The following is a 230,686-nucleotide window of genomic DNA, read 5'->3' as shown; positions in this document are numbered from 1 at the left end:
GAAAATACTACCGAACTACGCAAAACATGCCTTGGGGTATTTTGATTTCATCTCCTTGGAATCACCCATCCGAGTACATTGATATCAGTGAAGCGTTCCCAGACTTTGCAGAATGGGCGACGTCTGGCGGTTCTTCTAAACCGACTTGGTATCTAAACCCTAACTCAGACAAAACTTGGTCTACTGAAGATTAATCAAGGAGGATTTATGAAACTATCAAAACTAATGCTAAGTAGTGTGACTCTTGTCTTCCTTGCAGCGTGTGGCGGAGGCGGTGGTGGTGGAGGCTCTACCACATCAGCTCCAAGCTCTGTCCCACCAGCGGATGATTCTTCATCAGGCAACTCGTCATCTGCTAATAACACAGTGACGTCTAGCGTCGCGCCTGCGGCACAAGTGTTGAGCTCGTTCGAGCTGACCATACCGGAAGGCTTTGATTTCTCAACTGAGAGGGAAGTCGCTGTGACGGTCGATGTCGCAAGTTCACAAAGTTCGCGGGGCTTTATGAGCTTGTACACTGAGTTTGATGGGGACGTGGTCGACTACACATCTCAGGTGCTAAGAATGCCTATCAATGAAGACACTGATTTTTCAACAACGCTACTGTTGCCAAACCATGTTGATAAAGTTTGGGTCGAGGTGTGGTACCCATCAGCATTGGGCAGTGAAGTGAAGAGCTCATATAATATTGAAAATGATAAAGTGGATGTGCTTCTTTAAAGTCAGTACTGGATTGGAGCCTTAGCTTTTAATTATCACTTCTAATACCTTTGCCGCCATTATTTGGCGGCAAAGTTGTTTCTACAATACGAAAAATGAATAGCGATGACGAATTATTGAATATGGTTGATATTGTCAACTAAGTGTTTTTGATGTATCTTTGCCATATCGTGAAGTGCTTTTTAAGCAAAATCACCAAATAGCTATACGCCTGCCCTCAATAAAGAATGTTATGAATAAAAGACAGTTTATTGCCCATTACTTGCGCATGAATCGCACCTCGTACTTACTTGCGGTTGTGTTCATTTTTCTCGTTAACTGGTTACAAGTAGAAATCCCTCGTTATATTCAATTGGCAATAGACCTGATTGATGACGCCTCTTCAAGTGGACATCAACAGTTGCAGTCCTATGTGTGGATCGTTGTTGGTATGTCGGTTGCTATGGTCGTTGTTAGGATTCTGTCTCGCATTTACGCGCTTAACCCCGGGCGAATTACAGAAGCTTCACTTAAGACCACTCTTCTACAAAAACTGAATCGCTTGCCAAACAGCTTTCACGAGCGCTTTGCTTCTGGCCGTTTAATCTCAATCATTAACAATGACCTAAGTGGTATTCGTTTGATGTTTGGTGTTGGCTTTCTGCAATTCTTTAATGCGTTGCTCGCTCTATCGCTAACGCCGCTATACATGTGGCGTATATCGCCAGAACTAACCCTGTATTCGATCATTCCGATTTCAATCGCTTTCGTGATTTTCCGAGTGGGCTTTAAGCGCATGAAAACGCTCCATCTAGAGCATATGAAGCGACTGCAAAACTTGTCTGCACAACTGATGAGTTATCTGTCTGGGATTGATCTGATTAAAAGCCAGCAGATGTCACCTTGGGTAAAAGCGGAGACTGAGAAGCTGAATCAGCTGTTACTTGAATGTCGCCTTAAAATCACGCGTATCCAAGTCTTCTTTATGCCGGTTCTCGATTACGCCAATGACCTAATGAAAATCATTATTATAGGTCTAGGTGGTTTTATGTTGATGAGACAGGAACTGACCCTAGGTGAAATCACAGCATTCCTAACTTACTCAGTTTTGCTCGCCATGCCGCTTATGCAATTAGGACGAATCGCGACGATTTATCAGCGCGGTATGGTCGGTATTCAAAGCGCACAAACTATTCTTAATGCCCAAATCCCAGAGTTGGATGAGCAGAAGCTTTCTGAGCTCGATGTGAAATCGCTTAAAGGAAAAACGTTCTCCGTGCGTAACCTAAGCTTTAGCTACCCGGGTGAAGAGCGTCTGATTCTCGATGACATCAGTTTTGATATTCCAGCAGGGAAGAAAGTCGGAGTGTTAGGCGGAATCGGTGCGGGCAAAACGACGTTGGTGAACTGTTTGAACCATCACTTAGACACTCCACAAGGTTCAGTACTGCTTGGTGATAGAGATATCACTAGCTTCTCGCGTAGCGATTTACGTCGTTACGTTAAAACCGTCACCCAAGACCCGTATTTGTTTTCAGCAACTGTTGAAGCGAATATTCGTTTTGGTAGCGGCGATACCGAGCTAGCAAAAAGCCAGGTTGATGAAGTGTTAGAGCTTAGCCAATTAGCCGGTGATGTGACGCGCTTTGAGCAAGGTGACCAAACCTTAGTCGGTGAGAAGGGCATTATGTTGTCAGGGGGGCAAAAACAGCGCTTGAGCATTGCTCGTGCTCTATTACAACCAACCGATCTCATCATTATGGATAACGTTCTGTCTGCCGTTGACTACGAGACTGAGAGAAAAATCTTAGAAGGCCTATTTAAGCGATTGGAAAATCAGTCGGTTCTTGTTGTCTCACATCGTGTTAATGCACTTGAATACATGGATGAAGTTATCGTGTTGAATGAAGGAAAAGTGATTGCTAAGGGCGACCATAAAACCCTACTGAAAACTTGCGATTACTACTACGAGACATGGCTACTACAGCAAAATGAAACGGAGGCAGCAGCATGTTAAAAGGTGTTGACCTCAAGTACCTCAAGCATTTCTTTAAGTTTGCTAAGAAATACAAAGGCTCGGCGATTTTGGGCATTGCGATGCTTCCGCTTTCTGTCATCACAAGCTTGTTGTTCCCATGGTTGATTATTCAAGTGATCGACGTTCAGTTGAGTCATGGTGATATGGACGGGCTGTTAGAATACGTTTTCTACCTCGTTGCTGTACTAATCGTCAGTTATGTAGTGGATACCACTTACGCATATAACCTACGTAAAACAGGTCAATACACGATTACTGACATGCGCTCAGTTCTGTTTGCTCGTGTTTTGAAATTGCCACGCAGTTACTTTGACAATACACCAATCGGTGTCACGCTCTCGCGTCTAACCAGTGATTTAGAAACCATCGGTGAGACGTTTGTTCAGTCGGTTGTCGGTTTGGTAAAAGACAGCATTAACACCATTGCGCTGCTGGTCATGATGTTCTTAATTGATTGGAAGCTGACGCTGATCGTATTGATCATCATGCCTCCGGTCATGTATCTGACTGTACATGTTCGAAATCGACTTCGTGCTCTGTATAAGGTGACTCGTTCGTCACTGGCTCAAGGTATTGGCTTCTTGCAAGAAGTGCTGTTTGGTATGAAAACCGTACAGATGTACCGAGCAGAAGAGCAAGTCGAACAACGTTACCAAGGCTATACCGACGAGTTTTTGAGAGCGCAGAAAAAGATCAATAAATACGACGCTATTCTGTTCTCATTCATTTCTGGTATTACATCCATCACCATCGCGGTAATGATTTGGTACGGTTCTGAGCAAGTGATAGAAGGGGTGCTCACCTTGGGTGTGCTGATTGCGTTCATCAACACCTTAGAAAAAGTGTTCGTACCGATTCGAGACTTCACCTCACAGATTACTTCGATTCAGAGCTCATTTGCCGCGTTCGACCATATCGAAGAGCTGTTTGTTGAACCGACCGAAGAAGAGGGGCGCAACCTGCTGCCATCAGAGAAGGTTGCTAAACCGTTAGAGCAGTTTGAAAGCCTTGAGTTTAAGAACGTAAGCTTCCGCTACAAAGATGATGCTCCGTACGTTCTAAAGAATGTTTCGTTTGTATTGGAGAAAGGGCATCAAATCGCACTGGTGGGCTCTACAGGCTCAGGTAAGTCAACGATTCTGCGTTTGATCTCGAAAACCTACCAAGACTATGAAGGCAGCATACTGCTGAATGGCATTGAGCTGTCGCAGATCTCTAGTGAAGACTCGACACATTTGTTCTCGATGATGATGCAAGATGTGCATTTATTCGAAGAGACGATTGCGTTCAATATCGCACTAGGTAAAGAACATTTATCAAGTACCGAGATTGAGCAGGCGGCGCGTTATGTTTATGCCGATAAGTTTATTGAACAACTGCCTCAAGGCTATGGCTTCCAACTAGATAAGAACGGGGCAAACTTATCGGTAGGGCAGACGCAGCTGATTTCGTTCGCTAGAGCTGTCGCCCAAGGTGGACAACTGATGATGCTAGATGAGGCAACCAGCTCGGTAGATTCGATTACCGAGGATCTCATTCAAAAAGCGATGCAGCGTCTGTTCAAAGAGAAAACCGTGATTGCGATTGCCCACCGTTTGAGTACTGTTCGTCACTCAGACACCATTTTGGTGTTGGAAAAGGGTGAAATTGTTGAGCAAGGTAATCATCAACAACTGGTGGCGCACAATGGTATTTATGCTGGCTTGTTACAAGAATCGATTGTAGAAACGGGCGATTCTCAAGCTACGTTAGCCTAATTGCCCAAAATCAGGCTGTTGCTTTCAATAAGACGAATTGGTCTTGTCTATGCTTCACCAGTTTCTATTGTTTTCTAATATTCCCAATGGGTTAGGGAAATTAAACATATTTTTCGATTATTAATATGTTATGATCCCCCTACTACTAAAGGGGTGTCTTCGGGCATCGGGATGTATGCGAGCAAAACGTAAGTGCTTGTGTCAGTCACTTTCTGGCGAATATGGAATCGAAAATGTTGTTGGAAGAAGTTGTAGAAATTATTGAATTAACCGACTCAGACCATTTATCTCAAGCAATGGAACTGTTTAACGAGCATGGCTTTGTTGACGCAGAGCACTTACCTTTTATGACGGTTGTTTTTGAAACAGCGCCAGAGCACCTTGCGAAAAAGTTGTCGCAAATAGGCTTTAAAGGTTTAGTAAAAGTAGAGAAGAGCGAAGACGCAACTGGCTTTATGATTGTTGATGCTGAACAAATCCAGTTTAGCAAAAGCGCGTAATTGGAATCGCTCCCTAACATCCATTATGACTATTTGAGGTTAACACAGTGACAACAGCTACCGTTTCATCAACAGAGCAACACGTATCCAATGAACATGCACTTTTGGGTGCGTCGTTATTAGCATCACAAAAAGTAGAACTGGCGCTGTTTACTGTGATCTCTAAATTAACTAAAGCATTATCAAAAGAGCAGCAACAGTCATTAGGTTTGGATCTGGATACCTTTTTAAGGGAGACCTCAAGTGAACAAGCCTCTACGTTGAGCCTATACGAACAGACGTTTGGTGAGCAGCTTCCTTTGAAGACAAATGAACTTAACGATTTTATTTATCATCGAAACTTGGTAACTCGAGGCTTTTGGCGAGTGACTGGCGCCGATGTTAAAGGCGGCGAGAAGCTTGCTAACCCAGAACTTTATTTAAAAGAGTTCTTGGCAAAATGTGAATACTGGCAAGTGATGCTTGATACCCAAACCAAGTAAGCGAATTGAAATAAGAAAGCCATAGCGAACATGCTATGGCTTTTTTGTTTGTGTAAACCGTCCTGAGTTCTCTGATTCTAGAGCATCATCTTCAATACATAGTTCTTAGAGACAAAGTGGTGTTTAAGGGCGGCACTGATATGCAGCACAATTAAACAGGCGAGGACAATACAACTGGCACGATGTAGATAGAAAAAGAAGCCGTTGATTGCAGAGTTGGTAATTAGGTTATTTACGCCCACTAGCCAAAATAAAGAGTACGGCTCCTTTAGCATTAAGTAACCGGTGCTGAAAACCATAAACATCACAAGGTACATCAAAGAATGTGCAAGCTTAGCTACACATTTTTGCCCTTCAGGCACAGAGGTTGGCATGTTTGGCGATGAGCGAAAGTGGCTCCAGATATAACGCACCACGAGCAGCGGTGTCGCAACGGTCGCCAATGACATGTTGAGCACTGACAAAAAAGAAAACAGCTCTGGATGGCTGGTGACATAGTGCATCACATACCCTGCTATTGTTGCGTAGATGATTACAGAAGCCATTACCCAGTGCAGTACACGGCTTAATAAATCGTATCGTGGATTATTCAAATTAACCTCGCTCTGATCGTTATTAATATAAGATTCATCTCGATGCAATAAATCAATTTTTGGTATATTCGCATCGCGAATTAATTATATAGAACAGTATTACGCGGTATTTTTATAATTTAGAAATTAATGATGTTGCTTCAGGTGTTTTATAATTATCAATGATGTTTTAGAGTGTTAATTCCAATATGGACATGGCAAAATTGTCGACTTCCTAGCTTGTATGCTTATTACGAGATACAGTTAGTCTAAAGATAAATATATAAGGAATGTATAATGCTTCGAATCTTATTGATTGCAGTTATCTCGGTGTTCAGCGCGATGAGTTTTGCAAGCGAAGAGGTTAAGTACTCTGAACAAGAGTATTTGGATAGACCGCTGATGGAGCGCTATATCTTGGATGAGCTGAAGCAACTACGAATGGAACAGCAAGATCTTGAAAGACGCTTGACCATTCAGATGACTGACCGGGAACTGACTGTGGCAGACAAGTCTCTGAATTACGCCAATGTAACCGTAACCTACTTCTTCTACATTATTGCCGGTGTTGCCTCCCTAATTGCATTGGTGGGTTGGCAATCACTCAAAGAGTTGAAACACACCACCAAAGAGATGGCTGACCGACGACTCAACGACATAGCCCAAGATTATGAGAAGAAGTTTAACGTTCTTGAAAGGGATCTTAAGCGTAAGACTCGAATCATCTCAGAGAACAACCGAGAAATCGAAATCATCAATGAAATTCATAATTTATGGTTGAGGGCTCAGAATGCTCAAACCGCCGAGCAGAAAATTGAAATCTACGATGAGATCTTAAAAGTTCGCCCGGGTGATTTGGAAGCACTAACTTACAAAGCCGATGCCGCAATGGACATGCAGGAATACCACTGGGCGATGAGCTTATGTAATCGCGTGTTGGAAGTGGACGATCAAAATGCTCACGCCTTGTATCAACGTGCTTGTGCTTACGCAAGGTTAGGTGCTGAAGGCCAAGCGATCGATGACTTAGAGCGCTCTATCGAAGCCAGTGGTTCAATGCGGGAGTTATTGGCTGATGAACCTGACTTTGAGATGCTGCGTGGCTTAGAACGCTTCGAAGCACTTCTTGAAGAATAATACTAGATAAAGAGTAGTGTTAACTAAGATGGTGGGCCTTGCATGCCCACCATATTTTCACGCCAATCGCGCTGCGGTTTCTTACATTTCATTTATTTCTTTGAATGAATTGTTATGTTATAACACTTTCTAAGTTCCTCGTTATAACCGCTAAGTATTTTATGAAGTTCCTCCGTATTGGCCTGATCGTTATTGCCATCAGCGCATTTTCCCTTGCTGCTTTGCTCTCTTTTCATCCTGAACCAGAAAAAGAAATCTCAATAAAAGTCACGCCTTATCAAGAACTGCACACGGACGGTAAGGAGCAGGCGCCGCCACAAATCAATTCGAACTCAATGATCAAAATTCACTACTTTGTGAAGGTTGGGGATACCCTCAGTAATATATTCGAATCGTGGAATCTGCCTTATGAAACGGTTCACAAGGTCATGGAAGCGGATCTTGAATCTTTGAAACTCGACACAATAAAGCCTGGTGACCATCTAGAGTTGCTGTTGGATAGTGACTCCAAACAACTCGTAGAGCTCATTTTCCATGAAAGTCTCGTAGAACAAGCTGTCTTTACGAAAAATGATGATGGAAGCTTTAACTACCAATTTCATGAAATGCCTGGTGAATGGAAGGAAAAACTCTACGCGGGCAGTGTTCATGGTAGCTTTTCAACATCTGCATACAAAGCGGGGCTTACGACAGCTCAGATAGCCAATATTACTCGCACGTTGAAAGATAAAGTTAACTTCACTCGTGAACTAAGAGCAGGTGACAGCTTTAATGTACTGGTCAAAGAGCAGTACACGAATGATCATTTAACGGGCAAAACAGAAGTTCAAGGTATCTCAATTCAATTAAGAAACCGAGAAGTGGCGGCGTTTCTTGCGCCTGATGGTCTTTTCTACGACAGAGAGGGTAATAGCCTAGAGCAAGCTTTCGATAGATACCCTGTAGATAGAAAATTCCGAAGAATTACCTCATCGTTCAACCCTAAACGAAGACACCCAGTGACAGGGCGTATTTCGCCACACAATGGTACTGACTTTGCGACGCCTGTGGGCGCACCCGTATACTCAACGGGTGATGGCCGTGTTGTGGCGCTTCGTGACCACCCTTATGCCGGGAAATACTTGGTGATTGAACATAACAGCGTATACACGACACGTTATCTTCACTTGAGCCGCTTCCTCGTAAAGAAAGGTCAGCAAATTAAGCGAGGTCAGAAAATCGCGTTATCAGGTGCAACTGGCCGTATCACAGGTCCTCATTTGCACTTTGAGGTATTGGTTCGTGGTCGAGCAGTCGATGCGATGAAGGCTAACTTACCGATGGCAAGCTCAATTATGCCTAAAGATAGGAAAGAATTTTTGGCTCGAATGGCCTCTTTTGATGCCATGATCTCTGAGCCAGCAGGTCGTGCAAGTTAGAGCTATTCAAGCCTAAGTTGTCCAACGAATACAATAACGCCCCTTAGCTAACGATTTAGCTAAGGGGCGTTTTTTCTAGGTAATCACACGATTTAGCGAGTGATTCAACTAAGCCACAACCACTGCTGTGCCGCTTGCTGAAACCATCAGCATACCATTGCCTGTGCCAAGTACTTCGTAATCAATATCTACGCCTACCACTGCGTTGGCACCCGCTTCAATCGCTTTCTGCTCTAACTCTTTGAATGCGTAGTTACGTGCTTTTTCCAGTTCTTTCTCGTAGGTACCAGAACGTCCACCCACAAAGTCACGAATACCCGAAAACATATCTTTGAACACGTTCACCCCTAGGATAGCTTCTCCGGCAATAACCCCTTTGTAATCGACAATGCGTTTGCCTTCGACAGATTGTGTAGTGGTAATAATCATAATGGCCTCTGTAAGTTAGATGCGTTGTAACTAGCTGAATAACGGCTAGCTGTAGTTGGGCTAGAGCAGTTTTATTCCTGAATATCACCGCTGATTATTGTCTCTGAGCGTGTGAATTCATGTCTCAACCATGTTCTCAGTTTTAGCACACTTTCTTGTTTTAATTTGTTTTTCGGGCAAACAAAGTAGAAATCTTGGTGCGGGTTAGCTACTGGATCGCCAAGCTCTACCAGCATGCCGTGGCTAATATCATCTTTCACAAACAAGCGATGCGTTACTAATACGCCTAATGAGCGAATTGCAGCTTGCACGGCTTGAATGGAGACATCGAATGTTAGATTGCTATGGAATGTAGGCAGTGGGATTTGGTAATTGTCGCACCATACCTGCCAGTCGTGTTGTCGCCTTAGGTTAAAAACACCAATGGTCGGGTTTTGTTTGACGAGTTGTTGAACGCTTAACTCACTCTGGTTTTTTAGCAGAGTTGGACTGCATACCAAGACCAGATCATCATCGCCAAGCTTTTCGCTGTAATACTGATCCCATTCATTCGGTTTGCCGTGCACAAGGGCAATATCGACACCTTCCTGCTCTAGATCAAAAGGGCCAGTTAAGGTGGAAATACGGATATCAAGTGAGGGAGAAAAAGCTTGGAAATCGGGGACGCGGGGAATCCACCAGTGCATCGCGAGTGAATTGACCATGTTGAGGGTAATGCGGTGGTCGTTAGGTGTTCTGGCAAGCTCTTCGGTCGCCTCTATCACTTGCTCAAGTGCGGGCGCGACTTTGCGGTAATAACGCTTACCTGCGGCATTAAGAACAACACGACGGCCGACTCGTTGAAACAAAGGCTTGTTGACCAGTTGTTCTAACGACTTTATGGATTGGCTTACCGCTGAGTGACTGACATACAACACCCGCGCGGCGTCAGTCATGCTGCCAGTTTCAGCAACGGCAATGAAAGCGTAAACGGATTTAAGCGGAACGAGTTTTTTCATTGGTAAGTTTTCCTTACAGTTATGGTTAATATTACTCGCTATTTTTCATCACGTCACGCCACTAAAATGGGTGTAATAGGAGGTGATAATTATGTCTGATATTACCAAGGCAACGACTTTCATGTTGTTGTCGACGTTCAGTTTGTCTTTAAGTGGCTTAATGGCCAAATATCTATCTGAAGTGATGCCCACTTCGTTACTCAGTTTTGTGCGGTTTTTTTTACCCAGTCTGTTCTTATTTCTTTTTCTGACCTTTTACAAAATCAGCAAGCCGACACGAGAAATGTGGAAACCTTTGGTGATGCGGGCGATCTTTATGGTGGCGTGTCAGTGGTGTTTCCTTACTTCACTGCAAACCTTAACGCTTGTTGAAGGGGTAGTGTTGTTCAGCACTGGTCCTCTGTTTATTCCATTGTTAGAAAAGTTAATATTTAGAACCAAGATTCGTACAACGACGATAGTGTGTTTAGTTGTCACCTTTGTTGGTGTAGTGATGATGGCAGGGGATTGGTCGCAGTTTGAATTTGGCTCAGAGTTCTTTAGACCAGCACTGCTGCTTGGTTTAATGGCGGGCATGTTTAATTCAGGCTCGCAAGTGAGCTTGTACCGGGCGTCTAAAACCAGCCTTTCGCCAGCAGAGCTCAATGCGTGGACCTTCTTAGTCGCGGCAATCATTGTGATTCCAATGGTGGTGTTTACTTCAGTTTCTGCGGTGCCTGATGTGCTTGAAAGTGCAGAGAAAGGAACCTTGTCGGCGTTACTGTCTTTTGATGATTTACGCTGGATTGCTCTCGTAGCTTTCGGCCTTGCACTGTTTACCATCAATACCCAAATCTTCCGTTCCAAAGCGTATAAGCTGGCAGATAGCGGTTCCCAGTTGGCACCTCTAATTTTTACAAACATGTTGTTTAGCGCGTTATGGCAGGGGTTATTCTTTGATGATGTGTTTTCTACTCAGCAGATGATTGGCATTAACCTCATTGTCGTGGCGAGCATCACCAATACCTTGTTAGCTAAAAAGCGTAGTAAAGATGGGCAAGCAGCCAAGCCAACGAGCAACTCCAAAGAGAGCTCGGTGTTGGGTTTACAGCCAATAGTTAAGCGCTAAACCTTGTCAGTAACGGTTTAAAAAAGTGAGCGAATATACTCTTTTACTTTGTTGATATGTTTTGTCTCATCAACTTCGCATCGTTGGTTTGGAGCAAGGAATCGCTCTGCGTATTTGTTGTAAATTCTGTTTTCTAGGAACAGTAAATAGAGCTTAGGATCAATATGACCGCTGGTGGCCATGTTGGTCATGATATTGAGTGATTCACTCAGGAGTTTGCCTTTCTTATATGGTCGATCACTAGAGGTGAGAGCTTCGAACACATCAGCAATTGCCATTGCTCTTGAAGGTAGAGGCAGTTGATCTTCGCTTAAGCCTCTTGGGTAGCCCTTACCGTCAATACGCTCGTGATGCCCGCTCGCGATATCCGGAATATTCTTGAGGTAAGGTGGGTAAGGCAGCTTGTTAAGCATGGTGAAGGTTTGGATAATATGATCGTTGATCATAAAACGTTCTTCATCGTTTAACGTACCACGGCGTACTTTCAAATTGTGCAGTTCACCTTGGTTGTATTTAACTTCTCCGGGCTTAAGTACAAACGCTTCTTGCCATACATCAGCAGGGTTAAAGCCATTGTCCCAAGGTATTTTATGCTCCGGTTTGTCAGCAAGCAGGGGCTCCATGACAGGCAAACCCTCTTCCTGACTTGTTGGTTCAATTCTCTCTTTCTCAACCGACTCTTTTGAGGTGTTGAACCTCTCTTTTTCAGACCAAGACAAACCCAATTGATCATCCAGTGTGCGTTTCCATTGGCGTTTGGCTATTTGATCTAAGCGTTCTAGCTGCTCTTCTGTCATAGATTCGCCACCAAGGTTACACTCAGCAACAAAGGCAAACTCATCATCCAGTTCAGACAGGCTTTGTTCGAGTATTTTGAGTTGTTCTTCTTGTAGCGCACCGTTTGCCATCGCTTTCCAGTAATCGGTTTCTGCTTGCTGTTTCAATAGCTCAAAACGCATTCGTACTTCGTGGATTCGGTCGTAAATCGTTTCCAGTTTTGTTGCCTTGTCTACCACATATTCAGGCGTGGTCACCTTCCCGCAATCATGAAGCCAAGCGGCGAGCATTAATTCTTCCCACTGTTTACGATCCAATGAGAATTGTGGGTAATAACGGTCATCATCAATGGTTGCTTGGGTCAGCCATTTGGTGAGCTCAGGTACTCGTTGGCAATGCCCACCCGTGTATGGTGACTTGGTATCAATCGCCGATGCGATCAACTCGATAAAGGCATTAAGCATGTCTTTCTGTTGCTGCATTTGGTCAATGTTGTCTTTGGCTATTTCCGCGAAGCTGAGCAACTCTCTTAAAAAGGCGTGTTTATCTGCTTGAGCTTTGGTAATCGGTCTTTCATAGCCAATCGCCACAATCCCTACTAACAGTTTCTCTCGGTTCAATAGTGGAAACAGATACAGGTCTGAATTGAAGATAGAGTCTTGGTAATAGTTCAGAACATTGTCTTCTCGGTTTAGGTGGATGGTCTCTCCTGACTTGAGTTTGCACAGTAACCAAGGTGTGTGTTTGATGAAGTCATTGATGTCTGCTTTGAAGGGAATGATCGCTAGGTTGGCGGCGGTATCAAACACATCTTTCTTCTCTGATTGAGTAAACAGCACAATGGTTTCGGCTTTGGTTATCAAATAGCTTTGGTGAGCGATGTTCTTGGCAAGTATCGAGAACTCCTGATTCCCTGCTGTGTCTCTCAGCAAGTTGATCAGGTCATGAAGTGTGTGTTCCATCAATTCAATGGAGTGGGCGAGGTTTGCCACTTCTTGAATCATGCTTTTGGGATAATGGGTTCGCCTGAAGTCAAATCGAGCGATGTTGTCGGTGAGTTGCATCAGAGTATTAAGCGGCTGAGACAGTCGATTCGCAACAAACCATACGATAGCGAAGCAGATAAACAACATCCCAATCGCGACCGCGACCTGTTTGTCACGCATTGAAATGAGGTCAGAAAGCAGTTCATTGTGTGGTGTCGCCTCTGCCAAATAGAGGGTCACGTTTTGGGTGAGCTCAACCGGAGTTAAGGTCAGTGCCCATGTATTCAGGTTGTACTCGACGTTTTTGAGATTGAGGTTAAACTTTTCCTCATCTGAGATTAGCGGACCCAATACTGAAGATTTTAACGCTTCCATTTGCTCTCGTTTGGGGATGTTAAAAAAGCTCTGCTCCTGCTCACTACCAGAGAGTTTGCCTGCGCCATTTACATTATTAGTATCGTCATGGTTAGCTTGGAAGGTGAGGTTTGAGGTCGTTAAATCCAGTTGATGCTGACCCAGAAGGTTAAAGTGTTGGTCAAATAAAGCCAGTCTGGTCTGCGGAGAGTAAGCCAGCTCACTGATCTGAGAAGAGAGTGAACTCAGCGTGAAGTCGGCGCCTACCACGTGCTTGCCATCAGCTGAACGCCTAGACAGTGTAATGCCATTGGTTTTAAGAAAATAAAAAAGATAGGGCTCGGATAGGTGGATTGAACCATCGGGCTTTGCATTGCGATACCAAGTACGAGTCGTTGGGTTAAATTTACTCTCGCTTTGCACCGTGCTGATGACCTGATGCGCACCATCGAGGTAGGTAATAAAGTTCTCACCATCCAAATTAGTGCTACTGACCATCATGGTCGCTTTGGCAGGGGCATTATTTTCGGCCCTTTGTTTATTGGTGCTCAAGGGGCGGAATATTCTAAAGTTGCCATCCTCCGAGCCATAGAAGAGCGCAACTAAATTAGTATTCTGTTTGAAGATGATATCGACTGATGCTAGCCAAGACTCCTTCTCGGTAGAGGAGCTTTGTTGATTAACAAACGGACTGACCGCCATCACGTTCAAAGTGGTGATGACAGGCGCTACTGCTTGCTTGAACACTGATTCCAGTTTATCTCGATGCTCATTACTGACCTCACGAACTGTGCCCAATAGCAGCTCTTGAGAATGCCGATAGCTTATTGATATCAAAACTGCACCGACAAACGTTGTCAAAATTAGGAAAAGGCTAGTGATGTGGATACTCAGCGGATAACGTCTTCGTCTCATCTAACACTCCAGCGTGTGAACTGGTTTAAGTATTGACGAACTTGGGTAGGTTGCAAAAAATTGCTGCAATTAAGGCGGCGCTGCGACAAAGTCGTGCTTCCGATAGCTAAGTGAAATGAGAATAAAGCCTTATCTTTAAGTGCTAATGGTCACTTGTGGTTGGTAGGGTTGCTCCGAGATGCTGTACAGGCTCGATGTGGGCAATACATATCTAGTGTTATTAATATTCCTGACTAGAAAAACAAGCATTCCGAGTGTTTTATCAATTAAGCGTTATTATGTTAATATCATCAGTTATTTTGCACATCTATAAAACATCTAGGTGCTGTATGTGTTGAGCCTAGAAGGAACAGTAATGACGTTAGAAGCCTATATTCTCAATGTAGGAATATACTCAATTTTCCCATTGTATTTTGCTACGTTAAAAAATCGTGTGCGTACAGCTGCATTTTATAACTATCTTAGTATTGTACTTTTAGTGGGAGGGCTTGCTGGTGCAGTTTATTCCTTTCCTTTATCCGAAGATTTAAGTATTTCAGGCGGAAATATTGCTTATGGTGCATTCATGATGAGCACTATAATGCTCATTATTATTGAGCGGGATTTTAGCACTTTTAAACACATGTTTCTGTTAGTAGTAGCTGTGGATTTGATTGCCTTTGTTGGTTTCAACTTTATGGCTTGGTTACTGGAATCGGAGTATGCGTTGAACCCTTTTGCAATCTCTTTCAGCATCTTTGACGTATCGTTGAAAGTTCTTGTTCTTGGAGGGGTTTTGATTCTCCTCGAAATATTGTTATTGATGTTTATTTTTACACAAGTGAGTAAGTTCCTTTCCAACCTACCAGCGTTGGCATTCATCTATACGCTAGCCTTTGTTTTTATCCTTTGTTTGGATGGAGTACTGTTTCCTGTTTTAGCTTTTGGCCTGAGCCCGCAAATCGTTTCTATCATATTCGGAAATATACAGGGTAAGTTGCTGATTGCGGCCTGCTATAGTGTCCCAATGCTGATCTTCTACTTTTTGTTTAGGGGAGATTTTGCCAAGTTTGTTAGTTCGCCACTATCCATAAAGGATTTGACTAAAGCTCCTAGAAAAGAGTTGCTGGCAACATTGTATCAATATGAGTTGCGTGATGAGCAATTGCAGAGAGAAAAACAAGATCTCACAAAGATTGCACTTTTTGATGAGCTAACCTCTCTTGCTAATAGACGTAAATTCAATCAAAAGTTTGAGTCTGAATGGTCTAGATGTGAACGCGAAGGGCAAACTTTAACCTTAGTGATCGGTGATATTGATTTTTTCAAGCAATATAATGATGCGTATGGCCACCATCAAGGAGATGTTTGCCTTAAACAAGTCGCAAAGTTATGGAAGCAAATTTTTAATCGTCCCTCAGACCTTGCTGCTCGCATAGGAGGCGAGGAATTTGCCATTATATTGCCAAGCACATCTATAGAACAAAGCAGAGCTCGCCTTAATTCATTCTTAACGGTTTTGCACAGTCAATCGATTCCTCATCGTTCCTCACCCATTGCTTCTCATGTAACGATGAGCCTAGGTGTAGCGGAATGCGTTCCGACGAAAAGCACATCGCCAAATGATCTGTTTATGCTTGCTGATAAGCGCCTTTACAAAGCAAAGAATAGCGGGAGAAATCAGGTTATTGTCGATTGAATTAATTTTAACAATACTGAATGATGAACAGTATATGATTTCAAATCGCTCAGCATCACATTAAGCAGGTGTCTGTTGGGCATTTTTGAAGAAGCTATATTAGACCAACCCAACTCAAAATTGATTGACTAGACCAAGCGAAGAGAGCATTGATTCATGGAACTCAAAGTAGATACTCACACCCACACATACGCAAGTGGTCATGCTTACAGCACGCTTATCGAGAATGCCAAGTCGGCAAAACAAAATGGCTTAGACATGTTTTGTACTACTGATCATTCAGAATCAATGCCAGGTGCGCCACACTACTGGTTCTTCAGTAATCAGCGTGTGCTTCCTCGCTTTATCGAAGACGTTGCAATTATCCGCGGCGTTGAATCAAACATTATGAACACTCAGGGAGAAATCGACATTCATCCGAGCGTTGATAAGAACCTAGATTGGGTGATTGCCAGCTTCCACGAGCCTGTTTTTAGCCCTTCGGATGTCGCGACCCATACAGAGGCTCTCGTGAATGTGATTAAGGGCGGTCGAATTGATGCGCTTGGCCACTTGGGCAATCCTAATTTTGATTTCGATTTTGAAGCCGTTATTCAATGTGCGGTTGAGAACAACGTGGCGATTGAAATCAACAACACCACACTCAAAGGCAATAGCCGAGTTGGCAGTGTTGACCGCTGCTATGAGATTGCAAGAATAGCGAAGGCGAAGGGGGCATTTATTACAACAGGGAGCGATGCGCATTTCTGTTTAGATGTCGGTGGCTTGGATTTAGTCGCCGCATTGTTAGATGAAGTGGGTGTCGATTCGAGTAAAGTGATTACCCATTCGCCAAAGCAATTCCTGGCCTTTTTGGCCTTACGCGGTCGTAATGAAATCCCAGAATACTCAGCTCTTATTTAAGAGAATGTCGGCGGGTTTGCATTTCGATACAATCAATTTTTGTGCCTGACAGATTTTTGTATACACTAGCCGAAAATAATAAAGTCGAAGTGCCACAGTAATGATGGCGCTATCTTCAAAGTCACAGCTTCACTTGGAGAAACAATGAAAACTCGCTCAATCCTTTTATCTGGTTTAATCGCTGCTTCAGTATTGTCTGGCAACGCATTTGCTAATGTTGACCTTAAGAAAAACATGCAAGAAATGAAGCTTGCGTTCAAACAAGCGGCAGAAGCTCAGAGCATTGAAGAGATGCAAAAGCCTATCGTTCGTTTAGATACGCTAGTGGCAGAGCTGAAAACGGGTGTTTACCCTGTGGAGAAAGAAGACAATTTCATGGAAGGCTTCAAAAAGATCAGTGCATCACTGGATAGCATTGAGCAGAAGCTAGACCAAGGTGACTTAGAATCGGCACAGCAAGAACTTCGTACTATTGACGGCCTTCGTGAAGAGTACCATGAGAAGCGTAACCCAAGCATTTGGAGTAAGATCTTCGGTTAATTCGCTTATTTGTTCCGTTTGTCTAGTATTATATTTGTTTAGCTATCACTGCCGATAGCCACCTTGTTCGCTAGAGTGACCAAAACAAGTTAGTAGATAACAAAGTTCAACTTCTAAAACGCCGCTTATATTTCCCTTTGTTGGAAAATGTAGGCGGCGTTTTTTATTGTCTTTTTTCTAATCAGTTTGATGCACTGAGGTGCGTAATATTTTTTTAGCGCTTCTGTTTTAACCGGTTTTTAACTAAATAGAGTGTGCGTTAGCTTCAATTTTTTAACCTGATGTTAATCTTTACGTTTACCTATATAGCAAGTGCCTCATAATAAGGGGAATTTATAAAGATTTGGAATAATGCGCCGAACTTCGTTCAATCTCTCCATGTTACTTGCCACAGCGTTAAGTTGGGCTTTAGTGACATTAATGCCTGTTATCAATGCTCATGGTAACAGTGCGGGAGTATGGGCGTCGTTGTGTACGGTCAACGGCTTTGAACTGGTTCAAATTGAAGAAGGCGAACCGAATACTCACAAAGGTAAGCCGTGTCCGTTTAGCCATTTTTCCACATTTCACCAAGATGAACTTCCAACTACACTACTGACAACTCGACTGAGTTCTATTGTCTCAGACAGCTACGCTTTTTTGGCTCTAAGCGAACGCTACACGAGGCAAGCCCCGCGCGGCCCTCCCTTTGATATTGCTTAAACCTAACCTTCTAAAATAATTAAAAAACAAAGTATTAAGTAAAGTTAAACATGCTCAGATTACTTTCTGATTCTTCAGAAGGTATGTTTGCGTGTGTCAAAGGAAATAATAATGTTGAGAAATGAATCTCAAAGCTCTGCGAAAGCACAAGCGACTTCGCAGTCTACAAGCAGTGCAACAACCGGTTCGAGAACCAATATAAAAAACAAAGACCGCAATAAAACTCTCTACTTTCTCACCTGGCGCTGGCACTTCTATGCTGGGCTATTCGTTATCCCTTTCATGCTGATGTTAAGTATTACTGGTTTAATGATGTTGTTTGACGATGAAATCGAGTTAGCTTTCCATCACGATGCGATCGAGATTGTTGCATCGGGCGACCCGATTAAAGTGTCACAACAGCTAGCAGCAGTGCAGAATCAATATCCGCAAGGTTCAGTGACACAATTTGTACCAAGCAAAGCGCCTGACTTGGCGAACCGTTTTTCAGTCTCTCTGGAAGACGGCACATCGGTTTTCGCAACTGTGAATCAATATACTGGTGAAGTCGTCGGTGAGGTGCCGCGCAGCGATAGCCTGTATCAACTGGCGAATGACATTCACGGCACTTTGCTGATTGGTGATTGGGGTGATTACCTAATTGAAGTGGCGATAAGTTTATCCATTCTATTGTTAGTTAGTGGCATTTACCTATGGTTACCAAGAGACAATGCAAGCCGCGCTGGCTTTCTTAAGCTGAGAGTGTCATCCGGACCGCGCGTACTGATGCGAGACTTGCATGCGAACTTAGGTGGCACGTTATCTCTTATTCTGCTGCTCTTTATCCTATCAGGGTTAGCGTGGACAGGTTTCTGGGGCGGTAAGCTTGTTCAAGCATGGAGCACTTTTCCGGCTCAAATGTGGGACGATATTCCATTGTCAGATCAGACGCACGCATCACTTAACCATGGCTCGGAAGAAGAGTTACCGTGGAACTTGGAGCAAACACCACTGCCTTTGTCTCAAGATAAGCCAGCAGCACACGTTCATCATGTGGAAGAGGCGTCTGAACCTCATAATCACTCTAAGATGGGAGAAGACCACTCTCAACATGTCATTGCGGCGAGCAGTTTCGCGATTGATGATGTTATTGAGAAAGCACGATCTCTTGGTTTCACGCATTACAAGGTGAATTTCCCACGTTCAGAAACGGGTGTTTACACGGTGACAGCCAATACTATGGGCGGTGATATCATCGATCCAACTCAAGATCGCACCACACACCTAGACCAATACTCAGGCCGTATTCTGGGTGAAGTGACATGGCAAGATTACAACTTCATTGCCAAGACGCTAGCTGTTGGTATTTCTCTGCACCAAGGTGACATTAGTATCATCAATAAGCTTCTAAATGCCTTGTTTTGCTTGGCGTTCATCGTTGTGTCAGTGACTGGCGGTGTGATGTGGTGGATGCGCAGACCGTCAGGCCAACGCAAGCTCGGTACACCACCTAAGTTTGGTGATGCAGGCTTATGGAAAGCTGGCTTGGTGACGGTGGTGGTTATTTCGGTACTGTTTCCACTGGCGGGAGCAACGATTGTGGCTGCGATGCTCTTGGACTGGTTACTGTTCTCACGTGTTGAGAAGTTCAAAACGGCGTTGAGCTAATTGAATCACAAACAGACCTTCTCGACTTGAGAAGGTCTGTTTTGTTATTAAGGTGTTTGTTTATTAATAAGACTTTAAATTTGATAAAGCTCTAGCGGCAGGCCGTCTGGGTCTGCGAAAAACGTAAATGATTTCCCCGTAAACTCATCCACTCGAATCGGTTCGACGTCGATTCCTTGTCCTTCCAAATAGCTTTTGAACTGTTGAACGTCATCAACACAAAAGGCTAAATGTCTCAGCCCTTGAGCTTCTGGAAAGCTCGGTCTTTCAGGTGCATCAGGGAAGCTAAATAACTCAATTTGAGCACCATTAGGTAGCGCTAGGTCAAGTTTGTACGACTGACGAGCCTCACGATAGTTTTCGGCAATTATCTCAAGTTTTAAAACTTCCGTATAAAAGCGTTTCGACAATTCGTAGTCTGAACAGATTATTGCCGCGTGGTGTATTCCTTTAAGCATCAGTTTATTTCTCCTGCCAGCTTGTCACCCAAGTGTTCCATCGCGTAGTCAATGAAAACGCGCAGGCGGGCGGGCATGTACTTGGTTTGTGCAAACTGCATAGCGATGGCGCCATGGTAATTACTCTTGATGGTCCAATCTTCTAATACCTGTACAACAGAACCTTCAGCCAGCGCGTCTTGAATCACGAAGTCATGGAAAATACCGACGCCTAGACCTTCTTTCACACCTTTGAGTCGCATTTGCGAGTGGTTAACTGCGTACCGCCCACTGACGGGCACCGTGTGAAATTCATCATCTTTAAGGAAGTCCCAAATGTGGTCTTTATCTGTCTCTGCGAGATACAAACAATCGTGTTCAGACAGCTCGGTAGGGTGGTAAGGAATCCCTTTCGCTTCTAAATAGCTAGGGCTTGCACATAACACGAGGTTCGTTTTTCCTAGCTCTTTCAATACTAAGCTTTCGTCGGGCTTATCGGTTAGGCGGAAAGCGATGTCGATGCCCTGACGTAAAATATCGATGTCGCCATCGGCCGCTCTCAACTTGAGTTGGATTTCTGGATACTGATTTAAAAATGGAACAACAAAAGGCTGTAGCACTGAGTTTAAGAAAGCTTCAGGCGCCGCTACTGTTATGGAGCCTGCTGGTTCTGTGTGATCAGAGGTCGACAATTCAACCGCTTGCTGTGCAGCGTTAATCATGACAACGCTCTGGTCGTAAACCAATTGGCCTGCCTGAGTAATAATAAGCGTACGAGTGGTTCGTTCGAATAGCTTGACTGACAGTGCTTTCTCTAAACGTGTAATCAGCTTACTGAGCGCTGAAGGTGTCACCCCTAGCTGTTTTGCTGCCGCAGTAAAACTCCCTTCATTTACCACTAAGATGAACGAGGCGAGATCAGGAAGTAAGGCGATGAGTTTGGGATTAATCATAAGTATCCAGTTAGACTAATTTCAACAGTGAGCATAACCTTGATTGTGATTGATCTCTTCTGACTTGTGAATCAATTTCATCAATTGATACGCGCAATAGTAGCCGTGATGGAAGCCGTTCTTTTGTTGTTCCTATTTCAAATTACTCAGTTATTCAAATCTCAAGTCAATATGGCAATTCCGTTGCTTCCAATTGGTTGTTAGATGCTTTTGTTATATCAATGTAAATACTTGTGATTGCTTGTTAAATTTCATTTAAACGGTGTTAATATCCTCCAAACTTGTGCTGAATCGAATCAGCTATATTTCATCGTTCGAAGAGAACTTTTAACTTCGAGTTCGGAAGAGCAAAACATAGTTAGAGGTAAGTATTTTGCAACGTACTGATATTACCCCAACGCAATCTCCTGCGTTAGCCGCGTTAATTAATAACGATTATGAGCTTAATTTCCAAGAGTTTATGGACCAAATACAGCTGGCGAATAAACCTATGTCTCTGGCTTCCATTCGGTTCATATTGGATAACATCGAGCTGAGTAAAGAAGAGATCAAGTCGTTGGCGAGTTTTGATAAAGAAACATACTGCCGACAAAGACTTTTCAAGAATGACCACTGCGAAGTTTTAATTTTGAGTTGGCTAAATGGGCAAAGAAGTAAAATACACGATCATTTGAATACGTCTTGTGGCGTAAAAATTTTACACGGGCAAGCAACGGAAACCTTGTTTGAAACGGCGGCTAATGGCCATATTTTTGCTTCTCAGTCGACTCATTTCCAAGAGGGCAGTGTGACCGTCAGTAAAGATAATGATATCCATCAGATATCGAATCTACAGGCTGGAGATGAACCGCTCATTACGTTACATGTGTATTCGCCCCCTTTAAGCCAATTCCACCTCTATCAGCTAGAGAGCGGTAAGCCGGAGCTGCTCGACATACAACAAGAGTGCTGGGCCTACGAGATTTAAAGTGCGTTAAACGGAGACAACTTTCTACTTAAATGGTCATGATAAGGCTAAAAGGAGGCGTAGAAAGTTTGTCGTTTAATTTTGCTTTAACGCTATGCATTATAAAATTTTATACTATTTATGAACTTCGCATATCCACGGTAGTCATAGGGCTCACAAATATAAAATAATGAGCTGGATAAATTATGACTAAACGTGGGTTAGTGTCTGTGGCATGTGCCACGCTGATAGGTGGAGGTGCGTATTTCTATTTTCAAACTTCAACGCCTCCAGAAGCCTTTCCAACCCTAACGGTCTCCACGGGGACGATCGAAAAGCAGGCGGTTGCGGTGGGGTATATCGTTCCCGCTCACTCTGTGTCTATCAAATCTCAAATCGACGGGATCGTTGGTGAAATCTATGCTGGTGTTGGTGAGTACGTAACGCAAGGTCAGCCGCTTATTAAGGTTCGCCCTAACCCTACCCCGAAAGCGTTGACCGATGCCTCGACAGAGTTGATGCGAAGTGAGGCGAACATTGAGTCAGCAAAACAACAACTCGCTAATCTGCAGAGTTTGGTTGAACAAGAAATCATTCCTAAGAACTACGACGAATATGTGACTGCACGTTCCAATGTGAAATCAGCACAGGCTGACGTTATGCAAAAACGTCAGAACCTCGAATTGATTCAAAGCGGGGAGTCGACAATTGGTAACTCTCGCCTCACCTCTACCATTTATGCTCCGATAGACGGTACGGTGTTGAATCGAAAAGTCGAGGTAGGAGAACCGATTATTTCTACTGAATCGAGTCAAGCGGCAACAGAAATGATGTCATTGGCCGATATGAACAGCCTGATTTTTAAGGGCAGTGTTAGTGAGCATGATGCCGCACAACTTACTCCGGGGATGCCAGTAACGCTGACCGTTGCACCTTATCCAAGTATCGAAATAGAAGGGGTACTGACTAAGATTGCGATTCAGTCTGAAAGTCTTAACTCGACAGCTGATAGTAGTTCGGGCAAAAGTTTTGATAACGGTTTTGAAGTCGAAGTTGGCGAGCTCAAAATACCTCAAGACGTCCGGTTACGTTCAGGGTTCTCATCATCTGCTCAGATAATTCTAGTTAAATCAGAAAATGTACTCACTCTACCAGAGCGCGCACTGCAATTTGAAGGCGACAGCCCTAACGTATTAATCCCAGATAGCTCAGAACAAGGCTTCCACAAGCAAGCGGTAAAACTGGGCCTATCAGATGGTATCAATGTTGAAGTCATCGAAGGTGTGGAGTTAGACGAAACCGTCATCGACAACAGTATGATGGGGGCAGCACATGGTTAAGCCAGCGCTGTTTAGTTGTTCACAGCGATTAGACAAACCTCTGTCACCTCGTAAATCGACCCTGTTGAGTATAGGCAGCTTGCTATTAGCAACTGTACTTAGTTGTCCTTCATATGCCCTTTCTATTGAACAAGCATGGCAGCGAGCCAAACAGACGGATCCTGATTACGAGAAAGCCCGAATTGGTGTTCAACTCGGCGAGAGTTCGGTGGATTTAAGTCGCAGCTCTTTATTACCCGCTTTAAGCGCGAGCGCTTCAGCAGACTGGAGCGAAGACCGCAGTAGTTCAAATCGGTATGGTGCAGAGCTGTCTCAGGTTATTTGGGACAGTAGTCTTTGGTCTGAATTAGATAAAGCACAATCAGATTATCTGAAATCCCAGCTGGAATTGGCTCAAGCACATAATGATTTGGCGGCTAAGTTACTTCTGGTTTATCTCGATATAGGCAGCGCCCAAGGTAACTTACAGCTAACTAACAGTAAGTTAGAGGAAGGCAGCAAGCTGCTAAAAATCTTCGAAAAACGCTATCTAGCAGGCAAAGTGAAATCGATTGATGTGGAAGAGATGCGTGCTAATCAGTTGTCTGACAAAGCCAATATTCTGCGAGCAAAGGCAGAGTTAGAAAGTAAAAAGTCAGAGCTGGAAGCGCTGATAAACCAAGCTCCTGATTCGGTGGATCAAATTCGTACTGAGAATTTGGTTGAGCCTCCTATGCTGGTGGCTTCTCAGCAGCAGTGGCTTGAGTTAGCGAGAAATAATAGCCCTGAATTACTGGTTGCCATAAAAGGCGTTGAAGCGCGCAAGCTAGACAAAAAATCCGCCCAAGGAGGTTATTACCCAACAGTTAAAGGGCAAGTGGGCTATAACGACAGTGATCGGTTGGACAACGGTGAATTTAACGCGGGTTTAACTCTTAGTGTTCCTATTGATTTAAATGGTTCAACACGCGCCAAAGTGGACCAAACTTCGCTTAACTTGTTGACGGCTAAGCAGGATTTACGAAAGGTTGAAATAGACATCAAGAAGCGAATTGATCAGAACTTTACTCAAGTGAAGCTCAACTGGGAACGAGTGTTAATGGCGCATGATGTTGTAGCGTCTCGCGCAGAGGTGTTGAGTAGCAAAGAAAAGTTATACGACGCGGGTTTCCTAGAAGCCTCAGATGTTATCAATGCACATAACAGCTTATTTGATTCAAGGTTCCTTCTACAGACCAACTTATATGATTATTGGCGTCAGAGAATAGGCCTGCTACAGACAACTGGTAAATTAGATGATGAAGCGATGGCGCTGATATCTCAGGCGTTACACCATGGTTAATCTTTTTCTTCAGACTTGGCAAACGTTGTTGGCGCATCGGATGAAAAGTGCCTTGGCTATTATTGCAATTTCATGGGGCGTACTGTCTGTTGTTGTTTTAATGGCGCTAGGGGAAGGCTTCTATCGTTATCAAACGAAGTCTTTCTCATTTTTGGTCAATGACACTCAGGTTGTGTTTCCCTCTAGTACGAGTAAACCTTGGCAGGGCTTGCCCTCAAGGCGCGAAATAAACCTTGAACAAGATAAAATTGAGCTGATCCAGCAGGCTGGTTTTGTTAAAGAGGCGTCTGCTGTTTACCTTAAATGGGATACCAGCGTGACGAATACTCAAGGGCATAATATTGGCAGTATGGTGAGTGGTGTTGCTCCCTCTTATTTTCCTATCTCACAAAATAAGTTGCAGCCTGGTTCACGAAATATTTCGGTGACGGATATGGCAAACCACACACGGGTGGCTGTATTGGGTGATCGAATTGCTCAAATGGGCGGAGTCGACATTGGCGACCATATTAAGATCAACGGCATTCCATTCTACGTAATTGGTGTGATGGTCGATAATGAAGGAGGGATCTCTTTCGGTGAGAGTCGACGAGTTTTTGTGCCTCAAACTACTTATCTTGATCTCTGGAACGATAAGCCATGGCAACTGCTATTAAAGCCTGTAGAAGCCATGGATTCCGCATCGTTTAGACGTAATATTGTTAATTTTTTTGCTAAACAGATGCACTTTGACCCTACGGATAAAGATGCGGTCTATCTGCCCGACTTTAGCGAGGGTGGGGACGTGATTACCGGTATCTTTCGTGGTATTCAAATATTCCTGACGACCAGTGGCGCTATGACTATGGCGGTTGGCGCTTTGGGTGTGGCTAATATCATGTTTCTCTCTGTTACGGAAAGAACTCGAGAAATTGGCGTTCGGCTGGCGATTGGTGCAACACAGGGTTCCATCATGTCTCAGTTTATTATTGAGGGGCTTATCTTAGTTACCTTAGGATCCATCGTGGGATTAATGGCGTCCTTTGGTACGGTTTATTTGCTTGGCTCGATGGCGTTACCAGAATGGATTGGATCACCTGTTATCACGTTAAGCTCGATTGGAATGGCGCTAACGGTGACACTGATTCTGGCGTTCTTAGCCTCTTACTTTCCTGCAAAACGGGCGTCTCGTCTCACTCCTGTTGATGCACTTAGTGCGAGGGCTTAATCATGCTATTACCGATGAGACAAATCTTTCAGGAAATGTCTGCAGAAAAGCTACGACTTGGACTCACAGTTCTGGCTGTTGCGTGGGCAACCTTGTGTATTTCAGCGATGCTATCGGTGGGAGAAGGCATTAGACAAGGCGTGCTTAAAACGGCACAAAATGGCAATGGTAATTTGATTTATCTATCAGGGGGGATGGCTACGGTTGATTATGGATCTTTTCATCAGGGCAAGCCGCTGACTCTAACAGTAGAAGATACGAAAGTTGTAGAGGCTCTGCCTAACATCAAAGCTGCGGTGCCGACAGCTGTGTGGGATGAATCACTTACTGTTGGGGAGCGAGGGTCTTGGAAAAAAGCGTTAGCGGTAACGACTGAATTTCAGTCGGTGACGAATCTCAAGACACGTCCAGGAGGGCGTTGGTTTAATCCTCTAGACCAAAAGCAACAACGTAAAGTCATCGTGTTGGGTTACCTTTTAGCGGCCGATTTGTTTAACCCTAATGAAAGCTTTAGCTGGTTTGCTACTGTCAAATTAGAGGTTAATCCCGTCGGGAAAACAGTAAAAATTGGCAGCCAAGAGTTTACGGTGATTGGTGTACTAGAGAAAAACAGTGCCAAGGTTGAACAGGGAGATAGCATCAATTATTCAAGCTTTGTTCCTTTCTCTACATGGCAGCGTTTTAATATCAACGGAGATATCAGTGGTATCAACGTTCAACCTCATGATGGTGTCGACAGAGTCAAACTTGCAGATACGATTCGTCAGGTTATTGCGCGCAAACATGGTGCTAGTGTCAGTGATGAGCAGGTCGTTCAGGTTGAGGATATGTTCCTCAAACAAAAAACGATGCAACAATTCTTAGTTGGTCTGCAGGGGTTCCTTGGTGTGATTGGTTTTATCACTTTGGCAGTGGCGGGCATAGGTATTGCTAACGTGATGTATGCAACGGTGAAACGATCCACACGAGATATTGGCGTGAGAATGGCGGTCGGTGCTACTCCAGGGATGATTCGCATGCATTATCTGGTTCAGTCATTGATGACTATGATGATGGGCGGTTTATTGGGCTTAGTAATCACTTATACACTGATTGCTGTAATTCGCTCGTTAGAGCTTGAAGGCAACATGTTTTATGAGCGTCTTGGTAAACCTGTGCCTGAGCTTTCATGGTTGGTTGTCACCATTGTTGTTTTGACGTTGGTGGTTATTGGTGTCGCTGCGGCTTGGCTTCCGGCTAATCGTGCGGCGAAAGTGACTCCGATGGAGGCACTACAAAGTGAATGATGAGATCAAAGACAGCGGAGAAACCATGTCTAACAAATTCTTAGTGGAACTCTCAAATATCGGTAAACACTACTCAAACGGTGATACTGAAATACGTGCATTAGACGGTGTCGATCTCTCGATTGAGAAGGGAGAGTTTTTGTCTATTTTAGGCCCGTCAGGATCCGGTAAATCAACGCTGATGAATATGCTGGGTTGCCTTGATAAGCCGACGGAAGGGGAGTATCAGCTAGATGGAAAAAATGTTGCTGCGTTGAGTGCTAATGATCTTGCTGGTATTCGGAATCAAAAAATTGGTTTTGTATTCCAGAATTTTAATTTGCTTGAGTATGCATCTGCATTGGACAATGTTGCTCTGCCTCTCGTGTACTCAGGGATCAAAGCCAAAGAGCGTCGTAAGCGTGCGGCGGCATTACTTGAACAAGTAGGGTTGGGCGATCGACTTGACCATAAACCGAATCAGCTGTCTGGTGGTCAGAAACAGCGTGTCGCTATTGCTAGAGCTTTGGTTAATGAGCCTCAGATTATATTAGCTGATGAGCCAACAGGGGCTCTGGATTCCAAGTCTGGCGCTGAGATAGAGGCTTTGTTTAATCAGCTTCATGCTGAGGGCCGAACATTGATTATCGTGACGCACGATAATTCGCTGGCTGAACGAACTAAGCGCATAGTGACGATCAAAGACGGTAAAGTATTGTCTGATCACCAAGGGCAACATTGCTGAACCTAGAACCTAGAACCTAGAACCTAGAAAAAAGCAGCTTTCGCTTAGAGCCACTTCCTCACGAAGTGGCTTTTTTCTTAAGTGTTTAACACTGATCTTGTACGGACGATATTGAGTGAACTACACTGATAAAAAGCTAGGTAAGTAACAGATTAATAAAGAAAATTTCCCTATAGTGTTAAAACGACTTCGTGAATCACTCTCTATTCTGCCAAGTTGAGGTGAATAGACAGTGACTTCACTTCAGTGAGAGATTGCTCAAGCACGCTAAAGAAGATCTCTTCTTCATAACCTAATGCAAACGCACGATCGATAAACACACCTGGAGAAAAAATGTCTTCCTCTGGGATATCTAGGCGAAACAGAGCTTCAACCCCCCAGTCACTTTCTCTACACTAGATTCTACTTTTGGCTGATAAAAGCAGGTGTGCCAGTCGTTTTCAAAGGCTTCTTGTATTATGTGGTCTGATAGGTTCATGTGTTTGTCTCTCATTTGCATAGCGGCGTAACGGTCGAACATTCTGAGAGAAACCTAAATTCATCACTATATCGTTCTGAGATGAAAAATTGATATTTGATATGAAAGCGAAATTAGACCGGAATGGAGGGTGATTTGTCGTTAAAAAGAACAAGTAAGACACGTTTATGTGCCCTGTGTCACTGGGATGAACCATTATTAGTGCCTGTGATTCATTAATGTTTTTCCAACTAAAGGGATAATCGAGAAGGGGATGTTCAACTAGAATAGGGGTATAAGTTTTACAGTGTAAATGATCGAATTGAAATCGTTTACATCCCCTACATAATGCGGCGCGCGATGCTGCTGAATAATAATTAGGAAGGAATAGACAATGTCTTCTGCATTTTACCAACAGATTCAAACTCAAATCGAAGAAGTTAAAGAAGAAGGTCTTTACAAGTCTGAGCGCATTATTACTTCTGCACAAAAAGCAGCGGTTTCTATCTCGACTGGTGAAGAAGTACTAAACTTCTGTGCAAACAACTACTTAGGTCTTGCTAACCACCCAGCTCTTATCGAAGCGGCTAAAGATGGCATGGATCAGCACGGTTTTGGTATGGCTTCAGTACGTTTCATCTGTGGTACTCAAGATTCTCACAAAGAACTAGAGCAAAAGCTGTCTACGTTCCTAGGTAAAGAAGACACTATCCTTTACACATCTTGTTTTGATGCTAACGCTGGTTTATTCGAAACGATTCTAGGTAAAGAAGACGCAATCATCTCTGACGCACTAAACCACGCATCTATCATCGATGGCGTTCGTCTTTGTAAAGCAATGCGCTTCCGTTACTCGAACAACAACATGGAAGAGCTAGAGCAGCAACTTATCGCTGCTAAAGAAGCTGGCGCTCGTCACACGCTAATCGTAACTGATGGCGTGTTCTCTATGGACGGCGTAGTGGCGAACCTTCCTGCTATCTGTGACCTTGCAGACAAGTACGACGCATTAGTTATGGTTGATGACTCTCACGCTGTCGGCTTCATGGGCGAAAACGGCGCGGGTACTCACGAGTTCCACAACGTTGTAGACCGTATCGATATCATCACTGGTACTCTTGGTAAAGCAATGGGTGGCGCTTCAGGCGGTTACACGTCTGGTAAGAAAGAAGTGATCGACTGGCTACGTCAGCGTTCTCGTCCATACCTATTCTCTAACTCTGTTGCACCTGCAATAGTATCTGCGTCTATCCGCGTTCTAGATCTTCTAGCGGAATCTGGCGACCTACGTACTCAACTATGGGAAAACTCTGCTCACTTCCGTACTCGCATGGAAGAAGCTGGTTTCACTATGGGTGGTGCTGACCACGCAATCATCCCAATCATGCTGGGTGATGCAAAAGTAGCGGCTGAGTTCGCAGAGCGCGCACTAGAGAAAGGCATCTACGTTGTAGGTTTCTCTTTCCCAGTAGTACCAAAAGGCCAAGCTCGTATCCGTACGCAAATGTCTGCTGCACACTCTCGTGAGCAACTGGATCGCGCAATCGATGCGTTCATCCAAGTTGGTAAAGACATGGCTATCATCTAATTTTAAAGGGATGCCTTTTGCGTCCTTTGATTAGATAGAACAACACCCAATAGAACATATAGATTTTTGATTCTCGCCTTACAGTTAGGCGAGATGAACTGGATAACATTATGAAAATTAAAGCACTTTCTAAGCTTAAGCCTGAAGAAGGCATTTGGATGACCGAGGTTGAAAAACCTGAAATGGGTCATAATGATCTTCTTATTCGTATTAAGAAAACTGCAATTTGTGGTACTGACGTACATATCTACAACTGGGATGAATGGTCACAAAACACAATTCCAGTACCTATGGTAGTAGGTCACGAATACGTGGGTGAAGTTGTTGGCATCGGCCAAGAAGTTCGTGGTTTTGAAATCGGCGACCGTGTATCTGGCGAAGGTCACATCACATGTGGTCACTGTCGTAACTGTCGTGGCGGCCGTACTCACCTTTGTCGTAACACAACAGGTGTTGGTGTAAACCGCACTGGTGCGTTCTCTGAGTTCCTTGTGATCCCTGCGTTCAACGCATTTAAGATCCCTGCAGAAATCTCTGATGATCTAGCATCAATCTTTGACCCGTTTGGTAACGCAGTACACACAGCGCTTTCTTTCGACCTAGTAGGCGAAGACGTGCTAATCACGGGTGCTGGCCCAATCGGTATCATGGCTGCTGCTGTTGCTAAGCACGTTGGTGCTCGTCACGTTGTAATTACTGACGTAAACGAATACCGCCTAGATCTTGCTAAGAAAATGGGTGTGACTCGCGCAGTAAACGTGATGGAAGAGAAGCTTGAAGATGTAATGGCTGATCTAGGCATGACTGAAGGCTTCGATGTTGGCCTAGAAATGTCTGGTAACCCATCTGCGTTCAACAGCATGCTGACTAACATGAACCACGGCGGTAAGATCTCTCTACTAGGTATTCCACCATCAGACATGGCAGTAGACTGGAACCAAGTAATCTTTAAAGGCTTGGTTATCAAAGGTATCTACGGTCGTGAGATGTTCGAAACTTGGTACAAGATGGCTTCACTAATCCAGTCTGGCCTAGATCTAACACCAATCATCACTCACCACTACAAAGTGGACGACTTCCAGAAAGGCTTCGACATGATGCGCTCTGGTATGTCAGGTAAAGTAATCCTAGATTGGGAATAATCTTTAACTGAGTAACAAGATATTAGAAAGGCGACAGTTATTACAGTCGCCTTTTTTGTAGGCATTTTTAATTGATGAATAATTTTAGTTATTCATATTTAGTGGTGAGCCACATTTAGACCTACCATTAACTGTTAAGGCTGGTAAATAAAGACATTTAGGCTGATTAAGTTAAGACTTTTATTACATACGTCTGAAATTCTCTGAGTGAATGCTTGCGCTTTAATTTGTGAGAATTTATTATGCATCACGGTGAATTAACGTTGTTATTGAGTCTAGTTAGTAATCAGAAAATAAATAAAGCTTGGATGTCATGGAAATAATACAGAAAAAAAGATCTATCAAATATACGTTTACCTTTATGGATAACCATCTTAACTTTGCATATAAGATTAAGTCGGGAACTGGGGATAGGGATCTAGATTATGTCAATTTCCCCAAGAAATCATCGACTTTGATAGAGCAGAATGAATGGTTCCAAAGTGTTGGTTATGTTTGGTGTATACTCGGTGCTTTTGACATTTTGTATGAAAGCTACTTGGGAGCTTTTCCAAATCTTTGGTTTTTAGTTCTGCTTGGGGGGATGCTCCTAGTATGGAGTCATTTTTCAAAAGTAAAGTATTCGGTATTTGAAACGGATAGTGCGAACATATTAGTTATTCAAGATAAAAATCATGACCTCATTATTAATGAACTTAAGACGCGTAAAAAATCGCAACTACTAGAATGGTATGGGCATGTGAATCAAGACAACGAATCTGAGGTTGAGGTTGGCAAGTTCAAATGGTTGTTAGATGAAGATGTTATTACAAAAGAAGAATATGAAGAAAAAATAGCTCAAATAGAGTCGTTAATTAAAGAAGAAAGTAATCTGTCTAATTCTGTTATCCATTAAGTATTTTTATTAAACTGTTAGGGTGAATATGAACATCTGGTCGCTTATGGGACTGCTTCACTTGGAAATTCCCAAAACAGTCTATGCATGTAAGTAGCAATGGCAATAAGAATAGGCTCATTAAAGCAAAAGATAGAAACAGCATTGAAAAAGGCTGAACGATGATCGTTCAGCCTTTTGTGTTACTTCATTGAAGCGCTTCGATTAACCAGCAGCAACCTGCATGATAAGGCCACAGATGTAAGCGCCGTATGTGCCTAGAGCGTAACCAAGTACCGCCATTAGGATACCTACCGGAGCTAATGCTGGGTGGAATGCTGCAGCTACGATAGGAGCTGATGCTGCGCCGCCAACGTTAGCTTGGCTACCGACAGCCATGAAGAACAGTGGTGCGCGGATAAGCTTCGCCATCACAATCATTAGAATGGCATGGATAGTTAGCCATGTGATACCAATGAAGAAGTAACCTGGGTTGTCTAAGATAGCAGTCACATCCATTTGCATACCAATAGTAGCAACTAGGATGTAGATGAACGCTGAACCAACTTTAGATGCGCCGCTGTGCTCAAGGCTGCGTGTCGATTTGAAGCATGAAGCGATCAACGCGAACGTTGTTACCATTACGATCAACCAGAAGAAGCCAGATGTTAGGCTGTATTTCGCAAGTTCTGGTGCGTTGGTTGAGATCCACGGTGCAATCATGTCACTGAATAAGTGAGCTAGGCCGGTTAAACCGAAGGCAATTGCCGTGATCTTCATGAGATCGGTTGTGGTTGTTGGACGAGCGTTCTCTTCTTGGTATTTAGAAACCGTCTCTTTTAGCTCTTCGATAGATGATGTGTCAGCTTTTAGCCATGCATCAATCTTCTTCTGACGACCTGCCATGATAAGCAACACAGCCATCCAAATGTTTGCACAGATAACGTCTACCGTAATCATTGCTGAGAAGAGTTGGTCATCAACTTCAAATACTTCTTTCATTGCTGCTTGGTTTGCACCGCCGCCGATCCAAGAACCAGCAACAGTTGTAAGGCCACGCCATACATCGCCAGATACGAGGTCAGGGTTAACTTGGTCGATAATTAGAATCGCTAAAGGCCCGCCAATGATAATGCCGACAGTACCAGTTAGGAACATGATGACGGCTTTAGAACCAAGGCCAAATATTTTACGAAGGTCTGCTGAGATGATCAGAAGAACGAGTGCACTCGGTAATAGGTAACGACTGGCAACAAAGTACAGCTTTGAGTTTGATGCGTCGATGATGCCGAAACTGTTCAATAGAGAAGGAACAAAGTAACAGAGCAATAGACCCGGAACGAACGAGTAGAATTTTTTCAGTGCGCTATTTTGGCTACTTTCCGTGATAAAAACACCGCCAAGAATAACAGCTAACATGCCCATTATTACAGCATCATTAGTAATCATTATTATATCTCCTTTAAGGTGAGCGCAAAGGTCTCACTTTTTGAATTGCAGGACTATACCGACAACCGCCATTCGTTACAAATTGTAACGATAGACATACTTTGAAATGTTTATGTTAATTTTGATGGTTTGAATTTGTGAATGTCGTGCGTTATTTATTTGATTGATGAATGGGTTTGTTGGGGCTTTTGCGGCGGATTTAGATATATGCAATGTAATTCAAGCCTTAGAGAGTGGTCGCTATGATTTGGGTGGATGTTTGAATGGCAGGAATGAGTGCATATATAGCCATGTTTATGGTGTGGTTTATGCAGGGTTGGAATGTTTCAATAATGTAAAAATTGAATCCACTTTTGCTATGTGGTCAGAAATTAAAAATTTTAGCTAGATCACACAAATATCTCGGATTATGAGTTTCAGCACCTGATACTTATGTTCATTTGACGTTTTGTAGGGGTTAAATGAAAGAAAAAGCGGCTTAAATAGCCGCTTTTGATGGTTGCATTGCATGGTCATCTAGAGCTGTAGCTTAGACTTCTGCTTAAGACTCTTCTTCCTCAAAGCCATCTGCATAACCTTTTGGTGGTGGTGTCCAACCACGTTCAGATCGAGAGTGTTTGTCTGAACGGTCTTTCTTCATGTCTTCTTTCATCGCATCTTCAAGGTGAATGAAGATTTGTCGGTAGTTGTTGTCGTAGCGTGGATTTTCTTCAGCCTCAGACCAAGCTTGGTAAAGCTTTTCAGACTTACGGCTCTCTACGCGTTGATACGTCGATTTTTGCTGTTCGACGAAGAATGGATGATGACCCAAAGAGCGCAAGGCTTGTGCGCCCATTTCAAGAGCAGAATGGTAGGTCTCTGATTCCACAAAGTCTGCACCTGCTTCTCGTAAGCGATAACTATGACCACGGTCGAATGCGCGGGCTAAGATTTTCACTTTAGGGTAGGTGTGTTTAACGTACTTCACTAACTCAACGCTTGAGTCTTGGTTATCGATTGCTACTACTAGCATTGCCGCTTCTTCGATTCCGGCGGTATGCAACAAGTCGTGACGAGTCGCATCACCAAAGTAAGATTTGATATTGATAGAACGCAGTAAGTCTACTTGGTTCGCTTGGTGATCCAGAACCACCGTATTGACATCGTTCGACACCAACAAGCGGTTAACGATTTGACCGAATCGACCAATGCCCGCAATGATAACGGTGCCTTTCTCTTCAATAGTATCTTCTTCGCGGTCGTTAGATTTTTGTTCGTAACGAGGCAGAATCACTTTATCAAATAGAATGAATAACCCTGGTGTTAGGAACATTGAAAGTGCCACAACCAGAGACAATGTTTGGACGATGCCAGCAGGTAACACGTGGTTTTGAGCCGAGAAGCTCAATAGTACAAATCCAAACTCACCGGCTTGCGCCAAGCTCAATGTAAACAGCCAACGGTCACTGTTTTTGATTTTGAAGATCAATGCCAACGTAAATAGCACTAAGGCTTTAAGGAGCATGACGCCAAGGGTGAGGCCAATGATCAAACCAAAGTCGTTGAATAGAACATCAAAGTTGATGCCCGCACCGACGGTAATAAAGAACAAGCCAAGTAACAGTCCCTTAAACGGGTCGATATTAGACTCAAGTTCGTGGCGGAATTCACTGTTCGCTAATACCACACCTGCAAGGAAAGTGCCCAAAGCCGGTGATAGGCCGACTAGGCTCATTAATGCAGCAATACCAATCACCAACATCAGTGCGGTTGCAGTAAAGATTTCACGCAGACCTGAGCTTGCTACAAAGCGGAACAGTGGACGACTCAAGAAGTGTCCGCCGACCACAACAATCGCAATAGATGCAGTGATCACAAGGCCATAAGCCCAGCCGGGTAGGCCAGCAACGAGACTTAACTCTTCATGATGATCAGAAGCCGAAGCGACCGCGCTTTGTGCAGCTTCGATTAATTCTGGCAACGCCAATAGAGGGATAAACGCCAACATAGGGATGACGGCTATATCTTGGAACAGTAGGACTGAGAAAGCGTTCTTGCCGCCTTCTGTTTTGGATAGCCCTTTTTCGTTAAAGGTTTGGAGAACAATCGCGGTAGATGACAGTGCGAAGATCAAACCGATAGTCAGCGCAATGGTCCAAGGCTGTCCGAAGAAAAGGGCGATACCCATTACAATTGCGGTCGTGCCACCAACTTGCAGGCCACCTAGCCCCATAAGTCGGTTCCTCATTGCCCAAAGCATCTTAGGTTCAAGCTCAAGACCGACTAAGAACAGCATCATAACCACACCGAACTCGGCAAAGTGTTGGATAGTTGTGGTCTCTTCACCTACGAGACCAATAATTGGGCCAATCACAACACCAGCAATGAGGTACCCAAGTACAGAGCCGAGGCCAAGTCTTTTGGCAATAGGCACGGCAATAACTGCTGCTACGAAGTAGATAAACGCTTGTAGAAAATATCCCGTCATTATTTAACCTCTGCCATTAGTTCTTCTACGTAGTGGTTTAGCTTTTCTGCCTTACTGGCTTTTTTGATATTGATCTCGCCAGCAACCAACGCCTCTAACAGTACTTTATAGCTATCGACATGCTCTTGAATGCGGTTCTCTTCCAACGCGGTACGCGAACCAAATAACGCAAAGGGCGCGAGGTAGTTCATCCCACACAGAGAAGCGGTTTGTTCGATTGGGTGAAGCAGTTCTCGAATCGTGAAATGGTTGTAACCATCAGTTTGGTAGGCGTCTTTTTTGCCACCTGCAGTAATGCTACATAACAAGTTCTTGCCTTGTAGTTCGTTGCCATCGGTGCCGTAAGCAAATCCGTATTCTAGGACGAGGTCTTGCCATTCTTTAAGAATTGCGGGTGTTGAGTACCAATATAGTGGGAACTGAAAAATGATGATGTCATGGTCCAACAGGCGTTTCTGTTCGCGATCGATATTGATCTTGAAGGTTGGGTATTCAGCATAAAGGTCGACACAGGTGACGCCTTCAATACGTTTGGCTTGCTCAAATAAGGGTTTGTTAGCTTCAGAGCGATGCTGAGAAGGGTGGGCGAATAGCACCAAGACTCGATTTTTCGACATATAGCCCTCTTTGTCCATTAACGAATAATATTTATTGGAATTATAGATATACAATAATAGAAGAATGGTTGAACAACAACGAATTAGCCCATACTTATCTAGTTACAAGCGCGTGTTTTTAGGGACTTAATTATATAAAACACCCGTCAATTTGAGTATTTCCGGCACACGCAGCCGGTGACTGAGTAAAACTAATTATTCGCTAATAATAAAAGCGAATAGGTGTACTTTATGTCACCGTTGAAGGCTAACGTAAATAATTCAATCACCCTACATAGAACGACAATGAATAAAGGAAAAGGTATGAGCACGGACTTGCGTCAACAATGTAATTTGCTGCTTTCTGGTCACTTCGATCCAACACCAGCCCAAACCTTCGCACAAATGGCTGAATGGTGCGAAACACATGATGTGTCGCACGACACCTACGGTGATGGCGAGTTTATCGAGAGCTTTGAAAACAAGGTCGCAGAACTGCTTGGTTATGAAGCCGCCGTGTTTGTGATTACCGGCACTATGAACCAACCCACAGCATTAGAAATTGCGTGCCAAGAGAAAAGAAACCCAGTCGTGGCGATGCATGAGTCGAGTCATATCATGCGTCATGAACGCCAAGGGTATCAGCTCCAGAACCGATTCAATGTACTTCCGGTTGGTAATGTATTTCGCACTTGGAATGTCGACGACTTAAAGGCTTGGCCTGATGAGATTGCCGCGGCATTGTATGAACTACCGATGCGAGAGATTGGTGGTCAGCTGCCTGAGTGGGAAGAGCTTGAAGCGATAAAGCAGTACTGCAAAGAACAATCGATTCATCTGCATATGGATGGTGCGCGTTTGTGGGAGTGCGGCGCGTATTATCAAAAGCCATACAGCGAGATTGCTAAGGGGTTCGATACGGCTTATGTTTCGCTGTACAAAGGGTTAAACGGTCTTGGAGGTTCACTCTTATTAGGTGACAAGGCTTTCGTAGCAAAAGCGTCGGCATGGATGAAGCGTCAGGGCGGAAATGTTTATCATCGCACGCCTTACGTGGTTTCGGCAGCAATGCAGTTTGATCAACGGATTGAGTTGATGCCAGCATTGTATGAGCGTACTAAGCAAATCTATCAAATCTTACAAGATTACCCGCAGTTCAAAGTGAACCCGCAGGAACCCCAAGTAAACATGCTTCACCTCTATTTACCTGTGAGCTACGAAGACGGCATTATTGTGAGAGACAACATAGCGAAGAAACACAAGGTTTGGATAGGAAATCCAGCGATCAGCGAATTGCCAAACCAATGTAAGATTGAATGGTATGTTGGTGATAACTTACTGAATCTGCCTAATCATGAGCTGATCGACATTCTTGATTTTATTAACGAAGAGCTGATTTGATTACGGAAAAGTTGATTTGATTACAGAAGAGCTGACTGCAGAAGAACTGATCTAATGGAAATGGATACAGGAAGTCGGTCCGGTATCCATTTATGCAGCTAGGCCGGCGGGCTCTGTCACATATACTGGTTGATGTACACGTCGACTAAGAACATGAACACTGGAACCGTACTGAGAAGCCCGAAGAAGACGATTGGCACCCAGTTTTTCATTTTCTTTTTAGGTAGCTCAGTGTTGTTCATAAATTCGGCCTTAAATTAGTTGTTGTAGCTGTTTAGCTTTGTGATACTAAAAATCTACGAGCATGGTATCAAATAAAATCGATGATCCCTATGCGGATTTGGCGTTTCGTGGTGTGTATCAATCACAGAAAATGTAGGCGATTCATAAGCGGTTCATAAAGGTTCAACAATAATGAACCTATTAGAACAAGTATTGCCTTATTCGGCATATGAAATAAACAGCATTCAAAGATTTGGAGAAGACAACATGAGAACAATAGGAAACATCATTTGGTTTCTGTTTGGTGGCGTATTTATGGGATTGGCATGGTGGTTCTTCGGACTGCTCGCATTCCTAACCATCGTTGGTATTCCATGGGGTAGAGCGTGTTTTGTTATGGGTAACTTCTCATTCTTCCCATTTGGTCAGGAAGCGATTTCACGCGATGAACTGACCAATGAAACTGACATCGGTACCAGCCCGCTAGGTGTGATTGGTAACGTTATTTGGTTCTTATTTGCGGGAATCTGGCTTGCGATTGGTCACATCATGTCAGCTGTGGCGTGTTTCATTACCATCATCGGTATTCCGTTTGCGATTCAGCACCTTAAACTAGCGGTTATCTCCTTAGCGCCAATTGGTAAAACCGTAGTAGATAAGCGCGAAGCGGAAGCTGCACGAGTGAGAAATTACAAAGGTTAAGAATTTAGTTTAATCTTTATCTGAAACTAAAAAGCACATCATTTGATGTGCTTTTTCTTGGCTCTTGGTTCTCGGTTTGTCTTATCAAGCTTATCTAACCGCTATACGTTATTGAACAAGACTTCAATTCGAAGCGTGATATTCGCTTCTTCCGTGTGCTTCTCATAAGGTTCTCGTTCCCATTGATAACGAGGAGTGAGTTCGTAGAACAGCCATTCTTTCCATACGTTCTGCCGGTAAGTAATCGAAACCTGAGCGTATTCGTAGTGATTATAAGGCTCATCCGTTGCATTAATCGTGGCGCTATATTGGAGTGCTTGGTCTTGAGAAAGGTAATGATACAAGCTTAATCCCGTACCATAGGTCCAACCTTTAAGATCGTCGTTATACCCAGCAAAACTTGACCATCGGGCCAGGAACTTATCACTGAGCGATAGGTCAAAATCAATATCAGTGATCTCGCCAGTTTCTTGTTTTTCCTGATAAATACGCTGAGTTAACCTAAATACAACATCGGTTGTAAGAGGGTAGGTAAAGCGGTAACGAGCTTCGATGCGTGGTCGTAATGTCGCCTTAATATTGAAGCTGCTATAGCCTTTGGCGTACGCGTCGTAACGCAGACCTAACGCACTTTCTAATTCATCTGAATCATTCGGAAAAAAATCCAAGAACTCTTCATCGCTGACAGACTCGTAGATTAATTTCAGCCGCTTGCTCACAAAGGGAAGGTGTAAACGCGCTTTGAGTTTTGTTGAGTAGTCGACATCACCGCCTTCTGAGTAAATGAAATCGTTGTACCAACGCACAGAGGTACCCGCACGAGCGTCTTCAGTTATTCGGTCATCCACAAAGAAGCTGTCAAACCACAACGCAGGTTGGCAAAATTTACTGTTCAGGAAATGGTAAGCTTTTTCGACAGGGGCGTCTTCTAACGGCTGACTGTGACACTCATTTTGTTCCTCTGCTTGAACTGAGTATGAAATGAGTGACGCCAATAATGAGGTGCTAGCTATCCTACGACTCAATGGAACCTGTTTGTTATTCTACATATCAATAGTTTGACTATAACCAAGCGATTGCAACAATGCGAATTTTTAGTGATTAGTAAAGAGGCGAATACTTGAAAGGGAGTGGACAGAAAAAAGAAAACGGACTCAGAAGGTGAGCCCGTTTGTTTTAGTTATAAGAAGTGACTTGTATCTAGATTACATTGCCGCTTCGAAGATTGCTGAGATTTCTTCGTGAGTCGCTTGTTTAGGGTTAGTAAAACCGCATGCGTCTTTCAGTGCGTTGTCTGACAATGTAGGAATGTCTTCAAGCTTAGCACCAAGTTGCGCGATACCGGTTGGGATGTTCACGTCGTTTGCTAGTTGAACAATCGCGTTGATAGCCGCTTCTGCGCCTTGTTCTGCTGTCATACCTTCAACATTCACGCCCATTGCTTTTGCAACATCACGTAGACGTTCTGGGCACACTTGTGCGTTGTAGCGTTGAACGTGTGGCAGTAGGATAGCGTTACATACACCGTGTGGAAGGTCGTAGAAACCACCCAGTTGGTGCGCCATTGCGTGAACATAGCCAAGAGAAGCGTTGTTGAAAGCCATGCCAGCCATGAATTGTGCGTAAGCCATTTGCTCACGCGCTTCAATGTCTTCGCCGTGTGCTACTGCTGTTCTTAGGTGTGCTTGAACAAGCTCGATTGCTTTAATTGCTACCGCGTCTGTAATTGGCGTTGCGGCGATAGAAACGTAAGCTTCGATTGCGTGTGTTAGCGCGTCCATACCCGTAGCTGCAGTCAGTGATGTAGGTTTAGCAAGCATCAACTCGGGGTCGTTTACTGAGATAAGCGGTGTTGTGTGCTTATCAACGATCGCCATCTTAATGTGACGCTCTTCATCGGTGATGATGCAGAAACGTGTCATTTCAGATGCTGTACCTGCTGTTGTGTTGATAGCAATAAGAGGCATCATAGGTTTTTCAGACTGGTCTACGCCTTCGTAATCAGCAATCTTACCGCCGTTAGAAGCAACTAATGCGATACCTTTTGCACAGTCGTGTGGAGAACCACCACCTAGAGAAACAACAAAATCACAATCGTTGTCAGTCAGCAATTCTAGACCATCGTTCACGTTAGTGATGGTTGGGTTTGGTTGAGTGCCGTCGAATACAACTGCGTCTACGCCGCGCTGGCTAAGAAGGTCTTGTACCTGCTTAACTACGCCAATTTGATTCAGGATCTTATCTGTAACGATCAGACCTTTTTTAAAGCCTTGAGACTGGATGCTATCAGCAGCATCTTTCAAACAGCCAGTGCCCATGAAGTTGATTGTAGGGATGTAAAATGCAGTAGACATTGGAAAACTCCGTTAATTATGATTTTTAATTTCCTACATGTTGTCGGCATTCAAGTGGTCGACCATTGATCTGGAACAACTTTGATTTCGAACTAACACTTTCTGGTTAGTCGTTGTGATAGGGCTCATATAGCAATCGTTTTTATGGTTTTCTGGTGTGTTCTTTGTCAGTAGTGGATAGTGATAAATTGACTCGATCAGAAACAGAATTGCGCTCTATAACAATGAAAAATAAGCTTATTCACTGAAAGTCGGTTCAATTTCAGCCAGGGTTGAGCTTTTCTCTGAGTTATCACTGCATTCAATTTGAGGAGCTTGTGACTCTTCAGTGTTAGGGGTGTCTTCTGGTTCCTCATCATAGTATTTGACAAGAAAAGGGGTGAGCATGACAGATGACGGTAAAAAGTGCTTCATAATACCTCCCGGTACCTAATGTGTATTTCTTGTATGGTATTGGTTTAATATGTGGCAAAATTTGCGATACATCATGACTTGTGGCTTGTTTTCTATAAATTATTAGATTTATATACAGGCTCACAGATTTACGAGTAAAGCGATTGCCAGCCTACAAGGCGAAAAGAAAAATTAAGCAAAACTACGATAAAAACAGACACAGCATTGCTCAACAGCGCGAATAACAGGACAGAAAATGAAGTACGATTGGATATTCTTTGATGCGGATGAAACCTTGTTCCACTTTGATGCTTTTCAAGGAATGAAGCTGATGTTCTCCCGTTTTGGTGTGGACTTTAGTGAACAGGATTATTCGGTTTACCAAGAGGTTAATTTACCACTTTGGGTAGATTACCAAGATGGGCGCATTACGGCAGCTCAACTGAAGCACGCGCGTTTTGAAAGCTGGGCAACAAAGCTAGAGACAACAACAGCAGAACTAAACAGTGCATTTTTGACCGCAATGGCAGACATATGTTCGCTGCTTCCTGGTGCAAAAGAGTTGATGGAGTCTTTAAAAGGCAAAGTGAACATGGGCATCATTACCAATGGTTTCACCGAGCTGCAATCTATCCGTTTAGAACGCACTGGAATGACAGACTATTTTGACCACGTGATCATCTCTGAAGAAGTGGGTGTTGCTAAACCAGATGCTGAAATCTTTGAACATGCACACAAGCTTGTTGGCTTACCAGCAAAACAACGCGTATTGATGGTCGGAGATAACCCACATTCAGATATTCTAGGCGGACTAGATTTTGGCATTGAAACTTGTTGGTTAAACAGTCAAGAAAAGGCAACGCCAGCGGGTATTAACCCTCATTATCAAGTTAAGTCTTTAGCTGACCTGCAAGCACTTCTATTGGCATAATTGCTAATTGCTAATTGCTTTTAGATTTTTGAGTGAATGATTGATAGCCGAGTGCAGTTATGTGCTCGGCTACTTATTTTTACCTACTGCAAGTTATCGATAGTGGTGCTTAAGCCTATCTTTGCTTTAAGCTCGCTTTAATTAGACCATTACAATAAAGAAAAGGAAGAGGCGTGCTGAAATCTCATCGCCATAGCTGCTACGGCATTGCTGCCATTTTACTTTGGAGCTGCTTAATTGCGCTTTCTCGTAGCGTATCAGAACAACTAGGCCCAATCGGTGGCGCTGCCAGTCTTTATACGGTGAGCTCAATTTTGTTGGTCTGTGTTATGGGTTTACCTAAGCTGTCACGCTTCTCTAAGTCGTATCTGCTGATTGGTGGTGCTCTATTCGTTTGTTATGAGATCTTCTTGGCTCTGGCTTTAGGGATGGCAAACAACCGACATCAAGCCTTGGAAATGGCGGTTATCAACTACCTTTGGCCTGCATTGACGGTGTTGTTCGCTGTGCTGCTTAGCGATAAAAAGATTAACTGGTTGGTTTACCCAAGTATCTTCTTAGCCTTCTTTGGTGTGGCTTGGAGTATCAGCGGCGATCAGGGGCTTTCTGTTGATCAAATCGCAGCCAATATTGCAACTAACCCTAAAACCTATTCAATGGCGTTTTTCGGCGCGATTATTTGGGCGGTTTACTGTAATTACACTCAGAAAGTGGCGAAAGGGCAGAATGCGATTGTGTTGTTCTTTATCGCGACTGCAATCACCTTATGGATCAAATACGCATTGAGTAACGAAACCGGCATGGTGATGACAACCAATGCTGCAATTGACTTAGTGCTGGCCGGTGTGTGTATGGGCGCAGGTTACGCGCTTTGGAATACAGCGATACTTGGCGGCAATATGGTCTTCCTAGCGACTATGTCTTATTTCACGCCTATTTTTGCGACCTTACTGTCTTCCATGATTTTAGGTTTGTCACTGAGCATGACGTTTTGGCAGGGCGTGTGTATGGTCACTGTGGGGTCACTGGCTTGCTGGTGGGTAACAAGAGAAAAAAAGCCGACGGTTACGGCGTCGGCTTCTAAAAAGGTTCAATCAGAGTCTTAGTTCGCGAGAAATTGATTGGTTAAGTCTTGGTTCTTAACTTTCGACTTTTAACTCGCGATATTGAGATTCAATTGAAGTTCATAAGGCATCTTCGATAAGCGTCGCTTAAGTTGGCGGCGCGTTCGTTCAATATCATCGACTGCAATGGCTTGTTGGTCGTTGGTATGAATATCAACGTTGATTCTTAGCTCAGGACCAACCTTAGTCACACCCATCAGCTCCAAATCTTGATCCGCTTCTTTGTCTACCGCGACAACGTTCTTATCCACTGCATCACAAATATCTTTGGTCGCCGACATCATAAGTAGTTCGCGCATTGCTTCACGTAACATGTCGAAAGGTACTTTGATGAAGTAGAAAGACATTAGTAACATCATCATAGGGTCGGCATACACTGCGTAAGCCGCAAGAGGTGAAAACGTCATTGACCATGCTACTAAGAAACCAGCGGTTACCGCTACACTCAATAGTGTATCCATCTGCCATTGTTTAGACTCGGCCTGAACCAGCCCTGAAGAGATACGTTTGCTCTTGTTAGCGATGTACCACCAAGCGTAACCACAACCCAACACATTGAAAATACCAAACAAAGTTGCGATAGAAGCATCCACCTCACGACCGCCTGTCATCAAGGCACCAATCGCAGAGTAAAGTGAATAACCAACCACAAGCAGAATCACAACGGCTTTAATGGCAATAACAATCGGTTCGATAATTGCTCGACCAAACGGGAACTCAGTGTCCGAAGGGCGATTGATGTATTTCGAGGCCGCTAGTGACAATAAAGTTAACAGTAAGCTGATAAGAGAATAAACACCGTCAAATACTATGACCAGAGAGCCAACGATAAGACCCAACACCAATCCGCCAATAGCGAAGCCTGATGCTAAAAGGGCTGAGAACAATAGTACTCGATTTTCGTTTTGGCTTTTCCTGTCACACATAATATTTTCCAGATGTTTTTGATAACTTCATTGTTCTAATATTGAGCTAACTTTACAAACTTTATCTGATGATGTTTATATGTCGGTAACTCGTTTTATATTCAAGTTATTATAATTCAATGACTTAACGACGAATTTAGGTGTCAGTAAAGTTGACGATGACTGTTTTTCAGGAAATGTGAAACTGGCGTTAAATGGTTTATGATTAGTAAAACACATAGGTTGTGAAGGTCTCATAGCCTAGCTGTGTAAAGGATTAGGCTGTTAAGGTTACAGAAATCGCACTGAAACCTTATACCTTAAACTTCGGTTTGAACCTTGGGCGTAGAGCTGAGTTGAACTTGAAAAGGAATGGATGAAGATGAAATTTGATGATCTCAACGATAGTGAGTTGTGGGCGATTGCTAACCCGATCATGGACAATTTGATGGACGGTTCAACCAAGGTTGACCATGCTCAGCACTGCCGAGACTTTACGCAGCGCATGAAGGATATTGTGACACCTGAGTATCTGGAAAAGGTTTGTCATCATTATCAGCACAGTAATGGCTTTTTTGCTGAACGTGAGCCAGTTGCGCTATTCAGACGCTCCGATTCCATCGCCTTTGTTTGGAAACAAGCGTATACCATTGCGAAAGGCGAGTTTGTGGCAGAAATGGTGTTGGTTGAAGAAGACGGACGTTATTTAGTGGATCACGTGATGGTCTTCTAAAGAGAGGGCTTTCTATTTGTTAGATGATTTTAAGTGTCGAGATAGAACATTGTCTGACACTTTAGAAATCAAACAAGTAATCGCTGATCTGATCCGCTAACCAATTCATACCTGGGTGTTCCGCCATACCTGCCGCAGTAAACATACAGTAGTCTTCTTGAGTTAGACCATAAGTGTGCTTGATCACCGCCAATTCTTGTTCGCGCAATAAATGGCGTATCAATGGCTCAGGCATTACGCCCCATGCATCTTCTCGTAGAATCGTATCCAACATAAAATCGAAGCTAGAGAAGCCGATGTATCGGCGAGAGAAGGGCTCAAGCTCAGGATTATCTTTTTCATTGAGATAAACCATGGTCGCTTGCATCGAATTTCTAAGTACTTCATCCGACACTCTTCGCATCGCACTCAAATCATGCCCTTTCTTACATACCGACATCATTCGGATCTTGCCGAGTGGGTTGTAGATAATTCTTGGGTCGTCGACACGCTCGTAATCGACACCAAACGCAAAATCAACTTGCTGAGTTTCGACAAGATTAGCCAAGTCGCCACTAGAAGCGAGAACGAAGTTGAAAGAAGTGGAAGGGTATTTGTTGTTTAGGGCGTGCGATAAACTTTGCCATATTTCATCGGGTAGGGAATCGTCGCGTGCGATCCAAATCTCGGCGTTGAATTCACCCGAAACATGTAAGCAGGTTTGCTTAATACGTGCTGCTGTTACCAACATGCCTTCGCAATCTTTGTAAATCGCTTTGCCCGCTTCAGAAAGTTCAACGTGGTTGCCGCTTCGAACAAACAGCTCGACATCTAACTCTTTTTCCAAGGCTTTGATCGACATGCTCAGTTTGGTTCGGTTACATTCAAGCTGTCGAGCAGCTTCGGAGACGGATCCTAAATCAGCAACAGAACAAAAGGCTTGGACTTGAGAAAGGTTCATTTCATTTCCATATTGAGCGGGTGGCGGTGCATATTATCTGAATATTGTGCTGACTATCTTAGAAATAGTCCATCTTTGCATGATAACTCTATGACGAATTGACTAATTTGGTTTATTCTGGGGGCGTTCCGAACCTACAAGAAGTAAAGATGGAGGCCATGATGGCGAAACAATGGGACGAGTACGCACCTGATTGGGATAACGATCCCGCTACTGCTGTATTCGCACAGTCCGCATTTGACCAGTTAACACAGCTCGTTGATTTGAACGGAACCCGTGTCCTTGATTTTGGTTGTGGTACAGGATTACTCAGCCAGAAAATATCTCCTTTTGCAAAAGAGATCATCGCTCTCGATATCTCAGAAGGGATGATTGAAGAGTTAGATAAAAAAGAGCTGTCTAATGTAGAGCCTGTCGTTGATATTTTATCGCGCGGACTTGCAGCCCAACACCCAGCATTCAGAAATCAGTTTGACTTAGTGGTAGCCTCTTCGGTATGTGGCTTTATTCCGAACCTACAAGATACGGTCAGCCTTATTTATACTCTGTTAGAAAACGATGGGGTTTTTGTACACTGGGATTGGTACTTAGAAAACGACAGCGAAGATTTTGGGGTCAGCGAACAACGCTCCCAGAATGTATTGAGCGCAGTAGGTTTTTCGATTGTTGAAGTCTCAACACCGTTTTCAATCGACACCCCACAAGGTACTTTGAAGGTACTGATGGGTGTAGGCCGTAAACAAGTGGTTCCTCATCTATAGTTCACTTGTCTTTAGTTGACGTATCTGCAGTTGACGTATAGATAGCTGATCAGATAACCGCACTCACGCTTAATTGACTAAACCCACATCAACGATTTTTGGATCCGTTATGTGGGTTTTCTATTTATACGCACTTGCGTTTTAAACTAAACGGTTCAATCAAAGGGCCTAATCTCTTCTGCCCACTCTTTCCCTCCCCCCATAAACTTTGCTCTACCGTTAATTTGCAAATGGCCAATCTACAAACTGTCTATTCACAAAATTTACAAGCTATCTATTCACAAATTACTAAGTTACAAATGGTGTTTTCCATTTTGGAAATTTAGCCTTGCATACATTTCATTGGTGGAAATGTAAGTGTGAGATATAAAATAAGCCCATAAGAATATTAAGGGTTTAATCATGAGCCACCAATCTGCGTCATCTACTTCTTCATCACTTTCAGATCAACAACAACGCTTTAGCAATATCATTTCAGATGCCAACCTGTCCCCAAAACAGAAGTCGAGCTATCTTGCCTTAGAAGCTGAAGCCAGCCTGCCGTATATGCCGGTAAGCAATGAAGTAGAGCAAGCCTTACAACAAGGTGTGCTGTGTGACATGTTTGAAGGTCACGCCCCATTTAAGCCGCGCTATGTGCTTCCTGATTATTCTAAGTACTTACATCAAGGCTCCAAGTATTTAGAGCTTAGCGCGGCAACTAATTTCGACGAAGCATTGAACATGCTCACCATCCTTTATAATCACGTTCCGTCAGTGACTTCAATTCCGGTTTATTTAGGCCAGTTAGACGATGTGTTGATGCCTTTTGTTGGCGGTTTGACGGATGAGCAGGTATACCAAAAACTGAAGTTGTTCTGGATCATGCTGGATCGCACGCTGCCAGATGCCTTCATGCACGTTAATATTGGCCCTAGTGACAACATTGTATGTCGCACTATTTTACGTGTGGATGCTGAACTCAAGCAGATCGCACCTAACTTAACTTTTATGTATGACCCTGCAATCACGTCTGATGATCTGCTTCGCCACGCTGCGAGCAACATCTGTGAATGCAGCAAGCCGCACATTGCTAATTATCCTGCACACGCCGCTGCTTACGGAGATAAGCGTTTTGGCATCGTGAGTTGCTACAACTCTTTGCCTCTGGCGGGTGGTTCAAACACGCTAGTACGTATGAACCTCAAGCAAGTAGCTCTGAAATCTGAGGACAGCGTAGACTTCTTACAGCAAGTACTACCTAACTACAGCAGCATCATGGTCGAATTGATGAATGCACGTAGTCGCTTCTTACATGAAGAGTCTAACTTCTTCGAAGGCTTCTTAACCAAAGAAGGCTTAATTGAAGAAGACCGCTTTGCGCCAATGTTTGGTATTTATGGCATGGCTGAGGCGGTTAACATCTTAATGGAAAAAGAAGGCAAAGCAGGGCGCTATGGTCACGATGAACAAGCAAATCAGTTAGGCCATCGTATTTCTGAAAAACTGGCTGAGATTGTTGAAAACTCGGAAGTGAAATATGGGCTGGAAGGTAAGGCTCTGTTACACGCTCAAGGTGGTATCAGCCTAGATGAAGATGTGACGCCGGGTGTTCGGATCCCTTACGGAACAGAACCGGATCCAGTGTCTTACGTACGTGCGACGGTTGGTCACCACAAGTTCTACACGTCGGGCATCAGCGACATTCTAACGATTGACGAAACGGTGAAGTCCAATCCAGAAGCGATGTTTAACCTGTGTAAGGGCGCGATTCAAGCGGGCTACCGAGAGTTCACCGCTAACGTAGCATCGAACGATTTGGTTCGTGTGACAGGTTATATGATCAAGTTGTCTGATATTGCTAGATACGACGAGAAAGGTTCACGCACCAATACCACTTTCCTTGGTGCTGAAGCTGCAAAAAATACGGGCATTCTAGAGCGTAAGCCACGTGTGGCAAGCTTAGAGATGTCGCCAACATACGAATAGCTTTAACGTGTGTGCGTTATGTGTGTGATGCGTTTCGAATACGAACAATGTGAATTATGAAAATTTCTGATCTAACAACTCAAATGGCTAGGGTTAATAATAATAAGACAGAAAAACAAGCGAAGGTCAGCCGTGTGCTGACCTTTTCTTGTGTTGATGGACCAGGAAATCGCTTGGTGCTGTTCCTACAGGGGTGTAATTTCGATTGCATCACTTGTCATAATCCACACACCATCAACCACTGCAACCATTGTGGAGATTGCGTGAGTGGCTGCTCGAGCAGTGCTCTGAGTCTTGTGGAAGGCAAAGTGAAGTGGGATCCGGTAGCGTGTACCAACTGCGATCAGTGCATCGATATCTGTGATCATAAGTCTAGCCCCAAAATCACCACGATGACGGTATTAGATGTACTTGAACTGGTTAGGCATAATCAATTCTTCCTGAGCGGTATTACCATTTCGGGTGGCGAGGCGACCATGCAATTGCCGTTTATTGTCGAGCTATTTCAAATGATCAAAAGTGATCCGCAATTGGCACACTTAACGTGCTTTATTGATAGTAATGGCTCGTTGCCACAGCAAGGTTGGGATAGGGTATTACCTTACCTTGATGGTGCGATGATCGACCTAAAATCATGGCAATCTGAAACGCATCAATGGCTAGTAGGTAGAGGAAACCATCGAGTGTTTGAAACCATTAACTACTTGGCTAATAAAGGTAAGCTACATGAAGTCCGGTTGCTGCATATTCCGAATAAAAGCGACCTTGAAGATGAAATTGAACAGGTGGGACGCTACTTGAAGATTCTACCAAGTGATGTTCGAATTCGACTCAATGCGTTTCAACATCACGGCGTGATTGGCGAAGCGCTAGATTGGCCGAAGTGTACAGAGCAACAAATGCAAAGCTTTCACGATAAGCTCTACACGATAGTTCAAAGACCTATGCAAACGCCTGAGGTCTATACCTAGCTTTTAAATTGTTTAGACGCTCAGCCAGGCTTAAAACAACGTTAAATCATTAAAAGGATTAAGCTTCTAAGAACAAGTCGCGCAACCATTTGATGGCCTGATCATTCATATTTGGCTTGTTCCACACTAAGCTGTACGCCACCTTACCGTAATCAAAAGGCAAGGGTTTGCTCACTAAGCCCTGAGCTTGCTTTGCATGCTTAACCCACTGCTTCGAACAAGTGAACAGGAAGGGAGTATGATGACAAAGTACAGCCGCAGCCCCAAAGTCCGCGACCGATATGGCCATTTCTCTAGGTTTGTGACGTTGTACCAAGCTTTGCTCAAAGTAAGGTTGAGACAGTTCGTTATCTAAAATCCCAATGTGCTTGTAATCTAGGTAGCCTTCCACCGTCAGTTCTTGCTGAGCAAGAGGGTGGTGTGCGCCCATTAAACAAACCATCTCGTCAGGAAGAATTGTTTCCCAAACCAGCTCTTTGTTGTCGGTCGGCGGCTGAGATATATCATGGGGCAACAGGATCAAGTTCACCTTGCCGCTAAGCAAAGCATCGAAGCCGAGCTGTTGTTTCGAATAGATGTTGAGTTTGGCGTTTGGTGCGAGTTCAGTGGTGATTCGACTTATCTTTGAGGCAAAGACTTCGAAGGTACTTTCGCGCATCGAAAGAGAAAAACTGCCTTGGTACTCTTGAGGGCTAAAACTCTTCTGATGGAGCAATCCATTCATGCTAGAAAGAATCGCGTGAACCGTTGGTGCGACTTGAAGCGCAAAGGGAGTCGGGATGAGCTTGGTCCCATCTCGGTAGAACAGTTCGTCATTTAGGATGCCACGTAGCTGAGACAGAGTTTTACTCACACTCGAAGGGCTGACACAAAGCTGCTCAGACGTTTGAGTAACACTGTGGGTGTTCAGCATAATATGCAGCGCAGTGAGGTGCTTAAGGCTCACTCTCGATAAGTGTAAGTAATCCATGTGTGACTCACGTATTCAGGTTGGCTTGTGATTTTGCATGAATGACAAAAACGAACAAGCCAAATCGGATTAAGGTTATTTGCGAGCCAGCTTATGGTGAGCTCGTGAAAAGTGGCCTGCACAGAATGCACCGACAATCGATAACTCGCCAGCCAAACACAGCGCAGCACACACTTCGGCTAAGGCTTGTGATTTACCATTACCGTGTAGTCCTAACAAATCGAGACATGCTTTTTGGCTTGGTAATCCAGTACCGCCGCCGACAGTCCCTAACATCAGGTTAGGTAGGGTCACGCTCGCGTATAAACCGCCTTCTTTGTTCAGTTCCATACGAGTCATACCAATCGCAGACTCAGCAACACACGCTGCGTCTTGGCCACAAGCAATGTAGAGCGCTGCTAGTGCATTCGCGTAGTGGGCATTGATACCAATCGTACCGCTCAGAGCGCCGCCAACAGTGGTCATCTGGCCAAACTGAACCATCTTCTCTGGTGTGGTGTGAAGGTACTTAGCAACAAGCTCAGCAGGAATGTTTACTTCGGCTGTTACCTTTTTGCCACGAACGCTGCGTAAGGTTTGGGTATTGGCTTTTTTGTCGCCCGATAAGTTGCCATCAAGAAAAGCATGGTCAGGCTTAACTGGTGTATTTTCAATGATGTATTCAAACACAGCATTAGTTGCGATGGTTACCATGTTCTGACCAGAAGCGTCTCCAGTTAGAAATTCAAACACCAAGTAGACATGGTTGCCTTCGATGTTGATGTTGATGTCGGTAAGTTTGCCGTGTGAGGTTGTTGATTCTGCCAAGATCTTGAATTGGTCATATTGAGTCACAGCCCAAGCCACAAACTGCCCAGCTTCAACTAATCCTTGGAATGCGAAACCAGGAGTACGCGTTACACCTTCATTGAGCAACATAGCACTTGCGCCACCACAAGCCGTAATCAGTTTGGAACCACGATTGTAAGAGGCGACAAGCGCTGCCTCTGTGGTTGCGAGTGGTACGAGGTAATCGCCCTTAGCAAATAAGCCATTGACTCTTAATGGGCCAGAGACACCGACAGGCACTTTAACCGTGCCAATGAAGTGTTCGATGTTTTTTTCATAAGCTTGAATCTGACTTTCGGTATGGGAGTCGAGTAGCTCTTTTTGTGATTCTGAGTTATCGAGAGCAGTCCAACGGCGTGTGAGATTCTTTTCTGTCAGGTAGGGGCTAGGTGTCAGTTTATTTACTGGCTTTTCAAAATGAGGTTGAAGCTTTTTTTCTAATTCGTCTGCGGAGATGTCGCCTCCTAAAATAGAAACATAGTCACGGCGATGCAGATTTAGTTTTGGCATAAATAGTATGAAGTAAAGTTTGTGCAGAAAATTGGTTTGCGCTGATTCTACCGAGTAATAAACCAGAAACAAGCGCCTGATATAATGAGTTACAGTTTGTGTGGTTGTTGAAGCAAAAAGCAGCAAAGTTTCGCAAAATATAGGCTGTATTTGAGTGTAATTTAGATATGAATGTCGAGAAGGCTACCGATGGCTTCGTTTTGACGATCAACCACACTCGCACCAACGCGGTTATAACTTGCGCTTTGTGTCAGTTTTATTAGGGCATCAGTTGAGGATGAAGTAGGCTCAGGTTCTTTGTCTTTAAACGAAATGGATTGCTCTGGCTCTATTTGATTAAAGCTGAAATCGCTAGTTTGGAAAGCGTCGTCGGATTCTAAGGAGTGTTTAGAGGCTTGATTAAGCTCGATTGCGGCTTCTTCAGCCATGTTGGTTGACTGCTGAATAATGGCGTAACCAGATTGAATACCAGATATCGACATAACAGAACCTTTTATTGACGTATGAAATGAGTCTAGGTGGACGATATTTTGAGCGCAATGGTGAACAGATGAAATTTACGGTGAAAATGTGAACTTAAGCTAAAATAGTGATGTCTGTCTATTAACTGAACAGGTCATTTAGCGCGTTTAACTCTTCTTCAGTAAGCAAACAAGGCTTCTCCGTTTCAAGGTTGCCGTCGATTTCACCTTGAAGTGCTTTTAATTGCTGTGGACTAAGAAGCTGTATTTGCTGCTTAAATGCTTCAAATTGCTGTGTATTCATAATGTGACCTTAGTTCAAATCCATATGCTCTATAGAGCATAGCCTACTGATACAGGAAATCAAACAAGATTAATCGAATATTAAATGGTGTTTGAAATTTCCTGAAACTAAGACAACTATAAATTCCTGTGGTCGTTTTTTGTCCGAGAAATGTTAGGCAAAGTTAAGGCTTGGTCAATCAAAGTCAGAGAATTCCTACAATGTAAAAACTCCTGTAACCCTTGTGGCATAAGGGTAGGCAAGTAATTGCTCTACCCAGTTTGGGGTATGGGTAAAGCAATGTATAAATACGGCTGGTGATCAAAAGGTGAGCGATTGGCGTTATCTTTTTGTTTTTACAGTATTTTGTTTGTTACTCATGAAGCTTCTGTTTCAAACGGTTTATCGATCTTAACCTTGACTGCAAACTTGGTCGCTAAGGTATGCAGTTCTGGAAGCATTCGATAAATCAAATGGAGCTGCTGTAGAACCATTCTGACAGAACTCTCATCTTCTTCTCGCCACTCACTCAGACGTTTATCCAGTTCAGGGTCATAAGCGTTTTTCACTTCACACTGTTCTTGATGAGAATAGAGTTGATCATTTAGAGCGTCTAGATGCTCGTGGATTACTCTGTGCGCATCTAACACCAGTTTGTGTGTCGCCTCATCATCAATACGTGTTCTGTGAGCCCCCAGAGCCGAAATATAGCTGAGTAGAGCGTGGTTGAGTGTTAGGAATCGGAAGCTCTCATCTTCAGAAGTACGGTACTTACCGGGTTCAACCAGCATGCTACTGATAGCGGCAGTTAGGTTTGCATCATTATTATGGGCACTACGACGAGCGATACGATAATTGAGGCTGTCTTTCTTACCGACACGGTATTGACCAATGATCTGAGCGAGATAATTCTTATTGGAATCGAGCGCATCCGCCATCACTTTGTGCAGTCGCTTCGATTGCCAATCCGGTAATACGTAAATGACCGCAAGTACGGCGAGGGCACAACCAATAAAGGTATCCGCTAGTCTTGGTAACACCACCGCGTAGCCTTCTCCTAATTGGTTAAAGCAGAAGAGCACAAGCAGTGTGATAAAACCGGTCGCGAAGCCGTAGTTATTGATTCGGAAAGCAAAGAACATCACGCCACTGATCACAATGAACACCAATTGGCTTTCTTGGGAAGGAAAGAAAGTCAGTAGCGGTACGCCAACCAATAGGCCTGCCACAGTACCAATAACACGGGCGGTCAGCTTCTGGCGGGTTGCGCTGTAGTTTGGCTGGCAAACAAACAGTGTTGTTAGCAGGATCCAGTAACCACGCTCAATATTAAACCCTTGGATGATTCCGTAGCCGAGTGTCAGCGTGATCGCCATACGAATCGCATGACGAAACAGCATAGAGTCGGTATGCAGATTGGCTTTGATTTTGTGCCACATTGCCGTCAACGTGTGTGGGTTGGTGTCGTCTAATACACCTTCTTCAATCTTCTCTGCGTCTGGGTTACTGATATTCGATAGCTGTTTTTCAACCGTTGCCAGGTTATTGAATAAGTAATCCAATTGGTTTAACAGCGATTTCCACTCGGGCTTGTTCTGTTGGTGTAGATGGTTAAGTGAAGACATCAGCTCATCAAGTGCCAGTACAGATTTGTCACCATGCTGGTATTCAGCGCCCACTTTCAATGAGCTCGCCACTTCTTTACAAGCTGTGGCTTGGGCTTCCAGTAGATACTTAAATCGGAACAACACGTCAGAACGTTCAAAGTGCTTTGCCAGTTCTTGATAACGATAATGGCTTGAACTTACGCGTTCATGAATATCTTGTGCGATGAAGTAGGTATTAAGAAATCGGTCACTTGGTCCATCAATGTGTCCGCGTTTAGAGCGATTAAGTAGTGTCGCTTTACACATGTTGAGTGCATTAACGGTACTCGCGTTGAGCTTGGCTTCAATGATGCGGTGTGGTTGAGGAATCAAGTCTGAAACGGGGTAGAAGAGTTCCGCTTTTGAATCGATGTAATTACCGATTTGATCGAATACCGTGGCTAAGTTTTGCTGCACAGGTTGCATTGGCCACACTATCTGCCAAATCATCGACATGAAGTAGTACCAAGCGGCACCAGTTAACAGTAGAAGCGGTTGAAACCAAAGGTTGGTGCTCTCATGGGCACCGAGCATGGTATAGATGGCAACTAAGAGAGAACCAAACGCGATACTCGCGTATTTAGGGCCAATTGCCCCGAGAATGATAAAGGAGAAAGTTGAAACAAAAAGCCCTATCGCAAACAGCCAAGGCGTATTGAAGAGAAGCTCAATAGAGAAAGCCGCAACCGCGAAACAGATAAAGGTCAGCGTAAGTGCTTTTAAGCGTCCGGTAAAGCTGTCATCGCTTTCCGCAAGAGCCGCTGCAATGACGCCTAAGATCAAAGGCGTGATCAGTGTGTTTTGTCCATAATACCAAGCAGGCACCACCACACCGAGCAGAGTGATGAGAATTAATACGCTGTAATTTATGGTTTTATTCGCCCAATAGAGGCGTAATTTGGCTGAAAAGTCCACAGTCGCTCACTTGACACACTAAAAACCATAATCCTAACAGAAATCAAGCACAAGAATTTGATACTTATCCATAATTGCCCGTAGGTGGTCATGAAAGCGTCGATAAGATATGAGATATTATTAATTCTCATTGCATCATGATATAAATTCAATATTCCCAATTAAGAGCACACTCCAATGCAGCTAAGCGCTAACAAGACTGCACAGTTTTTTATTCAAAATGAATATCATCAGGTTGAACTTGATGGTCCACGCTTGCTGTTATCTTCAGTAGGCAGTGAAGAGCGTATCCCGTTTACTATTTGGAGTGGCAAGATCGCGATCAAACGCGGATTGTTTTGGGGCTCGCTACAATTTTTTGCCAATCAACAAGACGGAACACAGCGCAGTTGGTTAGTACAAGGCCTACCTTGGGATCAATGCCGTCAATTTGCACGCGCATCGGTTGCTGCTTATCAGAAGTGGCATGACACACAATGTGAACAACTAGCTGAGCACGTTCCTCAATGGGAAACCGAATTAACGCGTCTTGAGCAGCTACCAGCCTTTCTACCGCATTCTAAAGTTAAGACTTGGGTCGATATGGTCAACTCAGGTCTAGAAAACATGACCATGACCCTTGAGGAAGCGGCGCAGCGCATGCCAAATCGCATTGCTCGCATGCAGCCATGGTTGTCTGAAACGGAAATCAAGCAAGCTGAAAGAAATCAGCAATGGCTAGAGACCGAGCGAAAAAACTGGGAAGTATTGTTCGCTCAATGTGAATCGTCACCACTGAACTTATCGCAACAATATGCGGTGTTGATGAATGATGATCACAACCTTATTTTAGCGGGTGCAGGCTCAGGTAAAACCAGTGTTCTAACGGCTCGCGTCGCGTATTTACTGCAAAGCCATCAAGCTCAAGCTGAAGAGTTGTTATTGCTCGCCTTTGGTCGTGAAGCGGCGGAAGAGATGAAACAGCGCCTCGACAGTAAAATTGGTTTATCAGCAGAGAAGGTGCAAGTCAGCACTTTCCACCAGTTGGGTTTAAAGATACTCAATCAAGTTGAACCCGAACGCGTGGTTATTTCTCCACTCGCGCTCGATGATAATCAACGCCAAGCATGGTGCATTGATTGGTTGAAAAAGCACTGGATGACACCGACCAACTTTAAACGTTGGCAAAAACATTTGTCTAAATGGCCAATCGCTTATTTAACCGGTGACGATGAGCTTGGTAGCCACGTTTCAAACCTCAAGTTGATTGGTTGGCTTGAAAAGCAGCTTGAACAGTTGAATGCGTCGGGCTTAACCAAAAAAGAAGTACAGCAACAGCTGATTGATCACCGAGACTATACACGTCTTAACAGTGAGCTTTCACTGTGTTGGCCATGTGTGACAGCGTGGCAAAAAGAATTGAAAGAACAGAATCATATCGACTTCTCAACCATGATCAGCCGAGCGACTCAGTATATTGAAAAGGGCAAGTTTATCTCGCCTTGGAAGTTCATCATGATCGATGAGTATCAAGATATCTCGCCAGATCGTCTTGCCTTGGTTGAGGCGCTTTGCAATCAGTCTAAAGCCGAGCACCAAGCCTCTATTTTTGCTGTAGGCGATGACTGGCAGTCAATCTACCAATTTGCAGGCGCCGATGTGGATCTCACGACCGGCTTTAAAGACCGCTTTGAGAGCTCGACGATTCATCACCTCGATACCACTTATCGCTTTAACAATCAGTTAGGTGCGGTTGCCAATCGCTTTGTACAAGAAAACCCGATTCAATTGCCGAAAGAATTGAACAGCTTCAAACAACAGAAGCAGAAGGCGGTGTACAGTGCGCCAAGCAAAGAAGTTGAGAAGATCCTCGACCAATTGAACCGCCAATCTAAAGGCAAAACCAATAAATCGGTGCTGCTACTTGGACGTAATCATTACCACAAGCCAGAGTTGTTGGAAGACTGGAAGAAGATCTTCACCTCCATTGATATCAAGTTCATGACTTGCCACGGCAGTAAAGGTAAAGAGGCGGACTTTGTCATTATTCTTTGTGTTGACGAAGGACAGTTCCCGACCAAGAAGAAACAGCTGCATATTGATGGCGCATTGACTGAATCATCAGACGCGTTCCCTTATGCGGAAGAGCGTCGTTTGTTCTATGTAGCAATGACGCGGGCAAAAGAGAAAGTATGGATTACGCACAGCGGTGACGGTTCTGGCTTTGTGCAAGAGCTGCATGGTTCTGATTACCCCGTTGTTCGTAAAAAGTGATGTTACTTGACGTAATTGTCTAATATTAGATCTTCAAGCCCTGCCTTAATATCACAAGGCAGACGCATAAAGCATAAGGAGTTTGCTATGGAACACGGCTCTATTAACTACATTGAATTTGCTGCGAAAGACATCGCAGCAACTAAGGCGTTTTTCAGCCAAGTGTTTGGTTGGCGCTTCGAAGACTATGGCCCTGAGTATTCTGCTTTTGAAGGTAAAGGCTTAATGGGCGGCTTCTATTTGGCGAATCTTGCATCGAATACGGATAACGGCGCAGCGCTGATGGTTTTCTATAGCCAAGATCTTGAGCAAACTGAACGTGACGTGATGGATGCTGGTGGACAGGTAAACCGTGAGATATTCAGTTTCCCTGGTGGTAGGCGCTTCCATTTTAGAGAGCCAAGTGGCAACGAAATGGCAGTGTGGAGTGACAAGTAGTCCATATTCCTATATTCAGACGAACAAAAAGCCTGCGATTGTGCAGGCTTTTTAGTATGTAACGTATGATTCAGTCAAACTAAGCGTTAAGTACGTTCAGCAAGATACGCTTCGTAATCTGGGATTTCGATGATCACTTCTTCTTCAAGCAGTGAAGAGTTAAATAGGAAGTTAGCGGTAGCGCGGTTGGTTGCTACAGGAATGTTCCAAACACTTGCGATACGAAGCAGTGCTTTTACATCTGGGTCGTGTGGTACAGCATTAAGTGGATCCCAGAAGAAAATCAGCATATCGATTTTGCCTTCAGAGATAAGCGCGCCAAGTTGTTGGTCACCGCCCATAGGGCCGCTGATCATGCTCTTGATTGCTAAGCCTGTCTCTTTACTCAGCAGAGAACCAGTCGTGCCCGTTGCGTAAAGGAAGTGCTTTTGTAGTTTTTCTTTGTTCTCTTTGACCCATCTTAGTAGCTCAGGTTTGAAGTGGTCATGAGCGACCAAAGCGATATGCTTGTGCGTTGGCATAGTGCGCGTCGTTTTTTGCATGAATGTTCCCTAAATTGTTGTTTCGTTTTTATTGTTTTGAGTTCTTCAGCCAATATAGCACTAAGGATTCACACTGAATACCGGACGAAACTCAGAAGGTGACAATGAGTCGGCGATAATTTGATCTTTGAGTGTTGCTGGTGTCAGCGCCTCGATAATCGGTGCGCTGTGTTGCTCGTAAGGTTGACCGCGTAAGTAACTCGTGGCTTGTTTTACCGACAAGCGACCTTGCTCAACCATTTTATCTGTTGGTGCAAAAAGTACCTTGTTACGAAGTAAACCACGGTAGGTTCCGTGACTTAAGTAACTCGAAATTAACCCAATCTCTTCTGTTTTATCGGCCGCTCGTAGCTCACTGATCGCTGCTTCAATCGCGACGGCACTTCCCACAATATATTTAATATCCGGCTGCTCAATGACTTGCTGTACTAGGTTTCTCTGTAGTTCTTTATCGTTATCTGCCCAATAGCTGATCGCAATTTTGATATCGCTCGACTTGATCGCATCATAAAAGCCAAGTGCAACAGGCTTTGTACCGCCACTTGCTTGAGGGCCAAGTAGCAGGGCGATAGGCGTTTCGCCGGATCCCTTTGGGTGTCTCTTTGACAAAAACTCGCCGACTTGAAACCCCATTTGATACCAGTCGACACCGACGGTGCCTTTCAATACCTTTTGTTGCTCTTCATTGACGGTTAACTCATTGACTGTCGCAAACACAGGCGTTGAGCCAACCCAATCAGTAAGGTTGTCATGGTAAGCATCAGGTGAAACTGTGCCAAGAATAATGGCATCGGCTCCCCATTGTGTGCAAAGCACCAGTTGCGAGGCTTGTTTGGCCACGTTGGGGTAACCGCCAGCTTCCAAAACTCTTAGTTCCACTTGCTGCTTTTCTGCTTCAGAGATCATTCCATAGTTTACCGACAACCAATAAGAGTCTTTGAGGTGCGGATAAATGGCACAAATTTTCTCTTTGTGTGATGTGGCTTCGGCGGGTTTTATTGGGCTCAAAGGCTCGCTAGCACTTGCGACAGTAGTCACTGAGGCCAATAGTGAGAAAAGAATTTTTGAAGCGAAAGATCTAGATAGCATGAATTGCCGTTTTATTGGTTTTAGATAAGAAACACTGCAAAATATAGCGTATTCTGCATGGGTAAAGAAGAACGTTTTAAGGTTTAGAGTTTATGTTGTTAGCTTCAGCGAGTATTGGACGCAAGCTGCTGGCCTCATTCTTAGTGATGGCACTGTTGGTTCTATTGTCTGCATTGATTGGTGTTTCTGGTTTTAGCTTTGTAGCAAAAACCGAAAGAAACGTCGTTGATTCGGCGCTTCCTGCCATGATCGAAGCTCGTCAGGTTTCTGAGTTGAGTAACCGTATTATTTCGTCAGTACAAACGCTTTCTAATGCGAGAAATGAAGCACAAAGAAAAAAGGCTGGCACAGTACTATTCGACCAACTTGAGTCGCTTCTTCAGCATATCAAAGATCTTGGTGTCGATAGTTTCGATTCTCAACTTCTTAACAAACTCGAAAATAATGTTCAAAGCGTTATTAACACTCTGGCTGAGTTGGGTGTGTCGGTTGAGCGTAAGCTTTGGTTAAACAAAGAGCTGTCGTCTCGTGTCGAAGAGATGCGCTTACTTGCCGAAGAGCTAGAGCAGTTGACGCGAACCCAAGTTTTGAACACGGCTACCATCGCGGTTGCTAACGTAACGCACATCTATGACCTGCTAGAAACCAAAGAAACGGATAAAGCCTACCAAGCCTTAGATGCGCTTGTAGAGGTTGACCTTGATTTGTCAGAGCGTCTGCATGAATTGCATTTGCTGGCGTTCAAAATGCTTAACCAAATTGAAGAAACGCAAACCGTTACCAACGTTGAGCGTATTCATCAAATCCAATCTGAGTTTGAATCCAATCTAAGGATCATGGCACGCCGTGTTAAAGCGGTCGAAGATCCTACTCGTTCAGCGCAGATGTCTCAGCTACTTGAAGAGCTCAGAAAACGCCAAGTCGTGTTCGATATTTCATTAGAACAATATGAGAACACCAAAAAGTCAGAGTTTCTGATGCAAAATACGCTGGAGTTGTTCTCTCAATTGAATACAACAGTTAACCAACTGGTTGATGATTCGAACCGAAGCACCAAAAAAGCGGTTGATGAGCTGACCAGCACGTTGAATCTTGCTCAATGGTCACTGTCTGTGATTTCGGTTATTGGTTTGGTTATCGTCGCATTTATCGTGTGGCGAGTGGTGTATATCTCAGTCGTGAAACGCCTTACTGAATACTCATCGGCCTTGATGTCTATCGCACAAGGTCGCCTGAATATTGATATCTCGGTTAAGGGTAATGATGAGTTGGCTCATATGGGCGAGGCGATCATCACTGCTAGAAATACCGCGCAGGCGCTGCAAGTGGTTGCGGTGGGTGAAGCAAAGGCGAAACGCGAACTTGAAGAGCACAAAGAACACTTAGAAGAGTTGGTCACAGACCGAACCTATCAGCTGCAGAAGACCAATGAGAAGCTAAATATCGAGGTGGGCAATCACGCTAAGGCTCGCAACGCCGCAGAACAAGCAAGCCGAGCAAAGTCCGCTTTCCTTGCGACGATGAGTCATGAAATACGAACGCCGATGAACGGTGTATTAGGTACTGCAAGATTGCTCAAAGATACAGGGCTAGACCCGTTGCAATCCGGCTATGCTGACATCATTAACCGCAGCGGTAAGAACCTACTCGCGATTTTGAATGACGTGTTGGATTATTCCAAGATAGAAGCGGGGCATCTGGAAATCCGCACGGCGTCGTTTGACCTTCATCAGATGGTTCAAGATACCTACCAATTGATGGAAGGGCGTGCCGCTGAGAAGAAGCTGAATTTTGATTTCCATATTGAAAGTGACGTGCAACGCTATTGGCGTGGTGACGTAACTCGAATCAGCCAAATCTTGAATAATTTGGTCGGTAACGCGATTAAGTTTACAGAAAGTGGCTCGGTCGATATCTTTATCAGCTTAGATATCGAAGATGAAAATCGAGTGATGTTTGAAGTGTCAGATACTGGTGTCGGAATTGACACAAGCGAGCAAGCTTGTCTGTTTGATGCCTTTACCCAAACCGACAGCGGTCGCAACAAAACGGGTGGCACAGGGCTTGGGTTAGCGATCAGTAAAAGCATCATGTTGGCAATGAACGGGGATATTGGCGTTCATTCTGAAGAAGGCGAGGGCAGCCAGTTCTGGTTCTCACTGCCACTTGAAGCCGGTGAGAAAATTGAAACGAAAGTACCGGTCATTGAAGCTTGTATTCGAGCTAAAGTACTTCTGATTGAAGACAACCCTGTAAACTGCATCGTTGCTGAAGGCTTTTTGCATAATCTAGGCCACGAGGTCGTGATTGCGACAACTGGACAAGAAGGGAGAGCCATATTCAGTGAGCAAGAGTTTGATATTGCGCTGGTGGACATTAACTTACCGGACTGTGATGGCGTCGAGCTAATTCAACAGCTCAAAGACGATGCGAACCAGCAGAAAAATGAAGAAGGCGTGATACGCGAAGTACCACCAATGATCGCAGTATCGGCTCATGTGTTCAACGAGGAAGTCGAGAGTTATTTAGCCTCAGGGTTTGATGGTTTCTTGCCTAAACCGCTAGAAAAGGAAGCACTTTCTCAGCTCATCGTTGCTCAACTCGATGGTAAAACACTATTGTTGCCACAGCCCGATCCAAATGATGCTGTGTGTAAGCAAAATGGTAACCGTGTTATTAAGGGGAACAGTGATGAATTGTACTCGACACAGATGGTTGAACTTTTGGCTAAGCACACTACTATAACTGACTCTCAAGATGAAGGAGACGCTCCGGTGAAACTGATTGATTCCAAAGTGATAGAGGGTGACCTATCGATTCTTGGTTTAGAGAAAATGAAGCAAATCGTTGTGCTTTTCGAGGAGAGCAGCAACCTTACTTTGAATGAATTAGTCGAGGCGAGTGAAGCCGATAATGGACGAGAAGTGAAGTCTTTGGCGCACAAGCTTAAAGGATCTGCAGGTAGCTTGGGTTTATCAGCACTGTACAGTTTATGTCAGAGCATTGAAGCAAGTGAAGCCCCATTACTGCAGTACAGAGATAACGACCAAGCTTTATCTGAATTGGTTAAAGATTCGTTAGAGGCTCTCCTCCCTTATGTTTCTGCTTAATGGTGTAAGTTTGTTTTAAGCAATACCCAATCAGCAAGACCAACAAAAAATCCTCTGTACGAATATCGTCAGAGGATTTTTTATATCGAGCAAGTGAGCCTTCTTTCAGAACGACTAGCCTCTTAAAACTAATCTCTCCCAAGAGCTAGAACTAAAACCAAGGCTTATTACTTATTATCTATTTTCAAAGCGGTTGTAATCCAACAAACCAAACTCAATTGGTTGGTCTTGTTGATACCAACGATGCACTCGGTCACTGAATGGCCAGAACTCGCTAGAACTGCGTCGTACCGCAAACTTGTCTAGCAAAGCCACGTAGTCTTCTTCTGTGTTTAAGTTTTGTAGCGCTTTAACCAGAGTCGGAATCTCATTCTCGGTTAATGACAGGTAAGCCGCAGGGTAGCTACCGACAACGCCTCGTACGAGCGTAAGGTCATCATTGGCATAATCGCGGTTACCTTCTTCATTAAAAAGGCTAGAAATGTTGCTGTGAGCGTTATTGTGAATCATGGTGAACAGCTGCTCTTCGCCGTTTTCGCCTTCAATCATGGTCATGACTAATTGAGGTACATGACGTAGGCCTTCTCCCTTAATCAAATTCACTTGATTGAGCAGTGCTTCATTCTTTTTACCAAAACCTGTTTCAACAATATCAAAGCGATTATCGAGGACAGGTGCGAGCTTATCTTTGATCATGTTAAGCAGTTCACGTTTAGGATCGGCCGTTTTGTAAACCACACTGGTTGGTTGTTCAAAAGGTGCAATATTACGCTGCAAGTAGTCGCTCAATTGTGTGCTTTGGTTTTTATACCAACTTGAGTGTTCAATATGTCGCACGTCTTTAGGAAGAAGGGTTAAGAAATTACTTTCACCTTCAAGGCGTAAGAAGTCCATGAACATGCGTGTAATCAGTTGGTGGCCAAAGTTACCGTAGACATCGAAGCCTGCGACGAGAAGATAATGAATGCGTTCTAAAAGAGCATAATCAAGAATCCATGCCGTCTTAGGTTGCGTGCCAACTAACCCTTGCACAACAGATGCGCTATCAAAATGTCTAAAGATGGTGAGGGCTGCATTTGGGTTGACGCCATCGCCATCCCAAATGATGTCAGTGTCCAGGTTTACGCCACTTTCAAACCATTGGTTGGTGAAGTCTGATTTGGCATTTAGGTATCGTGCTTGTTGCTTCGCGTATCTTACCCAATTAGTGACAGGAACCGTATTGCTGTCTAGCTCACTAGGTAGCTTTAAGTTTTTCTTTTGGCTCGCGTAGAAGGCGTTTATTTCTGGTAAGTCGGCTTTCTCGGGGTCAATGAAGAAAATCCAAAAACGATCGTTAATCACGTTTAGAGCAAGTTGACCTCGACACACTGGCCCTTTGATAAAGGCCATGATGGTGTTTTGAGCATTGTCCAACATGAAGTGGAAGCGCGAGTTTACTGGCAGCGCTTCAAACGAAGTCATTGGGTTAGCAGAAACATCAATGTTGTAACTAGGAAGTTGTTTTACTGAGTAATTCGCATCGACAAACCAGTTATTCCACTTTTGTAGACGTTCTTTATTAAGTGCGAAAGGCATGTGCGTTTTGTCGACGATGCTGCCTTGCTCTGGAATCAGGCGGTAGTAAACACGGTCTACTTTTGGATCGTCATAAGGGCGACGAGTCGTGATGCGTTTTACCGCTTCACCTGGTGGTGTTGCAGAGCGAACAACAGTGAAGAAACGTGTGGGTTGAGCTAAATCAGAAAAATAGACGTGAGATAAAAACAGGTGCTCATAGATGTAACGAGCTGAAAGTTGGCTCTTATTGTCACTTTTATTTAAAAAGCTTTCGTAGACATTAACGAGCTCTTGTTCCGCATCATTCAGCGGGATATGGTCGTTCATCAACGCGCCATTTTCTAACCAACTCATTAAAGTTGCGTATTCTGTTTTATCTAAATTCGGCATCCCATACGGCATTCCCCAAGTTGGGTAATCTCTCTCATATTGGGCATACTCTTCAATCGTTGGGCACTGTTGGTCTCGGTCGGTTGAAAAGTCGAAACCTTCTAGCTGGGTTTGATCGGGTAGAGGGTGATTCTCTTTCTGGATCAACATACGAGAAACAAGACCTGCATCGAGGTTAGCGGTTGAGTTCTGCATACGCTCATTGAGGACAGGATGAAAATCCGCATCACGCCACTCTTGTGTGGTTATAGCATCTTCAAACAAGCGAGTAGGGGCAGAAGCAGTTAAACGGGTACCTTGATAAACGAGTGCTTTGCTTGCACCTCGGTCTATACCTTCTACTGAAGACATCTTTAACTGGCAGGGCGCATCATAACAAGCGTGACAAACCACGCATCGGTTATCAATGATGGGTTTTACTTCGTTAATGAAGTGCTGTGCTTGAGCCGAAAGAATAGGGGCTTGGCGATCGCGTACTTGTTGCTCACCAAATAACTCGTCGAAGTTTAAACCTGCGTAGACGGCACAACCTGAGAAGACGCTAACAAAAGCTAAAATGAAGAGTTTTTTCAAATTCATACGTATTTATATATTAAGCATTTTCTCTAATTATATCGAAAATGATTGAAAATGCTCATGTTCTAACAATCTTATAGATAAGATCTTGATGGAACCGAGTAACTTGTCGATGCACGTCACTCGCTTTTGCTCATAAATTAGGGCTTAGACCCAGCCAGATTAAGCACTAAGAGCTAACAGCCATGAGCTAAGAGTAAGACTCATTGATTGACGTAACAAACAGAGAAAGGGACAGACAATCGCTCAAACTCTTTGATCCAGCGCCACTGGTTGTCTTGCAGCTTATCTCCTGGGCCTTTGACTTCAATCCAATGAAACCGTTCGTCTTTGAACGCAATCAAATCGGGCATCCCGGTTCTAAATAGTTTTAAGTCACTCAATAACACTTTGAAGAGGTCGATAATCAAGGTGTTAGGAATAGCTTCCGTGCTGTGTTCGATGAGTGCTTTAGGGAAATGATTCCAATGAACAAAGGGATTAGCGATGCCTTGCTTTTCATCGTAGTTCTCAAGTAAGTGGTTCAGCCCGTGTTCGGATAGGGTTTGGAACACAGCTTCAATTTGCTCGGCTCGTTTGTCTATAAAGTCTGAGTGATACAAGTCCAGTGGCCGATGTTGGTAACGATTGATAAAAGCACCTTCGACATCAGAGAAAATGACATCCCAAAAAGCCAAACCGAACAAACCACACAGAAAACTGTTTTCAGAAAAGTAGACATCCCAGCCCTGGCTTTCAAAATGTTGCTTTACCGCAAGCTCGACTCGCGTTTGGCTGAGGTCTAATTCCAGTTTTATCTGCGCGCAACTTGGCTTTGAAGGGCGAGGGACCTTGTGGCCCTGCTTCCGTAATAACCTCTGTTCAAGCTTAACCGCGACCTCTAGCTCTGACACATCCGATGGAGTAGCTTGCATTTGCGTGACAGTGTCATGCATTAAGTCTAACTCTCCTTGTTTGTCATAGATGCGCGCAAGTCGTTCTCTGCTCGGAGGAAGTTCCGATTGTTTGAACCAAAAGGTAGCTTGGTCATTTTGGTTAAGCCTTTCTAGGTCACGTGCGAGGTCATTGATCAATCGCGATCGTTTTCTAGCAATGCTTTTGTGTTCTGACTCTTCAGAAATCGAGTTTAAAAGCAGCTCCAGAAACTCACCGTCTTTGCGGTCACCTTCTGAATACAAGCGTTGAATATCGCGTATCTGGAGCAATTGATTGAGTTGATCTCTAGAAGTGAAGAAGCGGCGCTGTTTGCTTAATGGATAGTTCTCAAAGGTATTGAACCCAAGGTCGCTTAACACGAATTGGCTTAAGTCTTGATAGGTGTTGGCAAAGAATAGCAACAGTAATACATCAATCACTTGAGATTGGACGACATAAATACAGTCGAAGGTTAGGTTTCGAAATTGGTCGAAAGACTGCTGATCAAGCAGTAACAACAGCTTATCTTTCTTGGCAGATCTGTTGCTCTTAAGGGCGGGGAATACATTCAACAGCTCTGGTTTAGTGAGTAAGTGCAATCCGAGTTCGACCTCATTAATTACGAGGTTATGTTGCTTTGTGGGATGACTTAACATAATAAAGCCTGAGTCGCTCAGCTCTTGTAGTGTGCTATTTAAGTCAGGAATTTCTAGATAGTTGAGTTTATCGCTGCGAAACCAACAGCCTTTACGAGAAAGTAAACGAACCATTAAACATTGGCTTGAAACAGAAAGACGTTTGTATTCAGACAACCAACGGCACTCATCGTCACTCAGAAGATCAGGGTAGAGCGTTTGCGCGTGTTCAACCAATCGATTGAAGTTGTCGAGATAATAAGTAGGGGAGAGTTGGGGAGTAGTTTCGGTCGTCAATGGAGAAGTCGCTTGATACAAAAAGAGCCTAACCCTAAGGTTAAGCTCTTCAGTAACAAATTCAATCTTTTCTGTTGATTAAGCTTGTGATGCTTTTAGTTCAGCAACTTTAGCTTCAGAGATTGGCTTAGTGATGATTGCTAGAACAATACACACTGCCATCATAACTGCAGAGATTGTGTAAGCTAGGCCGTAACCTTCGCCGTTTGACATTGAGAAACCAACAACTGCTGCACCGATAGCGCCGCCGATACCCCATGCCGTGTAAAGCACGCCGTAGTTAGTACCGTAGTTTTTCAGGCCGTAGAACTCAGCAGTTAGTGTTGGGAATACTGCTAGAAGCGTACCGTAACCAACAGCTGCGATTGCTGTACCAATGATTAGCGTGAATTCAGAGTTGAACGTAGCGAATAGAGCCATGTTCGCGCCTTGAAGGATGAACGCTAGAAGTAGAGTACGTACGCCACCGATTTTATCTGCAAGCATACCCGCAGCAACACGGCCGCCTGAGTTGAATACAGCAAGGATAGACGCTAGGTAAACCGCGTTTGGTAGGTTCGCTTGAACGCTAGCAATCGTAGTGATGTTACCGATGATCATAAGACCAACAGAAGCAGCAAATGCGTACATGATCCATAGAGAGTAGAACTGAGGAGTCTTCAGCATTACTTTCCACGTTAGGTCTTCAGTCTTCTTAACCGCTTTAGGTGCTTGGCCTTCTTTTACTTTAGGCTCAGCTGGCGTGTAATCCGCTGGTGGGTTGTTGATCGTTGCCGCTAGAGGTACTGCGATTGCAAGTACACCAACACCAAGAATCATAAAGCTTGTTTGGATACCCATGCTATCGATTAGCGCAGAAGTTAGTGGTGCTAGGTAAATAGCAGCAAGACCGAAGCCAGCAGCGATTAGACCGTTAACCATACCTTTCTTAGAAGAATGGAACCACTTCATTGCTGATGGAGAAAGACATGCGTAACCGAAGCCGATACCAGCACCTGTCATCACGCCAAACGTTAGGTTTAGCATCATAGGTGTTGTTGCGAAACCAGAAGCAATCATACCTAGGCCAGTAAGCGCTGTACCTAGGATAAGGATCTTACGTGGACCCATACGGTCTTGTAGGATGCCCGCAACAAGAAGACAAACAGAGAATGTGATAGTTGCAATAGCGTAAGGTGAAGATGCTTCAGCAGCACTCCAACCAGCTTCAGTTACTAGCGCTTTGTTAAATACACTCCAAGCATACAGGATGCCAAGACAAAGGTTGATACAGAAGCCTGCTAGCAGGATACGTGTTGCTTTATCAATCTTGCTCATTTTTATTCTCAGTTTTGTCATCGGTTAGTGGAGAGCCACTTAACTAAAGACGGGTTATTGTGATTGTTTCTTCAAAATTAGTTTGCGTTTATCAACAGATAGCGCAAAAGAGCGCGGATTATAACCAATAAAAATGTGATTGGAATCTCTTTTTCCATTTTTGGTAAATTAAATTCAGTTTGTTAATGGGTTGTTTTTCATTGGTTTTCAAAATGTTTTTAACACCTTTCTATTTTGTTCTTTTTCGCCCTGTTACCCAATTATTCCTGGGATTTCGAGGTGATAAATTTTTAGTAGACTCGTATTCCGTGCGGATATCACAGAGTTGCAAAAAATTTTAATTAATTTCCAAGGTTAAATTTGTGTAACAAAATAAATCGAAGTAGTGCTTTTTTCATATGAGACAAGGAGTAACGGAGTTCTATTAGAAACAATATGTTAACCAATTGTTAATGGTGGTTTTTGAAGGTGCTTTTGCTTACATTTTGTTCGATCTGAGGGGTTGTGTTGTTGGGAAAAAGTGGGAAAATAGTACGCAAACTGAGATTCCAAAAATGAAAGGATGCGTTTCTAGTCTATTACGAGGCGAGTATTATGAAACTATTTTTAATTCTATTGATGTCGATTACTGGTGGTGTAGCAGCGGCTGATCATATTCATTCTTTCTTGTTCGGCTTCTACATCGCGGCATTGGCTGTAGGCAGTTGTTACTGGCTTGCATTCCGCAGCACGCGTTTCCCACAGTTGGCATTAGTGCTATTGATGTGTGGCTTTTTTGCAAAAATTGCAGTGACGGTTATCGGTGTTTCTTGGGGTATCTCGAACGATATCATTCAATCGCCGTTCATTTTCTCGTTGTCATACCTGTTCTTCTTAGTGGTTGTGTCTTACGTTTGGTTTGCATACCGCGATAAACTGACGATGAAAAAGCGCGCTAAACAGGTAGAAGAGTCTCGCAAACAAGCGGCAGCATAATTCGATTTGATTCTTATAAAGCCTTTTTCGGAAGGCTTTTTTGATCCTGCTTACCTGAACTCTATTATTTGGTTGTGACGGCAGATAAAAGAAACCCCAGTATGGTGACATACTGGGGTTTCTTGTTATTTATCTATTATCTAACAGTTACCATCTACCGAAGACAACTCTGAAGGCGTGTTACTTCTTCATCATCTTAGCGAGATCGGCGAACGGGTTGTGTGTCGCTGACTGATGATCATCTAAACTCGCTTTTGCATCCACACCATAACGTTCATGGTCAGTGTATTTTGAATGCTCATGATCGTGACAGTACAGGCACAATAGCTCCCAGTTACTGCCATCTTCAGGGTTGTTTGTATGGTCGTGATCCACGTGGTGAACGGTAAGCTCTCGGAGGTTTGAGTAAACAAATTCACGCGCACATTTACCACATACCCAAGGGTACAGTTTTAGTGCTTTTTCGCGGTAGCCTTTCTCTTGGCGAGCATACGCTGCACTCGAGCCTGTGAAATCAGAAGACATTGCCAAATCCTTATCAATTGTAATCTCCCGATTTTATCACAGCTTTCTTTAACCTGTAGGCATGTCGTGACTAAATCATATTTCGTACTAACCGTTATGTGGCTTAGGTTTGATTGGGCACTTATCTTTTACGTGTGCTATGTCATAAAGCAGGTTATGCCTTTCTGGAATAAGCCATGCTTAACAGTTTGAAAATAAATCGTATTCAGGGGTTTTAACCACAGGCATGTGACCTAATATCAGTTTGTGAGACCCTATATTAATAAGGAAATATCATGTCAGAACAATACACTCCGCCAAAAGTTTGGGTTAACGATACTGCTGGTGGTAACAAGTGGGCAAACATCAATAGTCCTGAATCTGGAGCTCGCTTTGATAAAGAGCTGCCTGTTGGTGACCATGCCTTTCAATTGTATTCTCTTGGCACACCTAACGGTCAAAAAGTCACTATCTTGCTGGAAGAGTTGTTAGCGGCGGGTGTTAAAGAAGCTGAATATGATGCGTACTTGATCAACATCGGTGAGGCTGATCAGTTCTCATCTGGCTTTGTTGGAGTGAATCCAAATTCTAAAATACCAGCACTTGTCGACAAGTCTGGTGACGAAGACGTTAATGTTTTCGAATCGGCATCTATCTTGATGCACTTAGCTGAAAAATTTGGTCACTTCTTACCAAAAGAAGGGGCAGCAAGAACACAAACCATTAACTGGTTGTTTTGGGCACAAGGTTCTGCCCCATTCCTAGGCGGAGGCTTTGGCCATTTCTATGCTTACGCTGATGAAAAGCAAGAGTACCCAATTAACCGCTTTGCGATGGAAGCTAAGCGTCAACTAGACGTGTTAGAGAAACAACTCGCAAATAACACATTTGTGGCAGGTGAAGAGCTAAGCATCGCTGATATCGCGATCTGGCCATGGTATGGCAACCTTGTGCTGGGCAAAATATACGATGCTGCTGAGTTCCTACAGGTTGAGTCTTACACCAACGTTGTGCGCTGGGCGAAGCAACTAGAAGCGCGCGAAGGTTTCCAACGCGGCCGAGTGGTTAACCGTTCATTTGGCGAAGAGTGGGAGCAAGTACCAGAGCGCCATTCTGCGGAAGACATTGACCGAGTTTTAAAGCTACGCCCGTAGTACTTTTTTGAACGTATTTTTGGGCAGATATACCCATATACCCTATCGGTCTTAATGTTAATGGCTAATTGAAACGCCATATCTCAATCGAGATATGGCGTTTTTCCGTTTTAAGGTAGGGAGAGGTATTGCTATTGGAATGAGAGTCTCAATTATCATTTTATTTATCTTATTCAACCTCTTATGAGCAATGACCTTTGTGGTTAAGACAAAAAACAATAGTCATCGAGGTGGAGTAAATCTATAAGATAACGGTCCACTTTAAATTACGACTAACTTCGCTCAATGAAAAAAAACTTAATTGCGTTGGCTATCATATCCACGGCTCTTTCAGGGTGTAATCACGACTCACTAAGCTATAGTGGTGGCCCTGATACGGTTCCTCCAACAGACATTATTCCACCAACAGATATCCTTCCGCCTACAGACATTGTTCCACCAACGGATATTCTTCCTCCGACTGACATTATCCCACCGACGGATATTATTCCTCCAACGACTTATATAGGTACGTTACTGTCGAGTGGAAATATCGTATCAGGCGATGTGTATTGTGATGGTATCCGCCTTGAAACTGGCTCGTTCAGTGTGAATCAAGGAGTAAGTTTTAGTTGTACACTGGGTCATCTCACTTTAGGTGATTTCACTGCTCCTTTCCCTGAAATTACAGAAAGCACGATTTCAAATGATGCGCTTCACGCGGCATTTGAGTTGACAGAATTACATGGAGACAACGTTACTAAGGTACTCGAATCCATTGATGTTTGTGAGACTGAAAGTGCTATCTGTTTAAAAGAACTGGATGCTTTTGATATTGAGGATGTGTTTTCGCAACTTGATGATCAAGATGCTGTTGATGCGTATTTTTCATCGAAAGAAGAAGAGTCTACAGATGAAGTCGGTAAGGCTCCTAGTTCACATGTAGACACAACTGTTGTTCCTGCGGTTGACCCTAATGCTGACAATAACCTTAACGCTGGTTTTGTTTCTGCAGACGCAGAGTCTACCTATGCTTATAAGCCAAGTGTTGAAGGTAAGGTGTTAACTCGCAGTAAGCTTACAGACGCTAATGGTAAAGCGATTTCTGGGATCAGTTTCTTTTCGGCAAACGCGACGGGCGTGACGGATGAAGAGGGAATTTTTGAGTACCTGTGGGGCGACAGAATCGTTTTTGGTATTGATACGTTTGAGTTTGGTTCTATTACGGGTAATCAGATTGTTTATAAATTGTCTGATGTGACCAATAATGCGGTTGAGAAAGCGAATATCCAGTCATTACTAGAGCGCTACGCGGTTGATCATGTAAGTTATTATGAGATATCTGAAGAAGTCCAAGATACCTTTTCAAAGTACCCTAACGTTATAAATGAACTGATCAACCTAACTCTGCCAAATGGGGGATTAATAGAGGGTACAGGCTTTGAACTTCCTAATGAGTTTGTTGGTCAGTTTAGCCAAGGGTTAACGGCAGTCATTGATGAGCAGCTGCGCCAAACGCCTCAGTTTATGGATTATGTTCGTCAACCTGCCGTTTTATCTATGGATTCTGGTCAGTATGTTACGGAGTCTCTGCAGCAAATCTTCCACAACGTCACCACATTCCATGTTTTCAATGACAATGGTAGTTTTTATGGTGCGACGGGGTATACCCGTGGTATGCGAGCTCTGAACATATCGAATCGAGCATTCCCTGTGATGATGCCAAGAACTGATAAAAACCGCCAGCTTTATTTTGGTGAGAAACAGGCTTGGACTCGTGAAGGCAAACCTTACATCGCACAACACCCAATCATCTCGATGCCTCCGATTCCTTTAGTCTCTGAAGACAACGCGACTTATGGTTTTCCATTCGTTACAGCAGGCGAGATAGGCAAAGGTAAAGTCGTGTTCATGGGTAATGGCTTATACCCAAGTATTCTGTCATGCCCAGAAAATTATTGGGCCAATCGAACATTGCATATCGATAGCAACAAACAACGGTGCACTGTTTCGACGTTCGAAAACCTACTGCATGATGACCAAGGCAGCATGAGGTTGTTTTTCTCGAACTTGTTTGAGTGGTTCAATAATGGTCTGCCTATTGCTGGGATGAATGCAGTCACCAATATTGACCAAGCTTATTCGGCTTATCACCACTCCACAATGGGTAAGCAGTACACGTTTTTTGTTAGTCCTCAGTATGGTTTTGCATCAGTAGAAAAGCGTGGTTCAGGTGACTTTGATGGTTTAGATGCGAGTACTACGCCGATTTTGATCCTTCAGGCATATCCTCCTAAGTTGGTTCAAGATGGCATGACTAACCAGTTTGTTGCTGACTTGGATAACCCAAACTTAAGCCAAGACGATATTACCGCTCTTATCAACTATGTTAATAACGGTGGCAATATCTTATTTATGGATGCGATTCAAACGACAAACCCTGAACCTATTGGACGCTTGGCGGATGCCGCTGGTGTTTCACTAGGTGGTGAAAACGTTACGCCGACAAACCAAGCTTTCTGCGGTAGCTCTTATTATTGCCAAGCGCCGTATCCAAATCTTCACGTGAAGAGCGAAAAGGAAATGGTGGTTCTGGAGCGTTTTCAAGATAATCAAGGAGAGCCTCCATTCACGGTAAATCAAGATGGTACGGTTGAGTGGATCAAGGATGAATCCAAAATCAAGCTTGAAATCCCGACTTATGAGGTTACTAAGTTAGACCTTGAAGGGAAACCAGTGCTTGATGAGTCTGGAGTACCAGTCATGGAGACCAAATCCGCACGTATCTTTGTTGAATCGGCAGAAGAGCGTGAAGCGGCGATCAAAGAACTGCAGTCGGCATTCGTTGGCACTGAGCTTTGTAATAACGACTATGAATACGAATTTAACTGTATAGAGACTCGTTCTGGAGACGGCATCACTGTTCGTGGTGCTTACCATAGAGCTGATTTCGACCGCTATGAAGTGAGTAAAACCGTTGTCGACAGTATGGTGAAAGCAGCGAACTTGGGTTCTAACTTTACAGCACTCTACGAGCACGAGGTTTACTATCGCACGAAAGGCACTCAAGGTAAGCGTCTGTCTAACAGCGAATTGAATCAAGCGTTTGATAACCTGTCTGTTTGGATGTGGAATGACAACGCATACCGTTTTGAAACAGACATACAAGATGAATTGGGGTTCAAGCAAGCTGTTCAGTTCCTTAACTGTTATACCGAAGACTTACATCAAACAGACACAATTGAAGCACAGTGTCCCGTTGACCTAAAAGCGTCGTTAGTCGCTAATGGAATGATTCATGGCGAAGGGGAGTTATCGGGACAGTTGAATCCGAGCTATCCATTAAATTACATGGAGAAACCTCTGACTCGCATTATGTTGGGGCGCTCATTCTGGGATCATGAAATCGTTGTTGATACCACAATGTATCCGGGGCGAACTTCAGGAGCATCTTCGTCAAGTTCGGTTCTTATCCAAACAGATGGCAAGGGCGTCACGTATTCGGCTGGGAACAATCAATCGACAGGTTTATGGGCTCCTCAGTTACAAGATGTGACGATTAGTAATGGTGTCGTTGCAACGATCACTGTGATGATGGCGGATGATCTGACAGGCAAGCCTAATCATGAAACCAGTTTGAAGCGCCCTCCGCGTATGCAAACTAACTATGCTTACGATGGTTTGAACTTAACCTTCAAGGTTCCATATGGCGGCCTTATCTACATTCAACCGCAAGTAAAAGACGTTGGCGAAGTCTCATTTACCATTGATGGCGCCTTAAAAGCGGCTTGGTGGAAAGAAGGAGAGTGGATTAATCCTGTTCAATCGGCAGACGCACCTATTGCGGAAGTCGACACGGGTTCATTTATTTATACGACACCAATCAGGAATCTAGAATCCGCTGATTTGAACAAATTCGCAACAGATATGAATCGATTCGCTGAAGCAGCAAGTGACTTCTACGGACGTGATGAGATGCAAGACGATGGTTTACACCGTAGGTTCACTTATCCAGAATTGACGGCGTTCCGCCATCGTTTTGTGAATGACGTGCAGATATCGATCGGTGCTGCTCACTCTGGCTACCCAGTGATGAATTCGAGTTTCAATGCAAACCGCACCTACATTCCAACTAACCCTGTAAATGATTGGCTATTGTGGCATGAAGTTGGTCATAACTTAGCATCAGCACCTTTCTCAGCAGCGGGTAGTACTGAGGTAACGAACAACCTGCTTGCACTTTATATGCAGGAGCTTGAGGGGCGTAACGAAAATCCAGAAATGGATCGTATTAAATCGGATATTAAGAAAGCACCAAAATGGCTAGAACAAAACGACAAACATGCTTGGTCGCATGGTGATGCTGGTTTGCGTCTAGTTATGTTTGGGCAACTGAAAATCTGGGCAAAATCAAACTTTGCTATTGATGATTGGTATGGTCGTGGAGCAAGCCAATCTTTGGTTTACGGTGATGATGAAGGCTGGAATATGTTCAAGCTTATGCATCGTAAAGCGCGAGGCGATAGAGAGGGTGACTCGAATACGAACTATTGTAGCGCTAGCGAGACTGGGCTTTCTGGTGGAGACCTAATGATGGTGTGCGCTTCTTATGTTTCGAGCTATGACTTAAGCGATTTCTTTGTTGCTTGGAACGTGGGCGAAACCTCAATGACTAATGCTGATGGCTCTAAGTCCTATAGTGGCGGAATTAGCTCTAAAGGTCTTAGCGCGGTTGAACAGTTAAAATTAGAGAAACCAAAGAACAGCTCTTTGAATGTTGATTCAATTTACCAACGCTAATTCTTGCTAAGGTATTTTATAGCCTAAATACAAACGCCACACATAAATTACGTGTGGCGTTTTTGTAGCAATGTTTTAGAAATTATCAGTCAGATCAGTCTTCTACATGATGTTTAATACTTCGGCTGCCATTGGTTGGCTGTCCTTGCTAGAGAAAGCAGGTTAAACTGGTCGCATCATAATTCTAAAGGATGGTGCCATGTACCACGGTCATATCTATTTCCCTTTGCGATTTGCAGAGCAGGCAGAAACACTGCGTCAGAAAATCCTCTCAGAACGTAAAGATGTGTTAGAAACTTTCCCATTAATCCAGCGTTTGGTTGGCCCGCATAAGATGCCGATGTTTGAAATTCACTTTGCTAACAAAGAGTCGGGTATTGTCGAGTGGCTTGAGCAAGAACGCGGTGATATGTCGGTGCTTATTCACCCGGTAACTGGCGGTGAAGAAACTTTGGATCACACAGTACGCGCGATTTGGCTTGGTCGTGAGCTGGGTGTCTTTGAAGAAACGCTAAGTAGCTAATCAAATATACCAATATTGTACTTAACTCATTCCGACCGGAAAATGCACGAATAATAAAAAGGCTCCTCAAATGAGGAGCCTTTGTTTTATTTCAAGGAACCGTTTACCAAGAAACCGGTTATCAAGAGCCTCTGTTCGACGGGTTTAGCCGTTAAACAGAGTAGGGGGATTAAGCCTCTGCTGTCACTTTATCGCTGCTCATCTTTTTAAGAGCTGCGTAACCGAAGCCTGTTACTGCCGTACCTGCTGCAATCGCCACTAGGTACATAAGAACTGGAGAGATAGCACCAGGAATCAGTAGTACGAATAAGCCGCCGTGTGGAGCCATTAGCTGAGCACCAAACATCATTGATAGAGCACCAGTTAGTGCGCCACCTGCCATACAAGCTGGGATAACACGCATTGGATCTTTCGCTGCGAATGGGATTGCACCTTCAGAGATGAAACATAGACCAAGAACGAATGATGCTTTACCTGCTTCACGCTCGCCTGCTTCAAACTTGTCTTTCACTAGGAAAGTCGCAAGGCCCATACCTAGAGCTGGAACCATACCTGCTGCCATGATTGCTGCCATTGGTGCGTAAGTTTGCGAAGCCAGTAGACCAACACCGAATGTGTAAGCTGCTTTGTTTACAGGGCCACCAAGGTCGAAACACATCATAGCGCCTAGAATCACACCCAGAAGAATCGCATTAGACGTTCCCATGTTGTTTAGGAAAGTCGTCATTGCGCTCATCACGCCAGATACAGGGCCACCCACGATGTAAACCATCACAAGGCCAGTGAACAAACTCGCAATAAACGGAATGATCAGAATCGGCTTGAGGGCTTCCATGGATTGTGGAAGTTGAACCTTGTCGGCAATGAATTTCGCTGCGTAACCGGCAATGAAACCTGCTGCGATACCACCTAGGAAACCTGCGCCCGTTGAGCTAGCCAACATACCGCCGATTAGACCTGGAGCCAGACCCGGACGGTCAGCAATTGAGAATGCAATGAAACCAGCAAGAACAGGAATCATTAGAGCGAATGCAGAACCACCACCGATAGTCATCAGTGCTGCTGCTAGTGTGCCTTCTTCTTTAAACGCTTCGATACCGAATACGAAAGATAGTGCAATGATCAAACCACCCGCAACCACCACAGGAAGCATGTGTGAAACACCTGTCATTAGGTGCTTGTACACGCCTTTCTTCTCGTCAGCAGGCGCTGAATTTGAAGAAGCTGTGTGCTGGTATGGCTTAGCTTCAGCAAAGGCTTTTTCAACTTCTTGCTTCGTCTTCTTAAGTGCAGGACCCGTTGTCGTTTTGTATAGCGCTTTGCCGTTAAAACGATCCAGTGGAACGTCGATGTCGGCTGCGATGATAACAAGATCAGCGTCTGCGATTTCTTGGTCTGTCAGTTGGTTCTTAGCACCTACAGAGCCGCGAGTTTCCACTTTGATTTGGTGACCTAGGCGTTTGCCTTCTGCTTCAAGCGCTTCAGCTGCCATAAAGGTGTGTGCAACACCAGTTGGGCAAGCGGTAATCGCTACGATCTTTTTGCTGCCTGTGCTTGCTGTTGTAGAAGAGTTTGGAGAAGTACCAGTCACTTCCACTGTAGTCTCAACTTGAGAAGCGTCTAATACTGTTGCTTCTGCTGCCGCTTTCTCAAGAAATGCTTTTGCATCTGCTGTGCATTCAGAGATAGCCGCTTGGTACACTTTCTTGCCGACAAAGCGCGCTTTATCAACGTTGGTGTTAGCTGCGATAACCACAACGTCGCTGCTGTCGATAGCGTCTTGCGATACGGTTGAGTCAGGTAACACGCTTGATTGACATTCAATAGCAGCGTTCCAACCCAGTGCTTTTGTCGCTTGCTCTAACAAGCCTGCGGCGATGATGCTGTTTGCTACGCCACTTGGGCAAGCTGTGATAATGGTAATATTCATAATAAACCTTTTGTCCTATTTGCTTGTGTCTAACTGGCTAGTTGGAGCACTAAGCGCCTGTAATTGGATATTTTGTAGTACTGAATCCAGCTCTTGTTGGCTGGTGATGCCCACGCCTACCTGTGAAACTGCTAGAGCAGATAGGGCGGTTGCGAATTTAATAAGTTCTGGTTTTGGCATCTGTTGCATGTGACCCCAACATAGGCCAGCAACCAATGTGTCACCTGCGCCTACCGTGCTTACCACTTGCATACGCGGCGGTTGAGCATGTAACCATTCACCTTGGTTAAGCCACATCACGCCTTTAGCGCCAAGTGATACCACGATGTTATCGATGCCTTTTTCACTTAGGGCTTGGCCTGCGTGTTGGCATTGGTCACGTGTGGTTAGTTCTGCGTTGAACAGCTGAGACAGCTCTTCGTCGTTTGGCTTAATCAGCCAAGGTTGTGCATTGATACCGGCTTTAAGTGCGTCACGGCTGCTATCAAATAGCACCTTCTTACCTAAATCGTGTAAGCGTTGAACCCAAGAAGCGCAAAGCTCAGGAGAGATACCTTGTGGCAAGCTGCCTGCAATTACGAAGTAATCGTGCGTTTCAGCAAGTTCTAATAGGGTTTCTTCGAACGCTTTAATCGCGTCAGCATCAACAGGAACACCTGGGAAGTTGATGTCGCTTACTTGGCCTGAATTTTCTACCAGTTTTACGTTGATGCGAGTTGCACCGTCGACACGGATAAAGCGGTCAGTTGCGCCCATCTGTTCGAACAATTGGCAGAACGCTTCTTCGTTATTGCGACCAAGGAAACCCGTTATGGTCACTTTAGCGCCAAGCTCTGAAAGTACTTTTGCTACGTTTACGCCTTTGCCTGCTGCATGCAGAGAGCCTTTGTTTACTAGGCTAACCGAGCCAACATTCAGTGCGTCGATAGCACCTGTCAGGTCTAGGGCAGGGTTTAGCGTAACGGTAACGGCTTTGATTTGTTTATCAGACATATCGATTCCTTAACCTTCGCCAAGGCCTGAAGCGATAGCTTTGCCAATCGATTCAAGTGCTTGTGCTGCGTCATCACCTTCAGCAATAAACTGAAGCTGGTGGCCGTGTTTAACGCCAAGAGCGATCACTTTCATCAAGCTCTTCGCGTTCACTTCTTTTCCGTCGCCATCTTGGTTTGAAACACGGATAGTTGATTCGAATTTCTTCGCTTCAGCAACCAGCATTGCGCCCGGGCGAGCGTGTAGGCCGTGTGCGTTTTTGATTTTGAATACTGCGCAGTTGTCATCGTCTTGAGACGCTGTAGAAACCGCTTCACCTTTTAGAAGGCCAATTACTTGTGCAATGTCAGCCGTTAACAGTTGTTGCTGTTTACCTTCGAAAACCATCTTACTTAGGTTTGCCAGAATTGATTGGTGCGCGCTGTTACAAGCCGCGAATGCCACTAAGGCTTTCACTGGTGTGCCTTCGAATTCGCAATCGTTCGCTGTAGAAACAAACGCTACGCCAGTGCGAGTTACGCCCTTGTCGCTCCCCAACAACCATAAGCCTTGGCCTAGGTGAGTCGGTGTTTTCGTTACTAGGTCAGCAACGAATGCGTTGTCTGTGCAACCTGTGTTCTTAAGCAGGCCGCCCGCAACTGCAGACATTTGAATCATGTCGCTTGCAGGGAATAGGAGCTGAACTAAAGAAGCGTCTAGGTCGGCTTCTAGCTGAACTTCGCCATTAAGTAGGGCGATGATTTCGTCTTCTGATTTCGCTTGTTTTAATTTCTCTTCAACACCGTCAGCCGCTAGAACCTTAGTTAGTTGCTTAAGGATGCCTAAGTGCTCGTCAGATTTCGCTGCAATACCAATTGCTACGTAAACACGGTTGCCGTCTGCCCAATCAATACCTTCAGGGAAGTGGTGTACTGCAACGCCTGTCTCTTTTACTAGGCTACGCGTGTCAGTGGTGCCGTGAGGAATCGCGATGCCGTTGCCTAGGAACGTAGAGTTCTGGTTTTCACGGTTCAGCATTCCTTCAACGTAGCCAGAGTCCACTAAGCCCTTCGCGGTTAGGTCGCCAGCAATGTTCTGGATAGCTTTGAATTTGTCATCGGCCGTTTGGCCAAGAGTGATGTCAGATTTTGATAATTTAAGCATGGTGCCTCTTTAGCGTATCGCTTGAGAATTTGTGTATCGCTACGATTCAGTCTAGAGCAAGATTCATGGAGCTTAATTCTTTGCTTGCTCTTTGCTTTATGCTTGCTGAATCGGTTCAGCATTCAGTGTAAAAAAATTCAGCAAAGCCGATTTTGGTTTTCAAAATAGTTTTGCTGCGTGTCGTAATTTCAGTTTCGTTAATAACGAGAAGTTGAATCACGACAAATGACGCTTAATCCATACAAAAGGATGATTGAAGTCACTTTTCAGATTTTGCTGAATCCTTTCAGCTTTTATACTGAATCGATTCAGCATATAATTCAACTAATCCAAGGATCAGAAGATTGGTTATATGATCCTACGCACAAAATACAGGTCACCCATATGACACTAGATGAGATTGCCAAACTAGCCGGTGTGTCGAAAACCACGGCCAGCTATGTGATTAATGGCAAGGCGCAGAAATACAGAATCAGTGAGAAGACTCAGCAGAAAGTAATGGCGGTTGTCGACCAGTATAACTACCGTCCAGACCATGCTGCTTCGTCGCTGCGTGCTGGGAATAGCCGTTCATTTGGTTTGATTATTCCTGACCTGGAAAACAGCAGTTACGCGCGTTTAGCAAAATTGATAGAGCAGAACTCACGTAAAGTGGGCTATCAAATCCTGATTGGTTGTTCTGATGATGACGCCGAAACTGAACGCAAAGTAGCGGAAGCGTTGGTGAGCCGTCGTATTGATGCTTTGCTGGTGGCGAGCTCTATGCCAGACGCTAACGAGTTTTACTTGAAGCTGCAAAACTCTGGCACACCCGTAATCGCGATTGACCGTCCGTTAGACGATGAACATTTTGCTTGCGTGATCAGTGAGGACTTTGAAGCCGCGTTTGAACTGACGCATTCAATCCTTGATGACAGTATTCACAGTGTCGGCTTGATAGGCGCATTGCCAGACCTGAACATTTCACGTGAACGTCAGTTGGGTTTTGAAGCCGCGAACAAAGCGCATACGTTGCAAACAGGGCTAAAAGATAACAAGCCAACGGTTGTTGGTTACGGTGAGCACTTTGACCGTGAATCTGGACGAGAAGTGTTTGAAGAGTGGATTGCTAGAGGTACAGTCCCTGATGCGATCGTCACTATGTCTTACACCTTACTGGAAGGTGTGCTTGATGTGATGGTCGAAAAGCCAGAGTTAGTGAATCAGGTGAAGCTGGCGACATTTGGTGATAACCGTTTATTGGATTTCTTGCCTTTCAAAGTTCATTCACTGCCGCAGCAATTTGAAGTTATTGCAGACAGCGCGTTTGCTTTGGCATTGAACGCTTCAGCAAAACGTTACCAGTCGGGCATCGAACTGGTGCCGAGAAGCTTAGTGAAGCGAGGTTAGCTTGAGCTCAGCGGTTAGCTAGGACTAAGCAGCTAACTAGAACTAAAGCGGTTAACTAGGACTAAGTTTTTAACTAGGACTAAGCTTTTAACTAGGACTAAGTAATAAGCCTAACTCTACAATAGCGACCACGCCGAGTAACAGGGCCAACACCTTCCAAAACTGGATTGGATTTCGGTTTATCAATGGCTGCTTGGCTTTGTGTTTCATTAGGTTTTGATTGGGGGTGTAGAGATCGGCGACAAAATCACCCAAAATCGGGTATCGCTCGTTAGGTGATTCAGCACACGCCTTTTGTAACACCAAATCAATCCAAGCTGGTAAATCTGTTCGCTTTTGTGTCAGCGGCTGGTATTCCCATTGATGGTGGCGAGTTTGTTTTAGAGATTGAGCGCTCATCTCAGAGTAGGGCAACTCGCCTGTTAGCATCTCATAACCAATCACAGCGATAGAGAACAAGTCTGAGCTTGTCGTGGCCGTGTTGTATTTAATACTTTCTGGAGCGATGTAATTCACTGCGCCGAGTGGCGTGGGATCTTTGTCTGCTTGTTCTCCCTCCTCAATTCCCCTGACTAACACCGCACCAAGGTCGATGATTTTGATGTTGCCATCGCGTTGGATCATGATGTTCTCGGGCTTTAAGTCTCTGTGAACCATGTCGGCACGTTGTAATACACGAATACCTTGTGTGATTTTTTCTAGGATCTCGCGAACCTGTTCGAGCGAAGGCTTAGGGTTGTCGTACATCCATTGCCTTAGCGTCACTCCTTCAACCCATTCACAAATTTGATATAGGAATTGAGAGTGTTCAGGCGTTGGGTAAACCTTCATTACTTTCTTGTTATTCAACAAGATACCTGCCCATTGCTCGTTAAAGAAAGCTCTCAGCTGTGCTGGGTCGTCATGATATTGAACTGAAGGCACTTTGAGCACGAACTCGGTTTGCGTTTCTTTTTGCATGACTCGGTATACGTGACTTCTAGATCCAGCATACAACACCTCAAGCACCATAAAGTTGTCGATACTTTGCCCAAGCTTTAAAGCGGGTGGGATGGCACGTTTAGCCAGCTTCTCATGGAATTCAATGAGCGAAGGTTTAGGTAGATGACTTACTTGAACAATCAAGCAGCTTACGTTGTCCGAACTGTTGTGGCTTAACGCTGTGTTACATATGGTTTGAGCGGCGTATTCGAAATCCACTCCGGGCTTATCGATGTGTTCTTTAAAGGTATTTGGAGACACAAACTCGTGTACGCCATCAGATGTCAGGATAAAACAGTCGTTTTTTTTAATAGGAAGCGTTTGATAGTCAACGTTGAGTTGGTTATCCATGCCTAAGGCGCGTGTTAGATAATGCTTCTGTCCCATATTTTTACGGGTGTGGTCACGGGTCAGTTGGCGTAGTTCTCCATCTCTTAATAGGTAAACTCGACTGTCACCGACATGGAAGATATGTGCGGTGTTCGATTTTAATATCACGCTGCTGAACGTCGAAACGAGGGCATTGTGGTTCACTTGTTGTGCGGGATGAATATTTGAAACAGACGTGTTGAACAGCCAAGAATTGAGGGACGTTAAGACCTTTTGCGCCGAACGTTGGATGCTCCAGCTTTTGGGAGTGGCGTAATAGTCGTCGATAAACTGCATCACGCTGGTGTGACTGGCTTTCTGGCCATGTTCACTGCAACTTGCGCCGTCTGCTATGCAGGCAACACTACCTTTCAACTCTTGCTCTACGCGAGTTTTGGGGTGTTTTACGATGATGGCGTCTTGGTTTTCATCACGTATGCCTTTATTCGAATAACCACCAAACTTGAGTGTGAGTTGGTTGTTTGATTCCGGCGTGACGACTTGCCCTTGGCTGAATGAAATTGTCATAACTGTTCTTCTTCTTAACTGTTCTTCTTGCGTCCTTGAGAGAACATCCTAGGAAGAACAAAAGCCCTAGTGAACCTAGAGCCTTTGAACGCAGTACCAAAGTGGTGAAACACACCTTGGTACCACTCCCGATTCAATAATATCAATGCTTCATAGTACTGAGGCTAGTTCGATACGTTAATCAAGGTCACACTACCGTCGTCGTTTACTTCAGCGATTTGACCGTTAGGCTCTTCCATGAACAGTAGAGTCACAAAGCCAAGTACCGCTGTTGCAGCAATCACTAAGAAGAAGGTTTGGTAGCTCACGAATGACAACACAGTTAGGTAAACTACCGCACCCACGTTACCGTAAGCACCTGTCATACCTGCAATTTGACCTGTCATACGTCGTTTAATTAGAGGAACCGTCGCAAATACCGCACCTTCACCCGCTTGCACGAAGAAAGAACACGCCATCGCCGCGACAACCGCTAGCCATACAGGCCATGTGCTATCTACTTGACCCATTGCGAAGTAACCCACAGCAAGACCAATCGTTAGAATAAGCAGTGTTGGTTTACGACCAAATTTATCTGAAATCCAACCGCCACCTGGGCGAGACATTAGGTTCATAAAGGCATAAGCCGATGCAACCATACCTGCAAGAACCGGTGTTAATTCAAAGGTTTCAGAGAAGAACAGTGGCAGCATAGAAACCACAGCCAGTTCAGAACCAAATGTCGCGAAGTACAATACGTTCAGTACCGCAACTTGTTTGAATTTGTACTGGTGAATCTCTGGTACTTCTTCTTTGAATACGTTCTTGTTTACTTTCCAAACTTGCGACACTTCGTACACGTAAAGTGCTGCTAAACCTGCATACACAGAGTAAACCGCCATGTCAGACAACATGTTGATGTTGCTTGGTGATAGTTTCCAAGTCAGTAGCGCTAAAGCGGCATACATAGGGATCTTCATAATAAGTAGGAAGAAAAAGTCACCCTTTGATGTCACTTCCATTGCTGTTACTTGAGCAGGCTTGAAGTAAGTAGAACCTTTTGGTGTATCTGACACGTTTTTGTAGAAGATAAACGAGAACGCTAAGCTCATTACGCCAGTAATACCAACCGCATAACGCCAACCGTCTTCACCACCAAACGCTAGAGCGAGAGTTGGAAGTGTGAACGCTGCTGCTGCTGAACCGAAGTTACCCCAGCCGCCGTAAATACCTTCTGCTGTACCCAGTTCGTTGTGTGGAAACCATTCAGACACAAGACGAATACCGACAACGAAACCTGCACCAATGAAGCCCAGTAGGAAACGAGCGATTGCCGCTTGAATGAAAGAGTCTGCCAAAGCAAACATAAAACAAGGGATCGAACAGACCGCGAGTAGCGAGGAGTAGACCAACCTTGGGCCATATCTATCGGTTAGCATGCCTATGGCGACACGCGCCGGAATGGTCAATGCAACGTTGAGGATCAGGAGGGTTTTGATCTCTTCAGTAGAAAGACCAAGTGTGGTTTTTACCATTTGCAGTAGTGGGGCAAAGTTGAACCACACAACAAAGGTAATGAAAAAGGCCATCCAGCTTAGGTGTAAGACCTTCATCTTACCCGTAAATGAAAGCAGCGAAAATTTAGTGTTATCCATGGTTTAAATCCTTTAAATCCTTTAAATCTGGAAAATTACCTGGTTTGTGCATCTGCGTTACTTCCGAACTTCGAACGCTTTTAATGTGCATAAACCCTGTGCCGAAATTGCGCACGCCAATAAGCGTTTGCATCATGGTGTCGGCGGTTTAGTTAACTGGCGATAGCAAGAGGTGCGAGAACTTGAACTTGTTCTCCTTGCTTGCGAACTTCAAATTTCACGAGCTTGAGCTCAGGCTGTTCAAGACATTCGCCAGTTTCTAAGTGGTAATGCTGCTTGTATAAGGGTGAGGCCACATAAGGTTCTCCGCTTAATGAACCAATTATACCACGTGACATCACATTCGCCTTGCCGATAGGGTCGTAATTAGAGAGCCCATAAAGCGTGTCGCTGCGCTTGCAGTAAAAAATAGCCACTTGGTTATCGTCTACTTTGGCGCAAATTCCCCCGTTTGGGGTTAGGTCGCGGGTGCTGCATACGGTTGTCCAATTTTCCATGACTTTCTCCTAGTCTAAAATTGAGTTTTTATTTTTTTATTGATGAACCTGATGATATTTATGAAACCTCAGTCACTTCGATTTGGTCTGCTTTAGCGAGCTTTTCATCGCGTTTTGAATTCGAAGCATCACTCAAGCTCGGCTTAGGAAAACGTTGCTCTCGCTCTTTGATGAAAGAGAGGCTAGTGTCCATTTCTTCACTGTTGATGTAGTGCTGGAAGCGCTTCATCTTCTCAGGGTTTTCAATGGTGGTTTTCCATTCACACTGATACTTCTCGATGTTGAGTGCGATGTCCGCTTCGAGTTCTTCAGCTACATTGAGCTTGTCTTCAATCACGACTTGCTTGAGGTATTCAATGCCGCCTTCAAGGTTCTCCATCCATACCGATGTGCGTTGTAGGCGATCTGCGGTACGTGTGTAGAACATCAAAACGCGGTCGATGTATTTAAGGAGTGTGGTTTCGTCCAAATCAGTGGCGAATAGGTCTGCATGGCGAGGGCGCATGCCGCCGTTACCACAGATGTAGAGGTTCCAACCTTTGTCTGTTGCGATAACACCAATGTCTTTCGATTGTGCTTCTGCACATTCACGAGTACAGCCAGAAACCGCAAACTTGATCTTGTGTGGCGAGCGCAAACCTTTGTAGCGGTTCTCTAGTCGAATCGCTAAGCCAACACTGTCGTCGACACCGTATCGACACCAAGTGCTACCCACACACGATTTCACGGTACGAACCGATTTTCCGTAGGCGTGACCCGTTTCGAAACCTGCATCAATCAGCTTTTTCCAGATGATAGGCAGTTCGTTAAGTTGTGCGCCAAACAAGTCGACACGCTGACCACCGGTGATTTTGGTGTACAGGTCGAACTCTTTAGCGACTTCACCAAGTACGATCAATTTATCCGGTGTGATTTCACCGCCAGCAATACGCGGAACCACTGAGTAGGTACCGCCTTTTTGCATGTTGCCAAGGTAGATGTCGTTGGTGTCTTGCAGTTCGATGTGTTGATCTTCAAGGATGTAATCGTTCCAGTACGAAGCCAGAATCGAACCGACAGCTGGTTTACACACGGTACAGCCTAATCCGTTTCCGTGAGAATCTAACAGCTCATCAAAGGTCTTGATTTTGTTGACGCGGATGATGTCAGTCAGCTCTTGGCGAGAGTAAGCAAAGTGCTCACAGATATCGTTAGAGACTTCAACACCCAAGTTACTCAGTTCGCTATCGAGAACTTGTTTCGCAAGAGCAGAACAGCCGCCACAACCTGTTGAAGCATTGGTGGTTTCTTTCAGTGCAGCCATCGTGGTGCAGCCAGCAGATACTGCGTCTTTAATGTCGCCTTTAGTCACATCAAAACATGAACAAATAACAGCGCTATCAGGCAGAGCTTCAACACCCATTGCAGAGCCTGAATCATCGGCCACATTAGGCAAAATCAACACTGATGGGTTTTCAGGAAGGGGCATATCGTTTTGCTTGATTTGCAGTAGCGAGCCATAAGCTTCTGCATCACCGACCAATACCGCACCGACAATCTTTGTGCCGTCAGCTGAGATGATTAGGCGCTTATACACTTGTTCGATTTCATCGTTATAGGTATACGATTGAGCGCCTTCCGTCTTGCCGTGTACTTCACCAATACTGGCAACATCGACGCCAAGCAGTTTGAGCTTAGTGCTCATGTCTGCGCCGGTGAATGCAGCGTCGTCAGTACCGTCAGAGACAATATGCGAAGCCGCGATTTTTGCCATCGAATAACCGGGCGCCACTAAGCCGAAGATCTTGTTATCCCAAAGGGCACATTCACCAATGGCGTAGACGTTTTCGATATTGGTTTGGCAGTGGTTGTTGATGACAATACCGCCGCGCTCGCCAATTTCGACATCAGAGCTTCTTGCTAACTCATCTTGAGGGCGAATACCCGCAGAGAATACGATCATATCGGTTTCTAAATGGGTGCCATCGGCGAAGTTCATGCGGTAGCGAGCATTTTCGCCATCGACTATTTCAGAGGTCGCTTTCTCGGTATGAACTTGCACACCAAGGTCTTCAATTTTTCTGCGTAATAGGGCACCGCCACCGTCATCTAATTGAACCGCCATCAGGCGAGGCGCAAATTCAACCACATGGGTTTCTAAGCCAAGGTTTTTGACTGCGTTTGCGGCCTCTAAGCCAAGCAGACCACCACCAATCACCACGCCAGACTTGCTACCTTTGCTTGATAGTTCAATTGCGTCTAAGTCTTCAATAGTACGATAAACGTGACAGTGTTCTTGGTCGTTACCGGGAATAGGGGGAACAAAAGGGAAAGAGCCCGTCGCCAAGATTAGCTTGTCGTAACTTTCAACGTGGCCACTTTCAGTGATGACTTGTTGATTGGCAGTGTCTAGCTTGGCAACCTTCTGGTTCAACAAGTAGTTCACGCCGTTACTTTGGTAATACTCTTCACTGGTCAATGACAGGTCATCAGCACTTTTACCATTAAAGTAAGCCGTCAGTTGAACACGGTCGTACGCTAACCTTGGCTCTTCACTAAAAGTAATCACATCAAATTCATCACTGTCTGATTGCAGGATGTTGTCGATAAATTTGTGTCCAACCATGCCGTTACCAACAACGACGATTTTCTTCTTGCTCATAATCCATTCCTTATTCTCGGCGTTATCATCACTAGCATCTAATTTCTAGTAGTTAGTAAATGAATACCGGGTTGAGATTCCACTCAATTCATAATCATCAAGAAAAACAAAAAATGTTTTTTCTAACTCTTGGTTTTTAGTTGAGCAAGGAGGATGCCAGATTACGGCTTGTTCATTTAAATAAAAATTAATGCATGTTTTTCAATTATTTAAAAAATTTGGGTGGCACGCAATTACCCCTAAAGTGGTATGTAAATTTTTTGTTAGATTTATACAAATGAGCATTTGTGGTGCAACTTTCTGCAAGATGGTGCAAAAATTAAGTTTCTATCTTGGTTAATTTCTATTTTGATCATTTTTGATAGGTTTTCTTTTGTTAAGCTTTTGTTTTTATTGATTAATATTTCTTGCTTGTTGATTGCTATGAAGTGGCGTGTTATTTGCTTGGTTTGAATTATTACAATTATGGATAATTGAGCGAGAAACGGATGACCGATTCAAACAGCGGCTGGATAAAATCAACCTGTGCTTATTGTGGTGTAGGATGTGGAATAGAAGCGAGACCGACATCGCTAGGAAAACTAGAAGTACGTGGTGATCAAGATCATCCATCTAATTACGGAAAGCTGTGTACTAAAGGGATTGCGCTCGGTGACACCGTCACGCCTTTAGGTCGTCTTACACAACCTGCTCATATTCAGAATGAGCAAAAACAATCACTGGATTGGAACAGTGCCACGCAGTTAGTCGCAGATAAATTCAATCAAACGATCGAAGAATTTGGGGCCGATTCGGTTGCTTTCTATGTATCTGGTCAGCTGCTTACCGAAGACTATTACGTTGCCAATAAACTGATGAAAGGCTTCATCGGCAGTGGCAATATCGACAGTAACTCTCGCCTTTGCATGGCATCGAGTGTGGTTGGGCATAAACGCGCGTTCGGCACCGATACCGTTCCTGTCTGTTATGAAGATTTAGAACAAGCAGAAGTCGTCGTTATCACTGGCTCAAACCTCGCTTGGTGTCACCCGGTACTTTTCCAAAGATTAAGATCCGCGAAACAAACCAACCCTGCATTGAAAGTTATTGTCATAGATCCGCGTTATACCGACACATGTGAAATTGCAGACATTCACTTGGCATTGGAATCCGGCTCAGATGTGGCGCTGTTCAATGGTTTATTAGGCTACCTCGATGATAACGATAAGCTTGATTCCGACTACATAGAAAATCACACCCAAGGCTTTACCAAATCGATTCGATCTGCAACTCAATATCGCTATACCGAATCTGGCTGGGGCGACAAAAGCGTTCCTGAGCTAACAGGATTAACAGAGCAGCAGTTAAAACAATTCTACAGTTTGTTTGCATCGAACGAGAAGGTGCTGACCATTTACTCCCAAGGCGTGAACCAATCTACACAAGGGTGTGACAAGGTGAATGCCATTATTAACTGCCATTTAGCCGCTGGGAAAATAGGTAAGCCGGGCATGGGGCCATTCTCTGTAACGGGCCAACCAAACGCGATGGGTGGGCGAGAAGTGGGAGGTTTAGCCAATACCTTAGCTGCGCACTTTGAATTTTGTGATCCGCAATCACACCAAACGGTGAGCGAGTTTTGGCAAGCCGATAGCTTAGCGACTCACGCTGGCTTGAAAGCTATAGACTTATTTGATGCCATGAACGACGGCAAAATAAAAGCGGTGTGGATCATGGCAACTAACCCAGTCGTGAGCCTGCCTGACAGCGAAAAAATCAAAGCGGCATTAGAGAAGTGCCCGTTTGTGGTGGTGTCGGACTGTATTGCCGATACGGAAACCACACGCTTGGCTGATGTGGTGCTGCCCGCACAAGGATGGAGTGAAAAGTCCGGCACAGTAACCAACTCGGAGCGTCGAATTTCACGTCAGCGCCGTATATTGCCAAGCCCAGGAGAAGCCAAACCGGATTGGTGGATCTTAAAAGAAGTCGCGCAAAAAATGGGATTCAATGACCAGTTTGATTACCGTCACGAAGGTGAGATCTTCAAAGAGTATTGCGAGATGACAGCGCTCGGCAATGAAACGGGCAAAGCGCGTGATTTGTGCTTAATTGGACTCACGCAACTGGATGAGAAGGGCTATGGCGAACTTACTCCGCAACAATGGCCAGTGCTAGAGTACCAACCAGAGATCATTGAGCAGCGCATGTTCACCAATGGCGAGTTCTTTACCGAATCTGGTAAGGCGCAGTTTATTGCGGTCGAGCACGACAAACCGATTGCCGATACCAGCCTTGAATTCCCACTTATCATGAACACAGGGCGAATTCGAGATCAATGGCACACCATGAGCCGCACAGGCTTGGCTGCGGGTTTAGGTGAACACACCCCAGAGCCGTTTGTTGCCATGCACCCAGATACGGTTGCAGAGCTTGGTTTAGATGAATTTGGGCTAGATGCCTTCAACCACGCGACTATAAACCCAGTGGTGAAAGTGCGCAGCGCACAAGGCGAGTGCCAAGCCCGCTTAGTAGTAACTAAAGAGATGCGCCGAGAACAAGTCTTCATGCCTATTCACTGGAATGCACCGACCGCCAAAGACAGCAAACCATGCGACTTGATCTTGCCTCATACCGATGCAGCCTCTGGTCAGCCAGAATTCAAACACACACCTGTTGTGGTAGAGCCGTGTGGTTATCGCAGTGAAGCCGCACTGGTCAGCGACAAGATGATGGATTGCAGCGGTTTTGATTATTGGGTTCGTCAAAGAGTAGAGGGCGGTTTTCTGTATCGCATTTCATCATCTAAGAACCCAATGGAGTTGGTGATTCAGCTTGCCAACACCCTTGATGCCTTACCAGAGCCAAACACGGATGCGATTAAATCACTCCATTACCACGGCAATAAATCGTTCAAGAATTATGGTTCTGCCAAGCTGGATCAATTTGGTGTGAAGCAAGCGTTCGTAGTGAACAGTAAGCTAGATCATCAAAGCATCGACTGGCTGGTGGAATGTCTAACCCGAGAAGCCGATGAAGAGTTTGAAGCCGAGTTTTTGAGTACTATGGCAAAGTAGCTGACTACCTCTAACCTATTAATACATAGAGTTAAGCGCCGACAATTACGTCGGCGTTTTTGTTTTCTGATGAACATTTCTGAACATATTTACCAATCATCGTGCCAAATGAAAAACTGAACGAATACCTCGGTTCGCCAGAAGAGTCATATAAAAAATGACAAGTAACACACATATTCATGCTGTTTCTTTATTTTTTCGTGAATATATACAATATTTCTATTTATTAGTGGTGTATGATGTCAGGGTTTTCGTAAGGTACTGTTATTAAATGATTTATTTGTCAATTTAATCGGTGGTGAGATTGCTTTGCGAAGTGCCTCGGAACTACCCAATGCTTATTGGGTGATGAATCCTGTTCAAAATACATTAAATAAAGACCAGTTTATGAGAACTCTTCTATCTGAATGCTTACATTTCACTTGCTCAAATTTTAAAAGCATATTTAAAATTTTCGGCGGTTTCATCATCACGATGTCATGTTTAGGCGTGTGGCTTGAACATTCATTTTATGTATCAGAAAACCTCTGGGCCTACGCGGTGTATCTATGTGTATATTCTTCTATTTACACTTATCTAATCGCTATTTTTATCAATTTTATGGCTTCGTCTACTAATGGGTTTGATATTGAACGCTCCGTATCTTGGAGAGTTTGGTCCAGATTAATGATCGTTTATATTATCTATTCTTTAATTGTTTTAGTTGGAACGATTGCACTGATTATCCCGGGATTGTATCTAGCTGCGCGATACAGTTTCGTAGAGTTCGAAGCTGTACTAAATAATAAATCTCCACTGGTTGCGTTGGAAAAAAGTTGGCGGGATACCAAAGGTATCACTATGAAGTTGATTAAAATATCTCTGTTGTTGGGGGGGCTTAATTTTATCCTTAATTTCGTGATTGGGTATATCGGAGAGGTTTATCCGGTGTTAGAAGTAGCGACAGGGATACTCACATCAATCTTGTCCCCTCTTTTATTGATATTTGGCTCTATTGTCTACTTTAGAGTCTACATTACGAATGTTGATACGACTGAAATGCCACTAGGACATGAGGCATAACCAGGGTGGTAAACAGCCTAAATAATTGGGTTTTTGATAGGCTCTAAAACCCAAACTTTAAAATAAGAAAGGTGGAGTTAACTTCCCGTATTAACTAAATATCTTCGAACTATCATCTAGAAAAATAATATCAAATTTAAATTTGGTGAGCCGGTTATATTCGGGTTCTTGTATCAGAGAACCTAAGTTTTCCGTCATGCCTTAGCTGCCTATTCTCTATAAACACATAATTAAGTTAGAAATAAATTCTGACGAAGATTTCCCCTGTGTGACGTAAAAGATGGGTATTTATCCAAGACTTATTAATAATTAAAAAGTCATTATTAAAACAATAATATAAAGGACAAATCCATGTTCAAAAGAGCAATTGTTGCTTCAGCCTTACTTTTAAGTTCTTCTGCATTCGCTAATATTGCCGTTGAGGTTAAGAATGAATCTAGAATCTATGATGTAGAATTAACCAGTAAAGATTATCAAACATCTCGATACTCACCAAACCCTCAAGACACCATTATCGCTAAATCAAGTGACCGTTTTAATGTCTCTAGCAATTATCCCAATGTAGTTCGCTTGGTTGATTTTGAATATCAGTATAGTGATAGTTCAGTCTATGACGCACCGCGCTGTCATTTCCGTTTTGTTGCTTTAATCGATCCGCGAACAGGCACTATGTTGCCTCAAAAAGTAATCGCAGAGAATGAGAGCAGAAGTTACCGAGATCGTGCGATTTGTACCGGAAAACTTGATTATTTCAATGTTGTAACCGGAGACGCAAAAGTTACCTTCACTATTAATCGTAGAAAATACTAGTTTTATAAATAGTAGTAATTTAGCTAGGTAAACAACCAAACGCCGACAACCATATCGGCTTTCTTTGACAACTTGTCAGCGACTAGCTTAGCCGCTATTTCAGCGCCACTTACCAACTATAACTCCACATGGAAACCTAGATCTCAATATCCGTGCTAGGTGAAGTGGGAGGTATGTTTGATGTGCGAAAAGCTAGTTATAAACATAAGTTCAAACAATAAAAATGATTCGTTACGCATGGCATTGCTTGCTTGTTGTACCCAATGAGTAAGGAACATGCGTCAGAATTAGCAGTCAGTTAAGAAAGCAGATTTATATGAAAATAAGGTTTTTAATTGTCCCATTAGTTTCCATGTTTATGGGATGTCATGATTTAAGAAAAATAGAGGAGGTGCCGAACGATAAGTTGCCTCCTGCTGCACCAGTATCAGAAGAAGAACCGATCAATACGTTGCCTCCTGTTGCGCCAGTATCAGAAGAAGAACTGATCAATACGTTGCCTCCTGTTGTGCCAGTATCAGAAGAGGAACCGAGCAATACGTTGCCTCCTGCTGCGTCAGGATCAGAAGAAGAACTGGAGTTGCCAGAAACCCTCCCTAATTTGGAAAGAGAGCCGACACTTGTTGGTGTGGATAATGACGATAATGGCATTAGGGATGATATTGAAAGATATATCGATATTAACTACCTCGAACTAGACCAGAAACAGGCAGTTGAGCAGTATGTTAAAGCACTACAGCAAACTTTGATCATTGATCTAACAGATATCAACGCGGTCAAAAGTGCCAATAGAAAACTTTCAGAAGCTGATCATTGTATTTATAGTCGCTTTGATGGAAGTAATAATAGTAAGCAACCGGCGCAAGTATCCCAAGAGCTTGAGTCCATAACAACGAATACGAAAGAAAGACTATTAGCGTATCTCGCCTTTTCCAGAGCCTTGAATGGTACTTCCTGGTCGATTCCAAAAGGAGATACCTGTGAATAAAATAATTCGATACATCTCATCTTTAAGTATTGGCCTATTCCTCTCATCGGTATTGACTTTTACAGCGTCTGCACAGGTAACCACTGAAGGAGATATTTGTAGAAACACAGATGTGGTCGTCGCTTTTTTTAATGGTGTTAACACTACGCCAAGTGGAGCAAACAGAGCAAAAGAAGAGCTAAAAAGAATCCATGGAGAAAAGTCGGTTACAGGAGACTCCATCCAGTATGAGGTTTTTTACAACTACACCGATGGTTTTGAAGACTTTGTTGAAACCTTCGAACAACGTCTTTTGGAGCAAGACCGCATATTGGAAGGGCGTTATGAGCTCTTTTTTGAAATTATGAGAGGCGATGGCCCTTGGTGGTCGAGTATTATTGAAGCTGCCTCTTCGACTGCTGCTCTATATGAAGCTATTGGTGATAAATTTCGGGCTGATACTATTCAAAGCCTTACATCATTGATGGGAAATCCACCTACTACCGCTAACTATTCAGAACATCAGGCCAAGATCGATAACTGGGTCCTTAAAGGCTTTAAGCTACTTTTTGTAGCCCATTCTCAGGGTAACCTTTTTGCGAATGCGGCCTACGAATATACAACAACAAAGGTAAATGAAGACTCCGTTAAAGTTGTTCACGTAGCTCCGGCATCACCGTCTCTTAATGGTGAGCATACATTGGCTGATCTGGATTTGGTGATAAATGGGTTAAGACTTGTGGGCAGTGTACCGAACATTACAGACAATATTCCAGGCTACTTGTTCAGGCCGAGTGGTGTTAATGGTAGTAAGGATATTCTCGGTCATGGTTTTATTGAAATATATATCAACCAAAAGCTAGATATATCGAACAGAGTGAGAACGCAGATCAATGATGCATTGAATACACTTACCGCACCTCCCGCAGAAGCGTCTCAAGGTTTCTTTACCGCACAATTAACGTGGGACGGCAAAGGAGATGCGGATCTTCATGTGACAGAGCCTAGTGGGGATCATGTTTATTACGCCAAAAAACGAGGTTCATCAGGGTATTTAGATGTAGACAATACTAGTGCGTACGGTCCTGAGCATTATTTTAGTTCGTGTAATCCAGCTAGTCTTAAAACAGGGCTTTATTCAGTGTCTGTCGCGAACTATTCTGGTGCTAATGGCCGGTTAGCAACCGTACAGATTGATTCGACGACCAATGGAGCACTTGGTACAAAAAGTGTGAGATTAGGTAGAGCGACAAGTTCTAAGCCTGAGTACCACTTGTTTAATGTGCTAGTTACTAAAAACGAAGAAACGGGAAAATATACCGCAAGTATTGAGTAAGATGTGCACTCGTTAATTTAACACAACACGCTGAAAACCAAACGCCGACAATTTTGTCGGCGTTTTTCCATTCGCCACGGCAACGCTAGTTTTTATCTATAGAACCTCACGTCGTTTATCCATCATCGCGTCACACACAAACCTAAAATCAACTATCCCGTCTGGGCAAGGATGTATATGGATAAAATGATAAGTAATACACATATTCATAAGATTTCTACATTTAATTAGAGTTATTAGGAATACTTCTGTTTCTCGTCATGTATGATGCGACTTTCTTGCTAAGGCATTGTTATTAAATGACTTAATTGTCAATTTAATAGCTGTTGCTATTAGTAGCCGAACTATTTCAATTATAAACAGCGTCAATGTTCGGTCTCGGAACCGTTATCAGTAAAAGGGCTAGGTATGTATTTTTTGAACATCAAAGACTTAAAGGCAGACATCAAAGCCGATAAGTTATCGGAGAAAGATCGTTTTCGGTATGTATTTATATATATCGCGTTGGGTACGCTCGCGATGTATGGCTACGCGAATGGCTTTTCAAATACCTGGGAGGTTATCGAATCAATCAGTTTCAGCGTAATCGTACTTCTAGGGACCTATTTTGCTTATAGAGCCAATGGTGCAGAAAATGGGCGAGACTTCTTAGGTCGCTATTTTGGTATCAGCTTTGTTGTGGGTTTGAGGTTTCTCATTTTTATGTTGCCTCTCTATATTCTGTTATTTTTCTATTACTTTTCAGTGATATCTGATGATGGCGATATTGCTACCACAGGCGTTGATGTAGCAATATCGATGAGTATAAACATCTTACTGTATGCGCGTATTGTTAAGCATATGGGCGATGTAAGAGATTAATCATAAACCGTGTAATCAGGCCGCTAGACGGCTTAAGTAGACTCAAACTCTTAGCAAGTAGGATAAATAAAAATGCTATACCACTTACTGACCGAAAGTGATTACAAAGAATACCAAAGCGCAGAAACCTATGAACCCGCATCCTTGAAGGGCGAAGGCTTTATCCACCTTGCTTATGAAGAGCAACTGCAAAAAATTGTAGATTGTTTCTTTGTGGGAGTGGCGCAAGCATATCTTCTAGAAATCGACAAAAGCGTGATTGCTAAAGACTTAAGAGATGAGCCTCCTGTAGGGGCTGAAGATGATGGGGCACTTTACCCACATTTATACAGTCCACTTTCTAAGCAAGCCGTGATTAGAACAATAAAGTTAGTCGCGGACTCGTCAGGTACGCTAAAAGTAAACCTGTAACAATCGCAGTATTCCTATCGGCTCTGTACCATTCAAAACAAGCAGCACTTAATCGTGTGTTGTTTTGGCTCTACAGAGCTTTTTGTTTCCATCAAGTTAAGGAAAACAATGCAAGTTAAAGCAGTTAAAGACGCATATAACGCTTACTTTTATTTTAATAATGAGCGAACCCTTTCAACCGATTTAGCCAGTGAACTGATTTCAATTGAAGATGATGGCTTCACTGTTTTTATCGACAAAACACGTAAGTACGACAACCAGATCCTCATTGACGGGGGTTGCAATTCCGCGAGCTTAGAGGCGGACCTCAAGCTATTTGTAGATGGTATCTCACCTGAGATTTCTATTGCGCCTAACGCTTTAACAACAGAGCTGAAATCATGGTTATCGAAACATCAGTTTGTGCCTGCTTTTGAGCATGAGTTTCTTGAGTTACCCGCAGAAGGCTATGTAGAAAAGCCGAGTACTGAAAAATCAAGCGCAGAACCATCGAGCCCAGAACCATCCAGCGTAGAACCATTGAGCGATGTAGGTAAAGTCACGATTGAGCGATGGACGCAAGATAATGCCGATGAGTTTTTGGCTTTGCTCAAAACATCCGGTTTAGAGTGTTCAGACCAAATTTGGCAGCAGAAACGCGCGCTCTATTGCACGGATACTTTCCGTTGTTACGTTGCGAAAATAGAGGGTAAACCGTGCGCTTGGGCGACGAGTTTTATCAACAACGAACATGCAATACTTGCCAATGCGTATACACAAGAGCGCTATCGTTCAAAGGGATGCCAAACGGCGCTGTTAAGATCTCGAATCGAAGATGCGATCGCCTTAGGGGCAAAGGTACTTTTAACCGACGTAATGCCAAACAGCACCAGTAGCAAAAATTGTAAATCGATCGGTTTTCGCTCGGTTGGCGTACGAAGTGTATGGTGTAAAGATTAGAGATAGGGCGATCTACCAAGAGAAAATTATGAATACAACGGATGTAATGCAAGAGTACAACGAGTTCGAGCGAAAACGTTTTAACTCATTCAATGGTATTAAGGTCACAGAGAACAACCTGACTAAGTTCGTATCTAACGATCGTCATGGTAGCTATATCTCCTTTTTCGACTTCGATGAAAGCCTCACAGACTCTATCGTCAAAGAGCAACTCGCGTACTTTAAGCAGCGTAACCTATGTTTTGAATGGAAGACGTACAGTACCGACAAACCAACGAACATTAGTGCCGTATTGCTCGAGAATGGTTTTGAGCAGGATGAGCACGAGTCATTCATGGTGTTGGACCTGTCTAAGGCCACCTGCGAGCCCTTTGGTGAAGGTAAGATCACCGAGGTGGCGGACAGCAAAGGCATTCGCGATGCTATCAAAGTCCAAGAGCAAGTTTGGGGTGGCGATTTCGAATGGCATTACAACCATTTAGTCAGCCTTAAACAGCACGCTCCCGATTCAGTGTCTATCTATGTCGTGTATGTCGACCACCAGCCTGTGACCTCAGCGTGGATCATATTTAATGGAAGCAGCCCGTTTGCAGGTATTTGGGGCGGAAGTACCATCGAAGCATTTCGAGGTAAAGGCTATTACAGTTTGCTATTGAACAAACGCATTGAGGAAGCCAAATCGAGAGGGGTTAAATACCTTACCATCGATGCTTCTGATATGAGTAAACCCATTGTATCCAAACGTGGTTTTGAAGTGATCGCGACCACCACGGGGTATACCTCACCAAGTAGCGAGTAATGTGTTTCAAAGGAGTAAAGAGTGAATAATCAAGTACGTGTAGGTGTGGCTGCGGTCATTTTCCGGGAAGGACGCATCCTACTTGGCGAGCGAATTGGCTCACATGGTGCGAATACGTGGGCGACGCCTGGTGGGCACCTTGAACTGGGTGAAAGCATTGAAGAGTGCGCGGAGCGAGAAACCCTTGAAGAGACAGGGTTAGAGGTCGGCGCTTTTAAGAAGCTCGGCTTTACCAACGATATCTTCGAAAAAGAAGGCAAGCACTACGTCACCTTGTATGTTGTCGCGACCAGTTCTCGTGGTGAGCCTCAAGTCATGGAGCCTCATCAGTGTAAGCAGTGGCAATGGTTCGACTTAGATGAACTGCCAGAACCTCTGTTCTTACCTTTGGTGAACTTGTTGAAGGAACCGGTAAACTTCAAGAATTTTGACTAGTCAGAACGCCCATACTTGGTACTGAAAGAACATTGGGTTATCTTGTTCACTCTTTTACAACGTAATGATTCAATTGAAAATTCAAAGGAAAGCATGGCAGTTTTAGACATTCTTACCGCACCGGATCCAAGGCTCAAAGTGAAAGCGGAAGAGGTGCAAGATGTATCGGCGATACAAACACTCATCGACGATATGTTAGAAACACTCTACGCCACGGATAACGGTATCGGTTTGGCATCCACTCAGGTCGGTCGTAAAGAGGCCGTGGTGGTTATCGATATTTCAGACAGCCGAGACCAACCGTTAATCTTGGTGAACCCGGTCGTCGCAAGTGGCTCCAACAAAGCTTTGGGTCAAGAAGGCTGCTTATCAGTGCCTGACTACTATGCGGATGTCGAGCGTTTTACGTCTGTGGCTGTTTCTGCTCTCGACCGAGAAGGGCAGCCAATCACCATTGAAAGCGATGACTTTCTCGCTATCGTCATGCAGCATGAAATTGACCATTTATCGGGTAACCTATTTATTGATTACCTGTCGCCACTAAAGCGTCAAATGGCGATGAAAAAAGTTAAAAAGTACCTAAAATCGCACGCTTAATCCGGCTTATAAACCCCTATCTCTTCAAACCCAACGCGTGAATTTCAACACATCAACGTTGGGTTTTGTCGCTATCCTTCTCAATTTTGTGTACTACTCCTTTCATGTTGCACGGCTTTTCAATAGGTTGATCCGTTCCCTTAGTTATGCTGCATATGCAAGCGAGTGCTTTTAGTTTGGTTCTCGTGTTTCATTCAGTTTTAACGTTCACAAAAGGTAAATGATGATCCAAGTAAAAAATGTAGCTTTTGATAGTGAAAATGAACAATCAATTCGTTCTATTCGCGAGAACGTATTTATTAACGAGCAATTTATCGCACCTGAAATAGAGTTCGATGGGTTAGACAGCTCAGCCATCCATGCCGTGGTGACTGTCGATGGAAAGCCTGTCGGCACAGGCCGTATTTTAAGCGACGGTCACATTGGTCGTATTGCCATCATGAGAGATTTTAGAGGACAGGGGCTTGGCTCGAAGATTGTTTTATCGCTCATCGATGAAGCGAAGAAGAGCGGTTACAAGCGCGTGTATCTTGGCTCACAAAAGCAAGCCATCGACTTCTATACCAAGCTGGGATTCACACCATTTGGAGAAGAGTTCATGGAAGCAGGCATTGTGCACTTGTCTATGGAAAAAACGTTAGCTTAATGGGTTCATGTAACTAGCATTATCAAGACACTGATGGCAGCAGTGTAACGCTGTTGCCCTCATCGAAACATGGTTTGATAAAGCACTAAGCACTAAGCACTAAGCACACAAGCAATAAATAGTAAGCACCGAAGCTATAAAAAGTAAGTAATAAAGCGATAAGGCAATAAAGGAATATAATGAAGAAAAACCTCGTGGTTGGCGGCTCTTTACTGGGCGTTGTAGCACTCTTTTTCGTTGGCAAACACAGAGGCGAAGAACTGACCCTTGCCCCTTGTGATATGGGTGAAAAAGTCGAAACTCCCGTTCACTTCTTTACTGACGTATCGATGAGCGAGTCAAAAATTCAGAAGATGATAGGCTACTCTAATCTTGTTCTTCAAAACTCATGCATACCAATGGAGCGAACATTATCAGGCATCACGAGAATCGACCTTTCTGGTTTCCAAGATGCGGAAAGTAGCAAGCTGCACAAACAGTTAGTTAAGCTGGTTGGCGACGAGGTGTTGGAACCCATGCAGCGAGAGGGTAGCTACTATGCACTGGTTCTTCCTGAAGACCACGAGTTCTCAGACGACGGAACCTTTGGTACGGTTGATCTGAATTTAAGCCGTAGCTTTTTAGTGCTGTCATCTGCAGCAGAGGTAGGGGTACTTGAGCATGAACTCGGTCATTTGGCTTGGGCTTGGCACAACGACACTCCCGATCACTGGCTCAAAGGTATGTTGCTACAAGAAAACCATGATTATATAAAACCTTACTCTTTCGGCGCTTTGTGCCGGGAAGCGGGCACCGTGATGACCTACGCTGAAAAAGTATTGCCCGTGTATTCCTCGCCAAACATTCAATACTACGGAAAAGCATGTGGTAATGCAGAAAAAGCAGACAACGCAAGGCACATGCGAGAGTTTGCTCAGTCACTCGCTTTAAATGCCGCAACATAGGCATCTAAGACAATAAATGAATAAATACCGACCCTAAAGGTCGGTATTTTTATTCGTCAGCTCTAATTAGAGCCACACTCCAACATAAAGCCACCTTCAGTGCGGCGTAAAGTGATCGTCGTGCTGGCCTCTAATTCCCCCTCCGGTAAATAAACCGCGCAGTTTTCGAACCCAGCAGAGTTAGTTGAATTGATCGTTTCATAGACCTCTTCTGAGCTGTCTACATTTTCACCTGCGTAAACAATAACGTTATCGATTTGGGCAAGCATCTGGTCGGAATTTTGTGTTGCTTTAGCGTGAGCGAAAACAGAAATAGAACCAAGAGCAAGAAACAGTAAAGCCTTTTTCATTTTATACCTCGTAAGAGTTTAGGGTTGGTGTTGAGGAGCTAATATACATCGGAATGTTTGTAGATCAACAAAAAATTATTGAATAACAATAATTTTTTGTTGTTTTGTGTTTGTTCTACCATGCGCATAATGGTGAAAGCCTTCGGTTTTATTGGGCTGTTCGCTCTTAACTAACCCTTTGCTCGGTTGCGAAATTTCTGAATGCCTTCATCCTCGCTCCGTCATTTTTTACGCAGCTAAACCTATTGATGACTTTTGATCTATCCGTTCTATGGGGATTCGCTGGTGGTGGAGGCTAAACGTGTGGAGTCGTCGATCAAGATTGATTCACAACACATGGTATTTAGTGCTGAATCGGTGCGGCTCATAACGTGAGTAGTTGAGTGGCTAGTTCACCTCAACACGCGTTGCACCTTTCTAGCATTTATCGTGATGACAAAAATTATCAGTGCACAAAAGGTTTCATCGCTGCGGAACTTTAAGTATAGAATTCAGATGGTTAAAGACCATTAAATTTACAAGGATAAATGATAAGGTCTGCCAGCGTGTTGAAAGTGGCGATGTAACGACATAGGAAACTTAAGCCAAATGGATGAGTATCAAGGCTTTGTGAGTTACCAAAAATGAATCGTTACACGCGGCGTCAAAGTGTTGGAAATATCAATAAGATAGTTTGATTTTAAGTATGAAATACTGATTTATTAAAGAATCAGTCTCACATACCATCCTTCTGAGTTTGAATGTTGTTCTGTAAATTTATCAGCAAGAGACTAGCCGACATTGCGGTTTAATCCTCATGCTACAGACAGTTCAGGAACCAAAATGCTAAGGCGGCGGGGGAAGAAATCAACCTGCAAGATGACGACTCACTCACACATTGCGCCATTTTCTGTATTTTGCCGAAACTATATCGAAAATTTCTGTGTTTCATCATGTTTGCTTCAGTAGCAAGCAGGTAAGGTGTTGTTATTAAGCTAGTTATTAGGCAGTTCCCGAACGGTTCAGATTACTAGATAGAAATGTGTCAGGGGCAAAATGCAGAATTATTCTGTCTAATATAGCTGTTATGCTTATCGACGAACAGGAGAAGTTGAAGGTTGGAAGGAATAAAGAATATACATATTCAAGTAAAAAGTGCATATCCAGTCATTAGTGCATATGAGTTTGAATTTCTTAAAGAATTAGATGAGATCCAACAGCTTTGGAGTGAAAGTACCATATATTTTATCGTCCAAAGACCTTTGATTTATTTTAATAAGCTTCATATCGATAAAGGTATAGTGAAATACGAAATATCCGACATGAATGGAAACCCTCCGCTTACGGGAAGCCTAGACCCATACACTGCAGGGTTTGCTCGTGAAGGTGAAAGCTTTCATTTTACTGCCAATTTGTATACGGGGAGCGCTAAAGATAAAATGTCTTTGGACTATGTATCATCGTTCGCAATTGAAACTGAAACCCGAGAGCATTTAGCATGGATAACGCCTCAAAAAATTATCCACTTGAGTATAATGGGCAGTGAAGGCTATGCTCTAGAAGGCAATGTAAAGGATTATATAGATTACAGAGTTCATTATATTGGGCAAGCCTTTAGTCAAGATATTTGGTCTCGCCTAACTGGTCACGAAAAAATGCAGTCTATCCTGACTAGGGAAGCACTATTTGATAGCAAAGGTAATCGAAATTCATTTGAAATAGCACTGATTTTAATGGAGGTTACAGGATTCAGTGAAGCACAAATGATGCCTTTTCAATCATGGATGCTACAAGGCGATACCAAGCCAATAGTTCATAATTTGCAAGGTAACTCATTTAGCAGCTTTTGTTCTCCTTTTATAGATGCAGATGACCAGTCATTGACAAATGAAGTCGAGGCTCTTTTAGTCAATAGTTTTCAACCTGAATATAATAAAATAAAGTTTAAAAAGTACCCTGATATTGCAAATGGCACTAGGTCAAAAGGATATACTGAGGCTACCTTACAAATTGAGTATAACCCTGTTACTTTCGTAACTGATTCTCATAAAATAGAACCGATATTTGTACGAAAATAAGCATACAAGCTGTTTAAGAATGATTCGCAACGCGTGGCATTTTTACTATGTGTTAGCTTTAGTGCTTAAGGCGTCATGCGGAAGTATCGATATTGCGTTGCTCACTCCTCAACAAGGCATGAGTGACGCAATTTGTGGCTTGTGTCATAGGTTGCATAATCTTGCTAAGTATATGTTTATCATCATGTTAAAGTAACTCGTATGTATCAAACTACGGGCAACCTTATTATGAAAAAAGTTCTATTAGCACTTACCTTTGCTTTGTCAGCAATATCATTCAACTCTTCGGCTGCATTTGGGCTAAGTGATTTAAAGCAAGATAAGATCTGTCATTTTGCTAACGGTGATGAAGCGAATGCTAAATGTAAAGATGGTGATGTAGCCATGTGGACACCAAATTCATTCGGTAATGAACAGCTACCAATTTTGTATATCTCACTATTTTGCGATTTTGAAGCTCCAATTACTCATACCGTGGGTGGTGTGTCTTGTATTTTTACCACTAAGCGTAAAGCTCAATGGAGCGATTTTGGTATCACAGTTAAGTAACAAAGCGTTATAACCCGCATTTAAGAGTAGAACCCAACGGCAGCAATCTATCGTTGGGTTTTTGCGTTTTTAGTGTAACGCGTTCTTGGATGATAGTCTCTGGCTTGGTGGGTTTGTCGGCTCATACGCTTAGATACTATGAAAAAATCGTTTTGCTTCAAAATGTTCAGCGTAATAGCAGTCGGCACCGAGTGTATAGCGCGAAAGACGTAAAGTGGCTTGAGTTTGTCATTCGACTAAAAGAAACGGCCATGCCACTCGAAGAGATATTGGAATACGCTCGATTAAGGGAGCAGGGCAGCAGCGCGGTACTTGAACGTCAGCGCTGCTAGAACAGCACCAACAGAGTTTAGAGTTACTGTTTTGATGTTCAGAGGTGTCGCACTTGGTATTTTCCTCTCAAGGGTTTTATCGAAGTGATGAGGGAACTTATAAGAATTAGGCGTCGTAAGCTATAGGGGGAGGCAAGCTTAAAAGGTATGAAAAAATATATTTTTGGTTCGTTATTTTTACTGATCGTTGTTGTTGGTGCCTACTTATCGTTTGGCGTTTATCGGAACTCTGCTTTCTCAACCAATATTGAAAATGGCAGCTATGGTGAGTGTCTGAATGACTCTGCGATAAAGAATTACAGTATTGATCTGTGGAATCGAGAGGATGCTTTTGATGTTCGTTTTGTCGAATCAGGTAATTCTCATTGCTTTGCACCAAAATTTCCAGCAATTGAGGTTTCGTCCTCGAAAGTGACACACTGGCTACATATTGTGGAAACATCGAGCGGCGCGCAGTTTTCAGGTAAACATGCGTCCTTGGGAAACTTTGGTCCCAATTGGGTTTTTGTTGATGTTGGTAGCCAAGAGAAGCGTGACAGTAGTTACCCCTTTTATAGTTTGGGTAAGGTTTTTCGAGATAATCCAGGTTGGACTTCGGCTCCCCATATCACTTTAACTTGGAATGGAAAGTTGTTTGGGCTATCTGAAGTAGAAGGGGTATTCTATCCAGTTGGCGCGGTGTCTTGGGGTTTTAATCTAAAAAGTTGGTCTTTAGCTCCTGAAGCTCTTTCCCCTAAATTACTCGAGAAAAGTGCGTGGTTGGAAGTGGTGGAAACACTTAATGATGAGTATCCGGGCTATGTATTCAGTGTTGAATAGGCTATGCATATAACAAACGACTAAGACTCAAGATACTTTTTCGAATGTTCACGGAATGAGTTAGAGCCGAAGCTCAAGCAACTTTTAAATGATAGGTAGGTGAGGCCAATACCTACCTAGTGACTTACTCAGATATATCTGAGAATTTAACCCTCTACATTGGTCATTTTGTGTATTTGTGGCTCATGAGCTAATGCGGTTTTATAAAACTCAAATATCGGTGTGATATATGGCTGGGCATAGTGTTCGTCTAGGGCGGCCTGGTTGACCCAGTTTTCAACCAAGATAAGCTGGTCTTTCGCTTTGTTTTCATATAGCTCAAAACGCAAGCAACCCGCTTCTTCTCGAGTAGCCGTTAGAATGCCTTCAGCTTTTTGTTTGCACTCCGCATAAAATTCACTTTTTGGGGTAATAAAAGCCACAACACTAAGCATTGTTTTTCTCCTTTTTGGGGGTAAATTGGCACATCAATTTTTGGGTTAATACCATGATTGGTTTATTCAACAAGTAGGCCGCTGCAAACGAAGCCGGCCAAGCATTAATAAAGGCAAAGCTCCATCGACTGATGAAATCCTCTGGTAAACCGAGATTGATGTAAGTAACCCACGCGGACACCATACTTGACATCGCGCATGAGAACAGAGCAGTGAACAAAAGTTTTGTCATAGCGCTTCCTCCTGTCTGTATACTGTATGGATTTATCGTATCCTCAGCCATACGAGCTTTAGAACACTAAGATTGCGGAAAACCCTATGCTGGATGATTTTTTATTATTTGTTGAAGTAGCTCGCCGAGGCAGTTATTCAAAAGCGGCACGAGACTTAACAACTACCGCGCCTACCTTGTCCAAACGCATCTTATTGTTAGAAGAGAGATTAGGTGAGTCACTCTTTATTCGCTCCTCTAGGGGAGTCAAACTCACCAGCTTTGGTAAAGGGTTATTTGAACAGCTTGGCGAGACCACCCTAAATCTTCATCAGGCTGTGACTGAAAGCTCGAAAAGTGAAGCGGTTTCCTTCGTCTTACATTGCCCACGAAACTTAATCATTGGCCAACTATACCCAGCGCTTGAAGCCTTTCTGCTAGAGAAAAGGCATGTGGATGTCGTTATTGAGCCTGCCAATACAAATGTGCTGCTCAGCCAAACTTCTTTTGATTTAGCCATACGTAGTGGAGAGCAAAGAGACTCGTCTTTTTACCAGAAAAAGTTAGCCAACATTGCCGTATGCCTTGTCTCAAGACGAGACTGCAAAAGCGGAGATCGACTTATTATGCCGTACTCTAAGACGCAAGTTTCAGGGCAAGACTTGCTAAGTATCGAGCGGCAATACTCCAAGGTTTCTCGGGTCAACGACATTACCTTGGTACGCAAACTGGTCGCGTCAGGCATGGGTGTAGGCCTATTGCCTATGACAGAGATCGCCGATTTGAATAGTGAGATGTCCGGGCACATTCAATACGACTCTGAAATACTTTTTACTCGGCCTATGTATGCCTTGTGGGCGAATAAACCAAAACCTTCGTCACTGTCCCAAGATCTGATCACATGTATCGAGAGTTGTGTTCAAAACACTCCCGCTTTACAAGGGCGCAAGGTTGACTTGACGTGATTGGGTTGGCTGCTATGGAAAGGTAATTCTCCATATATCAACGATTTTTGGTGAGATGGCAAATGAGCTACCATCAGGGTACTTTATGTGAGCCATTTGAAGAGCAATCTTAACAAGCTAATACTGCATGGGAATGCTAACCGCTTTCTCGGCTTCGCTTCGCTGCACATTTTAGCAAGCTATTATCAGCCCATGATTGGGCGGTATATCTTTGGAAGAATCGGTAAGGGAACAGGTGTTCAATGGTGGATAAAATTACATGGTTTTTTAGATAAGCTGGAACGCTTGTATAAATCACTGAACTAAGTGGTAATTGAGTGCCTTATGAAAATTTGTTGCAGTGTGGAGACCTTAATCAGGTAAGTGTGTTTATAAGTCATAACTTCATATCTAGAGGATGCGAATTAACCAGTCTTGACCTGTATAACGATGGAAAAGGGCGCCAGTAACGGCGCCCTTTGTGTTAGTTGGCAACGCTGTAAGTGTCGTGGCCGCGTAGTAAGAAGAGTGCAGTACGCTGTGAGAGGCGGTTTTCGGCTTGCCTTTTTAACCGTTGGGTAAAATAAATACAGAACAAGCATAAAAAACACAGGCGTGACGTTCGGTTTTTAATGGAAGACATTGAAGTCATAGAGAGATAATTAAATTTTTAATTGAATAATTCAGTTGAAAATAGAATTAATACTCTAAATAATACCGTTTTATACATGACTCTTTCCCATGAATAAATTGTGACTTTAATTCAAAATAAAAATAAAACCCAACTTGGAGTTGTTACTGTTATTTTAATTTAAACGTCATATTAAAAATTGGTATTTAGATGGGAGTTAATGATCCATGAACCTTTTTTAGCGAAATAGACTTCATGGTTCGTATGAGAGTTATTCTTTCTATAGGTGCTTTTAGATGAGTGGTTTTAATTTAAGTTATTGTTATATATTGATTTGCATGTGATTTTCTTTGTCTGTTAGTTATGCCGCCAAGACCCTTTCTTATCCAGGTTAATTTAATTATTTTTACCTTTTCTAAATTAGTTCAACCTAATTTAGTTCATTCTGAGTGGGTGGTTTAAAGGGGCTTTACATAATTGTATTTTCCGAAATTTTGGGCTTTATCTCATAATTAAATAAATTTTGACATTTATTCAATAAGTAAAAATTTAATTCCTTGTTGGTTAATTTCTTGTGTAAATTAAGTGTGATTGCAAGGGGGGGATGAATTTCCAATTGCAGGTTTATTGCAGAAAAAATAATTAATATAAAGCTAAGGAATCAAGTATGTATCTAAGAAAGAGCAGTGCTAAACAGATTCACTCTTTTGGATATCGCGCGTTAGGGCTAACAATGCTTTGCTCTGGCTTATTGTTGAATCCAATTTCACAAGCCATGGCTAGTGAGTTCAGTACTGATGCGGTAGCTCAGTCAGAAAGTGAATACTGGAGCACCTATAAGCTAGATATCACAAACACGGGCTCAGATAGCGCAGACATGCGTGAAGCCGTGATCGAATTTTTATTGCCAGTAGCGATTAACGAGATCAACTGGGCGTCGAACCATCTTTCTTACCCATCATGGGAAATCTCTCATACGACGCAAGCGGATGGGGTATTGAACGCCGTGACGTTGACGTTCCCGGAAGGCTCTTGGGTTGATAGTGAGCTGGCCTCAGGTGAATCTGCGGCATTGACTATCTCTTTCGGTGGTGAACTGACTGATCTGAATGCGTTTGAGAATTCTGTTGTGGTTAAAGTGGATGGCGAAGTGGTTCCTCCACCAGAGTTTTCACTGGATATTTTAGCGCCTGCTCAAAACTCAGTGGTTTACACAGGTACGAATGTTGACATCATTACGGGTGTCGAAGGTGAGGGTGCAAGCAAACTCGAGTTCTGGGCAAACAGTACCAAATTGGGTGAGCAAAACGTTGTAGAAGGTACAACAGAATACCAACAAGCTTGGCTTCCAAGCGAAGTTGGTGCAGCATCGATCACTGTGATGGCTTTCAATGACAGTGGCGATAAACTCACAGAAAAAGCAGTTCAAGTGACGGTAGAGTCAGAATCGACGGCGCCAAATCCACCTGTGATTGAGTTTATCTCGCCAGACGCAGGCTCTTCTCACCAAAAAGGTGACAGCATCACAATTTCAGCGCATGTAACAGATGCAGATGATGACTTAGCGACGGTTAAGTTCTTCGCTAACGATTCAGAAGTGTGTTCTCTTGATGCGAAAACGACCCAAGATTTCTCTTGTGACTGGACAACGCAAACGGCAGGCTCTACTACGCTTCGTGCGGAAGCAAAAGATGACGAGCAACATGTCTCTAGTAAGAACTTAACCATCACGGTGACAGATACAAGCACCAGCTGTGGTGACATACCTCAGTACCAAGATGGTGTGGCCTATAACGTCGGTGATGAAGTCACTAACATTGGCAATATCTACTCATGTACGGTATCGGGTTGGTGTGGTAACCCTGTATGGACACCAGGAACCGGTCATCCAAGTTATCCTGATGCGTGGAAAGATGCATGGGATGAAGCGGGTGAGTGTGATCCGAACCCTGTGCCAGTGGTGGACGTTCAATCACCGCAAGATGGACAGAAAATCGCACCTAACCAAGCATTTGAAGTGGTTGTCGATGCATCGGATGACACTGAAGTTGCTCGCGTTGATGTTCAATTGAATGGTCAAGTGGTTGCGTCATCAAACACGCCTTCACAAGGAGATACTTATACCATCACGGTGCCTGCCCAAGTTGAAGGCCAATACACATTGACGGTTGTTGCCTACGATGACCAAGGTGCGAGCGCGGAGGCGGCGCCAATTTCTTTAGCGATTACCGACAAAGATTTAGTTGTTTCTTTAGCATCTCCTGTGGATGGTTCAAGCTACTTCGAAGGTCGTGCGATTTCGATCAAAGCAGACGCGAAGAGTTACGAAGGCGATATTTCCTCGGTAAGCTTCATTGCGAACGGTAACGAGCTGTTTAAAGACACGGAAGCACCTTATGAATATGAGTGGCTAGGTGCTCAGCAGGGTACATATGCTGTCACGGCAAAAGCGGTGAATACGGCCAACCAAGAGCAAACCTCTGCAACGTCTAACATTACAGTCAAAGAAAGCACAGGTGGTGGCGGCTTAGTCGATAACCCTGATCGCTCTATCAGTTACCTAACGTCTTGGGGGTTGAATGACTACCAAGAGCTGTTCAACTCAGAAGGTGATGGTTACTTATTGTCATTTGGTAAGTGGGACGCGAGCGGTAACATCACGATCTCTGATGGCATGCTAACACCACCGAATTACAATCCGGACTGGATGCCAACACAGTACCTAGCATGGTCAACGCTCAAGCATGACAACGAAAATGCGACTATGATGGTTGCGTTTGGTGGTCAAACTTACGAGAGCATTTGGTCGGCGATCAGTACGCCTGAAAGCCGTGAATCGGTTGCGAATGGGTTAGTTGATTTGGTGCATACGCCATTCCCTGTGTACAAAAAGAACCTAAAACCTGAAGAGGTGGAAGGCGAGTGTCTTGCAACAAACTCAGACGGTAGCTGTGATTACAGCAAGTACCAATTAGCGGGTTACGTGCACATTGATGGTCTGGACTTTGACTTTGAGAAAGCGGCACGAATCTCAGACAAAGAGAACCAAGACTTAACGGCTTTGATCAAACTTATCCGTGAGAAAGTGGGTAATACGAAGGTTCTGTCTCTGACGACTTACCACGTAGGCGCGGATCCAGTTGAATGTATGGATGCAAGCGTGTTTGAAAACTGCTCTTACATTGAAGAGTCTGGTCGTTCATCTCACCACGGTGAAGTGATTGATCTGTTGAAAGCGACCAAGAACGACTTTGATTTCTTCAACGTGATGACATACGACGCGGGTCGAAACTTCTTATACGAAGTCGCGATGGCAAACTACGCTGAGTACATTGGAGACAAGTCGAAGATTGTTCTAGGTAATACGATCAACAGTCAGTGGGCACCCGGTGGTAACTTTGTTGAAACACGTCAGAACAACCTAGACCGTGCTAAATGGCAGAAAGATAACGGTTACGGTGGCTTCTTTATGTGGACGTTAGGTTCAAATAGCCAAAGTTTGAGCATGGCAGAGCAAGTGGACTACTTTAACGAGATGATTAGCGTAAGTAAGTAGTACTTACCTTATCACCTACTTGAACGACGGAAGGCGCTTATGCCTTCCGTTATTCTTTTAATCTCCATCATGGGAATGCTTTTCTCGCCTTATTCCCATACCAATCTCACATTTACTTTCACTTCAGACCTATCACATCTTGGAAAGTTTAAATGCTCACTTTGTGTTAGTTGGCAACGCTGTAAGTGTCGTAGTCACGCAGTAAGAAGAGTGCGACACAAGCTGCAAGCATTGGCCAAGAGGCAAAGAACAGCAGGTTATTGAACGGGTCCATGTACTTAGCAAAAGAGGAGAAAGTAGAACCTGCATGAAGAACTAGAATTGCGCCGTAGGTGTACTTCTTCCACATACCTACGACGAACGCGCCTAAAAACCCGAGCTGCGCGACACCTAAGGCCATCATCGCATTGGTTGATATGTCCAACCCGTAAAAGCCGGACAGCACCTTAACAGCGTGCTCTGGTACAAGAATCTTATCTAAGCCCCAGAACAAGAAGACGATAAAAATGCCGACTCTTAGTAGCAGTAGGCTGGTGGCCAGTTTGGTTTGCAATGTCTTTTCCATGATATTCCTTTTATGCATTCAAGATGCGATGACGTTAAATGTTCATCAAAGGAGACCCATGGCTGTTGTGTTTTCTTTCGCGGTTTTTCAGTGCCTTATGTAACAAGGAATGTCTGGCTAGGTTTGTGGTTCGCGCTGCGTATGGGAGATAAGAAATAGAAAGGAGTTTTCTATTGTGGGTAAATCAGGAAATCAGGAAATCAGGAAAGCGCTGGCTGTCTCTTCAGCGCTTCCCCCGCATCGGTTTACATTCATATGTTAGGTTGGCGAGATGTGATACTCATGAGTCGCTGTGATGTGCTGTTGTTGCCTGAGCAGGCTGATGGTTAGGTTGATTGGCATCGGCTTATAGAAATAGAAACCTTGGATATAGTCGACACCTAACTTAGACAAGACTTTCACTTGCGATTCATACTCTACGCCTTCCACGATAACCTGCATGCCTAAAGTACGGGACAGTTGCAGCATGGACTCTAGCAAAGGAACACCAAAGCTGGATTCGTCTGAAATGTTCTGCACGAAGACGCGATCAATCTTTAGGATGCTGAACGGAAATTGCCTTACGAAATCTAACCCTGAGTAGCCCGTACCAAAGTCATCAATCGCGACTTTCACGCCCATGTTCGCTAGCTTGGTTAGGTTCTCTTTTATCTTTGCCATATCCGCGTCTGAGCACTCACCATCTTCGGTTACTTCAAACACCACCTGCTTTAGAATCTCAGGGTTTCTTTTGAAAATCCCTGATACTTTGTGGGCGAAGTTACTGTTAGACACGACGTTTCGGCTGATGTTGACGCTGATGTATTTGTCTTCGAAAAGGTCTTGATTGTGTTTGATGGTTTTCAATACTTCGCGTAGCACAAAGTACGTCAGCTCTTCTATCAAACCTAGCTTCTCTGCGAGCGGTATGAAAATAGCGGGTGAGACGTTGCCTTCAATCGGGTGGTTCCACCTTAACAGTGACTCACAGCCCACGATTTGGGTGGTTTTCTGGTCAACAATTGGCTGCATGTGAACTTGCAGGTGTTTGTTTTTCAGAGCGCTAGAGAGGGAATATTCTAAACTGCGTTGGCTCTGTTTCTTATGTTTAGCGGACAACAGGGCAATGGTGGTGATTCCCGCCATAAGAAACCCAAACCAAGAGAAGCTCATTAAGAAGTTGATGTAGTACTGGTGCCCGATGTAGGAGGTGATAGCCAGAGGGTAGGCCTCTGATTGTATGCGAACCTTCGAAAGGTACACACCGGGATCGGTCGGGTGAATATCTCTTTTTATCACTTCTACTTTTGAGTTGATTCCATGGCTGCTCAGGTTTGACTCTACAAGATCGTAGATAAAGTGTGGCGGTATCATCAGGCTTACACCCGCCTGCTGTTTGTCCGAGAAAATCAGCATGATGGACTGCACCTTGGTAATCGCAGCGTTGGAGTACGATAAGGTGGTTAAGTTTGGATCGTCATTGAGCCTTTCTCGGATGCTGCTATAAAGGCGAAATGACACCTCGCCATCGGTGGTAGAGCAGTAAAAGCGGTTATGTTTATTGAATACAGCGGCTTCTTTCACCCAATCGGCATTGAATACATTCTGGCGAAGCTCTGTCACGATGGCATCACAAGATAGAGCGGGTGTGATGCCTGCGAGAAAGCTGCCAAACCTGGCTTGGATCTCTTGAAGTCTGGTTTCAACTAATTGTGAAGATTCTTCGGTTAACGCATGATAATGAGACGGTGTAAAAGGAATGAGCAATGCCATCGACAAAACGAAAGAGATGGCAAAGTAGAATGTGGTCTTGGCAAAATGTTGGTACTTGATATCCATAATTGGAGAAGCGTTACCGATTGGATGAGCATTCGATTTAATTTATAAATTTAACGATTAGGTAGCAAGGAAAATAATAAATATTGTGAATGCACGCATGGATTATTGATAAAGATAATGTTTTTTTAGTTTCACCAGTAACATATTGATGTTAATCCGGTTTTCTTTGTGGATTTTACGTGTTTTTGCAGTAGTAATACGAATTAAAAATATTTATAACCCTATAAAGGCTAGAGTTATATACGATTGCAATATTGAAGAAAACTAACCGAATGATTAGGGATTAGTATGAAAAAAGCGATAGCACTGCTCTTACTGACTTACTTCTCTGGTTTGGCACATGCTGGCGAAGACGCGGTTGATTGCGACAATGCGATGAACACATTAGAGATCAATCACTGTGCCGCACTTGAGCTTGAATCTGCACAGGTAGAGCTTGATAAGTACTTAGCAGCCAGCTTTGAACACAATGCTGAGGATAATGAGTTGGTGGGTGCCATCAAGGTCGCTCAGGAGAGTTGGAAAGCCTATATGACAACGCATTGTGACTCTGTGTATACCCAATGGCGCGATGGCTCGATCAGAGGGCTGATGGCGCTTTCTTGTAAGACTAAGTTAACCAAGCAACGCACGCACGAAGTGTGGGAGAATTTCTTAACTTATATGGACAGTACGCCGCCTGTGTTACCAGAACCTAAGTTGATGGAATAGACAGGCGAAAATGAGCTTGAGAGTGTGCGCTTGCTTCAATGGTTTGGCTTGAAGTAAGAAAGCGAAGGGTGATCCTCTTACTCTGCATCTGATTTGGGTTACCCAGTAAGGATTCAATTTTGAATAATGTCAGTATCACCCTTGTTCAGCTTGAAGTTGAATACAAAAACAAACAGAAAAACCTCGCTCTGGTTTCGGAGCTTTTAGATGCGCAAGCCTCCGTCGGTGACATTACCCTGCTACCAGAATTGTTCTCTACGGGTTACATCTTTAACCAAGCGTCAGAAGTGCACGAGTTAAGCGAAAACTTCGCCAATAGTGAGACCATTGATGCTTTGTCGCAACTGGCAGAAAAGCATGAAACCTTGATTGTTGCTGGCATTGCAGAGGAAGACCAAGGCGAATATTACAACAGCGTTGCTGTAATTGATGGAACTGGGCTTCGCCATAAGTATCGCAAAGTCAGTCAAACCAAATTCGATAAGCAGTATTTCTCGCGGGGCTCTGAGCTTTTAACTTTCGAATATAAAGGGCTAACGTTTGGCGTGGCGATCTGTTTCGATATTTGGTTCCCTGAGATCATGAGAGCGTATCACTCTGTTGATGTTGTTCTTCACCCTGCCAATTTTGGTGGTCACCACAGTTTTGCCATCGGACAGGCGAGGGCGCTAGAAGAAGGTTGCCACATCGTAACGTGTAACCGTGTTGGGCAAGATGCGGTTGATGCCTTTACTGCAACCTATTGTGGTGGAAGCCGAGTCTATTCACCAAAGGGAGGCTTGGTGCTTCAATGTTCGGACAAACAGTCGGTTGATACAGTGACTATTCAAGACTTGGCGATAGCGCCTCAATACAATGGGATAGAACTGTTGGATGAAATGCAGCGAATCACCTCCGCATTAAGCCGTTAGAATCACGCACCGCGGTATTTAATTAAAGAGGGCAAGGTATTTCGCCTTGCCCTTAGTCTTGAAGTGGTGTGTTCTTACGTTTTTTTATCTATTTTCTCCAAACGCTCGATGGAATTAACGGCTTTCATTCGCTGAGCTTGATGAATATTTACCATCAGGCGGTTAAGCAGTTTTTGGAGCAGTTCTATATCAGGCAGCTGCTGGTTTTTTGCCTGTACTTCTAACTCTAATGCTTGTTTTGAAAGCATGTTAAGCCCCAAGTTAAGCGACATACCTTTAATGGAGTGCAAGGTTCTGTACAGTGGTTTTAGCTTTTTCGCGAGGTAGTATTCGATGACTTGGTCGACAGAGTTTTCGAACTCGAGAATCGTTGAGTCGATAAGCATGCTAAATCCTATTTTGTCATCTTTAAGCATTTTCAGAACTTCTGATTGGCTTATCTCTTCTTCGGTTAGTCTTAATGTGTCGATGGGCTTGCGAAGAAGCTCTATGACGTTCTCATACTTTTTAGTACGTTCAACCGCTGATTGTTTTGGTAAGCGGTTTGAGAACTGTTGCAGCGCATCGAAGAAGCTCTCTTGTTGTAGGGGCTTGGTAAGAACGTGGTCGACACCAGCATCGAGAAAGCTGTCATGAGCCTCCCGAAACACATCCGCGGTATAGGCGAATATTAAGGTGTTGAGTTTTAATTTATCTCGTATGTAATGTGTCGCCTCCACCCCGTTCATTTCAGGCATATGGTTATCCATTAATATAAGATCATATTGATGGGTTTCGAGACGTTCAATCGCCAGTTTTCCATTCTCTGCTAGGTCGACATGGTGGCCTAGGTTTTCACAGAAGCCCTTAGCGACAATGGCGTTGATGCGATTGTCTTCGACTAACAGGATGTTGAGGGATTCGTAGGTGAGTTTCTCTGTATCAGCCAAACGTGGGATGTTCTCGCTGGCTACTTTACCTTCTTGCCATGCAATCGGAAGCGAGACTTCGAATTTTGTTCCAAGCCCAACAGCACTGGTTAATATGATGTCACCATTCATAAGTTTGACGAGGTTCTTAACGATGGTGAGGCCAAGCCCGGTACCGCCAAACTGTCTTGTTGTTGATGTGTCTGCTTGTTCAAATGAGTTAAATATTTGCTCGTGTTTGTTTTTGGGAATACCAACGCCGGTGTCTGTCACCGTGAGAATGAGCTTATTATTGGGGCGGTTGAGCTCAGCTTGAATGGCAACATGACCTTCTTTGGTGAATTTGGTCGCGTTGCCGCCCAAGTTGTAAAGAATTTGACGTAACCTTGCACTGTCTCCAATGAGCTGAATATGCGCCGGAACGTTATTTTCTATCAATAGGCGGATGCCTTTTTCGTCTGCTAATGGCTTGATTGCGCTACAAACGGGTTGTATCACTTGGACAAAATGGAAAGGTGCAACCTCTAGTTCAAGCTTGTTCTCTTCTACTTTAGAAAAGTCGAGAATGTCGTTGAGTATGGTCATTAAATGATGGCCAGAATCGAGAATAATATTAATGTTCTCTTTGGTTTCTGGCTCTTGAGTTTGACTGGCGATGATCTGAGAAATCCCGAGTACACCGTTCATGGGTGTCCTGATTTCGTGGCTCATGGTTGATAAAAACTCACCCTTGGCTTTTACCGCAGCTTCAGCTTTGGCGCGTTCCGCGACGAGTTCTTGGTTTTTTGCCCGCATTTCATTGTCGTTTTTTACTAGGTTGGTCGCCATTTTCTGAAAGCTATGTGTGAGGTGGGCAACCTCGTCTTGGGCGTTTGTTTTTGAATGTAGGTTAAGTGTTGAAGCGCCGTCTCTTAGATTACCGGCAGCAACTTGGTTAGCGGCTGCGAGCAGTATGTCTATCCTGCGTTTAATACGGTTTGATGACCATGCCGCGATAACTAATGAGATGAAAACGGAAAGGAGTGTGCCGACCAATAGAACGTAATCGGTTTGCTGAGCGGAGTTATCAGATTTAACAACACGAACGCTGATCAGCTGTTGCTCTATTTCGATAAATCGCGCGATTTCACTTCGTATTTGGTCGATCAGTTGTTTTCCCGTTTGCTGCTTGGTGAGAGCTACGACACTCTGCATATCTGCTTCACCTTTGTTAACGAGGTTGCGTTGTTGTATTTCCTTTTCTCCAGATTCTTTGAGCCAGGTTTTATGGATATCATCAATTCTGTTTAGGCGATCAACTTGCGGCGGGTTATCGCTAACTTGAGCAGCAAGGGTTTGAATTTTTTGACGCCACACATCGAGTGCAAGGTGGTAGGGCTCTAAAAAGACAGGGTCTCCTGTGATTAAGTAGCCCCTTTGACCGGTTTCCATATCTACGACTAGGTTGAGCAACTCTTGAGCTCGTGCAATAGCTTTGTGTGTGTGAACCACCCAGTGGTTGTCTTCTACCATTGATTGGGTGTTTTCATGAACTGAGAACGAAACGGTCACGATCAAAGCAATCGGAATACAAAAGCTGACGAATAGCTTTTTTTGAAGGGAAATATTGTCGAACCAGCCCAAAATCATAAAACAACGCTCTCCATGTCGATGTTAGTTATTGATAGTGTAGGTGAGAATGAGTTGTTGAGTGTGTAAATGCATATTTTGATTCGTGAATGTCTCTATTTAATGCATAAATACATGTTTGAGAGGTAGTGCGATAGTTTGATAGACGAAGCTTTTGTTGACCAACTAAATCTAAAAACAAAGAGCCAGTTTAATAAACTGGCTCTTTATGATGGGGTAAGGGTGATTGTGGGTTAAATCGCTTTCACGCTGCTTCGTTCCACGAGGGTTGGCTCTAACTCAACGACCTGTGGGTAGGCGTCTGGTGTTTGTAAGCGACTCAACAGTGTATCAACCGCTGCTTTACCTAAGCGGTGCTTTGGCTGGTGGACCGTGCTTAAAGCCGGTGTCATGTATTTAGACAAGTGGATGTCATCGTAGCCAATGATTGAGAGATCATTCGGTATTGATGTGCCATCTTGCGCTGCTGCGTGAATCACGCCCATTGCCATCATGTCGTTACTTACAAACAGTGCACTCGGCAATTTGCCACGAGATTTTAGCGTTTGGTATGAATCAAAACCGCCATCACACTCGAAGTTCGATTCGACAATCCAATCAGCGTTGATTTCTAATCCCGCTTCTTCCATTGCTTGTTTGAAGCCTTGGTAACGCGATGATGCCTGGTTACGATGCAGCGGACCTGTGATACAGCCAATTTGAGAGTGGCCGTTATCAATCAGGTGCTTGGTCGCCATGTAGCCACCTTGATGCGAGTTATCTTGAATCTTGTCGCTCGCAAACAGCATTGGGCCCCAATCCATCACCACCACAGGCAGTTCTGGGTAACGTTCGAACACGTCGATATGTTCGCCTTCAAGGGTAGAGCACATCAGCATTAAGCCATCGACACGTTTTTGTAGCAGTGTATCGATCGACGATTTCATACGTTCGCTATCGCCTTCGGTGTTACACAAGATAAGGTTGTAGCCTTTTTCATAACAACGACGTTCAACGCCTTTTACTACTTCGCCAAAGAATGGGTTGGTAGAGGTTGTCACTAGCATGCCAAGCGTTTTGGTTTGCTTCATCTTCAAACTGCGAGCTAATGCAGAAGGCGCATAGTTAAGCTCTCTCGCGGCATTGTTGACACGCTCAGCTATCTCTTCACTGACAAAACGTGACTTGTTAATCACATGGCTCACCGTAGAGGTCGATACCTTTGCGAGCTTAGCGATGTCTTTCATTGTTGCCATAAAAAATCCTTGTGGGAATAACCTTCCACGTTGGGCGATATTCTGCCTGAAAACAGGGGCTTATGTTTAGTTATTTGTTGTTACATAACTTAATTAAGCTTCAACCTATTAGGCAGACAGTTGCTCTGCCAAAAATGCGTCTGTTTCATCACGGCTTGGAATAGACGTTTGAGCACCAAAGCGAGTTACTGAAATTGCCGCCGCAGCATGAGCAAACTTAATCGCGCGTTCCATTGGCATATCTTCAAGTAAGCCCGTAACTAATGCGCCATTGAAGGTATCACCAGCAGCGGTGGTGTCTGTCGCTTCAACGCGGAAGCCAGCGATAAGTTCACCTTCACCGTTTCTACTTACCCATACACCTTTAGCGCCAAGGGTGATCATTACCGTCTCGATGCCTTTCGCATGCAGAGCCAAAGCTGCCTGATGAGCAGATGCGCTATCGGTTACTGTCACGCCTGTCAGCACTTCTGCTTCGGTTTCGTTTGGTGTAATCACATCCACACACGCTAATAACGTATCTGATAGTGGGCGAGCAGGGGCAGGGTTTAGAATCACGCGAGTTCCGCTCTCTTTAGCGGTTTTCGCCGCGTATTCAATGCCTTCGATTGGGGTTTCCAATTGAGTTAGAAGGAATTTCGCACCGCGGATCTTCTCTAGGTGTGGTTCGATTTGCTGGCAAGTCAGCTTGTTGTTCGCTTCTGGAGAAAGACAAATGCTGTTTTCACCCGCTGCTGATACTTGGATCATCGCGATGCCAGTTGGCGTGTTCTCTGCCACGATAACACCGTCGATGTTGATGCCGTCTTTAGCAAAATCTTGACGAATGTTGATGCCAAACGGGTCGTCACCGACACAGGCGATGAAGCCAATATCTGCGTTTAATCGCGCCGCAGCGACCGCTTGGTTTGCGCCTTTACCGCCAGGGATGACCTGATAGTTACCGCCAATCAAGGTTTCACCCGGACGAGGGAACGAAGGAACTTGCAGTACGTGGTCAGCGTTAACGCTACCTAAAACAATCAGTTGAGTCATGATACGAGCCTTATGATATATCGTATTTGAAAATGCATGGGTCTTTCTCATGGTTAGCTATTCAGTCGCGAGAGAGTCGTCAAGTCGCGATAGAGGAATGAGAAACAGCGATGCACTGTCGGTTTTCGCTTTTTGCTTTGAGCCAGTGAGTAAATACGCTATTGAGTGAAGAAAGCAGGGAGATAGGGGACTCCCTGCTTGGTATTACTCGTTTAGCATCGATTATTTAGCGATGATTTTTAGAGGTACTGGTACGTACTCGTCTACTTTTTCGCCTTTAAGCACTTTGTCTGCCATCTCGATACCTAGAGAACCGATTAGGTCTGGTTGTTGTGCAACGGTTGCGCCAAGTAGGCCACGGTTAACAGCAGCGATGCCGTCGTCTGTGCCGTCGAAGCCAACGATCATTACGTCTTTACCAGATGCTTGAACTGCGCGTAGTGCACCTAGAGCCATTTCATCGTTCTGAGCGAATACTGCTTCAACATCTGGGTTAGCTGCAAGTAGGTTTTCCATTACGTTCAGACCTTTAGTACGGTCGAAATCAGCAGGTTGGCTTGCAAGAAGCTCAAGGCCGCTGCCGTTTACTGCGTTCATGAAGCCTTCACCACGTTCACGAGCTGCAGAAGTACCAGCGATACCTTCAAGTTGGATTACTTTCGCTTTTTCGCCCACTTTTTCCATGATGAAGTGACCCGCCATTTCACCACCGATTACGTTATCAGAAGCGATGTGGCTTACAACGTCACCACGGCTTGCGCCACGGTCAAGTGTTAGTACTGGGATGCTTGAACGGTTAGCCATGCGAATCGCGTTAGACACAGCATCTGAATCTGTTGGGTTGATCAGGATTGCCTTAACACCACGAATGGTTAGATCTTCAATGTTCGACAGCTCTTTGCTTGGGTCGTTTTGAGAATCAAGAACGATAAGCTTGTAGCCTAGCTCTTCCGCTTTCGCTTCTGCGCCATCTTTCATGGTTACGAAGAATGGGTTGTTCAATGTAGACAGAACGATTGCCATTGTATCTTGCGCCTGTGCAGACACTGATACCGTTGTAGAAAGAAGAGCAGCAGAAATAAGAGTCGCTAATTTTTTCATGGTGTAAGTCCTTTGTGTAGGGTGAGCTAGGAGGTGAGTCCTAGCTCGTAGTTACATTATTTATAGATTCTAATATTTTAAGGTAAAACAAACTGTTACTTTTATTAAACTAGAGTGTTACTTGTATTAACCTAGGATGTGAATAGGTTTTATTTGTTTTTGTTGTCGACCAATACCGCCAGAAGAATAACCACTGCTTTTGCAATCATCTGGTAGTAAGAAGATACGTCTAATAGGTTTAGGGCGTTGTTTAGGAAGCCGATGATCAGTGCACCTATTAATGTGCCCATGATGCGGCCACGACCGCCGGCTAAGCTTGTGCCACCAAGAACCACGGCTGCGATAGCATCTAGCTCATAACCCATACCTGCGGTTGGTTGAGCTGACGACAAACGAGATGCCACGATGATGCCTGCCACTGCTGCTAGCAGACCACAGATTGCGTAAACGCCGATTTTTACTTTGTCTACGTCGATGCCTGATAGGCGAGTTGCTGATTCGTTGCCACCCAGTGCGTAAACGTAGCGACCAAAGCGTGTGTGGTTAAGTAGGTACCATACCGCTGCGAATACCACGACCATGATCCATACTGGAACTGGGATACCCATTGCGTAGCCTGTACCGAACCAAGCGAATGCGTCTGCTGTGTCTGTGAAGCCAGTTGAGATAGGGCGACCATCGGTATAAACCATGGTTACGCCGCGAAGTAGTGTCATGGTTACAAGCGTTGCGATGAAGGCTTGAACCTTACCCTTAGCGATAATCACACCACTGATAGCGCCCAATGCTGCACCAGCTACAAGAGCAGTTGGCACTGCGATCATCACAGGGATTTCCATGCCAATCATGCTGGCTGCGAATGCACCACAAAGTGCCAGTACAGAGCCGACACTTAAGTCGATACCCGCGGTTAGGATAACCAACGTCATACCCACAGCGATGATTGCGTTAACCGAGGTTTGGCGCAGAATGTTTAGGATGTTGTCGACAGTAAAGAAGTTCGGGTTTAAGAAAGAAACGACAACAATCAGGAAGATTAAAGCAATCAATGACTTTTGATCAATCAGCCACTCTTTGCTGATTAACGGTTTCTTCTTTGGCGCTTCAGTTTCAGTTGTTTTGCTCATGGTTTTAGTACTCATGCTGCGTCCTCGTTGATCTTTTTACCGACCGCACACGCCAGTAATAATTCTTGGTTTGCTTCTTTAGCATCAAATTCACCGCTTACACGGCCTTCATGCATCACCATGATGCGGTCACTCATTCCTAACACTTCTGGCATTTCAGATGAGACCAAAATAATGCTCATGCCGTCGGCTTTAAATTTATTAATGAGTTGGTAAATCTCTTTCTTAGCACCGACATCGACACCACGCGTTGGCTCATCGAGAATCAGTACTTTTGGTTTGGTCATCAATCCTTTAGCGATAGCCACTTTCTGTTGGTTACCACCAGAAAGGTTGCCAATGATCTGCTCGCGAGTCGGTGTTTTGATGTTGAATAGCTTGATGAAGTCATCAACTGCAATCACTTCGTCTTTATGTTGGATTTGACCGCTCTTAGTCAGCAGATCCAGTGAACATAGAGACATGTTTTCTTTAACAGAAAGCCCAAGTACTAAGCCATCGCCTTTACGGTCTTCTGAGATGTAAGCAATGCCATTGGCCAAGCCATCTCTCGGGCTTACAGGGTTGATGGTTTTGTTTTCTAGGTTGATGACGCCGCGTTCACTTGGAAGGGCACCGTAAATCACTTTCATCAGTTCGGTACGACCTGCGCCCATCAGCCCAGATACACCCAGGATTTCACCGCGTTTTAGGGTAAAGCTCACGTCATGAACACCAGAACCAGTCAAGCCGATCACTTCAAGGCAGGTTTCACCGTGGCTTTGGCCGATACGTGGATATTGCTCGTCTAACTTACGACCAACCATCATTTCGATTAAGCCATCTTCGTCGGTGTCTTTTACTTCACACTGACCAATGAATTTGCCGTCGCGAAGTACGGTGATGTCGTCGCAAATCTCAAAGATCTCTTTAAGTCGGTGAGATATGTAAACAATGCCGCAGCCTTCATCACGCAGTTCGTTGATCACCTTAAACAGAGACTCAGTTTCAGTATCGGTTAGCGCGTCAGTTGGCTCATCCATGATGATGACCTTTGATTCAAACGAAAGGGCTTTCGCGATCTCTACCATTTGTTGCTCACCAAGGCTCAACTGGCCTAAAAGTGTTTTTGAGCTGTGCTTTACGTTCAGGCGTTTAAGTAGCTTGTCCGCTTCTTGGTACATCTCGCTCCACAAGATGCGACCCATGGTGCCGGTGATTTCACGACCTAAGAAGATGTTTTCGGCGATGGTTAACTCAGGAATCAGATTCAGTTCTTGGTGAATGATGCTAATGCCTGCTTGTTGAGAATCACGCGGCCCTTTAAATGCGGCAGCTTTTCCTTGGTAGGCGATAGTACCGCCGTCCAAGTGATAAATACCTGTCAGCACTTTCATGAGGGTTGATTTACCTGCACCGTTTTCGCCCATTAACGCCATTACGCGTCCTGGGTAAACGTTGAGGCTTGCCTTATCCAGTGCTTTCACACCAGGGAAGGCTTTCTCAATTGAGCTAAGTTCTAAAATGGCTTGAGTCATGTCGGTTCCTTTACTCGGGGCCAGTTATATTTGGTTGTGTCTGTGTATGGTTTAGCTTTTATTAAAAAGTCACGCCAGCTTGGAAAATAACATTTGCGTATGGTGTGCATTCACCAGTACGAATCACTGCGCGGCTGTTATGAGTTCGTTGTTTAAATTCTTCATGAGTGATGTAAGTAATCGAAAGCGGTTTACCGCAACGCGCTTCTTCTGTTTTGATTAAATCAATCAGTGCTGCGTGGTGTTCTGGGCTTACTTTCGCAAACTCTTCCGCAATCACAACGCCTTCGATTTGAGATTCATCCAGCATGGTTTTTACGGTTTGCTGAAAGCTTGGGACACCGTGAGTCAGTGCAAGGTCTATGCGTGTTACGTGGTCTGGAATCGGCAAGCCTGCGTCACAAATCGTGATTTCATCTGTGTGGCCAAGAGTCGCCACTAGGTAAGAGAGTTCAGAGTTTATTAGAGTACTTTTTTTCATATCACGACCTATCGAAAAATAACGTTTGATGGGTTGAGAACAACTCAAGAAAAGCCATCGAAACGTTTCGATAGTGATAATAGTGTTTGATTTATCATTTGCACTATTCACTTTCTTAGAGTGTGATAACGATCATCGAAACGTTTCGATGAGGTGTTTTTTGGTGATCTCAGTCACCGACATTGATTGCATAAACCCTTTTACGTGGCTTCAATTGATAGCGCATATCCAAACTTACTGATGGTAATGATCTGGACGTTTGGCGTTCTCAATCGCGCGAAGACATTGCGTAAGTTATAGACGACGTTTGCAAGGGCATGCGGTGACGAGAGTTGTCCGCCCCAGCACACATCAACAATATGTTCTCTCGAAATCGGCTTTCCCACATTTTCTATCAGTAAGCAGAGCACTGCTAATAGGTGAGGGCGCAAGGTGATTTTATTCCCTTGCTCGTTGGTAATAGTGCGAGCGTCGATATCAATGATTAAGCCGTTGAAGTCTATTGTGTGGTTCATCGTGTTTTTTGATCGTCTTATTCTGAATTGTGGAGATTGAGCGAAATTGGCTGCTTTTGGATCGGATAACTATTTAAGTGTGGTTATTTAAGTGTACGAATGGTCAAAGCGCGCGAATTATGCAGAATCGCATCACTCTTGAAAGTAAGCGTTCGTAAGTCTGCGTGAATAAAATCTAAAAATGGGATGGTTTGAAAATTGAGTGGAAGGTTTTATCTAGAAAAGATGTGTTTTTATTTCTTTATTATTCATGTGTTTTTATTTCTTTATTATTCATGTGTTTATTTTGTTATTACTGATTATGTTGGCTGAAGTTACAAAGTGATTATATTTTTATTTATTTTTTTGTTTTCAGTGAGATTAACCTGCTTGCCAATTCGACGGGGTGTCGGATAACTCTAACAAGATTGTGTAGCAGGGGAAGACGTAGCAATCTTGATTTGAAATAAGTAAGGTCAAGCAGTAATGAACAACAAATATATTTTAAGCATCGCGATGATGTCTGCACTTGTGGCAAATAGTGTAATGGCAGAGGACAATGGTTTCTACTTAGGTGGTGCAATTGGTACAACTGGTATTGATGATGGTGGGCTTTATGAGGGCTCTTCAAGGCCCATTACTGTTGATGCAGAAGATCGAACATACAAGATAATTGCTGGATACCAATTCAATCGCATCGTCGCACTAGAGGCGCAATATACGAATTATGGCGACGTTGTTGCAAAAGATGCATTAACCAAAGATTCTTATACTTGGTCTCCAACTGCATTTTCGATCGTTGCTAATCTAGGTTACACGTTTGACAACGGAATTCGCCCTTTTGGCGTCGTAGGTTTGTCGACGATTGATTTAGACCAGTCGGCTCCGTTGCTTGATGATGATCGTGGTGACGCTATTCGCTATGGTTTCGGAGTTGAGTACACACCAAAACAGGCTGAAAACTTTAGCTTTAGGTTAGGTTATGAAGCGGATGCATTTGCGATTGAGAGCGATTCAGGTTTTGAAAATGATAAAGATCTCGTGATTGATTCATTTTATCTAGGCGCAACATACAACTTTTAAGTTTCACACTTTGTTAAACGGTAAATCGATTTCTAAATGGGGCGTCGGTTGGCTCAACCCGTTTGTCTGAAGTGGAAAAGCCGCAGTGTTTGCTGCGGCTTTTTTATGTCTAACTTAGGCCTCGCGGATATGAGCGGTGACGGAAACGACAGCGTGATCGGTACTGAATTGGTCGTGTTCGAAGCTTGGGTTAATCAGGTGGTGATCGAGCATGGTGTAGTGTGATATTTCCATCAAACTTGAGGAGTTCTGGCAGTCAAATTCGTTCGACATCAATATGTAGTCCAAGACTGAGCCTGATGCGCCGTAATAGTGAGTTGGTTTACGTTGTTCGAGCAAGTCTTCTTCGTGTAATTGATGGTAGAGATCCCAACTGTCTCTCAATCTAAAGTGTGAAAGCCAATGTTGGCTGGTTTCATCTCGATTCAACGAATAGCTCAACAGCCCTCTGAACTCATCGTTAAATAGGGGCTTGTTAAAGTCGCCCATCAATACAACGGGCTGGTTGGTGAGATAGCGTTGATTGGTAATGTATTGGTGTAGCAGTTGAGCTTCTAAACCGCGTTGAACACTCGATAGCCAAGAACCTAGTTGTTCCTGGTGAAGTTTAATCAGTGTATCGCTTTGTGGCTTTTGCTCTGCTGAACTGTCGCTGGGTTCTGCTGGCTCAACTTTTGGCTCAGTTGGGCGTTGTGATTTAAAGTGTACGACATAACAATCGGTTGAGCTTAAGTGAGGTAATTCAATGGTGGCGTGCACTGGCGTGCGGTTGAATGAAAAATTGTCGCTAAGGTTAAAGGCGGCAAGTAGGCTCGAATCCGGTGTGACAGGCTGAACATTTTCAATCGGGTAACGGGAAGCAATACCCACTACAGGGGAGGTGTATAGGTAATCATCTTCAACGTGTGCACTATCGACCACGGCAAAGTAGGGGTAACCGAGCTCATTCATTAGCTGCTGTAAAGATTCTGGGCTGAAGATCTCTTGAAAGCCAATCACATCGCAATCTGTTGAGCGAATCGCCTCAGCAATCCAATGTTGTTTCTTTTGCCATTCATCGAGGCTGTAGATGTTCTCAAAATCATAATAAGCATTCGGCGGCTCAAGGTAGTTCAAAAGGTTGAACGTTGAGAATGTTACTTGGTTTGGTTTGTTCAAGGTTGGATCCTATTGAAATTACTCTTTTAAGGATATCTAAAATATGGAGATATTGTTCGGAATTAGTCAGTTATTTTCATTTGATCTAGCGAAGGTCGTCGCTTTCTGCTTAAATTCTCTCCATTCGACGCGGTTAAGGTGTCGAGTTTAATTTTCTCTACGATCAGTCGGTCGTTTTCTTATGGTTTCACTATGAAAAAATATACCTCTCTCGCTCTTGTATTGTTGAGCACCTTTTTCTCTACATCGTCATTGAGTCAATCCCTTACGCCTGAATCGATTGAGCAAATTGAATCTCGTGTATCGGGACGCATTGGTATTGCTGTCTATGATTCTGCAACTAAGCAAACATGGAGTTATAAGGGCGACGAACGCTTTCCGATGATGAGTACCTTTAAAACCCTGGCTTGTGCGAATCTTCTCTATGACCATGAGAATGAAGGATTAGATTTAGAGTCTAAGGTTGGGGTTAATTCTGATGAGCTTATTGCTTGGTCTCCGGTGACTAAAGCGTTTGTCGGTAAAGAAATCTCACTCAGAGGCGCATGTGCTGCAACCATGGCAATGAGCGACAACACGGCCGCTAATATAGTGTTAGCTAGTATTGGTGGACCTAACGGGTTAACTGAGTTTTTGCGTTCCACGGGAGACAGAAAAACACGCCTTGATCATATCGAACCTGACTTGAACCATGCTCGTCCGGGAGATGAGCGTGATACCACAACACAAAAAACTATGGTGAAAACGTTAAATAAATTGTTGTATGGCAGCGCCTTATCAGAAGAATCCAAAGCTCAACTCAAGACTTGGATGATAGATAACAAAGTCTCTGATGGGATGATCCGTTCGATTCTGCCTGATGGTTGGAAGGTTGCCGATAGATCAGGTGCGGGCGCTTATGGCTCACGTGCTATCACGGCTATCGTGTGGAGTGAAAATCGCGCTCCGTTGATCATCAGTATCTCTCTTACGGAAACCGAGTTAACCATTCCAGAGCGTGACACGGTGATTAACGAAATTGGTGAACTTATCTTTGATGAGTACCGCGTTAAATAGTTAGGGCGTGTCGTATTTCTCTAGACTGAACCCGAGTAATTTGTAAATAAACCGTCAGAGATGAAGTGCTGATGGTTTTATTAGTTATTACATGATGTTAGATTTGAACCTATACTTGTTTTAGCGGTGTGCATTCAAAGCCGATTAATCAAGTTGAATATCGAATTCATAACATTTGAAGGGAGAGTCAAATGGGAACAGTTTTCCTAAGCAAAGCCTCGCAGCGCACTCAGTTTTTCAGGTTAAATTTAACTTCATGTGCAGTCATGCTGCCGCTTATTGCTCTATATCCCTCCGTTACACAAGCTTCTGATACCGAAACACCTGCCGTCACCGTAATTGAGACCACTCAACTGGTTGGTTTTGGTGAAGCGAAATATCCAGTCGATTTCACTCACTTTGATTACGTTAATCCCGATGCGCCAAAACTAGGCAAAGTGACCTATGGAAGCATTGGCACCTACGATAGCTTTAATCGATTCGGTTCTCGCGGCGTTGCTGCAAGTTATACCGGAGAGATTTACGATACCTTGATGTTTTCTCCGAGCGACGAGATCGATGCCTATTATCCATTGATCGCCTCAAAGGTTCGCTACGCCAGTGACTTCACTTGGATGGAAATCGATATCAATCCAAAAGCTAAGTTTAATGATGGCGAGCCTATTACGGCTCATGATGTGGCATTCACCTTTAATAAGTTTTCAACCGAGGGTGTGCCTCAATACCGTGTCTATTACAAAGAAATTAAGTCAGTCACCGCGGTTTCTGATTTAGTGGTACGTATTGAGATGGAGAAGCCAAACCGCGAGAAGTTGTTTAGCTTTGCCCAAAGCACTCGTGTATTGCCAGAGCATTATTGGAAAGACAAGAAGCTATCTGAACCTCTAAGTGAACCGCCGGTAGGAAGCGGCCCTTATAAGATCATCAGCTACAAATCTGGTCAAAGCGTGACTTACGGTTTAGATGAAAATTACTGGGCAGCCGACCTGCCTGTTAACGTCGGTCGTAATAACTTCAAAGAAGTACAATACGATTACTACCGTGACGACACAGTAATGCTAGAAGCCTTCAAAGCAGGGGAGTTCGATCTTCGAACCGAAAACTCAGCTAAGTTTTGGGCCAATTCATACACGGGCGCGAACTTCGATAAAGGCTACATCATCAAAGAAGAGATCAACCATGAGAAGCCAGAAACGACGCAAGGCTTCGTCTTCAACATTCAATCTCCTGTGTTCTCTGATCCTAAAGTTCGTGAAGCGTTAACCTACGCGATGGACTTTGAGTGGATGAATAAGAACATGTTCTACGGTCAGTACAAGCGAACTCGTAGTTATTTCCAAAACACCGACTATGAGGCGAAAGGCTTACCAAGCGAAGCTGAAGTAGCGTTGCTGTCTCAGTACAAAGATCAGATTCCTCCGCGAGTGTTTACCGAAGAATTCCAGCCTCCAGTCACCGATGGTAGCGGCCGTATTCGTAGCCAAATGCGTACAGCTTTCAAATTATTGAAGGAAGCGGGTTGGGTTCTGAAAGACAAAGTGATGACCAACGAAAAGACTGGCAAGCCGATGTCGTTTGAGTTGCTGATTTACAGTCCAACCACGGAGCGTATCGCAACACCTGTTCAGAAGAACTTGAAGCGCATGGGTATCGAGATGAAGATCCGTACCATCGATACGACTCAGTATATCAAGCGTCTTCGTGATCGTGATTTCGACATGGTGTCTTCGTCATTTTCTGCCAACCCTTATCCTAGCCCGAACTTAATGATTGTTTGGAACTCTAACTACATTGATTCTACTTACAATACTGCAGGTGTAATGGATCCAGTGGTTGACGCGTTAACAGAACAAATCGCGAGCAACCAACAGAATCCTGAAAAGCTTCTTACTTTAGGTCGTTCACTAGACCGAGTATTACAGTGGAACTTCTACAACATCCCGCAATGGCACGTTGGCGAGTACCGCGTAGCAATGTGGGACAAGTTTGAGCGTCCGGATGTATTGCCTAAATACGATTTAGGCATTGATACATGGTGGATTTCAGAAGAGAAGGCGGCATTGCTTCCTGAAAAACGTCGCTAGGAGTTAGTTAGCATGGCCGCGTATATATTTCGGCGTTTACTATTGGTGATCCCCACGCTGTGGGCGATCATCACCATCAACTTTTTCATCATTCAGATTGCGCCCGGAGGCCCAGTAGAGCAAGCCGTTGCTCAATTAGAAGGGCACAACTCTGGCATCATGGAACGCTTTTCTGGTGGTGGACAAGAAGTTGATTTGAGCGAAAGTGATCAAGCGTCTGCCAGTGGCTATAAAGGCTCACGAGGGCTTGATCCGGAAGTGGTTGAAGAGATCAAAAAGCAGTTTGGTTTTGATAAGCCGATTCATGTTCGCTACTTCGACATGTTGAAAAATTACGCGACCTTTAACTTTGGTGAAAGCCTGTTTAAGGGCGGTAACGTGATTGATTTGATCATTGAGCGTTTACCTGTCTCCATTTCCTTGGGGTTGTGGAGTACGTTAATCATCTATGTGATTTCGATACCCTTAGGCATTATGAAGGCGATACATCACGGTTCTCGCTTTGATATTTGGTCGAGTGCGGTAGTGATTGTCGGTTATGCGGTGCCGGGCTTCCTATTTGCAATAATCCTGATTATTTTGTTCGCGAGTGGTAACTACTTCAGTTGGTTCCCATTGCGTGGCTTGGTGTCGAGTAACTTTGATCAGCTCAACTGGTATCAACAAATTGGCGACTACTTTTGGCACTTAGCCTTACCTATTTTTGCGATGGTCATCGGCGGCTTTGCCACACTCAGTATGCTGACCAAAAACTCCTTCCTTGATGAAATCAATAAGCAATATGTGGTGACCGCAAGAGCGAAAGGTTTGGACGAGAGCAGTATTCTATACAAGCACGTTTTCCGTAACGCGATGTTGATCATTATTGCCGGTTTCCCAAGCGCGTTTATTAGTATTTTCTTCACGGGTTCTATGTTGATTGAAGTGATGTTCTCACTCGAAGGTATCGGTCTGCTTGGTTTTGAATCGACCATTCAACGCGACTATCCCGTGGTGTTCAGCTCTCTCTATATCATGACCTTACTTGGCTTGGTGCTGAGCATTATCTCCGACCTGACGTATACCTGGGTTGATCCTCGAATTGATTTTGAAGCGCGTTAATGGCGAACGAATAACAAGGTATTGATAATAAATGTTTAACAACCCTTTAGCTGAAGCTCGTTGGTTACGTTTTAAAGCAAACAAGCGTGGTTTTATCTCCCTTTGGATATTTACCATTTTGTTTGGACTGAGCCTGTTCGCTGAGATCATCGCTAACGATAAGCCTTTATTGGTTTCTTATGATAATCAGTGGTTTGTGCCTGTTATCAATGAATATGCCGAGACTGAGTTTGGTGGCGAGTTTGAAACTGAAGCCGACTACAAAGACCCGTATGTTATCGAACTCATTGAAGACAGCGGTTACATCGTGTGGCCAATCATTCCGTTTAGCTACGACACGATAAACTTCGATATTTCAGGTGCGGTGCCATCTGAACCTGATTCTGTGAATTGGCTCGGAACCGATGATAAAGGGCGAGATGTATTAGCTCGCATCATTTATGGGTTCCGTATTTCCGTTTTATTTGGTTTTATTCTGACGATTGTATCGAGCGTGATAGGTGTCGTCGTTGGGGCAACCCAAGGCTATTACGGTGGTTGGGTTGATCTATTCGGACAACGCTTCATTGAAGTGTGGTCTGGTATGCCGACCCTGTTCTTGTTGATCATTCTGTCGAGTTTTATAGAGCCGAACTTCTGGTGGCTGCTCGGAATTATGGTGCTGTTCAGTTGGATGAGTTTAGTAGGTATCGTACGAGCGGAATTTTTACGCTGTCGAAACTTTGATTATGTGCGCGCCGCGCAGGCTATGGGCGTTGATGATAAACGCATTATGCTTCGTCACATGCTACCCAACGCGATGGTTGCATCGTTAACCATGATGCCATTTATTCTTTCTGGCTCAGTGACCACATTAACCTCATTAGACTTCTTGGGCTTTGGTCTTCCTGCAGGTTCGCCTTCGTTAGGTGAGCTATTGGCGCAAGGTAAAGCGAACTTACAAGCGCCTTGGCTTGGTATCTCTGCTTTCGTCGTACTTTCACTGATGCTCACGTTACTGGTCTTCGTTGGTGAAGCGGTACGTGATGCCTTCGACCCACATCAACAGAAGTAAGGATAGGTTATGACTTCAAATACAGTTCCTACTTCAGGGTCAACAGCAGAGGCTGCTAATGCATCTCCAGTTCTGACCATAGATAAACTGTCTGTCGGTTTCGGGCGAAAAAACTCGATAGAACAAGTGACACAAGATGTCTCTTTAGAAATATACAAAGGTGAAACGCTCGCGCTAGTGGGTGAGAGTGGTTCCGGTAAATCGGTCACGGCTAATTCGATTTTAAAGCTGTTACCTAAAGGCTCGTCCCACTACCTAAACGGTAAGATCAATTTCTCTGGCACCGATATTCTGAGTTGTTCAGAAAGGCAATTGCGCGGGATTCGTGGTGGTCGCATTGGGATGATCTTCCAAGAACCTATGGTTTCGCTTAATCCACTTCATCGAGTCGGAAAACAATTGGTTGAAACCCTCGCCATTCACCGAGGTATGCGAACCAACAAAGCGCAAGCCTTGGCGATAGAGTGGCTTTCAAAGGTGGGTATTCGTTACCCAGAGCAAAAAATTTCAGCCTATCCACATGAGTTGTCTGGTGGAGAGCGCCAACGCGTGATGATCGCAATGGCACTGATCAACGAACCTGAGCTGCTTATAGCTGATGAGCCAACAACGGCATTGGATGTATCGGTACAAGCGCAGATCCTTGACCTTCTAAAAGACCTGCAGCAAGAACTTGGCATGGCGATGCTGTTTATCACCCACGATTTGAGTATTGTTCGTAAGATTGCCGATAGGGTTGCGGTAATGAAAGATGGTCGCTTAGTTGAAAGTAACGATTGCCAAACGCTGTTTAACGCACCATCTCACCCTTACACTCAAAAGCTTATCAACTCAGATCCGAAAGGCTTGCCTGTCCCTGTATCACCAAAAATCAAACCTCTGCTTGATGTTAACCAATTGCGTGTTTGGTTCCCGATTACTGGTGGCTTATTCAAGCGTACGATTTCGCATGTTAAAGCGGTCACTGATATGGAGTTCACCTTGAAGAAAGGACACTCCATCGGCCTCGTCGGTGAGAGTGGTTCGGGCAAATCGACAACGGGTATGGCGATATTGAAGCTGGTAGAAAGTGAGGGTTCAATTACCTACGCTGACGAACAAATTCAAGGCTTAAATCGACAACAGATGTTGCCGTTTCGAAGCCGTATGCAAGTGGTGTTTCAAGATCCGTTTTCGGCATTGAACCCAAGGATGTCAGTTGCTCAAGTGATTGGCGAAGGTTTGTTAGTGCATCAACAATTGGATGAGAGCGAACTCGACCAACGTATCTGTGACGTTATGAAAGAGGTCGACCTAGACCCTGAGACTCGCCACCGTTACCCAAACGAGTTTTCTGGCGGACAAAGGCAGCGTATTGCAATTGCGCGCGCTCTGATTTTAAAGCCAGAGTTTATCTTGTTAGATGAACCGACGTCGTCACTCGACAGAACGGTTCAAGCTCAAGTGTTGGATTTGCTGAAGTCACTTCAAGAAAAGTATGGCCTGACCTATTTGTTTATTAGCCATGATTTGAATGTCGTGAAATCCCTCTGTCATTACACCATCGTGATGAAAGCGGGTGAGGTGATAGAGAAGGGCGACACTGAGACTTTGTTTGGTAATCCGCAACATGAATATACCAAGCAGTTGGTGAATCTCTCGAACGTTGGTGGTGCTCTATAGCGTAGGTATTAGCACTAAAGCAAATGATGCCCTGATCAATTCAACATGGTCATTTAGTTGTATTAAGATTACACTGCGACCAATATTCCAGAAGTACATATTTAGGTAGAGGTCACCATGGACCAAGAACATTACGAAGACGCTGATTACGAAGGCCAAGAGCTGGGCGAAGAAGGCGAAGAGATTGAAATTGAAGCCATTGGTATTGATGTTTCATCACAGCCAATTGAGCTCTACAAAGTGTTTAAAATTGCTAACCTAGTGAGTGGTGGCGGTGAAGCTAAACACATCATCTCTGAAGGATACGTAGCGGTAAATGGTGAGCTGGAAACGCGTAAGCGTCGTAAAATGTACGATGGCGACTTCTTTGAATTCAACCAAGAATACTATGTAGTGGTGTGTGATCAGCCAGTACAAGAAGAATCAGACAAGCCGAAAAAGAAAGAAGCGCCTAAAAAAGATAACAAGGCGAAGAAAGGTCAGTCTAAAAAGGATTCTAAGAAGAAAGAGTCTAAGAAAAGCAAAGCTGAAATGCTAAGCGCAAAGGCTGAACCAAAGAAAGAGAAAAAAGAGAAGAAACCGAAAAAGAAAGCGGATACGCCTAAGCCAACACGTGACGATAAAAGCGGCCGTAATTCGATTGAATTCTTCTAAACTATAGTTCTAAGCGACGGCTCTAAACTGCTTTTCTAAAACGAATCTTTTAAAACTATTCGTTTGAACATCAAGCAACGTTAGACCTCGGTTTTACGTTAAGCAGATATCAAAAGGCTCACTAGTTAGTGAGCCTTTTTTGTTGGTGTAATTTAGCTTCCGGCCTAATTTTCTTTTTGATTAGCCACAAACTCCACAAACTCCACAAACCTATCCCTGAGTGGATTTTCACTCTTCCCATTCCATATCAACCCCACTGGCCAAGTGGCGTATTCACCTTCTAACGCAATGAATTCCACATCGGTGTTACTAATGAACTGAGCACTGTTAGGAACAATGGTGAAGCCGATATTGGCAGAAACCAAGGCAAGCAGGGTGAGAATATCATCGGCTTCTTGCGTTTTTGATAAGTCGATTTTATTCGCAAGACAATATTGTTGAATCTGTCTGTCTAATCCGGGGCCACGATGTTGGGTCAGCTTTAGATAAGGCCATTTCGATAACTCAGAGACGACGAGATTTTTGCTTGGCGCTTGCTTGAGAAGATCTTTGTGTATCGCGACCACAAGTGAATCATTGAACAGCGTTAGGCTTTCTAAATCCGATGATTCTGGTATCCGATTGAAGCTGATATCGAGATCATGGCTCAATAACTCATCTGTTTGTTGCTTGGAAGGTGTGTCATTTAAGGTGACATGAACGTCTGAGTACCGTTGTTTATAAGCTGCAATAAGCTTGGGTGCTTTATGATAAGTAGACACGCCAAAGCCAATGTTCAAATGTCCCTGAGTCCCGTTCACCACAGAGCCTGACAGCTGCTCAAACGCTTGCATTGAATGAACCAAACGTTGGGCTTCTGCCAGTAACGTTTTTCCTGCGTGCGTGAGCTCTGCGCCATTCCTGCCACGAGAAAACAGAGATGCCCCAATGTTGGATTCAAGTCGTTGAATCTTTTTAGTGAGTGCCGATTGAGTGATGTAGAGCTGCTCTGACGCCAAACGGTAATTTCCCGATTTAGCGAGCTGACAAAATGCCTTCAGTAGATCAAATTCCATTCCAAATGCTCATTGAATTGAGAATATGTTTCATTATATGGAATTGAATTGATTTTTTATACTAGGTTCATACCAATCAGATAAAGCAAAGCTTGAGGACGAATCATGAAGAAAGACATCAAAGTAGCGTCGGTTCAATTTAACCACCACGCAGGTGATAAGGCGTATAACTTATCCATTATAGAGCAATATGTTCAAAAGGCTGCGGACAGTGGCGTGGAGATCGTCAGTTTTCCTGAGATGTGCATCACTGGCTACTGGCATGTGTCTGCTTTATCTCGCGATGAAATTGAAGTGCTAGCGGAACCTGTACCGAGCGGTGAATCCACTCAAAAGTTAGTTTCACTGGCAACGCAATTTGGCATGAGCGTTGGCGCGGGCTTGATAGAGCAGGGTACTGATGGCGAGTTATACAACAGCTACGTATTCGCCATGCCAAATGGAGAAGTTCAGAAACATCGAAAACTGCACACCTTTGTTAGCTCTCACATGAGCAGCGGAGACCAATACACGGTGTTCGATACGCCGCATGGTTGCAAAGTTGGTATCTTGATTTGTTGGGATAACAACTTGGTCGAAAATGTCAGGATCACTGCTTTGAAAGGGGCCGATATATTGATTGCGCCACACCAAACGGGCGGTTGTCATTCACGAAGCCCGAATGCGATGAAGCGTATTGACCCAGAGTTATGGTTTAACCGAGATGAAAACCTAGATGCGATTCGTGCTGAAATGCAGGGCAAGAATGGCCGCGAGTGGTTAATGCGTTGGTTGCCTGCAAGAGCGCACGACAACGGTATGTTTGTTGTGTTTAGTAATGGTGTCGGCGTTGATATGGATGAAGTAAGAACAGGCAATGCGATGGTCCTCAGCCCTTATGGTGAAATCATTGCTGAGACCGATAGTGTTGATAACGATATGGTGATTGCTGAGCTAAAAGCAGAAGAGTTAGACATGTGTACTGGTAGACGCTGGATTCGTGGCCGTAAGCCAGAGTTATATCATTCACTCACACAACCTCTTGGTCATGAACTTGATCCGCACCAAGCGCGTTTTGCTGAGAAATAATGGTGTAAACGTTGGTGGAAAAGGATGTACTAGGGACGGTTGAAAGGGAGGGGAAGCTGGAAAGGAGAGGAGGGTTCCTGATGTAGTCTACCCACTTAAATCATGTTTAAGTGGGTAGACTATTTACACATCAAGCATCAAACGTCTGAGTTCTATTCTCAGTGTCGAGTGCGAGAAGAAGTCAGTTCTGATGCGCGAAGCTGAGCAACGGCTTTCGCCAATTCAAGCTGAGCTTGTGCGAAGTTAATGTCTATGTTGCCCTTGTTGATGTTCTCTAGAGCCGCATATTTCGCCTCTTCTGCACGAGCGCGGTCAATGTCTTTACCATGCAAGGCAGTGTCGGCTAACACCGTAACCACATCCGGTTGAACTTCCAGCATCCCACCAGAGACATACAGCACTTGGCCTTCTGATTTAGGGTCCGTGACAAACACGGTTACGCCCGGTTTGATCTTACTGAGAAGCGGAGAGTGACCGGGGCGAATCCCCAGTTCACCGTCAGCGCCAGAAACAGCTAGGGCATACGCTGGACCTGAAAACAGCGTACCTTCCGCACTTACAATATTAAGTTGAAATGTATTATCTGTGATTCCGATAGCCATTGTGCACCTACCTGTTAGAGTGATTTCGCTTTGTTAAGCACTTCGTCGATAGAACCACAGTACAAGAACGCTTGCTCTGGGATATCGTCATATTCACCGCTTAACAGGCCTTTAAAGCCTCTTAGTGTTTCGCTTAGCGGTACAAAGACACCTTTCTGACCAGTAAACACTTCGGCTACGTGGTAAGGCTGAGTTAAGAAACGTTCAATCTTACGAGCGCGAGATACGGTCTGTTTGTCTTCAGTAGACAGCTCATCCATACCAAGAATCGCGATGATGTCTTTTAGCTCTTTGTAGCGTTGCAGTGTTGTTTGTACTTTTTGTGCAATGTCGTAGTGCTCTTGGCCAACCACAAGTGGGTCTAACTGGCGAGAGGTTGAATCCAATGGATCAATCGCAGGGTAGAGGCCCAATGCCGCGATATTACGAGACAGTACAACGGTCGCATCTAAGTGAGCAAAGGTTGTTGCTGGTGATGGATCGGTCAAGTCATCTGCAGGTACGTATACCGCTTGGATAGACGTGATAGAGCCTTGTCTAGTTGAAGTGATACGCTCTTGAAGCACGCCCATCTCTTCAGCTAGTGTTGGTTGGTAACCTACTGCTGAAGGCATACGACCTAGCAGAGCTGATACCTCAGTCCCGGCAAGTGTGTAACGATAAATGTTATCAATGAACAACAGTACATCACGACCTTCATCACGGAAGCGCTCAGCCATAGTCAGGCCCGTAAGTGCTACACGTAGACGGTTTCCCGGTGGCTCGTTCATTTGGCCGTAAACCATGGCTACTTTGTCTAGTACACCCGCTTCTTTCATCTCGTAGTAGAAGTCGTTACCTTCACGAGTACGCTCACCTACACCGGTAAATACAGAAAGACCTGAGTGGGCTTTGGCGATGTTGTTGATAAGCTCCATCATGTTGACGGTTTTACCTACACCAGCACCACCGAACAGACCAATTTTACCACCCTTAGCGAATGGGCAGATAAGGTCGATTACCTTAACGCCTGTTTCTAAAAGCTCAGTGCTGTTTGCTTGTTCTTCATAAGAAGGGGCTTCACGGTGAATCTCGTAGTTCTCTTTCTGACCGATTTCACCACACTCATCGATAGGTTGACCAAGCACGTTCATGATACGGCCTAATGTTTCTTCACCCACAGGAACCGTGATTGGAGAGCCTGTGTTTTCAACCGTTAGGCCACGACGTAAGCCATCTGAAGTACCCATTGCAATACAACGAACGATATTGCTACCCAGTTGTTGCTGTACTTCCAATACTAACGAGCTTGCTTCGTCGCTAGTCACTTTCAATGCATCATAAACGCGTGGGCTGTTGCCGCCGCTGAACTCGACGTCAACCACCGCGCCGATTACTTTAACTATTTTTCCAACACTCATTCTTAAATCCTCAAATTCTGTTCTTAACCCAGTTTTTTCTAGCCCTAGACAGCTTGGGCACCTGAGACTATTTCACTCAGCTCTTGGGTAATGGCAGCCTGACGCGCCTTGTTGTAGACCAACTGCAAGTCATCAATGAGTTGGCCTGCGTTATCAGTCGCCGCTTTCATAGCGACCATTCGGGCTGCTTGCTCACAGGCAATGCTCTCAACAATGCCTTGATACACTTGCGATTCGATGTATCGATGTAACAGTTCTGAGAGTATGTCTTTGGGTGCTTGCTCATAGATGTAGTCCCAACGACGTGCTTTTTTAGGCTCACTACCTTCCCCTGTGTCTGAAGGGTGGGGGAGCAACTGCAAGGTCGTTGGCGCTTGAACCATGGTGTTGACGAACTGGTTGTAAACGAGATACAAGCTATCGATCTTGCCTTCGTTGTAATGCCCCAGCATCGCGTTCACCGTACCTAAGATGTCTTCTAACTTAGGTGTGTCGCCAAGACCTGACGTTTGTGCAATAACGTTGCCGCCGCGGTGGAAGAACGAGATAGCCTTAGATCCCACTAAGGTTGTTTCTACCTCGACTCCCTTGGTGCGCCATTGCTCCATTTCTTCTAACACTTTCTTGAACAAGTTTGAGTTCAAGCCACCACACAAGCCGCGATCGGACGAGATAATGATGTAAGCAACACGCTTAGGTTCACGCTGTTGCAGGTAAGGGTGCTGGTATTCCAGCGAACCCGATGCAACATGAGAGATAACTTTTCGCATGTTCTCGGCGTAGGGGCGAGTTAGCGTCATGTTGTCTTGAACCTTGCGCATCTTACTTGCTGCAACCATTTCCATTGCGCTAGTGATTTTCTGAGTGTTACTAACACTGGCTATCTTGGTGCGAATTTCTTTAGTACTTGCCATAATCTGCTCCTATTTGTTTTGATTTCCAGCTAACAAACCGGAGCACTTACCAAGCTTTCATCCCAACAAAACCTTCTAGGATCTCTTTAAGAGCGCCGTCGATTTCGTCGTTGTAATCGCCTGTCGCGTTGATTTTTTCGAATAGCGCAGGGTTTTGACCTTTGGCGTAAGCAATCAGTTCTTCTTCAAAACGGGCAATGTTGCTTAGTTCAACACCGACCAAGTAACCTTTCTCTGCTGCGTAAATAACCGTTGCTTGCTCAGCGACTGACATTGGAGAGTATTGTTTTTGCTTCATTAACTCGGTAACACGCTCACCATGGTCTAGCTGTTTGCGCGTCATCTCATCTAAGTCAGAAGAGAACTGAGCAAAGGCCGCCAGCTCGCGGTATTGAGCTAATGAAGTACGGATACCACCAGACAGTTTCTTGATGATCTTGCATTGCGCCGCACCACCCACACGAGATACCGAGATACCTGGGTCGACTGCAGGACGTAAGCCTGAGTTAAACAATTGGGTTTGAAGGAAAACCTGACCGTCGGTGATTGAGATTACGTTGGTTGGTACAAACGCTGATACGTCACCCGCTTGAGTTTCAATGATCGGAAGCGCCGTTAATGAGCCTGTTTGGCCTTTCACTTCACCGTTAGTGAACTTCTCTACATACTCTGCATTCACTCGTGCTGCACGTTCTAGTAGGCGTGAGTGAAGGTAGAATACGTCGCCAGGGAAGGCTTCACGCCCCGGTGGGCGTTTCAATAGCAATGAGATTTGACGGTAAGCAACGGCTTGTTTTGATAGGTCATCATAGATGATCAGTGCATCTTCACCGCGGTCACGGAAGTATTCACCCATGGTGCAACCCGCATAAGGGGCTAGGTATTGAAGCGCTGCAGACTCTGATGCTGATGCCACGACTACGATGGTGTTTTTAAGCGCATCGTGGTCTTCGAGTTTACGAACCACGTTAGCGATAGTGGAGGCTTTTTGGCCAATCGCTACATACACACATTTGATGCCAGAATCTTTCTGATTGATGATCGCATCGATAGCTAACGCTGTTTTACCCGTCTGACGGTCACCGATGATAAGTTCACGTTGACCACGACCGATTGGCACCATGGTATCAACCGCTTTGTAGCCAGTTTGAATAGGTTGATCAACAGACTTACGTTCGATTACACCGGGTGCAATCACTTCTACAGGGTCGAGTCGGTCACAACTCACTGGGCCTTTGCCATCGATTGGCTCGCCTAATGTGTTCACGACACGGCCAAGAAGTCCGTTACCTACAGGTACTTCTAAGATACGACCTGTACCTTTCACTTTCATACCTTCAAAGAGGTCAGTGTAGGGGCCCATAACCACCGCACCTACTGAATGGGTATCGAGGTTAAGTGCGAGTGCGTATTTGCCACCTGGTAGCTCAATCATCTCACCTTGCATAACATCAGCAAGGCCATTGATTGTGATGATGCCATCACGAACCGATACGATAGTGCCTTCGTTGCGAGCCTCGGTGCTCACATTAAATTTCGAGATGCGTTCTTTGATTAGATCGCTGATTTCATTTGAGTTTAATTGCATAATTGTTACCTATCTCGCGTGAAGTTGATGAGCCAATCGGTCAATTGATGTGTTTAAAGAACCATCGATAACGGTTTCACCCGCCTTGATGACCATTCCACCCACTAACGTGTCATCAATAACCTGCTTCATTTCAACCTGACGCTCTAATTTCTTCTCAAGTGCAGCTGTTAATGACGTAACTTGATCTTGTGTCAGCATTTCTGAACTGGTGACAGTGACAGGCACTACACGTTCATGTTCGTCCTTTAGCTCGCAGAACAATTCAAACAGATCTCTTACAACAGATAGACGGCCGTTCTCGGCCAAGACTCGAATAAGATTAATGACGTGGTCATCAACGAGTCCTTGGCAAATATGAATGATGAGGTTTGCCAGCTCTTCTGTTTGGTGTGTAGAAGCCCCTTCAGCTGAAGAAATCTGACTAGCGATCGTTTCTTCTTCCGCGACAGCCACAAGAATGGACAGCATTGAGTGCCACTCTTGTAACTGGTTTTCACCTAAAGCAAATTCAAACGATGCTTTGGCGTAGGGATGAGCAATATTGGTGTAATCTGACATATTGCCTCTCCTTAGAGTTCGCTAATCATTTGGTCAACTAGCGCTCGGTTCGTTGCGGAATCTAGGTTTTTGCTAATCAGTTTCTGTGCACTTTGAATCACTGCATCTGCCATATCCGCCTGAAGTTCACGGCGTATCTTTTGGCGTTCGCCTTCTAGCTCAGCTCTACCTTGTTCTAAGATGCGTGCCTTTTCTTGCTCGGCTTCTTGTTGCGCTAAGCTGATGATTTCGTTACGGCGTTTTCGGCCTTGCTCAACCAGTTCAGTCACATCTTTTCTTGCATCTTCGATGAGTTGCGCGCCATTTGATTTTGCTAGTTCTAGCTCTTTCGCAGCGTTCTCTGAGTGGCGTAAACCATCAGCGATTTCTTTTTGGCGCTCGTCTAACATCGCGGTGAGAGGGGGCCATACATATTTCATGCACAGCCAAACAAAAATCACGAATGAGATTGCTTGTCCAAACATGCTTGCATTTAAGTTCATACCTTCCTCACTAAATCTTGATTATGTATAAATCGATCTTTCAAAGCGGTTTGATTAAGCCACGGCGAAGATGATGTATAGACCGATACCAACACCGATCATCGGTACTGCATCCACAAGACCCATCATGATGAAGAATTGAGTACGAAGCATTGGAGTAAGGTCTGGTTGACGCGCAACACCTTCAAGGTATTTACCTGCTAAGTTACCAATACCAGATGCTGCACCTGCTGCACCTAAACCGATCAGTAATGCACCTGCTACATATAAAACTGCGCTTACGATATCCATTTGTATCTCCGAAAATAATTTGTTAGTTAATTTTTTAGTTATTAATTAGTGGTGTTCTTCTGTTGCCATTCCTAAATAAACAACGGTCAGTACCATAAATATAAATGCTTGTAAGAATACGATTAATATGTGGAATAAGGCCCAAGGTACACTCAGTGCCCACTGCATCCACCAAGGCATTAGTGCAATAAGGATGAATATCATCTCGCCTGCATACATATTTCCGAATAATCGTAAGCCTAGTGATATTGGCTTTGAAATTAATGTTATTAATTCAAGAACTAAGTTAACAGGATATAAAAGAGGGTTATCAAATGGCTGAGTAGTTAGCTCTTTGATAAAGCCTTTCAAACCTTTATTTTTAAATGTATAGGTTAACAGTAGAATAAACACACCGAGTGCCATCGACATTGGTATATTTACGTCTGCCGTTGGTAGGTCTCTAAAGTGCTCTAGACCCACAGATCGAGTTAACCCCGGGATTAAATCAATGGGTAATAGGTCGACTGCATTCATTAACAGCACCCAAACAAAAGTGGTTAATGCCAGTGGTCCTATTAATTTATCTTCCGCTTGAAAAATCTCTTTGACGAGATTATTGACGAAGTCAAAGACAAGCTCGATAAAACATTGAAAACGACCTGGAACGCCGCTAGTGCCACGAGTGGCTACATACCGAAATGCACCGATGAAAAGTAAACCTGTAATCCAAGATACCAACATCGAGTCAATGTTAAACGCCCAGAAACCATCACCTGTAGTTAAGAAGGTTAAGTGATGCTCTATGTATTCGTGAGCGGTAGTTACTTGATCCATACTACGCGTACTCCGATCTATTAGAGGCGGTAATAAACGGTGTTAAGAAGTATCCAACCATAGTAAAGATGTACGCATATAATATTACTGGGTTATCCAATTTGAAAAACTGGAACGCCAAGATAAACATTAAAAACGTATATGTTATTTTTACGACACGACTCATTTGCATTAAGTCACGTAAACTATAATTAGGATTCTTACGCACCTTTAGGCTTGCATATATAAATCCAAACAGCGGTGGCAACATCGCAATTACGATGCCCAAAGCTGATGATTCCATATCTACTTTATTACCAAAAAACACTTCATATAAAACTACACCGATGGCTAATACTATTTGGCAGAGAACAACTCTTTTAGCGGCAACAAGGATGTCGCTACTAATCCCATTAAGCCTCATAATAAAACCTTATGTTAAACAGTGTAAGTTAATATAAAACACAGTTTAAATTTAACTTGTTACTACATTTCACTTGTTAATAACACTTGATTTGCTTTAAAGAAAAACCCTTGCTGGTTTTATATCTCCTGACGAAATTAAACGAATTAAGCTAATTCGCTATCGTTTCGACAAAATATAAATTACGCCTAAAATTATGTGATCAAAACGACAAATATCGACATCAATAATTCCATTTTTGAAAGATATATTTTTCATTTATGAAAGTAATAGTTTTATTACTTTATTCATGAATATTTAAGATGCTTTATCCTCATGAAAAAGAGGGGCTTTTTAGGAGGGTTCAGCGAGCGAAATTATCAATTTATGATCTTATCAATTAAGACTATTCAAACACTTAGGTTCATTTTCAAGTTGAACTGCGAAGTGTGGTTTTGGCCATGGTTACGCTTGTTTGAGCCAATGATGGAAGAGCTCTTTGTTCTGGGAAATTAAACGTACGTCGCTCCTTATCAATAAGCGAATAATTTTTATATTGTTGTCAGCTTGTCACTATTTGCGTGCGAGAGAGTGAAAATTCAGCGCCTAAATGTTGATGATATAGGAGTGAAGTGGGGGGATTGGGTTTATGAGAAGCATGGTGCAGAGAAGAAACACCGAGTTTTGAGGAAGTAAATGGCAGCAAAACGCTGCCTAATTTACTTAATCTAGGCTCAGTTATTACTCTTCATAACTGAGGTATTGAATACATAAGTCATGGAAAGCCTGTGCTTGTGGTGAGATCGTACGATCAGACAATCTGAAAATACCAATTTGTCGTTGCAAGGGCGGGTCAATTAACGGAATCCACACCAAGCGGGTTTCATTCGTTGGGAAAGCCAGCTTAGGTAGCGTGGTCACGCCTATCCCGAGCTCTAACACCGAAAACAGCGAGGTAATGTTCTCGACTGAGTATAGGGCTTGTTCGCTGAGCATGCGCGCAGGCGTTGGGTCTAGTAGGGTGCAAGTCCCGTTGCGAATGAAGGGCTGTTTTAACAAAGTTTGCCATTCGATTCCTTCCCGTTGAGAGGCAATAGGGTTGTCTTTGAGGCACACCACACCGATAGGATCAGAAAGTAAAGGCGTGAAGTCGATGCTCTCTTCTTCTAAATGGGAGCTATTGCCGAGGGCAACATCCACCTCGCCAGAGAGTAACCTTGCTTCTACACCTGCCGCATTATCATCAATCAAACTCACTTCTACATTAGGGTACTGCTCACAAAAAGCCCCTAAAACACTGGGGATTAGTTTTGCGGCTACCGAAGGCACGCTCGCTATTCGAACTCTTCCTTGTTGTCCTGCTGCCGCTGCGCGTAGGTCATTATCTAATGCTTTGTAAACATTCAGAAATTGAATGATCTTGGGCAAGCATATTTCTCCAAAAGGCGTCAGGGTTGATTTGTTGCCTGTTTCAAACAGTGGCTGACCAAGTATTTTTTCTAGCTCCTTTATCGACGTAGAAAGTGCCGCTTGCGAGCGATTGGCGCGGTGAGATGCTGCTCGAAATCCGCCTTCTTCGACCACTAAAACAAAATGTTTTAACTGTTGTAGCTTAATACTCATGGCACTGATCCTTCTCTAGCCCTTGCTATACCTTACTTTTCACAAGGTGATAGATTTTATTTATCAAATGCACAAAATTTACCGTTAGATTTATCATTCGTCAAGGTGCAGTATTTAACCATCTTGAAACATAGTTGTTACAAAGTTGGATGGAATCGTGAACGCACAAACTAAAAAACACCCAGTAAAAACCGAGCTTTTCGCCTCAAAAGCACCACTAGAGTGGGCAATCGTTAATAACGGCACTCTATACACAGCGCAGATTCCAATTGATGAAACTGGCGCAGTAGTAGAGGGCGGTATTGAAGCGCAAACGCGTCAGACTTTTAACAACCTTGTTCATACATTGGAGTGTGCTGGCGAATCTATGGATTCAGTGCTGCAAGTTCTGATCTACGTGACAGACCGTGAATACCTAAAAACGGTAAACAGCGTATACGGAGAATACTTCAATGCACCTTATCCAAACCGTGCTGCGGTCGTCGTTGCAGGGTTAGCAAGAGAAGAAATGTTGGTTGAGTTCGTGGTTTATGCATCAGCATCTCAACCTGAATAATTCGACTGTGAACTAAGGCTATTTGCGGATCAAAACTCTTTTGAATTAAAGCGGTTTATTGATACAAGCGATCGGGTTCACTTCAGATACAAAATGTACGACTTATTTTAGCAATTAATTACCTGAATATTAACAGTTTATTAATTAACCAAATGGTTGCCAGACTCAACCGCAACCTAACCGTTACAAGGACAGAATGATGACTCAATTACAGAATGTTCAAGCAGAAAGCGCACTTTACATTGGCGGCGAATGGCAAGCTGGTGTAAGCACCGTTGCGAACATTAACCCATCAGATATTTCTGAAAACATCGGTAACTTTGCACAAGCAAGCGCAGAGCAAGTTCAACAAGCGATTTCAGCGGCAAAACACGCTCAACCAGAGTGGGAAAAAACGCCGATTGAACGCAAGCAAGCGGTACTTCAAGCGATTGGTGATGAGCTGATTGCACGTTGTGATGAACTAGGCACACTACTTTCGCGTGAAGAGGGTAAGCCTTTTGCTGAAGGTCGTGGTGAGATTTACCGTGCAGGACAGTTCTTCCAATACTTTGCGGCTGAAGTGCTTCGTCAAATTGGTGACAACGCGGACTCAGTACGCCCTGGCGTTTCTGTTGAAGTGACTCGTGAAGCGGTTGGTGTTATCGGCATCATCTCTCCTTGGAACTTCCCGACAGCAACGGCTGCTTGGAAAATCGCTCCAGCACTGGCTTTCGGTAACAGCGTTATCTGGAAACCAGCAAACCTAACACCAGCAAGTGCGGTTGCGCTTACTGAGATTATCCACCGTCAAGGTATCCCTGCAGGTACGTTCAACCTTGTTTTGGGTAGCGGTTCAACTGTGGGTGATGCACTGATCAACTCTAAAGAAGTGAACGGTGTGAGCTTTACTGGTTCGGTTGATACGGGTCGTAAAGTGGCAGCCGCTACCGCACCAAACTTCGTTCGTTGCCAACTAGAAATGGGCAGTAAGAACGCACTTGTGGTTGCTGACGATGCTGATATCCAAACAGCAGTTGATGCAACTATCGCAGGTTCATTCTCTGGCGCAGGTCAAAAATGTACAGCATCTTCTCGTCTAGTGGTTATGGACGGCATTCACGACCAATACGTTGAAGCACTGATTAAGCGTATGAGCGAGCTGAAAGTGGGTCACGCACTAGAAGAAGGCGTGTTCATGGGGCCGGTAGTTGACGGTAACCAACTTGAAGCAAACCTAGGCTGGGTTGAGAAAGCGCGTCAAAGCGGCGGTGAGCTGGCATTTGGTGGTGAACGCTTGAGCATGCAACACGAAGGTTTTTACATGTCTCCAACGCTGTTCTTAAACACTAAGAACGATTGGGAAGTGAACCAAGAGGAAGTGTTCGCACCAATGGCAAGCGTGATTCGTGTGGCTGACCTAGAAGAAGCTATCGCGACGACCAACGATACTCGCTTTGGTCTAACAGGCGGCATCATTACTCAGAGCCTACGTACTAGCGCAATGTTCAAGCAACAAGCGCAAACAGGTTGTGTGATGGTGAACCTACCAACAGCAGGCACGGATTACCACGTACCGTTTGGCGGCCGTAAAGAGTCTAGCTTCGGTCCTCGTGAGCAAGGTCAATACGCGAAAGAGTTCTACACAGTGGTTAAGACGGCTTACCAGCGTCCTTACTAGATAGATCTCTATTAATTGACGTTCTATTAATGAAAAGTGGCCTGATTCACAGAGTCAGGCCAACATTCAAACCAAAACAGCAAACGAACTTAGACAAGTGATTTAACCCATTTTTGAAAACATGTTACTTGAGCGTGTTTTCAAAACCGAGCTAGAACACTGAGCTTTCAATAGGAGTGGTTATGTACCAGCAACGGATTGTTATAGATGGATTGCAATACTGCAATTGGAATAGAGAATACTTCCAAACACTAAAGGCGAGCGGCATTACAGCAGTTCACGCTACCGCGGTTTACCATGAGACAGCTCGTGAAACCTTATCTCGCTTTGCAGAGTGGAACTTAAGATTCGAGCAGAACGCAGACCTTATTATGCCGATTCACTCAATGGCTGATGTTGAGACTGCAAAAGCGACCGGTAAAGTCGGTATTTTCCTTGGTGCTCAAAACTGTTCTCCAATCGACGATGAGATCGGTCTTATCGAAGTGATGCGTAAGCAAGGTCTTTTGATCATGCAACTGACGTACAACAACCAGAGCTTACTGGCGACAGGTTGCTACGAGAAGAACGACACTGGTATTACTCGCTTTGGTAAACAAGCCATCGAAGAGATGAACCGAGTGGGCATGATCATCGATATGTCTCACAGTGCCGAGCGCTCAACACTTGAAGCGATTGACTTGTCTTCTCGTCCTATTTGTATCAGTCACGCGAACCCGACGTTCGCTCATGATGCATTACGAAACAAATCAAACGATGTGATTAAAGCCCTAACCGCACGCGGTGGCTTAATCGGATTCAGCTTATACCCATTCCACCTACCAAATGGCAGCCAATGTAAATTGGAAGACTTTTGCCAGATGGTTGCGACTACCGCTGACATGGTCGGCGTAGAGCACCTTGGTATTGGCAGTGACCTATGCTTAAACCAACCTCAAGCCGTTCTTGAGTGGATGAGAAATGGTCGTTGGTCTAAAGCTATGGACTACGGTGAAGGCTCTGCGAACAACTCAGGTTGGCCAGATGCGTTGCCTTGGTTCTGTGGTAGTGCGGGTATGGAAAATATTTATAACGGATTGATGCGTCATGGTTTCAGCGAGCCTGAAGCTGGGCAAGTCTTGGGAGAAAACTGGTTTAACTTCTTGAAAGATGGCCTAGAGCCTAAAACCAAGGGTTAACGATTTCTCGCAAGCCATCATCGAATTAGCAGCCTTCTAACAAACGTTCAATTAGCAAGTGCTGCTTAAACCAATTTCACTATTCAAAAGGAACAACGGTCTATTTCGCAACGCGGTAACCCAAACATGGATTAGCCTGCCCAACACAAAAAACAATAGGGCAGGTGTTAAATACACCCTTGTAGTCATCATTCAAATGACAGCTGCAAAGAAACCTCTGGAGTCAGAGTATGTCTGATTTAACCAATAGCGTGAAATCTTCAAGCTTAAATGCGGGTCAAGCACACACAACAAGCAACACAAACGGGTCTGAGTCTACATCAGATAAATTAGGTCTATCCAACCCAGCACTTTGGTACAGCGGCGGCTTTATCGCTCTGTTCGTGGCACTTGCTCTATTTGATGGCGAGCTGTTATCAAGCCTAGTAAACGCTGGCTTTGCATGGTCTGTTAAAGTATTCGGTCCTTACTGGCAAATGCTTCTTCTTCTGACTTTTCTTATTGGTCTTGGCCTTGCGGCAGGGCGAACAGGCAAGGTTATCCTAGGCGGCATCGCTAAACCTGAAATGGATGGTTTCCGTTGGATGGCGATCATCTTCTGTACGCTACTGGCAGGCGGCGGCGTATTTTGGGCAGCAGCAGAGCCTATTGCTCACTACGTTAGCCCACCACCATTGTACGGCGCACAAGAAAACGCACAGCAAGGCGCGGTGAATGCGTTATCGCAATCCTTCATGCACTGGGGTTTCTTAGCATGGACTATCGTCGGCAGCTTAACGTCTATCGTGGTTATGCACCTTCACTACGACAAAGGCTTGCCGCTTAAACCTCGTATTTTGCTTTACCCAGTATTGGGTGAGCGTGCACTGAAAGGCCACACAGGCGCATTGATTGATGCATGTTGTATTGTCGCAGTAGCGGCGGGCACCATTGGTCCTATCGGCTTCTTAGGCTTGCAAGTGAGCTACGCACTGAACGCACTGTTTGATATTCCAGATGGTTTCACAACACAGCTGATTATCATTCTGTTCGCTATCGTTTTATACACATTATCGGCATTAAGTGGTCTTAACCGCGGGATGCAAATGCTAAGCCGTTACAACGTAATTTTGGCAATGGCATTGATGGTCTACATCCTGATCTTTGGTCCAACGAACTTTATCTTCAATGGCTACATTCAAGGTGTAGGCAGCATGATTGATAACTTCATCCCAATGGCGACTTACCGTGGTGACGAAGGTTGGTTGAGCTGGTGGACAGTATTCTTCTGGGGCTGGTTTCTAGGTTACGGCCCAATGATGGCAATCTTCATCGCTCGTATCTCACGCGGTCGTAGTATACGCCAATTGGTATCAACCATTAGCCTTATCGCACCGTTTGTTACTTGCTTCTGGTTCACGATTGTTGGTGGCTCTGGTCTTGCGTTCGAAATCGCAGATCCGGGTAGCGTAAGTAAGGCATTTGAAGGCTTTAACTTACCAGGCGCACTACTAGCTGTGACTCAGCAATTACCAATGCCAATGCTGATATCTATTTTGTTCTTGATCTTAACAACGATCTTCATCGTAACGACTGGTGACTCAATGACTTACACCATCAGTGTAGTTATCAGTGGTGAGACAGAACCCAATGCAATTATTCGTACCTTCTGGGGTGTGATGATGGGGGTAACAGCGTTAATTCTGATTTCCCTAGGTTCTGGCGGTATTTCAGCGCTGCAATCCTTCATTGTTATCACCGCGGTACCGGTTTCCTTAATCTTGCTGCCATCACTTTGGAACGCGCCTCAAATCGCAATCAAGATGGCAAAAGAGCAGGGGCTGTAATAATAAGGCTCTGTAAGAAACTGATTAAATAAGAACAAATCAGCCTTTGAAAGAAGGCTGATGCAAAATTCCGAAAGGAACAAAAAACCGTACTGGTGAAGATACATCGGGCGGCACGTATTTAGGTCAATTGATCTAGTCAGGACAAAATAATAAGGGGTGAGCTCGCTTGCCCCAAATAACGTGAAAGCTAACCAACACACTGTAAAAACGAATGCTTCAAATGATGGCAACGATCGGTTCTGAATGGCTAGCAAAATCCTATAACTATAAGGTGGTGAGCAAATGGATGCACATCGTTCTACCTACACTGAATCAGCACTACGTGACGCGACTGTCGTCATGGCACCGGAAAGGCTAGGTGCAATGCACCAAACACGTATCAGCTTCGTTAGAACTCTGATTCGTAAAATGGCTCAGCAAGAATGGAAAGTGACGAAACATGAGTGGCAATTAGACGCTCAAGGTTTTGGTCATGTTATCTATAAGCTTGCGACGCCAAACCATGTTTATCATTTGGTTGTTTTCTGCGATGAGATTGCAGATGACGAACGAAATGACCGTGTAATTGCTGAAAAGTGGGACGTAACGTTTGCGCTTGTTCTTGGTGATGTTGATGTCGCCCTACTTGAAAGACTTCGTGCGAACGTACCGCTTCAAGAAGCAGGCCGTAATCCAAATAACGTGCTTGTGTTGGCGCGTGCAAACAAAAGTGTACGTGTGTTTGAACACATCGTGAGTCACTTGGCTAAAGGTGTTCAACCAACGCCAAAAGAGCTGGCTGAAGTGGGTTACATCCTGCGAACGACAGCGGTATACGGTAATGGCAAATTTGGCATTGCTGACTTTAAAATCTTAGAGAAAAATGAAGATTTTAATCAGTCGTTTAGTGCGCAAATGTGTGCGGTTTATATGCTGCGTGAGTTCAGCCTAGATTGGGTTCATTACCTAGCCGAGCAACAGGGCGGTGAGCAAGCGATTACCTTGCATAGAGGATTACAGCGTTACCTTGGTGTTGGTAATGCGACTGGTTTAGGCATGGCGCCATACCTTATTAACCACCCGAGTATTGTCGATCAGTGGATGACAACACGTGAGCATGCATTGGCTGACGTGTTAGCTAGTCACACGGATACAGCACTGATTGAACCGTTACGCGCTTTGATGAACAAAGCTGTGTGTCATTTAGAACAAGTCGTTACCATCAATGAAAACCAGCAAGAGTTGAACAAAGTAGCGGTTGATGAATTAAAACACGCAGAGCAATCGCTAGAAGTGTTTGTCAGCCAATGTGATACGTGGGCGCAGTTAGTTGAACAATCTAAGCACATGAGTATGGAAGCCCAAGAAATCCTTATCTCATGCTTGATGGAATTGTACCCAGAATTAGTGGACGCCCATCAAGAGCAAATGAATTGCAGCGAAACACTGTCGCTTCCAAGTGGTAAAAAGATTCAAGACCTTTTGGTTGTGTTAGAAGAAAAGTACCGTTGGGCTATCACGACCGACTTTACTAAAGCCGAAAACAACTACTGGTTCTGGTACCGCTCTCAAGATAAAGAAGAACCAAGACTCGGTGTTCGAGGTGAAGAGCTAGGCGAAGAGCGTGAACTGCCGTTGGATATAGGCCGTCAAGCTTACCGTTTGTACCATGCTTTATTGCAGTTTGCGCCAGAGCTTTCATTGGCTGAGTTTCTTGTTAAGCAGCCACAGCATCGTGCTATTGCACGTCGTGTATGGACGCTGGGCAACAAAGCGATGGGCGACATTCAAATGAATGTGCTGCACCAAGATTCGCCACCAATGCACTTACTGCGTTGCAAGCTTGCGATGTTCGGTGCGACTAAGTTTGATCCTCGCTCAGACCGTTGGGTACGAGTGACGTTTTTCCAAGGTGCGCCACTGCTTGATGAAATTCATCAGGACGAATGGGTGTTCCCAGTATTACCTAGTGAAGCGGAGCTCGCTGATTCACAAAAAGCTACTACACATATCAATGCTCAACATGGAGGTAAATCGTTATGATCGTTTCTCACAATGAACTGGTAGCGGCCGTCAATAAAGCCTTTCTGGGTATGCGCCGTACATGTGGTGAAGCCGATGTGATAGCGAACATGGTGGCAGATTTACAAATGGTGGGGTTGGATGGTGTTCGTCATTTTAACAATGCGAGCAACTTCATTGGGTTAGAAGACGATTGCCCAGTGGACATTCAAGTGCTTAGTGATAACACGGTTGAAGTTGACCTGCACAAGGCAAGTTTAGCGTGCCACCTACCTGTGGTGATGGATTACGCGATTGAAAAAATGGTCGGCAAGAAGACGCTGAAAATTGAGTTAAACAACTGTCATAACCGCTGGCTAGCGTACAGCGAGCTTGTGAAACTGGCGGCGAAGGGCATCGCGTGTACTGCACGTTGGGATAATGGCTCCAACCCTAAGAGCACTTTGTATGTGCTTAACCGTGGTTGCGTTGCACCAGAATTGTTTTTATCAGATTTGCCTCTGGCATCGGACGATCATATCCACAATATGACCATCGAGCTTTCCGTCCAGGATTTCGATATCGAACGTTTGTCAGATGGCTACCAAACACACATTGAATCGGAAGCGCTTTTTAAAACTCAAGAGAAGGCGTGGAACGAGGGCATTGAAGTTGACGATGGAGAGTGGGGCGCGTTGAAAGAAACGGCCACGGCGATCCTTGTTGAAAACAGCCAACGTTCAATTCAAGGTGCAGGTGAGCTAGAAGCTTCTTAGCTTTATTTTATAGAGCTTTAGTTTATAGATATTTAGCTTATAGAAACTGAGCCTATAAATCCTGAGCTTATTGAATTTATAAACCTCATTTACAACAGATAAAACCAAAGAGCTTAACGTATCCTCACCTCGTTAAGCTCTTTTTATTTGTGTTCTACTTTTGTTCTTCCTCTCAATAGGTCACACCTTAAACTCTCTGTTTTGACACAAGTTGTTACGCGTTGAAGGTAAATTAAGCGATTAGATGAAGAACCTTCACAATCATGTTAAACAAACGGTTTCTTTTACAAGCCACTATGCGTATCTTGCTAACTAAAGGTGCCAACAGGCGCCGTTTTTATTCGTACCAATGACTTTAGAATCAGATAAAAAAGGAATGAAGCGTGCAAGCTAACTTTATTGATGGAACCACCCTGTATCGTCAGCACTCTTTTGAGTTGCCACTCGATTATCAAGCAAAAGATGGACAACAGATCCAAGTCTTCGCACGTGAGCTGGTTGATCTTGCTAAAGATGCGCAACAACTGCCGTGGTTGATCTACTTTCAAGGTGGACCGGGCTTCCCGTCGCCACGAGTCAGCGGTCAATCAGGTTGGCTAAAGCGTGCATTGCAAAACTACCGTGTTCTGCTTCTTGACCAACGTGGTACAGGCAATAGCACGGTGATCAGCCACGAAACCTTGGCTCATTTGTCTCCTGAACAACAAGCTGAATACCTATCGCATTTCAGAGCAGACAACATCGTGCGCGACGCGGAAGCGATTCGTGAGCAGTTGGGTGTTAAACAATGGTCGACGATTGGCCAGAGCTTTGGTGGTTTCTGTACACTTAGCTACTTGTCGCTGTTCCCACAAAGCTTACAGCGTTGTTATGTCACGGGCGGTATTCCGTCTATCGAGCGCGAAGCTGATGATGTGTATCGAGCAACCTACAAGCGTGTAGAAGACAAAAACAGAGCCTTCTTTGCTCAGTTCCCACAAGCGCAAGCTATGTGTCGTGAGATCTCTGATTACCTGCTTAACAACGACGTGAGACTGCCAAACGGTCAGGTGTTTACGGTTGAACAGTTCCAATTGATTGGTATTAACCTTGGTGGCGGTGAAGCAAACCTTCCTATGTACTTCACACTAGAGAGTGCGTTTGTTGAAGTGAACGGTAACAAGCAGCTGAGCTACAGCTTCCTAAATCAAATGCAGCAAGAGCAGGGCTACCTAACAAACCCTATTTACGCGATTCTGCATGAATCGATTTACTGCCAAGGCACAGAGTCTAACTGGTCGGCACATCGCGTGCGTGAGCAGTATCCGCATTTCAACTATCAATCGGGCAGTGAATTCTGGTTTACTGGCGAAATGGTTTATCCATGGATGTTCGACCAATTAGAAACACTGAAGCCACTGCGTGAAGCGGCGAACATGCTGGCTGAAAAGTCGGACTGGGGCACTTTGTACAACGCAGAACAGCTAAGTAAGAATACGGTTCCAATGGCGTGTGCGGTTTACGCGGATGACATGTACGTTGAGTTGGATTACAGCCGTGAAACACTGGCGAATATTCCAAATTCGAAAGCGTGGATTACTAGTGAATATGAACACAATGGTTTGCGAGTGGACGGCGAAAGAATTGTCGATAAGTTAATTACAATGGTTGATTCGTTAGAAAACTTGCCAAAATAATCAAATTCTCTGCGTAGGTTATCTACGTTAGAAGTTATCTAAGTTAGAAACAAGGCACGCCAGAAACAAGAAAACGCTGCATCCGTGCAGCGTTTTTTTTATGTCATCAAACTCTGTTTTTACTTTGTATCGTATTGATTACTAAAGCGAGTAAAACAGAGAATTTAAGAACCGGGAGGGATAGTTCCTAAACTCATTATGGTTGGATGACGATATCTTGATTTTCAGTAGTCGATAAGCTGGCGCGGTTCTGTTCGATGAGCTGCGCCGCATAAGAGGGAGTCACAGCTTGAATTTCGCCTTTTGAACGAATCGTTAGTGCTTCCCACGCATGGTCACGATATTTGCCTGTTTGTGTATATTCAATAAGTACTCTCATGATTCTTCCATCCGATGTGTGGTTAACGTGCTACTAACATTAGCGCCATTATTGAGGTTACACACCTGTTAAAAATGGAACATAAGATTAACCAAATGAGAATGCGAGCAACTTGAAAATTGCAGCGACTTGGACTTATTGTAAAGAGCCATACATACTTATCGTAAACAGCTGCATTTATCGTTAATAGCCGTACTTATTGTAAATAGCGTGTATAAAAAAACGCTGCACAATGGCAGCGTTAAAATGGAGATAGGTTGAAGCTAGATTAGCTGTTTTCTAAACCAACAATCTTGCGTGCAGACATGACTGCACTATCCAAATCGGTCAATCTACCAGCACTCGCTGGACCTAGAACTGATGAATACAAAGCCAACTGCTTCTCAAATGATAAATCTAATTGGTTATATAGATTTTGGCGGATTTGAGCGTGTTGCTGTGGCTTTGCGCTCGACAGGCCTTCCAACGTATCGTAGATGAGTGTAGTTGTATCCATATCTGTCCTTCGTACATCTTTGAAACATTTTGCACATTATGCACTTGGTGTCATCTTTGTTCTGCGAGATTGATCGCATTATGTGCAGATCTGCTTAATTGTGTAATCAGTTAGTTATAATTGTGTTGTCTGACGCCACTGCGTACAAGAGGACCGAAAATGAAAAGGAGGCACATTGGCCTCCTTTGGTTTATTGCAATTCACTGTCTAAATGATATGTCCGCTATCGGATGTTGATGGTGTTATCTCTGCGGTCATACATGTCCGGTGTGGTATGTAAGCCACCTGCGTAACCTGCAGCTTCAAGTGTTTCTCTTACCTCACGAACATGCTCTGCGGTGACTGGTTCTTGCCTGTCTCCAAGATGCAATCGCACGAAGGTAATCAACTCAGCCAGTCTCTGATCCGACAATACATCTTCAAAACTTGCCATCGGCATGAAGTTTCTATCCTTGTCGAGATAGGTGGGTTGTAGGCCACGTACGGTTACCGCAATGGTGTTGAATGGGTCGCTGTGCATGATAATACCGTTATTCAATAGAGTAGGGGCGATAGGGTCGCGACCCTTACCATCATCACCATGACACGCCCCACAGGTTTGACGATACGTGGTGTAGATTTCAGCTGCGTAAGACTCTTCATCAAAGCCTTGAGGCTGTAACGGCACGGCATCGCTGCTAATGGTGTTGTTGATATCACCGCTCAGCAAGTAGTAGGACATAGACTCAATATCTTCACGCGTCATCAAGCTTAGGCTGTTTTTCACTACATCAGCCATACCCGCAAAAGCCGTACCTTTGTCTGAGTGACCTGTGTGTAAGAAATCGGTGAGTATTTTCTCATCCCAGCCGTCGATATACAGCTCATTTGCGGTGATGTCAGGTGCGTTCCAACCGTCGATTAAGTTACCTTGGAAAATACGTTCTGGTATCAGTGCTTGGGCAATGTTTCGTGGCGTATGGCACTCCGAACAGTGACCAAGTCCTGCGACCCAATATTTGCCTTGTTGCCACTTATCGACATCCTCAATTTCTCCTTTAAGTTCCTCTGGTACTTCGTAATCAATAGGGTCGGTATCCATGAATACGATGTTCCAGCCAAGCAAACCTAAGCGAATATTGGATGGAAACATCATGCTGTTGTCATCATTGCGTCGTGGCACGGCGGTGATTGACTGCATGTATTCCCATAAATCGACCATGTCTTGATCGGTGAGGTATTGATAAGAGGTGTAAGGCATTGCAGGATACAAGTAACCGTTCTTACCTTTACCCGCAACTAACGCGGCTCGGAAATCATCGAAGTCATAAGTCCCGATACCTTCGGTGGTGTGTGGGGTTATGTTGGTTGAATACACGGTGCCGAAAGGTGTCACGAACGGTAAGCCGCCAGCAAAGGGTTCACCACCTTCTGCACTGTGACAAGCCACACAGTCACCGGCATAAGCGAGATATTCTCCGCGCTCAACAGATGATGCTTTCAAACTCGCGAGCCTTTGTTGCTCTACTTCACCAGCGCGTCGGATATAAGCCCCAAGCGCGAGTATTTCGTTCTCGCTGAGCTGATCATCAAACGCAGGCATTAGATTATTCAAACCGTAATTGATGGTGTGCTGAATCTCTTCAATACTGCCCCCGTGTAGCCAAGTATCATCGGAAAGGTCGGGTACTCCAATCGCTGGGTTGGCGACCGTACCATCGGCATGGCAAGACGAACAATATTTGGCGAATAAGGTCTTACCGAGTTCGACCTTAACCTCAGGCACATCGGTATGACGCTGGTTAAGAGACGCTAGATAGTAAGATACCTTTGCCACTTCATCCGGGCGCATGATTTCGCTCCAACCTGGCATCGCACCATTTCGCCCTTTGGCAATGGAATGGATCACAGCCTCATCACTACCGCCATATAACCAATCTTGGTCGATAAGGTTAGGGAAGTGTTTCTGGCCTTGTGCATTGTCTCGGTGACACGCCGCACAGTGAGTTTGGAATAGTATCTGACCGCTGTTCACGATCTCAGGAACTGCAGCTAATCCCTCTAACGTGGTTTCACTGGTTTGTGCAAATTGCTCATTGAGAGTGGTGGATGGTGAACTGAGCTTGTCATCGCTCTGCTCCCAATCGACTAAGCCTTTCCACTCACCAAGCCCAGGGTAGAGCACCAAGTAGCCTGCAGAGAGTAAGAAGGCTACCGCATAACTGACAAACAGCAGATTAGGTGGCGGCGCGTCTTTCTCTTCAATGCCATCAAAGGTGCCAATGGTGTGGTCGTGATCGGCCTTGTGATTGCTACGCCAGTATTTAACGACAACAGACACCATCAGAACAAAGAAAATTAAGGTTAATAATACCGCCCATAGATTCCAAAATGTGCTCATTGTGATACCTCCTGTGACGTATCTTTACCAAGGCTTTGAAGGTAACGAATTAGCGCTTCACCTTTGGTTTTGCCTCTTACTTGCAATCTCGCATCGCCAATCTCTTTGTCGGTATAAGGCACACCCAGCGTGCGCAAGGCTTCCATTTTGGCGCTGATATCATCTCCAGTCAGAGTTTGCTCAAACAGCCACGGGTAAGAGGGCATGATAGAGGTAGGGACAACTCTGCGAGGGTTCACGAGGTGAATGACATGCCATTGGTCAGAATACTTTCTACCTAAATTGGTTAAGTCTGGGCCTGTACGCTTTGAACCCCATAAGTTTGGAAACTCATAGATATCATCCGCTTCTTTATTCGGGCGACCATTACGTTTAACTTCTGGTTCTAGAGGGCGAACCATCTGAGTGTGACAAACATGGCAGCCTTCGCTGATGTAGATATCTCGACCTGCTAACTCAATAGGTGTCAGAGGTATCGCTAAGCTGCCTTTGGCAATATCATCTCCACGGACAATGCTTGGTACTACCCAAACTAATAAAGAGAAGGAGGCGACAACAACGGTGGTCAAAATTAAAATGACGATTGAATGTGTAAAGTCTTTACTCATCACTTAAGCCCCCTCATTAATGGTGTGTTTAGCGTCATGTACGGTTGGCATACGAACCGTTTTGTACAAGTTGAATGCCATTAAGAACAATCCAAGTACAAACAGCGCACCGCCAAAGAAACGCATGAATAGCCAAGGTGCTTTAAAGTCCATAGCTTCTACAAAACTGTAAATCAGTTCGCCATTTTCATTTTGAGCGAGCCACATATAACCCTCACCGATGCCTGCGATCCAAAGTGCTATTGCATAGATGGCGACGCCAGCATGAGCGAGCCAAAAGTGCCATTTAATCAGTCGTCGCGACCAAAGGTCGGTTTGGCCCCATAAGCGTGGAATGAAATAGTAAAAAACCGCTATCCCTGACATCCCAACCCATCCAAGAGCTGCGGAATGTACGTGTCCTATGATCCACTCGGTGTTGTGTGCCACCATGTTGAACCAACGAATGGCAAGCAGTGGACCTTCGAATGTCGCCAAACAGTAGTAAAGAATCGCTGAGAAAAAGAATAAAAGAATGTAGTCGGATTTCAGCTTTTCCTTGTTTTGTAAAAGGGTCATTGCGCTATTGAACGCACCGGCCCAAGAAGGGAGCCATAGGATTAATGACATCACGATACCGATGTTCTGAATCCATATAGGAACGGAAGAATAAACTAAATGGTGCGTTCCGGCCCATGTGTAGAAGCCAACCAAGCCCCAGAAATGGATCACAGACAAACGGTACGAATAGATAGGTCGATCCGCCGCTTTGGGTATGAAATAGTAATTCATACCAATCACACCAGCGGTCAGTAAGAAACCGACGGCATTATGTCCCCACCACCACTGAACAATTGCATCTTGAGCCCCAGCAAATACAGAGTAGGACTTCATCGCCAACACTGGTATCGCGAGGTTGTTGACGATGAAAATCATGGCAACGACGATAATGAAAGCAGCAAAGAACCAGTTTGCCACAAAGATATGGCTGACCTTCCGCTTAGCAAGGGTGCCAAAGAACAACACCGCATAAAGCACCCAAACCAGCACAATCATTAAGTCGATTGGCCATTCAAGCTCCGCATACTCTTTTGAAGTAGTGTGGCCTGCGGGTAAGGAAATGACTGCAAGCAACAGGATGAATTGCCAGCCCCAAAATACCATCCATGAAAGGCTTTTATTGAACAATTCACAATGGCCCGTTCGTTGGGCAATGTACAATGAGGTCCCCATCAAGATATTCACGACGAAGCCGTAAATCACTCCTGATGTATGTAGCGGACGCAGTCGACCAAATTGGAAGTATTGAGAATCAAAGTTTAAGACTGGCCAATATAATTGCGCGGCGAGGATCACGCCGATGATCATACCTACAATCGCCCACACTAAGGATGCGACGATGAAGTACTTCACGACCTTAATGCTGTATTGCGTTGTCACTTGTTCCATAACAAGGCTCCTTGCCTAGGGGTTTTGAACCGCTGACTTAATTTGAATCGCCGATTTCGCTCGAATCGTTACCAAGCATTGAATAGAAATAGGAAATGTCGCGGATATCTTGGTCTGAGAGCGTGTCGGCTTGTTGCTGCATGAGAATCGCTAAACCACTGGTTCTTTCTCGAGTCTGGTAATCTTTCAGTGAAGAGATTAGGTAACCCACTTTTTGGCCGCGAAGGTTGGGGTAAGGGTCTTGTGTAGAAATACCATCAACGCCATGACAGGTCATACACACTTTGGCTTTTTGCTTACCCAATTCGAATTGCTCTTGATCAACTACAGCAGACACAGGAAACATGACCAGCGTCATTACTAAGGTAGAAAGTGTCGTCATGGGGTTAAATTTTCGCTTGTATAAACTCATTATCGATTCCCTTGATTATGAAGCGAGTAAGCTTTCTAAGAGCGACGCTCGATATCGGCTGGCGTAATATGAAGCGACAGATACCAGATAAACAGGCTCTTAAAACTGCTTACGTTCGATTAAAGGTTATGCAGCGACAGGCATTCTCGCTACTTGCTGACTCATTTTTATTGTCAATTTTATTGGTCACTACGTATTCAGTGGCTGGATTGGATTACTCAAGGTGTTTAAAAAGCAGAGATTTCTACTAAACAAACGTGAGCCAATGATTATCTGGGAAGGAGCAAAGGTTGTGTTCGCGCTGGATTATAAGGTTGAAATGTTATTTAGTCAGGGTTGAGTTGTACGAATGAAAAATAAGGCAATGTCTAAGCAAGTCAAATGCCTAATATGGACTAAACTCAGATGAGTGACCTTTTTAAAACGGAGTTTAAAATGAGAACTGCACTGTTGTTCATGCTTTCATTGTGTTCATTTTCTATTTTCGCTACATCGCAACTCACCGTATTTGACCATCTAGGTCAAAAGCACCAGTTAAGCCGAGAGCAACTGTTACAACTTCCCCAACAAGAGATTATTACATCATTACCTTGGGTGGATGGAGAGCTAGTCTATAGCGGAGTGACCTTGCAAACAGTACTTGAAACCATGGACTTACCTATTGCATCTCAGGTAACTTTCGTAGCATTGAATGACTATAAAATTGCGGTGCCCAAGGAAGATTTTTACGATTACCAACCGATCATTGCGATAAAACAAAATGGTCAATTTATGTCGGTTAGAGATAAAGGGCCCTATTGGTTGATATATCCATTGTCTTCGACGCCTGATATTGATAATACAGACTTCCATGCCAAGATGATCTGGCAGATACGCGATATCCACCTATAGAGGTTCTCTATGAAAAAGCTGTTGTCGTTGACTGCCATTAAGGTCGTCGTGTTATCTTTGGCTGCGGTGGTGCTCACCGTTAATATTTACAGTGTCACTCGCATTAACGACATCAACAAAAGCTTTTCGACTCGACAAAATGAAGCCACCTGGTTTGTTTTCCAGTTAGTAAAGGAATATGCCAATTTTCTGATGGTAAGTCGTTCCGAAACTATCGATTACGATGAGTTATGGCTAGCGTACGATATTACGTGGAGTCGTTTTGATATATTGATTAACAGCACTGAATCTTCCAACTTCATTAAGTCAGCAAACTTTAAGCCTTATTTCACTTCGGAGTTTGATAAATTTAAGAGCTTGGAATCCTCGATAAAATTGGTCAGTGAAGGATTATTACCCAAGGAGTCATTACAGAAAAAGGTCGATATTTGCTACCACACACTTGTAGATTTTATTAACGACAAGTTTCGCTTACAAAGCCCTGTGATTGAAGAAAATACTTCAATGGTTGATAACTTAGTTACCGTCCATCGAATCAGTAGCGTGTTTCTAGTTGCTATCTTGCTGATTACCGGGGTTATTTTCTATGTGGATTTCTCTATCAAAAGAAAACTCTACTCTACGGATTTTATTACAGGGTTTCGTAATCGAATCTCATTGATGAAATTTGTGAAGAATAGCTACTCGAAAGACAACAACTTTGATCTCTATTTTGTTCGAATCAGAAACCTTACTGAAATTAATCAAAAATATGGTCTTGAATATGGCGATCTTGTAGTGAGTTCGGCAGCTAAGTCTCTGACTGCTAAGATACCAGAAAGCACCATTTCGTTTCGCAGTAGCGGAAGCCAGTTTTTATTTTTTATTCCTGACCATTTGTACGCGAGTGATGAAATTCAGGAGGAATTTAACGACGTGCTCAGTGATTACATCTCGGCAGGTAACCTAGAGTTGATGATTGACGCCGTAGTCAGGCATAAGAGAAACATAAGCTCCAAAGATATGATGGAGTTACTGACCTCGATGCAAGGCTAAGCTTCTTATATGGCTTAGTCTCGTTTTTATCCCTCCCTACTGATACCTCATCTTATTGGTACTTGTATGTCTACGTTAAGAGTCTTAATAAAGCTGACCAAGCTAAATTTATTAGCTTGGTCAGCTTAGCTTACGTACTAACTTGTTACCCTCATTAATATGTTGGCTTATGAGCCAGAAGAGGGCTTCATTTATTTATTCGGGCTTGTCTATAGGAACTGTTAGTTCAAGCGTATCGGTGAGTCTGTGCTTATTGCAGGAGGTTTATTCAGATGATAATGAAGCAGAGGTTTGGCCATGGTTGTTAAGTCATCGAGCTTACCGAAACACGACTATTGTTTTTGATTTAGTGACACAACCCTTTCGCAAGAGTTTGGTTCTAAAAGCGATTGTTGGTCTAGAATGGCTTGTGGATTATGGTCACGGACAAATTCAATAAACTCAATGTAAGTTAACGGTTGGCTGAATAAATAGCCCTGAATGAGGTCGCAGTTGGCTTTTCGAAGAAGATGATACTGTTCAAGAGATTCGACTCCTTCACCTACAACGAAGGTGTTACAAGAGTGTCCTAAGTTAACCATGGATTCGACCATCTTGCGGTCAGCCTTATCGTCGACGATATTATCGATAAAGCTCTTATCAATTTTAAGTTCGTCAACAGGGTAATGGAGAAGTTGGTTAAATGCTGTGTAACCCGTACCGAAGTCGTCAAGGGAAACTTTTAAACCTAAGCTTCTGATACTCTCAATGGTCTGCACCGTAAGTTTGCTGCTTTTAACGTAGCTGGTTTCGGTAATCTCTATAATGATATTGCAAGACGGAACTTTATAACGCTCGAGTACCTTCCGAACATTGTCGGCAAAGTTACGGTTGTAGAGCTCCATCGCCGAGATGTTAATGGACAAGGTGCCACTGTATTGGTGAATATCTGAAAGCTCTTTATAACTCTTGATTGCGGAACTAATGACCCACATGTCGAGTTTGGATATCAAATTACTTTTCTCTGCGACTGGAATGAACTCATCTGGTCCTGCCTTTATATCAAATAGAGCTGGGCAGCGAATCAGACATTCTGCTCCGTCAATCTGAAGTGTTTTAGCATTGAAAATAGGCATAAAGCGAAGTTCAAAGTTGTCGCTCTCGCAGCACTCCAATAGTCTTTTTTCGATAACATCATGCCTTTCAAGTGAGTGGAGTAACTCTTCGCCATAAACAATCCTGCTCTCCCCATCGCTGTGATTCTTAGCATTAATCAACATAGCATCAATACATCGGTGCCATACCTCTTCAAATTTGGGGGTGTCGACAGGCAGAACACCCGTTGCAATCGAGAGCCTAAAACCATAGTAATCGAGGAAAGTCGTTCCCGTAAGAGTGTGGTTAATGTTCTCAATTTCTTCGTTTATTGACTGATGATCACCTATTTCTAATATGGCAATGAACTGGTTTCCTCCCAACCTTGCTACTGAATAGTCGCTGCAACTAAAGCCAAAAGAGGATTGTTGGTTCTGTAAGGTTTCTCTTAGTACTTTGGCTAGACTAACGAGCACATTGTCACCCACTTTAGCGCCATATAAATCATTGATTTTACGGAAGTCGATAATATCCCAACAAACCAAGTAACAGTGTGGGCGCATTGAACTTTTTATACGTACATCTAGGTGTCGAATGAACGAGCGTCGGTTGGCCAACTTTGTTAATTGATCGAACTCAGCTTCAAATTTCAATTCCGTTAGTGAATCAATGTAAGCGTTCTTAAGACCATCGATCTCACTTTGACCAGATGAGCGTTTGAAATATCTAAGTTTGAGTCCGCCAATGGAGATCTCGTGTAACAAGTCTTTCAGTGGGCGAACTAATTGATAGCGGACGACCATGTGTACGATGAGCATGATTATGAATAATGTTGTCAAGCAACCAAGTAAGGTCTTCTGAGCGATAATGGACTTTTCTTGATTGAATTTTTTTTCGCGGATATTAACTTGGGCAAGGAAGTGACGGCTGTTCATCTCAACTTTGATACGGTCTTTGGCTTGTTCAAACGACTTGATGACGAACTGCGTATTTTCGATATGTTCTGTGTTTGATGACGGTTCAATTAGTAGTTGCATGTTGTCATCATCGTTGTATTTGTTGAGCAAATTAGACAACTGTTTTAATGGTCCGTCTGCAATTAATATATATCGATTTAGACTGTTGTTCGCGCGCTTGTCTTGCGGGACTAAATAAGGGTCGATCGCGGTAACGTAAGCATATCTAAGCTCACCACTCACAGAGATATAAGAGAAACCTTCATAAGACAGCTCGTTTCTATTGATTAACGAGGTATAGATATCGAAGACTTTTTCATAGATGTTATCTGGGATTTTTAATCCCTCGAAAGGGTCTGATCGTAAAGTAGAAAGCGTTAATTTGAATTTAGGATTTACGACATAGATATTACGTTGACCAAATTGATTAACATGACTTTGGTTTAAGACTCGAAGTACTCTTTTCTCTAATAGAGATAGGGTGGTGTAGTCACCAGGGTTTTGAATATATCTCAAGAACTGTAGGGATGAACCAATATCTTTTACTAGTAAAGATAGGCCAAGTTGTTCGTACTCAGCGGCCACTAGAGCGGTGTTCACGTCGGACTGAACTTCGTCTAAGTACATATGTTTTACGTGGTTGGAGGCTAAGTTATAAGTAACCATCCCGCCCATTGCAAACACGAACAATAACGTGGGAATGAGTACAAAATAGAGCTTCTTTAATACTGACATTAATTATCTTAGACTGTCGACAATGCGGTTACGAATTTGAATACTATTGGGTTCGAGTTGTTCATATAGATGGCTACGCTCTAATACCTCTTTGCTAGGGAAAAGCTCAGGATCATTCTGATATTCTGGAGTGGTCAGGGCTTTTGCTTTTGAACTTGGAGTCGCAAACCATGACCCCATCGCGTTTTGAGCGGCGATCTCGGGTTGAGTTAAGAATGATAGAATTGTTATCGCTTGTGGAGATAGCTCACCGTTGTTAATTGCTGCAATACACTCCAACCATAACGTGGTGCCCTCCTGAGGGACAATATAGGTCCATGAGGCATTAGGGTCGGCATCATTCAGTACATAGCTGTCACCGGAGTAGCCGTAGGCGAGATCTATATCTGCGAGACGTTCAGGTTGGTGGGTATAGTCAATGACGTATTCGCTACTTTCTATATGAGGCTTTTGTGCTTGCAGAGTCTTGTAAGCTATGCGTAGTTCTTGCTCGTTATTAGTGAATGGATCAAACCCATTTGCTAGCAACGCGGTACCCACTAGATCGGTTGGTTCGTAATACATACTTATGCGACCACTGCTGTTCGTGTCTGGTTCAAGAAGAGCTTTCCAAGAGGTAGGAGGGTTTAATTTGTCACTTCGATATAAGATTCCCGTCGTTCCCCAAGCATAGGGGATGCCATACTCGCCACATCCTTCGACCCACCTTGAATCGATGTTATCCGTAATGGATTGTTGTAACTCACTGAGGTTGTGAAACAGGTTCTGCTTGGCTAACGCATTGAGCTTTACACTTTCTATAATCACTAGCTCAAATGCGCCCCGACGTTCGCTTAATAGCACTTCATCTCTGATCGACTCGTCAGAAAAAAACTGCTGTTTCAAATAAATGCCGTACGTGTCGCTTAGTTCGGTCACGACGCTATCGGATAGAAATTCATCCCAATTGTAGAGATAAATCTCATCCTGTTGGCTAAAGGCAGTGCCAGTTAAAAAAGATGATGACGCAAGAACTGAAATATAAAATGCTTTCACTGACGGATTCCTTTCCTACTTTGCTTAACTAAATCGTAGCCCAAATTTTGCGACATAGCTCAAATTTAGGTCTCTAATTTCACTTCAACATCACGCAATGCATCCAGGTGGAAAAATCCTATAACCTAATTGGAGCCAAAAGTAAGCTTTAGCACAACATCACTACGTTAAATCAAGGGGATATCAACCCTTGACCGATGAAAACACGGGATTTGTTTGGTTATTAGGTTGCTAGTAAATATATATTCAACTACTTGAGCATTTTTTCGTTATTTATGCAATAGTAGGGCATTAATTGAACGATAAGGAGGTTGGTTTATGGATGCAGATTTAGTTGGAATTTTTGTTACCGTGGCGATTGCTCACTTTTTGGCGCTATTAAGCCCAGGACCAGATTTTGTGATTGTGGTGAAGAGTGCTGTTCGAAATAAGGGAAAAAAAGCCCTAGGCGTTGCATTCGGTATTGCCAGTGCGAATGCGGTTTACATTGCTTTGTGCCTAGTTGGCGTAGGCTCGATTTTGGCAGCATCCGTTTCTATTATGATTGCACTCAAGATAATTGGTGGAGTGTTTCTTGTTTATCTTGCAGTGCAAGCCATAAGAGCGAAGAAATGTAATTACAATAATATGGATGTTACCGAAGGAGATAGCTTCAACCAAACGACTTTTTTTAAAGAATTCCTCACCGGTTTTCTATCTGGAATCCTTAATCCTAAAAACCTATTGTTCTATTTGAGCTTATTCACGGTGGTATTGAACAAAGATATTGGCTTCATGTTTAAGTTTGGGCTAGGTATTTGGATGACGGTGGTTGTCTTTATATGGGATGCGGCGATCATCTTCCTGTTATCTGCGCCCAAAGTACGTCAAGAGTTTACGCGTGTTGCTTACTATATTGATAAAGTGACAGGAGTAATGCTAGGCCTACTTGGTTTGACCATTGTGAAATCTGCGCTAGTACGTCAATAGGTTCAATTTGAGTCATCATTGCTGAGTAACTTCACGTTTGTGGCACGATACAATGCTTATGTGCCGCGAATGTGCGTATGTTTCCTACCTTGTCTGATACGTTTTATCTAGTGCTTGCCCGATATTAAACCTTCTGCTTCATCCACCAATTCTTTTCATAACTCTTTGTTTATCTTTCCTTACTCTTCAAATAACTATTAATAAAATTTCTGTTGAAGACTTGTAGCACAGTGTATTTGTGCTTATTGTAGGCAAAATATTTATCCGATCTCAAAGCTAGGAAACATTGTGAATTTAGAGATATATCAAGTGGATTCGTTCACAACTCAAGCTTTTAAAGGAAACCCCGCAGGGGTCTGTATTTCCAAAGAGCCATTGGGTGAGTCGTTAATGTTTTCAATTGCTGAAGAGATGGCTGTATCCGAAACGGCTTTTTTGTCACTTAACACTATGACACTTAAATGGTTCACTCCAGAAGTAGAAGTGAAGCTGTGTGGGCACGGTACACTGGCAACCGTTCATGTGATGAAAGAGCAAGGTCTGCTCAACACAGGGGATAGGGTCATATTTAATACCTTATCTGGGGAGTTGTCTGCCGCAGTTTGTGAATCGTCTATTGAGCTTGATTTCCCTAGTACACAGTTATCATTGTTTACTGAGCCCAACCTCATGTTGCTCGAACATCTTGGTTTAGAGTCGAACCAAGTCGTTTCATTCCGAGAGTTTGATTCCAAGCAGCTAATCGAAGTGTCTGACGAGCGAGTGCTACTGGGCCTTTCACCAAATTTTGATGCTTTAAAAGGTATTAAAGGGCGAGGCGTTGTCGTGACAGCGCTTTCATCGAATACTGAGCTTGATTTTGTTTCTCGTTATTTTGCACCATGGGTTGGGGTAAATGAAGATCCTGTGACAGGGTCGGCGCATTGTGCATTGACGCAGCACTGGGCAGAAAAGCTAAACAAAAGCAGCTTCAGTGCGTATCAGGCGTCTCGTCGTGGTGGCTATATGTCGACAGAGCTATTAGCTAATGGGCGAATAAAGCTAATCGGTTCTGCGACCACTGTGATTAGTGGTGTGTTGAAGATTTAAAGCGTTATTGGCTGTATCTGTTTGAGCGCATCAAGCGAGTTCGTTCGATGATTGATTGAATGAAGCGGCTAAAGCGTAAGTTATTATTGAAGGAATCACTGTGTCAGCGTTTTATCTATCTCAAGTCTTAGTCGCCATTGCGATTTGCTTCGATCTTCTGTCATTCCAGTTCAAGGAAAGGAAGAAAATCGTCACTTGTCTGTTCTTTGCCGGTGTGCTTATTTCGAGTCACTTTATTCTACTCGAGCAATGGACAGCGGCGAGCCTAATGACGATTGCCACGATTCGCTATTTGACGAGCGTATTTTCTACCTCGTCTAAGTTTAAATATTTATTCTGTTCGATGTCGGTGGTCGCAACGGCCGTGACTTATTCGGGGCTGACTAGCGTAGTGAGTTGCTTTGCTTCCGTATTTCAAACCTTCGCTGCGTTTAATAAGGATGACCGCCGCTTAAGAGAATTGATGATCATCGGCACCAGTTTTTGGTTGGTTCACAATTATTTAGTTGGCTCGCCAACAGCGGTTCTTATGGAAGCGCTGTTTATTTGCAGCAACTTGGTGGGTTATTACCGTTTTTACTTCAAAAAGAATGCGATAGCTTAGAGTTTGAATCTGTTGCTACGTAATAAAGTACACCGCATGACGATGATTCAAGATTTAGGAGAGCTCGATGCCAAATATCTACGCTGATATCCCTTCGTCGCTGCCCAATGAGATGTTCAACGCTCTCATTAGTAACGAGAATATTCGAATTGAGCGAATTCTGTCACATGGACACAGTTCACCAGAAGAGGGGTGGTACAACCAAGATGAGAATGAATGGGTAATGGTGCTCGAAGGTCAAGGCGTCATCGAGTTTGAAGATGGACGTGTTGTTACCTTGTCTAAAGGGGATTACATCAACATTGCTGCGAGAGAAAAGCATAAGGTGATTGGTACGGTGGAAAACGTTGTGACGATCTGGTTGGCTGTATTTTATCGTTGAATCTCTTTGTTCTAGAATCGACTTATTTAGAGAGCGCTTAGGGGCAATACGGTACTTGTCCAATACACTAAATACATGAAAGGATTATGTCGTGGTTAGAATTAGAAATTACCAACCTAGTGATAACAAAGCGTTATGGGAGATTTATTTTCATACCGTCCGTAACATCAACGTTCGCGATTACTCTCAAGAACAAGTCGAGGCTTGGGCACCAAGTGATTTTGATTCGGAACTGTGGGACAAATGTCTTCGCCGTATACAGCCCTTTGTGGCCGAGTTAGACGGGCGCGTTGTTGGCTATACTGACTTGCAACCCAATGGCTTGATTGACCATTTTTTCTGTCACCATGAATATCAAGGAAAGGGGGTAGGAAGAGCTTTGATGGAGCATGTATTTTCAGTCGGCAGAGTTCGCGGTGTTTATCGATACTTCTCAGAGGTGAGTATTACCGCCAGACCTTTCTATGAACATCTTGGATTCAAGGTTGTGAATGAGCAAGAAGTTGACATGCGAGGCGTAAAACTGACGAATTACGTGATGGAGAAAGTAATCTAATAGCCTGAGCTAACTATCAATAGTGTTGGCGACTTCGAGTTATGTGCATCTTTATTGGTCTAATCTAAACTAATAAAGACTACATGGAGTGTGGTTAATGAATATTGTACTTAGTAATAAGATCCTCGTCTTAATTTCCTCTCTCTCATTGGCGGCAGGGGTACTGGCCTTGAAGTTCGGCTTCGAAGGGTTATTCCCGATCTTTGTCGTCGTTATTTCTTTCTTTTCTGTCGTTATCAATCTGTATGTGCTGTGTATCAGTCGAGAAGACAAAGATGTCTCCGATTCCTATCAATAAACGAATACAGCTCGTCCCGAAGCATTAACCAAAGGGTTTGAAAAACATAAGAAATAACCGACATGAATGACCGGATTTTATTTCTCATAATTCTCAAATTTGCGACATTTGTTGGTGGGTTTTTTACCATGTTCTTAAGAACGTTTTCCGGGTTGCATATAGTATGCAGGCTGATTTAGTTTAATTAAGGAATCCAAGTGGGAATAGAAGCTTTGGCGTTTGTAATGGACGCTTTAATCACGGCATGTTGCATGTACATTGCGTCGAAAATGTCATTCGTTGTTGCCGACTTTAAATCCCTCCTTACCATCGCTGTTATCGTTGCTCTAGTGTCGTTGATTCCAACTGTAGGGTGGGCTCTCGGGTTGATCCTTTTTGTATTCCTTCTCGGGAAGGCAACACACGCGAGTATTGGTGACTGTATTTGGGTAGTGGTGTTTACCAAGGTCGTGTCGATGGCGGCTTTTTTGATATTCGGACGTTTGTTTGTCTAGCTGTACACGCAAAAGAAAGTTCGCCTTCTTTGATGACGAAACTCAGTTATCTCTAAACACGAAAAGGGTGCGAACGAGTCACACCCTTTAAAGAATTTTTGAAGGCTTATTACTGGCTTTACCCATTGATTATTTTGGTAGCAGTACCGCATCAATAACATGGATGACACCATTGCTTGCTTCAACGTCTGGCATCACGACTTTAGCTTTGTTGATCATCACACTGCCATGATCAATCCCTACCATTACAGCTTCACCTTGGACTGTGACTGCACTGTTCAGTTTCATTACTTCAGCCGCCATAACCTTCCCAGGTACGACATGATAAGTAAGCACTGCAACTAACTTGTCTTTATTCTCTGGTTTCAACAGCATATCGACCGTTCCCTCTGGCAATGCAGCAAAAGCCTCATCGGTTGGGGCAAAAACGGTAAATGGTCCGTCGCCTTTCAATGTATCTACTAAGCCTGCTGCTTTTACCGCCGCAACTAGTGTGGTGAACGAGCCGTTTTCTGCTGCCACATCAACGATGTCTTTCTTCATACCGTGATGATTCGCGTGAGCGAAAGCTGTGAAAAGAAGTGTTGCGAACAGTACTGACAGGGTTTTGCTTAAGTGATTAAACATATTGTAGTCCTTTGAGTTTGTCTGTTATTTCCGAGAGGTATTACGAAAGCCTAAAAGCGATAGATCAACTTATTGCACCCTCGTGACACTTACTTGAACTGCCAAAGTCATCAGATGGATAAAAAATCCATGTTAAATACTTGTTGTAATTGCATTTTGATACTTATAGTTAGTGGGTGATTATTCAAGTAATGGATGTGAATATGAGGTTTGCTTTACCAGTTGTATTTTCTGCATTGGCTTCAATGCCTGCTTACAGTGGCCTTGCTCCAAATGAAGGTTTCAGCGGTAACTTCAGTGTTTTGGCCGGTTTCTACTCTGACAGTAGTAATTTGAGTACTGAACAGGATTCGAATCAAGCAACCAACACTGAGGAAGGGAATAGCGAAAAGCAAGGGTTACTCGGCTTTTTGGGTACCGTTCAATATACTTTTGGTGAATCGCTGACTCACCAAGTGTATGCGGGTACGACACGAGAGGATATTGCAACAGGTACCATCGCGTTTGAGATTGGTTACAGACATCAACTTTCCGGTGGCACCATATTGGATTTTTCTGTTCTTCCTACGCTTATCTCAGGTAAGGCTTGGTCTGATCCTTACGCGGTTGGCGTTAATCGAAACGAAACCGATGTGAAAGGTAATGTTGGGCGATTGCAAATGACTAACATCGGCGGCACTGGCTTTCGAACGGATTTCGCGATTGGTGAATCAGACGTAGATGATGAGCTGTCAGGGAGTTCACTAAACTTATCTGCTGAAGAGATAGCACTGCTCGATAGGGAGCGAACTTATGTGTATGCCAAGGTAGGGTATCCCTTCATCTTGCCTAATCAAGCTGGTGTGTTCGTTCCATCTATGGTGTATTTCAATTCAGATGCGGAGGGTGGTGCACTGAGCTTTGATAGCTACGGTATTGAACTGAATTACGCTAAGAGAATTGGTCGCCATGGTTTTGTGGTCACATTAGATGCCAGTGATCGTCAGTATGATGAAGCAAATCCGATTTATGAAAAAACTCGTGAAGAGAACGAATATGGCGCCTTCTTAGCATACGAGTTTGGCGGCTTGATGGGATATGAAGATTGGTCATTGATTACTTTACTTGGTTTAAGAAGCATAGATTCAAACATCGACTTCTATAATTCTGAACAGGTACTCGCGAGCGTCGGTGTCGACTATAAGTTCTAAAGATTAGATATTCCGAAGCTTTGTATAACGCTAAGATTTCGTTGGGTTTATTATCTGTTTAATTATTTCGAGCACTTATAATCTTTAAGGTTGTAGGTGCTCGTTGCTATCCGTAGTATGAAAGTCGTTCAGTTAAAAAGATCAGATAGTAAGGAAGCGCTTTGGAAATACAAATTAGACATCTAGAACTCACAGACAACCAAGATATTTTTGATATTTATCGCCATCCATCAGTATCAGAAAACACCTCTCAAAAGCCTTTCCTCAGCTCTGATCAAGTGGAGCGACTGTTTGGTCACTCCGACCATTTCACTTTAGTTGCGGAAGTATCCGGTAAAGTAGTGGGCCATATTACTTTATTCATGACCAGCAAGGTAAGAGACAGGCACTGCGCTGGTCTTGGTATTGCTATTCACCCGGATATGCATGGTAAAGGGGTCGGTAAGGCGTTAATGCAAGAAGCGATCAATCAGGCGGATAACTGGCTTAACCTCGTGCGTCTTGAGTTAGAGGTTCATGCTGACAACCACGCCGCTATTGCTTTGTATGAACGTGTAGGTTTTCAGTTAGAAGGCACAAAAAGGCTCAGTACGTTCAAAGGCGGTAAGTACATCGATATGTTACTAATGTCGAGAATACGACCAGATTACCTTTGAAGGCGAAGTGACTCTATATAACTGAAGCAGTTGAAGTAAGATATTAATTAACAGGGTTATTTTAATAAAACCCTCAAATTTTATTTGCTTGAGGGTTTTGTGTTTATAAGCATTCGTCACTATCAGATTTGTTGATAAGATCGCTATGGATTATCGATGCCAAAGCCATTTCGCAGTGCAAACTGAATCAGTTCGGTATGGTTGTCGAGTTCCAAAATATCCAACATGCGGTATTTGTGTGACTCAATGGTTCTAGGGCTTAAAAAGAGGATCTCAGCACATTGCTTTGCGGTATAACCTTGTGCCAGTTGAGTCAGAACCGCACACTGCCTTTTGGTCAGCAATAATAGTTTTTCACTCTCGTTAATATTATTGGTTTCATCGCTGGTGACACTACGCGTCATTTTGGAATGCTGCCAAAAACAGAGCCAGATATCACTCAGCAATTTGATTCGCTTCATGTCAGCCTCTTCAATTGGCTTATCGTAACGATTGAACCGTGAGAAGCCGATAGCTCCCCACTGCTGGCCAAACAACGAAAGGCTTACAATCCCATGCCAATGAGCACCTTCTTCATAAAGTACACGTAACGGGTCGAGTTTATGGTTCTTTAGTGTTTCTTCAGGGAACAACTGCCAACACTCTTTTGAACGTAAAAGCTTAAGGTAGTCAAGATAATTGCCTTTTAGAAAGCGTTCCATTTCAAGCGGTGGAGTATCTGTTTGGGATACGGAAATACTTTTTCCTGTATCCAGAAGAATCATTGAGTTTGGAAATAGGGTAAGTCTGTCGAGCTTAAACCAAGCGAGCGCTTCTCTTGCCAGTAAGAAAAAAGTGCTATCGAAATCTTTGGGCTGGCATGCGGTCAAAGTTTTGGTTTGGTGAGAGAGGAGATCCTCAAAGCTCGCGAATAGGTTGTGTTTCATATCGACCGTCTTTTATGGTTTTAGACAAAATAGCGGCAATAACTAAAGTGTGTCAATCTAATATTAGAATGTCGTTCTGAATAAGGTGTGGCGAGTATTCTTAAATGCTACTGAGTAATTTATTAGTTTTATCGAGAAACGATTAGTGAAATTCACACTGAACTCTGTATAGTAGCAACCGTTTGCTTCGTATAACCCCAATGATATGGTTTGGGGGTCTCTACCAGCTCCCGCAAAGTGCTGATTACGAAGGGTTTAGAACACAATTGTGTTCTTACTCTTTGTAATAGCGTTCAAGAAAACCTCCTGTCTATTATTCAGAGTAAGTGCACACCTAAAATCCATAGTAGGTGAAATATGAACGCATTTATTCAAGGGCTTCCAAAAGTAGAGTTGCATTTACACATTGAAGGCTCACTCGAACCTGAGTTGCTTTTTCAACTCGCTCAACGCAACGGCATTGAGCTACCTTACTCATCCCCAGAGCAGTTAAGGCGCGCATACCAATTTGATGACTTGCAGTCGTTTCTGGATATCTATTATCAAGGTGCAGATGCGCTTCGCACTGAACAAGATTTCTATGACCTAACATGGGCGTACTTAGAGCGTTGTAAGGCCGATAATGTTATTCACACCGAAATCTTCTTTGATCCTCAGACACATACTGATCGTGGTATTGCATTCGACACGGTCATTAACGGTATTCATCGTGCACTTCAACAGGGGCAAAAAGAGCTGGGTATTACCTCTCAAATTATCGCCTGTTTCTTGCGTCACCTGACTGAAGAGCGCGCCATTCAAACGTTCGCCGATGTGTTAAAACATCAAGATAAGATCGTCGGGGTTGGGTTGGATTCTTCTGAATTAGGACATCCACCAGAGAAGTTCAAACGTGTATTCCAACAAGCGAAACAAGCGGGTTTCTTAACTGTGGCACATGCAGGGGAAGAAGGTCCTGCTCAAAACATTGTGGATACGATTGAAATGCTCAGCGTGAGTCGAGTGGATCATGGTGTGCAATGCATGACAGATGACGCTTTAATCGTCGAATTGATTGAGACTAAAATGCCGCTGACCGTGTGTCCATTGTCTAACATCAAATTACGAGTGTTTGATGTAATGGAAGAGCACAACATTGTCGAACTGTTGAGGAAGGGTGTCGCTGTAACCATAAACTCTGATGACCCAGCGTATTTTGGTGGCTACATGTCGGATAACTTCAACGCAGTGAGCCAAGCTCATGAGATGACGCAGAAAGAACTGGCACAGTTTACTTTGAATGCGATTGACGCGAGCTTTATCGAAGAGTCATTGAAGCAGCAATATCGTGAGCGTGTTCAAGACTACCTTTCTAAAGCCGATTCTGAATAGTCTCTAGTTTAGACTTCGGCAATAAAAACTCTGTAGCTTAGAGTCTTATAACGACCGACATATGTTGGTCGTTTTTATATTGCTTCTACGCAATTCTTAGGTAAGAAGTAACCTAACTGACTAAGAAGTATGATTTTATTTTCCGAAAAACATCTCGTCCTAGCGGTAATGAACTACCTTTAGAAGGAGTGTCAAATGCAGCACTAACGCTGTATAACGAAAACATAGCGATTGTCGGAGGAGGAATACACCGTTGTTAGACCCAACAATCAGTGAACAAATTGAGTGGCCATGTGAATTGCCGCAAGAGTTGATCGATAGCTTAATCGAGATTGCTGTTTTCAAAACGAGTGTTCATAGCCTGGAAATTACCCAGAAATTCCAAAATCTGCCTGGCGTTTTCTATATTCTGAGTGGTTCTGCAGGAATCTGTTTTTCTACTGAGAATATGAAAAGCATATCCGGTGGTGTGATTGGAAGAGGAGATTGGATTGGCGCTTTGTCTATTCATGCTGACTACAACCTCTTTGCTGTGGCAGAGGAGGTCGAGCCTATTACCATGGTATTGTTTCCCACCGAGAAGGTGTTAGCGCTTGCCGAAGAGCAGTGCATGGTATTCAAATGGCTTCTGCATAGTGGGACCAAAGCACAATCTATTTGGATGCAAGCTTACTTATCCTCGATTCATGAAAAAGAACAGAAAACCATTTACGTCTTGTTGGAGCTTGCTGCACGCCAAACCAATATCGCAGGTGCGACCGTGAGTATAAATATCTCACAAACTCAATTGAGTACCATTACAGGGATCTCGAGACCCAGGTTGAATGAGGTGCTTAAAGGTATAGAGCAACAGGGTTTAGTGAAGATACAGAGAGGGAAGGTGTTCATCACCGATGCAGAGGGTTTGTATGAGCGTATTTCACCAATGAATTTGATGATGCGCGATCCTGTCGCTGAGATTAAAGCGTGAATCTCTAACAGCACAGCTAACCTTTGGATGATTGGATCTTCAGTGATAAATCAATATCACATGAAAAAATTATGCACAGTGTTCTTTTAGGAACATACACCACAAGAGAATATCTATAATGTTCACTCTAGATTTATAAATTGAATTAGAGCGGAATAGAATTGTTATGAAAATGGCTGTACTGGAATATAAAGTATTGGGACTTGGTGAATGGATTAAAACAAGAATTTCTAGCCGCTGTGCATACTTACTGGCTGAAGAGTATAAAGCGCTAGGATGGCCAACCAGAGTGGATGGCAAAGTGGTATCCACTGAGTCTGCTTAATCTATACGAGCCTAAAGTACCTAGATGAAGACAAAAAAGAAGCTGGCAGTGTGCCAGCTTCTTTCATTTTTAAATTAAGACAGTTGAGTTACTTGTTCACGTAGTCTTTGAATTTCTGCTTTGTTTCAGCATCTGCTTTTTCGTACCAGAAATACAACATCTCTTCAGCTGTATTTGCTGCATTTCCGTCAATCTTTGCTGGAAGCGTTACTGGCTGTACGACAACTGCTGCTGCGCCCGCACTAGCACCTACTGTAAGTGCAGCGATGCCACCTTTCTGGTTGTATTCTTTCGCTTCTTGCGGGTACTTACGACCAATCTGCATGCCATCTTTGATAAGTTTGTCTTGCTTAACACTGATTGCATTTTGGTTTTCATCAACCAGTTTCCAATCTAAGTTTTGAAGGCCTTTTTTCGCTTCGTTGGTGTTACGGAACTTAGGCATATCGAACGTCAATGCTGTGTCTGTCGCATCAAAAGTAGCAATAATCGTATCGCTATCGACAAACTCGCGGTCGTTACCTTGGCTGAAAGCAAGTTGATATTTGAAAACGATTTGGTTTACGCCGTCTGGCACGGTGATCGTTTTGCTTGAAGAGAAAAAGCCACCCTCAAGAGCAGGCTTAGCTTCGTTAACCGCTAAGACTTCGACTAAAGCATCTGCGCTAGAAGGAACTTCAATTGTTACGTCAGCAAACGCGTGTGGTGCTGCGATAATTGTGGAAAGCAGCGCGATGGATTTTAATGTTTTCATAATCATACAGTTGTTTATGGGCAGTTGAATTACAATCGCATGGTAAGAACTCCAATTCAAGTCATGTCATAAGGATTTGAAAAAATTTGCGAAATCTTAACGCAACGGTCATATATTAAGGTTCACATTGACTAGTGTGAGTTTTTATTTTTGAAAAATGAGAGGGTAGGTTGGGTGTGAATTATACTAGTTGGCGGTTCGCGTCTTATGTTATTTGTATTGGATACTAAAAAGCCGCGGTCACTGCATTCAATCACCACGGCTTCGTTATTACATTTTTAATCTAGAGTAGCTTATTTAGCTTGTGCTGCGGCTGCTTCTAGTTGCTTAAGTTTACCTTGAAGCATGTAAGCATTCTGGTTGAAGTTACCAGGGTTCAGTACTTGGCTGTTCTGCATTGGGTAGTCAGGTAGTGTGTTCATAAACTCTTGTACTTTGCCGCCTACTGGTACGAATAGCCACATGTTGTCTGCCATCCAACGCAGGTACATGCCAGACTCGTGTGGTGCTTTTTCGAATGGGTCTGCACGTAGGTGAACGACTTGAGGCCAGTTTGGTTGGAAACGCACTGCATCTGTGATGTTACCGTCCATTACAGCGAACGAAATCTTGAAGTCATTCCAACGTACCGCGTTTAACTCAGCGTTAGCAGAGAAGTAAAGCATGCTATCACGAGGGCCTTTCTCTTCTTTACCTTGGAAGTAAGGCAGGAAGTTGTAACCATCTAGGTGTACACGCCAGTTTTTACCGTTGTAAGTCGCACCTTTATCAGAAGCCAGCTTCTCAACCACTTTATCATCACCAGCTGCTGCTAGTAGAGTCGGAATCCAGTCTTGGTGACTCATGATGTCGTTGATCTTAGTTCCCGGCTTGATTGTACCAGGCCAGCGAACTAGCTGAGGAACACGCATACCGCCTTCGTAAGTTGTACCTTTCTCACCGTGGAAGTAAGTCGCACCGCCATCAGGCCAAGATACGGTTTCTGCACCGTTATCAGTAGAGTAGATGACGATGGTGTTGTCTGCGATCTTAAGCTCATCAAGCTTGTCTAGTAGGATACCTACTTGGTCATCGTGCTCTAACATGCCGTCAGCGTAAATGCTGATACCCGATGCGCCTTGGTATTTTTCTTGTAGACGAGTCCACACGTGCATACGTGTTGTGTTGTGCCAAATGAAGAATGGTTTGTCCGCTTTCACTGCTTTTTCCATGAAGGCTAGAGATTCTTCTAGGAACTCTTCATCCGCGTGCTCCATACGTTTACGCGTCATAGGGCCAGTATCTTCAATCTTACCGTCAGAAGTTGATTTGATTACACCACGAGGCCCAAAGTTCTTACGGAACTCAGGATCTTTAGGGTAGTAGTATGTTTCTGGCTCTTCTTCTGCATTCAGGTGGTATAGGTTACCGAAGAACTGGTCAAAACCGTGGTTCGTTGGAAGGTGTTTATCTTGGTCACCCATGTGGTTCTTACCGAACTGAGCAGTCATGTAGCCCTGTTCTTTAAGAAGGTCTGCGATAGTTGGAGCCCAATCTGGGATACCGTGATCAGAACCTGGCATACCGATAGTTAATAGACCTGTACGGAAAGGTTCTTGACCCGTTAGGAATGCAGCACGACCAGCAGTACACGATTGTTGACCGTAGTGGTCAGTAAATAGTGCGCCTTCGTTAGCTATACGGTCGATGTTAGGTGTTTCGTAACCCATCATACCGTTGTTGTATGCACTGATGTTGAATACACCAATGTCATCACCCCAGATAGCAAGAATGTTTGGTTTTTCTGCTGCCGTTGCCGCTGAAGAAGCTGCTAATAAGCCAACACCTAATGCTAGTTTATTAATTTTAGTACCCATAAGGACTCCGATTCACTTTAAAGATTAATGCGTTAGAGCAACACATCGATGAACAAATGTTATTCCCAAAATTCCGCTTCGTCCTTTTATAGTGCTTATAACCAATCGTTATGATGCTCAGTTAACCCATTGATCAATATCATTTTTAGCGGGTTGAATGAATAAGTCCTTAGTTTGTATGTGTGATCCTTATCATGTTTGTTGGCGTTAACCTTATCGATGATTCCGGTGTCCATATCTCAATAAAAATGACAAATAGATTAATAGTTTAGCGAATCTCGCGATCGTTCAAAAAATGGACTATACGTTGTAGGGCAGGATGCAAATAACTTACGAAGAGGTTTCTATGACAGCGAAATATGGCGCTAAACGTCGATTAGCGATTTTGGGTACAGCAATGATGGCCGCGTCTAGCGCCACTTTTGCGGCAGAAAAGCCAAATATATTGGTCATTTGGGGGGACGATATTGGTCAATCCAATGTGAGTGCATACACCTTCGGTCTCATGGGTTACAAAACCCCGAATATTGATAGCATCGCCAAAGAAGGCATGATGTTTACCGATTACTACGCAGAGCAATCTTGTACCGCAGGTCGCTCTACGTTCATTACAGGTCAAAGTGTACTGAGAACAGGCTTAAGTAAAGTAGGCTTGCCAGGTGCAGATATTGGCCTTCAAGCAGAAGATGCAACCATTGTTGAATTGCTTAAACCTATGGGTTACATGACAGGTCAATTTGGTAAAAACCACCTTGGCGATAAAGATGAATTTCTTCCAACAGCGCACGGGTTTGACGAATTTTTTGGCAACCTTTATCACCTAAATGCTGAAGAAGAACCAGAAAATGAAGATTACCCAACCGACCCAGAGTTTCGTAAGAAGTTTGGCCCGCGTGGTGTTATCAAATCATTTGCTGACGGCAAGATTGAAGATACGGGCCCATTAACACGTAAGCGTATGGAAACCGTTGACGAAGAAACGCTCGATGCCGCGCTTGATTTTATGGATCGCGCAGTGAAAGCCGACAAGCCATTCTTCGTTTGGTGGAACGCAACGCGCATGCACTTTAGAACGCATGTGCAACCAGACAGCAAAGGTGTAACCGGCATCAGCAATTACGCCGACGGTATGGTTGAGCACGATCGCCACGTTGGTCAGTTACTGAAACAAGTTGATGAATTGGGTATTAAAGACAATACGATTGTTTTCTACTCAACGGATAATGGTCCACACATGAACTCTTGGCCTGATGCGGGCACAACCCCGTTCCGTGGTGAGAAAAACACCAACTGGGAAGGCGCATACCGTGTACCAGCAATGGTTCGTTGGCCTGGTAAGATTGAACCGGGCAGCGTTTCTAACGAAATTATGCACCACATGGACTGGATGCCAACCTTCGTAGCAGCCGCTGGTGATGATCAAATCAAAGAGAAGCTGCTGAAAGGTCATACTGCGGGTGATAAAACGTTTAAGGTTCACCTAGACGGATATAATTTCCTTCCTTACCTAACCGGTGAAGAAGAAAAAGGTCGTCGTCATGAAGTATTCTACTTTACCGATGATGGTGATTTAGCGGCTCTTCGTTACAACCAATGGAAAGCGGTGTTCATGGAGCAGCGTGCAACGGGTACGATGCAGATTTGGTCAGAACCGTTCGTGACGTTACGTCTTCCTAAGCTGTTTAACCTCCGTATGGACCCATACGAAAACGCAGATATCACATCGAATACTTACTATGATTGGTTGTTAGACCATGCTTATATGTTCGTTCCTGCACAAGCGTATGTTGGCAAGTTCCTAGAAACCTTTGCTGAATATCCACCACGCCAAAAAGCAGCAAGCTTTAGCTTGGATCAGGTTATGGAAAAACTTCAAGAGAACCATAACAAGTAAGCTTTGGTTTATTGAAACTGATAGCTTAATGAAACTGGAAACACAAGAGAGCTCCTAGGAGCTCTTTTTTTATGCGCATACCGATGAGTAAATACCAGTCGTGAATATGAATCACAACTATCGTGCTCGCTGCCACTAAATAATTGTAAATTCATTGTTTTTGCGTCTACCTTATTAAGCATAAGGATGTATAAAAACAAGGAATGTTATGTCTGCATGGTTGTGCTTGCTAGTGAACGGATTGAAACACCAGCGAGTTGCAGTATTATCCGCAATGTTATCTTTACCCGTGTTGTCGATACTTAGTTTCAACACGCATGCCAATGAACAGGCTTTATCAGAAGCTTCGCATGCGAGCTCTCAAGCGACATATGTCGGATCTGAAGCTTGCATTGACTGTCACAGCGCGGAAGTGGAAGCATGGCAAGGTTCTCATCACGACATGGCGATGGGGCATGCTACCGAAGATTCCGTTCTCGGTGATTTCAATAACCAAACCATCACCCATCAAGGAAAGCCTAATCGCTTTTTCCGCAAAGGTGATGAATTCTGGGTAAACATTGAAGGGCCTGATGGTCAATTCAAAGATTACAAAATCAGCTATACCTTTGCCTTTGAACCTCTGCAACAGTACATGGTTGAGTTTGAAGACGGACGCGTGCAGTTGATTCCTTTCGCTTGGGATTCTCGAGATAAGAGTGAAGGCGGTCAACGCTGGTTTCACCTTTATCCTGATACCACCAACACGGATGAATTCTACTGGACCAATAGCGGTCAAAACTGGAACTTCATGTGTGCTGATTGCCATTCAACGAACCTAGAAAAGAACTACGATAGCGCGAGTAATACCTACGACACCACATGGTCGGAGATTAATGTCGGTTGTGAAGCGTGTCATGGCCCTGCGAGTGAGCACGTTGAACAAGCCCAGCAAACAAATAACCAGCAAACCGCAGCCAAAGGGGGAAAAAATGCCCATGTCTCGGCGCATTACGGCTTTGACCGCGATTTGTCGAAGTCGGTGAAGGAGTGGATCTATCAAGAGGGTAATTCAACACTGCAACCAAAAGACATCATTCATACCAATCAAGTTCAAACCTGTGCTCAGTGCCATAGCCGACGCACTCAGTTGAATGAAACAGGCGACCACGTTAACGGGTCTTTCTTTGATAAGTATCGTCTAAGTTTGATTACTCCTGAGCTTTACCATAACGATGGTCAAATCTACGATGAAGATTACGTTTACGGATCTTTCTTGCAATCAGTGATGGCTGAAAAAGGCGTCACATGTACTAACTGTCACGATCCACATACTGCAGAACTGAAAATTGCCGAAGAAGCGGTGTGTAGCCAATGTCACATTGCATCAGAGTACACGCCTGAAAAGCACACCTTCCACGAGGCGAATACCGAAGCTTCACAATGTACGACTTGTCACATGCCTGAGACGACTTACATGGAGGTCGACCCAAGACGTGATCACAGTTGGCATATCCCGCGTCCTGATATTAGCCAACACATTAAAACACCAAACGTGTGTACTAGCTGTCATGAAGATCAAACCGACCAGTGGGCAGATAAGCAAATCGGTAAGTGGTTCCCAGATTCTAAGTATCGTAACCAGCAGCATTTTGCCGTTGCCTTTTATGCTGATTCAATAGGACACCGAGGTGCAGAGGATGCGTTGGCATACTCGGCTCAGGACTCCAGCTTAAGCAATATCATTCGAGCATCGAGCTTAGAACGTTTGGGCGGTAATCCGGGTAAGAATACGCTTATCTCGCTGGCAAGAGCGGTGAAACACGATGACGAGATGATCCGTTTGGGTGTGGTGCAAGGCTCGTCTGGTTTCCAATTTACTGACCGTTGGCAGATTCTAGAGCCGCTGCTGAAAGACCCTGTATTGTCGATTCGTTCAGAAACCGCAGGTGCATTGGTACGTTACTGGGGAGAAATGAATCCTTTGCAGAAAGACCAAATCAAGCCTGCATTGGAAGAGTACATTGAAATACAGCAATTTAATTCCGATCGAGGATTTGGACGTACTAACCTAGGCAATGTTTACCGCGATCTAGGCCAATATCAAAAAGCGATTGAGTTTTATCAAGGTGCTATCGAAATCGAGCCTTATTTCGAAAACAGCTACGCCAACTTGGCGGATTTGTATCGAGCGCAAGGTAACGAAGCAAAAGCGCTGTCGACCTTGAAGCAAGGTATTGAAGCTCAGCCTAAATCGAGTGTATTGCCATACAGCACAGGGTTATCTCTGCTTCGAGTGAAAGATTACGAACAAGCAACGGACTACCTTAAACAAGCCGCTGAAACTGCGCAAGCCGACCCACAATATTGGTATGTGTACGGATTGGCTTTGGAGAAATCTGATGTGCTTGCGGCAAGTCAATCACTGCACAAGGCTTACCAATTTAGCCGCAACCCACAGCACCTGTATGCCCAGTGTGAAGTGTTGGCGCGCAACAGCCATATACCGGGCGTACCAAAGGCGTTTGAGCAATGTATTTCATCACTGAGCAAAGTGGCACCGCCGGAGGCCATTAACCAATTGAGAGCTAAGTTTAAATAAAGCGATGAGGTGAGCTTGGCTATTGTGCTTGCTGCTTATTCTGCTTGTAACCAATTATCGCGCTTATGAGCAATTATCACGTTTATAACTTATCGCGCTGATGAACAATTATCACGTGTATAACTAATAGTTATGGGGCTTGTGAGTAGGATGTACGCAGCCAGATTGAATTAAGGGAAGACCTATGAACCATGCGCAACAAGCAATTAACCAACTGATTGAACAAACAGAGAAAAGTGTTATCGGTCAGAGCCACGTCGTTCGGGCTCTGGTGATAGGGTTATTGACTAATGGGCATGTGCTTTTAGAGGGACTTCCCGGTACAGCGAAAACTCGTTCAGTGAAATCGCTGGCGAACCTACTGAACACCAGTTTTGGTCGAATTCAGTTTACGCCTGACCTGCTGCCATCAGATGTAACCGGTACAGAAGTGTATCAAGAGCTTGATGGAAAGCCTCAGTTGCACTTTCAACCGGGTCCTATTTTCAACAGTATTGTTTTAGCCGATGAAGTGAACCGCGCTCCTGCAAAGGTACAAGCGGCTCTGCTTGAAGCCATGGCGGAAGGGACGATTACGGTGGGTGGTCAAACTCATATCCTACCTGATCTATTCATGGTGCTCGCTACGCAAAACCCAGTTGAGCAAGAAGGTACGTATCCACTGCCTGAAGCACAGATGGACCGTTTCATTATGAAAGTCACGGTCGACTATCCAGAAGATGAAGCTGAACGCGACATCATTCGACTGGTGCGCAGTGAAGAGTTGGGTAGCGAAACGAGTTCAGAATTAGTCACTCCACAACATATTGAACCTGAATTGGTGCTTGAAGCGCGCCGCCAACTTCCAGACATTGCCGTTTCCGATTTAGTTGAGAACTACATCGTGGCTTTGGTAATGGCGACACGAAAACCTGAGCGTTATCCAGAATCAGACTTATCGAAATGGATTGAAATTGGTTCAAGTCCTCGTGCTTCTATTTCATTGGATAAATGTGCTCGCGCCTATGCGTGGCTGCAAGGGCGTGACCACGTCACGTTAGACGATGTGCGTGCCATGTTACCAACCGTATTAGGCCACCGATTCTCGTTGTCTTACGATGCATTAGCCGATGGTGTTGACCATCAAAGAGTGGTTGAAGAACTGCTTGATAATGTTGAGATCGGATAATTAGGGGGCGTCATGGCGAAGCCAACACAAGCTCCCAAATCGCAAGGCCTTGATCCACGCTTATACTGCGACTATTCAAGGTTAGTGCGAATACAGGCTCAAGCTGAGTCGTTTTCTCTACTGCCTCACCTAAAGGCGGGCAGCGTGCTTTCGGGTAGACACAATTCATTGTTCCGAGGTCGAGGTTTGAATTTCGAGGAGCTTCGTCACTACCAACTGGGTGATGACATTCGTAACCTCGATTGGAAAGTCACGATGCGAACAGGTAAACCTCATGTTCGTAGTTATACCGAAGAGAAAGACCGTAATGTGATGATCTGTGTTGATCAGCGCAGTTCGATGTTTTTTGCGTCTCAAAATACCATGAAATCCGTTGTAGCCGCCGAAGTGGCGGCACTGTGTGGGTGGCGAGTGCTTAAAGATGGTGACCGTGTCGGTTTCGTTTTAGCCTCGCACCAAAAGCTCTTTCATACCAAAGCACAGCGCTCACAGTCTGATTTGCTCGCTCAACTTAAACACCTGACTAAAGCGAATCAAAGTTTAGCCGTGAGTGTGAGTGACAGCGAGAGTGTCGGATTCAGTCAATGGATTGAACTGATCAAACGAATGAGATTAAAACAGTCGACCTTAATCTTTATTAGTGATTGGCGAGATTGCCAAGAACAAGACCTTGATCGCCTTAAGCAACTGCAACAACACAACGATATCTTAGCCATTATGGTCACCGATCCCTTAGAACAATCACTGCCTCACGATCTTGCAAGTGCAAACTGGGTAGTGGGGGATGGTCGATTTCAACTTAATCTGGATAGCCAATCTAAGGTTAACCTCGCAAGTGAAAGCCTTGCCCAAAAAGCGGCACTCCAAAAACAATCCCTTGCTAAATTGATGGCGATGAAAAACCTTCCTTATATCGAACTAGACACGTCAGGCAATCACATATCACAGTTGCAAAAGCTGGTGGGAGGGCGCTAATGACCGTTGAACATACCCCTCCGAGTACTTACATCCTTCGCGACCTACATGATGTCGCCATTCCCGAGAGCGTGAGCTGGATGCCGCAAACCATTGGTTGGAAGATCCTCGGCGTTATTCTGTTATTGGTCGCTATCTATCTGGCTTATCGTTTGGCGCAGAGATGGTGGAATAATCGTTATCGTAAAGAAGCGCTTAAAGAGCTCATGATATTGGATGCAAGAGACAAGAACTCTACCGAACGAACCTTCAAGGTACTGAAAGTGGTGCTTCGTTACCTAGACAGCAGCAATGCAAAGCTGTTTGGCCAAGCATATGTTAACCGTTTGAACGCTTATCTGCCTGTTAACGTTAACGAGAGTAAAAATAGCAATGCTTTCTTTGCCGATGAAGTTTCGGGACTATGGATGCAGAGTTTAATCGACCCTAAGGTGCGTTTGAGCTTTGAACAGCGTTTAGAGGTGATTCAAACCGCGATGATGTGGCTAAAGCTTCATAAACCGGATGTACAAGTAACGTTTGAGGGGCAAGATAATGTTTGATGCTTTATCTGCAAGCTTCGAATTTGCGCACCCATTGTGGTTTATCGCGTTACCTCTGCCGTTGTTGGTCTACTTTGCCGTACCAGCTTATCGAACTAAGCAAATGGCGATTAAGGTGCCATTTTTTCGAGAATTGGTTGAAGCTATTGGGGAAGCGCCGTCAGAAGGGGCAAGCCAGCTAACACCAAGCTGGTGGCAACGAACCACGCTCATTATTACTTGGGTATTAGTGGTGTGCGCGCTCGCTAAACCAACCATTCTTGGTGAGCCGCAAGTTCGCGAACAATTAGGTCGTGACGTGATGGTAGTGGTCGATTTATCTGGCTCAATGGCAGAACAAGACTTTACCTCTAAGCGGGGCGATAAAATATCTCGTTTGGACGCGACCAAAGAAGTGCTGGCTGATTTTGCGACTACACGAAAAGGGGATCGACTCGGTTTGATTCTTTTTGGTGATGCAGCGTTTGTACAAACACCGTTTACAGCTGATCAAGATGTATGGCTTGAACTGCTTAATCAAACCGATGTCGCGATGGCAGGGCAAAGCACGCACTTAGGTGATGCAATTGGCTTGGCGATTAAGGTGTTTGAACAAAGCGAAAAGCAGAATGCTGCGGTTCAAGATTCAAGTATTGATGCGAACGTGAAAGAGAAAGTTGTGATTGTACTAACTGATGGCAATGACACAGGAAGCTTTGTCGAACCTATCGATGCCGCAAAAGTTGCGAAGGCGAAAGGCGTTCGTATTCACGTGATCGCCATGGGTGACCCACAAACCGTTGGTGAAGTAGCTTTGGATATGGAAACCATCAAACGAGTGGCTCAAGAGTCTGGTGGTGAAGCCTTTGAAGCACTTAATCGCGATGAATTGACTAAAGCTTATGCTCAAATTGGTGAGCTAGAGCCTCAGTTGTATGAGAGTACGACTTATCGTCCTAAACAGGGAGTACACCATTACCTGATGGCCATTGTTGTTGTGATGTATTTGACTGCGTTTAGTTTAGCAACAATCCGCCGACGCTCGCTTTTGGCTTCTTCAATGAAAAATTTGAAAGGAGAGAACGATGCCTGATTCTCTCATGTTGCAACAGTTCTTTACCCAGTTTCACTTTATCCGACCATTGTGGTTGTTGGCCTTTATCCCGATGTTTTTCCTATTGTGGATTCGCTGGAGAGAAGAGACCAAACCAACGTGGAAAGACATTCTGCCTGCACATTTACGTGATGCATTAACCATCGGTGAAACCGGTTGGCGCAAACAGTTACCACTGAAGCTATTAATGGTGATTGTGACCATCGCCATCATTATCTGTTCTGGCCCAACATGGCAGCGTGAAGCTTCGCCTTTTGGTGAAGATAAAGCATCGATGTTGGTTGTACTCGATAACAGTGAATCCATGCTTGCTAAAGATTTGCCTCCAAGTCGCTTAGAACGATCTAAGCAGAAAATTAGAGACTTATTGGCAGCTCGGAAAGGCGGTAATACGGGCTTAGTGGTTTACGCAGGCAGCGCACACGTCGCGATGCCCGTCACTCAAGACAGCAAGGTATTCGAACCGTTTCTAGCGGCTATCACACCCGATATCATGCCGGTATCAGGTAAGTCAGCAGAAGAAGCACTGCCACTGATTAATCAGCAACTGTCTGGTGAGTTAGGCTCTTCTGTACTGTTGGTATCTGATGGTGTAAACCCAAGCACCATTAGGGCGTACGAGAGTTTCTTTAACGACAATCCGTATCAGTTGCTGATTCTAGCCGCAGGAAACAGTAATGTGGTGAGCGATAACCCTGTCGACCTAGATTCATTGCGCAGCCTAGCGAGCAAGACGGGTGGACGACTGATCGAAGTGACCGTTGATAACTCCGATATCCAACAACTCAATCAAGCGGTTGAAAGAAACATGCAACTGAATGGTGAGTCTTCAATGCCTTGGAAAGACATGGGATATGGCCTGCTTATTCCAATGGCAATCATCATGTTGTTGTGGTTCAGAAAAGGGTGGTTGGTACAGTGGTGTGTCGTTGGTCTAGTGATTTCAGGTAGCATCTATTCACCAAGCACTTTGGCGAAAACAGTCAATTTAACTGCTGAGAAACCAGTCGTGGTGGAGCCGCTTACAGCTTGGGACAAAACAGCTCAATGGTGGTGGGACTTATGGCTAACGCCTGATCAACAAGGGCAACGTTTATTGAATCAGAAGGAATATCTTGAAGCGGCCAAGCATTTTAAGGATCCAATGAGAAAGGGCGCGGCTTATTACTATGCTCGTGATTTTAAGTTCGCTCACAGTGCATTTTTGCAAACCAAAACTGACCTTGGCTTATACAATGCAGCCAGTGCGTTAGCCAGACAGCGTGAATACCTTGCGGCACGAGACCTTTTGAAATCATTAAGCGAGAAAGAGGATCTGTCACCAGAACTAAGAACGGATGTGGAGAACAATCTTGCTGTGCTTAGTGGAATTGTCGAAGAGGTAAACCGAACCAGTGAAAGCCAGTCTGGAACCACAGATGGCCCTGAGGAGTCTTTAGAACTCGAAGACGATCAGCCTCGAACGGGAGATGGAGCTGAAGAAGAAACGGTAGCGGAATTGATGCTTAAGGAAACGCTTAATGCCAATGAAATCTTAGGCAGCCAAGAGCTTGCCGACAAGTGGTTAAAACGCGTTGAAGCGGATCCTAAGTTCTTCTTGAAGTCCAAGTTCCAAATTCAGTTAAGAGATCCTGCACCTTCCATCGAACAGTCTTCAAAACAGGAGCAAACACAATGAGTCGAGTTGATTTAACTCTTGCAGTGCTTCTAGAAAAAGCAGGGCGCTCGGAGTCTTTTAGACTAACGAAGGCCTTGTTTGTGTCGCTAGTTCTACTGTTTAGCACTGCTTTTTCTACACTTGCTTCTGCGGCTGATATTTATGACCTGCAGAGGACTGGCGATGTCGAATTGATCGCTTGGGTCGGAGAAAAACCGAAGTCTGGCGACAAGATTACGCCTACGAAAGTTAGCGTTAATGAACAAGTGATTCTGAACATTGAGGTGGCGACACCGCGTTGGCTAACTGGGGGAACCCGAATTGGCAGCATCGAAATCCCGAATGTTATTGCTAAGCAGCGCAACCAGCTGGCGACGAACTACACGGAACGAGTGGGCGACACAACATGGTCACGCCAACGCTGGGAAGTGACGCTTTATCCGATGACTTCGGGCGAATTCGTCATTCCTACTGTGCCTGTTCGAATTCAATTGTCAGCGCCTGATGGGTCAAACGTTGGTGGTACGCTTTACACGCAACCCATTAAGTTTGAAGCTTCATTACCTTCTGGTTTATTAAGTGACGAATCGCCTTGGTTTTCTGCGACCGACGTGGATGTTGAACAGCAATGGCAGCGTTCGAATGAAGACTTGAAAGTTGGCGATGCGGTTACACGCACCGTGACGATCAAAGCCAAAGACAGTTTGTCTGTGTTACTGCCAGATGTGTTGTCCAATGAAGCGACTCAGCAATATCAAGCTTACCCACAGCCTAATCGTTTAGACGATACACAAGAGCGTGGTGATTACCGTTCTAGCCGCATCGAAGAAACGGTTTATGTGATTCAACAAGGTGGCGAATTTATCTTGCCGGATTTCTCATTCCAGTGGTGGGACAGTAAGAATCAACGTCTTGAAAGCGTTGTCATAAAAGGTGAAGTGTTTGAAGCAAAACATACACTCCAATCCTTTATCAAAGCTTACATGTCGGTCTTTATCAGCGTAGGTTTGGTATTAGTGTTGTGTGTTGCGTTATTTGTTTCTTTGAAGCGTTATTACAAGAACCGACCAACACCGAGTTGGTTGGTATTCCGTCGTTTACTCAAGCAAGGTAATTGGTCTGCATTGAGAACCTTTATCTACCGTCAATTGCGAAAACAAACCTCGCAGCTAGAAATGAATAAAGCGCAACTTGGCAAATCAAATGGACAAAAACGTTGGGTGGAAGACAGCGAAGCGCTCCAACAAGGGCGTGAAGATAAAAACGTATTTACTCGCTTGTGGAGAGAGTTACGTAGCCTGCCCAGTACTCAAACAGACTCAAGGCATTCTCGTTCGATTTTCGCCCGCTTGAAAATCCCTAAAGGCTTGCCAGACTTAAAAGATAGAACTAAGTAGCAAACTTTAGTTATTCGCATCGAACATAATCGGCAGGTTCTCTACTATGGGGAACCTGCTTCTTTAATATGGAACTGTATGAAAAGTACCGAACTAAATCTAATTCCTATATTTGTTGCTATCTATGAAGAACAGAACTTATCTAGGGCTGCTAATCGCATGGATATAAGCCAACCAGCAGTGAGTAAAGCACTTGCAAGGTTGAGAGATATCTATGATGAGCCATTGTTTCACCGCACCACATCAGGCGTAGAGCCAACCACATTCGCTATTGATATCTACCCTGCAATGGCCGCTGCGCTTAAAAACTTTACGTCTACCTTATCCGCATCAAGAGACTTCGATCCTAAAACCTCAGGCCGCGTGTTTTCTATTGCCTGCGTCTCGGCAGCTAGCTATGAAATGATGCCAAGAGTGATGCAGTTAATCAGCCAGGTTGCACCCGGTATCGCACTCGAAGTTCACCCTCTGTTTACGGAAGATTACGAGTCTGATTTAAGGCTCCAAAGACACGATGTGATTGTCGATATGACGCCAAAAGGAAGAACCATGCTTAAGCATGAGGTGATTTCTACAGAGGAGCTGGTCGTGGTGTGTAGTAGTGATCACCCTACTGTTGGCGATACAATCGATATGGAACAGTTCTTAGCACTCGAACATGTGGTGGTCTCTAGGTGGCATGCGCGCAAAAGCTTATTGAGCTCTGAACACTACAGTGATCTAGAGAAACGTAGAATAGTCTATCGTGCTGCAGGTGTTGTTGAGATGCTTCCTGTTATCGAAGGCTCTGAGTACATCGGTGTAATGCCTATTTCATCGGTGCGTTGTTTTGCTGAAAAGTACGCGGTCAAAACACTGCCATTACCCTTCGAGTTGGAAGACCTGGAGATGTGTATGATTTGGCATCCAAGCCGTACTAATGAACCAAGCCATAAGTGGTTACGAGCTAAGATCAAAGCAGCAGCAAAAGAGTTATCAAGTTAGCCTATACAAGGACATAGCCATTGAAAGCATTCGCGCGATTTTAAACGGAAAGAAAGCCAACACAGTGGCACTTTGACTATAGGTAAAAGCTGCTTTACTGGTGCGATCTTTGAGGTTGCTTTTTGTTACGGCTGCTTGGCCGGTAGGGCAGCCCGAAGGCTACACTTATTCAGTCAAAAATCTGTGAAGGAACTTAACTCACTGAAACTTAATTAACTTAAGGAACAGACACTAAGCCTCTTTTTGGCTCTGCTCAGAGTTAAGCAAGAAGTAAGACACCCAATCATCAGTCGGCAACGGCCTTGCAAAGAAATAGCCTTGCGCGTATTTACAACCTATTTGGCGCAGAGTCTTTACGTGGTTCTGCGTTTCAAGCCCTTCGGCAATCACCGAGAAATTCAGAATTTGTGCAAGCTTTAATACAGCACATGTGATCTCGTAATCGACCTTGGATGAGTTAATGTCTTCAATAAAGCTTCGGTCGAGTTTGACGCAATCAGCAGATAGATTCTTCAATACCGACAGCGATGAATAGCCTGTACCAAAGTCATCAATCGCAATCTTATAACCCTTCGAGTGAAGTACCTCTATGGTTCTTGAGCAGGTTTCGAAATCTCGCATCATGTCTCTTTCAGTGATTTCAAGAAGCAGTTGATGTGGCTGGCAATCTGTTTCATCCAGTATCACTTGTAGCTGCTCTGCGAGGTCAGTCATATAGAACATTCTTGCTGAGAAGTTGATAGAGAAAATCACACCTTGTAGGTCGATACCTGAGCGTTGCCATTCGGTGATCAGGTTGGCAACCTTCTTAAATACCCACTTATCGATGTCGATAATAAGATCGCTTTTCTCTGCGACTTCAAGAAAATCGATAGGTGGAAGCAATCCAAGTTTGGGGTGACGCCAGCGAATGAGAGCCTCGGCTCCGATGATGTCTTGAGAATCCAAGTCGACTTTTGGTTGGAAGAAGACTTCCAGTTCGTCGTTTGCAATGGCTTGATGAAGCCCCATGTTTGTTTCAATTAAGTCATTGACTTCATGGGTCATTTCATCAGCATAGACTCTGTATTGATCTCTACCGTTACGTTTTGCGTGATACATAGCGGTGTCTGCGTTTCTAATTAAGGTTTCACGATCTAAGCCGTGAGTAGGGTACTCACATACCCCAATACTTGCTGAAACGAAGATAGAGTTATCATCAATATAGTAAGGCTTTCTTAATGCTTGGTTTAGGCGATCAGCGATGGGTTCACCTTCTTCTAAACCAACGTTCGAATACACAACCAAGAACTCGTCGCCGCCCATTCTAGCCACAAACCCCTTATCTCCGACGAGATTGCTAAGGATGTCAGAAACGTTAACCAGCAAGTTGTCTCCAGGTGCGTGACCTAACGAATCATTGATCGTTTTGAACTCATCAATATCGAGATAAAACAATAAAAAGGGCGCTTGGTTCTCGCTTGAGATCTTAATTTCTTTATCTAACTGCTTGGTTGCTAACAATCTATTAGCCAAATTAGTCAACGGATCGTGATGTGCTAGAAAGTCGAAGTTCTTTTTCTCTTCAGTGAGGTCGAGATAGGCCTCAGACAGCCTTGAAGCCATGTCGTTATAGGCTTTTTCCAAGTGAGACCACTCGTCACTTCTGCCCAAATTGATAGGATTCTTGAGGCTACCGGATTCTAAACGGTCGAAGCCATGTCTCAGCGCATTGAGCGGTTTTCGAATATGATGTCTCACCACGTGGTTAACCAGCAACATCGACAACACGACGGCTGAAAAGCTAATAACAATGGCGTTCAGTCTTGATAGACCAATCTCTTTTTCAAGCTGGTCGGTTAGTGCTAAGGCTTGGCTCTGTACGCGTGACTCTGTGTTTTCTACCATCTCTAACAAGTCACCTTGCGCCTCTAATAGCGAAGCCATCACCAACCAACGTTGTTCCAGATTAGCGCGAATCCGTTTTAACGCGGCGTTGTATCGCTTCACGGTACGGTGGATTCGTTTCTTCTCTGCGATAACCACAGCCGTTCCTATATCAACATTTTCTAAGTGGAGTAAGAAGATATCGAGCTCTTTCTCGACCTCGATAAGCAGTACTTTCTCCGTTTCTGGCGTGATGCGGCTGTGAATGTCACCGACCATTTTTCCTGAGGTGAGAAACGACTCTCGTAGCATGTTGATGAGATCTAATTCATTGTTATAACGGATGAAATTAGGTTGGTCTAAGTGCTTAAGCTTGCTGTCGGCTATCGCAAATTCGAGTTGATTAAGTTGCTCGGCTAATGCAGCATCGATTTGATTGGTTTGCTTGAGGATTCGATTCAGTGCTAGCGAACTGCCTAAGAAACGATGGAAGTTATCGATAAAGGCATCGATCTTTTGCGAGAAACCTTCGTTGGTCGACAAATCTCTCAAGCGTTGCAGTTGGAAATCAACGTTGAATGCTTCCTCAGACAAGGTGGTTTCACTGAACAGAAAGGTTTGCTCCAGTAACTTCACACGAGAGGTTAATGTAAATACGCGACGACTGATTTCAGAGTTAACAATCAGATCTGACACGTGTGTTGAGGTTTCCGTTTTGAGCGTCGACTCGACGTAATAGAGTGAGCGGATCACCATGATGACCGCAAGGCTCACAATCAAAAGCGAAACCAGATTCGAAATAATGAGCCTTTGGGTGATGTTGATCTGAGGTAGTTTCATTGCGGCTTCCAAATTTTCAGATACGCTTCACGGTAGCCATTTTTAGGGTCATAGATGCCTTTGTCTGACTGGCTAATAAGCTCTTCAACATTACCCGGTGTAACGAGGTGTACAGGGGCAGAGTAGCCACTAGGAGGCATTTGATTGAAGGCTCGGTTGAGCTCGTCAACAATCTGCCAACCTTGTAAATATAAGGGCTCAGGAACGGTTGCCAGTTGGAATTGTCCGCTATAGATTCTTTTGTAGGCCGCTTTGCTGCCATCACCTGCAGATATGTTCCGCGGGATCATTTTTAACTCTTCAAGGCTCGACTCCAAAGAAGGTATCGCATAGTCGATGTACAAGTCGTTGATGGCCAATATGTGAGTGATTTTATCGTCGTACTTGTTATCAAGGTCTTTCAATGTCGCGGGCATTTGCTCAGCAATTTTGTCTAAAGGCAGGTAGTTGAGCTCAAGGACATCACAATTGCTGCAACGCTTGATGGTGTTAACCATGGCGTTGGCTTTGATCATCGCGATTTCATAATTAGGGTCGGTAAACACCACGGTCTTAGCTTGACCCTTGGAGTTGACGATGGCGAGCAGGGCTGCTACCTCAGCCACATCAAGCGGGTCAGTAGTGATGTTGGTGTATAAGCCGATCTCTGGGTTTCCGCCAACAAGCTCCGTCGCGTGCCATCCGATGACAACAATCCCGAGATCTTCTGCTTGTTTCAAAATGGTTTTGTGACGAACCGCGTCAATGCCACCTAAAACAATGGCATCGGGTTCAAAACCGATTGCTTTTCGGATCGCGGCACCTTGACGCACTTCAGAACCCAAACCATCAATGAACCTAAGGTGCCAATTGATGTTAGAGATGGCTTCAGATATGCCTTTGCCAACGCCATATACGCCACCATTACGTAAATCAGACGCGACGAAAATAACGTTCTTTTCATGACGCACTGCTGGACCTTGTGTTGGACCATCCCAGGTTCGTTGGTTGGAAACCGCACGCATCACTTTTTCTTCTGCGTAATGGAAGAAATTGTTCTCAGGATTACCCGCAAAACTCGGTGAGTTGCAAGTAGTAGCGAGCAACAAACTCGCAAAATACACTGTTTTATTCATAAGGGTTATAAAACGCTTTAAATTATTATCGCTATATATTTATAATATTGTTAATAAACATTCAAACATTTGGTAACAGTTATGCCGGGTCAAATTTATAAAAACGTATTACCAGCCCTACTGACAGCTTGTTTTATCCTTCCTTTTGACGTATACGCTGATGGGGTAAGGTCGGACTCAGATGTAAAGAAACTCGAAAAATTTCAAGAGACTGTGAGTGGCGAGCCGATTTCGTTAGCACCAATGTCGGTTGAGAAACCGGTCAGAATTGCCCTAATTTACCCAAGTGCAGATATTTCTGACTTTTGGAGACGAAATTACACTGCATTGAAGGAAAGGTTGATCGCTTTAGAGTTGCCATTCGAGATCAGCGAGTTTACCTCAAGACAAATTGAGCACTCTTTGCAGACTCAATATACGGATCAAGTGTTGAATGCTGACACACCTTATGACTTCGTGATTTTTGGCCCTTCTGAACTGGGAATACAAGCTCAGAACATTCAAAAGCTATCGGCTTCGACAGAATTCAAAACCTTTATTTGGGCATTTCACACGCCAAATGAACAATGGAAACATCAACCAGACAGTTGGTTTGACTTCTCAAGTGCAATGGGCGCGGAAGTGCTGTGTGACCATGTGGTGCAAGAGTTGGGGAGTGAAGTCGAGTTCTCTGCCAATCGCGGGATCCCGGGAATCACGGACACTCAACGTTCACAAGGCTTCATTGATTGCGTGGAAGAGAAAGGTGACTGGTTAACGGTTTATGAGCATTTTGGGCAATATCAAAAAATAGGCGGCGCAGACGGGATCCGATTAGTGCTAGGTAACTTCCCTGAGGTGACCATGGTTCATAATGCCAATACGGCGATGACCATGGGGGCGGTCGATGCGTTAAACCAAGCTGATATGTTGTCTGAGATCTATGTAACGGGTTGGGGCGGCACAGCGATAGAGATCGAGAAGATTCGCTCTGATGAGTTAGATGCAACACCAATGCGCATGAGTGATGACCTTGGTGTAGCGACTGCTGAAGCGATCAAGTTTCATTTAGAAGAGAGAGAAGCTGAAGTTCCGCTGGTATATTTAGGTCGTATCACGGTTGTGCACAATAAGATGAATGACGACCAGTTGAACCAACTCACCAGAGAAGCGTTTCGTTACTCAGGAAAGAATTAAGCACGATTCAATCTATCCTGCATGATAAAAAGAGCCGCTTATTCAGTTTAATCAGAATAAGCGGCTCTTTTTTATGTTAGAGACTCTGTGAGCATGTTTGGTTCACAAACCTAATAATTGTGATTAGTCAGTAATCTCTTCTAGCACTTGCCCAATCGAACCACTTGGTTGAGTGATTCCGAGTTTGTTCGAAAGCGTCGGTGCAATATCGTATGGTGTGATTGGACGTGAAACCTTCTTAGCGTCCACATCATAACCTGCGAAAATCACTGGCACGTGCGTGTCGTATTTCCAAGGGGAACCATGAGTCGAGGCAATTTGTAGGCCTTCCATATCGTTAATGTAGCTACGCGGATCAAATACCACATACACATCGCCTGAACGAGCGGGGTGGTAGTTGTTTTTGATGAGCTGCATCACATGAGTGTCAGGGACTCGGTTTGCTGCAATATCACTGCTTGATACCGCAAACGCAACGCCTTTCACTTTGGCAATTTCATCAGCAATGGCTTCTTGTACCTTAGCCAGATCCAGTTTCTTCTGAGCGATTAAGTCGTGATTAAGATAGATATAAGGCTGAGCGTACAAACGAATTGCGTCTTTGGTTAAGCCAAAATCATCTTTTAATCGTTTCTCTACACCACTCGATAGTAGTGCGTCTTTGTCGAAGTACTGAGCTTGACTGAAACCTAGAGCATTTGCCGCAGGTGAAGATTCAGGAACACCGTGATCGGCAGACAAGACGATTAAGGTGTTCTCTAACCCAACTTGGTTGTCGACGGTTTTGAAAAGCTTAGCGAGAGTCTTATCAAGTCGGATAAGGTTGTCTTCTGTTTCTAGGCTTTCAGGGCCATAAAGGTGTACCACGTAGTCGTTTGATGAGAAACTCACTGACAGATAATCAGTCACGTCACCTTGACCAAGCTTCTCTTGCATCAACAAGGTGCTAGCGAAGTTTTCCGTGATCTCGTCACCAGCAGGGCTCACGGTTAGCGTTGTGCTGTAGTACTTGTAGCTTGCCGGGCCGTATGGGTGAGGGAAGGTGCGTTGGAAATCACCGAGTTTCACTTTGTGTTCGGTATCATTTTCTTGCAACGTGTATTTATCACGCGGTAATGATAGCTCCCACTTTTGTTTGGAATACTGAGCAGCAATCGCTTTCTCGTTCCAGCGTGATACCCAGTCTGGATACTCGTCGTAGTAATAGTTACTCGTGACGAATTCAGATTGTGCTTTGGAGAACCAGAAGGCTTTACCACTGTGTCCTGCCAATGAGATAGCACCGCGGTCTTTCACTGATACGCCGAACACTTTTGATTTGCCACTATTGGAAATCGTCAGCTCGTCACCAAAAGTGGTGGCGAGTATTGGCTCCGGAGAACGACCGTCACCTTGCGCTGTCTTCTGTGTTGGGTCAATCTCGGTGGCTTTGTTGACACCCGCGCCAGAAGTCAGCATTTTGTAGTTGCCATCTTCTACGTTATACACCAAGCGTTCTTCGCTACGGTCATACCAAACGTTACCTACCATACCATGTACGCTAGGTGGAGCGCCTGTTGCAAGCGACACATGGCCAACAATGGTTTCTGTGTTGCCGTGTTGGTAGTTCGCATTGGTGTAATAAGTACCGTCATCCATTAAGTAGCGAAAGCCACCTTCACCAAAATTATGCTTGTATCGTTCAATGAGGTCAGCGCGTAGACCATCAACCGTGATTTGAAGGACAAGGTCTGGCTTTTCTGCAGCCGATGCAGGAAGAGCGCAGAGTAACGCGAGTGTAAGTCCTGAAAGCTTGGTGTATTGCATAGGGTTTCCTTATTCACTGTTGCCGTAGCGTTCTAACGTGTGGTCAGATTTTTAACGTTGAGATAGGGTTATTCACGTATCTAGTTCGTATCTTTAACCAACCGCAGTCCCATGTCCGACATGGTGATGGATTGGCTTGCGAAATCACGACGGTAACTTTCCGATTCATTTTCGTCATAAGCAAAACTGCCACCGCGAACAGACTTGTGCGATAAGCCTACGTCGCTGTGTTTAGCGTTATTTGGATTGTCTGTTGGCCCGAATCTGTAGAAGGTGTCATCGAAAGCATCAATGACAAATTCACCAACGTTTCCTGTCATGTCATATAAGCCTAGTTCATTTGGCTTTTTTAACCCTACAGGATGCGCGCTATTTTTCGAATTTGCTGAGTACCACGCAACATCATCTAAGTTGTTGGAACCACTGTAAGTATAGCCTTTGCTTTTGTTGCCACCCTTCGCTGCAAATTCCCATTCCGCTTCAGTCGGTAGGCGGTATTCTTCACCCGTTAATTCATTCAACTGCTCAACGAAATAGTTCGCTTGTTGCCAGCTAAGGTTATTGACCGGAACTTGTGGGTTTTGGAAATAACTGAGAGATGAACCCATCACCGATTCAAACAATTCTTGAGTCACCTCAAACTTCGCAATGTAGAAACTATCTACAGTTACTTCACGGGCTGGTCGTTCTGCTTTGGTCGCTTCCGGGTTGTTTGAACCCATGGTGAATGTTCCGCCTTCAACCAACACCATCTCTTGGTCAATTTTTTGAGCGATAGGGTGTGTAGGCACGCTTGCACAGCCGCTTAGGAAAATAGTCATGGTGACGCCGCTAACTGCTGCTAAATGTTTGTAATTGATAAATTTCATCACGTGCCTCAAATGTTCGAAATAGGGTGTGATTCTAACGTTTTTGGTCATTCCTATTGGTTATAAAGGGTATAACATGCCCCTGACTTAATTCGGAATTATGATGGGAACAAGACACTAAGATAGGTAGGTAAATCATGCACATTACTCAAGGTCCACAATATAACGGTAAAGCGTCTAAGCGCCTGCATGTTATGGCTAAGCCGATTGGCGCAGCGTGCAACATTGACTGTAAATATTGTTATTACCTAAGTAAGCAAGATTTGTTGGAGTACAAGAAAGGCAGTTCTCCAAGAATGGATGATGAGACGCTAGAGACTTACATCCGACAATACATCGAAGGTCAAAATACGCCTGAAATTATCTTCTCATGGCAGGGCGGCGAACCGACTATGTTAGGTTTGGCTTATTTTGAACGTGTGGTTGAGCTACAGAAAAAGTATCAGCCTGAAGGTGTGTTAATTTCAAATGACCTACAAACTAATGGCACATTATTGAATGACGATTGGGGTCGATTCTTAGCAAAGAACAACTTCCTGATCGGTTTAAGTATTGATGGCCCTGAAATGCTGCACAACGCTTACCGTACCAACCGCGCGGGTCGTGGCACATTCAAACAAGTGATGGCTGCTGTCGAGCTGTTGCACAAACACCAAGTTAAATTCGCAACGCTTACCTGTGTGAATAACCTGACCAGTCAAAACGCATTAGAAGTGTATCGCTTCTTACGTGACGTGGTGAAGTCTCCACAAATGCAGTTTATTCCTATCGTAGAACAGAAAACCTTTAGAACCGTTGCGCCGCAAACCTCTCAAGTCAGTGAGCAACTCAAGCAAGGTGACAAGCGTCTTATCCCGGGTCATAAAGATTCGATCATGGAATCATGGTGTGTATCGGACTTAGCGTGGGGCAACTTCCTGATTGCGGTGTTTGATGAATGGGCGAAGCAAGACATCGGTAAAGTGTTTGTTCAGTATTTTGAAGCGAGCTTAGAAACGTGGATTGGTCGCCCGAACCCGCTTTGTACCCTGAATGAGATCTGCGGTAAAGGCTTAGCGATGGAGCCAAACGGTGATGTGTTCTCTTGTGACCACTACGTTTACCCTGAATATAAAATTGGCAACATCCACCACGAGAAGCTTGATGACCTAGCATACAGCGCACCACAACAGAAATTTGGTTTCGCAAAATCACGTACGCTGACGAGCCAATGTCAGCAATGTGACTACAAGTTTGCTTGTCATGGCGAATGCCCTAAAAACCGCTTTATCAAAACTCGTGCGGGGGAGCCGGGCTTGAACTATTTATGCGCGGGCTGGCACAAGTTCTTCTCTCATGTTGATAAATCGATGGCGTATATCGCGCGTGCGATGAGACACCCCGTTGCTCATGGTAAGTACAGTGATTCTGTGATGATGGCGCGTCGAGCAGAACTGGCAAAAGAAACTACGTTTGAGACTAAGTTTTAAGTCAAGTTCTAGGTTTAGAGTTATCGATCCTAACGAAATTTAATCAGATATGAGTCTAGGGACGGGCTAAGTTCTCCAACTTAAGGTAATACTATGATCAAGAAGAGTTTAGCGACAGCGGTTGCTTTATTGGTTTCAACGTCCGCATTGCTATCAACGTCAGCAATCGCAGCCAATGGCGTTCAACAAACCGTTGATGCACCAGCACAAAATATCAATCAAGTGCTTGAAATAACGGACACTCAAACCCGTATTCAACAGTTGTCTTACATGGCACAAGATCAGAATCAGTCTATCGAAAACCGTACTGGTGCGCTGCAAGAATTGGCAGCTTACCCAAGCCAAAACGCGCTGGTGGCTGTTGCTAGAGGCATAAAAGATCAAAACCCTGAAGTTCGTGAAGCGGCAGTGATCGGTTCTGAACCTTACCAACTTGAGCATCGGTGGGCATTGGTTTCACCACTGTTAAAAGACACCGATACCATGGTTCGTCACACGGCAACGTCAAATCTGATTCGTGACTTTAATACCTTAGATGAACAACAAAAAGGACAAATCGAGCCACCAGTAAAAGAGCTTATCAGTTTCCTAGAGACGCAAGAATCAGAAAAGTACCAATTATTGTTTGCTGATGTACTTCGCTGGCACAACGAGTGGGATAAGGCAGAAACGGTTTATCTAGAACTCATCAAAACGCATCAAAAAGAGCCACAAGTTTGGTTAAGTTACGCTGATAATTTCCGAGCGCAGAAAAAAGACCAACAAGCGGTCGATGTATTGGATCGCGGCTTGCAACATGTACCCGACTACGCAGCTCTACATTACTCTAAATCATTAACTTTGGTTCGCCTTGAAGACAAGAGCGCAGCGGCCAATGAGATTGAAGTAGCAGCTAAGTTAGCTAAAGACAACAGCTACTACTGGTACCTCAATGGGGTGTTACAAGAAGATTTAGACATCGATAAATCGACAAAGTCATTCGAAAAAGCGTATCTGATATCGGGGTCTCCAGAGCAGTTGTACGCCGTCTGTGACATTTACGTACGCTACGGCAATGATAAAACAGACGAATGCTTAGTAGAGCTTGCGAAAGTGGCGCCGGGTTATGTGATTGATCAGCTAAAAGAGAAACGAGTAGAGCCAAGCTCATAATATTTGAGTGAGTCGAGAAACGGAAAGTAGCTATTGAAAAGCCAGTCGAAACATTCGACTGGCTTTTTTGTATTTGGAGTTCTGTTCGAAATGTATCGTTAGAACAAGACACAAGCAAGAGACTTCAAAATGGGTGAGTTTAGCAGCTCACTCTCATTAATTTATTCGCCCATTGAGCTGGATGCACGACGACGGTCTGTTGCACCGTAGTCTTGCCATCTTTGACTTCAATTGCGTTACCACCTTGCTTGAGTATCGAATACCCAGTGCTGCTTACGTATGGGTTTGTCGCACTTACCATAAACTTCTCGCCACTTTCGTCGGACGTTATTGGAAAAGGGTTTGGTTCAGCCGCGAAACTGACTGCTGAAACCAAGCTTAAAGATAAAGTCGCTATTCGCATGCGTTCTCCGTTTAAGGTGTCTGTTTATTCGCTCTAAGGCTGACCGAATAAAAAAGAGGAAGTTCTGTAGCCTGTTGCCTTCTTACACGATACTGACGATGTTGACAGAGTTACTAAATTGTAGGGCATATGGAGAATTTAATTATTGGGGTGATCGTTTGAATCAGCGTTTTTATATTTTTCAACTCGACACAAAGCCTATGGATTACAAGCATCCCCAAATAGGGTGCGAGTAATGCTCCTAATAAACATTAAGTTTTAAACAGGTTATTAAGTTTGAGGTTGAGTTGTATTTGATAAAGTTAAAAATTAAAACTAATGATTTATATGGTTATTTTTTGATTGCTACAATCTATAAACAATATTTACATATTTATCACTATTTTCATATTGACCGATTGAATAACTGGTCAGATCTGTTATTGTTCGGAAAAATAATAGTGCGGTTTGTCATACTGTTTAGCAAGGAAGCTTATGTTTACACTATCGATTAAGAATCGAATTTTGGCGCTATGTTTAGTGTCGTTAGTCGGGTTTATTAGTATTCTATTTGTCGGTGGGGATACGCTCACTAGCAATACCAAGCAGGTTAATAGAATTGACCAAGTCACTTATCCCGTCATGAATTCTGCTTCGCTAAATAGTGTTTTGATCTCTCAATTAGCAGAGCGCTTTAATTTAGCGGTCATTCTTGGTGATGAAGAGATCTTGGAGATGAATAAGCAAACGCTTACTGCGATTCAAAGTAACTTCAATATTCAAATTTCATTGGACCCGTCTTTACAAGGTTCGTCAGCACTTCTACAAAATCAAACCAATCAATATTTCGATCTGGCTTATCGTATCGCGCAAGGTATGATTGACGAAGAGATTAGTCTTAGTGAGGCGAGTCGTCTCGCAAAGCAAAGCACTGCAATCTTAGAAGAGCTCACTACGGGGATGAGTGAGTTTTCGTCGGCTCGTCAGTCAGAGTTTGAGAACGCAGTACAAGAGTTAGAATCAAATAACAAAACAGCTAACCAAATCATGAGTATTTCAGGTGCATTAGCCATGCTTGCAATGTGTATCTTTGGATGGTTCGTGGTGAAAGGAATACGCAAAGATTTAGCAAATATCAGTGACAAAATGCGCGATATTGCGGAAGGGGATGGTGATTTAACGGTTCGCTTACAACACGAGAAAAACGACGAACTAAAACCACTCGTTGAATCATTCAATAGTTTTGTTTCTCATCTACAACAAAATGTAACGCATACAATCGAGAACGTCACTCAATTGGACACTATTTCTAGCGCTTTGGTGAGCTCTAGTCAGGTCACGAACGAACTTTCGACCAAACAACATCTTTCTATTGAAGAAGTATCTAGCTCATTAAATCAGTTGTTTGTTGCTGTTAGAGAGATTGCGACCAACGCGAATGATGCTTCGACTTCAGCTTCGAGTGCCAGTGAGCAGGCGACTCTAGGAGAGCAGCAGGTTAAAAGTACCATTTTAGCCGTGCAAGAACTGACGCACGATGTAGGTAATGCTTCACAAGTGGTTAAGCAGTTGAATGACAATACTCAAAGTGCCGGCTCTATCTTAGAGGCGATCAGCGCTATTGCTGAACAGACTAATTTACTCGCGCTTAATGCTGCAATTGAAGCGGCGCGCGCGGGTGAACAAGGTCGTGGCTTTGCTGTGGTTGCTGATGAAGTTAGAACGTTAGCATCAAGAACACAAACGTCGACACAAGAAATCCAATCTGTACTTTTACAGCTACAAGAACAAGCAAAAACAGCCTCTACAATCATTTCGGATAGTGTGACGAAAGCTGAAACCTGCGTAGAAAAGTCACTTGTTGCTGAAAATTCACTACAAAAAATCACTTCTGAGATCACTGAAATCAGTCAGCGAAACGAAAGTATTGCCGCTGCAACTGAAGAGCAGGAGCAAACCTCAACTCGTATAGAAACTTTTGTCGAAGAAATTAGAAAAATGGCAGAAGGTACAAGCAACAGTGTTAAACAAGTCGACGCAGTTGCCCAAAATATTCAAGAAGTTACTCGTAACATATCAATATTAACTGGCCATTTTAAGGTGAGTTAAGCCCCCTAGAATCATTCCTTCTCTCTTTCTGGCTATGCCTCAAGGAGGGCGGGAGTATGCCCAAAATTTGGGTTAATTACATAAAAACAAGAAACAACATAACAAATTGGAGTTAGTTATGAAGAAGACAGTGGTTGCTGCCCTAGTAAGTATGGCGTTTGGAGCAAATGCTGCAAATATGGATAACCTTCGTATTAGTGGATTTGGTTCTGTAGGTATCGGTAAGTCAGATAACGCAATCGGTTATGCTGGCTACACGGACGAAAAATTGGATTGGGAGCAAGAAACACTAGCGGGCTTGCAGTTTGATTTTCAAGTTAACGAGCGAGCGAAGTTTGTGACCCAAATTGTTGCAAACAGCCGTTATGACTATGAACCAAAAATTGAAATGGCTTACGCCTCTTATGATTTTGATTCATTTACCGCTCGTGCAGGTAAGCTGCGTTTACCTCTGTTTTTCTACTCTGACTACACCGATCTTGGTTACGCATATCCTATGATCAGACCCTCTCAAGAATTGTATGAAAACATTGTTTTGAAGGGTTACACGGGTGCTGATTTATTGATTCCAATTGAGCTTGAAGACTCAAGCATTCTTCTTCAGCCAGTAGTGGGTATTGGCACTATTGATGAAGATGACTCAATTGTGGGTGAAGTGAAACTGGATAAATTATTCGGTATCAGTGCTAACTGGAACGTAGATGACTTTACCTTCCGTGGTTCATATTTTGTTGCTGAATCTAACCCATCTTGTGATTTCCAAAGTTCACAAGATCCGTACTGTCAGCTAGGCGCATTGCTAGATGGCCAAGATGGCCAGTTTATCTCACTTGGTGCTCAATATGACAATGGTGATCTTTTGGTTAACGTAGAAGCTGCAGACGTCCAATTGGAAGGGCAGTTTTACGACTATCAATCGGTGTCTGGCTTGGTCGGCTATCGAGTCAATGAATTTACACCTTACGTTTCTGTTGGTTGGGTTGAAACTACTGATAACGAAGATCGTGAAAATATGACAAGCACAGCCATCAAAGAGTCGATGAATTACGAGCGCCTTTCTTACTCTGTCGGTAGCCGCTGGGATTTTGCCAAGAATATGTCTTTGAAAGCAGATGTCACTTATGTGGATTACCGAGATACAAGCGGTGGCTTCCAAAGTAATGTTGAGACAACGGTGGATCCAAGAGTTGCGACTGGTAACTACCTTGAAGACAGCTCTATTGTTTATTCAGCACGTCTTGATTTCGTATTCTAAGGAGGCAACATGAAAAGTTTACTGGCAGCAATAACTATAGCGGTTCTTTCATTTAATGCTTCTGCAGGAATGGTCGTTATTGGTAACAATGCAGGTGTTGATTCATTATCAAAATCTGATGTTAAAAAACTCTTTATGGGTAAAAAGAGCAAACTATCAAATGGAACGAAAGCACAAATTGTCGAACTGGCTGATGGTTCTGAGGGGCGACTCGCCTTTCACGAGGTAGCGACAGGGCGCAGTGAATCACAGCTTCAATCAGCTTGGTCACGACTGGTCTTTACAGGTAAAGCCGAAGCTCCTATTCAGGTCGCTGACTATAGTGCCGCAATTACAACGGTAGCTTCTAAAACTAACGCTATCGGATATGTTGATGAAACGGCAGTGACAGGTGACGTGAAGGTTCTCTTTAAATACTGATCCGTTGTTACTTATTCATCATAAAAAAGCCCAAGATTACGTGAGTACCTTGGGCTTTGATTTGAATGACGATTGAATTCTAGGTTAGAAAACGAAACTCAACATGATGGTGTAAAGAACAGCGTCTATATCATCAAAGCCTGTCTGGGCGTTAAAATCTTCAACAAAGGCACCATTTGTTTTACGAGCTTCAAAGTACTGCACCTCACCATTGATGGACACGTTAGGTAACACGTCGTAATCAACACCAATTAAATAGCTGTTACCTGTTAGATGTTCATTAGAGTCAAACTCTGCTCCGTAAACGACGTATGGAGTGAATAAATCTAGTCTATAGCCCAAACTAGCGTATATCGAGGACGAGAAGTCACTGATTTGCCCTTCACTTGCAAGCACCGCTTGACCTAATTCATACTCAGTACCTAACGACCAAAGTTGAATGTGTTGGTTGTCTTGTTTGCTACTGAATGGAGCTGTTATCGAAGTTCCAGGGATTGTAATCGTGCCAGAAACGGTTTGATCAAAATTGGAGTCGAGGAATGATAAGTTCCAACGATAGTTTTCACCGCTCAATTGAAGATTGGCACCGAACATTCGGTTGGTTTCAAATTCCAGCTCTGTAATCGAATTAAAGTCGACTTTGTTTTTGTCTTTTACACCGAAGAAAGGTGAGAGCAATAGCGTTGCTTCATCACTGACATCATGAGTCCAGCTCACTTTTATGCCGTTGAAAGCTGTGATTCCGAGAACGCTGTTATACACCTCTGTCGGTGGCCTTGCTGTCATATAGGCTTGGCCTACATAGTAGTACTCAGAGGCAAGGAATAGTGGCAGTCGCAATCGACCAACGCTTACATCAAAGTCATTAAATTCATAGCCTAAATAAGCCCACTCTAGCTGCGGTTCACTCCAGTCATATTGGGGTGGCTTGACAACTTGCACGGAAGCTTTGAATGAGTTGTAGAAGTAATCGAGTTGAACACCAAATGTGGTATCACAGTCGTAACAGCTCTCATCAGTAAAACCGCGGTTGATGATCAATGGATTATCGTTATCCGATGTTGCCCAAGATGTTGAACCAAAACCACTTAAAGATAAATTATCGGTAAGTTCAATAATGGCAAAGGCCGGAGAGGCAATCGAAGCACATAGCACTAGCGTAATTATTTTTTTCATATTATTTCTCCGAACTTATAACGTAGAGAATGTTGGCATTTTGAGGAACCGAAGAGAGTGGGGAGTAACCAATACGGTTTGGTTTGTCGTCTAGCCAGTCGACTAAACTGTCGGTTGAAGCCGTTTTGATTTCTCTTGGATAACGAGCTTTTCCTGAAAAAGATAAGCCAGCCCAGTGTGCGTTCATTTGAGCGGCGTTCTTCCCAAGTAGAAGCTGATAAAATGCCTCTCTTTCGGCGCTGTTTTCAGGCCAATCAGAGAGTTCTACACGCTTGCCGTTGAGACGTTTGGTTTTACCTCGATATAGCTTTCTCGCTTTGTTGATTGATATCTCTTCAAACCCTGAGTCTAAAGAGAATATGGCGTATTCTTCTGCAGCATGAGCGGGGCTGAGAAGAAGTAAGCTTCCAAACAACCCTATCACTGCTGGTAACAGCGCTCTGCTCGAGAGCGTTTTAATTGTTTTGATCCAATTCATTGGTTTCTCCTAACAAGTCGCACTTTCTATTTGGTGGAATAGTTTTTCTTTTCTTACGGGCTTCGCTACGTACCCATCCATTCCTGAATCAAAGCACTTTTGAATATCATCATCGATAACACTGGCGGTTAACGCGATAATAGGAGTCTTGCTTAAGCCTAGGTTTTTCTCGTGTTCTCGAATCTCCTTAGTGGCGGTGAAGCCATCCATCACCGGCATCATGCAGTCCATTAAAATAATGTCGAAACTGCTGTCATTCTGATACATATCAACGGCGATTTGCCCGTTGTCTGCAATTTCAAAGGCGTAACCGGCCTTTTTGAGCATGACTGAAGCAACTTTCTGGTTTACGCGATTGTCTTCAACCAAAAGGATCTTCTCAGATTTGCTTGGCACAAAGTTAGGCTCAGCTTGCTCTGGTAATGTTTTCTTGGCTGTTTGTGCACTATGAATAGGAGTAACGGTTGAACTTGTTGATGCTGCTGGCGCGTTATGTGTAACTGGCAGTGGCATTGCTTCTACAGCCGCAAGCACTTTCTCCTTCAACATCTCGAACTTGAATGGTTTTGGTACATAATCATCCATACCCACGTCGAAACACTTTTGAATATCGTCATCAATCACACTGGCGGTGAGGGCGATAATAGGGATGCGGCGCGTGGCGCCAGTTTCTTTTTCAAATCGTCGGATGTTGCTTGTTGCGTTGAAGCCATCCATTACTGGCATCATGCAATCCATGAGTATCGCAGCGTAATGAGGGTTGGCGGTGAACATGTCGATGGCCTCTTGACCATTATTCGCAAACTCGAATTCAAAACCACTTTTACCGACGTGGAGTCCAGCGATTTTTTGGTTGATCTTGTTGTCTTCGACGATGAGGATTTTGTGTTGGATGGTCGTAGTTTGTTGGTTGGCTTCTGACAATTCAGCTAAACCTTGCGTATCACAGAGCTCAACCGCTTTAATCAAACGTAATCCAAGTAGGGGCTGCGATACCTGAGCAGTAACGCTGTTACCGATGTCAGCTGGCTCACTTAAGAAAGAACGAATCAAACAGATAGTGATGCCGTTTTGGTGCAGCTTATCTAAATCAGTGGTGTAGTAATTGGCTTGGAACGCGTCATCTTCAGCAAAAATTACGGTGATTGGTTTATTGTGTTTTTGAGTTACGAGCTGTTGTGTGATCGTAGCTGTGTTACTCACTTGCTGAGTAACCTTCAAGCCGTAAAGGTTAAGATCCCATTCTATGCGTTTAGAGAGCATGTTCTCGTTACCTAGAACATATATGTCAGCTGTTGCTGTGCTTGGTTTCGGTAGCATAATATCGACGGGTAATTCTAAGTCGAAGTAGAAACAGCTGCCTTCGCCCTTGACGGAGTCGAGCTGAATCTGGCCACCCATCAGTTCAACCAACTGTGTGCTAATGGCTAGGCCAAGACCAGTACCTCCGAATTGACGTGTGGTTGAATCATCTTCTTGAGCAAAGGGTTCGAATATTTGTTTCTGTTGTTGTTTGTCGATCCCAATACCGGTGTCTCGTACAGCAAATCTAAGGGTGACACTATTTTCTGACTTGTCGAGTGTTTGAATTGATAGGGTGACACCGCCTCCTGCAGTAAACTTCACCGCATTAGACATGAAGTTCATTAGGATCTGTCTTAAGCGGTGATCGTCAATCATCACACGAGCAGGTGTGTCAGGGCTGATATCAACGTTGACTGAAATTTTTTGTTCTTTCGCTTTTGGCGCCACAATAGAGGCGATGTCGTATATCGATTCTCTAACGGATGCTGAGTGTGGACTGATCATTAGCATGCCAGATTCAATCTTAGAGAAGTCCAAGATGTCATTGATTAGGCTCAGTAGCAGTTGGGACGAGGTCTCAATCGTATCAACATAATCGCGTTGGGTCGGTGTGAGAGGGGTGTCTGCAAGAATCTCAGAAATACCAATAACGCCATTGAGTGGGGTACGAATTTCATGAGACATATTAGCTAAGAAGCTACTTTTCGCTTTGCTGGCCTGTATTGCGTGATCTTTCGCTTGTTCGGCGTCCTCTTTGGCTCTCTCAGCGTCTTCTTTGGCTAGTGTTAGTTTCTCTTTAGCGAGCTCTCGCTCGATGGTCAATCGCTTAACTTGTTGAGCAAATAGGCTGAGCTCATCTTTACCCTGAATTAGTTTGTCTAAAGAAGGGCGCTGTTCAGCGTTTTCGCTTTTTAAGAAAGCCAACACCAAATTGAGGTTGTTGGTTACTTGTCTCGCTAAACTTAAGGTTAGCCCCATGACCATGGCTGCGAGCAGGGCAACGATGGAGATAAACAGTGTTCGTTGCACTTGCGCATCTGAGATCGCTTGCTCAACTTCTTGTTGGAACTCTTGCTTGATAACATTACCGAGGCTTTGTAATAAGCTGAGTCGAGCACTCATCGCCTCTAACCCAACAGAAACCTCTTGGGGTGTCAGTTGGCTAATGGCGTTTAGATCAAGCAGTGCGTTTCTGATCTCTTGGCTCTGAGCAAACACGTCGTTTCTAAATACCTCAACCATCAATGACACTTGATGTTCGTTGGCATTCAACGATACAAAGCGTTCGAGGAACAGTTGCTGTCTTTCACTCAAGGTTTCGATCTGTTCAGCAAGTTCTGGGTCGTACTCTTGGCTAGTTTGGAATATCTCAATCAGTGAAGTGCCCAGTTTGAACTCTTCGTTCGACCAGAACATCAACCATTCGAGTTGTTGTAATGCGGTGAGGTGTTGTTGAATTTCGCGCTTGGTATTTTCGAATGGGACTTTTTCTATCTCAAGCAACAGTTGCTTGTATAAATCACTCTGCCATTCAAGAGCGTCCAACTTATCGTAAGTGTCAGTCGCTTCCATCGTGGATAGGGTCGCTTCACTGAAGTCAGCCACCAGTTGATTCATATCATCCGAAGCGTCTAAAAAAATGATGGGTGACAGCGTTTTTAATTCTGCCTTTACTTGATTGCTTTGTGTCGCGAATTCTTCAGGGCTCGAAGCCAGAGTACTCCGATATAAGATCGAAATATCTTGCAAATACACAGATAACTGATTGGTTCGTTCAAAATCTGTTAACTGAGTCGTTAAAATATACGCTTGTCTGCCTGCTAGAAAGAGCAGTAGTGAAATGGGAAGTAGAACTAAGCCAAAGAGTTTATGTTTGACTGAAAGGTTATTCCAGACCGTAATCGCCATATAAGGATCCATCCAACTGTTTTTATATAAAAACAGTAGAATAAAAATGCGGATATGGAAACCTTGAAACGGTAAATTTAATGGAAGTGTGGGAGGGGTATAAGTTCTTGTGATTCTGTGGCTTACATGATGAATGTGACTCATTTCTGGCAAATTATATAGATGGCCAGTCGATTTGATTTTTCTATTATTGATGATTAATTAATAAGTGCTAAGAACCTCATCGATTTGCTGATTGATGATCTTCATTTCGCTGTAGATAACGGAAAGATCATCATCTTGTGGTGCAAGCTTGTTGAATGTGTTTTGTTCAACTCTTTCTAATGCAACAGTCGCCGTTTCTTCCCCAAAACTGGCTAGGATGCCTTTTAAGGTGTGCACGGTAAAATGAAGCTTGCCCCAATCCTGTTGTTGAACCAACTCTTCGATCTCTTGTAGCGAATTGCCATGGTCTTCTTGATATGTAGACAAAACGGCGTAAATGACTTCTCTGTCGTAGTCTAAGTAGGCGTTTAAAGCATCAAAGTCTAGCATGTGGACTCCTGTCGGCTGCATGTTGAAAATGGGCTAGGCGGCTTAGTGGAAAAACCATACCGTGATGAATCACTAATCCATTGGTTCCATTTTGGAGGAAGTTCTAATTGTAAGATTTCTTCTAAATAGTCGTTGCTAAGTTTCTCATCTATATGAGCTTTATGGACGGCATATATATAGTCAAGTTTGGCGGCAACTGAATATGGGTAACTGTGAATGTAGTCTTTTAATTCCTGGATCGAGCCAAAGTTTTCAATGTTTATACAAGTTGAAGGGTCGACATTTTTGGACTCAAGTTTGTGGCTTATTGCTTCTCCACGAGATTTTAGACATTCCACGGCTAAATGATAAAGAGAGTACTCACCAAAGTGGGCGAGCAGTGGTAATAGTTGAGCAAGTAAATAAGTTGGTTGGTTGTGGAAATTACTCGCTAACAGTGTCGAAGCTCGAATCACTTTTTTGTGGGCAACCTGAGGGCTATTTTCGATGAGCAATATGCTGCTCTGAAATAGGGCAAGGCTGGCCAAAACTTGCTGCTGTTGTTTTACCGGAAGTTTCAGGTTTACCAACTCTGTGAATTGGTTGGCGTGCTCAAGCAAAATACGTTTGTACTTTAGTTGCGTCTCGCGTTGGTAAGTTGCTTTTAACGAATTAAAGTGCGCACCAATGGAATGGATGACATCAATGTCAGCAGCTGAAATGTGGGTCGCATACATCTCACCTAACTTGATGATCATATGTGTGTTATCTGCGTTCTCAGCTAAGTCGATCGCCCTAATTGCACGATGGCTGATACTTGGTGTCATTTCAAATGCACGAATCGCCAATTTAAGAGCGGGCAGCAGCATCTTATGTTTTTCATAGATACAGCTTAAGCAATCAATAACGCTCAATGAGAGTGGCTGCGCTATCAGAAAATTGTGGAGCTTATCTATGGCTAAATTTGGCTTGCCTAAGCTGTCGAGAATTAGCGCTTCAGCCACTAATTTTGTTGGGTGCATGTTGGTTTTCGAGTTGTTAATGACGTTAGACAGCAACTGCCATTTCTTACCTGCAATTAAATGTTCAATCAATGTCGCTTCGAACTGGACACTGGTGCCATTAGGGGAGACCGCCAAAGCTTGAGCTAATCTCTCTTGAGAGGAGATTGGATATAAATCATTAAGTTGGGTGAGTTTCTTCGACACGGACACAGCACTTTGGATCTTTTTACCTAACCTCTGAGTATGAATCGGTTTAGATACGAAATGGTGTGCTTCACCTGAAAGGGCAGTTAATACCGTTTCTTGACGCATATCCCCAGAGAGCAAGATTGTCGCTACAGTGTGGTCTATTAGGCGATTTCGATACAGAATCCCCAAAAGCTCAAACCCAGTGAAGGATTGCTCTAAGTGATAATCGATGAGGAGTACATGAAAAGAGTGCGTTTCGACCGCTTTAATGGCTTGTCGATAGTCGGTCGCAATAAAGATGCAATCATGTGAAATGCCTAAGCTCGAGAGTTGCTGCTTTATAAGAATAGTTGCACTCTTGGAGTCGTCGACAATTAAAACTCGTAGGTCAGGTGGTAAGGTCAAATCCATTTTCCTCAATACCAAATGTTATTTTTAATTTAGGTGTCAGCTTGCACATTGTCAAGGTGCCTATATCACATACAAACACTCAATAAACTATTGGTAATTAAAACATTTATGAAAGCCTTCAAACACAGGTTACTTTTACCTGATTTTTTTTAGGTTATACGTGTTTTAGAAATAAAAAAGAGGCAAGTCGATAAGCTTACCTCTCTATTTCATTGTTCGAGTTTATATTCGAATACTGTTCTATGTTTGAAGTTTTAATTACCGAAACTCTAGCGCTAATCACGCATGTTTAGAATCAATACTGCAGCGAGAGCCAAGAACGCCGTCATCATTAAGAACACATCGTTGTAAGCCATGATCGCAGCGTCACGTTGCATTGTGCCGAGCAAGCTTGCTTGTGCTTGTTGCATCGCAGTTGCGGCATCACTTCCTGACTGAATGAAAAACGCTTGTTGTTGCTGAAGCGTCTGCCAACCAAGTTGACTCACAGAAGGTAATGACTCCTTGATGTGTGCCAAGTGCTCACGCGTTTTGTTATCGAGTAGCGTAGCGATAATCGCGATGCTGAAAGCACCACCTAGGTTTCGCATCACGTTGGTTAACGTTGATGCGTCTGGCGTGTCCATTTTGCTGATGTTCTTCATGGCAACCAAAGACAGCGGAACCATAATAAATGGGCTACCGATAGCACGCAGAACCATAGACAAAATCAGCTGCTGGCCACCAAAATCAATCGTCATATGTGTATTCACGTAACAACTGAAACCGAACATCGCGAAACCAAAGGTCACTAAGTACTTAGGCTTAATGATTTGCGTCAGCTTAGGGACGATTGGGAATATCAACAACTGTGGGAAACCCATCCACATCAAGACTTCACCAATCTCCATCGCATTGTATTGTTGGATTTGAGTTAGATACATTGGCAGCACATAGATAGAGCCGAGCAATGCCATCCCTAGAATCAAATAGGCGATACAAGACATAGCAAATTGCCCATCTCGCAATAGCCGTAAATTCACCAGTGGCTTTTTGTGTTGGAGTTCGTTTATGACGAAGTAAACTAAGCTCACTGCAGACACAATACTCAAGCCTATGATGAAGCTCGAACTGAACCACTCTTCACGGTTACCTTCTTCTAACACTACTTCTAGACAGCCCAATCCTAACGCCATGGTGGCGATACCAAACCAATCGGCTTTTTTCAGCGTACCAAGGTCGAGCTTTTCATCATCCAAGCCATACCGGATCATGGTGATCACCAGTAAAGCAGGAGGAATGTTGATATAGAAAATATAGTGCCACGAGAAGTTCTCGGTCAGCCAGCCACCAAAGGTAGGGCCGATCGATGGAGCAAAGGTGGCTGTTACACCAAACAGTGCCATACCTACAGCACGCTTGTTGACAGGTAATAACTGAATCACCAACGAGAAAGCGAGCGGGATTAAAGCACCACCACTGAAGCCTTGCATCGCGCGGAATACGATCATCGAGGTCATATTCCAAGAAAACGAACACAACAAAGATGAAGTGGTGAAGATGGCCGTCGTCCAGGTAATATATCGGCGTTTACCGAGCGCTTTAGATAGCCAACCACTGAGCGGTATAGCGATCATTTCGGCAACTAAGTAAGACGTAGAGATCCAAGAACTTTCATCTAAGGTAGCTGACAGCGCACCTTGAATGTCTTTAAGAGATGAGTTGGTGATCTGAATATCTAAGATCGCCATAAACGCGCCAATCAAACCACCAAATAGGGCGATCCAATGACGTCTTGAAACCTCACCATCATCATTAGTGTGGGTGACAACATCAGTGTTACTCATGGTCTAGCCTCGTTTATCGATGGTCGCTACCACAGACAAACCAGGAAGCAATCGACCTTTCAATTCTTGCTGATCTGGAATGATGATTTTCACCGGTACACGTTGAACGATTTTAGTGAAGTTGCCGGTTGCGTTTTCTGGTGGTAGGAGCGCAAACTTGGCGCCAGTCGCAGGGGAGAAGCTGTCGACCACACCTTCAAGTGGTTGCCCCGGGAACGCATCCAGTTCTACTTCAACCGTCTGACCTTTATGAATGCCGCTTAACTGTGTCTCTTTGAAGTTGGCTTCGATCCACACTTGGTTATTTGGTACCAAACTCATCAATGGTGCACCTGCTTGAATCAACAAGCCTTCACGCACACTGCGTTTACCAATCACACCATCTGCTGGCGCGTAAACTTTGGTGTAATCAAGGTTAAGTTGTGCTTGCTCTCTTTGAGCTTGAGCTTCTGTTACTGAGGCTTTGGCTTGCTCAATTTCGCTAGCAATAACGATGAGTTGGTCATTAGTTGCAACAAGGTTGGCTTTAGCTTCTTCTAAGTCTGCTTGAGTCACTTTTTGTTGTGCGACCATGCTGTCGACTTCATCTTGAGAAGCGTAATTGCGGTTTAACAAGCTGCGAGAGCGCTGTACTTGTTGGATAGCACGTTCATATTCTGCTTCTGCGGAATCGACGCCACTTTCTGCTTGGTTAATTTTGCTACGTTGTAACGTCTGTTGTGCGATTAAGTTCTTTACGTCAGATTGTACGACGGATAAATGGGCATTAGCTTGAGCGAGTGCTGACTGGTAATCTCGGTCATCGATTTGAACCAACAAATCACCTTCTTTTACTGGTTGGTTGTCACTCACGTAAGACTTAACAATATAGCCAGATACCTTGGGACTAATATTAGTGATATCGCCTTGCAGGTAGGCATTGTCAGTAGATTCAAAGTACTGGCCATAGCCGTACCAGTATCCAGCGCCGGCTAAACCCAATGACAGCATGATCGCAGTAGCAATAAGCGGAGCTTTTTTACGTTTTTTTGTGCTTACTGTTTGCGAAGCGTTGTTGTTCTCTGTCATTTTTTATTTCTCATTTTGTTTTTATTTAGATGTAACGAATTGTAAATGAATTCGATTGATTGATAAGATAGGAAAAAAGGGAAACACTGTTGCAATAATCTTACTAATAGGGTTTTGGGAGAAGTACGATGGACTTAAATGCTGTGACTGTTTTTACGCAAGTTGTTGATTGTGGAAGCTTCACGCACGCAGCTGAGGCATTGAACATGACCAAGTCGACCGTCAGCCGAAAGCTTGACGATCTGGAACAGCACCTAGGTGTGAGGTTGATCACTCGTTCGACACGAAGTTTAGTCTTAACACCGGAAGGTGAGCGCTTCTATCAATCGAGCGTGCAAATGCACGAGATCATGAACCAAGCTGAGCTAGAGGTTTCTGCCAGTCAGGATTTGATCCGAGGGCAGTTGAACGTTGTGTTGCCTGTTGAATTGGGGCATCAAGTATTAGCCACATACATCCACAGCTTCCTAAAAGAGCACCCAAACGTGACTTTGAATTTAGAACTGACGAATCGAGAAGTCGACATCATTGCGGAGGGGATCGATCTTTACGCGCAAATTGGTGAGCTAGTGGACTCGAGCTTGGTTTCTCGCTACCTCACAACATCAAAGCGTGTATTGGTAGCCAGCCCTGAGTATTTAGAACAGTTCGGTGAAATCTCTTCGCCCAATGACCTTAAACCGCCATTCCGAATGATTGAGGTGGTAAATAAGGCGGCGCGTCTGCCCAAGTGGCATTTACAATTGGAAGGCGGTGAGTCGATTTTGATCGATCTGCCGTGTCAGTTGCGGGTGAATACTATAACGGCATGCTTAACAGCGTGTGTTGATGGGCTTGGCTTGGCGGTGCTTCCTGAATTCATTTGTCGTGAGCACTTCAAGACAGGTAAGCTGATTCGTTTATTACCTGAATATGAGATGCCGGAAGTTTCAGTAAGCCTAGTGTATGCCGACAGGCAGTTGATGCCGAAACGTAAGAAGGTCTTTATCGACTACCTACTGACTGCCTTTCAAAATAGGAAGCACAAGTAACGGGCTGAACATTAGCGGTTAAATAAGTACTTAAGCTTCCTATTATTCAATTTTGTCTAAACCGTATCGAAGCTAACTATGATTGGGCTGCCAGATGACGACTTGTCCATTCGATAATATAGCTGGTAGTGGTTTGAATCTATCTTTAGTTGATAAACACCAGATTCGGGTTTGATGAACATTTCATTGGTTTCAATCTCTTGATACTCATTTTTGGAAGCGAGTTGTCCATCAAGAAGGACTTTTCCTTTAGGCGATACCAAAGAAAGAGTTTGGGCTTCTAAGCCTTTGTTGAGTTGCTCAGCAGAGACTTTGATTTGATAACCGTGCGATGACAGGCCTGTTAATAAGCTATTTCCAAAATACATCGGGTAGGATTGCGGAGAATAATGAGGCGGCCGTCAGCTTGTTTTATCAAGTGTTCGACAATAGTCAGGCCGATGCCCATATTGTCTTGCTTGTGAGTTTTACTTGGCGTGACACTGGACATGAGTCGTTGTATGGGCGAAGGGAAGTGCCCCTCGTCTTGCACTTCAATAGTCAGTTTGTCTCCGAGTTTGACTTGTACCAAAACTTCACCTCTACCATGTTGTTTGGCATTCTTTATTAGATTATCCAAGCAGATCGTTAGCCAGTAATAAGGCAGGTTCAGTTCAAGTTCACGCGCTTCACATTGATAAGAAATATTGTGCTTTACACACACATGATCGAGCCATTCTTCTAATGATGCGTTTTGCTTTAACAAAGGCTCTGACTGATCCGAACTTAGGTACACTTTGCTGTTTTCGGTGAGCTGAGAGAGCCTTTGATAGTCAGATATTAAACGCCAAACCGCGCTTTGAGTTTCATCAGAAAAGTCATCGTAGCGATTTCTGAACATCTCAACAGTTAAGCCAAGGCTAGCAATGGGCGTACGTAGTTCATGAGTGAGAAGCTGCAAAACGAACTGCCTCTCTTTGCGTTGTTTTGTTCTTAGGTATAAGACTCTACCAAGTCCGGAAAGCAACGTTAACAGCAATGAAAAGATCAACGTTTTCATGATTAAGTTGTCATTGCTAGGTTCGCTCAAGCACATGTTGCTGTAACGAAAAGTACAGGTGTCACCCGTCAACGATAGTTCTTGCTGCTCTGCAATAGGTTGCCAAACATCTAAGGGAATGGCTTTCCAGCCTTGTTCGCCACTTAGCCAAAGTACATCGTCTTGTTGCCAAGCGCGGTATCCATTGAGCAGTGCTTCTTTGCCTTGTGCGGTTAGCGTTTTTAGCTTGGAATATAAAGGGTGCTGGGGGTTGGCAATACTCAAAAATGGGCGTATCTGCTCGCTTACGTCGGGGTAAACTGCTAAATAACGATCAGCAAAACTGCCACCTGCAGGGTTTCGTTTGGAGTGTGCTGCAAACCAAACGGAATCCAATGCTTGTTGCTGACACAAAGTGAGTTCGAACTCGATGGCGTCATGTAATGAAGGATTATTGTTTTCAATCGCTCTGCAGTGATCTTGTATTGAGGCTAACGTTGCGATGTCGTCCCAATTGAAATGGTTGAAATTAGGATAACGGCTACTTTCATGAAGCAGAACTTTTGGGTACTGAGCCAACTCTTGTTGAGATACTAAGATTGGGGATGATTGCCAGGTCAGTTGATACAGGGTTTGCCACTTGTCTTGCAAACTTTGGGCATTGGCTAAAGTTGGGAGCCAAAAGGTCAAGCAAAGGGCTAAGGTAAACCTGCGCATCCAATCATTCTCATTAAAAGTCGTGAGGCGAGTCTAAAGACTTTTGGGTGAGATTTGTAACCTGAATGTCAACAAGTGCTCCCTTAACAGCAAACTGTCGAGTGGATCATGCTTTTAAATAATAAGATGAAATTACAGTAAGTATCATTTGATTCCGATAAATTAGATAATTATGTACTTATTGTCATTATTAAGCATGTGGGAAGGACTATACTCAACTCATACCAAATAAGAGGAACCATCATGAAACTAATCATCAAATCAGTATTGGCAATCAGTATTTTGGCTGCGGGCTCTGCTCAGGCGTTCGAATTAACCAGCAACGATATTCAAGAAGGTCATCCAATGGCGAAGACTTTTGAATACTCAAGTTGGGGTTGTGACGGCGATAACCTATCACCACAGTTAATGTGGAAAGATGCACCAGCAGGAACCAAAAGCTTTGCAATCACGGCGTATGACCCAGATGCTCCGACAGAAAGTGGTTTCTGGCATTGGGTTGCGTTTGATATCCCTGCGACTGTTAACGAGCTACCTCGCGGCGTCGATATATCTAAAGTCGGTGGCAAAGAAGGTCGCATTGATTACGGTACAGTTGGCTACGGTGGCGTCTGTCCTCCTGAAAAAGATGGCATGCACCGTTACCAATTCACGGTTTGGGCATTACCAACGGATAAGCTTAATCTAGACGAAAATACGCCGTCGGCAGTGGTTGGATTCACGTTGAACAGTATGGCTTTAGACAAAGCGAAACTGACCGCAACTTATACGCGTTAATAGCTTATACACGTTGATAATAAGTAAACAAGGGGATGAGATGAATCATCAATACCAAGTGACGATCTTTCGTGCCGAGCAGTTACAAAAGCTACGTAATGTGAGGATTCTATCCCCTAGTATTATTCAGATCATTACAGGCAGTAAGCGCCTGTTTTGGAAAGACTCAGCGGCAGAACTCTCACATTCTGAGTTGTTGCTGTGTGAGGCATCAGCTTCACTAAGCTTTGAGAACATGCCCCACAAAGGGCGCTTCTTGTCGCGAGTATTCAGCTTTCAATTCCAACCTTCTCAGGCGATGCTTGATTTAAGTGAGGAACGGTCGAATGAGCTGGGGTTGCCTACGGTGCAAGCGGACCGAAACTTACAAGACTCACTTAACGCGCTGTTTTCGTTTGATACACAGAACATGAGCAAAGAGACTCAACAGTTTTGGTTGCAGGGCTTATACCAGCAACTGGCTGAAAAAGGGGTGTTGCATCGACTCTTTGTCAGTGCCAACGTTTCGTTTAGCCAAAAGCTCAGCCATTATCTTTCACATTCACCAGATGAGAAGCATCCGCTAGAGTCGGTGGCAGAGCGTTTTGCGATGAGCCGTGCGACACTGATCCGAAAGCTAAAACTGGAAGGTATGCAATATCGTGAGATATTAGCAGAAGTGCGTTTAAGCCATGCTTTGTATCTTATGCAAAATGGCCAACACAATGTCACGATGCTCGCTCAATCTTGTGGTTACCAGTCTGAAGGACGTTTTAGTCAGCGCTTTAAGGGTAAGTTTGGTCTGTCGCCAAGTGAATACATCAAGACGGTTGCCTCAAGGGCATAGTAAGGGAAATACCATCCTATTGACGTTAGGCATAAGTATAGGTTATTGAATCATTTCTCGATTACGGCTCTAATAGGCTGCACACCAAGTGATTGAAATAGCGCAGAACGCTAAATACCAGAGAAGGTAGCCCATGATCGAACTGAATCTAAATAACCTCACCAACGACTTTCCATTACTAAATAAGCTTATGGCGCTCGAAGAGGTGGTTTGGTTTAACCCAAATGTCACAACACTAGACCAAGGGTTACCTTATGTCGGCTTGGATGAGAAAGACATCCATGATGCGAGCTTGAGGTTACAAAGGTTTGCTCCTTATCTAGCCAAAGCATTTCCTGAAACTCAAGTGAGCAATGGCATCATTGAGTCTGAGCTTGTTGAGACCCCATCGATGAAATCAGCATTGGAAGCGCATTATCAGCAGCCTATTAAAGGGCGCTTGATGATGAAGAAAGACAGCCATTTACCGATTTCAGGTTCAATCAAAGCCCGTGGTGGTATTTATGAAGTACTAACGCATGCCGAAAAGCTAGCGATTAAAGGCGGGTTACTGTGTGAGAGTGATGACTACAGTAAGCTGTTTGAACCTGAGTTTCGTGACTTCTTTAAGCAATACAGCATAGCGGTAGGTTCAACGGGTAACCTTGGTATGTCGATTGGCATCATGAGTGCGAAACTCGGCTTTACGGTTTCCGTTCATATGTCGGCAGACGCGAGAGCGTGGAAGAAGAACAAATTGCGTGAGCATGGTGTCAATGTGATCGAGTACGAACAAGATTATGGCGTTGCCGTAGAACAAGGCCGTAAAGAGGCACAACAAGATCCTCGATGCTTTTTCATTGACGATGAAAACTCGCAAACCTTGTTCCTTGGTTATTCGGTGGCAGGAGAAAGACTTAAACAACAATTTGAACAACAGGGCATTGTGGTTGATGAACAGCATCCGTTGTTTGTTTACTTGCCATGCGGCGTGGGTGGCGGCCCAGGTGGTGTTGCATTTGGTTTAAAGATGGCTTTTGGTGATGATGTTCACTGCATTTTTGCTGAGCCGACTCATTCTCCTTGCATGTTGCTGGGTGTTCACACTGGTTTGCATGACGAGATTGCAGTGCAAGATCTTGGTATCGATAACCTCACCGCTGCCGACGGTTTGGCGGTAGGACGGGCATCTGGCTTTGTCGGTCGAGCCATGGAACGTTTGCTTGATGGTTACTACACATTAACTGATGAACGTATGTACCAATTGTTAGGCGTATTGAATCAAGCCGAGGGTATTCAATTAGAACCTTCTGCACTGGCTGGTATGCCGGGGGCTATTCATGTTGAACACAACAGTGAATATCTGGAGAGGTTAGGCATCACTGAATCAACGTTAGCGAACGCGACTCATCTTGTTTGGGCAACCGGTGGAGGTATGGTTCCAGAGCAAGAAATGGCAGCGTATCTGGCGAAGTCTTCGTTGTAAATCGAATAGGAAAACGAGCGCTGGTGGATGATTTGCGCGTTTAAATGAAACAATAACTTGCGCAGAACGTTACCTTAAACACAGATTTTATAAATTAGACTTCATCGTTGTTATAACTGTCAGTTAGGTTGAGTGGCATTCAACTTGATAGGGACATAATGATGCAAGCCGATAAAACGATTCAATCGAGTAAACAAGAAACGCGAGAGGTGGTCAATACACCAGAAAAACTACTACAACGTTTAGATGCGATTGGAGGTTCTTTAAGAACTTCTGGTAAGGCACATGCCTTGTTGGGGCTTGGCTCAGTTGGCATTGAAACGGAGCGACTGGATCAATATTCAGACGTCGATTTCTTCGCGATAGTGCAGACCGGACACAAGCAATATTTCTTAGACAGTTTGCATTGGTTATCTGACATTCACCCAATCGACTACGCGGTAAGAAATACGGTCGATGGCTATAAGGTGTTCTATGCAGACGGGGTGTTCTGTGAGTTTGCAGTGTTTGAACCACATGAATTAGCACATATTCCGTTTGCTGAAGGGAGAATCGTTTGGCAGGAAGCTGACTTTGATACTCAGTGTTGTATTCCACCACAAAAGCGGGCAGCAGAAGCTAATTCGCAAGAGTGGATTATAGGGGAAGCCTTAACCAACCTTTACGTGGGTATGTCTCGCTATAACCGAGGTGAAAAGCTGTCGGGCAGTCGGTTCGTCCAATCTTACGCACTCGATCGTTTGATCGATCTTGTGGGTCAAACGGAAAGCTCACAACCTGAATTCGTCGATGAGTTTATGTCTGATAGAAGGCTAGAAGCGCGCTTCCCTAAGTTTGCTCAGTTACTGCCAACCTTTACTCAAGGCTACGAACGCACGGCGGAATCGGCTCTGGCACAGCTTGAGTTTTTGAACGTTCACTTTAACGTCAATCAAGCAATGCGTTCTAGAATTATTGGTTTATGTAATTAATACATTTGCTTACGATATGCATCTTTAATAGTTTGCTGTTTTGAAACGCCTCGAAAAGCGATTTCGGTACGTTAGTTTTATTACCTACCAATAAAAGGGTTGTCGTTAACCCTTATTGTTGGTAGATTTTAATAATGAAATTTACTTCTGCTTCAACTTCAATTTTCTTTTGGTGGTGCTCTATCTAGAGCAGCACGGAATACTCACATTCTTTAGCTGCTGGAAGGTAGTTAAGAATGTCACCAAGAATGTCGTTTCTTTTTATCTCCAGTAGCTTTTATTACTTGGAGATACCCCATGAAAACACCTCAAAATACGAACAAACCGGAAATTATTCTTACTGGCGACCGAGCGACTGGCCCTTTGCATTTGGGGCATTATGTAGGTTCACTTCAGCAGAGGACTTCATTGCAGCATATTCACGACCAAACGATATTGGTCGCTGACATGCAAGGGCTTACCGACAATGCACATAACCCTGCCAAGGTTTCGTCTAACATCCTCAACGTTGTTGCTGATTATCTAGCGGTAGGTATCGACCCAACAAAAACCACGATTTGCCTCCAGTCTCAGTTACCAGCACTGGCCGAACTCACCATGTTTTACAGTAACCTTGTTTCTATCGCTCGTTTGGAACGCAACCCAACAGTTAAAAGCGAGATTCAAAACAAGGAGTTTGGTCGCTCAATTCCAGCTGGTTTTCTGACTTATCCGATTTCACAGGCGGCTGATATCACGGCGTTTAACGCGACCTTGATTCCGGTGGGTGACGACCAATTGCCAATGCTAGAACAGACCAACGAGATCGTGAGAAAAGTTAACTCACTCGCGGGCAAGCCAATTTTAAATGAGTGTAAACCTCTGCTTAGCAATGCCTCTCGTCTTCCGAGCACCGACGGCAAAAGTAAGATGTCGAAATCAATGGGCAACGCTATCAACTTAGGTGCGACAGAGAAAGAGATTCGTGCCGCAGTCAAATCCATGTATACCGATCCAAATCATCTACGAATCGAAGATCCGGGCCAAGTTGAAGGGAACATCGTGTTTACCTATCTTGATGCTTTCCATACTGACGCTCAGTACGTCAATGAACTAAAAGATCACTATCGCAGAGGCGGGTTAGGGGATGGCCAAACTAAGAAGGTATTGGAAGAGTGTCTACAAGAGATGATTCGCCCGATTAGAGCACGCAGAGCTGAATTATTAGACGACAAAGCACAGCTCATTGATATTTTACGCAAAGGTACACAAGTATCGAGAGAGAAAACAGAAGCCGTTTTATTCGATGTAAAGGACGTGTTTGGGCTGAATATACTCTGATTGACGGCAATGGCACTTGTTAAGATAGCCAACAATAAATTGGTCATTTGCATGCTTAATAAACACTAGGTTAAGTCCGCACGCTAGGTAATACACCCTTATTACGATTTTGCACGAAACCGTCTTTAACTATTTTCGGGCTCTGAATCTAATAGGGGTGAGTTGGCGCCGTTATTTGAAAATCGATATCGAACCTTAATCTCGTAACGATTCGAAGCATGAAATTTCCGAGTATTGTCGGAAATTAGATACCCCTCCATATTTTACGTCGATTTGTTGAGTTGTTGCTAAGTGGCGGAAAGTATGGTTTTTTTGACTCCCCACCTCACTTTTATTTTCGTGAAAGATTATCTTCTGAATCAATGTCACATATAAAACTAAATGCATTTAATCATGCGCATAATCTATCGTTAAGATGCGCGCTCATCCAGTGGGTGAATTTATAAAAACAAAAATTATAAAGGTGATGTATGCGTGGTACACATTTACTAATGCTATTCCCAATAGCGTTTACTTCTCAAGCTGCCAATGTAGTGAATTATTCCGATGTCGATCTATCAATCATTCTAAATCAAAAAAATCAGGGCTTTAGTGCTGTAAGTCAACCACTTGCTTACTATGAAGCAAGTCGAGTCGATACCGGTACAACGACACTCCTGCGTAAACAACAGCTCCACTATGGCATTCCGGTTTATGGTCAGTCAGTGGTGGTTGATCATTCTCAGCAAGGCATTGCTCAAGCAATAGACGGGCAAGTTTTAACGGGTATCGAAGCTGATATCGGTTCTACTTTGCCGATGATCAACGCCCAGCAAGCAATAGCGATTGCTAAGTCACAGCACAAGGGCGTGGCTGCAGCTACGATTCGTAATCCAAATGCTGACCTCCTCATTTGGCTTGATGAACAGCAACAAGCACACCTGATTTATAAAGTTGATTTCTTACAAACAAAAGGTATGGGACCTTCACGACCAATTACGCTTGTAGACGCTAAATCTGGCGAGCTACTTGACCAGTGGGAAGCTATTGCGTTCATTGATGCCGAAGGCCCTGGTGGAAACGAGAAAAGCGGTCGTTACTATTTTGGCCCGAATACTCAATACGGTGGTTTCCAGGTTAACTCATATTGCCAGATGGACAGTCAAAACGTTGTTACGATGAATATGAATAATCGCCAAGACTATGGTCAGGTTCATCAGTTTGCCTGTAATGGTAATTACGGTAGGAACGTCAATGATTACCGTGCGATTAACGGCGCGTATGCACCAATGAACGATGCACATTACTTCGGCCAGCGTGTTTTTGACATGTACAAAGAGTGGTTGAACACTCGTCCTATCCAGCAAAAACTAACGATGCGTGTGCACTACGGTTCGAACTACGGCAATGCATTCTGGGATGGCCAACAGATGACGTTTGGTGATGGTAACCAATCTATGTATCCATTGGCGACGTGGGATGTGATCGCGCATGAGGTAAGCCACGGTTTTACTGAACAAAATTCAAACCTTGAGTACCGCGGTCAGTCGGGCGGCATGAATGAGTCTTTCTCTGATGTTGCTGCAGCGGCTTTAAGCGAATATGTTCATGGCAGCTTTAACTGGAAGATGGGTGAGCACGTAATGAAGTACAGCCCTGCGATGCGCTATTTCATTCAACCTAGCCAAGATGGTATGTCTATCGATCACGTTAACCAATATTACAACGGGATTGACGTTCACCATAGCTCGGGTATTTTCAACAAAGCATTCTACCATCTAGCCACCAGCAACGGTTGGGACATTAAAAAGGCGTTCATGACTTACGCTACGGCAAACCAACTTTATTGGACATCAAAATCGAACTTCCAATCAGGTGCGGAAGGGGTTTGTAAGGCGGCACAAAAGCTAGGTTATGAAGCATCTTCGGTGCGTAATGCGTTTAGTCAGGTCGGCGTTAATGTCCAAAACTGTGGTTCTGGTCAGCCGAATCCAAACCCTAATCCACCGACACCGACACCGACACCGGGCATCAACAATTTAGAATTGAACGTTCCTGCGCCTGTGTTGAGTAGCGGTAACGATCAACAGCAGTTTGTTCTGAAGAACAGCTCTGAAGGTGATGTTTGGATCCAAACTTACAATGGTTACGGTAACGTCGATCTATATGTTGCTATCGGTCGTCCAGCATCATCAAATGACTACGATTGTTCGTCTACTAACTTGGATAACAACGAGTACTGTGGCTTTGGTGGTATACAAGGGGATGATATCTACGTAATGGTATCGGGTGCGCAAGGGTCAACAGACGCTTATGTAGCGGTCAGCACTGTACTAGAACTGCCAAACCCTAGTCCTCAACCTGATCCTCAGGACATGTGTGTGGATGTGCCAGAATGGAGCCCGAATATTTTCTACCCAGCTGGGGCGTCGGTTCAATATTGGGGCAACCGTTTTACGTCTACAACAGATAACTGGGGGGCTGATCCGTTTGAAAACTATTGGTACTGGACGCATGAAGGTTTATGTCACTAATTTAACCAATCAATTTAGTTAGAATAACGCTGCAAAGGGAGTACTTAGAAGTGCTCCCTTTATTCGTTGATAATGGGATCTATAGCCGTAAAAGGCTGTTGTATCACTTTTCTAAGCGTTAGATTATGAGTGAATAACGCTCTGGATTTTTATCAAATCTTGTAGAGGAGTTAATTAGCAGGCCTGTCACTTACGGAGAGCAATCATTTATGGATATCAGTCACTTAGATCACCTTGTATTAACCGTTAAAGATATCGAGATAACGGTAGACTTCTATCAGAGAGTGTTGGGGATGAAACCGATTCAGTTTGGTGAGGAGCGCTGGGCACTGTCGTTTGGTAACCAAAAGATAAATCTTCATCAGCAAGGGCAGGAGTTCGAACCTAAGGCTAAGCATGTACAAGCGGGGAGTGCCGACCTATGTTTCATCACCAGCACACCGATTGATGAGGTATTCGATCATATTACGGGACAAGGTGTCACTATAGAGGAGGGCCCTGTAGAGCGAACCGGTGCAGTGGCCAAGATCACCTCAATTTACCTCCGCGACCCTGATGGTAATCTGATTGAGGTATCAAACTATTAAGGTCAGTCATCACTACCTATGAAATTATCTTAACGAACTTTAAGTTTAGCTGAGAGTAAACTATTGATTCATCAAGTAGTAAGTAATTATGTACACATCTGGTTACGACAAAACAAGCGTGTCACTGGAACTCCTAGCATAAGTTACTTACAATTGAACAATGTTTTATTAATCCAGTCCCAATCGTCATGGTCAGAAAATTAATCATAATAACTATTAGCCTGTTGCTTTTATCCGCTTGTGCGACAACAAGTGAAAATCAAACCGACGAAAATACATCAAGCAATGAGAATGTGCTTAATAACAGCGTCGAAAAGGCTGTGGTCAAGGAGACGGCAAGTGAAGTGGCCATTGAGCCTGTCGCAAATAACGTTAACGAGAGTTCCGTTATTACTGCAGATACCAGTGATATCAATAGCGATGGAGATTCGGCTTCTCATGAATTGAGTGAACCAGCAAAAACTAATCAACAGATGCAAGTGACAGATAAACAAGTCACCGAGGATCATGCAAGGGTTCACAGTGAAAAAGGCTTAGGTAATCATATATTCAATAACGGGCCTACGAAGCAGGTCATAAAATCATTGGAAGGTGTGACAGATGCTTTAAATGTCATGACTTTCGGAATATTTGCTTCAGGAACGCGACCAGCACAATAGCTCGATTTTAAAAACTAGTACTAAACAAAAAAGGCGAACCATGTGGTTCGCCTTTTTTGTTTCTTATTAGGTGACTGGCAGTCAGCTCGTCAGGATTACGTAACGTCTTGTTTGCGCTCACTAACACAATATGAGCTGGACTCGAGTAAGGGGCAGGTCAGCACAGCTCGGTATTTACTTGTTATGGAAGGGGCTCGCCGTATTTAACCTGTTGATCTTGTTATATGCACCAAGGATTTGAATACTCTCCCAAAGTAAGCGATGAAATCTAATCTTACAAAGACAAGGCTTATATTCATGTGTGAGCATAGTAAGATGTTTGCTGTTAAGTTTGGTTTAAGTTTAGCTATCAACATTCTAGGGAAGAAATATGAACAACAAGAGTGTGTTTTTAAGCGTCGCGATGGTGATGTTATCTGCTCAAGCAAACGCATCAGACGCGAACCATGAGTCTGTTTCAGATGGTGTTATCGCAGAACAAAGAGCGAAGCTTTCTGAAAATACCCAAGGGCAAGGTTTTGGTCCGCAAGCGCCTCGTGATCTAGGTTCAGTAGAAGGAACAAACGCTCGATTGTTTTCTGATGCGCCAGATTCAACAGCCATGAACCTATGTAATATCCACTTCCATAAGAACGCAGAGCACAAAGGTGGCGAGTTTACCCAATACGCTGGTAACGGTGATGGCAAGGGTTTCCAGAGTGGCTTTAAATACACTGGTAAGCTAAGTGAGGCTGAACTAAAACCATTTGAGGGCAAGGTTTGTCCGAGCGAGCATGGTTCTTTGCATTCGGGCGATACCATCGAAGTGCATTACGTGTATTCAACGGCACAAGTAGAGCCGGGTGAAACACTGGGTGCTTGTTTCAACGATGCGATTACCAATCCGCAACTGCGTGTGGAGACCCAAGTATACGTATTAGTGAATGACGACAAAGCACTCGACTTCGAAGCATTGGCTAAGCACTCAAAAGTGAATGGATTGCACCAAGCAACCAACATCCCACAAGATACGGGTTCAGCGATTCAATACGCAGGTTCAACAACGGGCCCAGGTTACAACGAGCAAGGTTCACCTTTCCAAGTAACATGGAGTGTTCGTCCACAAGTAGCGAAAGTAAACATCGCGACAGTCGGGAACTGGTGTGAAGGCAATGACTTTAACGAAGACCACGCCCACGGTGTGAGAAACTTGGTGGTTAACCCTGAGCTGTTGTCACCAATGGCGAACTAATCTTGCTACGTTGATTCGTAGTCAATATTTTGTAGAGGCGAGCCATTAGGTTCGCTTTTTTATTACCTTAGATAAAACACTTGGTGCTTTGTGGGGAAATTACGTATGACAGTTATTCAAACATGAGCTTTTTGAATCTTCGCAGACCAAAACACTCTTTACCTGAATCGAAACTCCATGATACGTTCGTGATCAATCATGTTGGGTTATAAGTAAGGACAAGCCAATGTCATTAGAAGGCGCAGTTACATTCTTTATTGCCATGTTTATATTTGGCATTACTCCGGGTCCCGGTGTATTTGCGATTTTGGCTCGTGGTATGGTCGATGGGTGGCGAAAGTGCATTTCTCTTTCTGTAGGAATGATATGCAGTGATCTGATTTATCTTGCGCTTGCCTGTTTTGGTCTAGCGACGATTGCTGAGAACTGGTCGTTTGCTTTTGAGGTGATTCGCTACGTTGGTGCCGCTTATTTGATTTACTTGGGCTACAAGATGTTTAAGAGCCTACCTGAAGTGCAAGGCACAGCTGAGCTCGCAGCAAAACAAAGTCAGAAATCGGAACTCGCCAGTTTCGCACAAGGCTTTTTGATTTCAGCATCAAACCCGAAAGTGATTTTGTTCTATATTTCATTCTTGCCAACGTTTATTGATCTGACTGTTTTGCGTTCACAAGATATCGTCTTGGTTGCTGTTTTAGCGGCGGTTGCTTTGATGTCCGGTTTAATGATCATTGCAATGGGCGCGGGCAGAATGGCAAGTTTACTTAAAACACCACGCACTCATAAAAGATTAAACCAAAGTGCTGGTGGAATAATGATTGCGGCTGGTTCATATTTGGCGATAAACAGATAAACAGATAAACAGATAAACAGATAAACAGATAAACAGATAAACAGATAAATAGATAAACACAGTTCAATTTAGATAAAAAAAGCGCGTTATTGCCGAGTAGCAGTAACGCGCTTTTTTGTATTAGATTGTCTCGTCCTGAAATGTGTTTACACATTGAGGACGAATTATGACTACTTCAAATAATACCTACGTTAAGCGCACTCAGCGTGATTACACACTAGGCTTTAAATTACAGGTCGTCGCCGCTGTAGAAAGAGGCGATATGACATATAAACAAGCCCAAACCATTTATGGTATTCAAGGCCGTTCAACCGTTTTAACCTGGCTTCGAAAGCACGGTAAGATGAATTGGGCGCAAAATCCAAGGATGAATGTCATGAGCCAATCACCTAAGCCTAAAGAGTCGCCTGCACAGAAAAT

196 protein-coding genes, 6 pseudogenes and 1 riboswitch (1 of these 203 cut by a window edge) are annotated in these 230,686 nt (G+C 44.0%); of the genes and pseudogenes, 117 read left to right on the top strand and 85 right to left on the bottom strand.

Annotated elements, in window-relative coordinates; translation table 11 throughout:
- The 6 genes from CWO08_RS05710 to CWO08_RS05685 form a co-directional block, all read left to right on the top strand.
- Nucleotides 1-194, top strand: partial view of an LruC domain-containing protein gene (locus tag CWO08_RS05710; RefSeq protein ID WP_108020070.1) — the end only. The gene continues 1,918 nt to the left of window position 1, outside the view; the window shows 194 of its 2,112 coding nt (coding positions 1,919-2,112); its start codon lies off the left edge, out of view; it ends in the stop codon at nt 192-194.
- Between the two features lie 13 nt (nt 195-207).
- Nucleotides 208-720: a hypothetical protein gene (locus tag CWO08_RS05705; RefSeq protein ID WP_108020069.1), complete on the top strand. Its 513-nt coding sequence runs from the start codon at nt 208-210 to the stop codon at nt 718-720.
- Between the two features lie 232 nt (nt 721-952).
- A complete protein-coding gene (locus CWO08_RS05700; RefSeq protein ID WP_102431486.1) occupies nt 953-2,716 on the top strand; it encodes an ABC transporter ATP-binding protein in 1,764 nt (587 codons plus the stop codon).
- The gene (locus tag CWO08_RS05695; RefSeq protein ID WP_107899096.1) at nt 2,710-4,494 is read left to right on the top strand and encodes an ABC transporter ATP-binding protein; all 1,785 of its coding nucleotides are present in this window, start codon (nt 2,710-2,712) and stop codon (nt 4,492-4,494) included. The genes CWO08_RS05700 and CWO08_RS05695 overlap by 7 nt, the downstream gene beginning before the upstream one ends.
- 233 nt (nt 4,495-4,727) lie before the next feature.
- Nucleotides 4,728-4,994 carry a hypothetical protein gene (locus tag CWO08_RS05690; RefSeq protein WP_048659121.1) on the top strand — a complete coding sequence of 89 codons (267 nt, stop codon included), beginning with the start codon at nt 4,728-4,730 and terminating at the stop codon, nt 4,992-4,994.
- 47 nt (nt 4,995-5,041) lie between these two features.
- A complete protein-coding gene (locus tag CWO08_RS05685; RefSeq protein ID WP_048659122.1) occupies nt 5,042-5,476 on the top strand; it encodes a hypothetical protein in 435 nt (144 codons plus the stop codon).
- A 77-nt stretch (nt 5,477-5,553) separates the two neighbouring features.
- On the opposite strand, the gene CWO08_RS05680 is transcribed toward CWO08_RS05685, so the two are convergent.
- A complete protein-coding gene (locus CWO08_RS05680; protein WP_080967654.1) occupies nt 5,554-6,069 on the bottom strand; it encodes a cytochrome b in 516 nt (171 codons plus the stop codon).
- Between the two features lie 276 nt (nt 6,070-6,345).
- Here CWO08_RS05680 and CWO08_RS05675 point away from each other — a divergent pair, with 276 nt between their 5' ends.
- Both CWO08_RS05675 and CWO08_RS05670 read left to right on the top strand, forming a co-directional pair.
- Nucleotides 6,346-7,185 carry a tetratricopeptide repeat protein gene (locus tag CWO08_RS05675; RefSeq protein WP_102431489.1) on the top strand — a complete coding sequence of 280 codons (840 nt, stop codon included), beginning with the start codon at nt 6,346-6,348 and terminating at the stop codon, nt 7,183-7,185.
- Nucleotides 7,186-7,346: 161 nt separating this feature from the next.
- On the top strand, nt 7,347-8,603 hold the full coding sequence (locus CWO08_RS05670; RefSeq protein ID WP_102431490.1) for a peptidoglycan DD-metalloendopeptidase family protein: 1,257 nt from the start codon (nt 7,347-7,349) through the stop codon (nt 8,601-8,603).
- Nucleotides 8,604-8,711: 108 nt separating this feature from the next.
- Here CWO08_RS05670 and CWO08_RS05665 read toward each other — a convergent pair whose 3' ends face one another.
- Nucleotides 8,712-9,032, bottom strand: a complete 321-nt coding sequence (locus CWO08_RS05665) for a heavy metal-binding domain-containing protein (RefSeq protein ID WP_004730185.1) — start codon at nt 9,030-9,032, stop codon at nt 8,712-8,714.
- Nucleotides 9,033-9,103: 71 nt separating this feature from the next.
- Entirely contained in the window at nt 9,104-10,030 is a 927-nt protein-coding gene (locus tag CWO08_RS05660; protein WP_102479184.1) for a LysR substrate-binding domain-containing protein, read from the bottom strand.
- Between the two features lie 91 nt (nt 10,031-10,121).
- Between CWO08_RS05660 and CWO08_RS05655 the strand changes: the two genes are divergently transcribed.
- Nucleotides 10,122-11,138, top strand: coding sequence for a DMT family transporter (locus CWO08_RS05655; RefSeq protein WP_102479185.1), 1,017 nt, complete (start codon nt 10,122-10,124; stop codon nt 11,136-11,138).
- A gap of 17 nt (nt 11,139-11,155) precedes the next feature.
- Here the strand turns inward: CWO08_RS05655 and CWO08_RS05650 are convergent, their stop codons facing one another.
- A complete protein-coding gene (locus tag CWO08_RS05650) occupies nt 11,156-14,170 on the bottom strand; it encodes an HD domain-containing phosphohydrolase (RefSeq protein ID WP_108020068.1) in 3,015 nt (1,004 codons plus the stop codon).
- 355 nt (nt 14,171-14,525) lie between these two features.
- Here CWO08_RS05650 and CWO08_RS05645 point away from each other — a divergent pair, with 355 nt between their 5' ends.
- The 5 genes from CWO08_RS05645 (at nt 14,526) to CWO08_RS05625 (ending at nt 19,640) form a co-directional block, all read left to right on the top strand.
- Nucleotides 14,526-15,848, top strand: coding sequence for a GGDEF domain-containing protein (locus CWO08_RS05645; protein ID WP_108020067.1), 1,323 nt, complete (start codon nt 14,526-14,528; stop codon nt 15,846-15,848).
- A gap of 156 nt (nt 15,849-16,004) precedes the next feature.
- Complete coding sequence (locus CWO08_RS05640) at nt 16,005-16,751, top strand: phosphatase (RefSeq protein ID WP_055319406.1); 747 nt, start codon at nt 16,005-16,007, stop codon at nt 16,749-16,751.
- Between the two features lie 144 nt (nt 16,752-16,895).
- The gene (locus tag CWO08_RS05635) at nt 16,896-17,291 is read left to right on the top strand and encodes a cytochrome b562 (protein ID WP_017100642.1); all 396 of its coding nucleotides are present in this window, start codon (nt 16,896-16,898) and stop codon (nt 17,289-17,291) included.
- A 351-nt stretch (nt 17,292-17,642) separates the two neighbouring features.
- Nucleotides 17,643-17,993: a hypothetical protein gene (locus tag CWO08_RS05630; protein ID WP_048663368.1), complete on the top strand. Its 351-nt coding sequence runs from the start codon at nt 17,643-17,645 to the stop codon at nt 17,991-17,993.
- Nucleotides 17,994-18,104: 111 nt separating this feature from the next.
- Entirely contained in the window at nt 18,105-19,640 is a 1,536-nt protein-coding gene (locus CWO08_RS05625) for a PepSY domain-containing protein (protein WP_108020066.1), read from the top strand.
- A gap of 74 nt (nt 19,641-19,714) precedes the next feature.
- Here the strand turns inward: CWO08_RS05625 and CWO08_RS05620 are convergent, their stop codons facing one another.
- Entirely contained in the window at nt 19,715-20,098 is a 384-nt protein-coding gene (locus CWO08_RS05620) for a VOC family protein (protein WP_048608779.1), read from the bottom strand.
- A complete protein-coding gene (locus CWO08_RS05615) occupies nt 20,098-21,030 on the bottom strand; it encodes a LysR family transcriptional regulator (protein WP_108020065.1) in 933 nt (310 codons plus the stop codon). The genes CWO08_RS05620 and CWO08_RS05615 overlap by 1 nt, the downstream gene beginning before the upstream one ends.
- 373 nt (nt 21,031-21,403) lie before the next feature.
- Between CWO08_RS05615 and CWO08_RS05610 the strand changes: the two genes are divergently transcribed.
- The 6 genes from CWO08_RS05610 (at nt 21,404) to CWO08_RS05585 (ending at nt 27,854) form a co-directional block, all read left to right on the top strand.
- Nucleotides 21,404-21,997: a cysteine dioxygenase family protein gene (locus CWO08_RS05610; protein WP_102431495.1), complete on the top strand. Its 594-nt coding sequence runs from the start codon at nt 21,404-21,406 to the stop codon at nt 21,995-21,997.
- A gap of 185 nt (nt 21,998-22,182) precedes the next feature.
- Nucleotides 22,183-23,316, top strand: coding sequence for an efflux RND transporter periplasmic adaptor subunit (locus CWO08_RS05605; RefSeq protein ID WP_055319410.1), 1,134 nt, complete (start codon nt 22,183-22,185; stop codon nt 23,314-23,316).
- Nucleotides 23,309-24,637 carry a TolC family protein gene (locus CWO08_RS05600; protein ID WP_102431496.1) on the top strand — a complete coding sequence of 443 codons (1,329 nt, stop codon included), beginning with the start codon at nt 23,309-23,311 and terminating at the stop codon, nt 24,635-24,637. Before CWO08_RS05605 ends, CWO08_RS05600 begins: the two co-directional genes overlap by 8 nt.
- A complete protein-coding gene (locus CWO08_RS05595) occupies nt 24,630-25,844 on the top strand; it encodes an ABC transporter permease (protein WP_102431497.1) in 1,215 nt (404 codons plus the stop codon). The genes CWO08_RS05600 and CWO08_RS05595 overlap by 8 nt, the downstream gene beginning before the upstream one ends.
- A gap of 2 nt (nt 25,845-25,846) precedes the next feature.
- Nucleotides 25,847-27,130, top strand: coding sequence for an ABC transporter permease (locus CWO08_RS05590; RefSeq protein ID WP_108020064.1), 1,284 nt, complete (start codon nt 25,847-25,849; stop codon nt 27,128-27,130).
- A 25-nt stretch (nt 27,131-27,155) separates the two neighbouring features.
- A complete protein-coding gene (locus CWO08_RS05585) occupies nt 27,156-27,854 on the top strand; it encodes an ABC transporter ATP-binding protein (RefSeq protein WP_108020121.1) in 699 nt (232 codons plus the stop codon).
- A gap of 209 nt (nt 27,855-28,063) precedes the next feature.
- Here the strand turns inward: CWO08_RS05585 and CWO08_RS24350 are convergent.
- Nucleotides 28,064-28,353 (bottom strand): annotated as a pseudogene (locus CWO08_RS24350) (EAL domain-containing protein); the annotation flags it as partial.
- A gap of 352 nt (nt 28,354-28,705) precedes the next feature.
- Here CWO08_RS24350 and CWO08_RS05575 point away from each other — a divergent pair.
- The 3 genes from CWO08_RS05575 (at nt 28,706) to CWO08_RS05565 (ending at nt 31,936) form a co-directional block, all read left to right on the top strand.
- The gene (locus CWO08_RS05575; protein WP_055319414.1) at nt 28,706-29,899 is read left to right on the top strand and encodes a glycine C-acetyltransferase; all 1,194 of its coding nucleotides are present in this window, start codon (nt 28,706-28,708) and stop codon (nt 29,897-29,899) included.
- 110 nt (nt 29,900-30,009) lie between these two features.
- On the top strand, nt 30,010-31,041 hold the full coding sequence (gene tdh, locus CWO08_RS05570; RefSeq protein ID WP_017058545.1) for an L-threonine 3-dehydrogenase: 1,032 nt from the start codon (nt 30,010-30,012) through the stop codon (nt 31,039-31,041).
- A gap of 361 nt (nt 31,042-31,402) precedes the next feature.
- The gene (locus CWO08_RS05565; protein WP_240699538.1) at nt 31,403-31,936 is read left to right on the top strand and encodes a hypothetical protein; all 534 of its coding nucleotides are present in this window, start codon (nt 31,403-31,405) and stop codon (nt 31,934-31,936) included.
- Between the two features lie 204 nt (nt 31,937-32,140).
- On the opposite strand, the gene CWO08_RS05560 is transcribed toward CWO08_RS05565, so the two are convergent.
- The 3 genes from CWO08_RS05560 to CWO08_RS05550 all read right to left on the bottom strand — a co-directional run bounded on the left by CWO08_RS05560 (nt 32,141) and on the right by CWO08_RS05550 (nt 36,448).
- A complete protein-coding gene (locus CWO08_RS05560) occupies nt 32,141-33,364 on the bottom strand; it encodes a DUF819 domain-containing protein (RefSeq protein WP_107898806.1) in 1,224 nt (407 codons plus the stop codon).
- Between the two features lie 541 nt (nt 33,365-33,905).
- Nucleotides 33,906-35,831: a monovalent cation:proton antiporter-2 (CPA2) family protein gene (locus CWO08_RS05555; protein WP_108020063.1), complete on the bottom strand. Its 1,926-nt coding sequence runs from the start codon at nt 35,829-35,831 to the stop codon at nt 33,906-33,908.
- A complete protein-coding gene (locus CWO08_RS05550; RefSeq protein WP_048660394.1) occupies nt 35,831-36,448 on the bottom strand; it encodes an NAD(P)H-dependent oxidoreductase in 618 nt (205 codons plus the stop codon). Before CWO08_RS05550 ends, CWO08_RS05555 begins: the two co-directional genes overlap by 1 nt.
- 303 nt (nt 36,449-36,751) lie before the next feature.
- Between CWO08_RS05550 and CWO08_RS05545 the strand changes: the two genes are divergently transcribed.
- The gene (locus CWO08_RS05545) at nt 36,752-37,828 is read left to right on the top strand and encodes a low specificity L-threonine aldolase (protein ID WP_108020062.1); all 1,077 of its coding nucleotides are present in this window, start codon (nt 36,752-36,754) and stop codon (nt 37,826-37,828) included.
- A gap of 116 nt (nt 37,829-37,944) precedes the next feature.
- Here the strand turns inward: CWO08_RS05545 and CWO08_RS24170 are convergent, their stop codons facing one another.
- On the bottom strand, nt 37,945-38,070 hold the full coding sequence (locus CWO08_RS24170; RefSeq protein ID WP_258185274.1) for a hypothetical protein: 126 nt from the start codon (nt 38,068-38,070) through the stop codon (nt 37,945-37,947).
- A gap of 247 nt (nt 38,071-38,317) precedes the next feature.
- Between CWO08_RS24170 and CWO08_RS05540 the strand changes: the two genes are divergently transcribed.
- Nucleotides 38,318-38,752, top strand: coding sequence for a YccF domain-containing protein (locus tag CWO08_RS05540; protein ID WP_032555146.1), 435 nt, complete (start codon nt 38,318-38,320; stop codon nt 38,750-38,752).
- A gap of 101 nt (nt 38,753-38,853) precedes the next feature.
- Here the strand turns inward: CWO08_RS05540 and CWO08_RS05535 are convergent, their stop codons facing one another.
- The 3 genes from CWO08_RS05535 to CWO08_RS23940 all read right to left on the bottom strand — a co-directional run bounded on the left by CWO08_RS05535 (nt 38,854) and on the right by CWO08_RS23940 (nt 41,520).
- Complete coding sequence (locus tag CWO08_RS05535) at nt 38,854-39,777, bottom strand: hypothetical protein (RefSeq protein WP_102431504.1); 924 nt, start codon at nt 39,775-39,777, stop codon at nt 38,854-38,856.
- A 180-nt stretch (nt 39,778-39,957) separates the two neighbouring features.
- The gene (gene yiaY / locus CWO08_RS05530; protein WP_108020061.1) at nt 39,958-41,106 is read right to left on the bottom strand and encodes an L-threonine dehydrogenase; all 1,149 of its coding nucleotides are present in this window, start codon (nt 41,104-41,106) and stop codon (nt 39,958-39,960) included.
- A 237-nt stretch (nt 41,107-41,343) separates the two neighbouring features.
- A complete protein-coding gene (locus CWO08_RS23940; RefSeq protein ID WP_170960783.1) occupies nt 41,344-41,520 on the bottom strand; it encodes a hypothetical protein in 177 nt (58 codons plus the stop codon).
- 235 nt (nt 41,521-41,755) lie between these two features.
- On the opposite strand from CWO08_RS23940, the gene yjjG reads away from it, so the two are divergent.
- Both yjjG and yddG read left to right on the top strand, forming a co-directional pair.
- The gene (gene yjjG, locus CWO08_RS05525) at nt 41,756-42,430 is read left to right on the top strand and encodes a pyrimidine 5'-nucleotidase (protein WP_102431505.1); all 675 of its coding nucleotides are present in this window, start codon (nt 41,756-41,758) and stop codon (nt 42,428-42,430) included.
- A 173-nt stretch (nt 42,431-42,603) separates the two neighbouring features.
- Nucleotides 42,604-43,536, top strand: coding sequence for an aromatic amino acid DMT transporter YddG (yddG, locus tag CWO08_RS05520; RefSeq protein ID WP_102431506.1), 933 nt, complete (start codon nt 42,604-42,606; stop codon nt 43,534-43,536).
- Between the two features lie 47 nt (nt 43,537-43,583).
- On the opposite strand, the gene CWO08_RS05515 is transcribed toward yddG, so the two are convergent.
- Nucleotides 43,584-44,480: a cation diffusion facilitator family transporter gene (locus CWO08_RS05515; protein ID WP_055319427.1), complete on the bottom strand. Its 897-nt coding sequence runs from the start codon at nt 44,478-44,480 to the stop codon at nt 43,584-43,586.
- 361 nt (nt 44,481-44,841) lie between these two features.
- Between CWO08_RS05515 and CWO08_RS05510 the strand changes: the two genes are divergently transcribed.
- Nucleotides 44,842-45,192 (top strand): hypothetical protein, encoded by a 351-nt coding sequence (locus CWO08_RS05510; RefSeq protein WP_009845584.1) that lies wholly within the window; start codon nt 44,842-44,844, stop codon nt 45,190-45,192.
- Between the two features lie 61 nt (nt 45,193-45,253).
- On the opposite strand, the gene CWO08_RS05505 is transcribed toward CWO08_RS05510, so the two are convergent.
- Nucleotides 45,254-46,132 carry a LysR family transcriptional regulator gene (locus CWO08_RS05505; RefSeq protein ID WP_108020060.1) on the bottom strand — a complete coding sequence of 293 codons (879 nt, stop codon included), beginning with the start codon at nt 46,130-46,132 and terminating at the stop codon, nt 45,254-45,256.
- A gap of 161 nt (nt 46,133-46,293) precedes the next feature.
- Between CWO08_RS05505 and CWO08_RS05500 the strand changes: the two genes are divergently transcribed.
- The 3 genes from CWO08_RS05500 to CWO08_RS05490 all read left to right on the top strand — a co-directional run bounded on the left by CWO08_RS05500 (nt 46,294) and on the right by CWO08_RS05490 (nt 49,832).
- On the top strand, nt 46,294-46,893 hold the full coding sequence (locus CWO08_RS05500) for a class I SAM-dependent methyltransferase (RefSeq protein ID WP_108020059.1): 600 nt from the start codon (nt 46,294-46,296) through the stop codon (nt 46,891-46,893).
- A gap of 402 nt (nt 46,894-47,295) precedes the next feature.
- Nucleotides 47,296-48,861, top strand: coding sequence for a YjjI family glycine radical enzyme (locus CWO08_RS05495; protein WP_108020058.1), 1,566 nt, complete (start codon nt 47,296-47,298; stop codon nt 48,859-48,861).
- 56 nt (nt 48,862-48,917) lie between these two features.
- Nucleotides 48,918-49,832, top strand: a complete 915-nt coding sequence (locus CWO08_RS05490; protein WP_108020057.1) for a YjjW family glycine radical enzyme activase — start codon at nt 48,918-48,920, stop codon at nt 49,830-49,832.
- Between the two features lie 58 nt (nt 49,833-49,890).
- On the opposite strand, the gene CWO08_RS05485 is transcribed toward CWO08_RS05490, so the two are convergent.
- From CWO08_RS05485 to yccS, 5 genes are all read right to left on the bottom strand, one after another.
- Nucleotides 49,891-50,802, bottom strand: a complete 912-nt coding sequence (locus CWO08_RS05485; RefSeq protein ID WP_102431511.1) for a LysR family transcriptional regulator — start codon at nt 50,800-50,802, stop codon at nt 49,891-49,893.
- A gap of 75 nt (nt 50,803-50,877) precedes the next feature.
- Nucleotides 50,878-52,140 carry a hydroxymethylglutaryl-CoA reductase gene (locus tag CWO08_RS05480; protein WP_108020120.1) on the bottom strand — a complete coding sequence of 421 codons (1,263 nt, stop codon included), beginning with the start codon at nt 52,138-52,140 and terminating at the stop codon, nt 50,878-50,880.
- Nucleotides 52,141-52,301: 161 nt separating this feature from the next.
- Complete coding sequence (locus CWO08_RS05475; RefSeq protein WP_108020056.1) at nt 52,302-52,622, bottom strand: hypothetical protein; 321 nt, start codon at nt 52,620-52,622, stop codon at nt 52,302-52,304.
- Nucleotides 52,623-52,743: 121 nt separating this feature from the next.
- Complete coding sequence (locus CWO08_RS23935) at nt 52,744-52,905, bottom strand: hypothetical protein (protein ID WP_165690294.1); 162 nt, start codon at nt 52,903-52,905, stop codon at nt 52,744-52,746.
- A gap of 356 nt (nt 52,906-53,261) precedes the next feature.
- Nucleotides 53,262-55,445, bottom strand: coding sequence for a YccS family putative transporter (gene yccS, locus CWO08_RS05470; protein WP_048660380.1), 2,184 nt, complete (start codon nt 55,443-55,445; stop codon nt 53,262-53,264).
- Nucleotides 55,446-55,622: 177 nt separating this feature from the next.
- Here yccS and helD point away from each other — a divergent pair, with 177 nt between their 5' ends.
- A complete protein-coding gene (gene helD, locus CWO08_RS05465) occupies nt 55,623-57,698 on the top strand; it encodes a DNA helicase IV (RefSeq protein ID WP_102431512.1) in 2,076 nt (691 codons plus the stop codon).
- An 87-nt stretch (nt 57,699-57,785) separates the two neighbouring features.
- A complete protein-coding gene (locus CWO08_RS05460; protein ID WP_061038423.1) occupies nt 57,786-58,136 on the top strand; it encodes a VOC family protein in 351 nt (116 codons plus the stop codon).
- Between the two features lie 86 nt (nt 58,137-58,222).
- On the opposite strand, the gene CWO08_RS05455 is transcribed toward CWO08_RS05460, so the two are convergent.
- Nucleotides 58,223-58,678, bottom strand: a complete 456-nt coding sequence (locus CWO08_RS05455) for a methylglyoxal synthase (protein ID WP_017064778.1) — start codon at nt 58,676-58,678, stop codon at nt 58,223-58,225.
- A gap of 60 nt (nt 58,679-58,738) precedes the next feature.
- Complete coding sequence (gene torT, locus CWO08_RS05450) at nt 58,739-59,686, bottom strand: TMAO reductase system periplasmic protein TorT (RefSeq protein ID WP_243655950.1); 948 nt, start codon at nt 59,684-59,686, stop codon at nt 58,739-58,741.
- Here torT and CWO08_RS24410 point away from each other — a divergent pair.
- Both CWO08_RS24410 and torS read left to right on the top strand, forming a co-directional pair.
- On the top strand, nt 59,631-59,795 hold the full coding sequence (locus CWO08_RS24410; protein WP_243655949.1) for a hypothetical protein: 165 nt from the start codon (nt 59,631-59,633) through the stop codon (nt 59,793-59,795). The two genes, torT and CWO08_RS24410, sit on opposite strands and share 56 nt — an antisense overlap.
- A 64-nt stretch (nt 59,796-59,859) precedes the next feature.
- Nucleotides 59,860-62,877, top strand: coding sequence for a TMAO reductase system sensor histidine kinase/response regulator TorS (gene torS, locus CWO08_RS05445; RefSeq protein WP_108020055.1), 3,018 nt, complete (start codon nt 59,860-59,862; stop codon nt 62,875-62,877).
- A gap of 174 nt (nt 62,878-63,051) precedes the next feature.
- On the opposite strand, the gene CWO08_RS05440 is transcribed toward torS, so the two are convergent.
- The 3 genes from CWO08_RS05440 to CWO08_RS05430 form a co-directional block, all read right to left on the bottom strand.
- Nucleotides 63,052-65,406: a fatty acid cis/trans isomerase gene (locus CWO08_RS05440; RefSeq protein ID WP_102431514.1), complete on the bottom strand. Its 2,355-nt coding sequence runs from the start codon at nt 65,404-65,406 to the stop codon at nt 63,052-63,054.
- A gap of 200 nt (nt 65,407-65,606) precedes the next feature.
- Nucleotides 65,607-67,271 carry a VRR-NUC domain-containing protein gene (locus tag CWO08_RS05435; RefSeq protein WP_102431515.1) on the bottom strand — a complete coding sequence of 555 codons (1,665 nt, stop codon included), beginning with the start codon at nt 67,269-67,271 and terminating at the stop codon, nt 65,607-65,609.
- 57 nt (nt 67,272-67,328) lie between these two features.
- Nucleotides 67,329-68,567 (bottom strand): OFA family MFS transporter, encoded by a 1,239-nt coding sequence (locus CWO08_RS05430; RefSeq protein ID WP_102431516.1) that lies wholly within the window; start codon nt 68,565-68,567, stop codon nt 67,329-67,331.
- Nucleotides 68,568-69,161: 594 nt separating this feature from the next.
- On the opposite strand from CWO08_RS05430, the gene CWO08_RS05425 reads away from it, so the two are divergent.
- Nucleotides 69,162-69,542: a hypothetical protein gene (locus CWO08_RS05425; RefSeq protein ID WP_048660371.1), complete on the top strand. Its 381-nt coding sequence runs from the start codon at nt 69,162-69,164 to the stop codon at nt 69,540-69,542.
- Nucleotides 69,543-69,722: 180 nt separating this feature from the next.
- On the opposite strand, the gene CWO08_RS05420 is transcribed toward CWO08_RS05425, so the two are convergent.
- Nucleotides 69,723-70,067 (bottom strand): YajD family HNH nuclease, encoded by a 345-nt coding sequence (locus CWO08_RS05420; protein WP_017060876.1) that lies wholly within the window; start codon nt 70,065-70,067, stop codon nt 69,723-69,725.
- 275 nt (nt 70,068-70,342) lie between these two features.
- On the opposite strand from CWO08_RS05420, the gene yghU reads away from it, so the two are divergent.
- The 3 genes from yghU (at nt 70,343) to CWO08_RS05405 (ending at nt 76,502) form a co-directional block, all read left to right on the top strand.
- Nucleotides 70,343-71,200 (top strand): glutathione-dependent disulfide-bond oxidoreductase, encoded by an 858-nt coding sequence (yghU, locus tag CWO08_RS05415; protein WP_108020054.1) that lies wholly within the window; start codon nt 70,343-70,345, stop codon nt 71,198-71,200.
- 285 nt (nt 71,201-71,485) lie between these two features.
- Nucleotides 71,486-75,979 (top strand): SslE/AcfD family lipoprotein zinc metalloprotease, encoded by a 4,494-nt coding sequence (locus CWO08_RS05410; RefSeq protein WP_108020053.1) that lies wholly within the window; start codon nt 71,486-71,488, stop codon nt 75,977-75,979.
- Nucleotides 75,980-76,178: 199 nt separating this feature from the next.
- Entirely contained in the window at nt 76,179-76,502 is a 324-nt protein-coding gene (locus tag CWO08_RS05405) for a DOPA 4,5-dioxygenase family protein (protein WP_052880068.1), read from the top strand.
- A gap of 169 nt (nt 76,503-76,671) precedes the next feature.
- Here CWO08_RS05405 and fruA read toward each other — a convergent pair whose 3' ends face one another.
- Genes fruA through fruB form a run of 3 tightly spaced genes read right to left on the bottom strand, consistent with a single transcriptional unit; the run spans nt 76,672 to nt 80,568 of the window.
- Complete coding sequence (gene fruA, locus CWO08_RS05400) at nt 76,672-78,432, bottom strand: PTS fructose transporter subunit IIBC (RefSeq protein ID WP_108020052.1); 1,761 nt, start codon at nt 78,430-78,432, stop codon at nt 76,672-76,674.
- Between the two features lie 15 nt (nt 78,433-78,447).
- Entirely contained in the window at nt 78,448-79,425 is a 978-nt protein-coding gene (gene pfkB, locus CWO08_RS05395; RefSeq protein ID WP_108020051.1) for a 1-phosphofructokinase, read from the bottom strand.
- Between the two features lie 9 nt (nt 79,426-79,434).
- Nucleotides 79,435-80,568: a fused PTS fructose transporter subunit IIA/HPr protein gene (gene fruB / locus CWO08_RS05390; protein ID WP_108020050.1), complete on the bottom strand. Its 1,134-nt coding sequence runs from the start codon at nt 80,566-80,568 to the stop codon at nt 79,435-79,437.
- Nucleotides 80,569-80,952: 384 nt separating this feature from the next.
- Here fruB and cra point away from each other — a divergent pair, with 384 nt between their 5' ends.
- Nucleotides 80,953-81,957: a catabolite repressor/activator gene (gene cra / locus CWO08_RS05385; RefSeq protein ID WP_108020049.1), complete on the top strand. Its 1,005-nt coding sequence runs from the start codon at nt 80,953-80,955 to the stop codon at nt 81,955-81,957.
- Between the two features lie 87 nt (nt 81,958-82,044).
- On the opposite strand, the gene CWO08_RS05380 is transcribed toward cra, so the two are convergent.
- From CWO08_RS05380 to nirB, 4 genes are all read right to left on the bottom strand, one after another.
- Nucleotides 82,045-83,835 carry a bifunctional protein-serine/threonine kinase/phosphatase gene (locus tag CWO08_RS05380; RefSeq protein ID WP_108020048.1) on the bottom strand — a complete coding sequence of 597 codons (1,791 nt, stop codon included), beginning with the start codon at nt 83,833-83,835 and terminating at the stop codon, nt 82,045-82,047.
- Nucleotides 83,836-83,999: 164 nt separating this feature from the next.
- Nucleotides 84,000-85,469 carry a NarK family nitrate/nitrite MFS transporter gene (locus CWO08_RS05375; RefSeq protein ID WP_050621641.1) on the bottom strand — a complete coding sequence of 490 codons (1,470 nt, stop codon included), beginning with the start codon at nt 85,467-85,469 and terminating at the stop codon, nt 84,000-84,002.
- Nucleotides 85,470-85,621: 152 nt separating this feature from the next.
- On the bottom strand, nt 85,622-85,966 hold the full coding sequence (gene nirD, locus CWO08_RS05370) for a nitrite reductase small subunit NirD (RefSeq protein ID WP_055319440.1): 345 nt from the start codon (nt 85,964-85,966) through the stop codon (nt 85,622-85,624).
- Nucleotides 85,967-86,024: 58 nt separating this feature from the next.
- Nucleotides 86,025-88,607, bottom strand: a complete 2,583-nt coding sequence (nirB, locus tag CWO08_RS05365) for a nitrite reductase large subunit NirB (protein ID WP_108020047.1) — start codon at nt 88,605-88,607, stop codon at nt 86,025-86,027.
- Between the two features lie 473 nt (nt 88,608-89,080).
- Here nirB and CWO08_RS05360 point away from each other — a divergent pair, with 473 nt between their 5' ends.
- From CWO08_RS05360 to CWO08_RS05300, 13 genes are all read left to right on the top strand, one after another.
- Nucleotides 89,081-91,663: a molybdopterin oxidoreductase family protein gene (locus CWO08_RS05360; protein WP_108020046.1), complete on the top strand. Its 2,583-nt coding sequence runs from the start codon at nt 89,081-89,083 to the stop codon at nt 91,661-91,663.
- Nucleotides 91,664-92,050: 387 nt separating this feature from the next.
- Nucleotides 92,051-92,725: a hypothetical protein gene (locus CWO08_RS05355; protein WP_108020119.1), complete on the top strand. Its 675-nt coding sequence runs from the start codon at nt 92,051-92,053 to the stop codon at nt 92,723-92,725.
- A 351-nt stretch (nt 92,726-93,076) separates the two neighbouring features.
- Entirely contained in the window at nt 93,077-93,535 is a 459-nt protein-coding gene (locus CWO08_RS05350; RefSeq protein ID WP_017107819.1) for a hypothetical protein, read from the top strand.
- Nucleotides 93,536-93,851: 316 nt separating this feature from the next.
- The gene (locus CWO08_RS05345) at nt 93,852-94,523 is read left to right on the top strand and encodes a hypothetical protein (RefSeq protein WP_108020045.1); all 672 of its coding nucleotides are present in this window, start codon (nt 93,852-93,854) and stop codon (nt 94,521-94,523) included.
- Nucleotides 94,516-95,838: a hypothetical protein gene (locus CWO08_RS05340; protein WP_258185273.1), complete on the top strand. Its 1,323-nt coding sequence runs from the start codon at nt 94,516-94,518 to the stop codon at nt 95,836-95,838. Before CWO08_RS05345 ends, CWO08_RS05340 begins: the two co-directional genes overlap by 8 nt.
- 408 nt (nt 95,839-96,246) lie before the next feature.
- The gene (locus tag CWO08_RS05335; RefSeq protein WP_108020044.1) at nt 96,247-96,699 is read left to right on the top strand and encodes a hypothetical protein; all 453 of its coding nucleotides are present in this window, start codon (nt 96,247-96,249) and stop codon (nt 96,697-96,699) included.
- Between the two features lie 72 nt (nt 96,700-96,771).
- Nucleotides 96,772-97,110 (top strand): DUF952 domain-containing protein, encoded by a 339-nt coding sequence (locus CWO08_RS05330; protein WP_108020043.1) that lies wholly within the window; start codon nt 96,772-96,774, stop codon nt 97,108-97,110.
- Nucleotides 97,111-97,218: 108 nt separating this feature from the next.
- Nucleotides 97,219-98,049 carry a GNAT family N-acetyltransferase gene (locus CWO08_RS05325; RefSeq protein WP_108020042.1) on the top strand — a complete coding sequence of 277 codons (831 nt, stop codon included), beginning with the start codon at nt 97,219-97,221 and terminating at the stop codon, nt 98,047-98,049.
- 28 nt (nt 98,050-98,077) lie between these two features.
- Complete coding sequence (locus CWO08_RS05320; protein ID WP_108020041.1) at nt 98,078-98,848, top strand: GNAT family N-acetyltransferase; 771 nt, start codon at nt 98,078-98,080, stop codon at nt 98,846-98,848.
- 21 nt (nt 98,849-98,869) lie between these two features.
- Entirely contained in the window at nt 98,870-99,283 is a 414-nt protein-coding gene (locus tag CWO08_RS05315) for an NUDIX hydrolase (protein WP_108020040.1), read from the top strand.
- Between the two features lie 93 nt (nt 99,284-99,376).
- On the top strand, nt 99,377-99,880 hold the full coding sequence (gene def / locus CWO08_RS05310) for a peptide deformylase (RefSeq protein WP_108020039.1): 504 nt from the start codon (nt 99,377-99,379) through the stop codon (nt 99,878-99,880).
- Nucleotides 99,881-100,103: 223 nt separating this feature from the next.
- The gene (locus CWO08_RS05305) at nt 100,104-100,526 is read left to right on the top strand and encodes a GNAT family N-acetyltransferase (RefSeq protein WP_102286258.1); all 423 of its coding nucleotides are present in this window, start codon (nt 100,104-100,106) and stop codon (nt 100,524-100,526) included.
- A gap of 179 nt (nt 100,527-100,705) precedes the next feature.
- Nucleotides 100,706-101,470 (top strand): hypothetical protein, encoded by a 765-nt coding sequence (locus CWO08_RS05300; protein WP_108020038.1) that lies wholly within the window; start codon nt 100,706-100,708, stop codon nt 101,468-101,470.
- Between the two features lie 62 nt (nt 101,471-101,532).
- Here CWO08_RS05300 and CWO08_RS05295 read toward each other — a convergent pair whose 3' ends face one another.
- Nucleotides 101,533-101,820, bottom strand: coding sequence for a hypothetical protein (locus CWO08_RS05295; RefSeq protein WP_017106668.1), 288 nt, complete (start codon nt 101,818-101,820; stop codon nt 101,533-101,535).
- A 1,097-nt stretch (nt 101,821-102,917) separates the two neighbouring features.
- Between CWO08_RS05295 and CWO08_RS05290 the strand changes: the two genes are divergently transcribed.
- The 4 genes and pseudogenes from CWO08_RS05290 to CWO08_RS05270 all read left to right on the top strand — a co-directional run bounded on the left by CWO08_RS05290 (nt 102,918) and on the right by CWO08_RS05270 (nt 105,577).
- A complete protein-coding gene (locus CWO08_RS05290) occupies nt 102,918-103,877 on the top strand; it encodes a hypothetical protein (protein WP_108020037.1) in 960 nt (319 codons plus the stop codon).
- A 228-nt stretch (nt 103,878-104,105) separates the two neighbouring features.
- Nucleotides 104,106-104,426, top strand: coding sequence for a hypothetical protein (locus tag CWO08_RS05280; RefSeq protein WP_061031117.1), 321 nt, complete (start codon nt 104,106-104,108; stop codon nt 104,424-104,426).
- An 89-nt stretch (nt 104,427-104,515) separates the two neighbouring features.
- Nucleotides 104,516-104,778, top strand: a pseudogene (locus tag CWO08_RS05275) (MerR family transcriptional regulator); the annotation flags it as partial.
- 127 nt (nt 104,779-104,905) lie between these two features.
- Nucleotides 104,906-105,577, top strand: a complete 672-nt coding sequence (locus CWO08_RS05270; RefSeq protein ID WP_108020036.1) for a hypothetical protein — start codon at nt 104,906-104,908, stop codon at nt 105,575-105,577.
- A gap of 146 nt (nt 105,578-105,723) precedes the next feature.
- Here the strand turns inward: CWO08_RS05270 and CWO08_RS05265 are convergent, their stop codons facing one another.
- Nucleotides 105,724-106,011: a putative quinol monooxygenase gene (locus tag CWO08_RS05265; RefSeq protein ID WP_108020035.1), complete on the bottom strand. Its 288-nt coding sequence runs from the start codon at nt 106,009-106,011 to the stop codon at nt 105,724-105,726.
- Nucleotides 106,004-106,243, bottom strand: coding sequence for a DUF2798 domain-containing protein (locus CWO08_RS05260; protein WP_108020034.1), 240 nt, complete (start codon nt 106,241-106,243; stop codon nt 106,004-106,006). Before CWO08_RS05260 ends, CWO08_RS05265 begins: the two co-directional genes overlap by 8 nt.
- Before the next feature lie 86 nt (nt 106,244-106,329).
- On the opposite strand from CWO08_RS05260, the gene CWO08_RS05255 reads away from it, so the two are divergent.
- From CWO08_RS05255 to CWO08_RS05250, 3 genes are all read left to right on the top strand, one after another.
- Nucleotides 106,330-107,187: a LysR family transcriptional regulator gene (locus CWO08_RS05255; RefSeq protein WP_108020033.1), complete on the top strand. Its 858-nt coding sequence runs from the start codon at nt 106,330-106,332 to the stop codon at nt 107,185-107,187.
- An 87-nt stretch (nt 107,188-107,274) separates the two neighbouring features.
- Nucleotides 107,275-107,493, top strand: a complete 219-nt coding sequence (locus tag CWO08_RS23840; RefSeq protein WP_146161750.1) for a hypothetical protein — start codon at nt 107,275-107,277, stop codon at nt 107,491-107,493.
- Nucleotides 107,494-108,464: 971 nt separating this feature from the next.
- Nucleotides 108,465-111,353, top strand: a complete 2,889-nt coding sequence (locus CWO08_RS05250) for an Ig-like domain-containing protein (protein ID WP_108020032.1) — start codon at nt 108,465-108,467, stop codon at nt 111,351-111,353.
- A 166-nt stretch (nt 111,354-111,519) separates the two neighbouring features.
- Here CWO08_RS05250 and CWO08_RS05245 read toward each other — a convergent pair whose 3' ends face one another.
- Together CWO08_RS05245 and CWO08_RS05240 are read right to left on the bottom strand one after the other, a co-directional pair.
- Entirely contained in the window at nt 111,520-111,918 is a 399-nt protein-coding gene (locus CWO08_RS05245; RefSeq protein WP_105058076.1) for a hypothetical protein, read from the bottom strand.
- A gap of 258 nt (nt 111,919-112,176) precedes the next feature.
- Nucleotides 112,177-113,736, bottom strand: a complete 1,560-nt coding sequence (locus tag CWO08_RS05240; RefSeq protein ID WP_108020031.1) for an EAL domain-containing protein — start codon at nt 113,734-113,736, stop codon at nt 112,177-112,179.
- A 288-nt stretch (nt 113,737-114,024) separates the two neighbouring features.
- Here CWO08_RS05240 and CWO08_RS05235 point away from each other — a divergent pair, with 288 nt between their 5' ends.
- Nucleotides 114,025-114,447, top strand: coding sequence for a lysozyme inhibitor LprI family protein (locus CWO08_RS05235; protein ID WP_108020030.1), 423 nt, complete (start codon nt 114,025-114,027; stop codon nt 114,445-114,447).
- A gap of 119 nt (nt 114,448-114,566) precedes the next feature.
- Nucleotides 114,567-115,358, top strand: coding sequence for a carbon-nitrogen hydrolase family protein (locus tag CWO08_RS05230; protein WP_108020029.1), 792 nt, complete (start codon nt 114,567-114,569; stop codon nt 115,356-115,358).
- 74 nt (nt 115,359-115,432) lie between these two features.
- Here CWO08_RS05230 and CWO08_RS05225 read toward each other — a convergent pair whose 3' ends face one another.
- The 8 genes from CWO08_RS05225 to CWO08_RS05190 form a co-directional block, all read right to left on the bottom strand.
- Nucleotides 115,433-117,895, bottom strand: a complete 2,463-nt coding sequence (locus CWO08_RS05225) for a CHASE3 domain-containing protein (protein WP_108020028.1) — start codon at nt 117,893-117,895, stop codon at nt 115,433-115,435.
- A 233-nt stretch (nt 117,896-118,128) separates the two neighbouring features.
- Nucleotides 118,129-119,130 carry a substrate-binding domain-containing protein gene (locus tag CWO08_RS05220; protein WP_108020027.1) on the bottom strand — a complete coding sequence of 334 codons (1,002 nt, stop codon included), beginning with the start codon at nt 119,128-119,130 and terminating at the stop codon, nt 118,129-118,131.
- 108 nt (nt 119,131-119,238) lie between these two features.
- A complete protein-coding gene (rbsK, locus tag CWO08_RS05215; RefSeq protein WP_108020026.1) occupies nt 119,239-120,165 on the bottom strand; it encodes a ribokinase in 927 nt (308 codons plus the stop codon).
- A 222-nt stretch (nt 120,166-120,387) separates the two neighbouring features.
- Nucleotides 120,388-121,266, bottom strand: a complete 879-nt coding sequence (rbsB, locus tag CWO08_RS05210) for a ribose ABC transporter substrate-binding protein RbsB (RefSeq protein ID WP_108020025.1) — start codon at nt 121,264-121,266, stop codon at nt 120,388-120,390.
- A 149-nt stretch (nt 121,267-121,415) separates the two neighbouring features.
- Nucleotides 121,416-122,408, bottom strand: coding sequence for a ribose ABC transporter permease (gene rbsC / locus CWO08_RS05205; protein WP_009844905.1), 993 nt, complete (start codon nt 122,406-122,408; stop codon nt 121,416-121,418).
- A complete protein-coding gene (rbsA, locus tag CWO08_RS05200; RefSeq protein WP_102433584.1) occupies nt 122,405-123,910 on the bottom strand; it encodes a ribose ABC transporter ATP-binding protein RbsA in 1,506 nt (501 codons plus the stop codon). Before rbsA ends, rbsC begins: the two co-directional genes overlap by 4 nt.
- Before the next feature lie 61 nt (nt 123,911-123,971).
- Entirely contained in the window at nt 123,972-124,391 is a 420-nt protein-coding gene (rbsD, locus tag CWO08_RS05195) for a D-ribose pyranase (RefSeq protein WP_102433585.1), read from the bottom strand.
- A gap of 200 nt (nt 124,392-124,591) precedes the next feature.
- Complete coding sequence (locus CWO08_RS05190; RefSeq protein ID WP_057621940.1) at nt 124,592-124,906, bottom strand: winged helix-turn-helix domain-containing protein; 315 nt, start codon at nt 124,904-124,906, stop codon at nt 124,592-124,594.
- A gap of 465 nt (nt 124,907-125,371) precedes the next feature.
- Between CWO08_RS05190 and CWO08_RS05185 the strand changes: the two genes are divergently transcribed.
- Nucleotides 125,372-125,968, top strand: coding sequence for a porin family protein (locus CWO08_RS05185; protein ID WP_060981484.1), 597 nt, complete (start codon nt 125,372-125,374; stop codon nt 125,966-125,968).
- Between the two features lie 114 nt (nt 125,969-126,082).
- Here CWO08_RS05185 and CWO08_RS05180 read toward each other — a convergent pair whose 3' ends face one another.
- Entirely contained in the window at nt 126,083-127,126 is a 1,044-nt protein-coding gene (locus CWO08_RS05180; protein ID WP_108020024.1) for an endonuclease/exonuclease/phosphatase family protein, read from the bottom strand.
- Nucleotides 127,127-127,318: 192 nt separating this feature from the next.
- On the opposite strand from CWO08_RS05180, the gene bla reads away from it, so the two are divergent.
- From bla to CWO08_RS05150, 6 genes are all read left to right on the top strand, one after another.
- Nucleotides 127,319-128,182, top strand: a complete 864-nt coding sequence (gene bla, locus CWO08_RS05175; protein WP_108020023.1) for a class A beta-lactamase — start codon at nt 127,319-127,321, stop codon at nt 128,180-128,182.
- A gap of 191 nt (nt 128,183-128,373) precedes the next feature.
- Nucleotides 128,374-130,266 carry an extracellular solute-binding protein gene (locus CWO08_RS05170; RefSeq protein WP_108020022.1) on the top strand — a complete coding sequence of 631 codons (1,893 nt, stop codon included), beginning with the start codon at nt 128,374-128,376 and terminating at the stop codon, nt 130,264-130,266.
- A gap of 12 nt (nt 130,267-130,278) precedes the next feature.
- Nucleotides 130,279-131,367: a microcin C ABC transporter permease YejB gene (locus CWO08_RS05165; protein ID WP_004730359.1), complete on the top strand. Its 1,089-nt coding sequence runs from the start codon at nt 130,279-130,281 to the stop codon at nt 131,365-131,367.
- Between the two features lie 31 nt (nt 131,368-131,398).
- A complete protein-coding gene (locus CWO08_RS05160; protein WP_048608646.1) occupies nt 131,399-132,421 on the top strand; it encodes an ABC transporter permease in 1,023 nt (340 codons plus the stop codon).
- A 9-nt stretch (nt 132,422-132,430) separates the two neighbouring features.
- Nucleotides 132,431-134,083 (top strand): microcin C ABC transporter ATP-binding protein YejF, encoded by a 1,653-nt coding sequence (yejF, locus tag CWO08_RS05155; protein WP_108020021.1) that lies wholly within the window; start codon nt 132,431-132,433, stop codon nt 134,081-134,083.
- A 117-nt stretch (nt 134,084-134,200) separates the two neighbouring features.
- Nucleotides 134,201-134,737 (top strand): RNA-binding S4 domain-containing protein, encoded by a 537-nt coding sequence (locus CWO08_RS05150; protein ID WP_102431246.1) that lies wholly within the window; start codon nt 134,201-134,203, stop codon nt 134,735-134,737.
- A gap of 164 nt (nt 134,738-134,901) precedes the next feature.
- Here CWO08_RS05150 and CWO08_RS05145 read toward each other — a convergent pair whose 3' ends face one another.
- The gene (locus CWO08_RS05145) at nt 134,902-135,792 is read right to left on the bottom strand and encodes a LysR family transcriptional regulator (protein WP_108020020.1); all 891 of its coding nucleotides are present in this window, start codon (nt 135,790-135,792) and stop codon (nt 134,902-134,904) included.
- Between the two features lie 105 nt (nt 135,793-135,897).
- Here CWO08_RS05145 and CWO08_RS05140 point away from each other — a divergent pair, with 105 nt between their 5' ends.
- The gene (locus CWO08_RS05140) at nt 135,898-136,860 is read left to right on the top strand and encodes a nitrilase family protein (RefSeq protein ID WP_102431244.1); all 963 of its coding nucleotides are present in this window, start codon (nt 135,898-135,900) and stop codon (nt 136,858-136,860) included.
- Nucleotides 136,861-137,018: 158 nt separating this feature from the next.
- Here the strand turns inward: CWO08_RS05140 and CWO08_RS05135 are convergent, their stop codons facing one another.
- The 10 genes from CWO08_RS05135 to CWO08_RS05085 all read right to left on the bottom strand — a co-directional run bounded on the left by CWO08_RS05135 (nt 137,019) and on the right by CWO08_RS05085 (nt 145,519).
- Nucleotides 137,019-137,462 (bottom strand): F0F1 ATP synthase subunit epsilon, encoded by a 444-nt coding sequence (locus tag CWO08_RS05135; protein WP_048660327.1) that lies wholly within the window; start codon nt 137,460-137,462, stop codon nt 137,019-137,021.
- Between the two features lie 14 nt (nt 137,463-137,476).
- Nucleotides 137,477-138,862, bottom strand: coding sequence for a F0F1 ATP synthase subunit beta (atpD, locus tag CWO08_RS05130; protein WP_019820615.1), 1,386 nt, complete (start codon nt 138,860-138,862; stop codon nt 137,477-137,479).
- A 44-nt stretch (nt 138,863-138,906) separates the two neighbouring features.
- Complete coding sequence (gene atpG, locus CWO08_RS05125; protein ID WP_102431243.1) at nt 138,907-139,776, bottom strand: F0F1 ATP synthase subunit gamma; 870 nt, start codon at nt 139,774-139,776, stop codon at nt 138,907-138,909.
- 46 nt (nt 139,777-139,822) lie between these two features.
- On the bottom strand, nt 139,823-141,364 hold the full coding sequence (gene atpA / locus CWO08_RS05120; protein WP_108020019.1) for a F0F1 ATP synthase subunit alpha: 1,542 nt from the start codon (nt 141,362-141,364) through the stop codon (nt 139,823-139,825).
- 9 nt (nt 141,365-141,373) lie between these two features.
- The gene (locus CWO08_RS05115) at nt 141,374-141,925 is read right to left on the bottom strand and encodes a F0F1 ATP synthase subunit delta (RefSeq protein ID WP_048608584.1); all 552 of its coding nucleotides are present in this window, start codon (nt 141,923-141,925) and stop codon (nt 141,374-141,376) included.
- Between the two features lie 11 nt (nt 141,926-141,936).
- Nucleotides 141,937-142,407, bottom strand: a complete 471-nt coding sequence (locus CWO08_RS05110; RefSeq protein ID WP_017060839.1) for a F0F1 ATP synthase subunit B — start codon at nt 142,405-142,407, stop codon at nt 141,937-141,939.
- Nucleotides 142,408-142,461: 54 nt separating this feature from the next.
- Nucleotides 142,462-142,698 (bottom strand): F0F1 ATP synthase subunit C, encoded by a 237-nt coding sequence (gene atpE, locus CWO08_RS05105; protein WP_004730405.1) that lies wholly within the window; start codon nt 142,696-142,698, stop codon nt 142,462-142,464.
- Between the two features lie 45 nt (nt 142,699-142,743).
- The gene (gene atpB / locus CWO08_RS05100) at nt 142,744-143,514 is read right to left on the bottom strand and encodes a F0F1 ATP synthase subunit A (RefSeq protein WP_102479435.1); all 771 of its coding nucleotides are present in this window, start codon (nt 143,512-143,514) and stop codon (nt 142,744-142,746) included.
- A 1-nt stretch (nt 143,515) separates the two neighbouring features.
- Nucleotides 143,516-143,917, bottom strand: a complete 402-nt coding sequence (locus CWO08_RS05095) for an ATP synthase subunit I (protein ID WP_048608582.1) — start codon at nt 143,915-143,917, stop codon at nt 143,516-143,518.
- 720 nt (nt 143,918-144,637) lie between these two features.
- Entirely contained in the window at nt 144,638-145,519 is an 882-nt protein-coding gene (locus CWO08_RS05085; protein WP_048608581.1) for a LysR family transcriptional regulator, read from the bottom strand.
- Between the two features lie 157 nt (nt 145,520-145,676).
- On the opposite strand from CWO08_RS05085, the gene CWO08_RS05080 reads away from it, so the two are divergent.
- The 7 genes and pseudogenes from CWO08_RS05080 (at nt 145,677) to CWO08_RS05045 (ending at nt 155,174) form a co-directional block, all read left to right on the top strand.
- Nucleotides 145,677-146,075 carry a RidA family protein gene (locus CWO08_RS05080; protein WP_004730412.1) on the top strand — a complete coding sequence of 133 codons (399 nt, stop codon included), beginning with the start codon at nt 145,677-145,679 and terminating at the stop codon, nt 146,073-146,075.
- 199 nt (nt 146,076-146,274) lie between these two features.
- Complete coding sequence (locus tag CWO08_RS05075; protein ID WP_048668871.1) at nt 146,275-147,735, top strand: aldehyde dehydrogenase family protein; 1,461 nt, start codon at nt 146,275-146,277, stop codon at nt 147,733-147,735.
- Between the two features lie 182 nt (nt 147,736-147,917).
- Nucleotides 147,918-148,913: a membrane dipeptidase gene (locus tag CWO08_RS05070; protein WP_108020018.1), complete on the top strand. Its 996-nt coding sequence runs from the start codon at nt 147,918-147,920 to the stop codon at nt 148,911-148,913.
- A gap of 230 nt (nt 148,914-149,143) precedes the next feature.
- Nucleotides 149,144-150,739: a BCCT family transporter gene (locus CWO08_RS05060; protein WP_108020017.1), complete on the top strand. Its 1,596-nt coding sequence runs from the start codon at nt 149,144-149,146 to the stop codon at nt 150,737-150,739.
- Nucleotides 150,740-150,962: 223 nt separating this feature from the next.
- A pseudogene (locus CWO08_RS05055) lies at nt 150,963-152,764 on the top strand (hypothetical protein).
- On the top strand, nt 152,761-153,498 hold the full coding sequence (locus tag CWO08_RS05050; RefSeq protein ID WP_048660319.1) for a DUF3726 domain-containing protein: 738 nt from the start codon (nt 152,761-152,763) through the stop codon (nt 153,496-153,498). Before CWO08_RS05055 ends, CWO08_RS05050 begins: the two are co-directional and overlap by 4 nt.
- Before the next feature lie 383 nt (nt 153,499-153,881).
- A complete protein-coding gene (locus CWO08_RS05045; protein WP_108020016.1) occupies nt 153,882-155,174 on the top strand; it encodes an alpha/beta fold hydrolase in 1,293 nt (430 codons plus the stop codon).
- Nucleotides 155,175-155,370: 196 nt separating this feature from the next.
- Here CWO08_RS05045 and CWO08_RS05040 read toward each other — a convergent pair whose 3' ends face one another.
- The 6 genes from CWO08_RS05040 to CWO08_RS05015 all read right to left on the bottom strand — a co-directional run bounded on the left by CWO08_RS05040 (nt 155,371) and on the right by CWO08_RS05015 (nt 160,877).
- Nucleotides 155,371-155,553: a hypothetical protein gene (locus tag CWO08_RS05040; RefSeq protein WP_004730424.1), complete on the bottom strand. Its 183-nt coding sequence runs from the start codon at nt 155,551-155,553 to the stop codon at nt 155,371-155,373.
- A gap of 268 nt (nt 155,554-155,821) precedes the next feature.
- Entirely contained in the window at nt 155,822-156,049 is a 228-nt protein-coding gene (locus CWO08_RS05035; RefSeq protein ID WP_004730426.1) for a PAS factor family protein, read from the bottom strand.
- Nucleotides 156,050-156,272: 223 nt separating this feature from the next.
- Complete coding sequence (locus CWO08_RS05030) at nt 156,273-158,429, bottom strand: cytochrome c (RefSeq protein ID WP_108020015.1); 2,157 nt, start codon at nt 158,427-158,429, stop codon at nt 156,273-156,275.
- Nucleotides 158,426-159,040, bottom strand: a complete 615-nt coding sequence (locus CWO08_RS05025) for a cbb3-type cytochrome c oxidase subunit II (protein WP_122080839.1) — start codon at nt 159,038-159,040, stop codon at nt 158,426-158,428. Before CWO08_RS05025 ends, CWO08_RS05030 begins: the two co-directional genes overlap by 4 nt.
- Nucleotides 159,041-160,465, bottom strand: coding sequence for a cytochrome-c oxidase, cbb3-type subunit I (gene ccoN / locus CWO08_RS05020; RefSeq protein WP_108020014.1), 1,425 nt, complete (start codon nt 160,463-160,465; stop codon nt 159,041-159,043).
- Between the two features lie 37 nt (nt 160,466-160,502).
- Nucleotides 160,503-160,877, bottom strand: coding sequence for a cytochrome c (locus CWO08_RS05015; RefSeq protein ID WP_108020013.1), 375 nt, complete (start codon nt 160,875-160,877; stop codon nt 160,503-160,505).
- 435 nt (nt 160,878-161,312) lie between these two features.
- Here CWO08_RS05015 and CWO08_RS05010 point away from each other — a divergent pair, with 435 nt between their 5' ends.
- Complete coding sequence (locus CWO08_RS05010) at nt 161,313-161,768, top strand: hypothetical protein (RefSeq protein WP_102431251.1); 456 nt, start codon at nt 161,313-161,315, stop codon at nt 161,766-161,768.
- A gap of 9 nt (nt 161,769-161,777) precedes the next feature.
- Entirely contained in the window at nt 161,778-162,803 is a 1,026-nt protein-coding gene (locus CWO08_RS05005; protein ID WP_102431233.1) for a diguanylate cyclase domain-containing protein, read from the top strand.
- Between the two features lie 332 nt (nt 162,804-163,135).
- On the opposite strand, the gene CWO08_RS05000 is transcribed toward CWO08_RS05005, so the two are convergent.
- Both CWO08_RS05000 and CWO08_RS04995 read right to left on the bottom strand, forming a co-directional pair.
- Nucleotides 163,136-165,568 carry a bifunctional diguanylate cyclase/phosphodiesterase gene (locus CWO08_RS05000; protein WP_108020012.1) on the bottom strand — a complete coding sequence of 811 codons (2,433 nt, stop codon included), beginning with the start codon at nt 165,566-165,568 and terminating at the stop codon, nt 163,136-163,138.
- Nucleotides 165,569-165,571: 3 nt separating this feature from the next.
- On the bottom strand, nt 165,572-166,603 hold the full coding sequence (locus CWO08_RS04995) for a PotD/PotF family extracellular solute-binding protein (protein WP_102431231.1): 1,032 nt from the start codon (nt 166,601-166,603) through the stop codon (nt 165,572-165,574).
- 318 nt (nt 166,604-166,921) lie between these two features.
- Between CWO08_RS04995 and CWO08_RS04990 the strand changes: the two genes are divergently transcribed.
- The 6 genes from CWO08_RS04990 (at nt 166,922) to CWO08_RS04960 (ending at nt 170,995) form a co-directional block, all read left to right on the top strand.
- On the top strand, nt 166,922-167,572 hold the full coding sequence (locus tag CWO08_RS04990; RefSeq protein WP_102431230.1) for a LysE family translocator: 651 nt from the start codon (nt 166,922-166,924) through the stop codon (nt 167,570-167,572).
- Between the two features lie 288 nt (nt 167,573-167,860).
- Nucleotides 167,861-168,661: a PhzF family phenazine biosynthesis protein gene (locus tag CWO08_RS04985; protein WP_102431229.1), complete on the top strand. Its 801-nt coding sequence runs from the start codon at nt 167,861-167,863 to the stop codon at nt 168,659-168,661.
- Between the two features lie 100 nt (nt 168,662-168,761).
- A complete protein-coding gene (locus tag CWO08_RS04980) occupies nt 168,762-169,265 on the top strand; it encodes a YgjV family protein (RefSeq protein ID WP_108020011.1) in 504 nt (167 codons plus the stop codon).
- A 67-nt stretch (nt 169,266-169,332) separates the two neighbouring features.
- Nucleotides 169,333-169,647, top strand: coding sequence for a cupin domain-containing protein (locus CWO08_RS04975; RefSeq protein ID WP_048660307.1), 315 nt, complete (start codon nt 169,333-169,335; stop codon nt 169,645-169,647).
- A gap of 91 nt (nt 169,648-169,738) precedes the next feature.
- Nucleotides 169,739-170,203, top strand: a complete 465-nt coding sequence (locus CWO08_RS04970) for a GNAT family N-acetyltransferase (protein ID WP_107898846.1) — start codon at nt 169,739-169,741, stop codon at nt 170,201-170,203.
- Nucleotides 170,204-170,698: 495 nt separating this feature from the next.
- A complete protein-coding gene (locus CWO08_RS04960; RefSeq protein ID WP_048660304.1) occupies nt 170,699-170,995 on the top strand; it encodes a hypothetical protein in 297 nt (98 codons plus the stop codon).
- Between the two features lie 129 nt (nt 170,996-171,124).
- Here the strand turns inward: CWO08_RS04960 and CWO08_RS04955 are convergent, their stop codons facing one another.
- The gene (locus CWO08_RS04955) at nt 171,125-171,622 is read right to left on the bottom strand and encodes a fasciclin domain-containing protein (protein ID WP_107898847.1); all 498 of its coding nucleotides are present in this window, start codon (nt 171,620-171,622) and stop codon (nt 171,125-171,127) included.
- A 203-nt stretch (nt 171,623-171,825) separates the two neighbouring features.
- Here CWO08_RS04955 and CWO08_RS04950 point away from each other — a divergent pair, with 203 nt between their 5' ends.
- Nucleotides 171,826-172,812 carry a DUF2860 family protein gene (locus tag CWO08_RS04950; RefSeq protein ID WP_102431225.1) on the top strand — a complete coding sequence of 329 codons (987 nt, stop codon included), beginning with the start codon at nt 171,826-171,828 and terminating at the stop codon, nt 172,810-172,812.
- A 161-nt stretch (nt 172,813-172,973) separates the two neighbouring features.
- Nucleotides 172,974-173,468 carry a GNAT family N-acetyltransferase gene (locus tag CWO08_RS04945; protein ID WP_102431224.1) on the top strand — a complete coding sequence of 165 codons (495 nt, stop codon included), beginning with the start codon at nt 172,974-172,976 and terminating at the stop codon, nt 173,466-173,468.
- A 143-nt stretch (nt 173,469-173,611) separates the two neighbouring features.
- On the opposite strand, the gene CWO08_RS04940 is transcribed toward CWO08_RS04945, so the two are convergent.
- Complete coding sequence (locus CWO08_RS04940; protein ID WP_102431223.1) at nt 173,612-174,394, bottom strand: LuxR C-terminal-related transcriptional regulator; 783 nt, start codon at nt 174,392-174,394, stop codon at nt 173,612-173,614.
- Between the two features lie 167 nt (nt 174,395-174,561).
- Nucleotides 174,562-174,661: riboswitch (purine riboswitch) on the top strand.
- Nucleotides 174,662-174,751: 90 nt separating this feature from the next.
- On the opposite strand from CWO08_RS04940, the gene CWO08_RS04935 reads away from it, so the two are divergent.
- From CWO08_RS04935 to CWO08_RS23930, 3 genes are all read left to right on the top strand, one after another.
- A complete protein-coding gene (locus CWO08_RS04935; RefSeq protein WP_102479645.1) occupies nt 174,752-175,765 on the top strand; it encodes an adenosine deaminase in 1,014 nt (337 codons plus the stop codon).
- A gap of 253 nt (nt 175,766-176,018) precedes the next feature.
- Nucleotides 176,019-176,735: a Crp/Fnr family transcriptional regulator gene (locus CWO08_RS04930; protein WP_107898848.1), complete on the top strand. Its 717-nt coding sequence runs from the start codon at nt 176,019-176,021 to the stop codon at nt 176,733-176,735.
- A gap of 166 nt (nt 176,736-176,901) precedes the next feature.
- A complete protein-coding gene (locus CWO08_RS23930) occupies nt 176,902-177,060 on the top strand; it encodes a hypothetical protein (protein ID WP_170961283.1) in 159 nt (52 codons plus the stop codon).
- Between the two features lie 88 nt (nt 177,061-177,148).
- Here the strand turns inward: CWO08_RS23930 and CWO08_RS04925 are convergent, their stop codons facing one another.
- Both CWO08_RS04925 and CWO08_RS04920 read right to left on the bottom strand, forming a co-directional pair.
- Nucleotides 177,149-177,814, bottom strand: a complete 666-nt coding sequence (locus tag CWO08_RS04925; protein WP_102479209.1) for a DUF2057 family protein — start codon at nt 177,812-177,814, stop codon at nt 177,149-177,151.
- A gap of 293 nt (nt 177,815-178,107) precedes the next feature.
- The gene (locus tag CWO08_RS04920; RefSeq protein WP_077681544.1) at nt 178,108-179,670 is read right to left on the bottom strand and encodes an arylsulfatase; all 1,563 of its coding nucleotides are present in this window, start codon (nt 179,668-179,670) and stop codon (nt 178,108-178,110) included.
- Between the two features lie 346 nt (nt 179,671-180,016).
- Here CWO08_RS04920 and CWO08_RS04915 point away from each other — a divergent pair, with 346 nt between their 5' ends.
- The 9 genes from CWO08_RS04915 to CWO08_RS04875 all read left to right on the top strand — a co-directional run bounded on the left by CWO08_RS04915 (nt 180,017) and on the right by CWO08_RS04875 (nt 191,961).
- A complete protein-coding gene (locus CWO08_RS04915) occupies nt 180,017-181,564 on the top strand; it encodes an arylsulfatase (RefSeq protein WP_108020009.1) in 1,548 nt (515 codons plus the stop codon).
- 208 nt (nt 181,565-181,772) lie between these two features.
- Nucleotides 181,773-184,145: a tetratricopeptide repeat protein gene (locus CWO08_RS04910; RefSeq protein ID WP_108020008.1), complete on the top strand. Its 2,373-nt coding sequence runs from the start codon at nt 181,773-181,775 to the stop codon at nt 184,143-184,145.
- Between the two features lie 184 nt (nt 184,146-184,329).
- Nucleotides 184,330-185,313, top strand: coding sequence for a MoxR family ATPase (locus CWO08_RS04905; protein WP_004730485.1), 984 nt, complete (start codon nt 184,330-184,332; stop codon nt 185,311-185,313).
- Nucleotides 185,314-185,325: 12 nt separating this feature from the next.
- The gene (locus CWO08_RS04900; protein WP_108020007.1) at nt 185,326-186,288 is read left to right on the top strand and encodes a DUF58 domain-containing protein; all 963 of its coding nucleotides are present in this window, start codon (nt 185,326-185,328) and stop codon (nt 186,286-186,288) included.
- Entirely contained in the window at nt 186,288-186,830 is a 543-nt protein-coding gene (locus CWO08_RS04895; protein WP_107898851.1) for a DUF4381 domain-containing protein, read from the top strand. Before CWO08_RS04900 ends, CWO08_RS04895 begins: the two co-directional genes overlap by 1 nt.
- Nucleotides 186,823-187,902 carry a VWA domain-containing protein gene (locus CWO08_RS04890; protein ID WP_108020006.1) on the top strand — a complete coding sequence of 360 codons (1,080 nt, stop codon included), beginning with the start codon at nt 186,823-186,825 and terminating at the stop codon, nt 187,900-187,902. The genes CWO08_RS04895 and CWO08_RS04890 overlap by 8 nt, the downstream gene beginning before the upstream one ends.
- Entirely contained in the window at nt 187,895-189,601 is a 1,707-nt protein-coding gene (locus tag CWO08_RS04885; protein ID WP_108020005.1) for a VWA domain-containing protein, read from the top strand. The genes CWO08_RS04890 and CWO08_RS04885 overlap by 8 nt, the downstream gene beginning before the upstream one ends.
- Nucleotides 189,598-190,977, top strand: a complete 1,380-nt coding sequence (locus tag CWO08_RS04880; protein WP_108020004.1) for a BatD family protein — start codon at nt 189,598-189,600, stop codon at nt 190,975-190,977. Before CWO08_RS04885 ends, CWO08_RS04880 begins: the two co-directional genes overlap by 4 nt.
- A 78-nt stretch (nt 190,978-191,055) precedes the next feature.
- Entirely contained in the window at nt 191,056-191,961 is a 906-nt protein-coding gene (locus CWO08_RS04875; RefSeq protein ID WP_102431212.1) for a LysR family transcriptional regulator, read from the top strand.
- A 231-nt stretch (nt 191,962-192,192) separates the two neighbouring features.
- On the opposite strand, the gene CWO08_RS04870 is transcribed toward CWO08_RS04875, so the two are convergent.
- Together CWO08_RS04870 and CWO08_RS04865 are read right to left on the bottom strand one after the other, a co-directional pair.
- Nucleotides 192,193-194,667 (bottom strand): bifunctional diguanylate cyclase/phosphodiesterase, encoded by a 2,475-nt coding sequence (locus CWO08_RS04870; protein WP_108020003.1) that lies wholly within the window; start codon nt 194,665-194,667, stop codon nt 192,193-192,195.
- Nucleotides 194,664-195,782, bottom strand: coding sequence for a substrate-binding domain-containing protein (locus CWO08_RS04865; protein WP_102479200.1), 1,119 nt, complete (start codon nt 195,780-195,782; stop codon nt 194,664-194,666). The genes CWO08_RS04870 and CWO08_RS04865 overlap by 4 nt, the downstream gene beginning before the upstream one ends.
- An 81-nt stretch (nt 195,783-195,863) precedes the next feature.
- On the opposite strand from CWO08_RS04865, the gene CWO08_RS04860 reads away from it, so the two are divergent.
- Nucleotides 195,864-196,958, top strand: coding sequence for a substrate-binding domain-containing protein (locus CWO08_RS04860; protein ID WP_102431209.1), 1,095 nt, complete (start codon nt 195,864-195,866; stop codon nt 196,956-196,958).
- Nucleotides 196,959-197,081: 123 nt separating this feature from the next.
- On the opposite strand, the gene CWO08_RS04855 is transcribed toward CWO08_RS04860, so the two are convergent.
- Both CWO08_RS04855 and CWO08_RS04850 read right to left on the bottom strand, forming a co-directional pair.
- Nucleotides 197,082-198,764, bottom strand: a complete 1,683-nt coding sequence (locus tag CWO08_RS04855) for an alkaline phosphatase family protein (protein WP_108020002.1) — start codon at nt 198,762-198,764, stop codon at nt 197,082-197,084.
- 80 nt (nt 198,765-198,844) lie between these two features.
- Entirely contained in the window at nt 198,845-199,633 is a 789-nt protein-coding gene (locus CWO08_RS04850) for an SUMF1/EgtB/PvdO family nonheme iron enzyme (RefSeq protein ID WP_102431207.1), read from the bottom strand.
- A 137-nt stretch (nt 199,634-199,770) separates the two neighbouring features.
- On the opposite strand from CWO08_RS04850, the gene CWO08_RS04845 reads away from it, so the two are divergent.
- Together CWO08_RS04845 and CWO08_RS04840 are read left to right on the top strand one after the other, a co-directional pair.
- Entirely contained in the window at nt 199,771-201,102 is a 1,332-nt protein-coding gene (locus CWO08_RS04845) for an anaerobic sulfatase maturase (protein ID WP_108020001.1), read from the top strand.
- A gap of 93 nt (nt 201,103-201,195) precedes the next feature.
- On the top strand, nt 201,196-202,254 hold the full coding sequence (locus CWO08_RS04840) for a hypothetical protein (RefSeq protein WP_108020000.1): 1,059 nt from the start codon (nt 201,196-201,198) through the stop codon (nt 202,252-202,254).
- A 178-nt stretch (nt 202,255-202,432) separates the two neighbouring features.
- Here CWO08_RS04840 and CWO08_RS04835 read toward each other — a convergent pair.
- A pseudogene (locus tag CWO08_RS04835) lies at nt 202,433-202,657 on the bottom strand (gamma-glutamyltransferase); the annotation flags it as partial.
- Nucleotides 202,658-203,278: 621 nt separating this feature from the next.
- On the opposite strand from CWO08_RS04835, the gene CWO08_RS04830 reads away from it, so the two are divergent.
- From CWO08_RS04830 to CWO08_RS04820, 3 genes are all read left to right on the top strand, one after another.
- Nucleotides 203,279-204,745, top strand: a complete 1,467-nt coding sequence (locus CWO08_RS04830) for a methyl-accepting chemotaxis protein (RefSeq protein ID WP_108019999.1) — start codon at nt 203,279-203,281, stop codon at nt 204,743-204,745.
- Between the two features lie 118 nt (nt 204,746-204,863).
- The gene (locus CWO08_RS04825) at nt 204,864-206,000 is read left to right on the top strand and encodes an outer membrane protein (RefSeq protein ID WP_102432442.1); all 1,137 of its coding nucleotides are present in this window, start codon (nt 204,864-204,866) and stop codon (nt 205,998-206,000) included.
- A gap of 9 nt (nt 206,001-206,009) precedes the next feature.
- Nucleotides 206,010-206,420: a phosphate ABC transporter substrate-binding protein gene (locus CWO08_RS04820; protein ID WP_102432441.1), complete on the top strand. Its 411-nt coding sequence runs from the start codon at nt 206,010-206,012 to the stop codon at nt 206,418-206,420.
- An 84-nt stretch (nt 206,421-206,504) separates the two neighbouring features.
- Here CWO08_RS04820 and CWO08_RS04815 read toward each other — a convergent pair whose 3' ends face one another.
- From CWO08_RS04815 to CWO08_RS04785, 7 genes are all read right to left on the bottom strand, one after another.
- Nucleotides 206,505-207,596, bottom strand: coding sequence for a sulfate ABC transporter permease (locus CWO08_RS04815; RefSeq protein WP_108019998.1), 1,092 nt, complete (start codon nt 207,594-207,596; stop codon nt 206,505-206,507).
- Nucleotide 207,597: 1 nt separating this feature from the next.
- Nucleotides 207,598-208,074: a hypothetical protein gene (locus CWO08_RS04810; protein WP_108019997.1), complete on the bottom strand. Its 477-nt coding sequence runs from the start codon at nt 208,072-208,074 to the stop codon at nt 207,598-207,600.
- 9 nt (nt 208,075-208,083) lie between these two features.
- Nucleotides 208,084-211,287, bottom strand: a complete 3,204-nt coding sequence (locus CWO08_RS04805; RefSeq protein WP_108019996.1) for a response regulator — start codon at nt 211,285-211,287, stop codon at nt 208,084-208,086.
- Between the two features lie 201 nt (nt 211,288-211,488).
- Nucleotides 211,489-211,821, bottom strand: coding sequence for an Hpt domain-containing protein (locus tag CWO08_RS04800; protein WP_108019995.1), 333 nt, complete (start codon nt 211,819-211,821; stop codon nt 211,489-211,491).
- Entirely contained in the window at nt 211,815-213,404 is a 1,590-nt protein-coding gene (locus CWO08_RS04795) for a response regulator (protein ID WP_108019994.1), read from the bottom strand. Before CWO08_RS04795 ends, CWO08_RS04800 begins: the two co-directional genes overlap by 7 nt.
- Nucleotides 213,405-213,679: 275 nt before the next feature.
- The gene (locus tag CWO08_RS04790) at nt 213,680-215,230 is read right to left on the bottom strand and encodes a DHA2 family efflux MFS transporter permease subunit (protein WP_108019993.1); all 1,551 of its coding nucleotides are present in this window, start codon (nt 215,228-215,230) and stop codon (nt 213,680-213,682) included.
- Between the two features lie 3 nt (nt 215,231-215,233).
- Entirely contained in the window at nt 215,234-216,298 is a 1,065-nt protein-coding gene (locus CWO08_RS04785; protein WP_108019992.1) for an HlyD family secretion protein, read from the bottom strand.
- Between the two features lie 128 nt (nt 216,299-216,426).
- On the opposite strand from CWO08_RS04785, the gene CWO08_RS04780 reads away from it, so the two are divergent.
- The gene (locus CWO08_RS04780; protein ID WP_108019991.1) at nt 216,427-217,329 is read left to right on the top strand and encodes a LysR family transcriptional regulator; all 903 of its coding nucleotides are present in this window, start codon (nt 216,427-216,429) and stop codon (nt 217,327-217,329) included.
- A 95-nt stretch (nt 217,330-217,424) separates the two neighbouring features.
- On the opposite strand, the pseudogene CWO08_RS04775 reads toward CWO08_RS04780, so the two are convergent.
- Nucleotides 217,425-217,670, bottom strand: a pseudogene (locus CWO08_RS04775) (DUF2861 family protein); the annotation flags it as partial.
- A 2-nt stretch (nt 217,671-217,672) separates the two neighbouring features.
- Complete coding sequence (locus CWO08_RS04770; RefSeq protein ID WP_108019990.1) at nt 217,673-219,064, bottom strand: DUF3404 domain-containing protein; 1,392 nt, start codon at nt 219,062-219,064, stop codon at nt 217,673-217,675.
- 243 nt (nt 219,065-219,307) lie between these two features.
- Between CWO08_RS04770 and CWO08_RS04765 the strand changes: the two genes are divergently transcribed.
- The 11 genes and pseudogenes from CWO08_RS04765 to CWO08_RS04705 form a co-directional block, all read left to right on the top strand.
- Nucleotides 219,308-219,841 carry a YbhB/YbcL family Raf kinase inhibitor-like protein gene (locus CWO08_RS04765; RefSeq protein ID WP_050648620.1) on the top strand — a complete coding sequence of 178 codons (534 nt, stop codon included), beginning with the start codon at nt 219,308-219,310 and terminating at the stop codon, nt 219,839-219,841.
- A 40-nt stretch (nt 219,842-219,881) separates the two neighbouring features.
- The gene (locus CWO08_RS04760) at nt 219,882-220,667 is read left to right on the top strand and encodes a helix-turn-helix transcriptional regulator (protein WP_108019989.1); all 786 of its coding nucleotides are present in this window, start codon (nt 219,882-219,884) and stop codon (nt 220,665-220,667) included.
- A 133-nt stretch (nt 220,668-220,800) separates the two neighbouring features.
- Nucleotides 220,801-222,132, top strand: coding sequence for a D-serine ammonia-lyase (locus CWO08_RS04755; RefSeq protein WP_108019988.1), 1,332 nt, complete (start codon nt 220,801-220,803; stop codon nt 222,130-222,132).
- Between the two features lie 161 nt (nt 222,133-222,293).
- On the top strand, nt 222,294-223,103 hold the full coding sequence (locus CWO08_RS04750; RefSeq protein WP_108019987.1) for a hypothetical protein: 810 nt from the start codon (nt 222,294-222,296) through the stop codon (nt 223,101-223,103).
- Nucleotides 223,104-223,400: 297 nt separating this feature from the next.
- Nucleotides 223,401-224,423 (top strand): tryptophan--tRNA ligase, encoded by a 1,023-nt coding sequence (gene trpS, locus CWO08_RS04745; protein WP_102432423.1) that lies wholly within the window; start codon nt 223,401-223,403, stop codon nt 224,421-224,423.
- Between the two features lie 470 nt (nt 224,424-224,893).
- The gene (locus CWO08_RS04740) at nt 224,894-226,936 is read left to right on the top strand and encodes a M4 family metallopeptidase (protein WP_108019986.1); all 2,043 of its coding nucleotides are present in this window, start codon (nt 224,894-224,896) and stop codon (nt 226,934-226,936) included.
- A gap of 209 nt (nt 226,937-227,145) precedes the next feature.
- Nucleotides 227,146-227,523: a VOC family protein gene (locus CWO08_RS04735; RefSeq protein ID WP_108019985.1), complete on the top strand. Its 378-nt coding sequence runs from the start codon at nt 227,146-227,148 to the stop codon at nt 227,521-227,523.
- A gap of 188 nt (nt 227,524-227,711) precedes the next feature.
- The gene (locus tag CWO08_RS04730) at nt 227,712-228,182 is read left to right on the top strand and encodes a hypothetical protein (RefSeq protein WP_102478276.1); all 471 of its coding nucleotides are present in this window, start codon (nt 227,712-227,714) and stop codon (nt 228,180-228,182) included.
- 370 nt (nt 228,183-228,552) lie between these two features.
- On the top strand, nt 228,553-229,413 hold the full coding sequence (locus CWO08_RS04720) for a delta-class carbonic anhydrase (RefSeq protein WP_102478274.1): 861 nt from the start codon (nt 228,553-228,555) through the stop codon (nt 229,411-229,413).
- Between the two features lie 226 nt (nt 229,414-229,639).
- The gene (locus CWO08_RS04715) at nt 229,640-230,266 is read left to right on the top strand and encodes a LysE family translocator (protein WP_108019984.1); all 627 of its coding nucleotides are present in this window, start codon (nt 229,640-229,642) and stop codon (nt 230,264-230,266) included.
- A gap of 166 nt (nt 230,267-230,432) precedes the next feature.
- Nucleotides 230,433-230,686: pseudogene (locus CWO08_RS04705) on the top strand (IS3 family transposase); the annotation flags it as partial.

The organism is Vibrio sp. 10N.286.48.B8 (assembly GCF_003050085.1).
Lineage (GTDB): Bacteria > Pseudomonadota > Gammaproteobacteria > Enterobacterales > Vibrionaceae > Vibrio > Vibrio crassostreae.
The sequence above is the reverse complement of the archived record's forward strand: the minus strand, read 5'-3'. Positions and strand labels throughout refer to the sequence as shown.

Coding starts and splice junctions, on each gene's coding strand:
- CWO08_RS05705 (WP_108020069.1), top strand. CDS start 208: ATGAAACTATCAAAACTAATGCTAAGTAGTGTGACTCTTGTCTTCCTT.
- CWO08_RS05700 (WP_102431486.1), top strand. CDS start 953: ATGAATAAAAGACAGTTTATTGCCCATTACTTGCGCATGAATCGCACC.
- CWO08_RS05695 (WP_107899096.1), top strand. CDS start 2,710: ATGTTAAAAGGTGTTGACCTCAAGTACCTCAAGCATTTCTTTAAGTTT.
- CWO08_RS05690 (WP_048659121.1), top strand. CDS start 4,728: ATGTTGTTGGAAGAAGTTGTAGAAATTATTGAATTAACCGACTCAGAC.
- CWO08_RS05675 (WP_102431489.1), top strand. CDS start 6,346: ATGCTTCGAATCTTATTGATTGCAGTTATCTCGGTGTTCAGCGCGATG.
- CWO08_RS05670 (WP_102431490.1), top strand. CDS start 7,347: ATGAAGTTCCTCCGTATTGGCCTGATCGTTATTGCCATCAGCGCATTT.
- CWO08_RS05665 (WP_004730185.1), bottom strand. CDS start 9,032: ATGATTATTACCACTACACAATCTGTCGAAGGCAAACGCATTGTCGAT.
- CWO08_RS05660 (WP_102479184.1), bottom strand. CDS start 10,030: ATGAAAAAACTCGTTCCGCTTAAATCCGTTTACGCTTTCATTGCCGTT.
- CWO08_RS05655 (WP_102479185.1), top strand. CDS start 10,122: ATGTCTGATATTACCAAGGCAACGACTTTCATGTTGTTGTCGACGTTC.
- CWO08_RS05650 (WP_108020068.1), bottom strand. CDS start 14,170: ATGAGACGAAGACGTTATCCGCTGAGTATCCACATCACTAGCCTTTTC.
- CWO08_RS05645 (WP_108020067.1), top strand. CDS start 14,526: ATGACGTTAGAAGCCTATATTCTCAATGTAGGAATATACTCAATTTTC.
- CWO08_RS05640 (WP_055319406.1), top strand. CDS start 16,005: ATGGAACTCAAAGTAGATACTCACACCCACACATACGCAAGTGGTCAT.
- CWO08_RS05635 (WP_017100642.1), top strand. CDS start 16,896: ATGAAAACTCGCTCAATCCTTTTATCTGGTTTAATCGCTGCTTCAGTA.
- CWO08_RS05630 (WP_048663368.1), top strand. CDS start 17,643: ATGCGCCGAACTTCGTTCAATCTCTCCATGTTACTTGCCACAGCGTTA.
- CWO08_RS05625 (WP_108020066.1), top strand. CDS start 18,105: ATGTTGAGAAATGAATCTCAAAGCTCTGCGAAAGCACAAGCGACTTCG.
- CWO08_RS05620 (WP_048608779.1), bottom strand. CDS start 20,098: ATGCTTAAAGGAATACACCACGCGGCAATAATCTGTTCAGACTACGAA.
- CWO08_RS05615 (WP_108020065.1), bottom strand. CDS start 21,030: ATGATTAATCCCAAACTCATCGCCTTACTTCCTGATCTCGCCTCGTTC.
- CWO08_RS05605 (WP_055319410.1), top strand. CDS start 22,183: ATGACTAAACGTGGGTTAGTGTCTGTGGCATGTGCCACGCTGATAGGT.
- CWO08_RS05600 (WP_102431496.1), top strand. CDS start 23,309: ATGGTTAAGCCAGCGCTGTTTAGTTGTTCACAGCGATTAGACAAACCT.
- CWO08_RS05595 (WP_102431497.1), top strand. CDS start 24,630: ATGGTTAATCTTTTTCTTCAGACTTGGCAAACGTTGTTGGCGCATCGG.
- CWO08_RS05590 (WP_108020064.1), top strand. CDS start 25,847: ATGCTATTACCGATGAGACAAATCTTTCAGGAAATGTCTGCAGAAAAG.
- CWO08_RS05585 (WP_108020121.1), top strand. CDS start 27,156: ATGTCTAACAAATTCTTAGTGGAACTCTCAAATATCGGTAAACACTAC.
- CWO08_RS05575 (WP_055319414.1), top strand. CDS start 28,706: ATGTCTTCTGCATTTTACCAACAGATTCAAACTCAAATCGAAGAAGTT.
- tdh (WP_017058545.1), top strand. CDS start 30,010: ATGAAAATTAAAGCACTTTCTAAGCTTAAGCCTGAAGAAGGCATTTGG.
- CWO08_RS05565 (WP_240699538.1), top strand. CDS start 31,403: ATGGATAACCATCTTAACTTTGCATATAAGATTAAGTCGGGAACTGGG.
- CWO08_RS05560 (WP_107898806.1), bottom strand. CDS start 33,364: ATGATTACTAATGATGCTGTAATAATGGGCATGTTAGCTGTTATTCTT.
- CWO08_RS05555 (WP_108020063.1), bottom strand. CDS start 35,831: ATGACGGGATATTTTCTACAAGCGTTTATCTACTTCGTAGCAGCAGTT.
- CWO08_RS05550 (WP_048660394.1), bottom strand. CDS start 36,448: ATGTCGAAAAATCGAGTCTTGGTGCTATTCGCCCACCCTTCTCAGCAT.
- CWO08_RS05545 (WP_108020062.1), top strand. CDS start 36,752: ATGAGCACGGACTTGCGTCAACAATGTAATTTGCTGCTTTCTGGTCAC.
- CWO08_RS24170 (WP_258185274.1), bottom strand. CDS start 38,070: ATGAACAACACTGAGCTACCTAAAAAGAAAATGAAAAACTGGGTGCCA.
- CWO08_RS05540 (WP_032555146.1), top strand. CDS start 38,318: ATGAGAACAATAGGAAACATCATTTGGTTTCTGTTTGGTGGCGTATTT.
- yiaY (WP_108020061.1), bottom strand. CDS start 41,106: ATGTCTACTGCATTTTACATCCCTACAATCAACTTCATGGGCACTGGC.
- CWO08_RS23940 (WP_170960783.1), bottom strand. CDS start 41,520: ATGAAGCACTTTTTACCGTCATCTGTCATGCTCACCCCTTTTCTTGTC.
- yjjG (WP_102431505.1), top strand. CDS start 41,756: ATGAAGTACGATTGGATATTCTTTGATGCGGATGAAACCTTGTTCCAC.
- CWO08_RS05515 (WP_055319427.1), bottom strand. CDS start 44,480: ATGTGTGACAGGAAAAGCCAAAACGAAAATCGAGTACTATTGTTCTCA.
- CWO08_RS05510 (WP_009845584.1), top strand. CDS start 44,842: ATGAAATTTGATGATCTCAACGATAGTGAGTTGTGGGCGATTGCTAAC.
- CWO08_RS05505 (WP_108020060.1), bottom strand. CDS start 46,132: ATGAACCTTTCTCAAGTCCAAGCCTTTTGTTCTGTTGCTGATTTAGGA.
- CWO08_RS05500 (WP_108020059.1), top strand. CDS start 46,294: ATGGCGAAACAATGGGACGAGTACGCACCTGATTGGGATAACGATCCC.
- CWO08_RS05495 (WP_108020058.1), top strand. CDS start 47,296: ATGAGCCACCAATCTGCGTCATCTACTTCTTCATCACTTTCAGATCAA.
- CWO08_RS05490 (WP_108020057.1), top strand. CDS start 48,918: ATGAAAATTTCTGATCTAACAACTCAAATGGCTAGGGTTAATAATAAT.
- CWO08_RS05485 (WP_102431511.1), bottom strand. CDS start 50,802: ATGGATTACTTACACTTATCGAGAGTGAGCCTTAAGCACCTCACTGCG.
- CWO08_RS05480 (WP_108020120.1), bottom strand. CDS start 52,140: ATGCCAAAACTAAATCTGCATCGCCGTGACTATGTTTCTATTTTAGGA.
- CWO08_RS05475 (WP_108020056.1), bottom strand. CDS start 52,622: ATGTCGATATCTGGTATTCAATCTGGTTACGCCATTATTCAGCAGTCA.
- CWO08_RS23935 (WP_165690294.1), bottom strand. CDS start 52,905: ATGAATACACAGCAATTTGAAGCATTTAAGCAGCAAATACAGCTTCTT.
- helD (WP_102431512.1), top strand. CDS start 55,623: ATGCAGCTAAGCGCTAACAAGACTGCACAGTTTTTTATTCAAAATGAA.
- CWO08_RS05460 (WP_061038423.1), top strand. CDS start 57,786: ATGGAACACGGCTCTATTAACTACATTGAATTTGCTGCGAAAGACATC.
- CWO08_RS05455 (WP_017064778.1), bottom strand. CDS start 58,678: ATGCAAAAAACGACGCGCACTATGCCAACGCACAAGCATATCGCTTTG.
- CWO08_RS24410 (WP_243655949.1), top strand. CDS start 59,631: ATGGCACAAATTTTCTCTTTGTGTGATGTGGCTTCGGCGGGTTTTATT.
- torS (WP_108020055.1), top strand. CDS start 59,860: ATGTTGTTAGCTTCAGCGAGTATTGGACGCAAGCTGCTGGCCTCATTC.
- CWO08_RS05440 (WP_102431514.1), bottom strand. CDS start 65,406: ATGAATTTGAAAAAACTCTTCATTTTAGCTTTTGTTAGCGTCTTCTCA.
- CWO08_RS05430 (WP_102431516.1), bottom strand. CDS start 68,567: ATGAGCAAGATTGATAAAGCAACACGTATCCTGCTAGCAGGCTTCTGT.
- CWO08_RS05425 (WP_048660371.1), top strand. CDS start 69,162: ATGAAACTATTTTTAATTCTATTGATGTCGATTACTGGTGGTGTAGCA.
- CWO08_RS05420 (WP_017060876.1), bottom strand. CDS start 70,067: ATGTCTTCTGATTTCACAGGCTCGAGTGCAGCGTATGCTCGCCAAGAG.
- yghU (WP_108020054.1), top strand. CDS start 70,343: ATGTCAGAACAATACACTCCGCCAAAAGTTTGGGTTAACGATACTGCT.
- CWO08_RS05410 (WP_108020053.1), top strand. CDS start 71,486: ATGAAAAAAAACTTAATTGCGTTGGCTATCATATCCACGGCTCTTTCA.
- CWO08_RS05405 (WP_052880068.1), top strand. CDS start 76,179: ATGTACCACGGTCATATCTATTTCCCTTTGCGATTTGCAGAGCAGGCA.
- fruA (WP_108020052.1), bottom strand. CDS start 78,432: ATGAATATTACCATTATCACAGCTTGCCCAAGTGGCGTAGCAAACAGC.
- pfkB (WP_108020051.1), bottom strand. CDS start 79,425: ATGTCTGATAAACAAATCAAAGCCGTTACCGTTACGCTAAACCCTGCC.
- fruB (WP_108020050.1), bottom strand. CDS start 80,568: ATGCTTAAATTATCAAAATCTGACATCACTCTTGGCCAAACGGCCGAT.
- cra (WP_108020049.1), top strand. CDS start 80,953: ATGACACTAGATGAGATTGCCAAACTAGCCGGTGTGTCGAAAACCACG.
- CWO08_RS05380 (WP_108020048.1), bottom strand. CDS start 83,835: ATGACAATTTCATTCAGCCAAGGGCAAGTCGTCACGCCGGAATCAAAC.
- CWO08_RS05375 (WP_050621641.1), bottom strand. CDS start 85,469: ATGGATAACACTAAATTTTCGCTGCTTTCATTTACGGGTAAGATGAAG.
- nirD (WP_055319440.1), bottom strand. CDS start 85,966: ATGGAAAATTGGACAACCGTATGCAGCACCCGCGACCTAACCCCAAAC.
- nirB (WP_108020047.1), bottom strand. CDS start 88,607: ATGAGCAAGAAGAAAATCGTCGTTGTTGGTAACGGCATGGTTGGACAC.
- CWO08_RS05355 (WP_108020119.1), top strand. CDS start 92,051: ATGAGAACTCTTCTATCTGAATGCTTACATTTCACTTGCTCAAATTTT.
- CWO08_RS05350 (WP_017107819.1), top strand. CDS start 93,077: ATGTTCAAAAGAGCAATTGTTGCTTCAGCCTTACTTTTAAGTTCTTCT.
- CWO08_RS05345 (WP_108020045.1), top strand. CDS start 93,852: ATGAAAATAAGGTTTTTAATTGTCCCATTAGTTTCCATGTTTATGGGA.
- CWO08_RS05335 (WP_108020044.1), top strand. CDS start 96,247: ATGTATTTTTTGAACATCAAAGACTTAAAGGCAGACATCAAAGCCGAT.
- CWO08_RS05330 (WP_108020043.1), top strand. CDS start 96,772: ATGCTATACCACTTACTGACCGAAAGTGATTACAAAGAATACCAAAGC.
- CWO08_RS05325 (WP_108020042.1), top strand. CDS start 97,219: ATGCAAGTTAAAGCAGTTAAAGACGCATATAACGCTTACTTTTATTTT.
- CWO08_RS05320 (WP_108020041.1), top strand. CDS start 98,078: ATGAATACAACGGATGTAATGCAAGAGTACAACGAGTTCGAGCGAAAA.
- def (WP_108020039.1), top strand. CDS start 99,377: ATGGCAGTTTTAGACATTCTTACCGCACCGGATCCAAGGCTCAAAGTG.
- CWO08_RS05305 (WP_102286258.1), top strand. CDS start 100,104: ATGATCCAAGTAAAAAATGTAGCTTTTGATAGTGAAAATGAACAATCA.
- CWO08_RS05300 (WP_108020038.1), top strand. CDS start 100,706: ATGAAGAAAAACCTCGTGGTTGGCGGCTCTTTACTGGGCGTTGTAGCA.
- CWO08_RS05295 (WP_017106668.1), bottom strand. CDS start 101,820: ATGAAAAAGGCTTTACTGTTTCTTGCTCTTGGTTCTATTTCTGTTTTC.
- CWO08_RS05280 (WP_061031117.1), top strand. CDS start 104,106: ATGAAAAAAGTTCTATTAGCACTTACCTTTGCTTTGTCAGCAATATCA.
- CWO08_RS05270 (WP_108020036.1), top strand. CDS start 104,906: ATGAAAAAATATATTTTTGGTTCGTTATTTTTACTGATCGTTGTTGTT.
- CWO08_RS05265 (WP_108020035.1), bottom strand. CDS start 106,011: ATGCTTAGTGTTGTGGCTTTTATTACCCCAAAAAGTGAATTTTATGCG.
- CWO08_RS05260 (WP_108020034.1), bottom strand. CDS start 106,243: ATGACAAAACTTTTGTTCACTGCTCTGTTCTCATGCGCGATGTCAAGT.
- CWO08_RS05255 (WP_108020033.1), top strand. CDS start 106,330: ATGCTGGATGATTTTTTATTATTTGTTGAAGTAGCTCGCCGAGGCAGT.
- CWO08_RS05250 (WP_108020032.1), top strand. CDS start 108,465: ATGTATCTAAGAAAGAGCAGTGCTAAACAGATTCACTCTTTTGGATAT.
- CWO08_RS05245 (WP_105058076.1), bottom strand. CDS start 111,918: ATGGAAAAGACATTGCAAACCAAACTGGCCACCAGCCTACTGCTACTA.
- CWO08_RS05240 (WP_108020031.1), bottom strand. CDS start 113,736: ATGGATATCAAGTACCAACATTTTGCCAAGACCACATTCTACTTTGCC.
- CWO08_RS05235 (WP_108020030.1), top strand. CDS start 114,025: ATGAAAAAAGCGATAGCACTGCTCTTACTGACTTACTTCTCTGGTTTG.
- CWO08_RS05225 (WP_108020028.1), bottom strand. CDS start 117,895: ATGATTTTGGGCTGGTTCGACAATATTTCCCTTCAAAAAAAGCTATTC.
- CWO08_RS05220 (WP_108020027.1), bottom strand. CDS start 119,130: ATGGCAACAATGAAAGACATCGCTAAGCTCGCAAAGGTATCGACCTCT.
- rbsK (WP_108020026.1), bottom strand. CDS start 120,165: ATGACTCAACTGATTGTTTTAGGTAGCGTTAACGCTGACCACGTACTG.
- rbsB (WP_108020025.1), bottom strand. CDS start 121,266: ATGAAAAAATTAGCGACTCTTATTTCTGCTGCTCTTCTTTCTACAACG.
- rbsC (WP_009844905.1), bottom strand. CDS start 122,408: ATGAGTACTAAAACCATGAGCAAAACAACTGAAACTGAAGCGCCAAAG.
- rbsA (WP_102433584.1), bottom strand. CDS start 123,910: ATGACTCAAGCCATTTTAGAACTTAGCTCAATTGAGAAAGCCTTCCCT.
- rbsD (WP_102433585.1), bottom strand. CDS start 124,391: ATGAAAAAAAGTACTCTAATAAACTCTGAACTCTCTTACCTAGTGGCG.
- CWO08_RS05190 (WP_057621940.1), bottom strand. CDS start 124,906: ATGAACCACACAATAGACTTCAACGGCTTAATCATTGATATCGACGCT.
- CWO08_RS05185 (WP_060981484.1), top strand. CDS start 125,372: ATGAACAACAAATATATTTTAAGCATCGCGATGATGTCTGCACTTGTG.
- bla (WP_108020023.1), top strand. CDS start 127,319: ATGAAAAAATATACCTCTCTCGCTCTTGTATTGTTGAGCACCTTTTTC.
- CWO08_RS05170 (WP_108020022.1), top strand. CDS start 128,374: ATGGGAACAGTTTTCCTAAGCAAAGCCTCGCAGCGCACTCAGTTTTTC.
- CWO08_RS05165 (WP_004730359.1), top strand. CDS start 130,279: ATGGCCGCGTATATATTTCGGCGTTTACTATTGGTGATCCCCACGCTG.
- CWO08_RS05160 (WP_048608646.1), top strand. CDS start 131,399: ATGTTTAACAACCCTTTAGCTGAAGCTCGTTGGTTACGTTTTAAAGCA.
- yejF (WP_108020021.1), top strand. CDS start 132,431: ATGACTTCAAATACAGTTCCTACTTCAGGGTCAACAGCAGAGGCTGCT.
- CWO08_RS05150 (WP_102431246.1), top strand. CDS start 134,201: ATGGACCAAGAACATTACGAAGACGCTGATTACGAAGGCCAAGAGCTG.
- CWO08_RS05145 (WP_108020020.1), bottom strand. CDS start 135,792: ATGGAATTTGATCTACTGAAGGCATTTTGTCAGCTCGCTAAATCGGGA.
- CWO08_RS05140 (WP_102431244.1), top strand. CDS start 135,898: ATGAAGAAAGACATCAAAGTAGCGTCGGTTCAATTTAACCACCACGCA.
- CWO08_RS05135 (WP_048660327.1), bottom strand. CDS start 137,462: ATGGCTATCGGAATCACAGATAATACATTTCAACTTAATATTGTAAGT.
- atpD (WP_019820615.1), bottom strand. CDS start 138,862: ATGAGTGTTGGAAAAATAGTTAAAGTAATCGGCGCGGTGGTTGACGTC.
- atpG (WP_102431243.1), bottom strand. CDS start 139,776: ATGGCAAGTACTAAAGAAATTCGCACCAAGATAGCCAGTGTTAGTAAC.
- atpA (WP_108020019.1), bottom strand. CDS start 141,364: ATGCAATTAAACTCAAATGAAATCAGCGATCTAATCAAAGAACGCATC.
- CWO08_RS05115 (WP_048608584.1), bottom strand. CDS start 141,925: ATGTCAGATTACACCAATATTGCTCATCCCTACGCCAAAGCATCGTTT.
- CWO08_RS05110 (WP_017060839.1), bottom strand. CDS start 142,407: ATGAACTTAAATGCAAGCATGTTTGGACAAGCAATCTCATTCGTGATT.
- atpE (WP_004730405.1), bottom strand. CDS start 142,698: ATGGATATCGTAAGCGCAGTTTTATATGTAGCAGGTGCATTACTGATC.
- atpB (WP_102479435.1), bottom strand. CDS start 143,514: ATGGATCAAGTAACTACCGCTCACGAATACATAGAGCATCACTTAACC.
- CWO08_RS05095 (WP_048608582.1), bottom strand. CDS start 143,917: ATGAGGCTTAATGGGATTAGTAGCGACATCCTTGTTGCCGCTAAAAGA.
- CWO08_RS05085 (WP_048608581.1), bottom strand. CDS start 145,519: ATGAGTATTAAGCTACAACAGTTAAAACATTTTGTTTTAGTGGTCGAA.
- CWO08_RS05075 (WP_048668871.1), top strand. CDS start 146,275: ATGACTCAATTACAGAATGTTCAAGCAGAAAGCGCACTTTACATTGGC.
- CWO08_RS05070 (WP_108020018.1), top strand. CDS start 147,918: ATGTACCAGCAACGGATTGTTATAGATGGATTGCAATACTGCAATTGG.
- CWO08_RS05060 (WP_108020017.1), top strand. CDS start 149,144: ATGTCTGATTTAACCAATAGCGTGAAATCTTCAAGCTTAAATGCGGGT.
- CWO08_RS05050 (WP_048660319.1), top strand. CDS start 152,761: ATGATCGTTTCTCACAATGAACTGGTAGCGGCCGTCAATAAAGCCTTT.
- CWO08_RS05040 (WP_004730424.1), bottom strand. CDS start 155,553: ATGAGAGTACTTATTGAATATACACAAACAGGCAAATATCGTGACCAT.
- CWO08_RS05035 (WP_004730426.1), bottom strand. CDS start 156,049: ATGGATACAACTACACTCATCTACGATACGTTGGAAGGCCTGTCGAGC.
- CWO08_RS05030 (WP_108020015.1), bottom strand. CDS start 158,429: ATGAGCACATTTTGGAATCTATGGGCGGTATTATTAACCTTAATTTTC.
- ccoN (WP_108020014.1), bottom strand. CDS start 160,465: ATGGAACAAGTGACAACGCAATACAGCATTAAGGTCGTGAAGTACTTC.
- CWO08_RS05015 (WP_108020013.1), bottom strand. CDS start 160,877: ATGAGTTTATACAAGCGAAAATTTAACCCCATGACGACACTTTCTACC.
- CWO08_RS05010 (WP_102431251.1), top strand. CDS start 161,313: ATGAGAACTGCACTGTTGTTCATGCTTTCATTGTGTTCATTTTCTATT.
- CWO08_RS05005 (WP_102431233.1), top strand. CDS start 161,778: ATGAAAAAGCTGTTGTCGTTGACTGCCATTAAGGTCGTCGTGTTATCT.
- CWO08_RS05000 (WP_108020012.1), bottom strand. CDS start 165,568: ATGTCAGTATTAAAGAAGCTCTATTTTGTACTCATTCCCACGTTATTG.
- CWO08_RS04990 (WP_102431230.1), top strand. CDS start 166,922: ATGGATGCAGATTTAGTTGGAATTTTTGTTACCGTGGCGATTGCTCAC.
- CWO08_RS04975 (WP_048660307.1), top strand. CDS start 169,333: ATGCCAAATATCTACGCTGATATCCCTTCGTCGCTGCCCAATGAGATG.
- CWO08_RS04955 (WP_107898847.1), bottom strand. CDS start 171,622: ATGTTTAATCACTTAAGCAAAACCCTGTCAGTACTGTTCGCAACACTT.
- CWO08_RS04950 (WP_102431225.1), top strand. CDS start 171,826: ATGAGGTTTGCTTTACCAGTTGTATTTTCTGCATTGGCTTCAATGCCT.
- CWO08_RS04940 (WP_102431223.1), bottom strand. CDS start 174,394: ATGAAACACAACCTATTCGCGAGCTTTGAGGATCTCCTCTCTCACCAA.
- CWO08_RS04935 (WP_102479645.1), top strand. CDS start 174,752: ATGAACGCATTTATTCAAGGGCTTCCAAAAGTAGAGTTGCATTTACAC.
- CWO08_RS23930 (WP_170961283.1), top strand. CDS start 176,902: ATGAAAATGGCTGTACTGGAATATAAAGTATTGGGACTTGGTGAATGG.
- CWO08_RS04925 (WP_102479209.1), bottom strand. CDS start 177,814: ATGAAAACATTAAAATCCATCGCGCTGCTTTCCACAATTATCGCAGCA.
- CWO08_RS04920 (WP_077681544.1), bottom strand. CDS start 179,670: ATGGGTACTAAAATTAATAAACTAGCATTAGGTGTTGGCTTATTAGCA.
- CWO08_RS04915 (WP_108020009.1), top strand. CDS start 180,017: ATGACAGCGAAATATGGCGCTAAACGTCGATTAGCGATTTTGGGTACA.
- CWO08_RS04910 (WP_108020008.1), top strand. CDS start 181,773: ATGTCTGCATGGTTGTGCTTGCTAGTGAACGGATTGAAACACCAGCGA.
- CWO08_RS04905 (WP_004730485.1), top strand. CDS start 184,330: ATGAACCATGCGCAACAAGCAATTAACCAACTGATTGAACAAACAGAG.
- CWO08_RS04900 (WP_108020007.1), top strand. CDS start 185,326: ATGGCGAAGCCAACACAAGCTCCCAAATCGCAAGGCCTTGATCCACGC.
- CWO08_RS04895 (WP_107898851.1), top strand. CDS start 186,288: ATGACCGTTGAACATACCCCTCCGAGTACTTACATCCTTCGCGACCTA.
- CWO08_RS04890 (WP_108020006.1), top strand. CDS start 186,823: ATGTTTGATGCTTTATCTGCAAGCTTCGAATTTGCGCACCCATTGTGG.
- CWO08_RS04885 (WP_108020005.1), top strand. CDS start 187,895: ATGCCTGATTCTCTCATGTTGCAACAGTTCTTTACCCAGTTTCACTTT.
- CWO08_RS04880 (WP_108020004.1), top strand. CDS start 189,598: ATGAGTCGAGTTGATTTAACTCTTGCAGTGCTTCTAGAAAAAGCAGGG.
- CWO08_RS04875 (WP_102431212.1), top strand. CDS start 191,056: ATGAAAAGTACCGAACTAAATCTAATTCCTATATTTGTTGCTATCTAT.
- CWO08_RS04870 (WP_108020003.1), bottom strand. CDS start 194,667: ATGAAACTACCTCAGATCAACATCACCCAAAGGCTCATTATTTCGAAT.
- CWO08_RS04865 (WP_102479200.1), bottom strand. CDS start 195,782: ATGAATAAAACAGTGTATTTTGCGAGTTTGTTGCTCGCTACTACTTGC.
- CWO08_RS04860 (WP_102431209.1), top strand. CDS start 195,864: ATGCCGGGTCAAATTTATAAAAACGTATTACCAGCCCTACTGACAGCT.
- CWO08_RS04855 (WP_108020002.1), bottom strand. CDS start 198,764: ATGCAATACACCAAGCTTTCAGGACTTACACTCGCGTTACTCTGCGCT.
- CWO08_RS04850 (WP_102431207.1), bottom strand. CDS start 199,633: ATGAAATTTATCAATTACAAACATTTAGCAGCAGTTAGCGGCGTCACC.
- CWO08_RS04845 (WP_108020001.1), top strand. CDS start 199,771: ATGCACATTACTCAAGGTCCACAATATAACGGTAAAGCGTCTAAGCGC.
- CWO08_RS04840 (WP_108020000.1), top strand. CDS start 201,196: ATGATCAAGAAGAGTTTAGCGACAGCGGTTGCTTTATTGGTTTCAACG.
- CWO08_RS04830 (WP_108019999.1), top strand. CDS start 203,279: ATGAATTCTGCTTCGCTAAATAGTGTTTTGATCTCTCAATTAGCAGAG.
- CWO08_RS04825 (WP_102432442.1), top strand. CDS start 204,864: ATGAAGAAGACAGTGGTTGCTGCCCTAGTAAGTATGGCGTTTGGAGCA.
- CWO08_RS04820 (WP_102432441.1), top strand. CDS start 206,010: ATGAAAAGTTTACTGGCAGCAATAACTATAGCGGTTCTTTCATTTAAT.
- CWO08_RS04815 (WP_108019998.1), bottom strand. CDS start 207,596: ATGAAAAAAATAATTACGCTAGTGCTATGTGCTTCGATTGCCTCTCCG.
- CWO08_RS04810 (WP_108019997.1), bottom strand. CDS start 208,074: ATGAATTGGATCAAAACAATTAAAACGCTCTCGAGCAGAGCGCTGTTA.
- CWO08_RS04805 (WP_108019996.1), bottom strand. CDS start 211,287: ATGGCGATTACGGTCTGGAATAACCTTTCAGTCAAACATAAACTCTTT.
- CWO08_RS04800 (WP_108019995.1), bottom strand. CDS start 211,821: ATGCTAGACTTTGATGCTTTAAACGCCTACTTAGACTACGACAGAGAA.
- CWO08_RS04795 (WP_108019994.1), bottom strand. CDS start 213,404: ATGGATTTGACCTTACCACCTGACCTACGAGTTTTAATTGTCGACGAC.
- CWO08_RS04790 (WP_108019993.1), bottom strand. CDS start 215,230: ATGAGTAACACTGATGTTGTCACCCACACTAATGATGATGGTGAGGTT.
- CWO08_RS04785 (WP_108019992.1), bottom strand. CDS start 216,298: ATGACAGAGAACAACAACGCTTCGCAAACAGTAAGCACAAAAAAACGT.
- CWO08_RS04780 (WP_108019991.1), top strand. CDS start 216,427: ATGGACTTAAATGCTGTGACTGTTTTTACGCAAGTTGTTGATTGTGGA.
- CWO08_RS04770 (WP_108019990.1), bottom strand. CDS start 219,064: ATGCGCAGGTTTACCTTAGCCCTTTGCTTGACCTTTTGGCTCCCAACT.
- CWO08_RS04765 (WP_050648620.1), top strand. CDS start 219,308: ATGAAACTAATCATCAAATCAGTATTGGCAATCAGTATTTTGGCTGCG.
- CWO08_RS04760 (WP_108019989.1), top strand. CDS start 219,882: ATGAATCATCAATACCAAGTGACGATCTTTCGTGCCGAGCAGTTACAA.
- CWO08_RS04755 (WP_108019988.1), top strand. CDS start 220,801: ATGATCGAACTGAATCTAAATAACCTCACCAACGACTTTCCATTACTA.
- CWO08_RS04750 (WP_108019987.1), top strand. CDS start 222,294: ATGCAAGCCGATAAAACGATTCAATCGAGTAAACAAGAAACGCGAGAG.
- trpS (WP_102432423.1), top strand. CDS start 223,401: ATGAAAACACCTCAAAATACGAACAAACCGGAAATTATTCTTACTGGC.
- CWO08_RS04740 (WP_108019986.1), top strand. CDS start 224,894: ATGCGTGGTACACATTTACTAATGCTATTCCCAATAGCGTTTACTTCT.
- CWO08_RS04735 (WP_108019985.1), top strand. CDS start 227,146: ATGGATATCAGTCACTTAGATCACCTTGTATTAACCGTTAAAGATATC.
- CWO08_RS04730 (WP_102478276.1), top strand. CDS start 227,712: ATGGTCAGAAAATTAATCATAATAACTATTAGCCTGTTGCTTTTATCC.
- CWO08_RS04720 (WP_102478274.1), top strand. CDS start 228,553: ATGAACAACAAGAGTGTGTTTTTAAGCGTCGCGATGGTGATGTTATCT.
- CWO08_RS04715 (WP_108019984.1), top strand. CDS start 229,640: ATGTCATTAGAAGGCGCAGTTACATTCTTTATTGCCATGTTTATATTT.